Annotated in this window: 204 protein-coding genes, 2 tRNA genes, 1 riboswitch and 1 other annotated feature (2 of these 208 only partly in view); of the genes, 133 read left to right on the top strand and 73 right to left on the bottom strand. The window is 47.3% G+C overall.

Translation table 11 applies throughout. The annotated features are described in order from the left end of the window. The 4 genes from B9Y93_RS18360 to B9Y93_RS18345 all read left to right on the top strand — a co-directional run. A protein-coding gene (locus B9Y93_RS18360) for a cob(I)yrinic acid a,c-diamide adenosyltransferase (RefSeq protein ID WP_085496757.1) crosses the window boundary here: on the top strand, positions 1 to 486 show its 3' portion. The gene continues 99 nt to the left of window position 1, outside the view; 486 of the gene's 585 nt are visible here — the last part of the coding sequence; its start codon lies beyond the left edge, outside the window; its stop codon occupies positions 484 to 486. A 1-nt stretch (position 487) separates the two neighbouring features. Continuing rightward, complete coding sequence (locus tag B9Y93_RS18355) at positions 488 to 1,513, top strand: RluA family pseudouridine synthase (protein ID WP_085496755.1); 1,026 nt, start codon at positions 488 to 490, stop codon at positions 1,511 to 1,513. A gap of 6 nt (positions 1,514 to 1,519) precedes the next feature. Further along, positions 1,520 to 1,879 (top strand): arsenate reductase family protein, encoded by a 360-nt coding sequence (locus B9Y93_RS18350; protein WP_085496753.1) that lies wholly within the window; start codon positions 1,520 to 1,522, stop codon positions 1,877 to 1,879. A 213-nt stretch (positions 1,880 to 2,092) separates the two neighbouring features. Then, on the top strand, positions 2,093 to 2,980 hold the full coding sequence (locus tag B9Y93_RS18345) for a 5'-3' exonuclease (protein WP_244903472.1): 888 nt from the start codon (positions 2,093 to 2,095) through the stop codon (positions 2,978 to 2,980). A 137-nt stretch (positions 2,981 to 3,117) separates the two neighbouring features. Here B9Y93_RS18345 and B9Y93_RS18340 read toward each other — a convergent pair whose 3' ends face one another. Beyond that, a complete protein-coding gene (locus tag B9Y93_RS18340) occupies positions 3,118 to 3,411 on the bottom strand; it encodes a DUF3055 domain-containing protein (RefSeq protein WP_085496750.1) in 294 nt (97 codons plus the stop codon). Between the two features lie 349 nt (positions 3,412 to 3,760). Here B9Y93_RS18340 and B9Y93_RS18335 point away from each other — a divergent pair, with 349 nt between their 5' ends. Beyond that, positions 3,761 to 4,810, top strand: coding sequence for an HRDC domain-containing protein (locus B9Y93_RS18335; RefSeq protein WP_085496748.1), 1,050 nt, complete (start codon positions 3,761 to 3,763; stop codon positions 4,808 to 4,810). A 200-nt stretch (positions 4,811 to 5,010) separates the two neighbouring features. Here the strand turns inward: B9Y93_RS18335 and corA are convergent, their stop codons facing one another. Beyond that, a complete protein-coding gene (gene corA / locus B9Y93_RS18330) occupies positions 5,011 to 5,946 on the bottom strand; it encodes a magnesium/cobalt transporter CorA (protein ID WP_085496745.1) in 936 nt (311 codons plus the stop codon). Between the two features lie 110 nt (positions 5,947 to 6,056). Further along, entirely contained in the window at positions 6,057 to 6,221 is a 165-nt protein-coding gene (locus B9Y93_RS24655; protein ID WP_170936448.1) for a hypothetical protein, read from the bottom strand. A 210-nt stretch (positions 6,222 to 6,431) separates the two neighbouring features. Beyond that, positions 6,432 to 6,559: riboswitch (SAM riboswitch) on the top strand. A 175-nt stretch (positions 6,560 to 6,734) separates the two neighbouring features. Here B9Y93_RS24655 and metA point away from each other — a divergent pair. From metA to B9Y93_RS18290, 8 genes are all read left to right on the top strand, one after another. Beyond that, positions 6,735 to 7,676: a homoserine O-acetyltransferase MetA gene (gene metA, locus B9Y93_RS18325; protein WP_085496882.1), complete on the top strand. Its 942-nt coding sequence runs from the start codon at positions 6,735 to 6,737 to the stop codon at positions 7,674 to 7,676. Between the two features lie 2 nt (positions 7,677 to 7,678). Next, a complete protein-coding gene (locus tag B9Y93_RS18320) occupies positions 7,679 to 8,887 on the top strand; it encodes a PLP-dependent transferase (protein WP_170936447.1) in 1,209 nt (402 codons plus the stop codon). A 3-nt stretch (positions 8,888 to 8,890) separates the two neighbouring features. Continuing rightward, on the top strand, positions 8,891 to 10,075 hold the full coding sequence (locus B9Y93_RS18315; protein WP_085496743.1) for a trans-sulfuration enzyme family protein: 1,185 nt from the start codon (positions 8,891 to 8,893) through the stop codon (positions 10,073 to 10,075). Positions 10,076 to 10,449: 374 nt separating this feature from the next. Continuing rightward, on the top strand, positions 10,450 to 11,595 hold the full coding sequence (gene mqnC / locus B9Y93_RS18310) for a cyclic dehypoxanthinyl futalosine synthase (RefSeq protein ID WP_085496740.1): 1,146 nt from the start codon (positions 10,450 to 10,452) through the stop codon (positions 11,593 to 11,595). 196 nt (positions 11,596 to 11,791) lie between these two features. Continuing rightward, on the top strand, positions 11,792 to 12,724 hold the full coding sequence (gene ytxC, locus B9Y93_RS18305) for a putative sporulation protein YtxC (protein WP_085496738.1): 933 nt from the start codon (positions 11,792 to 11,794) through the stop codon (positions 12,722 to 12,724). A 421-nt stretch (positions 12,725 to 13,145) separates the two neighbouring features. Beyond that, entirely contained in the window at positions 13,146 to 15,113 is a 1,968-nt protein-coding gene (gene thrS, locus B9Y93_RS18300; RefSeq protein ID WP_085496735.1) for a threonine--tRNA ligase, read from the top strand. 392 nt (positions 15,114 to 15,505) lie between these two features. Continuing rightward, positions 15,506 to 16,216, top strand: coding sequence for a 3D domain-containing protein (locus B9Y93_RS25080; protein ID WP_280522902.1), 711 nt, complete (start codon positions 15,506 to 15,508; stop codon positions 16,214 to 16,216). A gap of 171 nt (positions 16,217 to 16,387) precedes the next feature. After that, positions 16,388 to 16,597 (top strand): hypothetical protein, encoded by a 210-nt coding sequence (locus tag B9Y93_RS18290; protein ID WP_085496733.1) that lies wholly within the window; start codon positions 16,388 to 16,390, stop codon positions 16,595 to 16,597. A 235-nt stretch (positions 16,598 to 16,832) separates the two neighbouring features. Here B9Y93_RS18290 and B9Y93_RS18285 read toward each other — a convergent pair whose 3' ends face one another. Continuing rightward, complete coding sequence (locus B9Y93_RS18285; protein ID WP_085496731.1) at positions 16,833 to 17,171, bottom strand: L,D-transpeptidase; 339 nt, start codon at positions 17,169 to 17,171, stop codon at positions 16,833 to 16,835. Positions 17,172 to 17,385: 214 nt separating this feature from the next. On the opposite strand from B9Y93_RS18285, the gene liaF reads away from it, so the two are divergent. The 14 genes from liaF (at position 17,386) to B9Y93_RS18215 (ending at position 34,961) form a co-directional block, all read left to right on the top strand. After that, positions 17,386 to 18,438, top strand: a complete 1,053-nt coding sequence (liaF, locus tag B9Y93_RS18280; protein ID WP_085496729.1) for a cell wall-active antibiotics response protein LiaF — start codon at positions 17,386 to 17,388, stop codon at positions 18,436 to 18,438. Between the two features lie 5 nt (positions 18,439 to 18,443). Next, complete coding sequence (locus B9Y93_RS18275) at positions 18,444 to 19,532, top strand: HAMP domain-containing sensor histidine kinase (RefSeq protein WP_085496727.1); 1,089 nt, start codon at positions 18,444 to 18,446, stop codon at positions 19,530 to 19,532. Continuing rightward, complete coding sequence (locus tag B9Y93_RS18270) at positions 19,525 to 20,172, top strand: response regulator (protein WP_085496725.1); 648 nt, start codon at positions 19,525 to 19,527, stop codon at positions 20,170 to 20,172. The genes B9Y93_RS18275 and B9Y93_RS18270 overlap by 8 nt, the downstream gene beginning before the upstream one ends. Positions 20,173 to 20,451: 279 nt before the next feature. Then, the gene (locus tag B9Y93_RS18265) at positions 20,452 to 22,044 is read left to right on the top strand and encodes a S1C family serine protease (RefSeq protein ID WP_085496723.1); all 1,593 of its coding nucleotides are present in this window, start codon (positions 20,452 to 20,454) and stop codon (positions 22,042 to 22,044) included. Between the two features lie 188 nt (positions 22,045 to 22,232). Beyond that, positions 22,233 to 22,919: a response regulator transcription factor gene (locus B9Y93_RS18260; protein WP_085496721.1), complete on the top strand. Its 687-nt coding sequence runs from the start codon at positions 22,233 to 22,235 to the stop codon at positions 22,917 to 22,919. A gap of 3 nt (positions 22,920 to 22,922) precedes the next feature. Beyond that, positions 22,923 to 24,392, top strand: a complete 1,470-nt coding sequence (locus B9Y93_RS18255) for a sensor histidine kinase (RefSeq protein ID WP_085496719.1) — start codon at positions 22,923 to 22,925, stop codon at positions 24,390 to 24,392. 77 nt (positions 24,393 to 24,469) lie between these two features. After that, positions 24,470 to 25,426 (top strand): 4-hydroxy-3-methylbut-2-enyl diphosphate reductase, encoded by a 957-nt coding sequence (locus tag B9Y93_RS18250; RefSeq protein ID WP_085496717.1) that lies wholly within the window; start codon positions 24,470 to 24,472, stop codon positions 25,424 to 25,426. A gap of 127 nt (positions 25,427 to 25,553) precedes the next feature. Next, a complete protein-coding gene (locus B9Y93_RS18245) occupies positions 25,554 to 25,814 on the top strand; it encodes a DUF2062 domain-containing protein (protein WP_085496716.1) in 261 nt (86 codons plus the stop codon). Between the two features lie 350 nt (positions 25,815 to 26,164). After that, on the top strand, positions 26,165 to 27,232 hold the full coding sequence (gene aroF / locus B9Y93_RS18240) for a 3-deoxy-7-phosphoheptulonate synthase (protein WP_085496714.1): 1,068 nt from the start codon (positions 26,165 to 26,167) through the stop codon (positions 27,230 to 27,232). A gap of 249 nt (positions 27,233 to 27,481) precedes the next feature. Beyond that, the gene (glnA, locus tag B9Y93_RS18235; protein ID WP_085496712.1) at positions 27,482 to 28,906 is read left to right on the top strand and encodes a type I glutamate--ammonia ligase; all 1,425 of its coding nucleotides are present in this window, start codon (positions 27,482 to 27,484) and stop codon (positions 28,904 to 28,906) included. A 300-nt stretch (positions 28,907 to 29,206) separates the two neighbouring features. Further along, positions 29,207 to 30,301: a 3-phosphoserine/phosphohydroxythreonine transaminase gene (gene serC, locus B9Y93_RS18230; protein ID WP_085496710.1), complete on the top strand. Its 1,095-nt coding sequence runs from the start codon at positions 29,207 to 29,209 to the stop codon at positions 30,299 to 30,301. Positions 30,302 to 30,511: 210 nt separating this feature from the next. Next, positions 30,512 to 32,347 carry a flavocytochrome c gene (locus B9Y93_RS18225; protein WP_244903464.1) on the top strand — a complete coding sequence of 612 codons (1,836 nt, stop codon included), beginning with the start codon at positions 30,512 to 30,514 and terminating at the stop codon, positions 32,345 to 32,347. 147 nt (positions 32,348 to 32,494) lie between these two features. Next, positions 32,495 to 34,135, top strand: coding sequence for a sensor histidine kinase (locus B9Y93_RS18220; protein WP_139829190.1), 1,641 nt, complete (start codon positions 32,495 to 32,497; stop codon positions 34,133 to 34,135). After that, positions 34,128 to 34,961, top strand: a complete 834-nt coding sequence (locus tag B9Y93_RS18215) for a response regulator transcription factor (RefSeq protein WP_085496705.1) — start codon at positions 34,128 to 34,130, stop codon at positions 34,959 to 34,961. The genes B9Y93_RS18220 and B9Y93_RS18215 overlap by 8 nt, the downstream gene beginning before the upstream one ends. 64 nt (positions 34,962 to 35,025) lie before the next feature. On the opposite strand, the gene B9Y93_RS18210 is transcribed toward B9Y93_RS18215, so the two are convergent. Both B9Y93_RS18210 and B9Y93_RS18205 read right to left on the bottom strand, forming a co-directional pair. Beyond that, positions 35,026 to 35,742: a response regulator transcription factor gene (locus tag B9Y93_RS18210; RefSeq protein WP_085496702.1), complete on the bottom strand. Its 717-nt coding sequence runs from the start codon at positions 35,740 to 35,742 to the stop codon at positions 35,026 to 35,028. 122 nt (positions 35,743 to 35,864) lie between these two features. Beyond that, positions 35,865 to 37,613: an ABC transporter ATP-binding protein gene (locus tag B9Y93_RS18205; RefSeq protein WP_176228973.1), complete on the bottom strand. Its 1,749-nt coding sequence runs from the start codon at positions 37,611 to 37,613 to the stop codon at positions 35,865 to 35,867. 305 nt (positions 37,614 to 37,918) lie between these two features. Here B9Y93_RS18205 and trmL point away from each other — a divergent pair, with 305 nt between their 5' ends. Both trmL and B9Y93_RS18195 read left to right on the top strand, forming a co-directional pair. Continuing rightward, positions 37,919 to 38,383, top strand: coding sequence for a tRNA (uridine(34)/cytosine(34)/5-carboxymethylaminomethyluridine(34)-2'-O)-methyltransferase TrmL (gene trmL, locus B9Y93_RS18200; RefSeq protein WP_085496696.1), 465 nt, complete (start codon positions 37,919 to 37,921; stop codon positions 38,381 to 38,383). Positions 38,384 to 38,573: 190 nt separating this feature from the next. After that, positions 38,574 to 38,822, top strand: coding sequence for an AbrB/MazE/SpoVT family DNA-binding domain-containing protein (locus B9Y93_RS18195; protein WP_085496694.1), 249 nt, complete (start codon positions 38,574 to 38,576; stop codon positions 38,820 to 38,822). A 334-nt stretch (positions 38,823 to 39,156) separates the two neighbouring features. On the opposite strand, the gene B9Y93_RS18190 is transcribed toward B9Y93_RS18195, so the two are convergent. From B9Y93_RS18190 to B9Y93_RS18175, 4 genes are all read right to left on the bottom strand, one after another. After that, positions 39,157 to 40,218: a phosphodiester glycosidase family protein gene (locus tag B9Y93_RS18190; RefSeq protein ID WP_425320354.1), complete on the bottom strand. Its 1,062-nt coding sequence runs from the start codon at positions 40,216 to 40,218 to the stop codon at positions 39,157 to 39,159. Between the two features lie 13 nt (positions 40,219 to 40,231). After that, positions 40,232 to 40,642 (bottom strand): hypothetical protein, encoded by a 411-nt coding sequence (locus tag B9Y93_RS18185; RefSeq protein ID WP_085496691.1) that lies wholly within the window; start codon positions 40,640 to 40,642, stop codon positions 40,232 to 40,234. 708 nt (positions 40,643 to 41,350) lie between these two features. Next, on the bottom strand, positions 41,351 to 42,838 hold the full coding sequence (gene glpK / locus B9Y93_RS18180) for a glycerol kinase GlpK (protein ID WP_085496689.1): 1,488 nt from the start codon (positions 42,836 to 42,838) through the stop codon (positions 41,351 to 41,353). A 79-nt stretch (positions 42,839 to 42,917) separates the two neighbouring features. Continuing rightward, a complete protein-coding gene (locus B9Y93_RS18175) occupies positions 42,918 to 44,585 on the bottom strand; it encodes a glycerol-3-phosphate dehydrogenase/oxidase (RefSeq protein ID WP_085496687.1) in 1,668 nt (555 codons plus the stop codon). A gap of 254 nt (positions 44,586 to 44,839) precedes the next feature. Between B9Y93_RS18175 and B9Y93_RS18170 the strand changes: the two genes are divergently transcribed. Then, on the top strand, positions 44,840 to 46,051 hold the full coding sequence (locus B9Y93_RS18170; protein ID WP_085496685.1) for an aminotransferase-like domain-containing protein: 1,212 nt from the start codon (positions 44,840 to 44,842) through the stop codon (positions 46,049 to 46,051). 10 nt (positions 46,052 to 46,061) lie between these two features. Here the strand turns inward: B9Y93_RS18170 and B9Y93_RS18165 are convergent, their stop codons facing one another. Then, complete coding sequence (locus tag B9Y93_RS18165) at positions 46,062 to 46,862, bottom strand: DUF2161 domain-containing phosphodiesterase (RefSeq protein WP_085496684.1); 801 nt, start codon at positions 46,860 to 46,862, stop codon at positions 46,062 to 46,064. A gap of 313 nt (positions 46,863 to 47,175) precedes the next feature. Between B9Y93_RS18165 and B9Y93_RS18160 the strand changes: the two genes are divergently transcribed. Beyond that, on the top strand, positions 47,176 to 49,071 hold the full coding sequence (locus tag B9Y93_RS18160) for a PrkA family serine protein kinase (RefSeq protein WP_085496683.1): 1,896 nt from the start codon (positions 47,176 to 47,178) through the stop codon (positions 49,069 to 49,071). A gap of 132 nt (positions 49,072 to 49,203) precedes the next feature. Here B9Y93_RS18160 and B9Y93_RS18155 read toward each other — a convergent pair whose 3' ends face one another. Continuing rightward, positions 49,204 to 50,016 (bottom strand): DUF368 domain-containing protein, encoded by an 813-nt coding sequence (locus tag B9Y93_RS18155; RefSeq protein WP_085496682.1) that lies wholly within the window; start codon positions 50,014 to 50,016, stop codon positions 49,204 to 49,206. A 219-nt stretch (positions 50,017 to 50,235) separates the two neighbouring features. On the opposite strand from B9Y93_RS18155, the gene B9Y93_RS18150 reads away from it, so the two are divergent. From B9Y93_RS18150 to B9Y93_RS18130, 5 genes are all read left to right on the top strand, one after another. Then, on the top strand, positions 50,236 to 51,471 hold the full coding sequence (locus tag B9Y93_RS18150; protein WP_085496681.1) for a hypothetical protein: 1,236 nt from the start codon (positions 50,236 to 50,238) through the stop codon (positions 51,469 to 51,471). Between the two features lie 487 nt (positions 51,472 to 51,958). Beyond that, positions 51,959 to 52,591, top strand: a complete 633-nt coding sequence (locus B9Y93_RS18145; RefSeq protein ID WP_085496680.1) for an NAD(P)H-dependent oxidoreductase — start codon at positions 51,959 to 51,961, stop codon at positions 52,589 to 52,591. A 222-nt stretch (positions 52,592 to 52,813) separates the two neighbouring features. Next, positions 52,814 to 53,239 (top strand): cell wall hydrolase, encoded by a 426-nt coding sequence (locus B9Y93_RS18140; protein WP_085496678.1) that lies wholly within the window; start codon positions 52,814 to 52,816, stop codon positions 53,237 to 53,239. 185 nt (positions 53,240 to 53,424) lie between these two features. Continuing rightward, complete coding sequence (gerQ, locus tag B9Y93_RS18135; protein WP_425320358.1) at positions 53,425 to 53,823, top strand: spore coat protein GerQ; 399 nt, start codon at positions 53,425 to 53,427, stop codon at positions 53,821 to 53,823. A gap of 228 nt (positions 53,824 to 54,051) precedes the next feature. Beyond that, positions 54,052 to 56,265, top strand: a complete 2,214-nt coding sequence (locus tag B9Y93_RS18130; RefSeq protein ID WP_085496676.1) for a M1 family metallopeptidase — start codon at positions 54,052 to 54,054, stop codon at positions 56,263 to 56,265. Positions 56,266 to 56,435: 170 nt separating this feature from the next. Here B9Y93_RS18130 and cysW read toward each other — a convergent pair whose 3' ends face one another. The 4 genes from cysW to B9Y93_RS18110 are packed head-to-tail and all read right to left on the bottom strand — an operon-like array spanning position 56,436 to position 59,583. Then, positions 56,436 to 57,332, bottom strand: coding sequence for a sulfate ABC transporter permease subunit CysW (gene cysW / locus B9Y93_RS18125; RefSeq protein ID WP_244903463.1), 897 nt, complete (start codon positions 57,330 to 57,332; stop codon positions 56,436 to 56,438). Positions 57,333 to 57,383: 51 nt separating this feature from the next. After that, entirely contained in the window at positions 57,384 to 58,244 is an 861-nt protein-coding gene (cysT, locus tag B9Y93_RS18120; protein ID WP_085496674.1) for a sulfate ABC transporter permease subunit CysT, read from the bottom strand. A gap of 3 nt (positions 58,245 to 58,247) precedes the next feature. Beyond that, entirely contained in the window at positions 58,248 to 59,351 is a 1,104-nt protein-coding gene (locus tag B9Y93_RS18115; RefSeq protein ID WP_085496672.1) for a sulfate ABC transporter substrate-binding protein, read from the bottom strand. Then, positions 59,302 to 59,583 (bottom strand): YezD family protein, encoded by a 282-nt coding sequence (locus tag B9Y93_RS18110; protein WP_097676265.1) that lies wholly within the window; start codon positions 59,581 to 59,583, stop codon positions 59,302 to 59,304. Before B9Y93_RS18110 ends, B9Y93_RS18115 begins: the two co-directional genes overlap by 50 nt. Before the next feature lie 297 nt (positions 59,584 to 59,880). On the opposite strand from B9Y93_RS18110, the gene B9Y93_RS18105 reads away from it, so the two are divergent. Continuing rightward, positions 59,881 to 60,705: an aldo/keto reductase gene (locus B9Y93_RS18105; RefSeq protein WP_085496668.1), complete on the top strand. Its 825-nt coding sequence runs from the start codon at positions 59,881 to 59,883 to the stop codon at positions 60,703 to 60,705. 85 nt (positions 60,706 to 60,790) lie between these two features. On the opposite strand, the gene B9Y93_RS18100 is transcribed toward B9Y93_RS18105, so the two are convergent. Beyond that, a complete protein-coding gene (locus tag B9Y93_RS18100; protein ID WP_085496666.1) occupies positions 60,791 to 61,471 on the bottom strand; it encodes a 3'-5' exonuclease in 681 nt (226 codons plus the stop codon). A gap of 398 nt (positions 61,472 to 61,869) precedes the next feature. Between B9Y93_RS18100 and B9Y93_RS18095 the strand changes: the two genes are divergently transcribed. The 3 genes from B9Y93_RS18095 to B9Y93_RS18085 all read left to right on the top strand — a co-directional run bounded on the left by B9Y93_RS18095 (position 61,870) and on the right by B9Y93_RS18085 (position 64,196). Beyond that, positions 61,870 to 62,700, top strand: coding sequence for a transporter substrate-binding domain-containing protein (locus tag B9Y93_RS18095; protein WP_085496664.1), 831 nt, complete (start codon positions 61,870 to 61,872; stop codon positions 62,698 to 62,700). Between the two features lie 68 nt (positions 62,701 to 62,768). Further along, positions 62,769 to 63,416, top strand: a complete 648-nt coding sequence (locus tag B9Y93_RS18090; protein ID WP_085496662.1) for an amino acid ABC transporter permease — start codon at positions 62,769 to 62,771, stop codon at positions 63,414 to 63,416. Between the two features lie 30 nt (positions 63,417 to 63,446). Then, complete coding sequence (locus B9Y93_RS18085) at positions 63,447 to 64,196, top strand: amino acid ABC transporter ATP-binding protein (protein ID WP_085496660.1); 750 nt, start codon at positions 63,447 to 63,449, stop codon at positions 64,194 to 64,196. 390 nt (positions 64,197 to 64,586) lie between these two features. On the opposite strand, the gene B9Y93_RS18080 is transcribed toward B9Y93_RS18085, so the two are convergent. Further along, positions 64,587 to 66,554: a heavy metal translocating P-type ATPase gene (locus B9Y93_RS18080; RefSeq protein ID WP_244903462.1), complete on the bottom strand. Its 1,968-nt coding sequence runs from the start codon at positions 66,552 to 66,554 to the stop codon at positions 64,587 to 64,589. A gap of 440 nt (positions 66,555 to 66,994) precedes the next feature. Between B9Y93_RS18080 and B9Y93_RS18075 the strand changes: the two genes are divergently transcribed. Beyond that, positions 66,995 to 67,555, top strand: coding sequence for a class I SAM-dependent methyltransferase (locus B9Y93_RS18075; protein WP_085496658.1), 561 nt, complete (start codon positions 66,995 to 66,997; stop codon positions 67,553 to 67,555). Positions 67,556 to 67,876: 321 nt separating this feature from the next. Here B9Y93_RS18075 and B9Y93_RS18070 read toward each other — a convergent pair whose 3' ends face one another. Continuing rightward, complete coding sequence (locus B9Y93_RS18070; RefSeq protein ID WP_085496656.1) at positions 67,877 to 69,340, bottom strand: SpoVR family protein; 1,464 nt, start codon at positions 69,338 to 69,340, stop codon at positions 67,877 to 67,879. Between the two features lie 140 nt (positions 69,341 to 69,480). Then, positions 69,481 to 69,786 carry a hypothetical protein gene (locus tag B9Y93_RS18065; protein ID WP_085496655.1) on the bottom strand — a complete coding sequence of 102 codons (306 nt, stop codon included), beginning with the start codon at positions 69,784 to 69,786 and terminating at the stop codon, positions 69,481 to 69,483. A 317-nt stretch (positions 69,787 to 70,103) separates the two neighbouring features. Between B9Y93_RS18065 and B9Y93_RS18060 the strand changes: the two genes are divergently transcribed. The 4 genes from B9Y93_RS18060 to B9Y93_RS18045 all read left to right on the top strand — a co-directional run bounded on the left by B9Y93_RS18060 (position 70,104) and on the right by B9Y93_RS18045 (position 74,715). Next, complete coding sequence (locus B9Y93_RS18060; RefSeq protein ID WP_280522901.1) at positions 70,104 to 71,756, top strand: hydroxysqualene dehydroxylase; 1,653 nt, start codon at positions 70,104 to 70,106, stop codon at positions 71,754 to 71,756. Between the two features lie 356 nt (positions 71,757 to 72,112). Beyond that, positions 72,113 to 73,378, top strand: coding sequence for a M20/M25/M40 family metallo-hydrolase (locus tag B9Y93_RS18055; protein WP_085496651.1), 1,266 nt, complete (start codon positions 72,113 to 72,115; stop codon positions 73,376 to 73,378). Between the two features lie 42 nt (positions 73,379 to 73,420). Next, positions 73,421 to 74,227 (top strand): DUF3100 domain-containing protein, encoded by an 807-nt coding sequence (locus tag B9Y93_RS18050; RefSeq protein ID WP_085496649.1) that lies wholly within the window; start codon positions 73,421 to 73,423, stop codon positions 74,225 to 74,227. Further along, entirely contained in the window at positions 74,227 to 74,715 is a 489-nt protein-coding gene (locus B9Y93_RS18045; protein WP_085496648.1) for a hypothetical protein, read from the top strand. Before B9Y93_RS18050 ends, B9Y93_RS18045 begins: the two co-directional genes overlap by 1 nt. Positions 74,716 to 74,945: 230 nt before the next feature. Here B9Y93_RS18045 and B9Y93_RS18040 read toward each other — a convergent pair whose 3' ends face one another. From B9Y93_RS18040 to B9Y93_RS18025, 4 genes are all read right to left on the bottom strand, one after another. Then, positions 74,946 to 76,970 (bottom strand): S9 family peptidase, encoded by a 2,025-nt coding sequence (locus B9Y93_RS18040; RefSeq protein WP_085496645.1) that lies wholly within the window; start codon positions 76,968 to 76,970, stop codon positions 74,946 to 74,948. A 255-nt stretch (positions 76,971 to 77,225) separates the two neighbouring features. After that, positions 77,226 to 78,377, bottom strand: a complete 1,152-nt coding sequence (gene yhbH, locus B9Y93_RS18035) for a sporulation protein YhbH (protein ID WP_085496643.1) — start codon at positions 78,375 to 78,377, stop codon at positions 77,226 to 77,228. Between the two features lie 161 nt (positions 78,378 to 78,538). Beyond that, positions 78,539 to 79,171, bottom strand: coding sequence for a TetR/AcrR family transcriptional regulator (locus B9Y93_RS18030; RefSeq protein WP_085496640.1), 633 nt, complete (start codon positions 79,169 to 79,171; stop codon positions 78,539 to 78,541). Positions 79,172 to 79,215: 44 nt separating this feature from the next. Beyond that, complete coding sequence (locus B9Y93_RS18025) at positions 79,216 to 81,207, bottom strand: ABC transporter ATP-binding protein/permease (RefSeq protein ID WP_217809700.1); 1,992 nt, start codon at positions 81,205 to 81,207, stop codon at positions 79,216 to 79,218. Positions 81,208 to 81,456: 249 nt separating this feature from the next. Here B9Y93_RS18025 and B9Y93_RS18020 point away from each other — a divergent pair, with 249 nt between their 5' ends. The 3 genes from B9Y93_RS18020 (at position 81,457) to B9Y93_RS18010 (ending at position 84,705) form a co-directional block, all read left to right on the top strand. Further along, on the top strand, positions 81,457 to 82,389 hold the full coding sequence (locus B9Y93_RS18020) for a Gfo/Idh/MocA family protein (RefSeq protein ID WP_244903461.1): 933 nt from the start codon (positions 81,457 to 81,459) through the stop codon (positions 82,387 to 82,389). 237 nt (positions 82,390 to 82,626) lie between these two features. Then, positions 82,627 to 83,004 (top strand): DUF423 domain-containing protein, encoded by a 378-nt coding sequence (locus tag B9Y93_RS18015; protein ID WP_085496634.1) that lies wholly within the window; start codon positions 82,627 to 82,629, stop codon positions 83,002 to 83,004. 39 nt (positions 83,005 to 83,043) lie between these two features. Next, positions 83,044 to 84,705 carry a putative bifunctional diguanylate cyclase/phosphodiesterase gene (locus tag B9Y93_RS18010; RefSeq protein WP_097676250.1) on the top strand — a complete coding sequence of 554 codons (1,662 nt, stop codon included), beginning with the start codon at positions 83,044 to 83,046 and terminating at the stop codon, positions 84,703 to 84,705. A gap of 134 nt (positions 84,706 to 84,839) precedes the next feature. On the opposite strand, the gene B9Y93_RS18005 is transcribed toward B9Y93_RS18010, so the two are convergent. Beyond that, entirely contained in the window at positions 84,840 to 85,313 is a 474-nt protein-coding gene (locus B9Y93_RS18005; protein WP_085496631.1) for a hypothetical protein, read from the bottom strand. 182 nt (positions 85,314 to 85,495) lie between these two features. Between B9Y93_RS18005 and B9Y93_RS18000 the strand changes: the two genes are divergently transcribed. Further along, positions 85,496 to 85,798, top strand: coding sequence for a YunC family protein (locus tag B9Y93_RS18000; protein ID WP_085496630.1), 303 nt, complete (start codon positions 85,496 to 85,498; stop codon positions 85,796 to 85,798). Positions 85,799 to 86,017: 219 nt separating this feature from the next. Here the strand turns inward: B9Y93_RS18000 and mtnA are convergent, their stop codons facing one another. Together mtnA and mtnK are read right to left on the bottom strand one after the other, a co-directional pair. Further along, positions 86,018 to 87,106: an S-methyl-5-thioribose-1-phosphate isomerase gene (gene mtnA, locus B9Y93_RS17995; RefSeq protein ID WP_085496628.1), complete on the bottom strand. Its 1,089-nt coding sequence runs from the start codon at positions 87,104 to 87,106 to the stop codon at positions 86,018 to 86,020. Continuing rightward, positions 87,103 to 88,341 (bottom strand): S-methyl-5-thioribose kinase, encoded by a 1,239-nt coding sequence (gene mtnK, locus B9Y93_RS17990; RefSeq protein ID WP_085496626.1) that lies wholly within the window; start codon positions 88,339 to 88,341, stop codon positions 87,103 to 87,105. Before mtnK ends, mtnA begins: the two co-directional genes overlap by 4 nt. 405 nt (positions 88,342 to 88,746) lie before the next feature. Here mtnK and B9Y93_RS17985 point away from each other — a divergent pair, with 405 nt between their 5' ends. The 9 genes from B9Y93_RS17985 to B9Y93_RS17950 all read left to right on the top strand — a co-directional run bounded on the left by B9Y93_RS17985 (position 88,747) and on the right by B9Y93_RS17950 (position 97,087). Continuing rightward, positions 88,747 to 89,187, top strand: a complete 441-nt coding sequence (locus B9Y93_RS17985) for a Dps family protein (protein ID WP_085496624.1) — start codon at positions 88,747 to 88,749, stop codon at positions 89,185 to 89,187. A gap of 375 nt (positions 89,188 to 89,562) precedes the next feature. After that, the gene (sufC, locus tag B9Y93_RS17980; RefSeq protein WP_085496622.1) at positions 89,563 to 90,342 is read left to right on the top strand and encodes a Fe-S cluster assembly ATPase SufC; all 780 of its coding nucleotides are present in this window, start codon (positions 89,563 to 89,565) and stop codon (positions 90,340 to 90,342) included. 39 nt (positions 90,343 to 90,381) lie between these two features. Further along, positions 90,382 to 91,695 carry a Fe-S cluster assembly protein SufD gene (gene sufD / locus B9Y93_RS17975; protein WP_085496620.1) on the top strand — a complete coding sequence of 438 codons (1,314 nt, stop codon included), beginning with the start codon at positions 90,382 to 90,384 and terminating at the stop codon, positions 91,693 to 91,695. After that, positions 91,692 to 92,918, top strand: a complete 1,227-nt coding sequence (locus tag B9Y93_RS17970) for a cysteine desulfurase (RefSeq protein ID WP_085496618.1) — start codon at positions 91,692 to 91,694, stop codon at positions 92,916 to 92,918. The genes sufD and B9Y93_RS17970 overlap by 4 nt, the downstream gene beginning before the upstream one ends. Further along, positions 92,905 to 93,324: a Fe-S cluster assembly sulfur transfer protein SufU gene (sufU, locus tag B9Y93_RS17965; protein ID WP_085496616.1), complete on the top strand. Its 420-nt coding sequence runs from the start codon at positions 92,905 to 92,907 to the stop codon at positions 93,322 to 93,324. Before B9Y93_RS17970 ends, sufU begins: the two co-directional genes overlap by 14 nt. Before the next feature lie 42 nt (positions 93,325 to 93,366). Then, entirely contained in the window at positions 93,367 to 94,764 is a 1,398-nt protein-coding gene (gene sufB, locus B9Y93_RS17960; RefSeq protein WP_085496614.1) for a Fe-S cluster assembly protein SufB, read from the top strand. A 98-nt stretch (positions 94,765 to 94,862) separates the two neighbouring features. After that, positions 94,863 to 94,988, top strand: a complete 126-nt coding sequence (locus B9Y93_RS25075; protein WP_280522900.1) for a hypothetical protein — start codon at positions 94,863 to 94,865, stop codon at positions 94,986 to 94,988. Between the two features lie 52 nt (positions 94,989 to 95,040). After that, the gene (locus B9Y93_RS17955) at positions 95,041 to 96,213 is read left to right on the top strand and encodes a GNAT family N-acetyltransferase (RefSeq protein ID WP_085496613.1); all 1,173 of its coding nucleotides are present in this window, start codon (positions 95,041 to 95,043) and stop codon (positions 96,211 to 96,213) included. Between the two features lie 121 nt (positions 96,214 to 96,334). Next, positions 96,335 to 97,087 carry a TraX family protein gene (locus tag B9Y93_RS17950; RefSeq protein ID WP_244903460.1) on the top strand — a complete coding sequence of 251 codons (753 nt, stop codon included), beginning with the start codon at positions 96,335 to 96,337 and terminating at the stop codon, positions 97,085 to 97,087. Positions 97,088 to 97,141: 54 nt separating this feature from the next. On the opposite strand, the gene B9Y93_RS17945 is transcribed toward B9Y93_RS17950, so the two are convergent. Then, the gene (locus tag B9Y93_RS17945; RefSeq protein WP_244903459.1) at positions 97,142 to 98,233 is read right to left on the bottom strand and encodes an HD-GYP domain-containing protein; all 1,092 of its coding nucleotides are present in this window, start codon (positions 98,231 to 98,233) and stop codon (positions 97,142 to 97,144) included. 232 nt (positions 98,234 to 98,465) lie between these two features. Here B9Y93_RS17945 and B9Y93_RS17940 point away from each other — a divergent pair, with 232 nt between their 5' ends. The 3 genes from B9Y93_RS17940 (at position 98,466) to yfkAB (ending at position 101,756) form a co-directional block, all read left to right on the top strand. Then, complete coding sequence (locus B9Y93_RS17940; protein ID WP_085496611.1) at positions 98,466 to 99,290, top strand: undecaprenyl-diphosphate phosphatase; 825 nt, start codon at positions 98,466 to 98,468, stop codon at positions 99,288 to 99,290. A gap of 135 nt (positions 99,291 to 99,425) precedes the next feature. After that, on the top strand, positions 99,426 to 100,481 hold the full coding sequence (locus B9Y93_RS17935) for an HD-GYP domain-containing protein (RefSeq protein WP_244903470.1): 1,056 nt from the start codon (positions 99,426 to 99,428) through the stop codon (positions 100,479 to 100,481). A 111-nt stretch (positions 100,482 to 100,592) separates the two neighbouring features. Further along, positions 100,593 to 101,756 (top strand): radical SAM/CxCxxxxC motif protein YfkAB, encoded by a 1,164-nt coding sequence (yfkAB, locus tag B9Y93_RS17930; RefSeq protein ID WP_085496607.1) that lies wholly within the window; start codon positions 100,593 to 100,595, stop codon positions 101,754 to 101,756. 157 nt (positions 101,757 to 101,913) lie between these two features. Here yfkAB and B9Y93_RS17925 read toward each other — a convergent pair whose 3' ends face one another. Further along, positions 101,914 to 102,921: a YpdA family putative bacillithiol disulfide reductase gene (locus B9Y93_RS17925; RefSeq protein ID WP_085496605.1), complete on the bottom strand. Its 1,008-nt coding sequence runs from the start codon at positions 102,919 to 102,921 to the stop codon at positions 101,914 to 101,916. 200 nt (positions 102,922 to 103,121) lie between these two features. Here B9Y93_RS17925 and B9Y93_RS17920 point away from each other — a divergent pair, with 200 nt between their 5' ends. Further along, positions 103,122 to 103,799: an HAD family hydrolase gene (locus tag B9Y93_RS17920; RefSeq protein WP_244903458.1), complete on the top strand. Its 678-nt coding sequence runs from the start codon at positions 103,122 to 103,124 to the stop codon at positions 103,797 to 103,799. A gap of 5 nt (positions 103,800 to 103,804) precedes the next feature. Beyond that, positions 103,805 to 104,470, top strand: a complete 666-nt coding sequence (locus B9Y93_RS17915) for a pentapeptide repeat-containing protein (protein ID WP_085496603.1) — start codon at positions 103,805 to 103,807, stop codon at positions 104,468 to 104,470. A gap of 107 nt (positions 104,471 to 104,577) precedes the next feature. Here B9Y93_RS17915 and B9Y93_RS17910 read toward each other — a convergent pair whose 3' ends face one another. Genes B9Y93_RS17910 through B9Y93_RS17890 form a run of 5 tightly spaced genes read right to left on the bottom strand, consistent with a single transcriptional unit; the run spans position 104,578 to position 111,185 of the window. Then, positions 104,578 to 106,143, bottom strand: coding sequence for a YheC/YheD family endospore coat-associated protein (locus B9Y93_RS17910; RefSeq protein WP_085496601.1), 1,566 nt, complete (start codon positions 106,141 to 106,143; stop codon positions 104,578 to 104,580). 23 nt (positions 106,144 to 106,166) lie between these two features. Next, entirely contained in the window at positions 106,167 to 107,276 is a 1,110-nt protein-coding gene (locus B9Y93_RS17905) for a YheC/YheD family endospore coat-associated protein (protein ID WP_370738961.1), read from the bottom strand. Continuing rightward, entirely contained in the window at positions 107,273 to 108,649 is a 1,377-nt protein-coding gene (locus tag B9Y93_RS17900) for a YheC/YheD family endospore coat-associated protein (RefSeq protein ID WP_085496599.1), read from the bottom strand. The genes B9Y93_RS17905 and B9Y93_RS17900 overlap by 4 nt, the downstream gene beginning before the upstream one ends. Then, positions 108,646 to 109,797, bottom strand: a complete 1,152-nt coding sequence (locus tag B9Y93_RS17895) for a YheC/YheD family endospore coat-associated protein (RefSeq protein WP_085496597.1) — start codon at positions 109,795 to 109,797, stop codon at positions 108,646 to 108,648. The genes B9Y93_RS17900 and B9Y93_RS17895 overlap by 4 nt, the downstream gene beginning before the upstream one ends. Positions 109,798 to 109,814: 17 nt before the next feature. Then, positions 109,815 to 111,185: a YheC/YheD family endospore coat-associated protein gene (locus B9Y93_RS17890; protein ID WP_085496595.1), complete on the bottom strand. Its 1,371-nt coding sequence runs from the start codon at positions 111,183 to 111,185 to the stop codon at positions 109,815 to 109,817. 330 nt (positions 111,186 to 111,515) lie between these two features. On the opposite strand from B9Y93_RS17890, the gene B9Y93_RS17885 reads away from it, so the two are divergent. The 4 genes from B9Y93_RS17885 (at position 111,516) to B9Y93_RS17870 (ending at position 116,753) form a co-directional block, all read left to right on the top strand. Beyond that, entirely contained in the window at positions 111,516 to 111,857 is a 342-nt protein-coding gene (locus tag B9Y93_RS17885) for a YlbF family regulator (protein ID WP_085496593.1), read from the top strand. Positions 111,858 to 111,986: 129 nt separating this feature from the next. After that, complete coding sequence (locus B9Y93_RS17880) at positions 111,987 to 112,277, top strand: hypothetical protein (RefSeq protein WP_244903457.1); 291 nt, start codon at positions 111,987 to 111,989, stop codon at positions 112,275 to 112,277. A gap of 315 nt (positions 112,278 to 112,592) precedes the next feature. Next, positions 112,593 to 115,277, top strand: coding sequence for a YhgE/Pip domain-containing protein (locus tag B9Y93_RS17875; RefSeq protein WP_085496591.1), 2,685 nt, complete (start codon positions 112,593 to 112,595; stop codon positions 115,275 to 115,277). Between the two features lie 141 nt (positions 115,278 to 115,418). Beyond that, positions 115,419 to 116,753 (top strand): DRTGG domain-containing protein, encoded by a 1,335-nt coding sequence (locus B9Y93_RS17870; RefSeq protein ID WP_085496589.1) that lies wholly within the window; start codon positions 115,419 to 115,421, stop codon positions 116,751 to 116,753. Between the two features lie 280 nt (positions 116,754 to 117,033). On the opposite strand, the gene B9Y93_RS17865 is transcribed toward B9Y93_RS17870, so the two are convergent. The 3 genes from B9Y93_RS17865 to B9Y93_RS17855 form a co-directional block, all read right to left on the bottom strand. Then, the gene (locus B9Y93_RS17865; protein ID WP_085496587.1) at positions 117,034 to 117,345 is read right to left on the bottom strand and encodes a YtpI family protein; all 312 of its coding nucleotides are present in this window, start codon (positions 117,343 to 117,345) and stop codon (positions 117,034 to 117,036) included. Between the two features lie 183 nt (positions 117,346 to 117,528). Next, positions 117,529 to 118,011, bottom strand: a complete 483-nt coding sequence (locus B9Y93_RS17860; RefSeq protein WP_085496585.1) for a sporulation membrane protein YtrI — start codon at positions 118,009 to 118,011, stop codon at positions 117,529 to 117,531. Between the two features lie 4 nt (positions 118,012 to 118,015). Beyond that, positions 118,016 to 118,342 carry a YtrH family sporulation protein gene (locus B9Y93_RS17855; RefSeq protein ID WP_085496582.1) on the bottom strand — a complete coding sequence of 109 codons (327 nt, stop codon included), beginning with the start codon at positions 118,340 to 118,342 and terminating at the stop codon, positions 118,016 to 118,018. A 195-nt stretch (positions 118,343 to 118,537) separates the two neighbouring features. Between B9Y93_RS17855 and B9Y93_RS17850 the strand changes: the two genes are divergently transcribed. The 11 genes from B9Y93_RS17850 to B9Y93_RS17800 all read left to right on the top strand — a co-directional run bounded on the left by B9Y93_RS17850 (position 118,538) and on the right by B9Y93_RS17800 (position 131,934). After that, on the top strand, positions 118,538 to 122,260 hold the full coding sequence (locus B9Y93_RS17850; protein ID WP_085496580.1) for a DNA polymerase III subunit alpha: 3,723 nt from the start codon (positions 118,538 to 118,540) through the stop codon (positions 122,258 to 122,260). A 527-nt stretch (positions 122,261 to 122,787) separates the two neighbouring features. Then, complete coding sequence (locus B9Y93_RS17845) at positions 122,788 to 124,119, top strand: ABC transporter substrate-binding protein (protein ID WP_085496578.1); 1,332 nt, start codon at positions 122,788 to 122,790, stop codon at positions 124,117 to 124,119. Positions 124,120 to 124,233: 114 nt separating this feature from the next. Next, positions 124,234 to 125,091 (top strand): carbohydrate ABC transporter permease, encoded by an 858-nt coding sequence (locus B9Y93_RS17840; protein WP_085496576.1) that lies wholly within the window; start codon positions 124,234 to 124,236, stop codon positions 125,089 to 125,091. Between the two features lie 21 nt (positions 125,092 to 125,112). Beyond that, positions 125,113 to 125,985 carry a carbohydrate ABC transporter permease gene (locus tag B9Y93_RS17835; RefSeq protein WP_085496574.1) on the top strand — a complete coding sequence of 291 codons (873 nt, stop codon included), beginning with the start codon at positions 125,113 to 125,115 and terminating at the stop codon, positions 125,983 to 125,985. A gap of 479 nt (positions 125,986 to 126,464) precedes the next feature. Then, entirely contained in the window at positions 126,465 to 126,968 is a 504-nt protein-coding gene (locus B9Y93_RS17830) for a phosphatidylglycerophosphatase A family protein (protein ID WP_085496572.1), read from the top strand. A 162-nt stretch (positions 126,969 to 127,130) separates the two neighbouring features. After that, positions 127,131 to 127,319: a glutamate decarboxylase gene (locus tag B9Y93_RS17825; protein WP_085496570.1), complete on the top strand. Its 189-nt coding sequence runs from the start codon at positions 127,131 to 127,133 to the stop codon at positions 127,317 to 127,319. Positions 127,320 to 127,442: 123 nt separating this feature from the next. Beyond that, positions 127,443 to 128,327, top strand: a complete 885-nt coding sequence (accD, locus tag B9Y93_RS17820; protein WP_085496567.1) for an acetyl-CoA carboxylase, carboxyltransferase subunit beta — start codon at positions 127,443 to 127,445, stop codon at positions 128,325 to 128,327. Beyond that, the gene (locus B9Y93_RS17815; RefSeq protein WP_085496565.1) at positions 128,317 to 129,270 is read left to right on the top strand and encodes an acetyl-CoA carboxylase carboxyltransferase subunit alpha; all 954 of its coding nucleotides are present in this window, start codon (positions 128,317 to 128,319) and stop codon (positions 129,268 to 129,270) included. Before accD ends, B9Y93_RS17815 begins: the two co-directional genes overlap by 11 nt. A gap of 169 nt (positions 129,271 to 129,439) precedes the next feature. Further along, positions 129,440 to 130,867 carry a pyruvate kinase gene (gene pyk, locus B9Y93_RS17810; protein ID WP_085496563.1) on the top strand — a complete coding sequence of 476 codons (1,428 nt, stop codon included), beginning with the start codon at positions 129,440 to 129,442 and terminating at the stop codon, positions 130,865 to 130,867. Positions 130,868 to 131,007: 140 nt separating this feature from the next. Further along, positions 131,008 to 131,523, top strand: a complete 516-nt coding sequence (locus tag B9Y93_RS17805) for an acyl-CoA thioesterase (RefSeq protein WP_085496561.1) — start codon at positions 131,008 to 131,010, stop codon at positions 131,521 to 131,523. An 18-nt stretch (positions 131,524 to 131,541) separates the two neighbouring features. Beyond that, positions 131,542 to 131,934, top strand: coding sequence for an FxsA family protein (locus B9Y93_RS17800; protein WP_085496560.1), 393 nt, complete (start codon positions 131,542 to 131,544; stop codon positions 131,932 to 131,934). Between the two features lie 103 nt (positions 131,935 to 132,037). Here B9Y93_RS17800 and ytvI read toward each other — a convergent pair whose 3' ends face one another. Then, the gene (gene ytvI / locus B9Y93_RS17795) at positions 132,038 to 133,153 is read right to left on the bottom strand and encodes a sporulation integral membrane protein YtvI (RefSeq protein ID WP_085496851.1); all 1,116 of its coding nucleotides are present in this window, start codon (positions 133,151 to 133,153) and stop codon (positions 132,038 to 132,040) included. 355 nt (positions 133,154 to 133,508) lie between these two features. Here ytvI and citZ point away from each other — a divergent pair, with 355 nt between their 5' ends. The 4 genes from citZ to B9Y93_RS17775 all read left to right on the top strand — a co-directional run bounded on the left by citZ (position 133,509) and on the right by B9Y93_RS17775 (position 137,628). After that, entirely contained in the window at positions 133,509 to 134,621 is a 1,113-nt protein-coding gene (gene citZ / locus B9Y93_RS17790) for a citrate synthase (RefSeq protein WP_085496558.1), read from the top strand. 160 nt (positions 134,622 to 134,781) lie between these two features. Then, on the top strand, positions 134,782 to 136,080 hold the full coding sequence (gene icd / locus B9Y93_RS17785) for an NADP-dependent isocitrate dehydrogenase (protein ID WP_085496555.1): 1,299 nt from the start codon (positions 134,782 to 134,784) through the stop codon (positions 136,078 to 136,080). Between the two features lie 31 nt (positions 136,081 to 136,111). Then, positions 136,112 to 137,053: a malate dehydrogenase gene (mdh, locus tag B9Y93_RS17780; RefSeq protein WP_085496553.1), complete on the top strand. Its 942-nt coding sequence runs from the start codon at positions 136,112 to 136,114 to the stop codon at positions 137,051 to 137,053. A gap of 152 nt (positions 137,054 to 137,205) precedes the next feature. Then, entirely contained in the window at positions 137,206 to 137,628 is a 423-nt protein-coding gene (locus B9Y93_RS17775) for a hypothetical protein (RefSeq protein ID WP_085496551.1), read from the top strand. 155 nt (positions 137,629 to 137,783) lie between these two features. Here B9Y93_RS17775 and yfbR read toward each other — a convergent pair whose 3' ends face one another. After that, the gene (yfbR, locus tag B9Y93_RS17770; RefSeq protein ID WP_085496850.1) at positions 137,784 to 138,386 is read right to left on the bottom strand and encodes a 5'-deoxynucleotidase; all 603 of its coding nucleotides are present in this window, start codon (positions 138,384 to 138,386) and stop codon (positions 137,784 to 137,786) included. 336 nt (positions 138,387 to 138,722) lie between these two features. Between yfbR and B9Y93_RS17765 the strand changes: the two genes are divergently transcribed. The 3 genes from B9Y93_RS17765 to B9Y93_RS17755 all read left to right on the top strand — a co-directional run bounded on the left by B9Y93_RS17765 (position 138,723) and on the right by B9Y93_RS17755 (position 143,190). Further along, positions 138,723 to 140,285, top strand: coding sequence for a fumarate hydratase (locus tag B9Y93_RS17765; protein WP_280522903.1), 1,563 nt, complete (start codon positions 138,723 to 138,725; stop codon positions 140,283 to 140,285). A 278-nt stretch (positions 140,286 to 140,563) separates the two neighbouring features. Further along, complete coding sequence (gene pnpS, locus B9Y93_RS17760) at positions 140,564 to 142,363, top strand: two-component system histidine kinase PnpS (RefSeq protein ID WP_085496549.1); 1,800 nt, start codon at positions 140,564 to 140,566, stop codon at positions 142,361 to 142,363. A 107-nt stretch (positions 142,364 to 142,470) separates the two neighbouring features. Further along, complete coding sequence (locus tag B9Y93_RS17755) at positions 142,471 to 143,190, top strand: response regulator transcription factor (protein ID WP_085496548.1); 720 nt, start codon at positions 142,471 to 142,473, stop codon at positions 143,188 to 143,190. A gap of 27 nt (positions 143,191 to 143,217) precedes the next feature. On the opposite strand, the gene B9Y93_RS25070 is transcribed toward B9Y93_RS17755, so the two are convergent. The 4 genes from B9Y93_RS25070 to B9Y93_RS17745 all read right to left on the bottom strand — a co-directional run bounded on the left by B9Y93_RS25070 (position 143,218) and on the right by B9Y93_RS17745 (position 145,924). Beyond that, a complete protein-coding gene (locus tag B9Y93_RS25070) occupies positions 143,218 to 143,340 on the bottom strand; it encodes a hypothetical protein (protein ID WP_280522899.1) in 123 nt (40 codons plus the stop codon). 11 nt (positions 143,341 to 143,351) lie between these two features. Further along, the gene (gene cydS / locus B9Y93_RS25240; RefSeq protein WP_370738960.1) at positions 143,352 to 143,456 is read right to left on the bottom strand and encodes a cytochrome bd oxidase small subunit CydS family protein; all 105 of its coding nucleotides are present in this window, start codon (positions 143,454 to 143,456) and stop codon (positions 143,352 to 143,354) included. 87 nt (positions 143,457 to 143,543) lie between these two features. Next, entirely contained in the window at positions 143,544 to 144,572 is a 1,029-nt protein-coding gene (locus B9Y93_RS17750) for a cytochrome d ubiquinol oxidase subunit II (RefSeq protein WP_085496546.1), read from the bottom strand. Then, positions 144,569 to 145,924: a cytochrome ubiquinol oxidase subunit I gene (locus B9Y93_RS17745; RefSeq protein WP_085496544.1), complete on the bottom strand. Its 1,356-nt coding sequence runs from the start codon at positions 145,922 to 145,924 to the stop codon at positions 144,569 to 144,571. The genes B9Y93_RS17750 and B9Y93_RS17745 overlap by 4 nt, the downstream gene beginning before the upstream one ends. A 415-nt stretch (positions 145,925 to 146,339) precedes the next feature. Between B9Y93_RS17745 and B9Y93_RS17740 the strand changes: the two genes are divergently transcribed. The 11 genes from B9Y93_RS17740 to B9Y93_RS17690 all read left to right on the top strand — a co-directional run bounded on the left by B9Y93_RS17740 (position 146,340) and on the right by B9Y93_RS17690 (position 157,629). Then, on the top strand, positions 146,340 to 147,452 hold the full coding sequence (locus B9Y93_RS17740; RefSeq protein WP_085496542.1) for a methyl-accepting chemotaxis protein: 1,113 nt from the start codon (positions 146,340 to 146,342) through the stop codon (positions 147,450 to 147,452). A 117-nt stretch (positions 147,453 to 147,569) separates the two neighbouring features. Then, positions 147,570 to 148,511 carry a PstS family phosphate ABC transporter substrate-binding protein gene (locus tag B9Y93_RS17735; protein ID WP_240968132.1) on the top strand — a complete coding sequence of 314 codons (942 nt, stop codon included), beginning with the start codon at positions 147,570 to 147,572 and terminating at the stop codon, positions 148,509 to 148,511. A gap of 44 nt (positions 148,512 to 148,555) precedes the next feature. Continuing rightward, entirely contained in the window at positions 148,556 to 149,485 is a 930-nt protein-coding gene (gene pstC, locus B9Y93_RS17730) for a phosphate ABC transporter permease subunit PstC (protein WP_085496538.1), read from the top strand. Positions 149,486 to 149,489: 4 nt separating this feature from the next. Continuing rightward, complete coding sequence (gene pstA, locus B9Y93_RS17725; RefSeq protein ID WP_085496536.1) at positions 149,490 to 150,365, top strand: phosphate ABC transporter permease PstA; 876 nt, start codon at positions 149,490 to 149,492, stop codon at positions 150,363 to 150,365. Positions 150,366 to 150,378: 13 nt separating this feature from the next. Beyond that, on the top strand, positions 150,379 to 151,158 hold the full coding sequence (gene pstB / locus B9Y93_RS17720) for a phosphate ABC transporter ATP-binding protein PstB (protein ID WP_085496534.1): 780 nt from the start codon (positions 150,379 to 150,381) through the stop codon (positions 151,156 to 151,158). Positions 151,159 to 151,186: 28 nt separating this feature from the next. Next, positions 151,187 to 151,846, top strand: coding sequence for a phosphate signaling complex protein PhoU (gene phoU, locus B9Y93_RS17715; protein ID WP_085496532.1), 660 nt, complete (start codon positions 151,187 to 151,189; stop codon positions 151,844 to 151,846). Between the two features lie 177 nt (positions 151,847 to 152,023). Continuing rightward, positions 152,024 to 154,687, top strand: a complete 2,664-nt coding sequence (gene polA, locus B9Y93_RS17710) for a DNA polymerase I (RefSeq protein ID WP_085496529.1) — start codon at positions 152,024 to 152,026, stop codon at positions 154,685 to 154,687. A gap of 68 nt (positions 154,688 to 154,755) precedes the next feature. Further along, positions 154,756 to 155,586: a DNA-formamidopyrimidine glycosylase gene (gene mutM / locus B9Y93_RS17705; RefSeq protein WP_085496846.1), complete on the top strand. Its 831-nt coding sequence runs from the start codon at positions 154,756 to 154,758 to the stop codon at positions 155,584 to 155,586. A 117-nt stretch (positions 155,587 to 155,703) separates the two neighbouring features. After that, positions 155,704 to 156,411 (top strand): sporulation membrane protein YtaF, encoded by a 708-nt coding sequence (ytaF, locus tag B9Y93_RS17700; RefSeq protein WP_085496527.1) that lies wholly within the window; start codon positions 155,704 to 155,706, stop codon positions 156,409 to 156,411. 46 nt (positions 156,412 to 156,457) lie between these two features. Next, on the top strand, positions 156,458 to 157,054 hold the full coding sequence (gene coaE, locus B9Y93_RS17695; protein WP_085496526.1) for a dephospho-CoA kinase: 597 nt from the start codon (positions 156,458 to 156,460) through the stop codon (positions 157,052 to 157,054). Positions 157,055 to 157,062: 8 nt separating this feature from the next. Beyond that, positions 157,063 to 157,629, top strand: coding sequence for a lytic transglycosylase domain-containing protein (locus B9Y93_RS17690; RefSeq protein WP_170936443.1), 567 nt, complete (start codon positions 157,063 to 157,065; stop codon positions 157,627 to 157,629). 99 nt (positions 157,630 to 157,728) lie between these two features. Here B9Y93_RS17690 and B9Y93_RS17685 read toward each other — a convergent pair whose 3' ends face one another. Beyond that, the gene (locus B9Y93_RS17685; RefSeq protein ID WP_085496522.1) at positions 157,729 to 157,950 is read right to left on the bottom strand and encodes an alpha/beta-type small acid-soluble spore protein; all 222 of its coding nucleotides are present in this window, start codon (positions 157,948 to 157,950) and stop codon (positions 157,729 to 157,731) included. 124 nt (positions 157,951 to 158,074) lie between these two features. Between B9Y93_RS17685 and nrdR the strand changes: the two genes are divergently transcribed. Further along, on the top strand, positions 158,075 to 158,557 hold the full coding sequence (gene nrdR, locus B9Y93_RS17680) for a transcriptional regulator NrdR (protein WP_085496520.1): 483 nt from the start codon (positions 158,075 to 158,077) through the stop codon (positions 158,555 to 158,557). A gap of 177 nt (positions 158,558 to 158,734) precedes the next feature. Here nrdR and B9Y93_RS17675 read toward each other — a convergent pair whose 3' ends face one another. From B9Y93_RS17675 to B9Y93_RS17650, 6 genes are all read right to left on the bottom strand, one after another. Then, entirely contained in the window at positions 158,735 to 160,534 is a 1,800-nt protein-coding gene (locus B9Y93_RS17675) for a glycoside hydrolase family 30 protein (RefSeq protein WP_176228972.1), read from the bottom strand. A 192-nt stretch (positions 160,535 to 160,726) separates the two neighbouring features. Then, positions 160,727 to 162,346: a helix-turn-helix domain-containing protein gene (locus tag B9Y93_RS17670; protein WP_085496517.1), complete on the bottom strand. Its 1,620-nt coding sequence runs from the start codon at positions 162,344 to 162,346 to the stop codon at positions 160,727 to 160,729. Positions 162,347 to 162,365: 19 nt separating this feature from the next. Continuing rightward, on the bottom strand, positions 162,366 to 164,099 hold the full coding sequence (locus tag B9Y93_RS17665) for a sensor histidine kinase (RefSeq protein WP_085496515.1): 1,734 nt from the start codon (positions 164,097 to 164,099) through the stop codon (positions 162,366 to 162,368). 101 nt (positions 164,100 to 164,200) lie between these two features. Then, positions 164,201 to 165,703: an ABC transporter substrate-binding protein gene (locus B9Y93_RS17660; RefSeq protein WP_085496513.1), complete on the bottom strand. Its 1,503-nt coding sequence runs from the start codon at positions 165,701 to 165,703 to the stop codon at positions 164,201 to 164,203. 149 nt (positions 165,704 to 165,852) lie between these two features. Beyond that, positions 165,853 to 166,740 (bottom strand): carbohydrate ABC transporter permease, encoded by an 888-nt coding sequence (locus B9Y93_RS17655; RefSeq protein WP_085496511.1) that lies wholly within the window; start codon positions 166,738 to 166,740, stop codon positions 165,853 to 165,855. 20 nt (positions 166,741 to 166,760) lie between these two features. After that, positions 166,761 to 167,627 carry an ABC transporter permease gene (locus tag B9Y93_RS17650; RefSeq protein WP_240968139.1) on the bottom strand — a complete coding sequence of 289 codons (867 nt, stop codon included), beginning with the start codon at positions 167,625 to 167,627 and terminating at the stop codon, positions 166,761 to 166,763. A 277-nt stretch (positions 167,628 to 167,904) separates the two neighbouring features. On the opposite strand from B9Y93_RS17650, the gene B9Y93_RS17645 reads away from it, so the two are divergent. The 7 genes from B9Y93_RS17645 to B9Y93_RS17610 all read left to right on the top strand — a co-directional run bounded on the left by B9Y93_RS17645 (position 167,905) and on the right by B9Y93_RS17610 (position 175,770). Beyond that, positions 167,905 to 168,474, top strand: coding sequence for an NUDIX hydrolase (locus tag B9Y93_RS17645; RefSeq protein WP_085496508.1), 570 nt, complete (start codon positions 167,905 to 167,907; stop codon positions 168,472 to 168,474). 183 nt (positions 168,475 to 168,657) lie between these two features. Continuing rightward, positions 168,658 to 169,557 (top strand): ABC transporter ATP-binding protein, encoded by a 900-nt coding sequence (locus B9Y93_RS17640; protein ID WP_085496506.1) that lies wholly within the window; start codon positions 168,658 to 168,660, stop codon positions 169,555 to 169,557. 1 nt (position 169,558) lies between these two features. Then, positions 169,559 to 170,302, top strand: a complete 744-nt coding sequence (locus B9Y93_RS17635; protein ID WP_085496504.1) for an ABC transporter permease — start codon at positions 169,559 to 169,561, stop codon at positions 170,300 to 170,302. Position 170,303: 1 nt separating this feature from the next. Next, complete coding sequence (locus tag B9Y93_RS17630) at positions 170,304 to 171,461, top strand: sensor histidine kinase (protein WP_085496502.1); 1,158 nt, start codon at positions 170,304 to 170,306, stop codon at positions 171,459 to 171,461. Continuing rightward, on the top strand, positions 171,458 to 172,060 hold the full coding sequence (locus B9Y93_RS17625) for a response regulator transcription factor (protein ID WP_085496500.1): 603 nt from the start codon (positions 171,458 to 171,460) through the stop codon (positions 172,058 to 172,060). Before B9Y93_RS17630 ends, B9Y93_RS17625 begins: the two co-directional genes overlap by 4 nt. Before the next feature lie 613 nt (positions 172,061 to 172,673). After that, the gene (locus B9Y93_RS17615; protein WP_425320353.1) at positions 172,674 to 174,023 is read left to right on the top strand and encodes a lytic polysaccharide monooxygenase; all 1,350 of its coding nucleotides are present in this window, start codon (positions 172,674 to 172,676) and stop codon (positions 174,021 to 174,023) included. A 295-nt stretch (positions 174,024 to 174,318) separates the two neighbouring features. Then, on the top strand, positions 174,319 to 175,770 hold the full coding sequence (locus tag B9Y93_RS17610; RefSeq protein ID WP_085496494.1) for an FAD-dependent oxidoreductase: 1,452 nt from the start codon (positions 174,319 to 174,321) through the stop codon (positions 175,768 to 175,770). Positions 175,771 to 176,000: 230 nt separating this feature from the next. Here the strand turns inward: B9Y93_RS17610 and B9Y93_RS17605 are convergent, their stop codons facing one another. Beyond that, positions 176,001 to 177,728: an ABC transporter ATP-binding protein gene (locus tag B9Y93_RS17605; RefSeq protein WP_085496491.1), complete on the bottom strand. Its 1,728-nt coding sequence runs from the start codon at positions 177,726 to 177,728 to the stop codon at positions 176,001 to 176,003. Between the two features lie 263 nt (positions 177,729 to 177,991). Here B9Y93_RS17605 and B9Y93_RS17600 point away from each other — a divergent pair, with 263 nt between their 5' ends. Then, entirely contained in the window at positions 177,992 to 178,816 is an 825-nt protein-coding gene (locus B9Y93_RS17600; RefSeq protein ID WP_170936441.1) for an AraC family transcriptional regulator, read from the top strand. A gap of 176 nt (positions 178,817 to 178,992) precedes the next feature. Here B9Y93_RS17600 and B9Y93_RS17595 read toward each other — a convergent pair whose 3' ends face one another. From B9Y93_RS17595 to B9Y93_RS17585, 3 genes are all read right to left on the bottom strand, one after another. Further along, positions 178,993 to 180,546, bottom strand: coding sequence for a 2-isopropylmalate synthase (locus B9Y93_RS17595; protein ID WP_085496488.1), 1,554 nt, complete (start codon positions 180,544 to 180,546; stop codon positions 178,993 to 178,995). A 91-nt stretch (positions 180,547 to 180,637) separates the two neighbouring features. Beyond that, positions 180,638 to 180,873, bottom strand: a binding site (T-box leader). A gap of 61 nt (positions 180,874 to 180,934) precedes the next feature. Next, complete coding sequence (locus tag B9Y93_RS17590) at positions 180,935 to 182,023, bottom strand: right-handed parallel beta-helix repeat-containing protein (protein ID WP_244903468.1); 1,089 nt, start codon at positions 182,021 to 182,023, stop codon at positions 180,935 to 180,937. Positions 182,024 to 182,281: 258 nt separating this feature from the next. Then, complete coding sequence (locus B9Y93_RS17585) at positions 182,282 to 182,707, bottom strand: MarR family winged helix-turn-helix transcriptional regulator (RefSeq protein WP_085496486.1); 426 nt, start codon at positions 182,705 to 182,707, stop codon at positions 182,282 to 182,284. Between the two features lie 248 nt (positions 182,708 to 182,955). On the opposite strand from B9Y93_RS17585, the gene B9Y93_RS17580 reads away from it, so the two are divergent. Together B9Y93_RS17580 and B9Y93_RS17575 are read left to right on the top strand one after the other, a co-directional pair. Beyond that, positions 182,956 to 184,416, top strand: a complete 1,461-nt coding sequence (locus tag B9Y93_RS17580; protein WP_085496483.1) for an MFS transporter — start codon at positions 182,956 to 182,958, stop codon at positions 184,414 to 184,416. Between the two features lie 265 nt (positions 184,417 to 184,681). Further along, positions 184,682 to 186,163 carry an arylsulfatase gene (locus tag B9Y93_RS17575; RefSeq protein WP_085496482.1) on the top strand — a complete coding sequence of 494 codons (1,482 nt, stop codon included), beginning with the start codon at positions 184,682 to 184,684 and terminating at the stop codon, positions 186,161 to 186,163. Between the two features lie 254 nt (positions 186,164 to 186,417). On the opposite strand, the gene B9Y93_RS17570 is transcribed toward B9Y93_RS17575, so the two are convergent. Both B9Y93_RS17570 and B9Y93_RS17565 read right to left on the bottom strand, forming a co-directional pair. Continuing rightward, positions 186,418 to 187,047 carry a type 1 glutamine amidotransferase family protein gene (locus B9Y93_RS17570; RefSeq protein WP_085496480.1) on the bottom strand — a complete coding sequence of 210 codons (630 nt, stop codon included), beginning with the start codon at positions 187,045 to 187,047 and terminating at the stop codon, positions 186,418 to 186,420. Between the two features lie 53 nt (positions 187,048 to 187,100). Next, positions 187,101 to 188,090 carry a helix-turn-helix transcriptional regulator gene (locus B9Y93_RS17565; protein WP_085496478.1) on the bottom strand — a complete coding sequence of 330 codons (990 nt, stop codon included), beginning with the start codon at positions 188,088 to 188,090 and terminating at the stop codon, positions 187,101 to 187,103. A gap of 104 nt (positions 188,091 to 188,194) precedes the next feature. Here B9Y93_RS17565 and B9Y93_RS17560 point away from each other — a divergent pair, with 104 nt between their 5' ends. After that, positions 188,195 to 188,698: a DinB family protein gene (locus tag B9Y93_RS17560; protein ID WP_085496476.1), complete on the top strand. Its 504-nt coding sequence runs from the start codon at positions 188,195 to 188,197 to the stop codon at positions 188,696 to 188,698. A gap of 273 nt (positions 188,699 to 188,971) precedes the next feature. Here B9Y93_RS17560 and B9Y93_RS17555 read toward each other — a convergent pair. Together B9Y93_RS17555 and B9Y93_RS17550 are read right to left on the bottom strand one after the other, a co-directional pair. After that, positions 188,972 to 189,047 (bottom strand) — tRNA-Lys (locus tag B9Y93_RS17555). Between the two features lie 399 nt (positions 189,048 to 189,446). After that, positions 189,447 to 190,205: an MBL fold metallo-hydrolase gene (locus B9Y93_RS17550; RefSeq protein WP_085496474.1), complete on the bottom strand. Its 759-nt coding sequence runs from the start codon at positions 190,203 to 190,205 to the stop codon at positions 189,447 to 189,449. Between the two features lie 126 nt (positions 190,206 to 190,331). Here B9Y93_RS17550 and B9Y93_RS17545 point away from each other — a divergent pair, with 126 nt between their 5' ends. Further along, the gene (locus B9Y93_RS17545; RefSeq protein ID WP_085496471.1) at positions 190,332 to 190,763 is read left to right on the top strand and encodes an Lrp/AsnC family transcriptional regulator; all 432 of its coding nucleotides are present in this window, start codon (positions 190,332 to 190,334) and stop codon (positions 190,761 to 190,763) included. 184 nt (positions 190,764 to 190,947) lie between these two features. On the opposite strand, the gene sigJ is transcribed toward B9Y93_RS17545, so the two are convergent. Together sigJ and B9Y93_RS17535 are read right to left on the bottom strand one after the other, a co-directional pair. Continuing rightward, positions 190,948 to 191,802 carry an RNA polymerase sigma factor SigJ gene (gene sigJ / locus B9Y93_RS17540; RefSeq protein ID WP_085496469.1) on the bottom strand — a complete coding sequence of 285 codons (855 nt, stop codon included), beginning with the start codon at positions 191,800 to 191,802 and terminating at the stop codon, positions 190,948 to 190,950. A 34-nt stretch (positions 191,803 to 191,836) separates the two neighbouring features. Next, positions 191,837 to 193,024 carry an NAD(P)/FAD-dependent oxidoreductase gene (locus tag B9Y93_RS17535; RefSeq protein WP_085496467.1) on the bottom strand — a complete coding sequence of 396 codons (1,188 nt, stop codon included), beginning with the start codon at positions 193,022 to 193,024 and terminating at the stop codon, positions 191,837 to 191,839. Between the two features lie 726 nt (positions 193,025 to 193,750). Between B9Y93_RS17535 and B9Y93_RS17530 the strand changes: the two genes are divergently transcribed. After that, positions 193,751 to 194,965: a cation:proton antiporter gene (locus tag B9Y93_RS17530; RefSeq protein WP_085496465.1), complete on the top strand. Its 1,215-nt coding sequence runs from the start codon at positions 193,751 to 193,753 to the stop codon at positions 194,963 to 194,965. 25 nt (positions 194,966 to 194,990) lie between these two features. Next, a complete protein-coding gene (locus tag B9Y93_RS17525; RefSeq protein ID WP_085496463.1) occupies positions 194,991 to 195,479 on the top strand; it encodes a cation:proton antiporter regulatory subunit in 489 nt (162 codons plus the stop codon). A gap of 195 nt (positions 195,480 to 195,674) precedes the next feature. Here B9Y93_RS17525 and B9Y93_RS17520 read toward each other — a convergent pair whose 3' ends face one another. The 4 genes from B9Y93_RS17520 to B9Y93_RS17505 form a co-directional block, all read right to left on the bottom strand. Beyond that, positions 195,675 to 196,055, bottom strand: coding sequence for a VOC family protein (locus B9Y93_RS17520; RefSeq protein ID WP_085496460.1), 381 nt, complete (start codon positions 196,053 to 196,055; stop codon positions 195,675 to 195,677). Positions 196,056 to 196,178: 123 nt separating this feature from the next. Continuing rightward, on the bottom strand, positions 196,179 to 196,766 hold the full coding sequence (locus B9Y93_RS17515) for a TetR/AcrR family transcriptional regulator (protein ID WP_085496458.1): 588 nt from the start codon (positions 196,764 to 196,766) through the stop codon (positions 196,179 to 196,181). A gap of 59 nt (positions 196,767 to 196,825) precedes the next feature. Beyond that, entirely contained in the window at positions 196,826 to 197,275 is a 450-nt protein-coding gene (locus tag B9Y93_RS17510) for a VOC family protein (RefSeq protein ID WP_085496456.1), read from the bottom strand. Positions 197,276 to 197,535: 260 nt separating this feature from the next. Next, on the bottom strand, positions 197,536 to 199,338 hold the full coding sequence (locus tag B9Y93_RS17505) for a glycoside hydrolase family 3 protein (RefSeq protein WP_085496455.1): 1,803 nt from the start codon (positions 199,336 to 199,338) through the stop codon (positions 197,536 to 197,538). Positions 199,339 to 199,725: 387 nt separating this feature from the next. Here B9Y93_RS17505 and B9Y93_RS17500 point away from each other — a divergent pair. The 4 genes from B9Y93_RS17500 to B9Y93_RS24250 all read left to right on the top strand — a co-directional run bounded on the left by B9Y93_RS17500 (position 199,726) and on the right by B9Y93_RS24250 (position 201,539). Next, positions 199,726 to 199,801, top strand: a tRNA-Ala gene (locus B9Y93_RS17500). 576 nt (positions 199,802 to 200,377) lie between these two features. Then, the gene (locus B9Y93_RS17495) at positions 200,378 to 200,773 is read left to right on the top strand and encodes a helix-turn-helix domain-containing protein (protein ID WP_085496452.1); all 396 of its coding nucleotides are present in this window, start codon (positions 200,378 to 200,380) and stop codon (positions 200,771 to 200,773) included. Positions 200,774 to 200,805: 32 nt separating this feature from the next. Then, entirely contained in the window at positions 200,806 to 201,096 is a 291-nt protein-coding gene (locus tag B9Y93_RS24255) for an IS3 family transposase (protein WP_176228971.1), read from the top strand. 53 nt (positions 201,097 to 201,149) lie between these two features. Then, a complete protein-coding gene (locus B9Y93_RS24250; RefSeq protein ID WP_097676245.1) occupies positions 201,150 to 201,539 on the top strand; it encodes an IS3 family transposase in 390 nt (129 codons plus the stop codon). A 270-nt stretch (positions 201,540 to 201,809) separates the two neighbouring features. On the opposite strand, the gene B9Y93_RS17485 is transcribed toward B9Y93_RS24250, so the two are convergent. Both B9Y93_RS17485 and B9Y93_RS17480 read right to left on the bottom strand, forming a co-directional pair. Beyond that, positions 201,810 to 202,118: a hypothetical protein gene (locus tag B9Y93_RS17485; RefSeq protein WP_085496451.1), complete on the bottom strand. Its 309-nt coding sequence runs from the start codon at positions 202,116 to 202,118 to the stop codon at positions 201,810 to 201,812. A gap of 435 nt (positions 202,119 to 202,553) precedes the next feature. Next, the gene (locus B9Y93_RS17480; protein ID WP_085496449.1) at positions 202,554 to 202,949 is read right to left on the bottom strand and encodes a hypothetical protein; all 396 of its coding nucleotides are present in this window, start codon (positions 202,947 to 202,949) and stop codon (positions 202,554 to 202,556) included. Between the two features lie 1,422 nt (positions 202,950 to 204,371). Here B9Y93_RS17480 and B9Y93_RS17475 point away from each other — a divergent pair. The 7 genes from B9Y93_RS17475 (at position 204,372) to B9Y93_RS17450 (ending at position 210,814) form a co-directional block, all read left to right on the top strand. Next, positions 204,372 to 204,761, top strand: a complete 390-nt coding sequence (locus B9Y93_RS17475; RefSeq protein WP_085496447.1) for a hypothetical protein — start codon at positions 204,372 to 204,374, stop codon at positions 204,759 to 204,761. Between the two features lie 89 nt (positions 204,762 to 204,850). Further along, positions 204,851 to 206,044, top strand: a complete 1,194-nt coding sequence (locus B9Y93_RS17470) for a hypothetical protein (RefSeq protein ID WP_085496446.1) — start codon at positions 204,851 to 204,853, stop codon at positions 206,042 to 206,044. 7 nt (positions 206,045 to 206,051) lie between these two features. After that, positions 206,052 to 206,816, top strand: coding sequence for a hypothetical protein (locus B9Y93_RS17465; RefSeq protein WP_085496444.1), 765 nt, complete (start codon positions 206,052 to 206,054; stop codon positions 206,814 to 206,816). Beyond that, on the top strand, positions 206,809 to 207,684 hold the full coding sequence (locus B9Y93_RS17460; RefSeq protein WP_085496442.1) for a hypothetical protein: 876 nt from the start codon (positions 206,809 to 206,811) through the stop codon (positions 207,682 to 207,684). Before B9Y93_RS17465 ends, B9Y93_RS17460 begins: the two co-directional genes overlap by 8 nt. Before the next feature lie 4 nt (positions 207,685 to 207,688). Continuing rightward, positions 207,689 to 208,324, top strand: coding sequence for an ABC transporter ATP-binding protein (locus tag B9Y93_RS17455; protein ID WP_244903455.1), 636 nt, complete (start codon positions 207,689 to 207,691; stop codon positions 208,322 to 208,324). Between the two features lie 214 nt (positions 208,325 to 208,538). Next, positions 208,539 to 208,697 carry a hypothetical protein gene (locus tag B9Y93_RS24650; RefSeq protein ID WP_169028812.1) on the top strand — a complete coding sequence of 53 codons (159 nt, stop codon included), beginning with the start codon at positions 208,539 to 208,541 and terminating at the stop codon, positions 208,695 to 208,697. Positions 208,698 to 208,930: 233 nt separating this feature from the next. Further along, positions 208,931 to 210,814, top strand: coding sequence for an SLC13 family permease (locus B9Y93_RS17450; RefSeq protein WP_097676229.1), 1,884 nt, complete (start codon positions 208,931 to 208,933; stop codon positions 210,812 to 210,814). A gap of 281 nt (positions 210,815 to 211,095) precedes the next feature. Here the strand turns inward: B9Y93_RS17450 and B9Y93_RS17445 are convergent, their stop codons facing one another. Together B9Y93_RS17445 and B9Y93_RS17440 are read right to left on the bottom strand one after the other, a co-directional pair. Beyond that, positions 211,096 to 211,653 carry a hypothetical protein gene (locus B9Y93_RS17445; protein ID WP_139829188.1) on the bottom strand — a complete coding sequence of 186 codons (558 nt, stop codon included), beginning with the start codon at positions 211,651 to 211,653 and terminating at the stop codon, positions 211,096 to 211,098. A 26-nt stretch (positions 211,654 to 211,679) separates the two neighbouring features. Then, complete coding sequence (locus tag B9Y93_RS17440; RefSeq protein ID WP_085496438.1) at positions 211,680 to 212,201, bottom strand: MauE/DoxX family redox-associated membrane protein; 522 nt, start codon at positions 212,199 to 212,201, stop codon at positions 211,680 to 211,682. 1,587 nt (positions 212,202 to 213,788) lie between these two features. Here B9Y93_RS17440 and B9Y93_RS25235 point away from each other — a divergent pair. Then, positions 213,789 to 214,550 (top strand): ABC transporter ATP-binding protein, encoded by a 762-nt coding sequence (locus B9Y93_RS25235; protein ID WP_425320357.1) that lies wholly within the window; start codon positions 213,789 to 213,791, stop codon positions 214,548 to 214,550. A gap of 112 nt (positions 214,551 to 214,662) precedes the next feature. Here B9Y93_RS25235 and B9Y93_RS17430 read toward each other — a convergent pair whose 3' ends face one another. The 3 genes from B9Y93_RS17430 to B9Y93_RS17420 all read right to left on the bottom strand — a co-directional run bounded on the left by B9Y93_RS17430 (position 214,663) and on the right by B9Y93_RS17420 (position 218,027). Further along, positions 214,663 to 215,220 carry an RNA polymerase sigma factor gene (locus B9Y93_RS17430; RefSeq protein WP_085496434.1) on the bottom strand — a complete coding sequence of 186 codons (558 nt, stop codon included), beginning with the start codon at positions 215,218 to 215,220 and terminating at the stop codon, positions 214,663 to 214,665. A gap of 266 nt (positions 215,221 to 215,486) precedes the next feature. After that, a complete protein-coding gene (locus B9Y93_RS17425; protein WP_085496432.1) occupies positions 215,487 to 217,412 on the bottom strand; it encodes an FAD-dependent oxidoreductase in 1,926 nt (641 codons plus the stop codon). A gap of 186 nt (positions 217,413 to 217,598) precedes the next feature. Continuing rightward, the gene (locus B9Y93_RS17420) at positions 217,599 to 218,027 is read right to left on the bottom strand and encodes a MarR family winged helix-turn-helix transcriptional regulator (RefSeq protein WP_169028814.1); all 429 of its coding nucleotides are present in this window, start codon (positions 218,025 to 218,027) and stop codon (positions 217,599 to 217,601) included. Between the two features lie 195 nt (positions 218,028 to 218,222). Between B9Y93_RS17420 and B9Y93_RS17415 the strand changes: the two genes are divergently transcribed. Continuing rightward, positions 218,223 to 218,939, top strand: coding sequence for an MgtC/SapB family protein (locus tag B9Y93_RS17415; protein WP_085496427.1), 717 nt, complete (start codon positions 218,223 to 218,225; stop codon positions 218,937 to 218,939). Between the two features lie 164 nt (positions 218,940 to 219,103). Here the strand turns inward: B9Y93_RS17415 and B9Y93_RS25230 are convergent, their stop codons facing one another. Continuing rightward, on the bottom strand, positions 219,104 to 220,063 hold the full coding sequence (locus B9Y93_RS25230) for an SRPBCC domain-containing protein (RefSeq protein ID WP_085496425.1): 960 nt from the start codon (positions 220,061 to 220,063) through the stop codon (positions 219,104 to 219,106). Between the two features lie 85 nt (positions 220,064 to 220,148). After that, entirely contained in the window at positions 220,149 to 220,466 is a 318-nt protein-coding gene (locus tag B9Y93_RS17405; protein WP_085496423.1) for an ArsR/SmtB family transcription factor, read from the bottom strand. A gap of 398 nt (positions 220,467 to 220,864) precedes the next feature. Between B9Y93_RS17405 and B9Y93_RS17400 the strand changes: the two genes are divergently transcribed. The 9 genes from B9Y93_RS17400 to B9Y93_RS17360 all read left to right on the top strand — a co-directional run. Continuing rightward, a complete protein-coding gene (locus B9Y93_RS17400) occupies positions 220,865 to 221,884 on the top strand; it encodes an ATP-binding cassette domain-containing protein (protein WP_425320356.1) in 1,020 nt (339 codons plus the stop codon). Continuing rightward, on the top strand, positions 221,881 to 222,696 hold the full coding sequence (locus B9Y93_RS17395; RefSeq protein ID WP_085496421.1) for an ABC transporter permease: 816 nt from the start codon (positions 221,881 to 221,883) through the stop codon (positions 222,694 to 222,696). The genes B9Y93_RS17400 and B9Y93_RS17395 overlap by 4 nt, the downstream gene beginning before the upstream one ends. A gap of 539 nt (positions 222,697 to 223,235) precedes the next feature. Further along, positions 223,236 to 224,291, top strand: a complete 1,056-nt coding sequence (locus B9Y93_RS17390) for an LLM class flavin-dependent oxidoreductase (protein WP_085496419.1) — start codon at positions 223,236 to 223,238, stop codon at positions 224,289 to 224,291. Positions 224,292 to 224,513: 222 nt separating this feature from the next. Then, positions 224,514 to 225,899 (top strand): TraB/GumN family protein, encoded by a 1,386-nt coding sequence (locus tag B9Y93_RS17385; protein ID WP_085496417.1) that lies wholly within the window; start codon positions 224,514 to 224,516, stop codon positions 225,897 to 225,899. A 258-nt stretch (positions 225,900 to 226,157) separates the two neighbouring features. Further along, on the top strand, positions 226,158 to 227,021 hold the full coding sequence (locus B9Y93_RS17380; protein ID WP_085496416.1) for an AraC family transcriptional regulator: 864 nt from the start codon (positions 226,158 to 226,160) through the stop codon (positions 227,019 to 227,021). A gap of 233 nt (positions 227,022 to 227,254) precedes the next feature. After that, the gene (locus B9Y93_RS17375) at positions 227,255 to 228,220 is read left to right on the top strand and encodes an N-acetylglucosamine kinase (protein ID WP_085496414.1); all 966 of its coding nucleotides are present in this window, start codon (positions 227,255 to 227,257) and stop codon (positions 228,218 to 228,220) included. 73 nt (positions 228,221 to 228,293) lie between these two features. Next, positions 228,294 to 229,601, top strand: a complete 1,308-nt coding sequence (locus B9Y93_RS17370; protein ID WP_085496412.1) for a 6-phospho-beta-glucosidase — start codon at positions 228,294 to 228,296, stop codon at positions 229,599 to 229,601. Between the two features lie 186 nt (positions 229,602 to 229,787). Further along, positions 229,788 to 230,222: a phage holin family protein gene (locus tag B9Y93_RS17365; RefSeq protein WP_085496410.1), complete on the top strand. Its 435-nt coding sequence runs from the start codon at positions 229,788 to 229,790 to the stop codon at positions 230,220 to 230,222. 161 nt (positions 230,223 to 230,383) lie between these two features. Further along, a protein-coding gene (locus B9Y93_RS17360) for a cupredoxin domain-containing protein (RefSeq protein WP_085496408.1) crosses the window boundary here: on the top strand, positions 230,384 to 230,686 show its 5' portion. 75 nt of this gene lie beyond the right edge of the window; 303 of the gene's 378 nt are visible here — the first part of the coding sequence; its start codon is at positions 230,384 to 230,386; its stop codon lies off the right edge, out of view.

Raw genomic sequence — 230,686 nt, 5'->3', positions numbered from 1 at the left:
GATGAATTGAATGCGTTTGTAGGTGTGGCGTTAACCCATGCAGCAGAAGATTCATACGCTGAGCTGAGAGAGCAATTGCAGAACATCCAGCATGAGCTGTTTGACTGTGGTTCAGATCTCGCTTTTGCTGAAGACAAGCTTGGGAAGGTTACATATAAAGTGACGGAGGATCTCGTTCTTCGTTTGGAGCGTTGGATTGATGAGCATAACGCAGCAAATGTGGAATTGAGACGATTTATTTTGCCTGGAGGCAGTGCGTTAGCGAGCGCGCTGCATGTGTGCAGAACCGTATGCCGCCGTGCGGAAAGACATGTAGTAAGCTTGGCTCGCTCAGAAGAGATTAATCCATACGCCCAACAGTATGTGAACCGCTTATCCGATTATTTCTTCGTGGCAGCGAGAAGAGCGAACGGACTTCTGCAGGTTCAAGACGTCGAATATGCACGAAGCGCTGTTGTATTCAGCCGCAAGGAGAAGAAGGAGTAGCATGAAAGATGACAAGGAGCGTCCTCTTCAAGGCTCAGATGCTCTTTTGCACACCATTACAAGCAAAGAGGACAGCGATCAGCCGATCTGGGAATCGGCTCACTTAACCTATCAGGTTCAAGAACATGAGGACGGCATTCAATTGAGGACGGTGCTCTTATCGCGTCTCCATCTATCCAGACGATTAATTACACGATTGAAAAAGCTGGAGAATGCAATAACCGTCAATGGCGGGCGTTCCTACAATCACAAGGCCTTATCGGCGGGAGACGAGGTTGTCATTCGTGTGGCAGAACCGCAAAAGGAGACCATTGTTCCTGAACCGATTCCAATTGAGATCATTCATGAAGATGACGATATTCTGGTGCTGAACAAACCTCCTGACATCGTCGTTCACCCGACATATGGATTCCCGAATGGGACATTGGCCAATGGTGTGGTTCATTATTGGAGAAGCCGAGGCGAACAAACGAGATTTCGACCAGTTCATCGCTTGGATCAGGAGACCTCAGGCGTGCTCGTCGTAGCCAAGCACGCTTATGCCCACCAGCAGCTCTCCGAGCAGATGCAGCGCGGCGAGATGGGCAAGCGTTATATTGCCTTTGTTGAAGGCGCTCCTCATCCTGTAGAGGGTACTGTTCATGCGCCGATTGATCGTGACCCTGTTGATCGTCATCTTCGGATTGTCACGCCAGCAGGCTACGACTCCATTACGCATTATCGAACGTTGGCTGTTTATCCTGCTTTGGGCACGCAAGCAGCGAAGGTTAGCTGCAGGCTGGAGACGGGAAGGACCCATCAGATCCGGGTGCATATGCAGCATATTGGCTGCCCTTTGATAGGTGACAAGTTCTATAATCCGAACGGGGTCTTGCATCATGAACTGAAGCGGCATGCTCTCCATGCCGTCGAGCTGTCCTTCATCCATCCTATGACTCGGGAGAAAGTAGTGTTTGAAGCTCCGTTACCCGAGGATCTTGTTCATCTTGAACATGATTTGCAGCAAAGAGCACGGAAGGGAGATTAGAAGATAATGAGTCAATTAATCGTATATCATTATGCGAAATGCGGAACATGCCGCAAAGCGATAAAATGGCTTGAGGAGCATCATCATGAGCTCAAGCTAATTCCAATTGTGGAGGAGCCGCCAACTGCAGAGGAACTGACCAAATGGATTGAACTTAGCGGCCTTGAGTTGAAGAAATGGTTCAACACTTCAGGAGAAGTATACAAATCCATGGCGCTGAAGGACAAGCTTCCTGCAATGAGCCGCGAGGAGCAGATTAAGCTTCTGGCATCGAATGGCAAGCTGATCAAGCGGCCTGTGGTTACGGATGGTCAAAAGGTTACCGTTGGCTTCCGTGAACATGAGTACGAAATGATCTGGGCTTAAAAAGTCGGTGCAGCGGGCATGTTAAAAGTCCTCCTAAGCGATTGGTGAGCAAAATAGGAGAGAAGAATCTTTTGTTGATCCAGCTGCCTAGGCTGGACTTGCTGCCATAAACCGACATCGAACGCATCGAGGACTCATGCTATACTGATAAGAGTTTGGATAAGGATAGACCCTAGTTTATGAAATAAAAGGAGTGCAATAGATATCGTGGAAATGATAGAGCCTGTTGATATTTCTAGACCTAGCTTAATGCTTGTAGATGGCATGGCGGTATTATTCCGGGCATATTATGCAACCGCGTATGGCGGTTCTATTCGGCGCATGAAGGACGGGACTCCGACGAATGCAGTGTATGGTTATATGCGATACTTCTGGGACGCGGTGGAGACGTTCAAGCCTACACATATTGCTTGCTGCTGGGATCTTGGGAGCAAGACGTTTCGCTCAGAGCAGTTTACCGACTACAAAGCAAACCGTGCTGAATGCCCGGAGGATCTTGTGCCACAGTTTCAGATGATGAAGGATGTTATGGACGCTTTCGGCATTCCGAATATTTCCGTTGAGGGCTATGAAGCGGATGATTGCATTGGCACCCTTTCACGCTTGTATCGTGAGGAATATGATGTGATGGTGCTGACGGGAGACCATGATATGCTTCAGCTTGTCCATGATCATACGAAGGTTATTATTATGAAGAAGGGGCATGGCAATTACGCTGTGTACACACCGGAATACTTGCAGGAAGAACGCCAGATCCTTCCAGATCAGGTTATTGATATTAAAGGGCTGATGGGCGACACTTCAGACAATTATCCTGGAGTGCGCGGCATCGGAGAGAAGACAGCCTACAAACTGGTTCAGCAATATGGCTCTATTGAGGGCATTCTAGGCAACATGGAAGAGTTGGCTAAAGGAGTGCGCACGAAGATTGAAGCAGATCTCGATATGCTTCATCTATCACGCAAGCTTGCGACGATTGATTGCGATGCGCCGCTTGCTTGTGATATAGAATCATGCTTCTTTGACCCTGATCGCAATCAGGTATCCACGCTGATGGAGAAGCTTGAGATGACGAGCGTTGTACGCCTCGTTGGCATGTGAGAGAGTGAACCGTGTGGACGCTCTAATCAACTGAAACTGCTAATAATAATGACATGACAGCAGCCGAGTACCGTTATCAGGGATGAACCTGATGGGACTCGGCTCTTTTTCATGTTCTTCCAATCACAGCATCGTTTTTAATCGGTAAAGTGAGCATCTCCTACGACGTGCCGCAGGAAGGAGCGCAGCTCTTCTCCCTCTTCCTCGTTTAAGCGATAGCGATCCTCTAAATACCCTTCCTCATTAAGGTCATCTTGGCCCAGGATGGCTGTGATGCCGGATTGGAGATCGGTAACGAGCTTCTTGCCGTAGAATCTGCTCGTAGTTGTGATAGCGAGATCGAAGCGATGAAGGCTTTCTCCGATAAAGGTGACGAAGCGTGTAGATGTGTCTTCTGTATGATCAGATAAAAAATCAAATTCATTAGCCATATGCGAGTCCTCCTTCAGAATAACGAGTCCATTATAAAGGATAGCTCCATGAGTTGGAAGACTTTGTTTATTTAGGAGTTGATTCTAGGACCGTGAGTCAACTGAACCATACAACCTGCTGCTTTTCTGCAAACAAGCATTTGCCTAACCTGTACAGATTCATAATGCCAGATTGAATGCTGTCCTAAATATTGACAGGCGTTGAAGTGTGAGCTATGATAGCCGTAATACATAACTAGGATGAGGAAGCACCTCTCAAGTGGTCATGGCGACACAAAGAGGTGCTTCCTTTTTTTGTGTAGGAGTGGCCGTCTGGTTATGAACATTTATCCATTGGAGGGATCAGTAGATGAATGTCATATGGATGACAAGGCTGGAGAAACGGGTGGACGATGAGCGAATGGAAGGTGGGTTGTTAAGCGCTGGAGAGCTGGAAGGAAAGTGGCTCGTGCTCTGGGAGGATGCATCAGGCAGTCCGAAGGAAGAGAATGCATCAGATGTGCTTTACGAAGGCGCCGTATGGTCTGAGATGCGTGCAGCGCTTCGTGCAGGAGTAGCGAAGCTGCTTGGAGCCGGCTACCAGCCTGCCCTTGGCTTTATTCCAGATATGAACCTGCATGAGCGCAGGATGAAGGAACGCAATGAATGGATACACTGCTATGCTGACTTGAATCGAGATGATGCTCTGTATGAACAGCTTGCGGCCTGGAGGAGAGATCAGGCAGTGGCGAGCCGGCGCGCGCCATACTGGATTGCCACCAATCGCATGCTTCGTTTGGTGAGCACCTACGTACCGCATACAGAAGAAGAGCTGCGGCAGTTGCCGGGCTTCGGCGAATCGAAGGTAAAGGCTTATAAGGACTCCATTCTTCGCATTACGAAGCCGCTTGACCGCAAGATGGACTTTCCATTGGAGTGGGTGCAGGATGCGTTGAGCGAAGAACAGTTCCTCAAGTGGATCTATGAACAAGAGGAGATGAAGATGAGTCTCGAGTTAAAGCGCTTGATCGAGCGGAGACTGCTGCTTGAAGGCATCCAGTCGGAGATGGCGGTCAAAGATCTTAAGGCGCTCTTGAACATCGATCGCAGAGAGCTGATGGTGAGAATTGAAGCACTTGCAGGCGATGGATACGATGTGCTGCCGTTTATTGAGATGGAGCTGCAGGAGGTGCCTGATGAAGAGCAGCAGGCGATTGAAGAAGCGCTGCAGGAGCTTGGCGGAGAATACTTGAAGCCTATCTTCATCCAAGTATATGGCGAAGAAGCATTGGAGTCTTCAGGGGGAGAATTGCAGCGGAGATACGAGCGCATTCGTCTCCTGCGCATGAAGCAAGAAGATGCACAAGAGGAAGCTCTTGCAGTTGAGCCTAGAATAAAGGCAAATAAAGCAACGGCTTAAGGCCTTGATTCACAATCACAGCAAGATTTAGAGGCTAGGGTAAGGGTATTAGGCGAAGTGTTCATGTTCATAAGCTGGGGGTTGAGATCAAGCTTTGTGAGCGTTAAGCCATAGAATAAGAAATCCCCCGCTGTACTAGAGATAGACAGCAGGGGATTTGTATTATTAATAAGGTCGCCAGTTCTTGCCCCGTGCAGGTATTAGAGCCAATCCTTCTTGCGGAACCAATACAGCATGAACAAGCCAAGCACAATCATAAATCCACTGGCATACAGCGATCCGTGCTTGTCGTGGAGAAAAGGAATGCTGTCAAAGTTCATGCCATAGAAGCCTGTAATAAAGGTTAGCGGCATGAAAATGGTCGTAACCGCCGTAAAGATTCTCATAATCTCGTTGGCGCGGTTGGCAATGCTTGATTGGTATGATTCTCGCAAGTTGCTCATGAGGTCACGGAACGTTTCAAAGGTTTCGGACACCTTGACTGCATTTTCGTATATATCTTGGAAATACTTTTGCAGGTTCTCATCAATGAGACGCAAATCTTTGCGGTATAAGAGAAGGAGAACTTCCTTCTGCGGCCCCAGTGCTTTTTTCAGCCATAGAATCTCGCTTCGAAGACTAATGATCTCATTCAAATGCGTCTTCTTGGCATTCATCAGCACTTCTTCTTCGAGACTTTCGATCTTCGCTTCAATTCGGTCTGATACATTGAAGTAATTGTCCACCACAAGGTCCGTCAGGAGATAAAGCATGCGGTCAGCTTCATTGACTTCCTGTTCCCACAAAATAGGCTTAACGGTGCGAAGCTCGCTGATTTTTTGCTTGGTTACAGTAATAATATAATGCTTGCCCAAGAAGATGTTCAGCGCTCGCAAAAAGATTTCCTCATCATCAAATCGAATGCTGTTAATCACAATAAAATAATGGCCTTCATAGATCTCCAGCTTAGGGCGCTGCTCTTCATCGCTCAAGCAGTCCTCTACAGCAAGATCATGCATTTTAAATAACGGCTGGAGAACGATGAGATCCTCTGCATCTGCATCGATCCAATAAAAGCCTTGCTCTGGCGGAGTCAGCGTGACATCGATATCATCGATCGGCGTAAAGACTCCGTTGTTGACGAGCCGTATTTTCATCACAATCACTCCTTCATGCCACCTTGCATGGTAGCTTGCGTCGTCTTGTACATGACGATTCATGCAAGAGGATGATTAGAAGGAGAATCACCGTGGGAGTGAGGGATCGCTTAAGAAGGCCGCAGCATCGCATTCAGGTAACTTTGACTGGAATGCAACGATGGGGCTTGCAAACGATAGACGACGTTCTCATGGCTTCTTGAATCATTGTCCTGCCGAATCGCCATATTCGGTTGTGTGTTCTCGCCTCGGCACTGCCTCGGGTCGCCATCCATCCGAAATCACCTCATAAAATCAATATTGTGCTTATAAGCACCTTGTCTAGTATACGGGCTGTCCAAATGTCTTTCAAGGAAAAAAGAAGCTCACTCCTATCCTATCATATGGCGAATGAGAAGATATGGTGATTTCACACTTGACGAACGGTTGACAATGCATTAAATTATTACCAAGTGAAAAACATCCAATCGAATACGTATACGGCATTCTTATCAAGAGCAGGTGGAGGGACAAGCCCGATGAAGCCCGGCAACCGGCGTGAGCGTAACGCGAACGCAGCGGTGCTAATTCTTGCAGCCATGAGGTAGCAATACCTGATGCTGATAGATGAGAGGGACCTTGCACATATGAATGTGACCCTTTCTCGTACTGCTGGGAAAGGGTCTTTTTGGTACACGCAGACTTCGCATAATAGCATCTTGCTAGCCTTCACAACGTTGTACTCACTGCTGATACATGCATATACGCAGATTGGTGTTACTTATATATTGAACAAGGAGGAGTTCGTCATGCCGATTAAAATTCCAGATCATCTGCCGGCAAAAGAAATTTTGACTCAGGAGAATATTTTCGTCATGGATGATTCGCGTGCTTACACGCAGGATATTCGTCCACTGCGCATTGTTGTGCTGAACTTGATGCCGACCAAAGAGACGACGGAGACTCAGTTGCTCCGCCTACTCGGCAATACACCACTTCAAGTGGAAGTGACGCTGCTCCATCCCGTTACGCATCAATCCAAGAATACGTCTGTAGAGCACCTCTCAAGCTTCTACAAGACATTCGGTGATATTGAGCATGAGCAGTTTGATGGAATGATTATTACGGGTGCCCCAGTCGAACAGATGGAATTCGAAGAGGTCACGTATTGGAACGAGCTGTGCAGCATTATGAAGTGGGCAGACCGCCATGTTACTTCAACCCTATACATCTGTTGGGCCTCACAGGCTGGCTTGTACTATCATCATGGTGTTCAAAAGCATCCGTTGGAGAAGAAAGTGTTCGGGGTCTTCTATCACGCCTTGACGAAGGAGAATGTGAAGCTGACACGAGGGTTTGATGAAGCCTTCTTGGTTCCGCAGTCAAGACACACCGAAGTGCGCAGAGAAGATATCGAGAAAATTCCCGATCTTGAGATTCTTTCGGAATCTGAGGAGGCCGGAGTATACCTAGTGGCCAGCCAAGATGGCAAGCACATCTTCGTTACAGGGCATTCGGAATATGACGCTTGCACGCTGAAGTGGGAATATGACCGCGATATTGCGAAGGGAATGGATATGGAGATCCCATACAACTATTACCCGAATGATGATCCAACCAAAACGCCGCGTTCCACTTGGAGAGCCCATGCGAATCTGTTGTTCTCGAACTGGCTGAACTATTATGTATACCAAGAAACGCCTTATGAGCTTGGTTCTGCAACATCGAATAAAGAAAGTGCAGGTGTCTAATCATGATTGAACGCGACGAGCTGTCTTACCGTATCGAAAGTCAATTAGCCCAGATCGGATCAATTCATGATCCTAATACGGGGGCCGTTAATTTTCCCATCTATCAAGCCACGGCATATCGACACCCTAAGCTCGGAGCGAGTACGGGCTTTGATTATACACGCACGAAGAATCCAACCCGAGCGGTGCTTGAGGAAGCTTCAGCTCGGTTAGAATGTGGTGATGCTGGCTTCGCATGCAGTTCAGGCATGGCGGCGCTGCAAACCGTGTTCGCCTTGTTCAGCCAAGGGGATCATCTCATTGTATCCCTTGATCTGTACGGTGGAACGTACCGTATGCTGGAGCAGCTGCTATCCCGCTTTGGCATCTCTGCTTCCTATGTGGATACAAATGATATGGAAGCGGTGGAGGCGGCAAGAACGCCTGCTACCAAAGCCATATTTATCGAAACGCCAACAAACCCACTGATGATGATAACCGATATTGAACGGGCTGCGACGTGGGCAAAGTCACATCAACTGCTCACAATCGTGGATAATACGCTGTTAACGCCCTTCTTCCAGCGTCCAATTGAGCTGGGGGCAGATGTTGTGGTGCACAGTGCCACGAAGTATCTTGGCGGACACAATGATGTGCTGGCAGGCCTTATTGTCACGAAAGGCAAGGAGCTCTCGGAGCAAATGTTCTTCCTTCACAACTCCATTGGAGCGGTGCTTGGGCCAACGGATTCCTATCAGCTCATGAGAGGGATGAAGACACTTGCGCTTCGTATGGAGCGCCATGAGCACAACGCAACGCATATTGCTTGTTGGCTGAAGGAGCACGAGGCGATTGAAGCCGTATACTACCCCGCTCTTCCAGATCATCCTCATTACGATATTCAATGCAAGCAGTCCTCAGGCAATACAGGCATATTCTCGTTTCGCCTGAAGGATGCTCGGTATGTGGAGCCTATTCTAAGACATATTAAACTGATTGCCTTTGCCGAGAGCTTGGGCGGAGTAGAGTCTCTTATGACCTATCCTGCAGTGCAAACGCATGCTGACATTCCGCTTGAGATCAGAGAAGCAGTCGGGGTGGATGACAGGCTGCTGCGATTCTCAGTTGGCATTGAGCATGTAGAGGATTTGATCGCGGACTTAAAGCAAGCGCTTGAAGCGGCTAAGCAGGAAATACAGGCGCTGCAAGTGATGGAAGGAAAAGGGGTGTAGAAGATGGCGGATTCTCATTGTTCACAATCAAAGGAGCAGCATGCAGGGCAGGATCGATTCGCAACACGTTTGATCCACTTTGGCAACGAGATCTGCCAGCATACGGGGGCATCCAGTGTTCCGATTATGCAAGCGACGACCTTTCATCATGAGGATATTTATCATCCTCCCAAGCATGATTATTCACGTTCTGGCAACCCAACGAGAGAGGCGCTTGAGCAATATATTACTGTGCTTGAGGGCGGAACACGGGGCTTCGCTTTCTCTTCTGGCATGGCTGCGATCTCGGCTTCCTTTATGCTGTTCTCTGCGGGTGATCATGTCATTGTAACGGAAGATGTCTATGGCGGGACGTATCGACTGCTCACGTCGATCCTCAGCCGATTCCAATTGGAAGTAACCTTTGTGGACATGACGGATCTTGAGCAGGTAAAGGCCGCTCTTCGTCCGAATACGAAAGGGGTATACATTGAAACCCCGTCCAATCCAACGCTTAAAGTCACGGATATTCGAGCAGTGGCAGCATGGGCGCGCGACAATGGACTGATCAGCTTGCTGGACAATACTTTTATGACGCCGTACCATCAACGTCCGCTTGAGCTTGGGGTGGATATTGTCATCCACAGCGCTACGAAGTTCCTAGGAGGCCATAGCGATGTTCTAGCAGGACTTGTGGTAACTAAAGATGACGAGCTTGGCGCGCAAGTCAAAATGCTTCAGAATGGACTAGGGACGGTGCTTGGCGTACAGGACTGCTGGCTCCTGATGCGAGGCATGAAGACATTGGGAGCACGCATGAGCCATAGCGAAGTGAGCGCCAAGCGTCTTGCGAATTGGCTTCAGGCACGAGAGGATATCGTGAAGGTATACTATCCGGGATTGGAGGATCATCCTGGCCGAGACATTCAGGAGAGTCAATCCTTAGGGTACGGTGCGGTTGTATCCTTTGATGTAGGCTCTGGCGAGCGAGCAAAGCAGGTGCTAAATCACGTTCGTCTGCCGCTTGTTGCCGTTAGTCTTGGCGCAGTGGAGAGCATTCTCTCGTATCCTGCGATGATGTCGCATGCAGCGATGCCTGCTTCGGTACGCCAGGAGCGCGGCATCACTGACGGCCTGCTGCGATTCTCGGTAGGGCTTGAGCATATTGAGGATTTGCTTGCCGATCTCGATCAAGCGCTGCAAGGCTGATTGGCGGTTGTATGGACTTGAAATTTTCTAAAAACATATAAAAAGTAGAGCGACAAGGTTCGTTTTATAACTATTTTTTTACATATAACCGCTTTCGGAGTCGCGAGCAGAAAGAATCAGAATGCTCGGGCTTTCGGAGCGGTATTTTTTCGAAAATCCATAGATTTGGCGGCAATCATTTCCCTGAAGAGAGGGTACCCACGCCGTTTAATCTATGTTACGATGAAAGATAGATGCGAACGGAATCTCGTTCCAATCATAATAAGAACACCACGGGAATATAGCTACATCATACCTAGAATGACAGGCTATAATCCTTATCCCTTTTTGCATAGGATTCCAACGATACAAGATGAGAGGAAGTGACGGTGAGGATGAGTTCACCGGTAGATCGCATACTAGACAAAGCCGTTCGCGGCGAGCGCATTAATACAGAAGAGTGTGTAACCCTGTTTGAATCGGATCAGATTGAAAAAATGGGACATGCTGCTAATCAAATTATGCTCAAATGGCATCCGGAGCCGATTACGACCTTCGTGATTGGACGCAATATCAACTATACCAATGTTTGTGACGTCTACTGCCGATTCTGCGCATTCTATCGTGCTCCTGGATCGAAGGAAGGCTATGTGCTTCCAAATGATGTCATCTTCCAGAAAATTCAAGAAACGATCGATGTAGGCGGGACTGAGATCCTGATGCAGGGCGGAACGAATCCGAACCTGCCATTCAGCTATTATACAAACCTGCTCAGCGAGATCAAGCAGCGCTTCCCTGACATTACGATGCACTCCTTCTCTCCAGCGGAGATCATGAAGATGAAGGAAGTATCAGAAGGATTGTCCCTTGAAGAAGTGGTGGCACAGATTCATGCTGCTGGTCTTGATTCGCTTCCAGGTGGTGGAGCTGAGATTCTTGATGACCGTACACGCCGCAAGATCAGCCGCTTGAAGGGCTCTTGGCGCGACTGGATGGATGTGATGCAGACAGCTCACAAGGTAGGCATGAATACGACCGCGACCATGGTTATTGGCTTTGGCGAAGGTACAGATGAAAGAGCGCTTCACCTTGAGCGTGTGCGCATCGCACAGGATGAGTGCATCACGAACGAGTATTCATCGAAGGGCTTCTTGGCCTTCATTCCTTGGACATTCCAGCCAGACAATACCAATATGAAGAAGACAGAGCGCGTGACGCCAGAAGAGTATCTGAAGACGCTCGCGATCAGCCGAATCTTCCTCGACAATATTCCGAATTTCCAATCCTCTTGGGTAACGATGGGACCAGAGATTGGCAAGAAGACGCTCAGCTTTGGCTGCAATGATTTTGGCAGCACGATGATTGAGGAGAATGTGGTATCTGCAGCAGGAACGACCCACAAGGTGAACATCGAGAGCATCCTGCGCCATATTCGTGAGGCGGGCAAGATTCCAGCGCAGCGCAATACCCGCTATGAATTGCTCAAAGTGTTTGACGATGTGAGCGATGGTGTTGAGCGCGACTTTATTATGCAAAACTAAATGAAGATTAGGGCTCTCATGCTGATCAAGCGATGTATGTATGAACAGCCCTCTAATAAAAACGTGTTGATGCGCCTTTGAGCAGTCAGCACGTTTTTTTATGATTGACAATGACTGAACAGATTACCATAACCCACTTCGTATATCTCATTTCAGGGCCCCATATACTGAATAAGGAACAGAAAGGAGTGAGTTCATGGAACTGTTCACGATCACGATCCAAAATCCATCCGACCCACATTTAACTTCCCTGATTACGCTGCTTGAACAAGAATTGGGCGATTTACATAAACATCCGTGCGGAGTGACTTTAGAGACGTTTGAAGCTTCTTCCGTGTCTGGTGTCACATGTGTAGGTCATTTACCCGGCTTTCAGCTTCAGCTTCATGGGCAAGAGGTGTGGAACCGAGCCTCCCGCGCTCTGGCGGAGTATATCTTGGCTGCAAAAGAAGAACCACTCATTCGCTCCTTGTTGGATAAGGAGCGGCATCTTGACCTTGAGGAAAGGGGCAAGATTGAAACGTACTGCATGCAATTGTTGAATGGATATGAGGAACTGAATCATGCAGATAGCAGGCAGCGCCGCAAGACGAAGCTAAGCCGTATCCTCGTCAAGTATTTGGAGGAATACACCTCGCTGAACCTAGAAGGCTTTATCCGCTTTCGACTGGACAACTATTTGTCCGAGCTTCGTGAGGTGGTGGATTATGCGGTAGATGAATATGTGCTTGAGCGTCAGTATCAAGAGTTTATCGGACTGCTCAAATATTTTGTATTTATTCAGGACACGAAGATACCGCTTGCACATCTTGTGCATAAAGGCGGTCATGAATTTGTGCTTCTGAATGAACGCTGGGACCCGCTAGAGCCTTCGCATGTGGTGGAGGGAATGGTCGTCGAGATGATTGATTGCGATATGGAGATGGAAGACATGATTGTGAGCACGCTCATCAATGTTTCTCCGGGGCATATCGTGATTCATACACGCGAGAAGGATTCGCAGGTGATTAAGACGATTCAGCAAATCTTTGACACGAGAGTTCAAGTATGCGATTACTGCAAGGACTGTGAAGCCCATCTATCGCCTGGATGGAAGCCGCAAGAGCAAGTGATTGATGTGCAGCATTAAGTGAGGGCTTGACCAGATGCGGTTATATCGCATATAATATCCCATATTATGAATGAAGGGCATGGTTGCCCTTATCCATGTATGGCGTCGAAGAAGACATGATTGCTTGCTGGTGACGTATCAGAGAGAGGAGACTAAGGCTGGAATCTCCTTACGGACACACCTGTAATTACCGCTTCTGAGCTTTGATTGGGAATATTATGTCAATGGTGAGTGCCGAAGGCATAATGCAGTAACAATCAACGGTTCATTCCCGTTACGGAATGCTCAAAGGATCCTAGGCTAACTTAAAGGCAGATTTGCTGCTGCAAGGCTTGGATTGAATGAGGGTGGAACCACGAGTTAGCTATCAGCACTCGTCCCTTTTCTGGGACGGGTGTTTTTTGCTTTTTATAAGAATGCAGGAACTGGAGGAAAGAAAATGTCTATGGTACGAATTTCATTGCCAGATGGCGCAGTGCGTGAGTATGAGCAAGGGGCTACGATTGAGGATGTAGCAGCTTCCATCAGCAGTGGGCTGAAGAAGAGTGCGATTGCAGGAAAGTTAAATGGTAAGGTAGTGGATCTATACACACCGCTTGAAGATGGCGGACTAGTAGAGATCGTAGCACCGGATTCTGCCGACGGCCTCGAAGTCATTCGCCACAGTACGGCGCACTTGATGGCACAGGCGATTAAACGCCTTTACAGCGATGCGGAAGTGAAGCTTGGCATTGGACCTGTCATAGAGGATGGGTTCTATTATGATATCGACATGAATATCTCCTTGACGCCTGAGGATTTGCCGAAGATTGAAAAAGAGATGGAACGCATCGTAAACGAGAATCTGCCGATTCGTCGTACAGAGGTTCCGCGTGAAGAAGCGATTCGCATTTACACGGAGATTGGCGATGAGCTGAAGCTTGAGCTGATTCGCGATCTGCCTGAGGATTCTGTCATCTCGATTTATGAGCAGGGCGAATTCTTTGATCTTTGCCGCGGCCCGCATGTGCCCAGCACAGCGAAGCTGAAGGTATTCAAGCTTCTGAATCTTGCGGGTGCCTACTGGCGCGGAGATGCTAAAAACAAAATGCTGCAGCGAATATACGGTACAGCCTTTGCGAAGAAAGCTCAGCTTGATGAGCATCTTCATTTCCTTGAAGAAGCGAAGAAGCGGGATCATCGCAAGCTTGGCAAAGAGCTTAAGATCTTCACCTTCTCGCGTGAAGTGGGACAAGGTCTCCCTATATGGCTGCCTAACGGTGCTACGCTGCGCCGTACGATGGAACGCTACATCGTCGATCTGGAGGAGCGCCTTGGCTATAACCATGTGTATACGCCTGTGCTTGCGAATGTTGAGCTGTACAAGATCTCGGGTCACTGGGAGCACTATCAAGAGGACATGTTCCCGCCCATGCAATTTGACAATGAAGAGCTTGTCTTGCGTCCAATGAACTGCCCGCACCATATGATGGTCTATAAGAGCGAAATGCACAGCTACCGCGAGCTGCCTATTCGAATTGCTGAACTTGGCAACATGCACCGCTATGAGATGTCTGGCGCCTTGACAGGTCTGCATCGTGTGCGCTCGATGACATTGAATGATGCGCATATCTTCTGTCGTCCAGATCAGATCAAAGAGGAATTCTCACGCGTTATCAAGCTTATCCGTCAAGTATATGCTGACTTTGGCATCAAGGAATCGAACTTCCGCCTGTCCTATCGTGATCCGCAGGATACTGAGAAGTATTTCCAGGATGATGAGATGTGGGAAACTTCCCAGCGCATGCTGCGTGAAGTGGCGGAGGAGATGGATCTCCCATTCTACGAGGCTGAAGGTGAGGCTGCATTCTACGGACCGAAGCTTGACGTTCAAATCAAGACAGCACTAGGCAAGGAAGAAACCTTGTCAACGGTTCAGCTGGACTTCCTCCTGCCTGAGCGCTTCCAGCTCGAATATGTGGGCGAAGATGGCCAGAAGCATCGTCCTGTCGTCATTCACCGTGGAATTATTAGTACGATGGAGCGCATGACTGCCTTCTTGCTTGAGAACTTTGCTGGTGCGCTTCCACTGTGGCTGGCTCCAGTCCAAGCGAAGATTCTGCCTGTATCGCCAAACTATGAAGAGTATGCGAAGCAAGTCGAGGAAGAGTTCCGCAATGCGGGCATCCGTGTTGAAGCGGACCTTCGCAACGAGAAGCTTGGCTATAAGATTCGTGAAGCCCAGCTTGAGAAGACAGCATACATGCTCGTCGTGGGTGAGAATGAGAAGAATGGCAATGCGGTCTCCGTACGCAAGCGCGGAGAAGGCGATCTTGGCATGATGTCCATTGAGGAAGCTGTGAAGCTTCTTGGCGATGAGATTGCATCTCGCAAAGTGCCAGAACAGCCTGCAAAAGAACAGGAGTAAGCAGGACATTGGGTTTCGAGCAATAGCTAAGAAGAGCATTCCCTATGTGGGAGTGCTCTTCGTTTTATTAGGTTAGCCAGAAGATTCTGGCTGGCCTTTTTTGTTGGTGTTTTTTGCTTTGGCTGCTTCTTTTTTTAAAATGGGTGTGCTTCTGCTTCGTATATTCACGCCGCAAGCTAAGCAATTCATCCAATATTTAGACGTACGATTGCCAGTTCTGAGCCCAATTGCAAGGGCGGGGCATGCATAACTTCAGGAACACTTGGTTATCCTTCGCTGTATAAGACAGCTTCTGTCCAGAAGTTGACAACAAGTCAATCCATTAGTTTGTTGAATTGTGATGACAAACTACCGAAGTGATGAATCTACCTAGAAAGTTGGAGTGACAATAAGTGAAACGTTACAGGTTACGTGCGTGGCTATTGATTATGCTCGGAACAGGGCTCATCGTAACAATGCTTGTATCCTCATTAACCGAAGCGGTTGAGCCCCATCTATCCAAGGAGACAGCTGTGCAAGCAGTAAATGATGCCTTGAGTAACACTTCTGCTGCTACAAGCTCACTGGACCAAAAGTTGGCGGCTGCAGATAGCAAGGAATCGGAAGAGACGATTCAGGCAGAGGAAGCTTCTGCTTCGGCCGTATCGAATCGCGCGATGCTGTTTAGCGATGGTCTGCTTGCTCCTGAGCGCGAGCAGGTTGTAAGGCAGGTAAATGTAACTGCAACTGGCTATACAGCAGGAGAAGAATCAACCGGCAAGCGCCCAGGCCACCCTGCCTATGGAATTACCTACTCTGGGGTTAAGGTGAAACGAGGATATGTATCGACGGTAGCGGCTGATCTTGCGGTGTTTCCTTTAGGAAGCATCCTCTATATACCTGGCTATGGTTATGGCGTTGTGGCCGATATCGGGTCTAAGATTAAAGGCCGGCACCTGGATCTTTATTTTGATACGACAGAACAGGTGTATGCAGAATGGGGCAAAAAAAGCGTCGATGTGCAATTGATCAAACAAGGCAATGGCAAAGTAACGGAGGATATGCTTGATCAGCTTAATGAAGCGGTAATGAAGCATCGCAAGATTCCGAAGACTTCGCTTTAGTGGCCCAAACAACTGGTAAAATAAGCTTGACCTTAATGCGGGCTCTGCTGAATAAAGCACCATTCACCATCGCATAATACTTGAGGGGAATTCACGAAGGTGGTCCTCGATCGAAGCTTAGGGCGAGATGAAAGTCTTGTCTATAAGCGTCCATTCAGGAGGTGAAACGCGATGGCTAACAACAAGAACAAAAACAAGTTTGGTGCTCAAGCAGGTGCTGCTGATGCAGGAGTAGGTGCAAATGCAGGTTTCGGCGCTGCTGACGCATTTGGTGCTCAAGCAGGTGCTAACGAGAACTTTGATGCTGAGTTTGCAGCTGAACATGCAGCAAACACAGCAGCTGGTAAAGCAGCTGCGAAAGCTTCCCAGAAGCAGCAATAATTTGCTCGATGAGCAAATCACATCTAAATAAGCAGGAACATACGGTTCATTTAAACCGATTCTCCGCATGGGAATGATTGATGTGCAGGATTCTGTATGATTTCATTCTCACCCTATCGAAAAAGCCGCCTTATTTGCTGAAAATGCAATGAGGCGGCTTTTTCTTCTCATCTTTGAATGGCCTCGGTAGAGGCAGCGCCTGCAAGCGATTCACACCCGATTCATTCTGAAGAACTTATTGCCTTATCGTCACTTTTGTATATAGGGGAATTGTTGCGGCGAGCTCCAATACATCTTCGTTATACATACGAATGCAGCCGCGGGACACCATATGCCCAATTGAAGCGGGATTGTCTGTGCCATGAATGCCATAGTGCGGCCGGGACAGACCCATCCAGAAGGCGCCGAACGGTCCTCCCGGATTGGGAACCTTGTTAATGATTTCATATTCGCCTACAGGAGTTTGAGTCAGCATCGTTCCGATACCAACAGGAAAGCCTCGAATCACAATATTATGATCAAGCAGGTACAACTGACGACTGGACAGATCCACGATAATGCGATATTCCGGCAAATGAGCACCTCCTCTGTTTTGGTGGATTGAACATACACATGCTGCGCTTTTTTAAATATGCTGAACATCGTAATGGAATTCAAAGCCTCATTGTGCTTAGATATCGGTCTCTAGACCGAGACAAGTTCAATCTTACGTTGCTGTTCGTCATGCAGGGGATTCAATATAATTCAATTAGAAGACGAAAAGTGAACATACAAAGTGAGGGATTAACATGAATAAACGTAGCTCGTGGCTGGGAGGATTAGTCCTGATTGGAATCGGATTGATTTTTCTGCTGCAGCAGTGGGGGATTATTGATTTTAACTTCAGCATCGGAGAGCTGATAAGTACGTTTTGGCCGCTTATTGTAATATATGTGGGACTTAGCGGTTTGCTTCAAGGAGGCTTCTGGGGTATCTTCCCACTCGGTGTAGGGGCTTACTTCCTGATGTCGAATCTTAATGTTATTACAATGGGCTTTGGCGAGTTTATTCGAATGGCAGCACCTGCTGTATTGATCGTAGCCGGGCTGTGGCTGTTATTTCGCCCGAAGCGTAATCGTCGGAAGCAAGCTGGCCATATGGAAGATTATCTCGATCAATCCTCCTATCCGCCGAAGTCGGGGGATGACGGTACTTCAACCTACAACTCCAATACAATGAATGCTGATTCTGGTTTGGAAGAAGATCCATTAGCGAAATATGAGAACTACCCGGACCCTTTCAAAAATGTAGATTACAGCAATGATAAGGGGCCAAGCTTTGAAGAGATGGAGAAGCAGGGCGGCAAGTTCCAAGCACAGCACAACAAGTCGTCCCAGAACCAAGGGCATAAGCATAAGCATCATCATAAGCATCATGATGATTATGCTGATGACGGAAGCTCATCTTGGCATTATGATGGAAAGAGCATCAATAAGTCAGGCTTTATCGGAGACTTCAGCATTGGACAGGATTATTGGGAGCTTAAGCCCATGAATGTGTCCCACTTTATCGGCGATACTTCGATTGATTTGACAAAGGCGCAGGTGCCTTATGGCGAGACAAAACTGAACATTTCCGCATTTATTGGAGATGTCAAGGTGTATGTGCCAAACGATGTAGACCTTGGCGTTGCTGTAACGTCGAGCTCCTTCATCGGGGATGTGAAGGTGTTTGGCCAGAATCTAGAAGGCTTCATGCGCAATGTGCAAACCCAAACACCGAATTATCACGAGGCCAACAAAAAGATTCGCTTGGTCGTGAGTGGATTTATCTCGGATATTAAGGTCGTGAAGGTGGGATAGACCTAATGATCAAGAAGCTGTACCGGAATGCAAGAAGTGTGAAATGGGAGCTGCTTGTTACCTTCATCCTCTCTGGCTGCATCATCATCAGTGTGCTGTGGATTGGGCTGTTGTACGGAGATGATTGGATGAACGGGCTCAATTGGTGGACGTACGGGATTATTACGGTGCTGATCGTTTCTAGCTTTACTGGATACATCGCAGGCTTGCGGCTGCAGCGAAGGCTGGATGTGCTGCATGAAGCGATGATGCAGGTGACGAAGGGAAATAGCGCTTATCGTATAGAAGAGAACGACGAGGATGCGTCGTTCTCTCGTTTGTTTGATGATTTCAATACGATGACCTCAAGAATGGAGCATAAGCTAAAAGTGCTGCAGAAGCTCTCCGAGCAGCAGGGAGACGATCGTGAACGCGTTAGTGAAACAATTGTGCAGGAGGAGCGCAAGCGTCTTGCGCGAGATCTTCATGATACAGTCAGCCAGCAGTTGTTTGCTATGCATATGGCATCTTCCTCGCTTCCCAAAATTATGGAGATGGACCAAGAACGCGGGAAGATGGTGATCACGCAGCTGATCGAGATCTCGCATACGGCACAGCGGCAGATGAGAGGGTTGATTGCTCAACTGCGACCGATTGAGCTCGATGGGAAGTCTCTTGTAGAAGCCCTTCAATATTGGTTTCCGGATTATTGCAACCAAAATGGACTGCAGGGAAAGCTTGATCTTCAGGTGGAAGAAGCGCTGTCTGATGTGAAGGAGCATCAATTGTTTCTACTGATCCAAGAAGCGATGGCTAATGTAGTCAAGCATGCAAAGGCGAAGCAAGTGACGCTCACCTTGCAGGAATCTGAGCGAAGGCTGCTGCTTCATCTGGCGGATGACGGTGTCGGCTTTAACCGCAATGCGGTATCTCATGGAGGAAGTTATGGCTTGTCCACGATGAATGAACGCGTGGATAAGCTGGGAGGTCATTTGGAACTTATTAGCCAACCAGGTGCAGGGACAACGGTTCGCGTTCAAATACCGCTGTTTGAGGATGATTTAGGGGAAGCACAGACGAAGGAGCAGGACGGAGAAGGAGGAGCATATGGATAAGAAGATGAGCATCTTTCTCGTGGATGACCATGAGATGGTTCGTTTAGGACTGAAGACATATTTAATGCTTGATCCCGAGATGACGGTGATGGGGGAGGCAAGCGGAGGACATGATGCGATTAAGCAGATTGACGATATGGAAAATCTGCCAGACCTTGTACTGATGGATCTTAAGATGCCTGATCTCGACGGGGTCGAGACGACGCGTAGGCTTATTGAATCCTATCCGACGCTTCGCATTGTTATGCTGACGAGCTTCATGGAGGATGATCAGGTTGTGGCGGCCATTCAAGCTGGAGCGACAAGCTATGTTCTCAAGACGGTCTCGGCAGAGGATCTCATCTATGCGATTCGCGGGGCGATGAAGGGCATGCCGGTGATGAGCGGCGAGGTGTCTCAGGCGCTGACAAGAGGCATGCGCAAGCAGGCTGCAGGCTCTGAGGATGTAGGATTGACGGAGCGCGAGCGCGAGGTCCTGCTCTTGATTGCAGATGGCAAGTCCAATAAGGAGATCTCAGATGAGCTTCACATCAGCATTAAGACAGTCAAAACGCATGTCTCAAATCTGCTGATGAAGTGTGAGCTGCAAGATCGTACGCAGCTTGCTGTCTATGCGCACCGCAAGGGCTGGGTTAAATAAGGAGAGGCCGACACCTCACGATGTATCGATGATGCATCGTGAGGTGTCGGCTTTTTCTTTTGTTCAATTTTAAAAGGGTTTTATATCGGCGTAAGCTCATGCTAAACTAGTCTCTGGGATCGTCCAAATGATCTAGTCCTTGCGTCATATAGGTTTTATCCGCTTTTATGATGTTTTTAATGTCGATTTAAGGTTCAAGGTCCATGATATAAACATAACGAAACATCGCGATGAACCACAATCATAAAACATCAGATTCATCTTTGGGAGGGTTACACAATGGAAGATCAACGTAAATTCGATTCTAATAACAGCAATGAAAGAAGCAGCGACGATTCAACTCAACATGAGCAGGCCGCAGCAAGACAGAATGGGGAAGCAGGCGGCAATTCTCATTACTATTATGCGTACGGTCCTTATCAATCGGTTAAGAGCGAAGAGCCATCAGCAACGAAGATGGATGCCAAGGATGTGGAGGTGACTCCGCCGACGCCAGTGAAGCCATTGCCCTTCTCCAGCACAACACGCACTTCATATGGGCAGCTAGACGGACAAGGCAATGGCGGCGGACAATCTGGGCCGTCAAGCAACTGGCAGTACAAGCAGCCCGAGAAGAAGCGCTCGTCATTCCGATCGATGTTCGTCTCCTTCTTGGCAGGTGCTCTCGTTGTCTCCACGTTGATGTTCACGGCAGATTACTACAACCTGTTTACGAGCAACAACATGCCAGCAGCAACAAGCAATGCCGGAGCAGCACAGACGGTTGCAAACACGAACCAACCTGCTCCTTTCCCTAATGGAACAACATCTGTGGCTGATGTCGTTAAGACTGCAGGTCCTGCTGTAGTGAAGATTGAGACATTCTCAAAGTCGGGAGGAGCAAACTCCAGCAACAGCTGGTGGTACAACGATCCGTACTTCCGCCAGTTCTTCGGAGACAGCTCTGGCGGCAACGATGAAGGCAGCAGCAGTCAAGGCGGACAATTGCAGCCGCTCGGCATCGGAACGGGCTTTATCTTCGAAAAAGATGGCTACATCCTAACGAACAATCACGTGATTGAAGGTGCGGATCAAGTTCAAGTATACGTGGATGGCTTTGAGAAGCCATTTGACGCCAAGGTGCTTGGCAAAAGTGATGAGCTTGACCTTGCGGTGCTGAAGATTGAAGGGGAGGCGGATCTTCCGACTGTACAGCTTGGCGATTCCGAACAGATTGCGGTAGGTGAACAGGTGGTAGCTATTGGTAACCCGTCTGGCTTCGACCATACCGTAACGACAGGCGTATTGAGTGCGAAAGGCCGTGAGATCGAAGCAAGCGACAATGGCCGCGCTAAAAAATATACGAATCTGCTGCAAACGGATGCTTCCATCAACCCTGGTAACTCTGGCGGCCCGCTGTTGAACATGAAGGGCGAGGTTATCGGCATGAACGTAGCTGTAAGCAAGGATGCGCAGGGCATTGGCTTTGCAATACCATCCAATACGATAACGAAGGTTGTAGAGGACCTCAAAGCTAACCGTGAGATTCCAAAAGAGCCTGTGCCATTCATTGGAGCAACGCTTGCTTCCATGACAGATCAGATTGCAACGCAACTGGGCACGGATGTAAAGGAAGGCGCTTTGGTTACGAACGTCGTATTCGGTTCGCCTGCATACGAAGCGGAGCTTCGCGCCTATGACATCATTACTGCTATTGATGGCGAGTCGGTCAAAACGAATCAAGAACTGATTGAAGCGGTAAGCAAGAAGAAAGTTGGCGATTCGGTGAAGCTGACGGTTCATCGCAACGGCAAATCCGCTGAAGTGTCAGTGAAGATTGGAGACCGCAACAAATTCGAAGAGCAGATCAATCAACAGCAAACTCAGCGCTAAACTATAATCTTGGCGGGAAGTGGAGAGGGAGCCTATCCTTCTCCACTTCTTTTTTTCAAATCATGGCTCGCATTTGCGAATGGTGTCAATCCCTGCTGTACGGTGTAACTCATTCATAGACATGGTACAATAGACTTATATTGTGATGAATCCAAGCCATACCTTAGATCGTGGAAGGGAAGGATACGATGCGTTCTTATATTCTTGTGGTAGATGATGATGAAAAAATTACGTCCATGTTAAAGCGTGGGCTTGTATTCGAAGGCTTTGAAGTACAAACAGCCAATAACGGAGCAGATGGACTCCGAGAAATGATGATTAGAGAGCCTGATCTGCTCGTCCTAGATGTGATGATGCCGGAAGTGGACGGGCTTGAGGTGGTTCGCAGAATGCGTGAAGCGGGAAGCAGTGTGCCTGTGCTGATGCTGACTGCAAAAGACGCCATCCAAGATCGAGTGAAGGGTCTTGACCTTGGGGCGGATGATTACTTGGTGAAGCCATTTGCCTTGGAGGAATTGCTTGCTCGTGTTAGAGCGCTTCTTCGCAGACGCTCGGAGAATGAAGGCAGCAATCATATCCTTCGCTTCGAGGATCTGGAGATGGACCTGCATTCGCGCGAAGTGAAGCGCAGCAATATGCCAATTGAGCTGACGGCGAAAGAATTCGAGCTCTTGCATCTCTTTATGCAGAATCCAAAGCGGGTGCTTCCGCGTGACGTGATTATGGAGAAGATCTGGGGATACGATTACAGTGGAGAGTCAAATGTGCTTGAGGTATATATTGCGATGCTACGCCAGAAGACAGAGGAGCATGGCGGCAAGCGCATTATTATGACGATTCGTGGCACGGGCTACGTATTGAGAGGAGACGCGTAAGGGATGTCGATTAGACTTAGGCTAACGGTCTGGTATTCGACACTTCTTGCATTCACGCTGTTCTTCTTCTGTATCTCCATATATACGTTTGTCGATTACAATATCTATAATGATGTGAAGGCTCATATCAATAAGAGTCTGGCCAAGCTGAAGATTCAGCCGACGATCAATTTTGAAAAAGGGCTAAATCTCGACTTGTCCCCATCAAGCGGTGCAAGCGTTAGTGAAGAGGAATTGTTTGTCCAGATTATTAACTTTACGAATGGAGAGCGAACCATATCCAACAATATGGAGTTTTTTGAGCTCAATATTCCAATGCCGCAAAAACCTAACGATATTCTAGAAGGCTATCGCAAGGTAAATGATCCAGTGAACGGGGAGTTTTTGCTCTATGAGCAGCGTATCGATATTCGCAGCCAGACGGTGGGAGCAATCCAAGTATTTTCTTATACAGGGCGTGAAGCTAAGTTTACCCATGAGCTAAGAAGCATTCTGGTTGTATCTTCCTTGGTCACGATTGTAGTTGCCTTTTCTCTTGGCTTGTTCTTGGCGCAGAAGTCGCTTCGGCCAATTGAGAATATTATACGGGCAACGAACCGCATTCAGACGGGGAACGATCTTAGTGTGCGCATTCCAAGAGTAGGTCCGCCTGAGGACGAGATTGGACAGCTGACCGAGACGATCAATCGGATGCTTGGCCGTATGGAGACGTTCTATAAGGAGCTCGACGAAGCTTATCGGCATCAGCGAAGATTCGTATCGGACGTGTCGCATGAGCTGAGAACGCCGCTTACGACCATTCGGGGCAATGTTGATTTGCTGCAGAAGATGAACACAGATGATGATAAAGCGCTCGCCTTGTCAACAGCAGAACGAGACCAAATGATGAACGAAGCGCTCAACGATATTTCCGATGAATCGAAGCGCATGAGTCAATTGATTAACGATATGCTGTCGTTGGCGCGGGCTGATGCGGGCCAGAAGATGGAGCTGACCGTTATCGAGATCAAGCCGCTTGTAGAGGAAGTGGCAAGAAGAGCACAATTCCTGCCGCGCAAGGCGGATTGGCATCTAGGTGACATTGAAGCGCTCGATGGAATCAAAGTACATGGCAACCGCAATTACTTGCAGCAGATGTTGTTCATCTTTATTGAGAATGCATTCAAGTACACCTCAGATGGAGAGGTTACGCTAAGCGCCGTTCGACAAGATGATCAGATCGGCCTCAGAATTAGAGACAGCGGAATCGGCATGAATCAAGAGGAGGTTCCATACATCTTCGAACGCTTCTATCGGGCGGACGTATCAAGAGGGGTAACCCCAGGAACGGGCTTAGGGCTTGCCATCGCCAAATGGATTATTGATGAGCATGGAGGTTCAGTAGAGGTGCTGACGAAGCCTGGCCAAGGTACAACCTTTATTGTCTGGCTGCCAACGGCTTCAGTCGACGAAGGGGATGTCATTGCCTTATAATAGAGAAAGGCGCATGGGCGAATGAACCATTGCAGCCATAAGCACTAGGGATTACAACAAGGAAGCAGGTGGATCGGATGGAAGTGAAAAAGATAACGCCAAGAGGCTATTGCTATGGTGTAGTCGATGCTATGGTTATTGCTCAGCAGACTGCACGCAATCTAGATTTGCCTCGACCGATATATATAATTGGCATGATTGTGCACAATAGTCATGTTACGAAAGCCTTCGAGGAGGAGGGAATCATTACGCTGGATGGCCCAAATCGCTTGGATATCTTAGATCAGGTGGATAAAGGAACGATTATCTTTACCGCGCACGGGGTATCCCCTGAGGTTCGCAAGAAGGCACGCGAGAAAGGCTTGACCTGTGTGGATGCTACTTGTCCTGACGTAACGAGAACGCATGACCTCATCCGAGAGAAGACTGCTGAGGGTTACGAGGTTATTTATATCGGCAAAAAGGGACATCCAGAGCCTGAAGGCGCAATTGGGGTGGCCCCGCATGCTGTGCATCTTATTGAGCGCGAAGATGAGATTGACAATCTTCACCTTACGGCAGACCGTATTATCATTACGAACCAAACAACCATGAGCCAATGGGATATTAAGCACATCATGAATCAATTAATTAAGAAATATCCAACAGCAGAGATTCATAATGAGATATGCATGGCGACACAAGAAAGACAAGCTGCGGTTGCGGAACAAGCGGTAGGCTGCGATCTGGTCGTTGTGGTTGGAGATCCTAGAAGCAATAACTCCAATCGTTTGGCGCAGGTGGCAACTGAGATTGCAGGTGTTCCTTCTCATCGCATCGCAGATCTGTCAGAGCTTGATGTGGATTGGCTGAAGAATGCTAAAGTTGTCGGTGTGACATCTGGTGCATCGACGCCAACGCCGATAACAAAAGAAGTGGTGCTGTTCCTGGAGCAATATGATCCAGAGGATGAATCTACGTGGGAGAAGCAGCGCACCGTCAATATGAAGCGGCTTCTGCCGACTGTACGCAATAAGTCCAAGACGACCAATTAATAGCGGGAGCAAGAATAGCGATGTTCTATTCTTGCTTTCTTTTGTAGTATTTGTACCATGATGAAGATGATGAAGCAGCTGTGTGTACGCGGCATGTGCATGAGATAGACCGTCATCATGTAGGAAGATCGTCTATCTCCCTTTTGCGGTGTTAAATGAACGGGTAGGCCATTGGCTGCTGCCAGAACATTTCGCTGTTCATTTTCATATGCTGCCAGACTGGCTGAATCAGCTTCTGACGATTAATCTTTACTTGATTGCGGGCGGGATCGTAGATGGATGCATACTGGCAATGATGGTTTATTTCCCTCTAAAAAAAGTGCTCTTGTGGGTACAGAAGCATCGCAGGGACAAGCGCCGGCGTGCCGCACATGTGATAGCGGATTAATGGAACACGATGCATTAGTTATAGTGGATCGCTTGCTCCTTTCTGTTTGTTTGGAGGACATGCGTTTGATAGCGTTCATCCCAATAGAAAGACGCGATGTGAGCGAACTCGCAATTCTCCAGCGGACACCCGATATCAAATGTATCGGTCGTGGATAGGAATGCGCGCTTACTAGCGTCTTTTTCGATTGCTCATAGATTCCGTTCTTAAATATGAACATTCATTGATATAAGCTAAAACATATTGACTCGGCTATGTGAACAGGATATAGTGTCTTTAACAATTAAAAGCATAAACGCGAACAAGCGTCTAAGCGTGAAAGTAAATATTTGGAGAGGGTGGGGAGTGCCGTGATCGTAATTGTATCGAATCAGACACCAGAACAACGTATACAGGAGATAATGAAGTATATTGAGGCGAATGGACTGCAGCCGCATGTTGCCAAAGGCGTGGATAGGACTGTTATCGGTATCGTCGGCAGTGTGCAGCCGAAGCATGCTGAACATCTCAGACAGATGCATGGTGTCGAGAATGTGGTGAAGATCTCAAAATCTTACAAGCTGGCAAGCCGTGACTTCCATCCTGAGGATACGATCATTGAGATTGGAGATGTTCGCATCGGTGGTGGAGAGCTTGTTGTTATGGGAGGTCCATGTGCTGTTGAGTCCCCAGAGCAGATTGATGAGATTGCAAAATTGGTGAAGGCAGCAGGCGGCCAGATTCTGCGCGGTGGTGCATTCAAGCCCCGCACAGGTCCGTACAGCTTCCAAGGTGTTGGGGTTGAAGGTCTTGTGATGATGCAAGAAGCGGGTCGCAAGCATGGCCTGTTGACCATTACGGAAGTCATGACGCCAGAATATGTGGATGTATGTGCAGAATATGCAGATATTTTGCAAGTCGGCACACGCAACATGCAGAACTTTGATCTTCTGCGCAAGCTAGGGGAGTGCAATCGCCCGGTACTCTTAAAGCGCGGCTTCAGTGCAACCTATGATGAGTGGCTGAATGCTGCCGAGTACATTCTTGCTGGCGGCAATCCCAATGTGATGCTCTGTGAACGTGGAATCCGAACATTCGAGAGCTATACGCGCAATACGCTAGATCTTGCTGCAATCCCTGTCATGAAGGGATTGACCCATCTTCCAATCATTTCTGATCCAAGCCACGGTACTGGACGACGTGAATTGGTCGAACCAATGGCTAAAGCATCGGTTGCGGCAGGAGCAGATGGACTTATCATTGAGATGCATACCGATCCCGATAATTCCATGACAGGAGACGGCGTTCAATCCCTGTTCCCAGATCAATTTGCAGGGCTGCTTCAGGCTCTTGAACAGCTGGCGCCCCTTGTGGGCAGTACATTCAATACGGCCAAGCAGCCGCTAAGCTTTTATCAGAATACAGTTGTAGGGCAATAAACAAAGAGCCGATTTCTTTAGGGAAATCGGCTCTTTTTGTGTGTAAATTCGAAAAAGTAAAGCGATTATTTTTGCACTTAATCATTCATTTTTTATACATGTTAGCATATCTGACATGAAATTCAAAAAAACCTTACATAAGTATTGACATCATTTTTATGTCCCTCTATAATGACATCAATATCAAATTGGAGTTGAACATTACACGATGGATCGGGAGTTAATGTTCGGAAATGGGGAGGAATTAAGATGTCGGTTAATCAAGTATTGGAATTGATTAAGGAAAAAGAAATTGCGTTTGTTGATTTTCGTTTTGTGGATTTGAGCGGGCGTGCTCATCATATAACACTTCCGGCATCAGAGGTTGACGCAGATACGTTTGTTAATGGGGTAGCATTCGACGGGTCCTCCATTCCAGGCTTCCGCGGTATTGAAGAATCCGATATGGTCATGATGCCAGACCCTGAAGCAGCATTCGTTGACTCTTTCACTTCTCATCCAACATTAAATATTATGTGCAACATCTTCACGCCAGATGGGGAGCGTTATGAGCGCGACCCACGCAGCATTGCGCAAAAAGCAGAAGAATTCCTCCAAACTGCTGGCGTGGGCACAGCAGCTTACTTCGCTCCAGAATCTGAGTTCTTCGTATTTGACGATGTTCGTTATGAGAATACGATGAACAGTTCTTCGTTCTTCGTGGATTCCGAGGAAGCGGGTTGGAACACAAACCGCAAGGAAGAAGGCGGCAACTTGGGTTTCAAGATTCGCACAAAGGGCGGTTATGTGCCCGTTGCACCGATGGATACACAACAGGATCTCCGTAGTGAAATGTGCCGTTTGCTTGAAGAAGCAGGCCTACGCATTGAGCGCCATCACCATGAGGTGGCTACTGCGGGTCAAGCCGAGATCAACTTCCGCTTTGATACGCTGACAAAGACAGCAGACAATCTGCTCACCTATAAATACATCGTTCACAATACTGCCCGTCAGTTTGGCAAAGTAGCTACATTTATGCCAAAGCCGTTGTTTGGTGACAATGGCAGCGGCATGCACGTGCACCAATCCATCTTCGATGGCGATACACCGTTGTTCTATGAAAAGGGAGCTTATGCGAACCTTAGCGAAATAGCGATGCATTACATCGGCGGTATCCTGTACCATGCGCCAGCTCTGATTGCGCTGACGAACCCAAGCACGAATTCCTTTAAGCGGCTAGTGCCTGGATACGAGGCCCCTGTAAACTTGGTATATTCCAAAGGAAACCGTTCCGCAGCAGTTCGTATTCCAGTTGCAGCAGTTACGCCTAAAGGCTGCCGCATTGAGTTCCGTACACCTGACTCCACTGCGAATCCATATTTGGCATTTGCGGCTATGCTTATGGCTGGTCTAGACGGCATCAAGCGCAAGCTTGATCCAACGGCGCTTGGATACGGTCCATTTGATAAAAATATTTATGAGCTGTCCGATGCTGAGAAGCAGGAGATCCGCAGCGTGCCAGGAAACTTGGATGAAGCACTCGATGCTCTCGAAGCAGATTATGAGTTCCTGACAGAAGGCGGCGTGTTCACGAAGGATTTTATTGATAACTATGTTACCTTCAAGCGTGCTGAAGCGAAGTCTGTCGCAATTCGCATTCATCCACAAGAGTACAGCTTATATTTCGACTGCTGATTGATTATAGCCATACTGCAGGGAGGCCCTCTCTTAAGATCTTGTAATCTTGGAGAAGGCCTCTTTCTTTTTAAGGGATACATCATCATACTAAATATATAACGTGTAAGTGGTTATATTCGGAAATTGTCCTTTGGACGAGGACGAAACAAAGTGTCTGCACATTAAAATGTGTCATATCCGAACGAAAATGTGGATTATGGATTTTATTTTCGTTTTAACGTGTTGAAGGATTACGAAATTACTGCTATTATGGCAATAATCATTTTATACAAAGATCGAGAAGGTAGGGATGAGGGAATGGAACAAGGGAAACGAGCATTCAATTTTAATGCGGGACCTGCAGCATTGCCACTGGCAGTATTAGAGCGTGCACAGGCTGAATTCGTTGATTTTCGCGGCAATGGTATGTCTATTATGGAAATGTCGCATCGTGGCGGCGTATATGAGGCGGTACACCAGGAGGCGAAGGAGCTTCTAAAAGAATTGTTCAATGTGCCAGCAGGTTATGACGTGCTGTTCCTGCAAGGTGGAGCGAGCTCTCAGTTTGCCATGATACCTATGAATTTGCTCCAGCCAGGCAAGGTTGCAGCTTATGTTGATACAGGGAGCTGGGCGAAGAAGGCCATTAAAGAAGCACAATTGATTGGCGAGACGGCTGTCATTGCTTCATCTGAGGCTGAACATTACACACGTATGCCTTCTTTGGAAGACATTCAAGTTCCGGCTGAGGCAGCTTATGTGCATCTTACCTCCAATGAAACGATTGAGGGTACACAATTCCAAGCCTTCCCGAATACCGGCGACGTGCCGCTAATCGTGGATATGTCAAGCGATATTCTGAGCCGCCCACTGGATATTTCCCAATTCGGCATGATCTATGCAGGTGCGCAGAAGAACTTGGGTCCATCTGGCGTTACTGTAGTCATCGCGAAGGAGGAGCTGCTTGCAGCCAGCCCGAACACCATTCCAACAATGCTAAGATATGACATTCATCAGAAGAACAATTCCTTGTACAACACGCCGCCATCCTTCTCTATTTATATGGTGAATCAAGTTCTGCATTGGCTGAAGGAGCAGGGAGGCCTCCAGGCTGTTCAAGAGCACAATGAAGAGAAAGCGAACTTGATCTATGATGCGATTGATAGCAGTCAAGGCTTCTACCGCGGTGTCGCCGTGCCTGAGAACCGCTCACGCATGAATGTTACGTTCAGACTTACTTCCGAGGACTTAGAGAAGTCCTTCATTAAGCAAGCTGAGCAAGAAGGCTTTGTTGGTTTGAAGGGGCACCGCAGCGTAGGCGGATTAAGAGCATCGATCTACAATGCTGTTCCTAAGAGCAGTTGTGAAGCGCTTGTTCAATTCATGAAGCAGTTCCAGCAGCAAAACAGTTAAGCAGCATGACGGGGCTTTTTGATAAAAGGATATAAACAAAGATAGGAAGCAAACCGATCTCCAGCAGGAGGTCGGTTTTTTGCAGATATGCATAAGAAACGTCTTGCTTTCAGACAAAAAATATAGCTTCTGTGCAAATACAAGCACAACGTTGATCTCTATAATAAAGATTGTTATTTATTTCACATAATAATCTAGGGGATGAAAAGCATGAATAAGCACAAACGGATCTGGATCAGCTTATTAACACTGATCATGGTATTTACGATTGCAGCAGGATGCTCGGGAGGCAAGAACACCGCTGAATCTGAGAAGTCTGAACATGCAGCAGCTGAGCAAGCAGCTGGCACAGGGAAATACAAGGATGGTGTATATGAAGGGCGTGAACCGGGTAAAGGCGGAGATATCGTCGTTCGAGTAAGTGTTGCAAATGGGGACATTGCTAAGGTTGAGGTCATTGACCATAAAGAGTCTGAATTGTTAAGCGACGAAGCGATCAATCGCATTGTAACCGCCGTGTCGAATGAGAAGAGCGTGAATGTGGATGTTGTAAGCGGTGCGACGATGACGAGTGAAGCTGTCATTAAAGCCATCAAATCAGCGCTGGTTCAAGCTGGAGGCACCGAAGCGTTGTTTGCCAAGGATCCAAAGGTGAATCATTCGGTTAAAGAGAAGGAAACCGAACAAACCTATGATGTGGTTGTTATTGGCGGCGGCGGAGCAGGTCTCACGGCAGCTGTAGAAGCGCGTCAGTCTGGAGCTAATGTTGTCTTGCTGGAAAAAATGTCGAGTGTGGGCGGTAATACGCTTGTTTCTGGCGGAGGATTGAATGTGCCAGGTACTAAACAGCAAGAGCAGAATCAGGTGAAAGATTCTGTTGAATTGTTTATCGAGGACACGCTTAAGGGCGGCGACAATGAAAACAACAAAGAGCTGGTCTCCATTATGGCGAACAATGCTTTGCCAACAGCGAATTGGCTTATTAATGACATCAAAGTAGAGTTCATGAAGGACCGTTTGCAGCAATTTGGCGGACATTCTGTGCCTCGTGCGTTAATAGCTAAGGATAATCACGGCACCGACTTGATACAAAAGCTCCAAGCGAAGGCAGAAGAACTCGGAGTGGTATTTAAGATGGAGACTAGAGCCAATGAATTGATAACAGATGAATCCAACAAGGTTGTTGGTGTAAAGGCAAGCAATGCCGCAGGACAAGAGCTCACATTCCATGCGAATAAAGGGGTTATCGTGGCAACGGGAGGCTTCGGCTCCAATGTAGAGATGAGAAAGAAGTACAACCCTGAGTACGATGAATCCTATATGACAACAGATGTCCCGGGAACAACGGGAGATGGAATTGTAATGGCTGAGAGCATCGGAGCGGAAACGCTGCAAATGAATTATATTCAGACCTATCCGACATGCAATCCGGAGACGGGTATTATCTCTTATGTGGCCAATTCCCGTTTTGATGGAGCGGTGCTCTTGAATCAAGAGGGCAAGCGTTTTGTAGAAGAGATGGAGCGCAGGGATGTGATCTCTCGCGGTATCATGAATCAATCCGGCAGCTATGCCTACTTGATCTGGGGTCAAGAGGTTGAAGAAGTGGGCCATATGACAGAAGTTCACAAGCAAGAGCTGGAATCCATGGTGAAGGACGGCGTGTTTTATCAAGCGGATTCGATCGAAGAATTGGCCAAGCATTTCAATATCGAGACAGATGCGATGAAAGCAGCGCTAACGAAATACAACGAGGATGTGCGTGCAGGCAAGGATTCAGATTTCAATCGTCGCGGTACTCTGCGCACCATTGAAAAAGCACCATTTTACATTCAAAAAGTAGTGCCTTCGGTTCATCATACGATGGGCGGTCTTAAGATCAATACGGAAGCTCAGGTCTTGGCGGCGGATGGACAAGTCATCGAAGGATTATTTGCAGCTGGCGAAGTGACAGGTGGCATCCATGGAACGAATCGTCTTGGCGGCAATGCGGTAACGGATGTCATTGTATTCGGGCGTGTAGCAGGCAAGAACGCGGCGAAGTAAGCTTTTTAACTAGGAAAAATTGTAACGCGTCTTTGTGACAAAATAGGTTTTGAAGGGAGCTATGCATAGCGTACGGTAAAGACGTGATGCATAGCTCTTTGTGCATGCCGCGTCTCTCATCCAAAACACTAAAGGAGATTTATTTCCTTGAAAAAATGGTCAATGACAATTCAGCAGCGAATTACAATCACAGTCGGTGCCTGCTTCATCTTATTGCTAGTCTCCATATCGGCATATCTCATTCGGGAGACGGCTGCAAAGACCGTTCCCTTTAATCGCAACCTAACCCAACAGATTGTTGATGCTCGTGCTGGCGAGATCTCTTCTTGGCTGCAGCAGCGAAAAGGAGAGCTCGATGCTCTTGCTTATCTGATCATCCATGAACAGATGTCGCTTGAGGAGACCCTTTCGATGCTAGATAGGTATCGTTATCATAAGGATTCCATCTATGAGTCTTTTGGCATCATTGATGACAAGGGGAGGCTGCATTCCACTTCTGGTCACATCTTCTCGGTAACCCATCGTCCGTATTATCAGCGCATGGTTCAAGATGTGCGGCCTTTTGTTGTCAGTAATTTCATTTGCTCTGGCTCCAACCAAGAAGAGATTGTTGTGATGCTCTATCCTTTGCAGTCTGCCGCAGATGATCCCTTCATGAAGTATTTATCAGCAGCAGTACCGATCTCTCAACTTCAACAGATGGCGAATGCGATCCAGTTGTATGACGGGAAGGGGCAATTGTTGGACGGGCTGCAGGACGGCTTCTTCATGGATGGAGAACTTGGCCTTGATAAGGAATATCAAGATCGTGAGCTGTTCACAGCCTCCATCCAAGATACAGCGGACTGGGTGCTGTCCTTGGATGTAGAACGTACTCAGCTCTATGTAGGCATGACGAGCATGCTGAAGAGCATCGCCATCATCAGCATGGTGGTTGGTTCTGTGCTTATCGTTATGCTTATGGTCTTGTCTTCGTCTATTGTTAAGCCGATCCAGTGGCTCAAGCAGGATATGATAAAAGCTGGTGAAGGTGATCGAATGATTCGCTCCACTCTTGATACTCGCGGGGATGAGATCGGTACGCTCGGACAAAGCTTTAATGACATGCTAACGAAGCTGTACTCCACGGAGCAGGAGAAGCGAAGCATGGAGCTGAGGCTGCTTCATGAACAGCTAAAGCCTCATTTTATCTATAACACACTGGATACCATTCAATGGACAGCGGCTGATTATGGGGCGGATGAAGTGGTCGAGCTGGTGGAGGCATTGGCAGCGTATTTGCGACTGGGTCTAGGAGATGGGGATGACTTTGTGCCTTTGCATCAGGAGCTGCTGCATGTTGAGAACTATCTTATTATTCAGCGTGTGCGATATCCGCAAATTGCTGATGTACGCATTGAATATGAAGACGAGCTATTGGAGGAGCGAGTGCCCCGATTTACACTTCAGCCACTTGTAGAGAATGCGATCTATCATGGCATCAAGCGTGCAGGCGGAAAGTTATGCGAGATTGCAATATGGATTGAACGAACCGAGAGTGAAGTGCTAATTTATGTAGGAAATAATGGACATCCCTTGGAGCCTGGCAGGATGAATGCGCTCAATGAGGCGCTTCGTTCGAGTCATAGAAGGGAAGCGGGAATAGGCTTTGGCCTTTACAATGTCAATCGGCGGATTCAGATTGCTTATGGCAAATCCTATGGGTTGCAGCTGCAGGTTGAACAGGGATGGACTTCTTCCATTGTTCGCATTCCATTTTCAGGAGGGGAGATGATTCCAGATGAATGAGCCTGAGAATAAATTAGCCCTTTGGCGCGTGCTGCTTATTGATGACGAAGAGGTCATTCGGCGGGGCTTAAAAGGGTATATTGAGGCTTCAAAGCTTCCATTTGCTGTTGTGGGGGAAGCAGAGACAGCGGCAGAGGCTGTACGGCAGATTGAGGAATGCTGCCCTGACGTGGTGTTTGTCGATATTAATATGCCGGATATGAATGGCTTAGATATGATACGCAGCATTCAACTCCATGATTCTACGTGCATATCAGTCGTTATCAGCGGGTATGATCATTTCGAATATGTAAGGCAAGCGCTGCAGCTTAAAGTTTTTGATTATCTGTTGAAGCCTGTACCCAAGAGTGACCTGTACGCATTGCTGAAAAAGCTGGATGCAGAACTGCAAGCAGACTTGAAAAAGAACCGAGATGATCTTATGCAATTGAAACAAGAGCAATGTCAGGACTTGCTGATGGCTGATGGAGACGGGAATGATCCGCAATCATCAGGATATGTGCTGGAGGTGCAAGCTTATATTGAAGCGCATTATACAGACAAAGAACTCAGCTTGCAGCAGGTAGCCCAGCTCTTCCATCTCAACAAAAGCTATTTGTCTACGCGAATGAAGCAGGAGATAGGCTGCTCCTTCAATGAGTATGTGACTGAGTTGAGGATGAAGAAAGCGAAGGAGCTGCTGTCGTCTCCCTTTGCCTCCATGAGAATGTCAGATGTTGCACGTAAGATAGGGTACAGCAGTCAATACTATTTTAGCCGAGTATTCAAGCTGAATACGGGAAAGTCTCCTCTCGAATATAGGCAGCAGTTTAGAAGGGGCCAATAAAATCTCCCCTGCCGACTCGGGATATCAGCAGGGGAGGGTATACTCACGAAAATGAGGGATAGGATTAAGCCAGATTGCTCTTTGACGCAGGTTCTGTTAGTTTGTAGCCGACATTGCGAATAGTACGAATATATTCCGGACTGCGTGCATTCTTCTCAAGCTTATCGCGAAGGTGGCTGATGTGCACATCTACAATTCGGGTATCACCGAGGAAATGGTAGTCCCATACGCCATGAAGGAGCTGCTGACGGCTTAGAACTTTGCCGCGATGCCGGCATAAGAACAGCAGAAGCTCAAATTCTTTAGGCGTCAGCTCAATGATGCGTCCGTCAAGCGTGACCTCTCGCTGATCTGCGGATACTTGCAGGGGCCCGATCTCATATAGCTGATCTTCGGATGCGCTCGGAAGAGAGCGTGCTCGGCGCATGACTGCTTGGATGCGGGAAATCAGCTCCTGCGGGCTGAACGGCTTGGTCATATAATCATCGGCACCGTTGTCGAGCCCTGTGATGCGATCATGCACATCCTGCATGGCGGTCAGCATAATGACAGGGACCATGTTCTGCTGCTCGCGCAGCTTCCGGCACACTTCAATGCCATCCTGCTTCGGCAGCATCCAATCCAATACGATGAGATCTGGACGGAATGTCGTTAGCACATCAAATACCGCATCGCCATCATAGACACACAGCACATCAAAGCCAAACAGCTTCAGATTGTATTCGATCAACGTTGAGATTGACGGCTCATCATCAACAACCAACACTTTATATTTACTCACGTCATTGTTCCTCCTGTAACTCATCTCATTTTGGAACTGCAGGTTCAATTACCCTCATTATGAACCCCAATGATCAACGCCACATTAAGAGTACGTAAACGGGATGTAAAATCTTTACGTTTTTATGCAGAAATCAGTTCTTCAGCATTTCGATTATACAGCTCTGCGTATTTGCCGTTTCTGTTCAACAGCTCCTCATGAGTGCCTCTTTCGACAATATGACCGCTCTCAAGCACGAGAATAACGTCCGCATGCTGGATTGTAGTCAGACGATGGGCGATAACAAGGGTGGTTCTTTGCTTCATTAGTCGTGTCAGCGCCTGCTGCACCAGCACCTCTGATTCATTGTCAAGAGCGGCGGTTGCTTCATCTAGGAGCAGTATAGGCGCATCTCTAAGGATTGCTCTAGCTATGGCAATACGCTGCTTTTGCCCTCCTGACAGACGCGTTCCTTTTTCCCCGACATTGGTATGAATCCCTTCGGGGAGCGCCTGGACAAATTCGTATGCGTTAGCCTGCTTAAGGGCTTCTTCGAGCTCCGCATCCGTGGCCTGCTCATTGCCGTCCAGCAAGTTGTCTTTTATGGAGCCGCTGAATAAATAGGTTTCCTGCGGTACATAGGAGAAATAACTGCGCCATTCCTCCAACGGCTGATCCTCCAGCCCTTCCCCATTAAGTTGAATTTTGCCTTGAAATTGAGGGTAGAAGCCAAGCAGCAGCTTAAACAGTGTTGATTTCCCGCCTCCGCTCGGCCCGACAACGGCAATGGTTTGACCTGCCTCTGCCTGGAAGCTGACCTTCTCTAAGATTGGGGCAGCATTCTTCTCGTAGGCAAATGACACATCTTGAACCGACATCGTAGATGGCTTCTTGTCGGCCACAGGCGCTTCCTTAATGTCATTGAATTCAGTAGGCCCATCGATGACTTCGAATACACGGTCTGCTCCACCTAGCGCCTGCTGCAGATTGGCCCACATGTTGGGAAGCTGGGTAAAGGGATGTACGAGGAAGTTCATCAGCTGGATAAAGGCACCCATGGCGCCGATCTCTAGGGAACCGGTGGCAACGAAATAGCCGGACATCAGCATCGCGATCATGAAGGTTAAGAAGTTGACCAATGCGCTTAAGCCGTTCGCCATACCGTGGATCTTGGCTTCTTTCACCTCGCTTGACACGATCTGATCGCTCTTCTCTTGATACCGGCGGAATAGCTTGGGCTCTAAGCCGAATGTTTTGAGCACCATAAAGGATTGCAAAATGTCCTGCAGGATCGTTGTCGACTCTGCTTTTTGTGATTGAATCTGCAGGCTGATTCGACGAATAATCTTGCCGAAGAGAGCGCCCATGACGAGCATGATTGGTCCCATTGATAGACATATCAAGGCAAGCTGCCAGTGCAGAATGGACAAATAGATGAAGGAGCAGAAGGCTAGCAGCGGGTTCTTTATTAAATCCATCAAATAGAAGGTGCAGGCACCGCCGATAGTCTGATTATCATTGGTCATGCGCGACATGAGATCGCCAGAATGCTTGGAATGAAAATGAGCATACGGATAACGAAGGACTCGGCTCATCGCTGTCTGGCGAAGGTCGTTGCGAATGTTTGCTGACACTGAATGTTTGAGAAAGCTGTCAGTGAAATACGTGATGGTCATCAGGATTAGAATGCCGATGCCTATGAGAATAAGCTCTCTCCACTGATCGGTTTGTGCGGATACGGCTGCATCGAGTACTTTAGCCAGGAACCAGGCAAAAGTAAGATTCAAGCCGATATCGGCGAGCATGGTCAAGCTTAGTCCGCCGTAAGACCATTTGTACTTCCCCATGTAAGGAAGCAAACGGCGGAAAGTGGAATTCCCCTTATTCTTCATCTCTACAACTCCTGTTCTCATTTATGTATATGTCGTATGAATATATTGGTATATTATCATGATAGCGTTAACATGAACATCGAACGATAAGCCGATATTTCCATCCGTCTAAAGATGTACACAGATTTCATGCTGAGGAATGTGGAAGTCATGTTAAAATATATACGAATGTTATAGATAACATTGATGCTGCTGAATGACGCGACATGTATAAGCTTTGCGCATCAATTGCAGCAGTGTGCCTTCGACTCGTCTCACTCAAAATCGTGTATAATAGATAGGAATAATTGTGAGGTGAGCATAACATGGCTTTACACATCGTGCTGGTCGAGCCTGAAATTCCAGCGAACACAGGTAATATTGCGAGAACATGCGCAGCGACAGGGATCCATCTTCATCTTGTTCGACCGCTTGGGTTCAACACGGATGATCGCACATTGAAGCGCGCGGGGCTTGATTACTGGTACGCGGTACAGATTGAATACCATGATTCCTTTGAGGAAGTAAAGGAGAAGTATGCAGGAGCGCGCTTCTTCTATGCGACGACAAAGGCGGATAAGTACTATGCTGATTTTGCGTATCAAGATGGGGATTTCTTCGTATTCGGAAAAGAGACCAAAGGTCTGCCCATTGAGCTGATCGAAGCGAATCGAGAGACCTGCATCAAAATGCCGATGAGTGACAAGGTGAGATCGTTGAATCTGTCCAACTCTGCTGCGATTGTCGTATATGAAGCGCTAAGGCAGCTTGGTTTTCCTGAACTGTCTTGATGAGACATGAAAACTCCATTTAATTGTATGGGGGTCAATAAATAATGATTTCTAATATTTAGCTCTATCGAATATTAAATTTCAGCAATTGACATTTTTCAGCAGGAATCTCCTAATTTTTATCGAAGTTATTCAGGCAGTGTTATCTAGGGTAAGCATGAGATAGAACATATAAAGAGAGGTGTTACTGATGAAACCTGCCGGTGTTGTCCGTAAAGTAGACCAATTAGGACGCATTGTTCTTCCGAAGTCGCTCAGAAAGCGTTATCAGATGAATGAAGGGGATCCTGTCGAAATATTGGTACAAGGCGACCATATTATTCTAGAGCGTTATCGTCCAAAATGTGTATTCTGCGGTTCGATGGATGAAGTTGCAGAATTCAAAGAACGATACATATGCAATCAATGCATGAATGATATGGTGCATCTGGTAAGATAATAGGCATTATTCATAAGGCATGACTCCACTGGTCTGCAGGCTCTTTTCTCTCGGGAGAGGATAGCTGCAGGCCAATTTTCGTATACAGCAGCAAGCGGATCACGATCCGCAAAAAAGAAGACCCCCTGCATAAGCAAGAAGTCTTCTTCCGTCCATTATAGGCCCTTAGTCTTGTCCTCATTGTAGCCAGATGTAAGAATGGCTGTGAGGAACATAACGAGGACGAGCATAATAATCCAGAATGTCAAGGACATGCTGCACACCTCCAACTAGACTCCCTACATTATAACCAAAACATTCCAAAAAGGAAATACATTCTAATGAAGGAATGCGATTATTTGAAAAAGAGGAAGTGCGTGGGCAGCGGGCGCAGCTGGCCATCTGAAGGCGAATTTATTACTTTTCCTTTGAAGATCAAGGAAGAGGAGCCGCCACCGTCCATATTATATGCATCCTGTATGCCCAGATTGATCATCTTCTGCTGCAGCTCAGCCAAGGTAGCTCCTGAGCTACCGCTTTCGTTGTAGCCATCGATCACCATGAACAACAGCTGATCATCCTTATAATTACCAACGACCGTGCGTGGTGCGCGCAGCGGCGATTTGCTCCATTTCTCCGGTATCGTCAGCTTGATTCCGCGGCTGAGCAGCTGGGGCACGAAGGTTGCGCCGAATGAAGGAGACAGTGCGTCGAGCTGAGCCTGGCTGTGGAACTTGCCTCCGATCAATCCACCCTTCTTGTCTAATCCAACAAAGGTGAGATCCTTGTAGCTTGCCTCGAATCCACCCACATAGCTGCCATTGAGCATCGTAGTGCTTAAGGGGTAGCGCTTGCCGCTACCGTCGGCGAATCCGCCTGCATTAACTCCAGCAACGGCTCCGTAGCGCTTGACCGCCTGCATGGTGGTCTCTGAGCCGCCAGCCTTATCCTTGCCCAGTGTCATCTTCATCGCTTGGGGATCTTTGAGCTTGACCTTCAATGCATAACCGGAATAAGTGCTTTGATGAATGCGATACAGCTCTGCCGTAATCTTGTCGCTATGTACAGTATCCATGGGAGTCCCAAGCTTGGATGTAATACGGCGGTTGTATATGGTCTCCGGTCGCTTGGCTTGCGCAGAAGCAGTCTGAACGATGCTGCTTGTTACATCCGTAATCTGATTATACAGCTTCGAGCTCTTCTCGATTGTGTCCACAGTAAAATGAACAGTTGAGCCTGCATCATCCAGTCCTTGCATAATTTGTGAGTTTTTATCATTCCAGACTTGGAGATCAGGAAGCTTTATGGCCGAGTCACTCAATTGGATCGTGAGAGTCGAAATCAGCATCCATAGCAGCATGCCGAAGAAGGGGGCGATGATCATCATAAAGGTGCGATTTACCTGCTTGATATTCAATCAAAGAACCTCCTTACTTCAACAAGTCCATCTTCTTCTTTAGCTCATCCAATTGCTTCTTCACATCATTGAGCTGTGTGTACAGCTTGTTGCTGTTGTCGGTCTTGTTGGATGCGTTGTCCTTGGTGAAGGTGAGCAGTTCGTTAAAGGATTGAATCTTGCTCTGCATCTCATCAAGCTTCGAATTCATCTGCTTTAATTGTTCCTCGTAGCTTTGTTGCACCGCTGCAATCTGCTGAGCGGTCTGTGTTTCCAATTGCTTGATCATGTTTGCTTTCATATGCTGGCTATAGAAATAGGTTGCGGCAACGCCGACCCCAATCATCACAATCCAGAATAGCAAAAACCATAGCGGACTAGCTTTTTTATCCTTCGTTCGGGAACGCGGTACGTCAGATGGCTGTGGCTCCAAAGAAGGCTGCATATCAATCACCTCAAAACATAGAGTCGGTCTTGTTGCGACTCGGTCTTCAAATCATTCTATCATTCTATCATGGCTGTCAAGACGTGACAAAAGGTCGAAGGTCGCAGATAGTCATAGCGCAGCGGTTCCTAATCAAGCAATAACCGCTTGCTCCTTAGGACATAGGAGGGAGTAAGGAGAGAACACAAAGGAGGAATTCGCGGTACATCAGCAAAAAGTAGAGTTATTCGCGTATACGCTAATGACGTATATTAGGAGAGCATATTTGTTAGAGGTTCGTTCATAATCGTGTATCCTAACGGGAAAAAGTGATGCATGAATATGAATATTTCCTCGGAAATATTCATAATTAGATAATGTAAGCATAATCCAAATATAACAAAAATAGAGATGGTGAATTGTTCGGATAGATTGCATCCACTTGTCTTGTTCGGAGGGCTGTAAGGTTGGAAAGGTTGGAAATGAACAGCAGTCAAAAGCTGCAGTGGATGAGGCTGATCGGACCATTATTTCTTCAAAGCTATAATGCCGTCCGTTACATATCGTTGCAGATGGTGTTAGCATGCTCTGTACATGCGAAAAGACCTTGATGTCCACATGCAGAGGAGATCAAGGTCTTTATGAAGAGGGGGCAGGTAGGGAATGGCGACCATACATCTTAACGGCTCCGTTCTAGCAGAGCTAATTATAAGAAATAGGACAATGCTACTAGAATGACATTGCCGCGTGAACGGCACGCTTCCATCCCTCATACAAGGATTGACGACGCTGATCGTCCATCTGGGGATGATAGTCTTGGCTGGACTGCCAGTATTGAGCCAACTCATCGCGATCCTTCCAGAAGCCTGCGCCCAGGCCAGCAAAATAAGCCGCTCCTAGTACGGTGGTTTCATGCTGTGCGGCACGCTGTACTGGGACATGCAGAATATCGCTTTGGAACTGCATCAAAAAGGGATTGGCTGTAGCACCGCCGTCTACTCTCAAGGTGTGCAGCGTTATCCCCGCATCTGCCTCCATGGCTGTCAATACGTCACGTGTCTGATAGGCAATCGATTCAAGAACACCACGTATCAAGTGATTGCGCTCGCTTCCTCTTGTAAGGCCAAAGATGGCTCCTCTGACTTCACTCTCCCAATAAGGCGCTCCTAGACCGACAAAGGCAGGCACCACATACACCCCTTCTGAGGATGGGAGCGAGGCGGCTGCTTCGTTCGTATCCTCAGCGGATTGAATGATCTTTAGCCCGTCTCTTAGCCACTGTACGGCGGAGCCTGCGATAAATATGCTTCCTTCGAGCACATAAGTGATCTGTCCGCTTAGTTCCCAGCCTACCGAGGTTAACAGCCCGTGCTGGGAGGCGACGGCGGTTGACCCAGTGTTCATAAGCAGAAAGCATCCTGTGCCATATGTATTTTTGGCCATGCCGGATTGAAAGCAAGCTTGACCGAACAATGCAGCTTGCTGATCACCAGCTATTCCGGTAATCGGTGTTCCATCTATAAGAAGCGGATGCTTCTGCACGCTGCCGATAAGATCCGCATTGCCTCTAATCGCTGGCAGCATCTGAGCAGGCACGTCCAGTAGCCGAAGCAGTTCATCATCCCATGCATGAGTGTGAATATTGTACATTAAGGTCCGCGAGGCGTTGGAGCGATCCGTGATATGCTGCTGTCCATTCGTCAAATGCCAGATAATCCAGGTGTCGACCGTACCGAACATAATCTTCCCCTGCCGAGCCTTCTCACGCGCCCCTTCATGATGATCCAGCAGCCATTTCACTTTAGTGCCTGAGAAATAGGGATCAAGCAGCAGTCCTGTGTGATCTCGGAAGAGGGGCTCATGCCCATTCGCCTTTAGCTCCGTACAGATGGATTGGGATTGTCTTGACTGCCAGACAATGGCTCTCCCGAGCGGCTGTCCCGTTTCTTTATCCCATAGAATTGTCGTTTCTCGCTGATTGGTAATTCCAATAGCAGCAATCTCTGCAGCATCTATGTTTGCTTGCTCCAAGCAGTCTTGAATCGCTTGATTCAGCGTGGCGATAAGCTCCATGGGATCATGTTCGACCCAACCCGCTTCAGGGTAGTACTGCGTAATTTCGTATTGGGCCATATGCCGAATTGAGCCTGACTTGTCCACAAGTGCTGCTCGCGAACTGGTTGTTCCCTGATCTAATGCTAGGATATAAGTGCTCATCTATCATGCTTCCTCCTTTATATATGCAAAGGAGGAGGACGATTGGGGTTCGTCCTGCCTGCTTTACAACATCAATTGATTACACAGATTCAAATGTCGTTGCTCGCTGAACAGCGGCTTCGGCCTCTAAGCGATATGCTTCTGTCTGCTTCATGCTCCATGACAGCATGGCAGCCATTTCTGATGATACACCATGTATGAGCTGTTTTGCATGCTCAATGTTGAAGGGGACAAGTCCAGTTCTGCGTATGATGAAGTCAGAAGGAGTGACGGCCATCTCGTGATAGATGGTGTAATGCAGCTCCGCTAGCGACTCAAGGGCAAGATGGCTTGGCTCAGGACGTTTTGAAGATGCTGCTTTTATTGCATACTCTTCTGTCCATTGCACCAGTTGTTCAGCATGAGAGCCATATCGCTCTACCCAAGAAGCATAAACAGCAGTGGAAATATTCGGAGGAAGCTCCTTGTTGCAGGATCTCACATAATCATCTACTGCTCCCTGCACAGCGCCAGATAACGGGGTATGGAGAGTGGAGCTTGAGGAATACACTTTTCCAGTCTTGCGGTACAGTATTTTTGCGACTCGATCCACGATTCGCTCTGCCATCTTGCGATACCCCGTCAGCTTCCCGCCGGCAATAGAGATAAGTCCACTAGTTGAGACAAAGATCTCATCTTTGCGCGAGCACTCTGACGGAGATTTGCCTTCTTCATAGATAAGAGGACGAAGTCCAGCCCAGCCGCTCAGAATGTCGGAGGAAGTAAGGCGAACTTTCGGGAAAATATGATTGACCGCTTCCAGCAAGTAATGGCGATCTTCGAGGGTCATAGGCGGCTCTTTAAGCTGCTGCTCGGTGTAAACCGTATCTGTTGTTCCTACATAGGTAATGTTCCCGCGTGGAATGGCAAATATCATTCTGCCATCTTTGCCTTCTGCATAGATGGCCTGCTTAATAGGAAGCTTCGCGTAAGGAAAAACAAGATGAATTCCCTTGGACAGCAGCAGCCGCTTGCTTGGCTTTGTCGATTCAAGCGCACGCAGACGGTCTACCCAGGGACCAGAAGCATTAACGACTGCCCGCGCCCGTATCCGGTAATATTCCTCGGTAAGCAGATCCTTGATCACTACACCGCTGATCCGCTCCTGATCATATTGGAAGCGCTCGACCTGTGCATAATTGATCGCTCTTGCACCGTGCTCCACGGCTGTCTTCAACAGGCTAATGGTTAAGCGGGCATCGTCTGTTCGATATTCATAATACGATCCTGCGCCAACGAGATGATCTCGAGCGAGCAGCGGCTCACGCTGCAGGGTTTCCTCAGGAGTAAGGATCGTTCGTCGTTCCGTCTTTGGGACTTGGGCTAATCGATCATACACATATAACGCAAGCGATATCGCAAGTTTATTATGAGCACTGCCCTTGCGAATAGGGATAAGCATGGGTTCAGCCCGAACAAGATGAGAGGCATTGCGGTGCACGATGGCGCGTTCACGTCCTACCTCTCGAACAAGCTTAAGATCGCCCTGCTGCAAATAACGAAGGCCGCCGTGAATGAGCTTTGTCGATCTGCTGCTCGTTCCTGCAGCAAAATCCTGCATGTCTACCACAAGCACCTTCATCCCTCTAAGCGCAGCATCTAAAGCAATGCCAGCTCCGGTAACACCACCGCCAATCACGACGAGATCAGGCATTTTGACAGCCGCTTGCTTGAGCCATTGACTGCGATCCCATGCAGAGAAGGACATATGCTTTCCCTCCTTATATACATGATGTGATAAATCCATCGAAAGAGTGATAATAAACTCTCAGAACACACACGGTAAATTTCAGTTCGAGCGAACCATAAAACGAGATTACTTATGAAAAGTTAGACTATGAACATAATATGAAGTTGTATGCGCTTACATGTAACAAATATCACGATTGCGGCCTAAGAAGTCCGTTGCCAGCAATCTCGATTTGGGTGTATGATCTTGGAAATGGAAAGGGGAGTTCTATCATGCAATATTCGTTCTCATCACGCATACAGTCGATTGAAAGCTCGGCTGTCCGTGATATTTTGAAGCTAACACAAGGGCAATCCATCATTTCTTTTGCAGGCGGGCTGCCTGCTGAAGAGTGGTTTCCAATTGAACATATTCGAGAAGCTTCTGATCGCGTGTTATCACAAGCTCCACAAGCGCTTCAATATGGATTGACGGAAGGCGTCGTATCTTTGCGCGAAGGAGTGCTAGAACGGTTAAGCCGGGTGCGCGGCATCCATGGATCGCTTGATGACATTATGATTACGTCAGGTTCACAGCAGACCCTGGATTTGTTCGCGAAGGCGGTTATTAACCCGGGAGATGTCGTCTTCGTTGAAGATCCCACCTATCTGGCATGCTTGCAGGTGCTAAGGCTGTATGGAGCGGATGTAATCGGCGTAGCAAGCGATGATCAAGGCATGATTCCAGAGGATCTTGAGCAGAAGCTGAAGCAGCACCGTCCGAAGTTTGTGTACGTCGTTCCGACCTTCGGCAATCCTTCAGGAAGGGTCTGGAGTGTTGAGCGCCGTCAAGCGCTGCTTGATCAATGCAAAGCGAATCATGTGCTTATTCTTGAGGATGACCCATACGGCGATCTTCGGTTTAGCGGAGAAGCCGTTCCTAATATTGCGAAGCTAGAGGGCAAGGGGGAGGACCGCATTGTCATTTATACAAGTACGTTCAGCAAGACGGTTGCCCCAGGTCTTCGCACAGGATATGTGGTCGCAGATAAGCGGATTATTGCCATGATGGCTAGAGGTAAGCAAGCTTGCGATCTGCATTCCAGTGTGCTTGACCAGCTTATTCTAAGTGAGCTTCTTGTGTCTGAGACGTTCTCCATCGATAAGCATATTGAGAAGCTATCTCACATTTATCGCGAGCGAATGGAAACGATGGCCGGGCACCTGCAAGAGGATCGCTGCTACAAAGAAGCGAAGTGGTCCATGCCGCAGGGCGGGATGTTCTTCTGGGTGGAGCTTCCGGAGGGGCTTGATGCAGAAGCGCTGCTGAAGTGCTCCGTGCAAAAAGGCGTTGCCTTTGTACCTGGAGCACCTTTCTTCGCGCAGAAGCCGAAGCGCAATACGATGCGTCTTAACTACTCTTTTGCAGAGCCAACGATCATCCATGAAGGCATGAATCGCTTGAGCGAGGCTGTCGAGGAATTCCTCGGCCGCTACGCAGGTTAAATAAAGGGCTTTACTCGGCAGGAGGCATGGCAGCAGGCAAGGAGCTTAGCACATCAGCATAATGCTCCAGTGCCTGCAGGCCTCCGTCCGTTAGCGCATAGGTGCCGCGTTCTATACGCTTGAACCATCCATAGTAGTTGCTTCTTAATATATTCGCAGCATCGCCAACTCCGCTTGCACGCTTGACATGCACAGGCCGGCAATGCCCCTGCTGCAATGCTTCCGCTACCCGAAGCGCACGTTCGCGATAGGCTGTAACAAGCGGCAGCTTGCTGCTTCCGCCCACATTGTAATCGCCGCTACGCCCGCTGAACTCTCGAACAAGCTTTGCTTGGCGCGTCTTGATTGGACGGTTTGCCGCATAAGCTAGCTCGCTGTGAAGACCTTCATGGTCTAACGTCTCGCTGCCAAAAGGCTGACAATGAATCTCTACAAAGGGCGGCTTTCTGCTATAGAAGGTGACGGTAATGAGCCCAAGCCCAACCTTGCGGCATAATTCCTCGATGCCTCTCCAGCGCTTTCTGCTTTGCTTTCCCTCTCGCTTCTTCTCAGCCGCAATATATACGGCGGATGAAGCCTTCAGCCGTTCTAGGCCTTGAAGAATCAATGTTAAGTTAATGGAAGATTTCAGTTCAATAATAACGGGGGCCTCCGGATTAGCAGGGTGAATAGCAACCAGATCACAGTGCCGTACTTCCCCTCGAACCTCATAGCCGCGCTCCTCCCAATACTGCTTGATCGGCGCGTACAGTTCAGTCTCCAATCTGGCTTTGGATGTTTTTTTGACAGGTGTAGGGTCTGTGTTTGTCATGTTAACCTCATTTCAAGAAGAATATCAGGATAGACATGCTCCATCTCTTCCGAATCCAATCGTTCCTCCTCATTATAGCATGACGATACTTGGTGCAGCGCTTTCGAATGGACAATGTTTCTTTAAGGGGTGTCCTACAAATTTCGTGAAACTATTCCAAGGCGCCCGCATAGGTATGTAATACACTAAATTTGCTAGACGGTCACATGGCATTGGTCTTGCGGCCGTTAGGTAAGCAACAACATGAATATACAAATAGAATTGACGGCGATGGAGGTTGTGTTGCAAATCGGGAGCATTGGAGGTTAGAGGGATGGACATATTCAAACGGATTGCAGAGCACCGCGCCGAGAGTGAACGCTTGACTTGGACGGGGACGTTCAAGGAATATGTTGAACTGCTGAAGAATGACCCTTCTCCGGCCATGACCGCTCATGCAAGAGTGTATGAGATGATTGCGTCGCATGGTGTCGAGGAAGTCGATGGCCAGGTTCGATATAAGTTTTTTGAAAAAGAGATCTTTGGCCTCGACCGAGCGATTGAGAAGCTGGTCGAAGAGTACTTTCACTCTGCTGCTAAGCGCTTGGATGTTCGCAAACGGATTCTACTGCTAATGGGTCCTGTAAGTGGGGGGAAATCAACAATTGTAACGATGCTTAAGCGTGGGCTGGAGCAGTTCTCCCGCTCAGAGCGCGGAGCAGTCTTTGCGATTAAGGGGTGCCCGATGCATGAGGAGCCCTTGCACCTGATTCCCAATGGGCTTCGGCCAGAGGTCGAAAAAGTGCTAGGTGTGCGAATCGAAGGAAATCTGTGCCCATCCTGCCAGATGAGGCTTCGAACCGAATATCATGGCGATATTGAACAGGTCTTAGTGGAGCGAGTCGTGATCTCTGAGGAGAATCGTGTCGGGGTTGGAACCTTCAGCCCATCTGATCCGAAGTCACAGGATATTGCAGATTTAACCGGAAGCATTGATTTCTCTACCATTACGGAGTATGGCTCAGAATCTGATCCAAGGGCCTACCGTTTTGATGGAGAGTTGAATAAAGCAAACCGCGGCTTAATGGAATTCCAAGAGATGCTAAAGTGCGATGAGAAGTTTCTGTGGAATCTATTGTCCCTGACGCAAGAAGGTAATTTCAAGGCAGGTCGATTTGCCTTAATATCTGCCGATGAACTTATCGTAGCCCATACGAATGAATCGGAGTACAAGGCGTTCATCTCCAATAAGAAAAACGAGGCTCTTCAGTCGCGGATGATCGTGATGCCGATCCCTTATAATCTAAAGGTATCCCAAGAGGAGAAAATCTACAGCAAGCTGATTGAGCAAAGTGATATGAAGCATGTGCACATTGCGCCTCATGCCTTGCGGGCCTCTGCGATCTTCTCGATCCTGACTCGATTAAAAGAGTCGAAGAAGCAGGGAATGGATATCGTTAAGAAAATGAGAATGTATGATGGAGAGGAAGTCGAGGGCTACAAAGATAACGATCTAAAGGAAATGCAAAATGAATTCTCGGAAGAGGGAATGTCGGGCATTGATCCTCGTTACGTCATAAACCGCATCTCCAGTGCTTTGATTAAGCAGAACCTTCAGTGCATTAACGCGCTAGATGTGCTTCGAGCATTGAAGGATGGCCTCGATCAGCACGCGTCCATAACGAAGGAAGAGCGTGAGCGATACTTGAATTATATCTCGGTCGCACGCAAGGAGTTTGACGGTCTTGCAAAAAAGGAAGTGCAGAAGGCATTTGTGTATTCCTTTGAGGAATCGGCAAAGACTTTATTTGAGAACTATTTGGATAACATCGAAGCGTTCTGCAATTGGAAAAAGATTCGTGATCCACTCACGGATGAGGAAATGGATCCAGATGAACGTCTAATGCGCTCGATTGAGGAGCAGATCGGGGTGTCAGAGAACGCGAAAAAGGCATTCCGGGAGGAGATTCTCATTCGACTCTCTTCATATTCGCGCAAAGGACGGAAGTTCGATTACACAAGTCATGATCGCTTGCGTGAAGCGGTGGAGAAGAAGCTGTTTGCGGATCTGAAGGACATTGTGAAGATTACGACTTCAACCAAGACGCCAGATGAGAATCAGCTGAAACGAATTAATGAAGTTACGGCACGGCTCATTGATGAGCACGGGTATTGCCCTGTATGCGCGAATGAACTGCTCCGCTATGTCGGCAGCCTGCTGAATCGTTAAGGAAAAAGAAGAAGGTGTCCATAGCTTAAGAGCGTTTCATAAGCTGGGACACCTTCTTTTTGTGTTTATTCGACTTTCACCATATTAAAATACGATCATTGCAAGGAGCGCATACGGGCTTGAATAGCAGCCTTACTTGCTGCCAAGCTTCAGGGAACAGAACAGCCCGAGCAGAAGTGCGGCCGCACAGAGCGCGATAGAAGCTAGTCCACTAGGAATACCCGGGAAGATGACATATAGCGAGCCAACGACCATGCCGATAATAATGGCGTACATCGTGCTTGGATGCTTCGCGAGCAAGTACTTGATCAGCTTGCTGCTTAAGATAAAGCCGAACATGACGCCGCATCCGATAATGGCAATCAGCGGAATATTCAGGGTGGACAAGGCTTCAATGGCGATCGGATACACGCCGAGCAGCAGAAGCACGAAGGAGCCGCTGATACCAGGCAGCAGCATCGCCATGCTGGCGAGCGCGCCTGCGCCAAATAAGCCAAGGCCATACATCCATGTAAGCTCAATCGCTACATGTTCATGGGCATCCGATGGCACAAGCAGTCCTGTCAACGCAATTGCGATGGCAGCAACGAGAAACAGCACATAATGGATGCCATTGAAGTTGCGCTTCACGTCAGCACTTTTATAGAGATAGGGGATAATCCCTAAGATCAGCCCAATAAAGAAGAAGTAAGTGGCCTGTTCTTGGTTTGCAAGCAGCCACTTCATGACACGGCTTAAAACCACGAGTGCTGCTCCCACGCCAATACCCAGTGGAATGAGGAACCCGAGATGCTTTTTCCACTCCTTGCTGAAAAATCCGCTTATGGCTTGGATCAGACGATCATAGAAGCCGAGGATGACTGCGATCGTTCCTCCGCTTACACCCGGAATGAGGTCGGCTGTCCCGATCATCATACCTCGCCATATATTATTCCATTCAAACATTAATCCTCTCCCTTTCTTGTATGACATTCCAAAAGATGGTTGTGATAGCCATATATTCATGTCCCGCTTATTTTATCATGAAAGCCACTTGAAGTCTCGATTAATAAACACGCAAATAAGATGCATAATATTCCTTTGGTTGGAAGAATAATAAGCTTGTCAGCTGAGTAGGACTGCTCAGATGGATAACCTTAATGCAACCTAGGGAGGAATTTACCTATGCAACAAACGAATTCAGGCGGGTTCTATTCATCAGCTTCTCAAGGAACGATGGGTCAAGCGATGAATCGTTCTGTAACGTCGAGCACACAAGGTATTGGTTCTACATATGGCATGGGTTATACGAACTCAATGCCGCAAAACTATTCTTCTAACCAGATGGGCAATAGTGCTGGTTATACAGCAGCTAACTATGCGTCTACACCTTCGATGTATCAGCCATCTGGCCAAACGCAAAGCATCACAGCTCAGACGCATGGAGCACATATGAATGTGGTTCCGCAAAGCTATCAGCCATCTGGTCAAACGCAAAGCGTAACAGCGCAGACGCATGGAGCACATATGAATGTGGTTCCGCAAAGCTATCAGCCATCTGGTCAAACGCAAAGCGTAACAGCCCAAACGCATGGGGCGCATACAAATGTGGTTCCGCAAAGCTATCAGCCATATGGACAAGTGCAAAGCGTAACAGCCCAAACGCATGGGGCGCATACAAATGTGGTTCCGCAAAGCTATCAGCCATACGGACAGGTGCAAAGCGTAACAGCGCAGACGCATGGCGCACATACGAATGTGGTTCCGCAAAGCTACCAGCCATCTGGTCAAACGCAAAGCATCACAGCCCAAACGCATGGCGCACATACGAATGTGGTTCCGCAAAGCTACCAGCCATACGGCCAAGTGCAAAGCGTAACAGCCCAAACACATGGCGCACATACAAATGTAGTGCCGCAAAACTTCCAGCCGTATGGCCAAGTGCAAAGCGTAACAGCCCAAACACATGGGGCGCATACAAATGTGGTTCCGCAAAGCTACCAGCCATCTGGTCAAACGCAAAGCATTACAGCCCAAACGCATGGAGCACATACAAATGTGGTTCCGCAAAGCTACCAGCCATATGGACAGGTGCAAAGCGTAACAGCCCAAACACATGGGGCGCATACAAATGTGGTTCCGCAAAGCTATCAGCCATACGGGCAAGTGCAAAGCGTAACAGCCCAAACACATGGAGCACATATGAATGTGGTTCCGCAAAGCTACCAGCCATCTGGTCAAACGCAAAGCATTACAGCCCAAACGCATGGCGCACATACGAATGTGGTTCCGCAAAGCTATCAGCCAACAGGACAAGTTACCAGCGTAACTGCAGCGGCTCAAGATGATGAAGCAAGCATGACTAGCGCTTCTGAATCCACTAGCATCACGTCTGCAGTTAACACCGAGTCGGTAGAGTAGCTTAAACCATTTATGGTGTAAGCTTAAATGAATCCAACAGAGCGACATCCTTATAGGAGTCGCTCTGTTTACTTTTCAGAATAGGAGTCCAGTAGTCGATGATTGCTTCTCTTCTATTAGTCGTGTAAAAATGATGCAAACCCTTATTTCGAGGTGAATAAATCAAATTTTCTTTTAATATCCGGCGTCACAAAACTGTCGATACTAGCGGCCTCATATGTACTTGCTTACACATAAAGCGAGTTGTATAATTTTAGACGTAAACTTTTCATACAAAATGCTTTGAAAAGTGAGGAGGTTTCAGAAAAAGAGGCACCGGGGTAAGCAAGTAAGTGAATTACCTCACAAATGATGAGCGATGTTCGAACGAAAAAATTTACAAACAAAGCACTTGACTTTGTCTCCTGTTCGAGATAATATACTAATCAAAAGTAAGTTAATTATTTTAAGTCACATAATAACAGTCGAAAAGTGAGGTATATTTTTTATGAAAAAAGTACTTGTTGTCAACTCCAACCCAAAACCAGAGGCTATGTCTTATGGCCTTCGTCTAGCAAGCCATTATGTTAATGAGATCCAAGCAGCAAATGCTGATGTTGAAGTGACAACATTGAATCTTTATGAAGAGCATATTCCTATGATCGATGGTGAAGTATTGGATGCTTGGGGCAAAGCAGCTCAAGGCGCTGACTTGTCTCAAGGCCAACAGGCGGTATTGGCTCGCATGAATGACATCTTGGAGCAATTCCTTGCAGCAGATATGGTTGTATTCGTTTCTGCGATGTGGAACCTTAGCTACCCGCCGCTTCTTAAAGCATATATTGACAATGTTGTGATTGCAGGTCGTACATTCCGCTACACAGCTGAAGGTCCTCAAGGCCTTATTACAGATAAGAAAGTCGTTCACATCGAAGCTCGCGGTGGCGACTATTCCCAAGCGCCAGGCTTCCAATTCGCAAACAACTATTTGCAAGCTGTTATGGGCTTCATCGGCATTACTGAGTATGAAAATGTTGTCGTTGAAGGCATGAATGCTACACCAGACAAAGCAGAAGAGATTCTTGAGGCTGCTAAGGTACGCGCATCCGAAAGCGTAAAACGCCACTTCGCTTTGGTTTAATCCATCATTTCTGTCAGTTATCATCATTAAGGAGTCTTCCTCAGGAAGGCTCCTTTTTCGTTCGATTAGGGCAATTGGCCAAGTTATCATATATGGCTTTAATGGTGAGGATTATCGGAATGTATAGGGAGGATGCCTCGTTGAAGGAGACTCATGGTTCGTTGTCACCAAATAGGCCTTCGCACATATGATGGTAACGTGTGAAGGGAGGGATAACGAGATATGGCAGTTATTAGAACCAACTCCAACGACGTGCAGACTTTAGCTAGGCTCATGCGAGCTGAAGCTGAAGGCGAAGGAGAGCAGGGGATGCTGATGGTCGGCAATGTTGGAGTAAATCGCATATTAGGTGATTGCTTGGATTTTAAAAACATACGCAGCATGGATGATATGGTGTATCAGAGTCCAGGCGGCTTCGAAGCTATTCAGAAGAGCTACTTCTATCAACGGGCAAGAGATCGTGATGTTCGCCTTGCGCAGCGAGTAATTAACGGTGAGAGGTTCTGGCCGGCATCGAATGCCCTTTGGTTCTTCCGTCCAGCCGGCAGTTGTCCTCCAACATGGTATAACCAGCAGAATACAGGCAGATTCAAGGCACACTGTTTCTTCACTCCATCTGGAGAGGACTGTCCACAGGTATATCGATAAGATCCTTGAGCACAAGAGATAAATATTTTTAAGAGGAGAGAGATGTAATGGCATATACGATGTATCAACCGCAAGCACAGCAAGCATTCCCTTCCTATCCGGCAGCCTTCCAAAGAACCGGCTGCGGTTGCGGAGGAAGCACTCCTGTTCCTTACGCCCAGCAGGGCATGCAGCTATGGCCGCAAATGATGCAGCAGGCTCAGCCTCAAATGATGCCGCAAATGCCGCAAGCACAGCAAGGTACTGTTCCCCCTCAGGTGAGCAGCGGCAATCTGATGACACCGGCAGGCACGGTGCTGCCAATCGGCTTCGAACAATCATATGTTGAGAACATTCTTCGGATGAACTTAGGCAAAGTCGGCACGTTCTATATGACCTATGAGAACAACAGCGAATGGAATGCCAAGATCTTCCGTGGTGTCGTGGAGGCAGCAGGACGCGATCATATCATTATCAGTGACCCGGTGACAGGACAGCGAATCATTCTGTTGACGCTGAATCTGGATTATATTACGTTTGATGAGCCGCTTGCCTACGAATATCCGGGTGTTGTTGGCAATCCTGCTAGACCGGAATCAGAATAATTTAACGCTGGATGATACAGGGAATGGTTCTGGGTGAAGAACATTCCCTTTTTCTTTTGCTCCATCATGAACCATTCTGATGATCTGCCTAGCGCTCATCAACATGACACTCAAGCTGACAACATTGTAAGAATCCATAAGGTAAATCCATCGCGTGCCGCAAAGAGGTGCGCTATACTTCTGAATATGATTTCAGTATATTTTTAGATCCCTTAAGGAGTGATCAACATGAACCAATCAAGACGACGCATCATGCTGAGTGCCTTGTCACTCACAATGGCTTTATCCATGCTTGCGACACCATTTGCCAATGGGAATACGGCCTATGCCTTGAAGGATTCCGAACGGCATGAACATATTGCATTAGCAGCTAATGCTCTCAAGGAGCAGGCTCCACATATTCAATATGACATTCAAGGCACACTGAATGTACAGGAACGAACCATTACAGCTTCCCAAACGGTTACATACCGCAACAGCTCGAAGGACAAGCTTGATCAGCTGGTATTCCGCTTGTTTGCAGATGCAAACCGTTCAAAAGAAACGCAAACGTCGATGTTTGAATCCAATAATGCAGAGATAGCAAAAGAAAATCCTCGTATATCTGCTGAGGAATTTCTTGGCGGCATTGACATCTTGGAGGTGAAGGATGCGGCAACTGGACAAGTCCTTGCTTACAAAAACGAGAATCAGGCGCTGACGATTGAACTGCCTCAAAGTCTTCAAACGAACAGTGAGATTAAGCTGAACATGAAATATAAGACGAAGATCCCGTATGGCATGCAGCGGTTGTCGGAATACAAGAATTTGTTCAACGGCGCACACTGGTTCCCTGTGGCTTCTGTTTATAATGAGAAGACGCACAGCTGGGCGAAGGAACCTTACAGCAAGCAATTTGAAACGGATTATTACGAGGTTGCCGACTATAATGTCAGCTTGAATGTGCCCGAGAAGATGGTTGTAGCGATGCCAGGCAGCTTGTCAGAAACGAAGGCAGGAGAAGGACGCAAGATCGTTACAGCCAAAGCGGAAAATACGCGTGAATTCGTGTTCTTTGCAAGCGAGAAGTTCAAGAAGGCCAGCAAAACGACGAATGGAAGAACCGTTGAGTACTTCTACTTGAACGAGAACAATGATCCGAAAAAAGATCAGGTCATCCAACAGTATCTGGATCATGTAGCGGGAGTGTTAAGCTTCTTCAGTGACAAATTTGGGCCTTACGAATATCCAGAGTTCCGTGTTGTTGAATCCTATGTACAAGGCGTAGCTGTTGAGTTCTCTCGCCTCGTTCAGATGGGGGCCATCAATGCCAATGCTGTGCCTGCCGATGATTCTGTGCTGGTACATGAGATCGCGCATCAATGGTTCCACTCCATCATCGGCAATGATTCAGAGCATGAATCATTCCTTGATGAAGGCTTTGCTGACTTTGCGATGTGCTATTTCTATGAGAAGCAGGGGAATCGTCTGAGTGGATTCAATGCGATCAGGCTGTCAACTGGGGCAGTAGATCAAAAAATCAATTCCACGAACGAAGAGACAGCAAGCATGTGGAATCTGTTGTATTATCAGCAAGGACGGACAGCCTTGTACGAATTGTATCGTACTGTAGGGGAAGAGAAGTTTGATGCCTTTATGCAGGAGTATTTCAAGCGTTATGCTTATAAAAATGCAACGGTAGAGGGCTTGCTTCAGACAATAGAGGACCAGCTTGGCAAAGAGGTGCGCGATCTGATGGATAAAAACATCAATCAGCCCAACTATGAGCTGAATCCGAAATTCCAAATGAGTGAGCAAGAGATGCAGGAATATATGAAGCTCATTAATCTCCAAATGTATGATGGCGTGCTGAGCGGATATCCCGACCTTCCTAAGCAAACGATGATTAATCTCATTCACAAAGCGATGCACGGCGAGCCTGTGGCCATCGTACTGGCAGATGGAGTAGGCAAGAAGGCGCAAGAACAACAGCAAATGCTCGTTGAAGGATTGAATCAGATGTTTGCCATGAACGGCGTGAAGCCTCTCATTGTTACGGAGCGTCAGGCTGTAAAGCAGCAGCTGGAATCGACGCTTGCGAAGAGCAATGTTATCGTAATGGGACATTCAAACAAAAATGCATTTATTCAGGCGCTAAAACCGCAGCTGATTAAAAAGGCGGCTGAGGCAGCGTTTCCTTGGAAAGAGACAATGAAGACACCAAACGTATATGGGGCTTACGGGCTCGTGCATCCGTATAATAAGGATCGTGTGGTTGTGCATTATTTTTGGACTGGGGATCAAGTGAGCGCACAAGGAGAAGAACAATTCCTCTCCAAGGCGCCGTATAAGACGATGGCCGTTACAAACAACTTCTATCAATATATGGTATATAAACAAGATGGAACGGTATTAAATGAGAAGTATACCTACAATCCGCTTGTTGAAAAATTTGCCGAATGAGTCATTCATACAGTATTTGTACAAAAAGCCGCAGAGTGAATTCTGCGGCTTTTTGTATACCTAGTCTATGGGGGGTAATTACCATAGTTGCTCATATGCAGATCCTTTACTACAAATTGCTCGACTTAGGTATGGGGTTACCGAATGGGAGATTAGTACTTTACATGGGATTAGTGTACTTGGCGCTTGCGATCTAGCCAGTATTGGAGCACAAGGGTTAGACAGGCAAGCAGAACAAGCAGAGAAGCGACGGCAAAGGCTGCCGAGAATTGATATTCATGATATAGAATCTCGATGTGAAGTGGCATGGTGTTGGTAACTCCACGAATATGTCCGGAAACGACGGATACAGCACCGAATTCCCCCATCGCTCTGGCATTGCAAATGACGAGTCCATACAGCAGCCCCCACTTTATGTTAGGGAGCGTAATGCGCGTGAACAGCTTCCAGCCGGTTGCGCCTAATGTAATGGCTGCCTCTTCTTCTTGAATGCCTTGGGCCTGCATCAGCGGAATCAGCTCCCTTGCGACAAAGGGAAATGTAACGAACAAGGTGCCAAGGATAATGCCTGGCCAGGAGAAAATGATTTGCCATCCGTGAGCATCCAGTAACGGGCCGAACCAGCCGTGTGCTCCAAACAATAGAATAAAGATAAAGCCTGCTATGACAGGTGATACGGAGAAGGGGATATCGATCAAGGAACTTAGCAGCCCTTTGCCGCGGAACGAGAATTTGGTAATGCACCAAGCGGCGGATAGGCCGAAGATTGCATTTAAGGGGACAACGACGAGTGCTGTAGCTAATGTAAGGCGTATGGCAGCCCATGCATCCGGGTCCGTCCATGCAAGTGCTGCTACTTCGGCTCCTTTTTTAAGCGCTTGAGAGAACACGGCGGCAAGCGGCAGAATGAGCATCAGCACGATGAAGATCAGCATGATTCCAATCAACAGCCGGCGTACGGCTTGAGATTCGCTTGTCACAGCTTGGACGGTTGTGCGACCAGCGCCGTAAGGGAGTGAGGATCCTGCTGAATTTGCTTTTGCCTTTCCTTCGAATGGGTGCATCATAGTCCTTCCTCCCCGCTATAGTTCAGTATGTTGAGATTCTCCTATTTCTTATCAGCTTCCCCATCGTCTGGCATAGCGCCACTGGATCAGATTCATGATGAATAGCAGCAGGAAAGAGATTAGGAGCATCATGAGAGCAATCGCTGTGGCGCCTGGATAGTCGAATTGCTCCAGCTTCGTCATCATCAGGAGCGGGGCAATTTCCGTCTTGAAGGGCATGTTGCCTGATATGAAAATAACAGACCCATATTCTCCAATACCGCGTGCGAACGCTAACGTAAAACCAGTAAGAATTGCTGGGATGAGCTGCGGTAGAATAATGAACACAAAAGTGCGAAGGCGATATGCTCCAAGTATAGCGGCAGCTTCCTCTGTTTCTGTATCCCATTCTTCAAGCACCGGCTGTACGGTGCGTACAATGAAGGGCAATCCGATAAAGACCAGCGCAATCGTGATGCCAACTGCAGAATAAGCACTAGGGATGCCCACTGCGTAGAAGATCTGACCGATCCAACCATTTTGTGAGTAAATAGCGGTTAAGCTGATGCCTGCGACTGCGGTAGGCAGTGCAAAGGGCAGGTCAATCAGACCGTTGATGAACGTCTTGCCCGGGAATGAATAGCGAACAAGCACCCATGCGGTGAGTACACCTAGAGCAACATTAAACAAAGCTGCGCTCAAGGAGGTTAGCAAGCTGATCTTGAAGGCGCTGATGATACGCTTGTCGGTGATGAGCGCAAGGAAGTCAGAACCGCTCATTTGAAAGGACTGCAACACAATGGTGGAGAGCGGAATTAGCACGATGAGCGACAGATAGACAAGGGTAAAGCCTAGGGTAAGCCGAAAGCCTGGCAGTACGCGATGGGCTTTGCGCGAGGGCTTGGCTTTAGTCTCCGCAATGTTTGTCAGCATAACTTATTGCCCTGTGTAGATTTGATCAAAGATTCCGCCATCTGCGAAGTGCTTATTCTGGGCTTCACTCCAGCCGCCAAAGTCTTGATCGATCGTCAGCAGTTCGACGGCGGGAAAGGTGTTCTTGTACTTGTTTACGACCTCCTTGCTGCGCGGGCGATAGTAATGCTTGGCGACAATCTCTTGAGCTTCTTCAGAGTATAGGTATGTGAGATAGGCTGTTGCAACTTCAGCAGTTCCCTTCGCCTCGGCATTCTTATCGATGACAGCAACAGGCGGCTCCGCCAATATGCTTAAGGTAGGAACGACAATCTCGAACTTGTCTTTGCCTAGTTCATTGATGGCCAGAAAGGCTTCATTTTCCCAAGAAATGAGCACGTCGCCAATCTCGCGCTCGACAAAGGTTGTCGTGGAGCCTCTTGCTCCTGAATCAAGCACAGGAACGCGTTTGAACAGAGCTTTGACAAATTCTTTGGCCTTTTCTTCCTCTTGATTGTTATGCTTCAATGCATACCCCCAAGCAGCAAGGTAATTCCAGCGTGCTCCACCAGAGGTCTTCGGGTTAGGAGTGATCACCGAGACGTCATCACGAATCAGGTCATTCCAATCCTTGATTTGCTTTGGATTGCCTTTGCGAACGAGTAATACGATGGTTGAGGTGTAGGGGGCGCTGTTGTCCGCGAACTCCTGCTGCCACCCTTCTTGTATAAAGCCAGCCTCCTGAATAGCTTGAATGTCGTATCCGAGAGCAAGGGTGACAACATCCGCCTTTTGTCCATCAATAACAGATCTTGCCTGCTTGCCGCTGCCTCCGTGGGATTGCTTTATTTGGACAAGGTCCCCGGTCTTATCTTGCCAATACTTCTGAAAGGCTTGGTTGTATTCGACGTACAGCTCACGCGTCGGATCATAGGATACATTTTGCAATTCGATGGTCTTGCCTGACTTGGAGGATGAATGCGAATCCGACTCGCTTGCTGTATCCTTCGTGGAACATCCGCTGGCAGTGGTTAGGAGCAGGCTAAGCACCAAGCTAGCGGCAAGACGAGACCGATATTTATTTCCGCGTTTTGGTGGCTTTGGATGGATTGTGCTGGATGGATGCATCCGGTGAACCCCCTTTGTCTTCTTTTAATAACGAGATGGCAGCATTCATGTCGTAACGATGCTTCTCTGTACGTTCCACCTGCACGATGCATCCTTCGTGTACGACAAGGTGAAGGGAACCGAATCGCAGGTCGTGGAGATGCTCGATCAGCAGACACAGCCACTTCACCTCTCTTGGTTCGAGACTGGCAAGACGATGGTCGAGCGGATGAAAGGGATTGGCAGCACTCATCGTATAAGACCTCCTTTTAGGAAAAAAGTTATTCTCGATCATTCCGATTGAAGTTATCGGATATTGAGTTGAGTTGTATGTTATCAGCGTGATTTAGCAGTGTCAACAAGAATTGGAGGGGATTTCCACTTGTTCTCATTTTAGAAAAAAGAGAGCTTGATCCGCCTTTATTTGGGCAACTCCTTTGAGTGGACAGGAAGAGAACATTGGGATTGACCACTGGTTAGGTTTCGTTTGCTTCAAATTGCAGTTAATACTATACTGAAAAAGGATAATGGACATTAGAGGAGGGCTAACATGATCGTTACGTTAAACAATGGTGTAAAGATGCCTCAATTGGGGCTAGGCGTATGGCGCGTGGAAGAAGGCAGTCAAGTGGTAGAGTCTGTTAAGGCTGCGCTAGAGGCTGGATACCGTCACATTGATACAGCCGCCATTTATGGCAATGAAGCAGGTGTTGGTGAAGCGATCAAGCAATCCGGTGTACCTCGCGAGGAGATTTTTGTTACGACAAAAGTTTGGAATTCTGATCAAGGCTACGAAGAGACACTTCAGGCATTTGAGACGAGCTTAACGAAGCTTGGCTTGGATTATGTAGATCTCTATCTGGTTCACTGGCCTGTGCCTGAGCGCAATCTATATGTGGATACATATAAAGCATTAGAGAAGCTGTATGCAGACGGACGTGTTCGTGCTATCGGTGTGTCGAACTTCCCTATCGAATTTTTAGAGAAGCTGTTGAACGAGACATCTGTCGTTCCTGTCGTGAACCAAGTGGAATGCCACCCGCGTCTTGCGCAGAACGAGCTTCGTGAATTCTGTGCGAAGCACAACATCATCATTGAAGCATGGAGTCCATTGATGCAGGGCGGAGATATTCTTACAAACGAATCCATTCTCTCCATTGCAAGCAAATATAATAAGACGGCTGCACAAGTCATCATTCGCTGGCATTTGCAAAAAGGCAATATTGTCATTCCAAAGTCGATCACGCCTTCTCGCATTAAAGAGAACTTCGACGTGTTCAACTTCGAATTGACAGCTGAGGATATGGCAGCAGTTGATGCCTTGAATCAGGACAAGCGTGTTGGACCAGATCCAGCCGTTATGAACAATTATTAATAGCTGAATAAAAAAGAAGCCCCGATCGAGGATCGTGGGCTTCTTCCCTTCTATGTGAGCGTTAAGTCATCGTACAATGGATAACTTAATTCCGATTTGGCAGATTCATGTTTGCGAGAGCAGCAAATGGGCTTTTGGACAGTCGTTCATCTTCAGTCTCAGCATCGTCTTGATAAATAAGCTCGGATTTGTAATGCTCATAATCGGACGTTTCATTGCGGTGCAATTGAATGCGATCTGCAAAGTGCAAGTAAATAAGAGCTGTATTATAAGCGTCGTCAAGCGCGCGATGGTGATCGCCGACAAAAGGAATTTGCAGTGCCTCAAGCGCAGGCTTTAAGCCGATCTGCTGATTTTTGCCGCGCTCCATCAGCTTCGTGACCTGCTTTTGAAGATTCGTGTAGTTCATCAGCCAATACAAGGGAATTTTCTTATCACGGCATTCCTTGACGAACTGCACTTTATCATCTTCGCCCCAAGACAAGAGGGCATATTCCTCTGCGTCAATCCAAGCAATAAAGGAATCCAGCACATCCTGAAGCGTACTTGCCTGCGCAACGTCCGCTTGCTTAATGCCTGTAAAGTTCTCCGTATCCGCAGATAGCTTTGCGGTATAGACAGGACGAACAAACGCCTGATATTTATCCACAATTTCGGGCTGCCCATTGAGCGTGCTGACCTTAACGGCGCCGATCTCAATGATCTCAGAAGGTTCTCCTTTTTTGCGGTTGACAGTCATTTCTAAGTCGTAGATGATGGCAAGCACGGGTTGTCCCTCGTTTCTATCTAGAGTAGCTTGGTTCATTGTATCATAGGATGGTTACGTATGGTTATGGTATTCCATTACAGCAAAGCAGAATGCTGCAATAACTTGAGGGCAAGATAACATTGGAAAAAAGACTGGACAAATACATATTGGGGTTATAAACTATAAAATAGTTAGTGAATTGACGATGCTGCCGAGCGCACACGCGCAGGCTTTTTCTTTGCGAACCGATGAAAATATTCGTTTTATTTTCTTGAGAATCCATGAATGGTTTTCATCATATTGCAAAGATTATGGAAAAATAGGATGGAGTATGTGATGCTTGATCGCGATATGGGGAATTATTCATATTGAAAAGCGATAGAGTAGCAAGCATCATGATCAAGGAGGAAATCAACATGAAAAACAGATGGAGACGTACGACGCTATCGCTTATTGTGCTCACCATTATCGCTATGGTTGCAGCAGGATGCGGAACAGCTTCAAAAGAGGAAGGTGCAGCAGCAGGCAGCAGCTCCTTGGAGAAGATTAAGCAAGAGGGCAAGATCGTGATTGGAATGATGGGCACGTATGCGCCTTATAACTTCCTGAATGAAAACAAAGAAATCGACGGCTACGATGCTGATATTGCAAAAGCGATTGCGAAGCATATGGGGGTCGAGGCGGAGATCGTGACAGGTGAATTTTCTGGGCTTATTGAAGGGTTGCAGCGCGGCAAGTTCAATGCCTTGATCAGCCAGGTCACGATCACCGAGGAACGCAAGCAATCCATTGATTTCTCTGCGCCTTATATTAAAAATGCGGTGAATGTCGTCGTGAAAGAGGATAATCAGGATATTCACTCGGTCGAGGACTTTAAAGGCAAGAAGATCGGAGTTGGACTTGGCACCAATGATGAAGCTTATCTTCGCAATGAAGTGCTGCCTAAAGTCGGTGACTTTGAGATTGTGACCTATAAAGACGTTATTACTTCTTTGATGGACCTGAACACTGGACGCATTGACGCAACAATCAACAACGTATTTGCGATAAAGCCGATGATTGAAGAAAAGGGTGTTAAGGTAAAAGCGGTTGGTGATCCGATTAAAGAAGACGTTGCAGGCATTGCAATCAAGAAGGGGCAGCCTGAATTGCTCGATGCCATCAACAAAGCGTTTGAAGCAATGAAGCAGGACGGCAGCTACGCAGAGATTCACAAGAAATGGTTCGGTGTAGAGCCTACCTTGTAAGATAGACGGTTGAAGCCAGCTCACTTGCTTGCAAGTACAGACAGAAATGAGGGAGGAGCTTAACCGCGATGGATATTGTCATTTCAAATATTCCTTTCTTTCTAAAGGGGGCGATCGTGAGCTTGCAGCTTACGATCGTTGCCATGTTTTTTGGTATTATTCTAGGGCTTGGTATTGCGGTCATCCGCATGAAGGGTGTTCGTCCACTGCAGTGGTTTGCCCAAGTCTATGTATCGATTATTAGAGGTACACCAATCCTTGTACAGATCTTTATTGCATACTATGGATTTCCGGATGTGGGGATTACGCTTAGTCCGATGGCATCCGCCTATATTGTGTTGAGCATCAACGTAAGTGCATATTTATCGGAGACATTCCGCGGCGCACTGCTGTCCGTGCCGAAGGGGCAGTGGGAGGCAGCGAGCTCGCTTGGCTTGTCTCCATGGCAGACCTTCAAGCGCATTATTTTGCCGCAGGCTGCACGCATTGCCATTCCTCCAATGGGGAACACCTTCATCGGCATGCTGAAGGAGACCTCACTGGTATCCATCGTAACCGTATCGGATCTCTTGCTCCGCGCACAGCAGGTTATCGCGCAATATTACGGGTATACGCTGTTGATCTATATCGAGATCGCGATTATGTATTGGATCATGAGCACCTTCTTTACCGCTATCCTGAATCGAGTAGAAGCTCGTCTCGCGAAGGCATACTAAGAGAGCATGGACAAGGCAGGGGGAGACAACATGATTAATGTACGCGAGTTGAAAAAGCAGTTTGGATCGCAGGTCGTCCTTAAAAATATTGAATTGAGCGTGAGTGAAGGCGAGATCGTCGTATTAGTTGGACCAAGCGGTTCGGGGAAAAGCACGCTGCTTCGCTGCTTGAATGGGCTTGAAAGCCCGGATGGCGGCTCCATTACCGTTGGGTCCATCAACTGGGGGGCGGCATCCTCCAAGAAGGAAAAGAAACAGGCGCTCGTCGAGGTTCGTTCCCATACGGGGATGGTGTTCCAGCACTTCAATCTGTTCCCGCATATGACGGTGTTGGAGAATGTGATTGAAGCCCCTCGAACCGTAAAAGGCATGTCGCGAGACGAAGCTGTTCGCCTGGCCGAGGAATTGCTTAAGAAAGTCGGGTTATTGGATAAGAAGGATGAGCATCCGTCAAGGCTGTCCGGCGGACAGCAGCAGCGGGTCGCTATTGCAAGAGCGCTTGCGATGCAGCCTGACCTGATGCTCTTTGATGAACCAACCTCAGCTCTTGACCCTGAATTGGTTGGTGAAGTACTGAAGGTGATGAAATCCTTGGCCGAGGAAGGCATGACGATGATCGTGGTCACGCATGAGATGAAGTTCGCAAGAGAGGTAGCGGATCGGGTCATCTTCATGAGCGATGGCGTGATCGTAGAGGAAAGCGATCCGGAGTCATTCTTCACTTCTCCTAAGACAGAGCGCGCACAGCGCTTCCTGCGTCAGCTGGCTCAAGAAGAGTAGGGTCGATTAGAGACCATAAATACTTAAGCAGGACGCTTATAATTGAACGAATACCATAGTAGAACCCTCTAGGGATCGTAATCCGATCTCTAGCGGCAGGTGGTATGGTATGAGCCCATTGGGGCTATTGCCAAGATATCGTTATATAGCCGGGTGGTTGAGCAGTACATTGCTGCTGGCACCTGGCCTTTTGTATTTCTAAATACGATGGATCTGCTTTTTGAATTCCATGTATGATACAGCTCGTGGTGCACGAATACATGCTAATCCTATTCATATCTAGCAAAATAGCGGTAAAGAGAAGCTGCTGGCTTTCTCTTACCGCTATTATTATGTGATGGGGTTTGCAGACGCACAGCTAAAGCATTATGCAGCAGCTGCGCGTTTAACTCATTGCCGCAGCAAGCGCAGGCCATTCAAGATAACGAGAATGGTGCTTCCTTCATGGCCAACCACACCAAGTGGAAGCGGGATGCCGCTCACAAAGTTGGACAAGATGAGGCTGATAATTACGATGCTTGCAAAGATCATGTTCTGCTTGATCACGCGTTTCATGCGCTTGCCAAGCGTAATCGCGCCTCCGATTTTTTGAAGGTCGTCATTCATTAAGACGAGATCGGCAGTCTCGAGCGCTACATCTGATCCTGCAGCCCCCATTGCGATACCTACATTGGCCGCAGCCAATGCAGGCGCATCATTAACGCCATCCCCAACCATCGCGACGCTGCCATGTTCCTCCTGCAGCTGCTTAACAATTTCGAGCTTATCTTCTGGCAGCAGCTCCGCATATACCAAGTCAATGCCCGCTTGCTCAGCAATCGCCATTGCGGTACGCTCCTGATCGCCAGTCAGCATCGCAGTTTGTATGCCTAGTGCATGAAGCCCAGCCATGACGGCTTTCGTTTCGGGACGAATCTGATCTTGCAGCGCGATAATGCCGGCAATGGCATTTTGTCTGGACAATACAATGACCGTCTTGCCTTCCTGTTCCAGCCGATGGAGGTCGTTAAGAATGCCGCCTTCAAGGCCCTGCTGCATAAACCAGCCCGGTTTCCCAATCGCCCAAGCCTCCCCATCAAGATTCGCTTGCACGCCCCAGCCTGTAATAGCTTGAAAGTCGGTAGGGCGCTGAAGCGGAAGCTTGCGCTGCTCGGCATGCTGCACAATCGCCCGAGCAAGGGGGTGGTTCGTCATGGATTCTACAGAAGCAGCATGGCCCAGCAACTGCTCTTCGGTCATACCTATATACACTTGAATATCCGTTACTTCAGGGCGACCCTTGGTTAAGGTTCCTGTCTTGTCAAAGGCTATGACGTTGACATTGGCTAGATTCTCAAGGTGAGCGCCGCCTTTAAACAGTACCCCGCGTCTTGCGCTGTTGGAGATTGCTGACAGCATCGCCGGCATGATCGAGGAGACTAGGGCACAAGGAGAAGCAACCACCAGGAATACCATTGCCTTATAAGAAGCCTCGCTCCACGTCCAGTTAAGCAGCCATGGAGGCAGCAGGATCAACAGAATCGTAATACCAAGGACTGCTCGTGCATAGATTCGCTCGAAGTTCTCCATAAAGCGCTGGGACTTGGGCATTTCGCTTTGCGCCTCTTGAACCAGCATGACGATCTTCGCAAATAGCGAGGATTCGCTTGCTGCTGTTACTTTAATGTATAAGGCACCTTCACCATTCAGTGTTCCTGCAAATACCTCATCGCCAACCCCTTTATCAACAGGAATGCTTTCTCCCGTAATCGAAGCTTGATCGATCGCAGAGCGGCCTTCGATAATCTCGCCGTCTGCTGGAATACGTTCGCCATTGCGAACAATAATTACATCGTCAATCTTTAGCTCTGCAGCTGATACCTTCACCTCAATGCCGTGTTCCATGCGAACGGCAGTCTCCGGCTTCAGGTTCATTAGCGCAGAGATATCCTTGGAGCTTCGCTCCATAGTCATTTCCTCTAAGGCTCCGCTAAGGGAAAAGATGAAGATGAGAATAGCGCCTTCTGCCCAATAGCCAATCGCTCCTGCCCCGATTGCGGCGAGAATCATCAGCAGATTGACATCGAGATCTTTTTCTTTGACCAGTGTCTCAAGACCTTCCTTCGCTTGCTGGAAGCCTCCGATGATAAAGGCAATGATGTACAGAGCGGTTGCCAGACCATCGCTGCCAAAGCTTGTAAGCCAAGCAATCAAAGTGAACAGCCCAGCTCCTGCAGGAGGGAGAAGCTCTCGATACTTGTGCAGGAGTTCCTTCATTCGGGGTCCGCGTTCTGGCTGCTGCTGAGGTGACGGCGTTGAAGCAGCAGACGCGGGTGTCTGGTTGGTGGCGGTCAAGTTCGTGCTTGTTGTTGGTTTCATATCGTTCTCATCCTTTCTTTCTAATTGAGAATGAAAGTTATTGTCTTTACCCTTAAAATGACTCATGCTGCCCCTGCAAGCAGGGACAGCATGATTGAGAATGAATATCATTTTTTGTGTTCGCACATAATTTTTGGTTAGGGTAAACTTTTGAAGCTGATTCCATTATAGCATAGCAAATGATGCAGCGAAACCCTTTTTCTGGTGAGAATTGTAATCAGTTAGCAGCGCTAGAAAGGTGGTTGCTCGTGGTTGCTGCTGCTTTATATCATCTGAAAAAGAACGCGGCTTAATGACATTTTGCTTCGGGGCATCATGAATAAACAAATTTTTACCAGCTTATGCGGCTAGGCTGGCTTGGGTTCGCTAATGAGGGTATCAGCGGGTATGAATGAGGAAGCAAGAAACTGCAAAACATAGGCGATAAAGGGGGCGATGCCATGCTGTTTCAATCGCAAATGATGTTCTTAAATAAGTTTCTACATAATCCCAAAGAGATCGGAAGCATCTCTCCTAGTTCTCGCTTTTTGGCGAATCGAATGGTCAGTGTTCTGCCTTGGGATAAGGTAAGCGCGGTAGCAGAGCTTGGCGCAGGCACTGGGGCCATCACTCGTTATATTTCTTCTCATGCTGGAGAAGGGACGAGGGTGCTGTTATTCGAAAAGGATGAATTGATGAGAAATCAGCTTAAAGAGCGATATCCCCACTATTCCTGCTTCTCGAATGCGAGTCATCTTGTGCAGCTCATTCAATATCAGGGCATCGAGAAACTAGATGGCATCATCAGTGGCCTGCCGTTCTTCAACTTTGAACCTAAGCTGCGCGAAACATTGATTAGTCAGGCGGCGGAAGCACTCAGAACAGAGGGGTGGTTTGTCGCATTTCAATATTCATTACAAATGAAGTGCCTGCTAAAACAGTATTTCGAACTGGAGAGAATCAGGTTGGTTCCATTGAATCTGCCGCCAGCATTTGTGTATGTATGCAGAAAAAGAGGCTGAGTGTGCCAAGCTAAGGTAAATATTCCTTGTGAGGGCAGCCCGTCATCCTCCATTAAGAAGAACAAAAGCAGGATTGTGCGTAGAATTATTGGATTCGGCAGGATCATTTATGGATTCCTTATTCCAAATGTGCATGAATAGAGAAGCCATAACAAACAATGATTTTAGGAGAGGGCATAATCTCTTCCTAATGAAAAACGAGCCTTAGAGCTGCTTCTAAGGCTCGTTATCTTCAATGACCCTGTTGCTTGCATCTAACAGGAGCTATTCAATACTTCTCAAATGTGAGGGCTCTTTTCGTTATTTCTCCTTCTCATAAGGTTATTTAGGGTCAGAAGAGGAGATGAATTTGCGGGACACTTTTTTGCCGTCATACGTAAAGAGCACCGGCTTATCCTCTACAAGCGTTTCGAGATGGACGGATTTGCCCCATAGCGTGTAGACGTACGGCAGGGTGCGCTCCAAGTACTTGAGGTCGAGCTCAATGCCCTCGTAATTATGCTTGACATAGAGCTCTCCAGTACGCTGATAATCCCCATCTTGTACCACGAGATAAGGAAAGCCGCCATTGACTCGCGAGTATACAAGCTGGTCTCTTATATTCTCCCAGGATTTATCTGTAATTTTCCACTCAGGCCCTTTTTTCTCAAATACATAAAGATCGAGATCCCTCGTTAGGTCCTTTGTTAAGTAGTTGCGAATAAAAGAAGTATCCGAATCCAGCTCCCTGACCTCAAATATCTTCTCACGGCCCTTGCCTGGCTTCCTGCCAAGCCGTTCCTGCTCAAATGAATTTGGATTGTCCCAGCGCTTCTCAATATCCTCGAAGATCTTCAGTCCCAAATAATACGGGTTAAGGGAGTTCCGAGAAGGCTGTACGACAGAGGAATTGAGCTTGGCGAACTCAATGGTCTCGCCGCTTGTCAGCTCCAGCTCGCGAATGATCCGCTGATGCCAATAGGAGGCCCAGCCCTCATTCATGATCTTGGTCTCCATTTGCGGCCAGAAATAGAGCATTTCATCTCGAAGCATCGTCATGATATCCCGCTGCCAATCCTCCAGCACGGTCGAGAACTCCTGTATAAACCAGATGATATCTTTCTCAGGCTCTGGCGGAAAAGTGAAGTCCGCCTGATCCGTGATTCCGTGTTTTTTGCCTTTTCGGCGGTTCTCTTCTAAGGAGAGCAGGTCATCATACGGACCGTCAGGGCCTGGCTCTTGATCACCCTTCATTTCTTGGATCTTCATCTCCATATAGCGCTGCTTGTCGAGCTTGCGTGGATGTATGAGCTGCGGATCAACATGCTCTTGAATGGCAAGCACCGCATCGATAAAGCTCTCTACTGCTTGAGATCCGTATTCGAGCTCATAGCTTGAGATGCGCTCAGCGGTAGCAGACATGCTCTCTACCATATTGCGATTGGTGTTCATGAATCTGGCATTATTCTTGAAGAAGTCGCAGTGTGCGAGCACATGTGCGACGATCAGCTTGTTTTGAATCAGGGAATTGCCGTCCAATAGGAAGGCATAGCAGGGGTCAGAGTTAATGACGAGCTCATATATCTTGCTCAGGCCAAAGTCATACTGCATCTTCATTTTGTTAAACGTTTTTCCAAAGCTCCAATGGTGGAAGCGAGTGGGCATGCCATAAGCGCCAAAGGTGTAAATAATGTCGGCAGGGCATATCTCATAACGCATCGGGTAGAAGTCCAGCCCGAAGCCTGTGGCGATCTCGGTAATCTCATCAATGGATTTCTCCAGCTCACGCATCTCATCTTGGTTCATCCTTCATCCCCCCGAGCGAAAAATCGTGTCTCTACCATATGTATGGATGAAGGGGGATGGTTATGTATTTTAACCAGTGTAAGGGATCGGTTAGATAATCAACTCATGAAAAAGACCATCCAGAGGACGACCTGTATGAATTAATAAATTTGGATGTAATAAGTCCAAGTTAAATACCCATTTTTGTAAGAATCGATGATCACGGGCCCTGTCCATATTGCTTGCGCTTGACGCTGCTGCTGAATAATATTTACTCTGCCAGCACCTTCCCTAGCTACATAGTAGTCGGCTGGAGCACGGTTTAAATAGATCATTGAACCTCTCTGAATATTTTGAAAAGAAGAGTCGGCGGCTTGAACAGATGATGGAAATGAAACTAGGACAGTGGATGTGATTCCTAAAGTGATAGCCAAAGATACTAAAACTTTACGAAATAGTTTCTTCATATAAAAACCTCCTAAGAAATGTGATTCAAACTAAAACAAACAATATCATAGATGTCAGATTGTTACAATAATTGGAATATAAAGAATGCTTAAAGATTAAAAATAGACATTTTATCAGGGTAATATGCGGTCAAACGTGTTCAAAGATGATGTTGATAAAAACGACAATTTAAGCGTTATAACGAACTGTATCGACTAATTTCAACAAAAATATCGTAAGAAATTTGGAAAAAATCGACACATTCTGCTGGGTATATCGTATGATAACAATTGGAATATTTGACCTATTGATTTTACATTAACAGGGGGCGTAATGGGTGAACAATGGTAAAGAAAAGCCAAAGGTTATCGTACTAGGGGGAGGGGTTGCAGGTATGAGCGCCGCTCATGAACTGATGGAGCGGGGCTTCAATGTTAGTGTGTATGAGGCGAAATCGATTCCCGGTGGCAAAGCCAGAAGCATGACGGTGAAGGGAAGCGGGACCAATGGGCGCAAGGACCTGCCAAGCGAACACGGCTTCCGATTCTTCCCGAAGTTCTACAAGCATATTACGGATACGATGAAGCGAATTCCTTACAACTACAACAAGCGTGGGGTATTTGATAATTTAATTGAAGGGACGAATTTAGGACTTGCCTTCTTCGATAGGGCTATGCTGCCTTTTGTGACGGAGTTCCCGACGACGATCCATGACTGGAAGACCATGTTGACCTCGTTATTCGATAATCATCTTGGCCTAAGCAAGGAGGATGTCGAGCATTATGTAGAGCGGCTGTGGCAGATGATGACCAGCAGCGATATTCGCAGGCTGCTTGATTATCAGCGCATCTCGTGGTGGGACTTTATTGAAGCGGACAAGCAGTCTGAGCAGTTCCGCCAAGTATTCGCGGGATTGTCGCGCATTCTTGTCGCTGCCAAAGCCAAGGAGGCGAATGCCTGCACGATCGGCACCGTAGGAGCAACGCTGATGCTCGATATGGTGACGCCCGGAGGGAGCGCGGATCGCTTGCTGGATGGCCCCACCAACGATGTTTGGCTCACCCCGTGGCATCGCTACTTGACGGAGAATGGCGTTGAATTCCACATGGAGGCGAAGGTGACTTCTATTCACATGAAGGATGGGGAAGTGGCAGGCGTGACGATCGATCATGCGGGACAAACGGAGCTTGTGATCGGAGATTGCTATATATTTGCCCTGCCTGTTGAGGTAATGGCGAAGCTTGTGAATGAAGAGCTGATCAAGGCGGATGCGCTGCTCGCTCAGCTGATTCCGCTGAGTGATTCGGTAGAATGGATGAATGGCGTTCAATTCTACCTATCTGAAGATGTGCCGCTTATCCATGGCCATATTATATGCATGGACAGCCCGTGGGCACTCACGCTGATTTCCCAGCAGCAATTTTGGAACAACTATCCGCTAAGCGAATATGGAGATGGCCGTGTACGCGGCGTAATATCCGTTGATGTCTCGGATTGGGAAGCGCCGGGGATTCTATTCGGCAAGCCTGCCATGAAGTGCACGAGAGAGGAGATTCGCGCAGAGGTGTGGGAGCAATTGAAACGCAGCTTCAACCACAACGGCGAAGAGGTGCTGAGTGACGAGATGGTTGTGGATTGGTATTTGGATGAGGATATTCATTTTCCGAATCCGCATGAGTCCGTCAATATGGAGCCTTTGCTCGTCAATCGTGTGCATACGTGGAGCATGCGTCCGAATGCCTATACGCAGATTCCGAATCTGTATCTGGCTTCGGATTATGTGAGAACCAATACCGATCTGGCAACGATGGAAGGGGCGAACGAAGCGGCAAGACGAGCAGTCAATGCCATTCTGGAGCATTATCAGATCGACGAGAATCCATGCAAGATCTGGGATATGTATGACTTTGATCTGTTGAAGGCGTGGAGATCTAATGATGAGAACCGCTATGAACGGGGACTGCCGTGGAACGGGAAGATCGTTGGCTGAGCCTTCTTGCATGCGGAAGACGAATGCTGAACAAGATAAGCCTAAGAGAACCATACATACGCTTCATCAAGATCCTCTTAGGCTTGCTTCATATACATAGAAGAGTTATTGAAGATGAACAGCTTGGCTAGCCCATTCACTCCATATTCCCGGCAAAGAAGGAATTTTGTGTAAGGGATTAAGTGTCTAAAACCGTACATTATTCAAAAGTAAGGTGTAAAATGTTTGCATTTGCGCAAAAATCATTGACGAAATGCATGGGAAATCGTTAATATGTAAATCGAAAGTGATTTTTGTTCGGTTTCAGAGATTAACAGGCACCTTTACAGACTATAGAGAAGCGAGGATCGATACAGATGAATTTTAAAACCCAATATGAAGAGATCCTTCACATCGCACGCACTATTTTTGACAATCCAGAGCTTGGATACAAGGAGCATAAAACCAAAGAAACGGTTGCTTCCTTCCTGCGAAAAGTGAATCCTGAGGTTCAAATAGAGGAATTCAGCACGACAGGGATGAAGACAGTGCTTGGCGAAGGCAAAGGCAAGGCGCTGAATGTGGCATTTATCGCAGAGCTCGATGCGGTATATGCGCCAACACACTGGCATGCAGACAAAGAAACAGGAGCTGCGCACAACTGTGGACACTATACACAAGTAGCCATTGCACTCGCACTGTACAAGGTATTGTATGAGACGAAGCGCTATGAGTCGTTTGATTTCACATTAACCTTCATCTTTGTGCCTGCTGAAGAATATTTGGACTTGGCTTATCGCGATGAACTGCTGAAGCAGAATATGATTACCTACTATGGCGGCAAGCCTGAGGCGATGAAGCTGGGCGTGTTCGATGATATCGATATCGGCATTTGCGTGCATGCGATCGGCAATGAGTTTGAGCGTAGAACGATTGAAGTCAATTGCAATCTGGCAGGCTTCCTGTATAAAAAGTATACTTTCAAGGGCAAAGCAACCCATGCTGGCTTCGACCCGTTCTCAGCCCATAATGCGTACAGCATGTCAACACTGTTCAATACCGCAGTCGGCTTAAGCCGTCAGCAGCTGAAGGACAGCGAGATGGTGCGCATTAATCCGATTGTGATGGGAACGGATATGTCGACCAATGTTATCCCTAACTGGATTACCGTTGGTACGGATCTTCGTACCCAGACGGTGGAATACATGCAAGAGGTGGCTTGCCGCCTTGACGATGCAGCAAGAGGCAGTGCGCTTGCTCTCCAAGGAGAGGTTGAAGTTGATACGCAGATGGGCTATCTGCCATTTGTTCAGGATCGGTATTTGTCCGAGTTTGCAATCCAAGCCTTCCATGAGAATGATGAGATTGCGGACATTTGGAACAATAACGCGATTAGTGCAGCAGGCGACATCGGAGACCTGTCCTACATGATTCCATGTATTCAGATTGGCCACAGCGGCTTCACAGGTACGATTCATGGCGATGACTTCAAGGATGTAGATCCCGAATATTTATTTGAAATCTTCCCGCGTTATTTGCTGCAGGTGCTGGAGCAAATGAGCGGCAAGCTGGATAAAAGTAAGCTCTATAAGCGCTCGTACGAACAGTATGCTCAATTGATTCAATCGATCGCAAGCAACTAGTCAATACAACATGATGAAGAAGAGGGGACAAGGATTACAATCATGAAGGATAAGGGGAAAGTGGTTAACTTTGTGTTATTCTTAGCCTTTGCACTGCTGGTCATTGCTGCTGCAGAGCGAATCGGCTTTCAATCGGTCACGGTGGGGTCATTCAAGATCGGCCTGCTGCCGCTCGTATTTGCGATCATCATAACGATGGTTCTTGGCATGAAGGTGTTCCGTAAGGGAATATTCAAGCGCATTTACAGCGAATTCAACGTATCCTTTGCGGGGAAATACTTGATCTTTATCATGCTCCCGCTGATGGCTCGCTACGGGGCCGATGTGGCGCCTAAGATTAAAGAGATCTTGTCCATCGGCTGGGTATTCATTATTCAGGAGTTCGGTAACCTGGGAACGGTGCTGATCGGTCTTCCGATCGCGATTCTGATTGGACTTCGCCGTGAAGCAATCGGTGCGACGCTCGGTATTGGCCGCGAAGGGGAGCTAGCTTACATTTCTGAGAAATACACGCTTAACTCGGACGAAGGCCGCGGCGTGTTGTCGCTTTACATTATCGGGACATTGTTCGGAACCATTGTGTTCAGCATTATTGCACCTATCCTGCTTGGACTAGGCTTCAGTGTTGAAGCACTTGCTATGTCTTCTGGCGTAGGCTCTGCCAGCATGATGACAGCAGCTTCTTCCGCCCTTATTGCACAAGTGCCGGATCAAGCGGAAACGATTCGCGCCTATGCTTCGGCCAGCCAACTGCTTACAAGCTTCCTAGGAACCTATACGATGGTATTCCTTGCAGTGCCGCTGCAGCGTTTCATGTACAACAAGATGGTGAAGCGAGGTAAACAATAATGGAAACGAACATGAATAAATATCTCAAATATGCGCTCGTTCTGCTGCTCAGTGTAGGCTTGATTCTATTTACCCAGCAGGTGAAGATTTGGTTCAATGGCGAGGCTGCCGCGCCGATTTCGGCGATGACCTTTTATGGTTTGATTACGCTTTGGACATTTGCATTTGCCGGTGTGCTGCTTTCTGACGTGATGAAAAAGGTACCTGTGCGCTTCTTGCAGGAGTTCCCAGTGCTTGGCTGGGTATCTATCATCTCCTTGGTATGCTGCTTATTGTTTGAATTTCCGATCAAGGCGATTCAAGCGGTTGATTTCTTGTCGATTACAACGCCGGTGTTGACGTTCGCCGGCATTTCAGTAGCGAACCGTCTTGTGGACTTAAGACGCACATCGTGGCGCGTCGGCATCGTGGCGATCTTTGTGTTCCTAGGCACTTATCTAGGAAGCGCGCTATTATCTGAGCTTGGCCTTGCTATTGCAGGGAAGTAATGAAATAAAGGGCATGCTGCGAATGTGCTGCTCCTATTGAAATGAGAAGACCTCCAGTCGTACCCGGTTAAGGGTAGCGGTTGGAGGTCTTTGTTGTCATATATCAATTTATACCATTTATAAGTTTTGACATAGACGAGACCAGCGCTCTATTTGATGATAGAACCTATCCTTAAATGCATGCGCTCGCTTTTGGTGGATTCGGATAGCGGTAAACTCATCAGTCTCGACTACAGATGCGTATCAAACCAGCCCACAATATGCTCTAAGCGCTGCGTTCGAAGACCCGGATGCCCTCCGCGGGACAGCTCATGGTTCGAATTCGGGAAGCGAACGAAGCGTGTCTCTTTGCCTAGACGCTTGAGCGCTGTGAACAGCTGCTCGGCCTGCTCGATCGGGCATCTCAAATCCTGCTCGCCATGGAGAATCAACAGCGGGGTCTCCACTTGCTCGACATAAGCGATCGGAGAATGCTTCCATAGAAGCTCAAGATGCTGCCATGGATTGCCTCCGATCTGATCCTCTGAGAAGTGAAAGCCAATGTCGCTGACTCCGTAGAAAGAGATCCAGTTCGAGATGGAGCGCTGTGTCACGGCTGCCTTGAAGCGATTCGTATGTCCCACGATCCAGTTCGTCATGAAGCCGCCATAGCTTCCGCCGGTTACGCCTAGTCTGGTCGCATCAATGAAGCTATAGGTCTTAAGCGCATGGTCCATGGCTTCCATGATATCCTGATAATCGCGACCGCCGTAGTCACCGCGCACCGCATTAACGTGCAGCTGGCCATAGCCATGACCTCCGCGCGGATTGCAGAACACGACTGCATATCCACGTGAAGCCAGCAGTTGAAACTCATGCATGAAGGTATGGGCATACATCGCATGAGGGCCGCCGTGGATCTCCAGCACCGTCGGTACCTTGCTGCCTTCGTGGAATCCAATCGGCTTCATGATCCAAGCTTGAATGGATTCGCCGTCGCTTGCGGTGAAGGAGAAGCTCTCAGGCGTGCTAAGCTCAACTTCATCCCACAGCTCATCGTTGGAACGTGTTAATGGAATAAGCGCACGGCTGCTTAAAGTGAAACGATACAGCTCCCCGGGATGAAGCGGATCAGCCGAGGCGAGGACAAGTGTATCGTGATCGATAACGGCAAATTGATAGATTTCCCGTGGTCCCTCTGTCAGCATGTCCATGCCGCTGCCGTCTACAGCGAAGGAAGCGAGCTGAACACTTCCGTCAGTCGTGACGAGGCTGTAGATTGAAGCGCCATCCTTGCTGTACACGGGACCTGTTGTGCTGATATGCGAACGCATATCACTGACCGCATAATGTCCGATTGGCCGATCCAGTGCCTCACTCAGGCAGGTCACGGTCCCGTCTTCAAGCTGCATGGTATATAGTCGAACCTGCGTTGCGTTATGGTAGGAACGATCGCTTGCATGGAATGCGAGTGCTGAGCCGTCATTGGAAAAGGTAATCGTTCGGATGCTCATCGTGGAAGCGCTAAGCTTGCGCAGGCCCTCGCCGCTAAGATCGATCATGTATAGATCATTCGTGTCCTTCATGTCAAGATCATGCTGGGATTCGTTCGCTTCGGGAGCTTTGGCGACAAATACGATCTGATTCCCATCAGGAGACCATGCATAGTCGCCAATATCGTAATCGCCAGTCGTTAGCGTTGTCGTCTGCTTCGTCTTAAGATCCACGAGGAAAAGATGGCTGCGTCTGCCGTTCCACAAACCTCCGCCGTCAGACTTGTAGCGAATGCGATCGACCACGATGGCTTCTTGTTTTTTCTTAGGTTCTGGCTCGTCTAATTTGCCTTGGGAGGACGGAGCGGAAAGGGTGCTCTCTTTATCTTTCGGATCAACTTGCGATTTAATGAGAAGGGCTTCGCCATTAGGCGACCACTGGAACTGGCTCACGCCATGCTGAAGCTTCGTAACCGCCACGGCTTCTCCGCCGAATAGAGGCATCACCCATACCTGCGGCTTATCCTTTACCTTGCGTATGAAGGCAAGCTTTGTGCCGTCTTTTGACCATGCAGGAGAGTGATCCTGTTCACCTGCTGTAAAGGAGATGTTCTCCATCGTCTCCGGATGCAGAAGGCGAATATGGGTAGCGTAGCCATCCTGCTTTTCATTTACGTTCTTCGAGACGTATGCGAGATGACCCTGATATGTACTGATGCTAGGATCGCTTACCCATGTGATGCGAAACAAATCGTCCGAGTTGATGCCGCGCTTATGTGTCAATGTCGTTCACTCCTTCGTGTATGATGGGTCAGTTATGATGCAGAGAATCTAATATCCATGTTAATCCAATCTGAAGGAGGGGGCAAGCATAGTGGGAAGACAGTGGGAGGGCTGTGTACACAGCGCTATTCGGCATGCGCCTTCTGTATGGTGCACATATAGAGGCGCAGCATCCGATCTTTGAAGACCGGATGCTGCGCTTGCTCACTGCTGGAAACGTTTTTTTTGACACCTGCTGCACAAGGCAAATTAAACTTATTTGACTCCTGCGGGCTGCTTTTTGAAGAAATGCTTCAACGCTCGGTACACCTCTGCCTTCTCTTTGATGACATAATGCATAAAGTCGGGGTATTTAATATTGCGATAGGCCGACATTAGCGTACTGCTGCGGTTGTATTGATTGACCTCGCCATAGCCGAACATATTGGTGCGCTTCAACAGCTCGCCAATCAGCTTCACGCATCGCTCGTTGTCGCTCGTCAGATTGTCTCCATCAGAGAAATGGAACGGGTAGATGTTATAGCTTGATGTCGGATACCTCTGATCAATGATCTCAAGCGCCTTCATGTAAGCAGAAGAGCAGATCGTGCCCCCGCTCTCGCCGCGTGTGAAGAAGTCCTCCTCAGATACTTCCTTCGCTTCCGTATGATGCGCGATGAATACGATCTCTACCTTTTCATATTGGCGTCTGAGGAAGCGGGTCATCCAGAAGAAGAAGCTTCGGGCACAGTATTTCTCAAAGGAGCCCATAGACCCTGAAGTATCCATCATGGCAATAATGACCGCATTGGAGTGCGGCTTCACGATCTCTTCCCAGGTCTTGAATCTTAGATCATCTGGAGAGATGCCATGGATGCCTGGCTTGCCTGTCAGCGCATTGCGCCGCAGGTTCTCAAGGATCGTCCTCTTCTTATCGATGTTCGACATAATTCCTTTCTTGCGAATGTCGTTGAAGCGAATGTCGGTAATCTCAAGCTGATCCTTGTCCTTTTGCTTCAGATTAGGAAGCTCCAGCTCTTCAAACAGCATATTTTCAAGCTCAGCAATGCTGATCTCTGCTTCTACGACATCGGCACCGGGCTGATCGCCTGCCTTCTGTCCCTTTCCAGGGCCTTGAGCTTCTCTGTCTGTGCCAAGCACGTCTCCGACCTGACTGTCTCCATCTCCTTGCCCGACATGCTTCTTCTTATTGTAGTTATACATAAATCGAAATTCATCCAAGCTTCGTATCGGAACCTTTATGATCTGTTTGCCGTCAGACATAATGATATTCTCTTCTGTAACGAGATCGGGAAGGTTTTGCTTAATGGCATCGCGGACCTTCTGCTGATGGCGTGCTTGATCCTGATACCCTTTACGATGCAAAGACCAATCCTCTCGAGATACGATAAAAGAATTGCGGTTCATATCGTCACCTCCAGCATCCAAGAAGCGATTGAATGGTTGATATGTGAAGCAGGCGTTTCTATTTCAATATATTCAATCGACAATCAGTTATGTACTTGAAAAAAGCCACCCGAAGGTGGCTGCATGTGCTGCTATTATATGAGGAACGGCTATGGAAACGATCATTCCGTTGAGGAAGAGGCGAGGTTCTCAATACCAAAACGCACGATCCGGATTCGCATTTCAAGATCCTCTCTTGCTTGATCGACAGTGCATACGTCAGAGAACACAGACGTAATGGCGGACATGAGCATATTTTTCAGGAGTTCGACGAAGTTTCTGGTCTGCTCCTTGCATAAGCGCGGAGGGAGAGCATCCTGCTTGAGCTCCTTAAACAGGCAGCTTCGCTTCTTAAGCTCCTCTGGGTCCATGAAGTTCAACAGATGGCTTGCGATCTCCATGTTCATTTTTCGTACTGTGCCGATAAACAGCTCCTTGTCCTCCTCGAATCCTTCGCCAGAGGTGACCTGATCAAATATGCTGACTAAAAAGGCATAAGGATCAAAGACCTGCTCATTCAGCTTAGCAAACAACGGCTTCATAATCCTCGCCTGATACTCATCCATAATATAGAGAAACAGATCCTCTTTGTTCTCAAAATACATATAGAAGCTGCCGCGCGAGATTTGAGCCTTCTTAATGATTCGATTGATGGACGCCTCATGAAAGGTATATTCACTGAACTCTTGCTTGGAAGCGTTCATGATGGTAGCTCGCTTGTCCACTGGCAGGTTATAGAAGGTTTGGCTGGGCACTAGAGGACCTCCTTTCACTTAGATGTGCTCCATTCCTATTGTGACTACTCGCGACGCAACGATTCAACTGGGTCAAGCTTAGCAGCCATGCCGGCTGGAATAATGCCTGCTGCCATGCTGATCAAGACGCTGATGACAATGCCCGCGATCATGTATATCGGTTCGATGACCACAAGATTGAAGCTGAATAGATTCGTTGTGATTGGATTAACGATCATCATGGCCAGCAGGGCAAACAAGATGCCCATGAGGCCACTTAGCAAGCCAATCAGGAAAGATTCGGATACGAAGATGCGGCGGATATCCTTGGATCTGGCTCCAATAGCTTTCAATACCCCGATCTCTTTGGTTCGCTCGACGACACTGATATACAGGACGACGAGAATCATAATAGCCGATACAATTAACGAGATGGCGGCGATGGCGGCCAGAACATAAGACAGCATGTCCAGCATGCTAAGGAACATATCAGCCATCATCTCTTGCGCGGAACCGCGGTAACCAAGGTCAGCCACAGCCTGTCGGATGCTGTCTGTATGATCGACATCATCACTGATTAAATACAACGTTGAAGGCTGAATCTCAAAGTCATGCTTGTCCCCAATCGCGACTAGATCATCATAGTTGGCAAACATGATCTGCATATTCGAGGTTCCTTCAAAATTACTGCCTGTTGTATAGATACCGCTAACGGTCAGAGGAGCCTGGTAGGTCTCTTCGTTCAGCTTCAGAGTGACTGTAACCTCTTTGCCAATTATATCTTGGCCAAGGTCCTTCTCCACCGCTTCGCTAACGAGAATCTCTCCTTTTTCCGGATATGCTCCCTTCGCAATATTGGATTCCGTTACGTTCTCTGACAGGGTGGAGACCATAAGAATCTGGCTCGTCTTATCCTCATACTGAATCATGTTGGTCCCAAGCGCCATGATATTCAGCCCTTTTTGCACCTCGACAACATGGTCAATATCGCTTAGCTTGTCCATATCTTTCTGCTCAAAAGGAGTATAGGAGCCAAACATGGCACTTGGGTCCATCGGAGGCATTCCTGGCGGGGCTTCCGCCGTTCCTTTCTCATTCTGATTCATAGCAGCTTCTTCTTCAATGGGCATGTTCACTTCTACAACCAAGGGATTGGTCATGCTGTTCATTTGGTCGGTTACATAACCCTTTACGCCATTGCCTAATGCCAGCATAAGAATGACGCTCGTAATCCCGATGCTGGCGCCGATTGCGATCAGCACATTGCGAGTCATCTTCTCTTTCATATTGTTCAGTGCAAGCTTAATGGCGGACAGCATGCTTAGATTCTGCTTGCCCTTATTGATAGAAGCTCGTTCCGAAGCGGCGCTGCCGATATCCATGCCTTTTATATCGTCTACAATGCGGCCATCCGCGATTTTGACGACGCGGCTTGAATGATTCGCGACCTTCTCGGAATGGGTCACCATAATGACGAGCTTGCCTTTGCGAGCGATATTCGTAATCAGCTCAAGAATTTGCTCGGTAGTCTCAGAATCAAGAGAGCCGGTGGGTTCATCTGCGATAATAATATCAGGATCATTAATAAGTGCTCGTGCAATGGCGACCCGCTGCTTCTGACCGCCAGAGAGCTGATTCGGCTTCTTCTTCATGTGATCCTTGAGGCCGACCTCGGTAAGGATCTCCTCAGCGCGTGCGACTCGTGCGCTTTTGCCAATGTTCGATAAAGTCATCGCGATGGTTACATTGTCTAGGACGGACAGGTGAGGGATCAGGTTAAAGCTTTGAAAAACAAAGCCCACTTTGTTCTTGCGGTAAGCATCAAGCTCTTTGCTGCTGAATTCCCCAATATTGCGTCCCTCAATCAAGAGCTTGCCGGTAAAGTCAGAGTCAAGGCCGCCGATCAGATTCATGAGCGTAGACTTGCCGCTCCCTGATTCCCCGATGATAGAGACAAGCTCTCCCTTTTTAAAGGAAATGTTAATGTCGCGAAGCGCAGGGAAGACTTGATTATCAGCTAGTTTGTAGCTCTTAGAGATTTGATTTAGTTCTAGCATGTTCAATGAGCATCACCTTTCTGGCTGTGGACATCTTGATGTGACAAGGTGTCATATTATGTTGTTATTACTATATATGACAGGGTGTCATGCGTCAAGGAAATCGTCAGCGGTAATCGTATCCAATAAGGTTCGGTGCTGAACTTGCCGTGCGTCTAAACGAATAAACCAATAGGGGATGCAATCTACCTGGATTCTCGAAAGCAGAAGGTGTGGTGTATACTGGGAGAAAGATAGCAGTAGAATGGAGTGGAGAAGTTGAAGAAGAGGATTGGGATTATTGGACTTGGCGATATTGCGAAAAAAGCTTATTTGCCGGTGCTGGCTTCACACCCCCATATTGAGCTTGCGGCAATTGCAGCAAGGACGAAGACAAGCGTTCAGGAAATAGGCGAGCGTTACCGTGTTGATAAAAGATTCACGAATATCGATGACATGCTTCAATCATCACTTGATGCGGTATTTGTACATACACCCACGGAAACGCATGAGGATGTTGTGCTTCGCTGCCTAGAACGTGGGCTTCATGTCTATGTTGACAAGCCCTTGTCTTATGACATAGAGGCCTCAGCTCGAATGATTGAGGCGGCTAATCGAGCCGATCGCCTGCTTGCGGTAGGCTTTAACCGCCGGTTTGCGCCACTGTATATGGAAGCGAAGCGCTGGATGGAAGACGCCGGAGGGTTTGATCTGCTAATCGCAGAGAAGCATCGAACACGCAAGCAGGCTTTAATCATGAAAGAAACCTATTATGACGATCTCATCCATATTATTGATCTCCTGCTCTGGATGGGAGCTTCATCCTATGAAGTGACCTCTATGCTGCATGAGCAAGATGAGGGTGGTCGGCTTGTTCACGCGACGGGAACGCTTCAGTTTGACCGCCGATTAGGGATGTTCAGCATGAATCGTCAGGCTGGCAAGGATATGGAGCGGGTAGAACTGCATGGTGGCGGAAGGTCGTTCGAGGTAAGAAATCTGGAGCAGGGCACTGCTTCTGACAGGGAGAGCGGAGAGCAGACATTGTCTTTTGGCAGCTGGGATTCGATTAGCAAACGGAGAGGTTTTGAAGGGATTATCGATCACTTTATTCAATCCCTTGATGCGCCAGATGAATGTTTGATTACGGGTGAGCGTGTATGGGAAACCCATGCGCTTATTGAACGGCTAACAAAGCTGTAAGATCGGCTGGATAGAATGATTTCATTAGGGCGGTATCTGTGTGAATGAAGCAAGCCTCGTCATGGCATGAACCTGTGAATGGAGATGCCGGCGAGGCTATTTGTTCATGTAATGACCATTTTTTGGAGAAAGTTAGAAATGAACACATAAGAATATGTGGAAAATGAACAAAGTTTCATATAAGATAATACCGAGCATACGTAAAATTTTGTCGATGATCAACAGGAGGTGGACAGCATGTTGCGTCGGTATATTAGGATTGGCAGTTTGAGTATGGCAGCTGCCGTTGCGCTGGGTGCTTTTGGCGCGCATATTTTGGAATCACATCTTACTCCTGAACGACTGGCGACATGGGAGACAGCGGTGCAATACCATATGATCCATGCCGTAGCGTTAATCATTATCGCCTTGTTTGCCGATAAACTTCAGGAGTTAAAGAAAGTATTATGGTCGCTTCGACTCTTGTGGGCCGGTACATTAATATTTTCAGGAAGCTTGTATATACTCTGTCTATCCGGCATCGGAGTACTTGGGGCTATAACGCCAATTGGCGGCGTGGCGTTCATTTTAGGCTGGATCATGCTGTTTCTGGCAGCACGCAGCGTGCGCTCCTAACAGAGAAGTTGGAAGTTCGATTATGGGAGGACTAACCTCATGCTTCATGACACGGGAAATACGGACAATGGGGTGTTCGAACGGTTGCCCATTGCAGCAGCTTGCATGCTGCTTGACGGAACGGTAAGATGTTCAAATCGATCTTTCCGCAAAGAGATGGGGGTAGCTTCTGAAGAGCCCATCCTTCTTCATGAACTGCTTGAACTTGAATCTGGTCAATTGCTTGAGGAAGCAAAGAATGTTGCTTATGCTCAGGTCGAGCAGCAGCTCACTTTAGCAGGAGCAGGTGAGCGTGGTTATCAGAGAGAATGGCTGATTCATCTCATTCCTATCAAAGGAAGAGCGGAGGAGATTCTGGTCTGCTTGCAGGATGCCTACCCCAATCGGCATATCACCGAGAATTTGAATTATCTTTCGTTCTATGATGATATAACAGGTCTTCCTAATCGAAGCATGTTCATGAAGCGGCTTGAGGATGCTGTCAAAGAATCTTTACGTGAGGATCAAGAGACTGCACTTCTACTCATGGACCTTGATCGTTTTAAGCGAATTAACGAAACCTTCGGCCCAGACGTTGGTGACATGCTGCTCATGCAGATCGCTGCAAGGCTTGTTCGCGCTACGAATGGCCAGGATATTGTGGCTCGTATGCAAGGAGACAAGTTTGCGAGTCTGGTTACGGGATTTGAATCGGAAGAACAGCTTGTTCGTCAGGTGGAAAGCTTTCTTGCCTGCATGGAAGAGCCGTTTTATATTCGGGATGTGCCGATTCATCTGACGATGAGCATTGCGGTTGTCGCAAGAGTGAACAGTGTGAACGGCAATAGTCCGTACATGCTGCTGCAGCAAGCCGAGCTTGCTCTCTCGCGGCTTAAGAAGAGCAAGATCAGTGGATACTTGTTCTACTCTCCAGAGATGGAGAACCACACCCTTCGTCAGATTACGCTTGAGCATGAGATGCGTCAAGCACTGATTGAAGGACAGTTTCAACTGTATTATCAGCCACAGGTAGACATGGATAATCGTATTACTGGAGTTGAAGCGCTGGTACGTTGGAATCATCCCTTGCGCGGGATGGTGTCGCCTGCGGAATTTATCCCTCTAGCAGAGGAGAATGGCTTTATTGTTTCGCTAGGGGAGTGGGTGCTTGAAGAAGCCTGCAACCAGAATAAAAAATGGCAGAGTGAAGGTTTGCCTCCGATTCCGGTATCGGTGAATTTGTCCGTGCGACAATTCGAGCGCTCGAACTTTCCTCATACGGTGAAGCAGGTGCTTCAGCGAACCGGACTTCAAGCACAGTATTTGGATCTTGAGATTACGGAAACGATGACGCTGGATGTGACGAGGGCTAGACATGTTTTGAATGAGCTGAAAAAGCTGGGTGTTGCCATCAGCATTGATGACTTTGGAACCGGGTACAGTTCGCTTCATTATCTGAAGAGCTTCCCCATCAATCGCCTTAAGATTGATCAATCCTTCGTTCGAGATCTGAAGCAGGATCCGAATGATGCGGCTATCGTATCAGCCATTATTGCGCTAGGTCATCAGATGAATCTGCAAGTGATTGCAGAAGGCGTAGAGACCGTGGAGCAGCTGCAATTTTTGCAGCATCACGCCTGTGATGAGATCCAAGGCTACTTCTTTAGTCCGCCTATTCCGGGGCCGTCCTTCGAACGCATGCTAAGACGGCAGATCGCATAAGCTTGGCATATTGGGTTGCTGGTTCTCTATATAATCAAACACAGAAAATAAAGCCGCAGAATGGATGACCCGTCCTTTTGCGGCTTATTGTTTTCTTGGGGATGCTTGTGTGTTTAATCACAATGACAGATGAGTTATTTCGAATAAGGCGTCATGTTTTCAATTTCATACAGGTGAAAGGCATATACGGATTTCTCATCGTCATGATACACATTCAAGAGCATATTGGAAGCATCGTAATTCAATATGCGAACAGGCATGCTCAATCGCACACCTTTGGCCTTGTTTACTTCTAGCCGAACTAGTGTACGATGGGAAATGTACTTTTTAATCTCGATCTCAATGGACTCTGAGGAGGAGCGCTCGTGCTCTGCTCGAACCGCTTTTGGTTGCTGGCTTTGCAAGTGAGGGGGTTCAACATGCTGAACGGAACCTGCATTGTAATCCTTTTGCTCTGCACGCGCGTTAATTTGAATGTCTAATATGTCTGGATCACCAAGCAATTGGAGCAACTTCTTCTTCACCTCGGCATTGGAGCTTCCTCTGACCAAAACATCGATGTTGAATTTGAAAGCAGACCCTTGATTGTTGGGTTGTGAGTTGGACATGTATCCTGTTACCTCCAGCGCCATTTGTAAGTATTAATACCTATTATATTATGAAATATGTTTGACAATTAATAGTCCCATAGAACTAAATATGGACAAAATGTTATCCAATTATTGAGATACACCAATTTGTGATTTGTGCATAAGGTAATATGTCAATGTCAACGAAGGAGGTAGCTAGCTTGGTTACAGTTGTCCCTATCACGATAGAAGGCCATACCGTAATTGGAGTGGAGGTACTGCTTCCCAAGACGACGCTCTTAGCGATAACAACGGATCGTGGATATATTATGTGTGGTGCACTCGATGTCGGCTTGCTGAATGCGAAGCTTCATGATCGCGGCATTATTGCTGGTAGAGCCGTTGGTGTTCGTACTTTGGATCAGCTGCTGGAAGCTCCGCTTGAGTCTGTAACGATTGAAGCGGAGCGCTTAGGAATCGAAGCGGGGACGACGGGAAGAGAAGCGCTCCTTAAAATGCTGTAGCAGCAAAGGTCGCTGGCACATTCATTAATCAGAAGCAAAGACAGCATCCATCAAGGAAGCTGTCTTTGCTTCTGTCTCTATGAGAAGGAATGTTCTTCAGCAAGAAGAGGGATAAGCAGGACTACCGAGCATATCGTGTCACAGTGAATCAAGCTTCATCCAACTCATTCCTATCCGATTGATTAGCTTCTGGTGGCTTGTCCAGCAGCAGTTGGCTGGTTACGGCTTGTGTTGAAGCTTGGTCGTAAGTTCCTTAAGCGAGATATGGAAAGGCGGCTTCAAGATGCCATGTTCCGTAATGATCGCAGTCACGTAATCGTTCGGTGTCACATCGAACGCGGGGTTATAGACTTTTATGCCTGATGGCGCTGTTCTTGTTCCGAATGCTTCCGTAATCTCACTTTCATGTCTTTCTTCGATGGGAATAAGCTCTCCGTTCGGCGTATCCATATCAATGGTGGATACCGGGCATGCGACATAGAACGGAATGTTATGCGCCTTAGCAAGCACTGCTAATCCGTAGGTGCCGATCTTATTAGCCACATCACCATTGGCTGCAACTCGGTCTGTTCCAACGATAACAGCCTGAACAAGTCCTTTTTGCATCACCATCGCAGCCATATTGTCACATATCAGCGTCACATCAACGCCGGCTTGTTGAAGCTCGAATGCGGTAAGTCGCGCGCCTTGCAGCACAGGTCTTGTCTCGTCCGCATATACCTTCAAATTTATGCCGCGTTCCTTGGCCAAATACATGGGAGCCAGAGCGGTTCCATAACGCGCGGTAGCCAAGCCTCCTGCGTTGCAGTGCGTGAGTACGCCCATGCCATCATGGAAAAGGCCTAATGCATGTTCACCAATGCTCCGGCATACTTCCTCATCTTCAAGATGAATCGCTTTTGCTTCTAATAGAAGTTCGGCGCTAAGATCATGGATAGGACATGTGCTCTCAGCAAGCGCCTTGGCTTTTAGCTTCATTCGATCCAACGCCCAAAACAGATTGACCGCTGTTGGGCGGGCGGTGGCCAAGTACTCCGCATCTGTGATGACTTGATTCAGCCACTGATTGCGATCGGCATACTGCTTGTTCAAGGTGCCGAGCACAACGCCATAGGCCGCGGCAATCCCAATCGCAGGCGCGCCGCGCACGACGAGATCATGAATGCCATGCCATACATGAAGCACCTCGGTTAACTTCAAGTAGTCGATTTGTCCTGGGAGAACGCGCTGATCTAGAAGTTCAAGCGTATCTTCGTGCCAGCGAACAGATACAAGCGTGCTTGTATGTTGATCTAGTTGTTGTGTCATGAAGTGTGTACTCCTTTGAATGCAGATTGGCATATGTCTATTAACTCATCAATGTGTTGAATCTCTCGGTTTCTTTTGACCATCGCAGTCCCGATCGCAAGCGCCAGCCGTTCAGCTCGTTCCTTGGCTGCAGCATCCGCAATCGTATCGATATCCGCGACATGGGAGAGACCAACGACTCGACGAATGACTTTGCAGCCCGCATATCCTGCTGCATCTTGAAGGACGCGCTTCATATAAATCTCCTGATAAGCGGGGTTGAAGGATAAGCGATCAACACCGTTTGAATGCCATAATTGCAGGAATCGGTCGTGGAATAAGTTCCAGATCTCCTTGATGGTCTGAATAAGGTAATCCCGCTTAGCGTCGCGCTTGCTGTGATCCTTTGTCCAATGCTCATGGGATGCTGCATTCAGCAGCAGATTCGCAAACACAGCGCCAATATCAAATCCCATAGGGCCGTAGTATGCAAATTCAGGATCAATAACCTTGGTGGACGCCTCTGTAATAAAAATGCTGCCTGTGTGCAAATCACCATGCAGAAGGGCCTGAGACTGCGTAAGGAACTTCTCTCTTAGCAGCATGACCTCAACATGCAGCGAGGCATCTTGACACAGTTTCTCATGCTCATCCATGATCGCTGGATTGATGTTGTTGTTGTCTGATACCGTATAAGGATCGTCAAAGATGAGGTCCTCCGTAATCTTGCATAGATCAGGATTAATAAAGCGTTCAACCTGCCGTTTCTTGTCCTGCTGATTCATGCCAAGATCAGAGGTGTAGAACAACGTATTCGCTAGGAAACGAGAGATATGATCAGCGAAAGCAGCATATTGATTGCCCTCGATAAGTCCTTTTCGCATAATAGTATGATCGCTTAAATCTTCCATAATCGTGTAAGCCATATCCTTATGATAGGCATATACTTGAGGGACAAGGTCTGGAACGAGCCTGCCTTGGATGGTCAAGGCTTCATGCTCAATGCGTGCGCGATCTAGTGACAGCGGCCACGATTCCCCTACGACCTTTGCATAAGGAAGTGCTTGTTTGATAATAATACTTTTGGTTGGTACTCCCTGTTCAGGAACACTGTAGACTCGAAATACGAAGTTCAAGTTGCCATCGCCTATTTCTTCACATAGCAGATTGTCATTCGAGTCAAACAAGTCCGTTATATCGCGAGCAATGGCAATTGCATCATCATTGCTTAGAGGACGATAAGCTGATTCGGACATGAGCGCAAGCACTCCTCTCATTAAATCATTGATGTTAGGTTAGAATTGGTAAAAAGGTTTTGCGAATTAGTATATAGGATTTTTTTGGCTATTAAAATACTTTCTTTGCAAAAATGCTGAAAAAATTGCTTGATTCATTTTCAATGAGGACGGGTAACTATTTCATAGTGCGGTATATCATTGGAAAAGTTCCAATTATATGGTGCAATGATAGGAATCATGGACAAGCAGTTGGATGGGCAATCATAAGGTTGGCCTGGATTCAATCTAAAAGTAATGGAAGATTTTACTGACAAAAATATAAGAAAAATAGTTGCATGATAATTGCTTTTAGATTAGAATTATTATCAACAAGGAATTAATAAAATCAATTGACAAGGGTGATTGATGATGGAGGTAACAATTATGAAAACAAACACATTGCAAGAGCTCGTTAACCAACAAGTAGCAAACCTGAACGTATTTTATGTGAAATTGCATAATTACCACTGGTATGTTAAAGGCCATATGTTCTTTACCCTTCATGAAAAATTCGAAGAATTCTACAATGAAGTAACAGAAAATATGGACGAAGTGGCAGAGCGCTTGCTCACCATTGGCGGCAAGCCTTATGCGACAATGAAAGAATACTTGGAGCATACTACGCTTCAAGAGGGCAATGCTTCTGATTCTGCTGACACCATGGTTAAAAACTTGGCAGCTGACTTCAAGCAGCTCATTAAGGAATTTGAAGCGATCATGGAAGCAGCGCAAGAACAAGGCGACGAGGGCACAAGCGATGTATTCTTGGGCATCAAGTCCGAATATGAAAAGCATGTATGGATGCTTGAAGCATTCTTGGGCTAAGTTCAAAGTGAAACGCAGCAAGCGCATCCTTTCTTAGGGGTGCGCTTTTCCTTTGATTTAGAAATGAGAATAATGATCATTAGCGATAAAGCATTTTATTGTTCTAAAAATATTCAAATTTTAAGCTTCTATGAAAATAGGAAAATGAAACCTCGAATTATTGTGAAAAACATTGTCAACATAACGAAAAAAGCCCGTAAAAGTTGAAAAGCGTAGACCGAAGCTTTAAAATTGTATTGAGAATCAGTGAGAATCACTTTATAATAACTACTATGTGATAAATTTTATAGAAATCCATTGTGATTTGTGATTTCTCATGAATCAATTCACCACGATGTTTAAGAATATACCATGATATTTGGAGGTACAGCGCACATGGCAACTGAATTCGTCATTAATGGTCTCAAGGCGACTATTGAGGGTAAAGAGATTCTTAAAGGCATTAACCTGAGCATGAAAGGTGGAGAAATCCACGCGATCATGGGGCCAAACGGAACAGGTAAAAGTACACTTGCTTCCGCATTGATGGGGCATCCTAAATATGAAGTGACAGATGGAACGGTCACATTGGACGGCGAAGATTTGCTTGAAATGGAAGTAGACGAGCGTGCTCGCGCAGGTCTGTTCCTAGCTATGCAATATCCAAGCGAGATTGCAGGTGTAACCAACTCTGATTTCCTTCGCAGCGCGATCAACGCTCGCCGCGGTGAAGGCAACGAGATTTCCTTGATCAAGTTTATTCGTCAGATGGAAAGCAAGATGAAAGCTCTTGATATGAATGAAGAGTTTGCTCATCGTTATCTTAACGAAGGCTTCTCCGGCGGTGAGAAGAAGCGTAACGAGATTCTTCAAATGATGATGATTGATCCTAAGATCGTTGTATTGGACGAGATTGATTCTGGTCTTGATATCGATGCATTGAAGATCGTGGCAAATGGCGTTAACGAGATGAGAAGCGAAGATCGCGGTTTCTTGATCATTACGCACTACCAACGCTTGTTGAACTATGTGAAGCCTGATTTCGTTCACGTTATGATGCAAGGACGAATTGTGAAGTCTGGCGGACCTGAACTGGCTGAGCGCCTTGAGGCGGAAGGCTATGATTGGGTTAAGGAAGAGCTTGGCATCACAGACGAAACAGTAGGACAAGAATAGTCCGTTCATAGATGACGAGACAGGAGGAGCGATAGACCGATGAGTACAGAAATCGTATTACCTGTGGACCGCGAAGCGGTCGCGGCTCTCTCCAACAGCAAGAATGAGCCGGCTTGGTTAGCCGAGCTGCGCTTGCAAGCATTGGAGACAGCAGTACAATTAGATAATCCTAAGCCTGAGAAGACAAAAATCGATCGTTGGAATCTTGATGCATACGGTACAGCTTCTACGAATGCCAAGGTCGCTCAATTCTCTGAGCTCCCTGAGGCTGTTCAAGAGGTTCTTCGATCCTCTGAAGACTCTGAAGTTGCAAACGTACTGGTTCAAGTGGATTCCAATGTTATTTATACACAGCTTGCTGAAGAGCTGAAGCAGCAAGGCGTTATATTCACAGACCTTGAGACGGCTGCTCGCGAACATGAGGAGCTTGTGAAGCCTCATTTGATGCAGGCGATGAAGGCGGATGAGCATCGTGTGGCGGCTCTCCATGCTGCGTTATGGAATGGCGGCGTGTTCTTGTATGTGCCTCGCAACGTAGAGGTATCGATTCCGCTGCAAGCTTTGTTCTATCAAAAAGACAGCGCTGCAAGATTTGCTCCGCATGTCTTGATCGTCGCGGATACGAATAGCCGTGTTCACTATGTGGATACTTACATTTCTAGCGAAACAACAGAAGCTTCCGTTCATAATGGTGTGGTTGAAGTGTTTGTAAAACCAGGGGCTAAGGTAACCTATGCTTCCATTCACCATATGAGCAAAGAAACGGTTGATTTGTCCTATCGCAGAGCTGTTGTGGAGCAAGACGGCGGCATTGAGTGGATCGTAGGCGAGATGCATAACGGCAACACGATCTCTGATACGACATCGATTCTTAAAGGCAACGGTTCGACTTCTGATGCAAAAGTCATTTGTGTCGGCAATGGAGAACAGAAGCTGAATTTGACGACAAGAGCGATTCACTTCGGCAAGAGCTCTGACAGTCAGATGATCACACGTGCGGTTATGCGTGAACAAGCGTCTTCCATCATCAATGGTATTACGAAGATTGAGAAGGGTGCTACCAAGGCGAATGGCGAGCAGACAGAGCGCGTGCTCATGCTGAGCCCTAAAGCGCGCGGGGATGCGAACCCTATTCTTCTAATTGATGAAGACGATGTAACAGCAGGACATGCTGCATCTGCTGGCCAAGTGAACCAAGAACAAGTCTTTTATATGATGTCCCGCGGTATCTCCCGCGAGGATGCTGAGAACTTGATCATTCGCGGCTTCTTGGCTCCAGTGGTATCCGAGATTCCTAATGAACAGCTTCAAGCCATGCTGAAGAGCTACATTGAAAGGAAGTTAGGACAATGATTGGACGCGAACTTCGTGAGCAGTTTCCGATATTGAATCAAGAAGTGAACGGTCACCCGCTAGTATATTTGGATAGTGCAGCAACATCACAGAAGCCACGCCAAGTGCTTGATGCGATTAAGAAGTATTACGAATGGGATAATGCGAATGTGCATCGCGGTGTGCATACGCTGGGTTCACGTGCAACGGACGCTTACGAAGGAGCGCGTGAGAAAGTTGCTCGCTTTTTAAATGCAACAAGCCCAGAAGAGATCGTGTTCACCCGAGGCACAACAACAGCTTTGAACCTCGTTGCCGCTTCTTATGGAAAAGCTGTGCTGAAGCCGGGCGATGAGATTGTGATTACGCCAATGGAGCATCACAGCAATCTTATTCCTTGGCAGCAGGTGGCCAAGGCAACGGGAGCAACGCTTAAGTATCTTCCGCTGCAAAATGATGGCACGATCTCGCTTGATGATGTCGAAGCGACCCTTACGGCAAATACGAAGATTGTCTCTGTCATGCATGTATCGAATGTGCTTGGATTAGTGAATCCTGTAAAAGAGATTGCCGAGATTGCCCATCGTTATGGTGCAGCAATGGTCGTTGACGGCGCGCAAAGCGTTCCGCACATGAAGATTGATGTTCAGGCGCTGGATTGTGATTTCTTCGCTTTCTCTGGCCATAAGATGTGCGGCCCTACTGGAATTGGCGCTTTGTACGGGAAGAAGTCCTTGCTGCAGAATATGGAGCCGATTGAATTCGGCGGCGAGATGATTGATTTCGTAGATTTGTATGAGTCCTCTTGGAAGGATGCGCCTTGGCGCTTCGAAGGCGGCACTCCGATCATTGCTGGAGCCGTTGGTCTTGGAGCAGCGATTGATTTCCTTCAAGAGATTGGTCTCGATACGATTCATCAGCATGAGCTTAAGCTTGCTGCATATGCATATGATAAATTGTCAATGATTGACGGTATCACGATTTATGGACCTGAGGAAGATCGTATTGGTCTCGTGACCTTCAACCTGGATGATATTCATCCACATGATGTGGCTACGGTTCTGGACGCGAAGGGTGTTGCCATTCGCGCAGGACATCACTGCTGCCAGCCATTGATGAGATGGCTTGAGGTAAGTGCAACTGCTCGTGCAAGCTTCTATCTGTATAATACAGAGGAAGACATTGACCAGTTGGTATCAGCCCTTCTGGAGACAAAGGAGTACTTTAGCGATGCAATTGGATGATTTGTACCGTCGCGTCATTATGGATCATTATAAGAAGCCTCGTAACCGTGGTACATTCGATGCGGATGCTGTGACGATTGCCCTGAACAATCCAACCTGCGGGGACCGGATTTCACTTCAGCTTATCCTTGACAATGGAACGGTTAAGGATGCTCGCTTTACAGGCGAGGGGTGCTCGATCAGCATGTCCAGTGCGTCCATGATGACAGAAGCGGTAAAAGGAAAGACCTTGGAGGAAGCCTTGAATCTTGCAGATCGTTTTTCTGCAATGGTGAAAGGTGAAGAGGTTGAGTTTGATGAGTATGAGGACATCGAAGCCCTGTCTGGCGTGAATAAATTCCCTGCGCGCATCAAATGTGCGACATTAGCTTGGAATGCACTTCGCAAAGGCGTAGAACAGCAATAATACAGGTGTGCATGGCGCACACGAAGAGGAGGCTGCTAAGCGATGGCGAAAAAAATGCCTGAAATGGAAGAGTACAAATATGGCTTTCGCGATAATCACCAAGCGGTATTCCAATCTGGTAAAGGCTTAACTCCGGAGATCGTTAAGGAAATCTCCAAGATTAAGAATGAGCCGGAATGGATGCTGGAGTATCGTCTGAAGTCATTGGATCAATTCAACAAAATGGCTACTCCACGTTGGGGCGGCGATCTTGATGAGCTTGATTTTGATGATATTCAATATTATGTTCGACCTTCTGAGAAGCAAGGAAAGACTTGGGAAGAGGTTCCAGCTGAGATCAAGGAAACGTTCGATAAGCTTGGTATTCCTGAAGCCGAGCAAAAGTTCCTTGCAGGTGTATCGGCCCAATATGAATCTGAGGTTGTATACCACAGCATGCAAAAGGATCTTGAGGATCAAGGCGTTATCTTCATGGATACGGACACGGCTCTTCGTGAGCACCCAGAGATCTTCAAGGAATACTTCGGTACGGTTGTTCCTCCTGCGGACAACAAGTTTGCAGCATTGAACAGTGCGGTATGGTCCGGAGGAAGCTTCATCTATGTTCCAAAAGGAGTCAAGTGCGAAATTCCGCTCCAAGCGTACTTCCGCATCAACTCTGAGAACATGGGACAATTCGAGCGTACGCTCATCATTGCGGACGAAGGCAGCTTCGTACACTATGTTGAGGGCTGTACGGCTCCAATCTACAGCACAAACTCTCTTCACAGTGCGGTCGTGGAGATCATCGTGAAGAAGGATGCTCGTGTGCGCTATACCACGATTCAGAACTGGGCGCCAAATATCTACAACTTGGTTACAAAGCGCGCAGTATGTGAAGAGAATGCGAACATGGAATGGGTCGATGGCAACATCGGTTCCAAGCTGACGATGAAGTATCCGGCTGTTATCTTGAAAGGCCGCGGCGCAAAAGGCTCTGTTCTCTCCATCGCGGTTGCAGGCAAAGGCCAGCATCAGGATGCAGGTGCGAAGATGATTCACTTGGCACCAGATACAACGTCTACCATCATCTCCAAGTCGATCTCGAAGCACGGCGGCAAAGTAACGTACCGCGGCTTGGCTTCCTTCGGACGCAACTCCGATGGCGCGAAGTCTAACGTGAAGTGCGATACGCTAATCTTGGATAATGAGTCTACTTCTGATACAATTCCGTACAATGAGATTCAGAATGACAACATTCAGTTGGAGCATGAAGCAACGGTATCCAAGGTATCCGAAGATCAGCTCTTCTATCTCATGAGCCGCGGCTTGACAGAAGATGAAGCAACTCAAATGATCGTTATGGGCTTCATCGAGCCGTTCACGAAGGAATTGCCGATGGAATATGCAGTAGAGATGAACCGTCTTATCAAGTTCGAGATGGAAGGCTCTATTGGTTAAGAGCAAGAGGGTGAAGGCAGGTCAGGATCGCTGATATGACTTGCATGAACAATAATCATACAGTCTCATCATGAGGCGACTTAGAAGAAGGCAAGCGAATGAGCTTGCCTTCTTTTTTTTATATAGGACTTCTTGGCAAGGGGCAGTGGCTTGATGTACGGCGATGGGGAGAAGCTTTGTCCATTAGACAAATTAATTATGTCTATGCAGGGCAGTATCCTTAGCAGGGCGAATATGCTATGGTTATGGACAAAGAAGGGCAGGAGGGGAAAAGTCATGAGTGTTGTTCGTCTAAAGGAAGATCGGTATCGAGAAGCGCTTGCATTATCGGAGTATGCGTTTCAGTACAAATACACAAGTGAAGCAGAAATGCAAAAATCCATCGATGTGATGAAGCAGCACCATCAGCTCTTCGGAGTAATGGATGAGGACCAAATCGCGGCCAAATTGCATCTGATTCCGCTGGAAATAAGCTTTGGCGACCAAATCTACAGCATGGGCGGTATAGCTGGAGTTGCTACGTACCCGCAGTATCGGAGAAATGGCTACGTGAGAGCAATGCTGAAGCATGTGCTTGAGAAGATGAGAGAGGACGGTCACGTCGTATCGATGCTGCATCCATTCTCCGTACCTTTCTATCGCAAGTTTGGATGGGAGCTGTTCACGAATCGTCTCATCTGTACGCTGAATAAGTCAGATCTCATGATGCAGAAGCAGGTATTGGGTAAAGTGAAGCTGTATCATAAGGATACGCACACAGCTGAGATCAGCACGCTCTATGATCAGTATGCCAAGCGATACTCAGGCATGCTTGTCCGCTCTGAGGATTGGTGGAAGCGTGCGGTGTACGACGATTTGACGGCAGCCGTTTACTACAACGAGGATGGCGTTGCAGCAGGTTATATGCTTTATGAGATCAAGGATTCCAAGATGACGGTTGAAGAATTCATCCCTCTGCAAGCTGAAGCTCGATATGGTCTATGGAACTTCATATGCCAGCATGATTCGATGGTTAATGAACTCAAGATGATTCTGCATGAGCAAGAACCTCTGCTGCATACCTTGAAAGAACCTCGCATCAAAGCAGAACGCAAGCCTTATTTCATGGCCCGCATCGTAGATGCAGAATGTTTCTTGGAGCAGTATTCCTTTAATTGGGAAGGACAGTTAGGGAAAGTACGCATACATATCACGGATGAGGCAGCGCCATGGAACAACGTCACAGCTGTGCTGGATGCAGGGGAGCTTAGGTTGTTGCAGCAAGAAGAGAGAGCGCTTCAGCATGCTCAGTTGAATATTGAAATAGGTGCGCTCACAGCGATGCTCTTTGGCTACAAGCGGCCGTTAGAGCTGCATGAACTTGAAGGACTGTCTGGTCCAATTGACATGGTAGAGTCGCTCGAAGAGCTGATTCCTCATTACCGTCCGTTTTTCCTCGATTTCTTCTAATATTGCCCTTTTCATGACAAGGATGTCACATTCATGTAAGCGACATCGATAGGACTGCTCCTGCGTCAATGCTATGCTGTTTATACAGAAAGGCATACGACGCAGGAGGTTTTTTATTTTTATGCAAGTTGAAAGCAAGAGGTTCGGCATGGATGCTTTTTGGCTTAAGATCATCGCCATGCTGCTTATGGTCCTCGATCATGTTAACACCTACATTTTTATTTATATGGACTTCGCGGTTCCTGCCTATCTCTATTATCCAGGCCGCATTGTAAGCCCAATCTTTTTCTACTTTCTTGTTGAGGGCTTCTTCCATACGCGCAGTCGGATGAAATACGGCTTGCGTCTATTGGGGTGGGCTGCCATTATGGCCGTAGGCTCGTGGCTGCTTGTATGGCTGCTGCCGACACCTATGGGACTAAGCAATAATATCCTTTTGTCATTGTCTGTTGGTGTGGTCATGATGTCAGGATTGCATAGGATTGGGATTGGGAATAGCAAGCAGATCATTATGGGTGTGTTGATGGCTATAGGAGCAGCACTCATCATGATTCTCTATACCGAAGCAAGCATGTATGGCGTCCTATGTGTGCTGGTGTTCTATTATGCCAGAAGCAGCAAATGGATTCTTAGCATCTCTTATATCGCAGGGGTATTTCTCCTTACCATGGTTAGTCTTGGAGGAGAGAACTTCACCTATGAACAGCTGTTTTTATTTGATCCACAGTGGATGATGGTCTTTGCTTTGCCCTTTATCTTGTTGTATAACGGCAAGCGAGGTTATCACGCAGCGTGGTCCAAATATTTGTTTTATGTTTTTTATCCGGTGCATCTTTGGATCATCTACTCGATTAGCTATATGATTACCCAATAAACAGGCAAAGAGGGTGCGGCTGCACCCTCTTTGTATATGCTCATCTATATGTGATTATGCGGTAGTCATGATCTCTTCAATCTCGATGCTCCGATTGGTGGATAGATCAATGAATTGCTGGTCCAATTGAATTAATGGACGGAAAAATTCGGTATGATGGTTCATTATAATAATACCGACACGGCCATCGCTCAGCTTAGCTCGCTTCGAGAGGAAGTTCGGCAGCATTTTTCGTATAAAGGTGTGTGTAATATGGGGATCAAGCAGACTATAGCTCATCTGATTCATTTCCTTCAGAACAGAGAACAGATCCTGCTTCTTCCGGTAAACGCGATTAGAGATCATGGCGCTGTATACATCTGCGACGGCTACGATTCTAGCAACTTCATGAATGCGGTCGGCTGTCAGTCCTACGGGATACCCAGTGCCGTCCATGCGTTCATGGTGCTGAAGGGCGGCAAGAGAGAGCCATTCATCTTCAAAGCTGTTGCTGATGATCTGTTGACCAAAGAGCGTATGCTGCTTGATCTGATCAAACTCCTCATCATTGAGCGCTCCTGGCTTATTAATCAGCTTGCGGTCAATCATACACTTGCCAATGTCGTGCAAATACCCTGCCTTGCCTACTCTTCTTGCATTTTCCTCGCTATATCCGAGCCAAGTAGCTAAGTAGAACGAAAGCACACTCACTTGAATAGAGTGCTGATACGTATAGTCTTCCTCACCATTCATCAGCATCATCAAAGAGACAACATCTCGCTCCTTCTCAATCTGTGATAGAAGCGGGAGGTAGGTCTGCTCAATCACTTCATCCTCAACCATACCATCTTGAGCAGCACTCTCGAAAATAAGATTCGTATGCTGGATTGCAGCTTCATACTGATGAATAAGCTGTTCCTTGGATGCATTCTTCGAAGTATGACGTTCGACGACGGCCTCGGCCATGGAGTCAATCGAGTATTGAGGGGTAAGCCGCTCTATGATATCCAATTGGTCAATCATATGCCGCTCCAGCAATCCTCTATCCTTTGCCTTAAGTATAGTTCCAGCGGACAGAACCAGCGTGCCGTGATCATTAAATATGTCTCTTAGGAGAATATCGCCTTCTCTTACTTCTGTAAGCTGAATACGCATCGTGCGATCCACCGTTCCTCATTCTGGTTTTTTTATCTATGTATGTTCATCATATCAACAATAGGTTGCATGTACAACAACATTTTCCAGATGATGAAGATCCCGTGTGCTGCCGATCGTTAAGGAAGAAAAAAATAGCTTCAAATGAAGATAAAAGGTTATAATGAGTTGTCGGCATATCTAGCTGCTCTTCGTGATACACATGAAATAGTGGACAAGAATTCATGTGAAGGGGCGAAGCAAGATGCTGACCGTACTTGTTGCGATATGTCTTGGCATTGTGGAAGGCTTGACAGAATTTATTCCCGTGTCATCCACAGGCCATATGATACTAACCGCGAAGCTAATGGGGATTGATGAGCAAAGCGATCTATTAAAGACCTTTGAGGTTGTTATACAGCTTGGAGCAATCCTTGCCATTGCCGTAGTCTATCGGGAGAAGATTCTCCGTATGCTGGGTCTTGCACCCAAGACGATGAGGAAGGGGAATGCTCCTAAGAAGCAATTGAATCTTCTTCATCTTGTGTTGGGCATGACCCCCGCTTTACTTACTGCATTCATTGCAAAGGATTATATTAAGGAGCTCTTTAGCGCTGAGACCGTGCTGCTGGCCTTAATTGCTGGCGGATTGTTTATGTGGTTTGCCGAATGGAAAGGCAATCAGAGAAGCTCTCTTTCCAATACCCTTGACGATATCACCTACAAGCAAGCATTCATAATAGGGCTGTATCAGATTGTTTCTGTATTATGGCCGGGCTTTTCGCGTTCCGGCTCTACCATTGCAGGTGGAATGCTAAGCCGGGTCAGCTACCGGGCTGCTGCTGATTTTTCTTTTATCATGGCAATTCCTATTATGCTGGCAGCAAGCGGATACGAGCTTCTGCAGAACTACAAGCAATTTGATTGGCATGCCATTGGCTTTTTTGGATTAGGCTTTATCGTATCCTTTATGGTGGCCTATGTGGTTGTTGTGTTTTTCTTAAAGCATATTCAGAGCATTACGCTTAAGCACTTTGCCATTTATCGCTTCTTGCTTGCAGCCTTATTTTGGTTCTTTGTAATGCTATAATCCGTGCCGATATATACAACAATGACTAGCGCAACTGGATGAGCCTTTCATTGCGTTACATATCCTATACGAAATTTACACACCAGGGGATGACTTTATTTGCGGTGGTTACCTATAACGTCATGCCGAAGCGGCATGAAATTGGCGAAAAGCGTATATAGTGAGGAAGGCCTCATCCTGCTAGGAGCGCATGTGGAACTGAATGACTCATATATTCAAAGACTAAAGGATATGGGAGTTGGCTTTGTCTATATTGAGGATCAGGAAACAGAAGGGATCGAAGCGCCGAACTTGCTGTCGGATCAGACGAGACAAGAAGCGAACTATCGCATACGCAAAGAGTTCAAATCCTTGATGGGCAAAGACATGATTAAGAGTAGAGTGGGAAGCTCGCATTTGGGAAAAACATTCTCTCCTGTCTTGGATCAGATCATTGATGACTTGTCATCTCATCAAGAGGCGATGGTCATGCTTGGGGACATACAAGCTACGGATGATTATATTTTCCGTCATTCACTTAATGTGTGTGTGTACACAACGCTATTCGGGCTTCGATACGGCTATGAGCGCGAAGAATTGAAGCAGCTGTCCATGGGAGCAATGCTGCATGACATCGGCAAGACACAGCTGAATCAGAAGGTGCTGAAGAAGCCGGGGAAGCTTACAGAAGAAGAATACCAACATGTCAAGCTGCACACGGAGTATGGCTTTCGCATTCTTAAGGATGAGCCGAATATCCCCCTTGTTGTCGCGCACTGCGCTTTTCAACATCATGAACGCCTCAATGGCAGCGGGTATCCTAGAGGGATCGGGGAGACAGGCATTCACGAGTTTGCCAAATGGATTGCCATCGCAGATTCCTATGACGCCATGACGACGCACCGCGTATACCGCAATGCGCGAATGCCGCATGAAGCACTAGAGATCTTGTATACAGGCGCCGGCACGCTGTATGATCAAGCGATGCTGTGCCTTTTTAGGGATACAATTGCGGTGTATCCGCTAGGAATGACGGTTCAGCTCAGTACAGGCGAGTCAGGGGTCGTGGCTAAGCTGAATCCGATTTATCCGCAGCGTCCCGTAATCAGGCTCTTGACAGATCCGGACGGGGTTCCTTATGCTGACTTGAGGGAAAAAGATCTAGCAGAGAGTCTGAATATTACGATTCTTGGAGCCAAATTCGATATTTAGCTCTTGGCCCTGCAGTCATTATGGCTGTGGGGATGCGGCATGTAATGCTTTTGAGTGGCATATCTATTTCCATATATCTTGTAATTCTATGTTAAGGCTAGGTGACGAAAGATGAATACTGTGCATCATCATGATCGAAATAAGGAGTGGGCTGTCGGCACTGTATCGAAGCTGTCACCGATGAATGACCCTTGGGACCCTATTGGCTCATTGAAGCGATATGGGGAGCATCGGCTGACCAGTGTGGAGATGACGGTTGCGCAAGTGTGCAATATGCGATGCGAGCACTGTGCTGTTGGCCATACGCTTATTATGAGAGAGCCGAATATGCTTCCGCTTGATCTCATGCTGAAGAAGCTCGATCAAGTTCGTGATCTGGAGACAATCAGCATTACCGGTGGGGAACCTACCTTTCATATGTCGACGGTGAAGGATTATATCATTCCGATTCTAAAATATGCGAGAGAACGCGGGATTCGATCGCAGCTAAATTCGAATGTCACGCTCGATTACGCAAGATATGAGATGATAGCACCGTATCTTGATGTCATGCACATTTCCTTTAACTATACCAATGCAATGGACTTTCATGAGGTTGGCTTTGTGCATAGCAATCATCAAATCTCTTCATCGGTCACAGGCAAGTGGTTCGATCAGATGATGGAGAATACGCGCAAGCTTACTGAAGGAGGACTCCTAGTCTCGGCAGAATCGATGATTAATTATCGCACCCATCACAAGCTGGGCGAGATTCACCGTCTCATTGACGAGATGGGCTGCCAGCGGCATGAGGTCCATCCGATGTATCCAAGCTCCTTTGCAAGCAGCCTGCCAGTATTGTCTATCGATAACTTTAGGCAGTCCATCAACCAACTGCTTGACGTGCGGAACAAAGAGATGTGGATGCTGTTCGGAACGCTCCCATTCTATGGCTGCAGCACGAACCCTGAGGATCACACACTACTTAAGCGCTTGTACGAAGAGCCGAATGTCACGGTGCGCAACGACCCGGATGGACGCAATCGCTTGAATGTGAACATGTTCAACGGAGAAGTGTATGTGACAGACTTTGCTGATATCCCGTCTTTCGGAAGTATTTATGAGGAAGAGTTGGATGATATCTTCAATCGTTGGCTGTCCACGCATCCTCTTGCGCAGTCTGTAAACTGCCACTGTCCAAGTGCGGCATGCTGCGGACCGAATCTGCTCGTAGCCAACATGTATTATCCAAACGTTGATTTTATGAATCGTCAATCGAACATCACACTAGGATGATTGACTTGTATAGAGAAGGCGATTCCACTGCATAAGCAGTAAAAAAGTCGTTGTTTTGTTGCTGTAAGCAATATAAACAACGACTTTTTTGTTGTCCTTAATGAAACATTGCTAATAACGAAACTCGTTCATCTTGCTAGAAGCTAGAAACGAGCACTTAGCGGCTTCTCGGATCGTTCTCTCTCATATTTATAATATGATCAGCGATCAGCTTGCCGTGATGTCTGCCTGACTCAATAAAGATCTCATTGGCATCTCGGCCTGAGGCGATAACACCTGCTACGTATAGACCCTCTACATTGGTCAGCATCGTGTCGGGATGGAACACGGGCTTCTCCTTGTCTTCATCCTGAAGCTTGACCCCAGCACTTTCAATGAGCTCCCGGTCTGGGCGGAACCCAGTAAGCACGAGAACAAACTGGCTGTCCAATTGCTGGTGCGAGCCGTCTTCCGTAAGTACGGTTACGGCATCGGCTTCGATTGCCGTGACTTGTGAGCTGAAGAGCATCTTCACTTCGCCTTTTTCAATCAAGCTCTCGAAGGTTGGACGTACCCATGGCTTGATGCGAGAGGATAGCTCGGCACCTCGGTACACGATGGTCACCTGTGCGCCTATGCGATGAAGCTCCAAGGCCGCATCGACGGCTGAGTTGTTCCCGCCAATAATGGTCACCTTTGTACCCGCGTATGGATGGGCCTCCTGAAAATAATGGGTCACATGCGGCATGTTTTCTCCAGGAATGCCGAGCATATTCGGATGATCAAAGTATCCGGTCGCAACGACGACATAGTGCGCGCTGTACGGCTTCGTTTCTCCACTGGACTTCAACGTGGACACGAGAAAGCTGCCATCCTGCTGCTTGCTGATGCTCGTGACTTCTTCATAGCTGTGAATAGCAAGGTTATAATGGTTGGCAACCGTCAGATAGTAGACCAGCGCTTCTTTGCGATAGGGCTTGTCATGGGTCGTCACAAAAGGAATATCTCCAATCTCAAGCAGCTTAGGCGTACTGAAGAACTGCATATTGGTTGGATAACGGTAAATGGAATTGACGACACAATGTTTTTCTATAATAAGCGGTTCGATTCCCGCCTTCTTAAGCTCAATAGCAGCTGACAGCCCGCAAGGACCAGCGCCGATTACAATTGCTTCATGGTGCTGCATCTAACACGCCTCCATCTCAAAATAGTTGGTCTATGCCTATTCTCTCTATCGTATCAGGTTGTGGGAAGCACTGCCAAGTCCTTTCCCATTAAGAAGGTAAGACATTCGCTCCAAAATATGATAAGGTCATGTAAGCAGGCACTTGTAAATGGCATTATCGAAATACATACAGATTATGAGACAAAGGATGAGATCAAACGATGAGTTCACCGCAAGCTATGATTTTTGACATGGATGGCACGTTGTTTCAAACCGAGACGCTGCTTATACCGGCGTATCATCGCGTATTCGATCGGCTACGGGAAGAAGGGCTGTATGAAGGCCCAACGCCACCTGAGGAACGCATCCTTAGCTCTCTTGGCATGCTGCTCGAGGATATCTGGAATCGTGTTATGCCTGATGCGAGCCTCGAAGCCAAAAAGCGTGCGGATGTGCTGCTCTTGGAAGAAGAGCTGTCTGGACTTCTGCAAGGAGACTCCAAGCTTTATCCAGAAGTGGCCAACACCTTGCAGCAGCTTCATGCGCAAGGGATAAAATTGTTCGTAGCAAGCAACGGCCTTGAGCGTTATGTTCAAGGAGTGGCGGATGCGCATGGCATCACGCCTTGGTTTGATGGATTATATAGTGCGGGCGGGTATCAAACCGAGACGAAGGTGGACTTGGTTCGCATCCTAATGAAGGAGCATCAATTGGAGCATGCTTGGATGATTGGGGATCGATCATCCGATGTGGAAGCGGGCAAGAAGAACGGCCTTACAGTTGTAGGCTGTATGTATGCCGGGTTTGGAGACAATCAAGAACTGGATGGTGCCGACCACTTTATCAATCACTTTGCCGACTTGTTTGTGCTGGCTGCATCTCATTCAGCTGGAAAGTAGGCCGAATGATGACCAATACAGTAGAAGTACCCCCGATCAAGATCCAGCGCCCAAAGCTTCCCAAGCAGCTTGAGTCCATTAAGCTTCAAGATGCGGACATAAGCGATCATGCAGAATTTAGACAGGCACAATGCTCAGATGAGGAATTGTCCTATATAACAGCAAGCAAAGTCATGTGCGATCAGATGATCTTTCGCAATGTCAGCTTCCGTGATGTGTCCTTGCAGCATGCAGAGCTGACGGATGTGATCTTCGAGCAGTGTGATTTGTCCAATGTGGACTTGACAGAGGCGATTATTCACCGGGCACAGTTTCACCAATGCAAAATTATGGGGATGGACATGACAGCGGCCACGATGCGCAATATCGCTTTTGTTGAATGTGCTGGCGATTACGCTACGTTTCGCTTCGCGGATATGAAGCAGGTATCCTACCAAGAGACTTCGCTTGAAAAATCGGACTTCTATCATGCTAAGTTCAATAAGGTGGGATTCGACAACTGCAAGATCGATCAGAGTCAGTTCTCTGGAGCAAGCTTAAAAGGCATCGATTTAAGCACTGCAGACTTTCACAACTTGGGCGTGACGCTAGAGGATCTACAAGGATGCATCATTTCTCCTAGTCAAGCGATACTTTTCACTAAGATATTTGGCCTCGTGGTCAAGGATTGAACAAGCAGAAGGCAGAGACGGACAACGCCGAACTCTGCCTTTTTGATTATATTGTTGCTTAACCTGCATGCTGGAAGGCTCTTTAATTGAACAGCCGCAAAGGAAAGTTAAGAGCCGCTTTTCATTCGTTTCTCAAAGGATTGAATAAGCTCAATCAGCTGCTTGGTCTCTTGCTCCTTCTCCTGCTGGCGCCGTTCTTCCTCGCGCTGCATATCAAGCTCTCTAAGCTCATCAAAATCTGACAGCAAGGGCTCTTGAAGCTCCTCCTCATCAAGCACTTGTGAACGCTGTGAGCGCCGTTCGGCGATGTCAACCGTCTTGCTGCTTCTTCTTGGCTGTTGTGGCAAAGTGGGGAAGAAGGGCTTGCTTGGACGCTTCGCGCTGCCTCGTGACGGCTTGAGCTTAGAGCTTAAGGAAGCAGGAGGCTCTTCGAGCAGCGATGCCATTTCTACCGGTTCGCGGTCAGCAGGGAGAGCGGAGAGGGTCAGCCTCTCGTGAGAAGGGGCTGCGGGTGAATCCGCTTCATGTGAAGTGTGTCCACGAAGCTCGGATGCTCTAGACTCCTGCTTCGTGGAGTTCTGATGCTCGTAGAGCCACTTGGCGTACTCAAGCGGTCTTTGGATTGCAAGCGCGTAGGTGTCTTTATCTCCGCTCTTGGCAAATACCTCACGAGCAGGCTTCGGATTAACCTCCAGCAGCCATACATGGCCGCAGCGGTCAATGGCAAGATCGAGGGCAAGCTCGCATAAGGCGCCATACCGCTGCTCCAAGAACTTAGCGACTTCAACACCGAGCCGCTCCGCATCCTCCTTGACTTGGAGCATCTTCTGCTCATCACCGATCCACTGTCGAAGCAGCGTCTCCATGCGAACAGCCGCTCCGCCACCGTGCAGATTGGAAGTAATGCTCTTCGCCGCTCCAACCCGGCCTGCACAGCCTGTCACCGTCCATGTTCCCGTTCCATCCTTCTGCACCAGCATCCGATAATCATGGACGCGTCCGCTAGCCAGCCTCAATGCGATTCCCTGCTGAGTCAAATACCGTCCTTTCGCATTCCAGGCGGACATCTTCGCACGCAGCTGATTCCAGCTCATCCGCTGGGGGGTGATAATGCGCCGCAATTGGTCTCTTCCTTGGACATAGACCAGCTGCTTGCTGGACTTTAGGCGCTCAAGGCGCAATATGCCTCTCCCTCCGGTGCCGTTTATTGGTTTTAGGTATATCAACTCATGCTCTTTAAGCATTCGCTGTACTTCCTTGATGGAGCTATAGAGCTTCGTTTTCGGCAGATAGGGCTCGAAGGCAGGAACCTCTGAGAGCACTTGATATATCGTCCATTTGTTGCGAAGGGGACGATTCAAGAAGAGCAGATGCCGATACTTTGACCGAAATCGCTTCAACTGCTCAAAGCGATAGGTGTTCTGAATGCGACAGCGGTCAAAGATCATGTGAGGGAACGGAACCCACTTCCTTGACCAGCGCTTTGTACTTGGCTGATACGTCAGGGCATAGATTCGTTTGGGCTGATCTCTCACATCCTGGGGGGTAAAGACGAAGACATCAAGGCCGAGCTTTTTTCCCGCCACAATCATTTTTTGATAAATGTGGCGTTCCTCCAGCTGTTTTTGTTCATTAATGTAGAGCGCTAATATGCCTAACACCGGTTGAGCCAAACGGATTCACCTTCTTCTCTCCGCTATCCGCTCATGCGGGATAGATAGGAGCAGTATTGAAAGATTCGTTCTAATGAACGTCTTCGTATATGAGGCTCATCGAACTTCATGGGCTTCGCATTGGCTTCAAAGAACCAGATCCCCCCGGTGGTGTCAACGCCAAGATCCATGGACATCTCGCCTAAAGTGTGGCCGGAACCACGCTCCACCTGCTTTGCAATGACGACTGCTGCAGCTCTGGCCTTTGCCATGATGCTTCGTGCCTGCTCCGTACCAAAGATCGTTGTAAGAATCTTCTCAGGGTCTTCGATGCTTCCGCCGCGCGGTACATGGGTGGTAATGCTTGAGATGCCAGCGACGCGCGCTCCAATGCCGGTTACATCCCATTGTCCCTTGCCGTTCTTCTGTGCGAGCAAGCGGAGATCGAAGGGGCGCTTATTCATCGTGGCAAGCGTAATTCCCTGCTGGACGATATAGGAGTTCACCCCCGCTTCCTTGCGAATTCTCGTCCACAGCTTTTGAATTTTGGCTGCCTTGTAGGAGATGCTCCCTTTTTTATCTTGCACCTTCAGGCGGTACTTCAAGCTTTTGGCCGGATTCATGCGCAGCGTCATAATTCCAACGCCTGCTTTGCCTGCTTCAGGCTTAAGGTAGAGGTAGGCATGTTTCTTCAGCATCTTGCCTAGGCCGGATGAGGTTCTAAGCCTTTGCGTCTTTGGAATATATTTTTTCGTGGAAGGGGATTTCTTCAACCATTCAAACAGATGCCACTTGTTGAAATAATAGGGATTGAAGATCTTGATGCTGGAATGCGAGAGCACATCTTGGATCTTGCGCCGAACAGCAGGCTGCATCTCATCTTCGCGAAGCGGAATGCGATTATAGATCACGTGAGGCAGAGGGAACCACTCCTGCTGCCACACGTTGGTTTCTTGCATATAGTTGTAGCCGACGACTCGTTTTTGAGAGAGCTTCAAATCTTTGATGGTCAAAATATAGACCGTATAGCCCATCTCTTTGCCAGCGGCGATCGTCTCAGCAAAATTGACGCGGTTGCCTCGAAAGTACTCCTTTTCATCATCCATCGTCAAGATGGCGATGATGGGCTTTCGGTTCATAGCCTCTTCACTCACGGCTCTTCCCTCCTGTGGAATTTACTGAGGTACAAGCAGTGCTCCAAGATATGCTCAACGGAGGAGCGCCCCTCGCTTCTAAGAGCAGGGTGCTTGAAGATCGAGCGTCCGGGCTTAGCATTCGCTTCAAACATCCAGACCTGTTCATCACGATCAATGCCAAGATCGAAGCCAAGTTCACCTAAGCGATGCGGATAATTGCGTTCAATAGCTTCTGCCAATTCCACAGCGACATCTTTGGCTTTATCAATAATCTCCCCTGCTCGATCACCAAATGTACGTTCAAGCGCCTGCTTAGGCGTCATCAACTGCCCGCCGTTCTTAACATGAGTCGTGACGCTGCCTTTGCCCGCTTTCTTCGCGCCGATACCGACGACAACCCATTTGTTCTCTCCGTTCTTATGCACATGAAACCGAAAATCAATGGGGCAGCCGTCAATCTCAGCTAGCCGAACGCCTTGCTGCACGACATAGTTCCGCAGAGAGCGACCATGGCGTCCCTCCAGCATTCGCATCAGGCTTGAGAACTTTTTGAAGCGAAGCAATATATTTTTGCCGCCCGTCGTGTAGCGAGCAAAATAACCTTTCTTCGGCAGGTAGGTCAGGCGGTAGATGCCGATGCCAAGACTGCCCGCGGTAGGCTTGTAATAGACGAACTGATGCTTGTCGAGCATATCTTTAATGACATCAGCATTGGGATTCATAACGGATTCGGGAACGTAGCGATTCGCGGCAACCTCATCCTTAAGCAAGGCATATACATCTGATTTGTTAAAGAAGCTCCAGTTGAAAAAGGGGATGTTTCTGCGGACAAAACGCTCTCGGAGCGTGTTGATGTAAGTGCTTGTTTCGGCCTTTCGGCTTGGAAGACGGTTGTAAATGACGTCTGGAAGCGGGACGGTTCTTCTCACCCAGGTTCCGGCTTCATTAATGAAGTAGGCGTATACCGTCTCATTTTGCCAGTTAATATCTCTTGGAGCAAAGGCAAAGACGTATCCCTTTTTGCTGCCTGCCTTTAGAATTTGCTTAATGAAGCTCGTTCTGCTGCCAAAAGGGTGAGTAGAAGAGCGTTGGGCTGCATCAGACATAATGCCGATTAAGGGGCCGAGCTGGACTTCTCCTTCGGTTTCATTAAGCAAGAACACGCTGCCTGACTTGGGGACGCGAAATCGCTGCCTCAACGACGCAGGAATATACATATGCTTTCCTGCCTTGCGAATGGGCTTTACCGTAACGGGGATGCTGGATGATCCTAAATGGAGCCTTACCGAACGCTTGCCTGACAGGTTCAATTGCTTAAGCAGGGTATGTGAGACATACACCATCTTTTCGGATTTAGGCGTCAAATGGACGTTACATACCGTCAAACTCATGGACTGACCCTCCTAAGATGTCGAACCATGATGCTTCTTGCGTACAAGATCGGCTTCTCGACCGCTTGCTTGGCAGCTTCATGGTCGCCGGTCTGAGTAAAAACGGTTCTTCCCGGCTTAGAATTCACTTCGAGCAACCATATTCGAGCTTGTTGATCAATGCCAAAGTCGAGCCCGCACTCGACGAGACGCCCATGCTGCTGCTCGATTGCAGCAGGGATGATGGAGCTGTAGGATGTAAGTTCCTTTATTAAGCGCTCGGCTGTGTCCTCGCCGAATTGCTCGGTAAGAAATGGGGCCAGCGGCATGGCGTGTCCTCCTCCATGAAGATTCGATGTGATTGCGCCCGGCCGGCCAAGCCTGGCAGCCATTCCGGTTATTGTCCAATGCCCAGTCTCATTCTTTTGCATGAGAACGCGGACATCGTACGGTTCATCGTTAGAGGAATGAAGGGACAGATAAGGCTGAAGAACAAATTTGCGTCCGCCGATGCAGCGCTTGATCCATTGGAGGCCATCCATCGGCTTTTGGAATTCGCGTACGAAAGGTTCGTTGCGTCCATCACGGCCTTCAATTTTTATCCTGGTGGAGCCTTCCTCTGCATGCCAAGAAGAGAAGGTTCTTGTGACGTGCATGACTGAACGCCCTTTGCTTCCGCCATGAGGCTTTAGAAAGACTGAGCCATGATGGCGATTAATATAATCAGCAAGATGCTGATCTCCTTGGTACAGCACCGTTTCAGGAAGGATTTTTTTGAGTAACGGCTCATCCTTCAGCATTTGATACACATCCCATTTTCCGCTTAGGCCGATTCCAAGCCACTTCGTATGCATTCGCTTCATGTAAGAAACCGCTCCTTGGACCTTTCGGAATTGTTCTTTGTTAACGAAGTTCAGCCGATCGAACACAAGCTTAGGAATGGGTGTGATCATTTCCTTCCAGCCATGTTTGATTTTATAGGTGTAGCTGCGCACCATTTTGGTCTTCCGATTAATCCACAATGGACAGAAGATGAGCACCTCTATCCCGTGTTTTTGTCCAGCGATGCACAATTTGCGGCAGAAAGAGGCTTCTGTAAAGGGAGGTTTTCCGCTGGATTCATTTTGCAGTACACCAAGGATTCGGCTCGAATCTTTCCATAGACTCATGGAACTCCACCTCCTTCTTAGAAGCCCGCCAAATATTTTGCATATTCAATCATCTTTCGAACCGAAGGACGGGTTTTATTGTCATGAAGCGGTGTATTATCGTTTTTCGAGGGCTTGGAGTTAACTTCTAGCAGCCAGATTCGACCCGATTGATCGACGGCTAGATCAATGCCAAGCTCGCCGAAATGGGCAGGAATCTGGGTATCGATGCCTTGCGCGATCTGAAGGGAAGCCTGCTTAAGCTTACTGTACATATCCTGCTTTGCATTAGCTGTAAGATTGGAGCGAATCATGGCATCCTTGACCGTGCTTAAGGTGCCGCCGCGCGCTAGATTGGACACAAATTGCTGATTGCTGGCCGTTCTTGCGACGATCGAGGTTAAGGTCCACTTGCCTGTAGCATTTTTTTGAACCAAAGCTCGGAAATCAACGGGACGTCCGCTGTTCTCCATGAGGCTAAGTCCCTGCTGGATCTGATAGCGATTGTTCGACAGCTTTCCTGAGATGGTGGAAAATAGTTTGGCCAGACGGGTATAGTGCTGTCTTTTCGTTCCGTTAACGGTCGTAACCAAGGTTTGATAGTTGTGATCATTAAGCTTTGTAATACGAATGATTCCTTTTCCAAGACTGCCTCTTGCGGGCTTTAGAAAGACAACAGCATACTTCGCGCACATTGATTTGAGTGTGGCATAATTGCGCAGGGCATGGGATTCAGGCAAAAATCGGCCCAAGCTGGCATCTTTTTTTAAAGCATCGAATACTTCTGTCTTATCTAAAAATTTCTCGTTGAAGATGGCGCCGTTATGCTTGGTTTTGACTTCATGCATGAATTGCTGGACACAAGCCTTATTCTCCGATTTGCGAGTTGTCAATCGATTGTTAATAATTTGAGGAATAGGGACTTGTGTCTTCTTCCATGAACGGTTGTGGTAGACCCAAGCCGTAAGAGGCGAAAAAGAAGACTCAAGATGTTCAGGAGTGAACACACAGGCCATAGCTCCTTGTGCCTGGCAGGCTTCCGCAAGCTCCTTGCAGAACAGGGTAATCTGTCCAAATGGCTTCTCAGGGGCATGGGGGTAGTCTCTGCTGATCAGTACGCCGATGAATGGACCGAGAATCAAAGTCTCACTAGACGCTTGATACGTCACTTGCAGGGATTGGCCATTCTCAAGCGCAAACTTGCGGGCAAGCACAGCCGAGATGCGCATTCCGTCATATCGCGGAACCGTCTGAAGCGTGATGAGCCGCTGCTCGGAGCCAAATCTCAGGGTGAAAAGCTTCTGGGAGGGGAGTTTCAACTGCTTTACCCATGTTTCTCCGAGCATAAGGACATCGTCTTTAAGCTGACCTGAGTTCATCACTTGAATCGTCATTTTATTTTTTGACATGTTGGTTCTCCTTCCAACCACAGCTTGCAAAGAACGTGCATGATAGTGCTCGGGCTGCGACGAGCATAGGCGAATGGGAAATCACTGCTGTATCATATGAGGACAGATTTTCCTTGGTGATTGCCTATGGCCCAAAAAGAACCTCAAGGATGCAATCAAGCCTGCCAGAGCCTGTAAGTCCTAACCATTAGACAAATGAGCGATAAATCCGTTAAGATATTAAACGTATGTACAGGGCAGGATGTGCATTTAACTATACATAATGGGCGCCTGCTGAATGAAGATGAGCTCCGAGGGTTAAGGGCTTGTCACCAAAGGAGAGATGAAGAGATGAACAATGTATACGACAGAGCGCATGAACTGGCTCGCGCACTGCAATCTTCCGAGGAAGCCCTTGCTGTGGAGAACGCAATGAAGGAGATCGACAGTGAACCAGAAACAAAATCAATGCTGAATGACTTCCGCACGCGTCAGGTAGAGCTTCAGCAAAAGATGATGACTGGCGCCATGCCTGATCCGCAAGAAATGGAGAAGATGGAGCAGGTCTATCAAGTGATCAGCATGAATCCGAACATTGCAAAGCTGTTTGAGGCAGAACGCCGTTTGGCTGGGATTATTCAAGACGTGAACAAGATTGTGACCGATTCACTGAGTCACCTTTATCAAGAATAGAACGGATGTAAGACAAGAGCCGTGTCCTCGGGTATTGGAGGGGCGGCTCTTAATTTGTTGGTTTGATCCTGACATAATTCCAATTTGCATTTCATAGGCTGATAGTAAAGGAAGAGAGGAGTGTGCCACGTGAAGAAGGTTGCAAAGAAGACAAGCCGTAAAAAGAGCCAAGCGGTGTCGGTGATCTCCATCGTTGCTGTATTAGCTATGCTGTTCATTGCCTTGCCGACGATTCCTCTTAGAGAAGGCTTCTCTTTGGCTTCAATATTTGGAGTGGTGTGGGCACTGTTTGCGGTATTGATTATAGGTGCACATCTCTATCGTTTGCTCAAGGTCGATGAGGATACAGAAAAGAGAATGAAGGCGATCAAGAAGGAGAAAATTCGGAAGCTAGAGCGGCGAATGATGGGAGATTCATAAGAGATGGGACAGCGAGATGCAAGCTAGAAGAAGGCTGTTGTGGCCCTTGCTAAAAAGTGAAGGGCATAATAGTCTTCTTTTTTTTGTGAATTTACGAAAGTTATGAAAATTAATTATATTTTGCGAAAAAAAGAGAAAAAACATGAAAACTAAAGCTGCAATAGGAAAATGACGATGTACAAAGAGCAGAGACTATCATATCCTATTCATCTGAGTTGATCCAAGCGTTGCCGAGTTGTATAATGAACAAATCATTACAGAACTATTTTTTGAATTTGGTCATTCAGTCAGAATTATAAGCAGGAGGTGTTGAGTATGAAATGGTTTCGCAGCCTCCGCTACTTCGGGAAGGAATTTCTGGCTACCATCAAAACGAAAAGCATAGTCATCCCGATGCTCGGTTTGCTAGTAGTTCCGATCCTCTATAGTGGAGTGTATCTGGTGGCGAACTGGGACCCTTACAGTAATGTGAAAAATATGCCCGTGGCCGTTGTCAATGAGGATAAGCCCGTCACATTTGAAGGACAGGAAATCGCCATAGGACGAGAATTGGTGGAGAATCTGCATGATAATGATAGTGTGCAGTTCCACTTTGTAACCAAGGATGAGGCAGAGCGTGGCCTAAAGGAGAATCTCTACTACTTGATGATAGAGATTCCTGAAGAGATGTCACAGCATGCTACAACCATTCTCGATCCGAATCCTACACCACTGGAACTGGTATATAAGGAGAACAGCAGCTTTAACTTCTTATCTGGTCAGATCTCTGATAAAGTGGTTGAGAAAATCAAATCTGAAATGTCACAAAAGGTCACAGAGACCTACGTCGAGCAAATGTTCAGTGCGATTGGACAATTAGCTGTTGGCCTGGATGCTGCAAGCGAAGGCGCTGGTCAGCTCGAGGATGGACTTGCTCAGCTAGGCGCGGGGATTGATACGTTCCGATCCGAGATCAATCATCAAATCAATGAGAAGACCTCTGGTGCTGGCTCCTTGGTTGATCGGTTGCTTGAGGAGAACAAGAAGAAGATTGATGATACGATCTCAAAGGAAATTGATCAGGCGATCAATACGCATAAAGCGCCGCTGCTCGATAAGCTGAACGAGGAGATTGACGCCAAGTCAAATGAGTACAGTCAAGTCATGAGAGAGAAGGTACATACTCGAATTGATGAGATTGTTGGCGAGAATAGTGATCCTGCCAACGAGAAGCTTCATCAGGAAATTGATCGTGCCTTCGATGAATATGGAGTGGTCGTAAGACAGAAGCTTCATCAGGACTTGGATGCTGCTTATGCAACCCATTATGACGAAGCTCTAAAGGCGATTGAGAAGCAGGTGGATCAATCTGTTCTTCAGTCGAAGCCGGTTGCGCAAGCGATGATGCATAACCTGATCGACCAAGAAATGGGCAAGCTTGATGAGACGCTTCATAAGAAGATTCATGAATGGATTGATACGAAGGTTGACGAGTTATTTGATCCGATTATTAAGATCGTAACCGATAATCAATCCAAGATTGCTTCTGATCTGGAGAAGCTGGGTCAGGATTTGGAACAGTTCAATAAGGAGCTCACCCCTGAACAGCAGGAGAAACTTGCTTCCATTCGTGAACAAGTGGATGCCATGATGCCTGATGCGAAGCTTGCATTGGATCCGGAACAATTGATCAAGCTGCGCGACAAGATGAAGCAGGATCTGAAGAAGATTGCGGATGAAGAGCTGAATGCTGCGAACAAGAAGCTGCTAAAAACGGTTCATGCGGAGGCAGACAAGCGATTTGAATCTTACTTCCCAATGGTCCGTGGAATAGCGCAGAACCTAGCGAAGCAAAAGGCAGAGGAAATGGCCCCTGTACTGCTTGCCAAGGCCCATATGATTGCAGATGAGGTCTATCGAGACAAATCAAAAGAAGTGCAGAATACGGCTCATACTGTGCTGGATGAAAAATGGTCCTCGCTTCAGCCAGAGGTTGTCAGCAAGGTTCATGAGCAGGCTGATCAGCAAATCGACCGCGTTCAGCCAGAAATTGTGAATCAGCTGCATGAGACAGCAAACAGCAAGGTAGAGGATCTTACGCCAATCGTTAGAGAGAAGATGCATTCGCTTGCTGACATGAAGCTCGATGAGGCTTCGAAGAAGCTTCAGCATATGATCTTTACGAAGATGACAGAACTCATGGAGCAGGTTGACAAGGCTACCGCTACCATTAATGGCGGGTTCGACCAATTGAAGGAAGGCCAGCAAATGCTGATCGATGGCGGTGCTGAGCTTCGCGACAAGCTTAAAGAGGGTGCGGAAAAAGCGACGCAGAACCCTACAGACGATACGTATCAAATGGTATCAAAGCCTGTAGGAAGCGAGAAGATTGACAACCATGATGTCAGCACGTACGGGGTCGGTATGGCGCCATACTTCCTATCCTTAGGCTTCTTCGTCGGAGCGTTGATGTTCTCGATCATCTTCCCGATGAAAGAAACAAAGCTGCCAGCACCTAACGGCTTTGCCTGGTTCTTGAGCAAATACGGTACGATGATTATCGAGAGCATGCTTCAAGTGCTCATTGCTTGCAGCGTTGTCTTATATGTCATTGGTTTAACGGTAACCAATGTGCCGATGTTCTTCCTCGTATCGATTGTTACGAGTCTCATGTTCTTTGCGTTCATTCAGTTCTTTGTGACGGCCTTTGGCAACGTGGGACGCTTTATTATTATCATTTTGCTTGTGCTTCAACTGTCAGCAACAGCGGGAACCTTCCCGATTGAACTGACGCCAGAATTTTTCCAAATGCTTCATCCATTTTTGCCGATGACGTATACGATTCGAGCTTATCGCGGTGTCGTATCCCTTGGGGATATGAGCTATGTGTGGCAAAACATTTCGATCCTGCTCGTGTTTACAATCATTCCGCTGATTTGCAGCATGATTTACTTTACGATCTCGGACAAGATCGTGAAGAGAAAAGAAGCTAATCAAGAGGAAAAGCTTACGTTATCTTAATTTTTAGCATTGCAACAGCCTCTATATCGGATAAAGACAAAACATAGTCTTTATCGATATAGAGGCTTTTTTTGCGCATGGCAACAAGGATATGGTAAAATAATCACAGAATAGAACAGTTCGGAGAGAGGGGTGTAACAGATGGATAAGCATGATGCGGCCTTAACGAAGCATGAGCAGTTGCTTCATCATATCGAGAGCTTGAAGCCTGGGACGAAGATCTCCGTAAGGAAGCTGGCCAAGGAGCAGGGCGTCAGCGAAGGAACAGCCTATCGTGCCGTAAAGGATGCAGAGAGCATGGGCATCGTCATTACGAAGGAGAGAATCGGTACTGTTCGCGTAGAAAAAAAACCAAGAAATTTGTCCGAGCAGCTAACCTTTTCCGAGGTGGTGGATATCGTTGAAGGCCATGTGCTAGGAGGCGCTAGAGGATTAACGAAGGCGCTGAACAAGTATGCGATCGGCGCAATGAAGCTTGATGCCATGGCAAGGTATATTGATGCGGGAAGCCTGCTCATTGTCGGCAACCGTGAGGATGCTCATCGCCTTGCCTTGGAGCATGGAGCAGGCGTGCTGATTACAGGCGGCTTCGGAACGAGCCGCGAGGTAAAGATGCTTGCTGATTCGCTGGATCTCCCGATCATCAGCTCGAAGGATGATACGTTTACGGTCGCTACGATGATCAACCGCGCCTTATTCGATCGCTTGATCAAGAAGAAGATCATGCTCGTTGAGGATATTGTCAATACTTCATCGTCCATCTCGGTCCTGCGCTCCTCAAGCACCGTGAAGCAGTTCGATCAGCTGCGGGATCGTACCGGCCTCAATCGATTCCCTATCGTAGATGAGTGGAATCGCGTGGTCGGCATCATTACCTACAAGGATGTTGCAGGCGCAGGCCCTGATCAGACACTTGACAAGCTCTATACGCGCCATCCGATCACCGTCTCGCTCACGACTACGCTGGCATCTGCAGCGCACATGATGGTGTGGGAGGGGATCGAGGTGCTCCCTGTCGTGGATCGCAATCGCAAGCTGATCGCCATGATTACTCGCCGCGAGGTTCTGCACGCCATGCGTGATTCCAGAAAGGAGCCGCAGCTTGGAGAAACCTTCGATGATCTGATCTGGAACGGATTCGAGGAGCTTCGGGATGAGGAAGGGATGCTGTACTTCCAAGGCATGATTACCCCACAGATGGTTACTGGCTTAGGGTCTGTCTCTGAAGGGGTGATGATGTCGATTATGACCAATGCCGCCACCCGCATTGCGAAGGATGTCCGCGGCCATGATCATATTATGGAGAATATGACCTCCTACTTCGTTCGTCCGATTCAGATCGAGGATATTGTGACTCTCGTCCCAAGAATTATCGAGACGAGCCGCAAATTCTGCAAGCTTGATATGGAGATGCGATTGAATCAGCAGTTGGTGGCAAAGGTCATGCTGACGCTGCAATCGATCGGCAATGAATAATTGAAGTTTAAGAAAAGCACATTCTACGAATGATGTATTGATTGAGCCCTACTTGTATTTTAATAACAAAGAAAAGGACTTCATGTCTCCCTTTACCAGTGGATCATGAAGTCCTTTTCTACATAAATGACAGGTATCGCTTTGATACGAATAATGAGAAGGCACTTGTTGGGTCATGATGACATTAGCATGGGTTAGGAGCGGCTGCTTAATTGGCTGGCAGCTGAAGCTCTGCTTTCTTTCTATAGATCAAATAAGGAGAGCAGCCGTCTCGGTCCGTTTAGGAGTTGACCCCGCGCTCTGCAAGCAGACGCTGGAAGGACGCGTGATTGCGCAGGCCGGCAAACAGGTTGAAGGCGCCTAGGCACAAAAGCACGGATCCGACAATAACGCGAACTGTCGACCCGGTAAACATGGTCATCTGGATGACGGCGATGAAGATGAGCATAAAGCCCATGCTGATGTTCATGCGAGCAGCATACAAGCCTTTAAGAACAGCATCCATGCTTCGTCTGGAGCGGAAGCTGAAGAAGACAGAGCTTAGTGATGCGGCGCAGATTAAAGCGATTAGAATCGTTTGAATCACTTGCATAGCAGGATGGGGACCCCTTTCTCGTTGTCTGTTTTCATCATTTTACCATATAAAGGGTGGCCAAACTATACTGCTGAAGTGAACAAGCATCTGATTTGTCTAGTAGATTAGCTTGGATTGCGCCGGCAGCTTGTTCTCACTCAGATAAAAACCTGCTTAGAGCTTGCAGGGCAGGAGGCTGATTTAAGGTGCTGTAGGCAGCTGCAATCTGGCATCGACCCACACATGCAGAACCCCTTCAGCGACGAGCATCGTACGTACGGAAATGGTGTAGTCATGGTCATTAATATTCGTGTATACCTTGCTGGTTAAGAGTCCTTCAATCAGCTTCGTATATTCATCGATTTGAAAGACACTCCTGCCTTTCATGCCGCCAAGATCCTGCAGCAGCTTCTTCTTAAGAAGCGCTTCATCAGCCGCAGGGATATCCTGCTTGTGCTGCTCGTAGATATGCACAGAAATGCTCTTAATGACCGAAGATTGATGCTTGTATCGAATCAAATCTTCATTCTCGGCTTGATAGTGGGAGAGCTTGTCCTGCAGGTCCAGATTGCGCATCGTCAGCTCTTGGATCTGATGAAGGAAGATCGCGTGGTAGACGCAAGCCCCGATGAGCATGCCGATGATGATCAATGCCAGATCGCGGATGAGAAGGCGGATATGCATGCGCTCACCCCCTTGCTCGACATATCCATTGAATCAGCTCTGTCCCTAGATGAGCACCCAAGAAAGATACCAGAATAAGCATGAGCTGCTTGAATACTGGCGGAAGATTGCCCAGCATGAAGTTCGTTTCAATAATGCGAAGCGGATCGATCGTTCCTCCTACTGCTGCAACAATCGCCCATATTTTTAGATGTTCAGCAATATGCCTCATCGTATCTACAGGAGACTTAAGAGCAATCACACTTCCGATGCCAGCAAGCATGGAGCCTCCTACAACGACACCGAGCGCGATGCAAAAATCAATGATCGCCTTGGAAAAAAAGTCTGACATGAGCATGAACTCCTTTATGCGGAGTGGACAAACATTGCCCCTTGTACATATATAGGCGATAGCATTGAAAATATGTTACAATCAAAGACGAAAGTATGTTCGGGAATGATAAGCAGTGGAGCAAGGCCGAGCAGGGTGTCTTACCCTTCGTGAACATACGCGATAGGAAATGATTAGAGAACTGGAGTGAAGCGCATGAGTGGATTCGTACACTTGCACGTACATAGTGAATACAGTCTTTTGGATGGAGCTGCTCGCATTGAAGCTTTAGCTGAGCGTGCTGCTGCCCATGGCATGACTGCGCTTGCACTGACCGATCATGGCGTAATGTACGGTACGATTGCGTTCTATAAGGCATGTCTGAAGCATGGCATCAAGCCCATCATTGGCATCGAGGCTTATGTGACGACAGGCTCGCGCCATGATAAGGGGTCCCGCAAGGATCAGCCCATCTATCATTTGCTGCTGCTAGCAAAGAACAATCAAGGCTATCGCAATCTGATGAAGATTACGAGTATTGGACATCTAGAAGGCTTTCATTACAAGCCTCGCGTCGATATGGAGACGTTGCGTCAATACAGTGAAGGCATTATCTGTACCAGTGCTTGTCTTGGCAGTGAGATTTCCCAGCATGTGCTGCATGAGCGTTTGGATGAAGCCAAGGCGGCGGCCTTGCGATATAAAGAGATTTTTCATGACGGCTTCTATCTGGAGCTTCAGGATCATGGGCTGAACGAACAGAAGAAAGTGAATATGGGGCTGATCGAGCTCAGCAAAGAGCTTGATATCCCGCTTGTATGCACGAATGACGTGCATTATTTGGAGCCAGAGGATGCCGCCATGCAGGATGTGCTGATCTGCATCGGCACAGGTAAGACGGTAGAGGATGAGACGAGGCTTCGGATCGCTACGAATCAGCTGTACCTGAAGTCTTCAGAGCAGATGAAGGCATTGTTCCCTCATGTCCCTGAAGCGATCCAGAATACTCTGGCTATAGCTGAACAGTGTCAGGTAGACATCGTATTTGGGGAAAGCGTGCTTCCAGAATTCTCTCCAATTCCAGAAGGCATGACGTCAAGCGGGTATTTGCGCTCTTTGTGCGAGACAGGGCTTGGCAAGCGATATGAGCGGCTCCCGGAATGGAAGCAGCAATCTTTCCAGACACAGGCCAAAGAGCGCTTGGATTATGAGCTTCGCACGATCGAGCAGATGGGATTCTCCGATTATTTTTTGATTGTATGGGACTTTATTCGCTACGCGCACGAGGCTGGAATTATGACAGGTCCCGGTCGGGGATCTTCGGCAGGCAGCCTTGTGGCGTATACGCTAAATATTACGAATGTCGATCCGCTCAAATATAAGCTTCTCTTCGAACGCTTCTTGAACCCGGAGCGGGTGACGATGCCCGATATTGATATTGACTTTAATGATGAGCGTCGAGATGAAGTCATCACTTACGTCTCTGAGAAGTATGGCAGCGACCGGGTTGCTCAGATCATTACGTTCGGTACGATGGCCGCTCGCGCTGCGGTGCGCGATGTAGGTCGCGTCCTTAACGTTCCTTATCAGGTAGCGGATAAGGTCGCGAAGCTGATTCCGCAGCAGCTTGGGATGACGCTCGCGGAAGCGCTGCGAACGAGTGATGAGCTGCGCGCCTACCGAGAGGCAGAAGAGCGGGTAAGGGAACTGCTGGATATGGCGGCCAAAGTGGAAGGCATGCCGAGGCACGCCTCGACTCATGCCGCAGGCGTGGTTATCAGTCCAGAGCCGCTTACTCACTTTGTTCCGCTGCAAGAAGGCACAGAACATACGGCGCTGACACAGTATTCGATGGAGCACCTCGAAGCCATCGGCATGCTCAAGATGGACTTTCTTGGTCTTCGCACATTGTCCATTATTGAGCGCACGCTTGCTTGGATTGCAGAGCAGGAGGGAGAGGTGCCTGATCTGAATCGCGTAGACGATAAGGACCCCAAGACGTATGAACTGCTGGGACGAGGTGAGACGACAGGCCTGTTCCAACTGGAATCCGCTGGTGTTAGACGCGTGCTGCGCGAGATGAAGCCTTCTAGCTTCGAGGATATCGTCTCCGTGCTGGCGCTGTATCGTCCGGGTCCGATGGAGTTTATCCCGAACTTCATTCAGAGCAAGCATGGCTTGAAGCCTGTCGAGTATCCGCATGCTGATCTTGAGCCGATTCTAAAGGACACGTACGGCATTATTGTGTATCAGGAACAGATCATGCAGATTGCCTCTCTAATGGCGGGATTCAGCTTGGGCGAGGCCGATCTGCTGCGGCGTGCGGTGTCGAAGAAGAAGCGTGAGGTGCTCGATCAGGAGCGGACCCACTTTGTTGCAGGCAGCTTGAAGCAGGGCTACAGGGAAGCGGAGGCGAACCGCGTCTACGACATGATTGTCCGCTTCGCCGATTACGGCTTCCCGCGGGCGCATGCGGCAGCCTATGCGGTGCTGGCGTTTCAGACCGCCTATCTAAAGTCGCATTATCCGCATGCCTTCATGGCCTCCATGCTGACTGCCCAGATGGGCAATCACCGCAAGACGGCCGAGTATATCGAGGATTGCAGGAAGCTTGGGATTGAGGTGCTGCCGCCAGATATCAATGAGAGCGGGCTGACCTTCACGCCGGTGACGGGAGCAATTCGATTCGGCTTAGCGGCAATCAAGAATGTAGGAACGCTTGCGATTGAGAGCATCATGAAAGAGCGGGCTGAACGTCCTTATGAGGACTTGCAGGACTTCTGCAGGCGAGTGGACTTGAGAGTGACTAATCGCCGCGTTATGGAGTCGCTTATTCAAGCAGGCGCCATGGATTGCCTGCCTGGGCATCGCGCCCAACTGCTTGCAATGCTTGACGATACGCTGGAGGCAGCGGCGAAGTGGCGCAAGGAGCGGGAGGACTTGCAGATTCAACTGTTCAACTTCGTAGAGGTGAACAACTGGTCGATCGACTATCCCGAGATTCCGCCGTTTACAACGGGACAGCAGCTTGAGCTTGAACGGGAGCTGCTCGGCATGTATTTGTCTGGCCATCCGCTGGATGAGTATGCCGAACTGCTGGAGAAGTCAGAGGCGGACCGGCTGATTGACCTCCATGAGGCTAAAGATGAGACGGAATGCGTCGTAGCAGGCATGGTCGTATCCGAGCGCGTGATCGTCACGAAGAAGGGCAAGCCTATGGCCTTTATTGAGCTGGAGGATCGCATCGAGCGTGCAGAGGTGGTGCTCTTCCCGGAGGTGTGGAAGAAGGCTCGCCCGCACGTGTCGAAGGGCGCCCTGCTTGCGATACGCGCTAAGCTGCAGCAGCAGGATGAAGGCTTCAAGCTGCTCGCGCACGATGTGGCGCCGCTTGATCCGCGCGCGGTCGACGCGATGCTGCGCGACCGCGCGCGCTACCAGCGCAGGGCCGAGGGCTACAGCACGCCTCGGCCTGCGCAGGAGGGAGCCGCTCCCCCTCATGCAGGGAGCGGCTCCCCAGAGCGCCGCAGCCACGCTGCACGCGGCGCTCTGGGAAAGGGCGATGCGACGGCTGCCATGGCCGAGCCAGCGCATCGCGCTGCCCCGCGGCCGCAAGCGAAGACGCGCGAGCACGCCCGCGTAGCGGCCAGCAGCCAGCAGGCGAGCTCCTCTATTGACGGAGCTCCGCGGGCGAAGGGCAGCCACGCGCGCAGTGCGCAGCGCGTGTACATCAAGATCACTGCGGACCAAGAGCAGCCTGAGCGCTTGAATGAGCTGAAAGCTCTTATTCAGGCTCATCCGGGTCCGCTTGCGACTGTGCTGTTCTATGAACGCGAACAGCAGCTGCGTGCGCTCAGCGAGAAGTATGCAGTTAAGCCTTCTCCTGAGTTGTTCAAGCGCATCGAGATGATCTTTGGTGAAGGAACGGTAAGAGTTCGATAACCCGTGTATCGTCTAGGTTGAATTTTTATATGCCAGCTTATAGATTCTCAATGAATGCCGAGTCTATCGTGTAGAGAGGGTGGAACCTCCTAATCGATAGGCTCGGCTTTTTTTCTTTTTTCTTAGGCAATAGCAGATCAAGTTTACTATAAGTCAATAGTCGTAGAGTGTTGTATGGATAAGGGAGAATATTCGGAGAAAGCTTCCTTAAATAAGATAAAAGTATCCCTTACGGTTCGATACGCTTATGCCAGCACCAATGATTGGAATCGCTTCGAAAACAAGGCGGATATTGGCTGATATCGCTTGAATAAAGCTAGAATGCCTGTTTTTTGACGCTGCAAACTTAAAGGGCTTCATATAGCAGAAATACCATATGCTGAGGGCTGCACATAAATGTACCAGTAGAAGAATTTCTCCCCTCATCAGAGGAATGTATCCTTTAAATGCCCCTATCTGTGAACTAGACTGGAAGTAGGTCAAACACAACTAAAGCAGCAAAAATAGAGCTAGGGGGTTATTAAAAAATGAAAAGATCTTCATTGCTACTCGTAAGTATCATGTTGTTGTTCTCCATGTTCTTGGCAGCATGCGGAAGCAATAACTCCAGCACGCCTTCTAAAGAAGGCGAGACATCATCCGGTACAGAAACGAGCACAGAAGCGAAGAAAGATCCGGTTAATCTTCGTGTATTCTCCACTTTCGGCGGTACGGACGCTGCTCGTGAAGCGTTCCAAGGCGTTCTGGATGAGTTTGTTGAGAAGAATCCGCACGTTAAGATCGAGAATGATACGATGTCTGCAAATGATGACGGTTTCAGAACGAAAGTTAACACTGATATGAATACTGGCAATGAGCCAGACTTGCTCTTCTACTTCATCGGTACGGACGCTGAAGGATTTGTAAACGCTGGCAAAGTTGTTCCGCTGAACCAAATCCTTGATGACAACCCAGATTGGAAAAACGGATTTATTCCGAGTGCACTTGAGCTTGCTAGACAAAAAGACGGCAACATCTATGCTGCACCATTGACTGGTTTCTACGAAGGTTTGTTCGTGAATAAGAAGATCTTCGAAGAAAATGGCTTGGAGCTTCCGACAGATTGGGAAAAGCTGAAAACAGCTGTAACCAAATTGTCTGAAAAAGGCATCATTCCATTGTCTGTACCATTCGACCAATCCCACTACTTGATCGAGCACGCAATCTTGTCTGCTGCAGGTCCTGAGAGCCAAGCTAAAGGCTTGATTGACGGCGTTGATCCAAACTGGGAAAAAGGTTACGCAGCAATGAAAGAACTGTATGATCTCGGTGCATTCCCTAAAGATGCAGCGACAATCGACCTCAGCATGGCTGGAAACTACTACAGCGAAGGTCTTGGCGCAATGATTCTTGAAGGATCTTGGGCAATTGGCGGTTGGAGCGAAGAGACACGCAACAACTCTACAGTCATTCCATTCCCTGCTGTGCCTGGCGGTGCAGGCAGCGGTAACGATATCGTAGGTGGCTTCGGCACTGGTTTCTACCTCTCCAAAGCGACTTATGACGATGCTGCGAAGAAAGACACGACGATTGAATTGCTGAAGTTCTTGACTTCTCCAGAGAGCATTCAAAAGATCGCAACTGCAAATGGCGGTACTCCTGCTGCTGATGTTGAAGTAACAGGCTTGGCACAAGTTGCACTTGATGGTTTTGCTATGGCGGCAAAAGCTGATTCCATCAGCTCTCCAGTAGACAGCAAGGTGTCTCAAGAAACGTTCTCTAACCTGCGTTCAAACGTACAACCGGTTGTAACAGGCAAGAAGACGCCAACAGAAGCGATTGAAGACGCGAAGAAGACTGAGGATGCTAACAAAAATTAATTTTTGATTAGCAACGGTTGAATTAAATGTGACGTACGCCGCCCTCCAGTACTCGGGCGGCGTAGTCATTTGGAGATGAATGCAGTAAAAAATAACCATTAAAGGTGATACGTTATGAAGGGTGACCGCAAATATATCTTCACGTTCTTGCTACCAGCAGCGGTGTTCATGTCGGTCTTTCTATACTACCCGTTCTTCAAAAGTGTTTATCTCAGCTTCTTTAGAACGACCGGGTTTTTCGACAAGAAGTTTATTGGCTGGGATAATTACAAGCGACTTTTTACCGACGAGTTGCTCGGTGCGGCAACATTGCACACTTTAGAGATTATGCTCTATGTTATCGTGTTCCAAGTCGGTATTGCTTTATTGCTTGCAGTACTAGTAGACAATATCAGCAAGTTTAAAGGTTTTTATCGAACCGTATTCTTCTTCCCAGTAGTTATTTCCGGTACGGCGATTTCATTGTTATTCGTGCTCGTTTACAACTACAACTTTGGATTGCTGAATAATTTGCTAGCGGGCTTTGGCATTGAGAAGATCCTCTGGCTTGATGAGAGCAACGCGCTTCGAGCAGTAGCGATTCCAACGGTATGGCACTATGTCGGATTCTACTTCGTCTTGTTCCTGACAGCCATGTCCAAGATTCCTTCAGACTATTACGAAGCAGCGAAGCTTGAGGGGATTACAGGAGTCAAGAAGACCTTTTTGCTTACCATACCTTTGATTATGAGCGATATTAAGGTCGTCATTACGTTGGCTATTACAGGTACTCTGAAAGTATTTGAGTTCATTTGGGTTATCACCAAGGGTCAGAACGGAACAGAAGTACTTGGCACGTATATGTATAAGAAAGCAATGGTGGACCAGAACTTCGGTTATGGTTCCGCAATAGCGATATATATGGTGGTGTTCGGGGTCATCTTGGCGCTCGTAGCCAACCGGTTGTTGAAGAGAGATGAGATAACATACTAAGCATTATAGGGGTGTACAGTGATGGAGCCAACCAAAGTCGTTGCACATAAAACTTTGCGAGTGAAGTCAGGACGGTTTAGTTTAGGCACCACCTTGATGCATGTCGTGTTAATCGCGTGGGCCTTAACAACAATCTATCCTTTGTTCTGGATTGTCAATAACTCTTTTAAGATGTCTCGTGACGTCATGAATGACTCCTTTGCTTTCGCATGGAGTCCAGTGCTAACCAACTATATGAATGCATTTGATCGCATGAACATCGGTATGAGTTATGTCAACAGCTTGATCATGTCCTTTAGTACCGTATTCTTGGTACTGCTATTCGGCGGCTTGGCAGCCTATGTTCTGTCTAGGTTCCAATTCCGCGGCAAGAGAACGATCTATTCGATTCTTTATGCAACCTTATTGATTCCAGCGTTCGCGACGGTAGTGCCTGTATATGAGCTTTTGATTCATACGAAGCTCGTTAACACCTATTTGGGGCTGATCCTGCCTCAAACAGCTGGCAACTTGACGTTTGCTACGCTCATTATTGCAGGATACATGGCGACGATTCCTAAGGAATTGGAGGAAGCATCTTTCATTGACGGATGCAACCGCTGGCAGATGTTTACGAAAGTGTTTCTGCCCATTTCTCAGCCTGTATTTGCTTCCGCAAGTATCTTCGTATTCTTATGGTCCTACAATGACTTGTTCTCTGCGCTTATCTTCGTAAATAAAGAGAACGTTCGTCCGATTGTTGCCTTGCTGAATGAGATCAGCTCCCAGTACGGAACTGACTTTGGCTTGATGGCAACTGCAGTATCTTTAACGGTGATTCCGGTATTGCTCGTTTATCTGTTCATATCCAAGTATATTGAGAAGGGTCTGACAGAAGGAGCAATTAAAGGATAAACGTCCACTTTCGTTCTGCCTACGAGATGGACATTGTAACAGCATAATCCCTAGATAAGGCGCCTCTTCTGGATAACAAAGTTGTATGTACAACTTGCAGATAAGGCGTCCTTGTCTGTTTACAACAAAAAAATGTTAAACCAACTATAAATATATGAATCCTATAAAAATGTAAATGATATGAAAAAGAGTCGTAAATTTATGCCATAAGGAGGTTCGCAGCAAGAAGAGAGATTGACTCCATCGAAACGGTAAGCTTGCCTAAGCAAATAGATGTTTCATTGAATGCTATGCATGATAGGATCAGCGTTTATCTTCAAATAAAAGTTCATTTTAATAGAGAGCATTCTAATAACTCCCATCTATCTGAGCATATATTTCCATCTTTATTAACTTTCATGAATCGTGTCACCAATTCTTCATATGGCGCATACACATAAGAACTACCCTTTAGGAGTGCCAGTGAAGGAGGACGTCTCATGACTTATGATGCAGCAGCAAAGTGGTTGGAGCAGCGCGGGGTAACGTTAGAATCAATCGCAGACATTGTCTATGAGCTCCAAAAGCCCTATAATGATGTCTTGCGGATAGATGATTGCATGGAAAGTGTGAAGGCCGTACTAAGGAAGCGAGAGGTGCAGTATACGCTCATGACAGGAATTGCGCTTGATGTCTTAGCCGAGCGCAAGCAGCTGCCAGAGCCGCTGCAATCGATGCTGACGGAGGATGAATCGCTGTATGGGGTCGATGAGACTCTAGCGTTAGGCATTACGAGCATGTATGGCATGATCGGATTGACGAGCTTTGGCTATCTGGATAAAGCGAAGGTTGGGGTGCTAAATGGCCTCAATAACAGCAAGAGCCATGTCCATGTGTTCTTAGATGACTTGGTAGCTGGCATAGCCGCTGCCGCATCCTCGCGAATCGCTCATCAGAATGAGAAAGCAAACGTATACGACCGATATGATTCTCTGCTGCCGTAATCTGTCCAGTCGAGTTGAAGGTGCGGCTGAATTTCAATAGCAATTCCCGTCATCTTAGGGATGACTTTCCTTTATCCTTGGTTGCGGTTAAATTGTAAATTATGTTATCATTATGGCATTATACATGAGCTTTTGAAGGATCGTTAGGGGGGTCACACGCGAATGTGGACAGTTATCTACATCGCACCGACTGCCAAAATCGCAGATATGATTCTTGCCAGACTGACGGAAGAAGGTTTCCTGGTGCGCATGCGTGCGATTCATCAGTCGAAGCAGCAATTTGAGGTGCTTGTGCCTTCCGGGGAAGTTGAAGAAGTGCAGGAAGTTCTTAATTCGATTTTGCATGCGTAATCCGGCTGCTTGTTGAACAGAAGGTTGTTCAGACAGCCGATTTTTGTTGTCCGGGTGTAGGACATACAGTTGATGCTTATGAATGTAGCATCAATACATATCACGCTCAGAGAGGTGTAACGGGTGTTCAAAGACTTATTTCAAAAAAAGAAAAAGTATGCCACGGTTCCATCCGTGCGTGATAACCATAATCGTCCGAAGCGAGAGATACCTGAGGGTATCATGAACAAATGTCCGAAGTGTGGAAACATTCAATATTTCAAGGAACTAGAGAAGAATCTGAAGGTATGCTCTGAATGTGATCATCATATGCGTCTTAATGCGTTTGAGCGTATTAGCATGACGTTAGATGATGGACGCTTCTTCGAGTATGACAGCGAGATGACGTCTGCTGACCCGTTGAACTTCCCGGGCTATGTGGAGAAGCTGAAGCAGCAGCATGAGAAGTCAGGACTTCATGAGGCTGTTATTACAGGCGAGGGCACGATAGGCGGGTTCCCTGTGGTTATGGCCGTTATGAGCGCGGATTTCTTCACAGGCAGCATGGGTTCTGTCGTTGGTGAGAAGGTTACCCGCGCCATCGAGATGGCTATCCAGAAGCAGTATCCGCTCATCATCTTCTCCACCTCAGGTGGCGCAAGAATGCAAGAGAGCATTCTGAGCTTGATGCAGATGGCGAAGACAAGCGCAGCGCTTGGCAAGCTTCATGAGAGCGGCGGCTTGTATATTTCCGTCATTACAGACCCTACGTTTGGCGGCATTACCGCCAGCTTTACGATGCTTGGCGATATTATCCTTGCCGAGCCAGGAGCGGTGGTTGGCTTTGCTGGACGCCGTGTCATTGAGCAGACGATACGCCAGAAGCTGCCAGATGAATTCCAGACGGCGGAATTCAACCTGAAGCATGGTCAGATCGATATGGTTGTACATCGCAAGGACATGAAGCAAACCCTTGCGAAGCTGATTGATCTGCACACGGTGAAAGGAGAGGTGACCCATGCAGAATGAGCTACCTTATGAGCAGCCTTTATCAGAGCTCAGGCAGAAGATTGACGAATTGAAGCGCTTTGGATCGGAGAAGGGCATTGACTTCTCTGAAGAAATTGCTCGTCTGGAAGAGCGCTACAAGAAGCTTGAGCAGGAGATCTATACGAACATCAGCCCTTCGCAGAAGATGCATTTGGCCCGACATCATCAACGTCCAACGACTTTGGACTTTATTTCTCATATTTTTACCGACTTCGTGGAGCTTCATGGGGATCGTCTATTTGGCGATGATCTCGCGATTGTAGGCGGGATTGCACGCTTGAATGGAGTCCCCGTAACCGTTATCGGTCACCAGCGTGGCAAGGACACGAAGGATAATATTGCCCGCTTTTTTGGCAGCCCCCATCCAGAGGGCTTTCGCAAGGCGCTTCGTTTGATGTACCAAGCGGATAAGTTCAATCGTCCAATTATTACCCTGATTGATACGAAGGGAGCCTACCCGGGCAATACAGCTGAACAAAGAGGACAAGCAGAGGCGATCGCCCGCAACCTAAGGGATATGGCGATGCTTAAAGTTCCGATTATTTGCGTGGTTATTGGTGAAGGCGGCAGTGGTGGAGCACTGGCGCTAGGCGTCGGTAACCGTGTTCTGATGCTTGAAAATGCCATCTATTCCGTAATCTCGCCAAACGGTGCGGCTTCCATTCTGTGGAAGGATGCGAGCAAGGCAGATCAGGCAGCAGAAGCAATGAAGATCACGGCTAAGGATCTGCTCGAGATGAGCGTGATTGAGGACATCATTCCAGAACCTCAAGGCGGAGCTCACAAGGATGTGGAGGCGACTTCTCTCCTCTTGAAGGAAGCGTTGACGAAGCACCTCAACGAACTGCTTAAGATGACGCCTGATGAGCTGCGTGAGGACCGATATAACAAATTTAGACAAATCGGTCAATTTCAAGAGTGAAAATGACTTGAAATGGTACTCATAAACCGCGAAATAGCTGGAAAAACTTTATAATATGACGATACTCATATACAAATGAAACCGTCTATAGTAAATTATCTTAATGAGAACAATTGCGTATGTTCCGTTTTAGAGATACTAGAGAGCTCACAATTGGAGGAAACCGTAAATGCGTAAAACGAAAATTGTTTGTACGATTGGACCAGCAAGTGAATCCTTGGAGAAGTTGAAACAACTTATCGCTGCAGGCATGAATGTTGCACGTCTTAATTTCTCACATGGAGATTATGAAGAGCATGGTGCGCGCATCACGAACATTCGTCAAGCAGCAGCTGAATTGAACAAGACTGTAGCGATCCTGTTGGACACTAAAGGTCCTGAGATTCGTACAGGCAAGCTTGCTGTTGAGCCGATTGAATTGGTTCAAGACGAGTTCATCACATTGACAACAGAAGAGATTCTTGGTGATAAAGACCGTATTTCGGTTACATATACAGATTTGCCAAGTGATGTTCAAGTTGGATCTACAATTTTGATCGACGATGGCTTGATCGGACTTACGGTTGTTGATATTCAAGGTACAGAGATCAAGTGTAAAATTGTAAACGGTGGCACAATCAAGAGCAAGAAGGGTGTTAACGTTCCAGGCGTAAGCATCTCCTTGCCAGGTATTACTGAAAAAGATGCGAATGACATCCGCTTTGGTATTGAGCAAGGCGTTGATTTCATCGCTGCTTCCTTCGTTCGCAAGGAAAGCGACGTTCTTGAAATTCGCAAGCTTCTTGAAGAGCACAATGCGAAGATCCAAATCATCTCCAAGATCGAGAACCAAGAGGGCGTTGACAACTTGGACTCCATCCTTGAAGTATCTGACGGCTTGATGGTAGCGCGCGGTGACCTCGGGGTAGAAATTCCAGCTGAAGAAGTACCTCTTGCGCAAAAATTGATGATCGAAAAATGCAACTTGGTTGGCAAGCCGGTTATCACAGCTACTCAAATGCTGGATTCCATGCAGCGCAACCCGCGTCCAACTCGTGCAGAGGCAAGTGACGTTGCAAATGCGATCTTCGACGGCACAGATGCAATCATGCTGTCTGGTGAGACTGCTGCTGGTAAATACCCAGTTGAATCTGTCTTGACAATGGCTCGTATCGCTGAGCGTACGGAATCTGCTCTTGAGTATCGTGAGATCTTCACGAAGCAAAGCTTGAAGCAGCAAACTACCGTTACTGACGCAATCAGCCAAGCGGTTGCTAATACAGCATTGGATTTAGACGCAAAAGCAATTATCAGCTCCACACAAACCGGCTATACGGCTCGTATGGTAGCTAAATATCGTCCGAAGGCTCCAATTATTGCAGTAACAGCTTCCGAAGATGTAATGCGTGGTTTGGCGCTTTCTTGGGGCGTTGTTCCTGTTAAAGGAGAGCAAGCAAACTCTACAGACGAAATGTTTGAAGTTGCGACTAAAGGCGGCAAACAAACAGGTATCGTAAACGATGGCGACGTGGTTGTCATCACTGCAGGCGTTCCAGTTGGATGCGCAGGTTCTACGAACTTGGTTAAAGTGGACGTTGTTGGCAAGAGCTGCAACTAAGCATTGATCTTTACGAACCTTCATAGATGCATAATGCATAGCACGCAAGAGCAATGGTGAACAGCCATTGCTCTTGTTGCATATACGGAGGTTCATTGTGGGTATGAGGCATGAAGAAGTGCGGGAAAGGAGAATTCTGAATGGAACGAGCATTATTCATTCCATCTGCGCATAACCCTTGGTATGGACATCCTTTCAGGGCTAGATACCAAGAAACGGATCGAATGGGAGTCGTTTTTCACGGAAATTATGTAACCTGGTTCGAAGTTGGACGTACAGAATGGATAAGAGCACTTGGCATATCCTATAAGCAGTTGGAGGAACAGGGGCTATTGCTCCCTGTTGTAGATCTTCATGTGCGCTATCATCACCCGGCACGTTATGATGATGAGGTCATCGTGTATACGAGATTGACAAGACTAACCCCGATACGAATGACCTTCCAGTCGGTAGTGGTTGGCGTTCCGGAAGAAGCGGAAGAGCAGCCATGCAAAGTAGGATGGGTGAATGAACCGAAAGGAGAATGGTTGGTCGAAGGCGAGACGACGCTTGCCTGGGTAGGAGCAGATTGGCGTCCGAAGCGCTTTGATCGAGAACATCCTGAGATCTGGGACTTGCTGAAGCAGGTCTCTTCAAATGAAGAAAGTAAGAAGTAAGGAAGGTGCGTGGAACGGATGATCTGGATACTTTTGCTGCTAGCGGTTGTACCGGCAATCGAGATCTATGGATTCATATTGATGAGTGATTGGGTTGGCGGGTGGAATACGTTCTTTTTTGTAATTTTGTCGGGATTGATTGGATTAATCATTGTTAGGCATGAAGCAACACAAGTGTTTAAGGATGCCCAGAGCCAGATGCAGTCAGGTCAAGTGCCTGGGCGTGCATTTATTGAGGGGGTTTGTATTTTTGCAGGAGGGGTGCTGCTCCTGTCCCCAGGCTTTTTTACAGACATTGTAGGTTTTACACTCGTATTTCCCTTGACTCGACCGTTCTATCGCCATTTTGTATTGAAGTGGATTGAGAAGAAGATGAAGGATGGCAAGATCATCACATTTCGAAGATTCTAACTGTTAAGCAAGCAATAAGACGGAGAGAGGATGCAATGATCCTGCTCTCCGTCTTTTTAGCATATGATAAGCATTATTGTAAGCTGTATAAGCTCCGTTTGGTTCATCGCCGCCCATAGATGATGTACCGCTGCAGATCTCCCCATAGGTTGGCTCTATGGATGGCAGCACCTATCACTAGTGAGACAGGGCCGATAATTAGGCCGAATACCCCAAACAACTTTAGTCCAACGAACATCGCCACTAACGTTAATAGAGGATCAAGCCCAACGCTTGAGGCAAGCACCTTAGGCTCCATTACCTGCCTTGCAACGAGGACGATTCCGTACAATATGGACAGTCCTATACCGATAGAGGCGTCCCCTGTTATGAAGCAGTAAGCAATCCACGGCACCATCACTGCACCTACACCGAGATAAGGCAGCAAATCTACAATACCGATCAGCATGCCGATCGTCACCGCATAATCCACTCCGATCATCATTAGCCCGATTGTGATCACAACGGCTGTAATCGATATTAGAATAAATTGTGCACGCAAATAGCCAAACAACGCTTTTTGAAGATCAGCCCAGATGGTTTGAATCGGTTTGTGCATGTTTTTTGGAACAACGGATTTCACTAAGGTAAGCCACCGTTTCCAATCCTTGCTGATAAAGAAGGCTGCAAGCAGCACGACGAGTGTAATGGTTGCGATATTTGGCAATGAGGATAGGATAAGCACAATGCTGTTCAATAATCCGCTGACGAGTGTGGTAATGGTATTGGTAACAGATTCGGCTGTTTTGGCAATGTTTGCATTAATCGTATCCTGAAGATTCGGGTTGTCTGAATATAACGAGTTGATTGCGAAAAGAAGGTTTTGCACCTCTTCTTGCTCCAGCATATGCATGAACAGCTCGCGCCATTGATCGAGATAATCCTGAATAGAGAAGGATAAGCTGATGATCTCTTTGACAATTCGCGTGATGGCGGCGGCCGTAATGGTCAGCATGGCGGAGAAGAAGAGTCCTAGTGCGACGGTGACACTGAGCCATCTCGGAAAGCGAAAAAGCTGCTGCATGCCATTTACCAACGGATTCATGAGTAGTGCAATCAGCCAAGCCAAGATAAATGGGTATAGCAGTGGAACCATAACATAGAGAGCAGCAAAGATTGCAAGAGATAGGCATACGATAAAAAGAACACGTAAGAATCGAGACCATTTAATTGTATGGATGTCGCTCACCCCTCCAGAGTCGATTCGTAGGCAGGGGAATTTAGCCTGCGGACAAGTTGCTACATATATATGCAGCTGGGATGAGCAATATGGTTAACATTTTGATATTTGACCCTTAAGAAGTTGGAAAAAATTTGCGGATAAAGGGTTTAACTGTGATTGAAATCATTTTATTATGCCAGTGATAAAGCATTTCTATCCACTTTTTGCATATTCCTCGTTCCCATGAACGACAAATTCCATTACAATTTAACTAGTAAAACATTCCTTTTCATCGAATTGTGACAAACTTGTAGGCGCATACATCGGATTTGCTTAATAAGAAAGAACACATGTGTAAAGGGGAGATAGGCAGATGACAGCAACAAAGGGACTTGAAGGTATTGTTGCAGCCACCTCATCGATCAGCTCCATTATCGATGGCGTATTAACATACCGTGGTTATAACATTGATGATCTTGCCAGCTTTGCCACGTTTGAAGAAGTCATTTATCTGTTATGGTACGGCAAGCTTCCTAATGAGAACGAACTTGCTGGGTTGAAGGCTCAGATTGGCGAGCATGTGGAGCTCCCATCTTCCATAATCGACACACTGAAGCTGTTCCCTAAAGATGCCAATACCATGGCCGTTCTGCGGACGGCTGTATCTGCTCTTGCGCTGTATGATGATGCAGCGAATGACATGAGTCATGAAGCGAATCTGCTGAAGGCAATCAAGCTGCAAGCGAAGACACCTACGATTATTGCTGCTTATTCTCGTATTCGCGAGGGACTTGAGCCGATTGCACCGGTTGCAGGTCAATCCATTGCCTATAACTTTCTGTACATGCTCAAAGGTAAGGAGCCGCAAGCCAGCGCCGTTGATGCCATGGACAAAGCACTTGTCCTGCATGCTGACCATGAGCTTAACGCGTCCACTTTCTCTTCTCGTGTAACGGTCGCAACGCTTTCTGACATTTATTCAGGCGTTACATCTGCGATTGGCACGTTGAAGGGGCCTCTACATGGCGGTGCCAATGAAGCGGTAATGGTCATGCTTGAAGAGATCGGTTCCTATGATCAAGTGGATGATTATATTCAGGAGAAGCTGAATAACAAGGAAAAGATTATGGGATTTGGCCATCGTGTGTACAAAAATGGCGATCCGCGTGCTAAGCATCTGATGAAGATGTCAGAAGAGCTTGGCAAGGCAAAAGGAAATTTGGAGCTGTACAACATGAGCGTACGCATTGAAGAGCTTGTTACAGGACAGAAGGGCCTGCAGCCGAATGTGGATTTCTATTCCGCTTCCACATATACGATGCTTGAGATTCCTCGCGATCTGTTCACGCCGATCTTTGCGATTAGCCGCATGAGCGGCTGGACGGCTCATATTCTTGAGCAGTATGAGAACAATCGCATTATTCGCCCTCGTGCTGAATACGTCGGGCCAGCTGGCCAGATCTTTACCTCTATTCAAGAACGCTAAAATTTGAAGGAATCTCAGCTGGAATTCTCAAAAAAGGTTGTCATTGGAAATGTCAGATTGCTACAATAGGTATGTGGCTTATATGGCGACTCGCCAATGGCTGTCGTGCTAGGAGTTCTTGCTTTGATCTAGTTATTACTTTATTAGGAGGACATTGCATATGCTTCAATTAGAAAAGATTTCCCCGCCAACGGAAGGCGAGAAAATTACGATTCAAGACGGCAAGCTTCAGGTGCCAACTAACCCGATCATTCCATTTATCGAAGGTGACGGTACGGGTCGTGACATTTGGCGCGCATCGAAGCGTGTGCTGGATGCAGCAGTAGAAAAAGCTTACAACGGTGAGCGCAAGCTGAGCTGGTATGAAGTATTTGCTGGCGAAAAGGCGTTCAACACCTTTAACGAGTGGCTTCCTAACGACACACTTGAAGCGATTCGAGAATATATCGTTGCGATCAAAGGACCTTTGACAACGCCAATCGGCGGTGGAATTCGCTCTTTGAATGTCGCGCTTCGTCAAGAACTTGATTTGTATACATGCTTGCGTCCTGTACGCTATTTCAATGGCGTTCCGTCTCCAGTGAAGCGTCCTGAGCTTGTGAATATGGTTATCTTCCGTGAGAACACAGAGGATATCTACGCAGGCATCGAGTATGCTTCTGGCTCTGATGATGTCAAGAAAGTGATCGAATTCTTGCAGCAGGAGATGGGTGTGAAGAAGATTCGCTTCCCAGAAACGTCCGGTATCGGAATTAAACCGGTTTCCTCTGAAGGCTCGAAGCGTCTTGTTCGTGCAGCAATCGAGTATGCGATCAAGCATAACCGCAAGAGCGTTACGCTCGTTCACAAAGGCAATATCATGAAGTTTACAGAAGGTGCGTTCAAGAACTGGGGTTATGAAGTCGCTGAGCAGGAGTTCGCTGAGCAGACCTTCACATGGGGGCAATATGACCGCATTAAGGAAGCAGAAGGCCAAGAAGCGGCTGATCGCGCTCAAGCCGATGCGCTTGCTAGCGGCAAGGTTCTGATCAAAGATGCGATTGCAGACATCGCGCTACAGCAGGTGTTGACTCGCCCTACAGACTTTGATGTGATTGCAACATTGAACCTGAACGGAGACTACCTCTCTGATGCTCTAGCTGCACAAGTAGGCGGTATTGGTATTGCGCCGGGTGCGAACATCAACTACCTTACAGGACATGCGATCTTTGAGGCAACTCACGGCACAGCTCCTAAGTATGCAGACAAAGACGTTGTAAACCCAGGCTCTGTCATCCTCTCTGGTGTTATGATGCTTGAGCATCTTGGCTGGCAGGAAGCAGCAGACCTTATCTATAACGGCATGGAAGCGGCGATTAACAATAAGACCGTGACCTATGACTTTGCTCGTCTTATGGAAGGCGCTCAAGAGTTGAAATGTTCTCAATTCGCAGATGAGATTATCAAGCACTTAAGCTAATCGAAGCATAAGCGAAGGAGAGGTTACAGATATGGCGATTCGTCGCAGCAAGATTACAGTAGTCGGCGCAGGCTTTACAGGTGCTACTACAGCATTCATGCTGGCTCAAAAAGAACTTGGTGACGTCGTACTTATCGATATTCCTCAATTGGAGAATCCGACAAAGGGCAAAGCCCTCGATATGCTCGAAGCAAGCCCTGTCCAAGGATTTGACAGCCAGATTATAGGCTCATCCAATTATGAGGATGCGAAGGATTCCGATATTGTGATCATTACCGCTGGCATTGCCCGCAAGCCGGGAATGAGTCGTGATGATCTGGTTAACACCAATGCGGGCATCGTTCGCTCCGTATGCGAGAATATCAAGACCTACTGCCCTCATGCTTATGTCATAATTTTAAGCAATCCTGTGGATGCGATGACGTACACAGCATTTGAATCACTGGGCTTTCCGAAGAACCGTGTAATCGGTCAATCGGGTGTGTTGGATACAGCGCGCTACTGCACCTTTATCGCACAAGAGCTTAACGTCTCTATTGAAGATGTACAAGGCGTTGTGCTTGGCGGCCATGGAGATGACATGGTCCCGCTCGTTCGGTATACGAGCGTTGGGGGCGTGCCTATCGAGAAGCTGATCCCTCAAGAACGCATTGATGCGATTGTGGCACGTACACGAGTAGGTGGCGGAGAGATTGTTAATCTGCTCGGCAATGGCAGTGCGTATTATGCGCCTGCTGCATCGATTGTTCAGATGACAGAAGCGATTCTTAAAGACAAGAAGCGCATTCTTCCTGTCATCGCTTACCTAGAAGGCGAGTATGGCTATCAGGAGCTCTTCATGGGGGTTCTCGCTGTACTTGGCGGTGACGGAATTGAGAAGATCATTGAGATTGATCTGACCGATGAAGAGCGTTCTGCATTGGATAAGTCAGCGGAATCGGTACGCAATGTGATTCAAGTTGTAACGGCATAATGCTTCATAGCGTTGAATTGTTACCAGGATGTGAACAACGATAGACGGCAACTTGTTTGTCGTCTATCTTTTTATGTTTCAACAGCAGGTTTTTAGTATAATAGATACTGTGTGAGTATTTGAAACTTATTGTAATGGGGGGATACATAGGTATGTGGTCTGCATTTATGCTCGTACATATCTTGGGGGCTGTACTAATGGGCTTCTACGGTCTTGCTCCGTTTATCGCGGGCAAGCTGAAGGTAGCGAAGCCAGCAGCTCAAGAAGGCGTATTGTCTTCGATGATCACAGGCAATCGTATCGCGCAATTTATGCTGATTGTGAACTTCCTGACAGGTGGTTACTTGATGACCATGGGAGAGTACAGCGTATTGTGGATGATTCTCGTGACATTATTGTTCTTGGCGATTGCTGCGCTGAGCGGCATCATGGGCAAAGGCATGAAGCGTGCTTTGGCTGCTGCTAAGGGGGAGCAGACAGATCGCGCGTCTTTGGACAAGACGACGATGTTCAGTTCCATCATCTTTATCCTGTACGTGGTCATGATCGTACTTATGGTGTACAACAAGATCTAACGAATGCAAGGCCGCTTATGATGCACAAGATCCTCGATGTGCGTTAGATAAGCGGCCTTTTTGATGGCTGTAATAGGAAGGGACAATGAGCTTGTCCATCTAAATGGTTGGGACAACAAGGACGCGTGAACCGATGTTATATGAGGTTAGAGCGCCTATAGCGGCCTGGACATCTCGTCAAGCGTCATCGTGAAGCTGGGTGCCAGTGTGTTCATAAAGTAATCGACTTCCTCCATCTCGAGCTGCTTAAGCTTCTCTTCCGTTTGGCGTTTTGCTACAGCAAACTCCTGATTGCCTGCTTCGACCTCGAAGGTGCACTTTAAGTAAGCATCAATTAGATCAGCGGCTTTGACGTATTTTTTCAGCTCGGAGGTTTGATCTTCGATTAGAGGCCGATAAATGCCGCGAATGGATTCGGGTATCATGTCAATCAGCCGTTTTGCCGCCTGCTGCTCAATTTCTCTGAAGTTAGACAATATAATCGGATTATGATGCTTAATTGGAGTAGGGATGTCGCCTGTGAATACTTCAGTTGCATCATGAAATAAGGCCAAGGCGACCGCTTCATTCGTATCAATCTGCCGATGGAAGACTTCATTGGCAATCGTGCAGATCATATGAGTCGTCAATGCGACATGAAAGGAATGCTCCGCGACATTCTCGCGAGTCGTATTGCGCATCAGACTCCACCGTTCAATATATTTGAGACGGTACATGTACGCATAGAAATGATTGCTAGAAGAAGCGGAAGGGTTCATTTCCTCTGGCTTCTTTGGACAGGACTGCTGCTCCACTCTTTCGTTCATCCTTTCTTAACATCTCTTATTTCTGAATGCCCCTTCGTTAACGAATGGACAAAGCATCTCATATGCCTCGCAACGATCTGTTTCATCATTTGCTTCAACCTCATTATAATCGGATTGCGATTAGGAATCGAATGGAAAAGCTCTCGAAAAAGTAGCATGTCTCATGGTATGATGAAGGAAATGGAATTTATTTGATGATTATATAAAGATAAAGACCCGGTGACCAACATCGTCATCAAGGGAATGGAAGCTAAAGTGCACCCGGGCCTGAGAGGAGCATGAGTGAATATGTTGCAGCAATTCAGACAGAGTGTGTATGACTTAATTGTGGAAACGTCTACAAACCTACCTGGTGATGTCCGCAGAGCCATTCGCAAGGCGCGTGAGCATGAGGATGCGGCTACTAGATCAGGCCTTTCTTTGAGCACGATTGCTCAAAATATTGAGATGGCGGAGCATAATGTGTCTCCGATTTGTCAGGATACAGGCATGCCGACTTTTATTGTCCACACCCCAGTTGGCGCGAATCAGATTCAGATGCGCAAGGATATTCTGGATGCAGTGCGACAAGCCACGATCGATGGGAAGCTTAGAACGAATTCTGTTGATTCACTGACTGGCGGCAATACCGGTGACAATCTAGGGCCAGGTACGCCGGTTATTCATTTTGAACAATGGGAATCGGAAGAGATTGAAGTTAAGCTTATTCTAAAAGGCGGCGGCTGTGAAAATAAAAATATTCAATACAGTCTTCCCGCTGAGATTGAAGGCCTTGGCAAGGCTGGTCGCGATCTTGACGGCATTCGCAAATGCATTTTGCATGCGGTCTACCAAGCACAGGGGCAAGGCTGCAGTGCGGGCTTCATTGGTGTTGGGATCGGTGGCGATCGTACGACAGGCTATGAGCTTGCGAAGCATCAGCTGTTCCGCAAGGTGGAGGATGAGAATCCAATTGCAGAGCTTGCTCAGCTTGAGGATTATATTATGAAGTCTGCCAATCAGCTTGGCATCGGCACGATGGGATTCGGCGGCGAGGTGACGCTGCTCGGCTGCAAGATTGGCGTTAATAATCGCTTGCCAGCCAGCTTCTTTGTCTCTGTCGCGTATAATTGCTGGGCGTTCCGCCGCCAAGGCGTTCGATTGAACGGTGACACAGGGGCTCACCTATCGTGGCTGTATGAGCGCGGTACCGACATCAAGATGGATGAGCAGTCGAAGGAGACCGTTACAGAAGTCGCTGCATCCCAAGAAGAAGCCAATCGCAAGAGCAGCCGTCAGGTAGTGCTGACGACGCCCATCTCTGAAGAAGATATTCGTTCCCTTCAAGTCGGCGATGTTGTCATTATCAATGGAGAGATGCATACAGGCCGTGATGCCCTGCACAAGTACTTGATGGATCATGATTGTCCGGTTGATCTGAATGGCGCTGTATTGTATCATTGCGGCCCGGTGATGCTAAAGGATGAAGAAGGCTGGCATGTGAAGGCTGCAGGGCCAACGACGAGTATTCGTGAGGAGCCTTACCAAGGCGATATTATGAAAAAGTTCGGCATCCGTGCAGTCATCGGCAAAGGCGGTATGGGAGCGAAGACGCTGGCTGCACTGCAGGAGCACGGCGGCGTATACTTGAATGCAATTGGTGGGGCTGCACAGTATTACGCAGAGTGCATCAAACATGTAAATGGCGTAGACTACATGGAATTTGGCATTCCTGAAGCAATGTGGCATCTGCAGGTGGAAGGCTTTGCGGCTATCGTGACGATGGACTCGCATGGCAACAGCCTGCACCGTGATGTCGATAAGAGCTCGTTCGAGAAGCTGGAGCAGTTCCGCGATCCTGTGTTCAAATAATAGGTAAGACTGAATCCCCTTAGTATAAGCTGAGGGGATTTACTGTGCTAGTAATGGATATCGTTACAAGTAGATCCGAATATTCGATTGGCAATATGCATCTCCGTTCTAATCAGGGCTGACGCCTTGTCAGGGAGGTTGAACGGAATAGCGAATCGAATGCTATTTACAACACCTTTACATAAAGTTAATAATTTATAGACTAGTCAAATGAGGGGCAATATCGTTACGATGTTAAAGGAGTATAAACAACAATGGATTGAACGGGGAGATGAGCTATGACTCGCTTTCGTACGAGACTAACCCTCGTCATCATAAGCTTGATTAGTGTATCGGTCATCACAGCAGGCATATATATGGCGAATTCGTTTAAAAACAATTATATTGAGCAATTAGAACAAAATATGTCCCGGGAAATGCTGCTCATCGAGCAGATTCTGCCATGGAAGGTGCCAGCAACCATAGAAGAAGAGTACAGCTTCTATTCAGATTGGGCGAAGAAGCTGGACAACTCTACACATTCTCGTGTGACGTTTATTAAAAGCGATGGTACCGTTGTCGGGGACTCGCTGTCTGATGCGAGACAGATGGATAATCATCTTCAGCGTGAAGAAGTAGCTGCTGCCAGCAAGGATAGCTTCGGCTCCTCCATTCGCTATAGCGATACCGTAAATGAGAACATGCTGTATGTCGCGATTCCGATCCATCATGCACCAGAGTTCGATGGTTATATTCGTCTTGCGATGAGCCTTAAGACGGTAGATGATGGGGTTAAGGAGCTGTGGGCGTACTTAGGACTAGGCTTGTTCATTCTTATTCTAGCCGCAGCCTTAATCAGCTTCCGAATTGCGTACAGCTTGACGAAGCCGATTGAGAATATGACTCGTGTAGCAAAGCGAATCACCCATATGGACTATCGTGCGAGAACAGCAACTTCAGGCACGGACGAGATTGGCCAGCTCGGTGCTGCAATTAACGCGATGGCGGACAGTTTGCAGGTTCAGATGACGCAGATTAAAGAGCAGCAAAATCGCCTGCAATCTGTGCTCGAGCATATGATGAATGGCATTATTATGGTTGATGAAGAGGGTCAGATTGTTCTGACGAATAAGAAGGCTGAGGAATTGCTTGGCATTAAGAGCAAGGCGGTGATTGGCCAACAGCTAAGCGACTCTAGAATACCATTCGAACTGATCGAGATGGTTCATGAGACGCTTGGCAAACGCAATCTGCTGCAGGATGAGCTGACGATCTATTACCCAGAGGAGCGCCTCTTGGATGTCAACGTCGTTCCCGTATACTTTACAGATCAGGAATGGGCGGGCGTACTGCTCTTGATGCAGGATATGTCCAAGATTCGTCAATTGGAGCGCATGAGAAGCGAATTCGTCGCCAATGTGTCCCATGAGCTGAAGACGCCCATAGCTGCGGTGAAGGGCTTTACAGAGACGTTGATGAATGGCGCCATTCATGATGCTGAGATTGCGCAGTCCTTCTTAAAGATTATTCATGATGAAAGTGAACGGCTGAATCGGCTGATCGGGGATATTCTTCAGCTGTCGAAGATCGAGGCGAAGCGGGTGCCGCTTCTGTTCTCTCCTGTATTCATGCCAAGCTTTATGGAGGATACCGTTAATATGCTTCGGAAGGAAGCTGCAAAAAAGCATATTGACATCTCCATGACTGTGGAGGAGGATATGTATATAGAGGCGGACGAGGATCGCCTTCGTCAAATTGTCCTCAATCTCTTGTCCAATGCTATTAATTACACGCCTGACGGAGGGCGGGTTAATATTACGGCGGCTCCGCTTGCCGTAAATGAAGATGGCGATTATGATCAAGTACGTATACGGATTTCCGACACGGGAATCGGAATTCCGAAGAAAGACTTGCCTCGAATCTTTGAACGGTTTTATCGTGTGGACAAGGCAAGATCGAGAGGATCTGGCGGTACAGGACTTGGTCTTTCCATTGTGAAGCATCTTGTGGATTCCCATCACGGCACCATTCAAGTGGAGAGCACGGTTGGAGTCGGCACGACCTTTACAATTGAGATGCCTGTGCTGCAAGAAGGGTAAGTCAGTGTCTGCTTGAGATTGAATGGAGAGCTGCTTAACGGGTGTAAGCAGCTCATAACCAGATACGGATTGTGTCTGGATGAATGCCGGTTATACTGGAGGAAACGATGTCAGAACCTAAAGTGCTTGTTATCGAAGATGAACCTACGCTGGCCCGGCTGTTATCTTATAATTTGACGTTGGAAGGATACGCGACAACGGTTGTGGATCATGGTGGACAGGGGTTACAGACAGCCTTGAGCCAGACCTTTGATCTCATCATCTTGGATATTATGCTTCCTGGGATGAATGGCTTTGAAGTGCTGTCCAAGCTTCGTCAATCGGGCAATCGTACGCCCGTTATTATTTTGACGGCAAGAAATGCGGAGGAAGAGATTGTGCAAGGCTTGAAGCATGGAGCCGATGATTACATCACAAAGCCGTTTGGCGTCGCGGAACTGCTAGCCAGAGTCGGTGCGGTTTTAAGAAGAAGCTTGAATGATGCTATGGAACTTCCAGCCTTTGCTGAAGAAGCGGATGAGAAAGTCATCAAGGCAGGAGAACTGCGAATTTATCCAGAGAAATACGAGGTGACGCTGGAGGAAGAACTCATTTCTCTTCGTCCAAAAGAGTTCGAGGTTCTCTTATATCTCGTTCAGCGTCCTGGCATGGTCGTAACCCGTGACGATCTGATGAATGCGGTGTGGGGCTTTGATTACATCGGCGGCCAGCGCACCGTTGATGTTCATGTCAGCTCTCTTCGCAAGAAGCTGGAACTGAATCAGCAATCTGTTAAGATCGACTCGATTCGCGGAGTAGGGTACAAGCTTGTCATTCAAAAAAAATAATGCAGCTTGCAGGCAGGGGATGGCGATTTATTCATCTGCCGCTTGTTCAAGCACAAGGAAGCCAAGGGAGCAGGCGCGTAGCGTGTCTATCCCTTGGCTTCCTTGTGCTGTAAGCTCATCTTCAGCCCTGCGACCCAACACCTTATCCATGCATTGTCTTGCTAGGGACGATCTTCAGCTCGTGAATAAGCCCCCCAAATAAACACGGTCGCAAGGGAGATTACGACGATCAACAAAGGCGCATAAAAGATTAAAAACTCATGCATCTCATCTCACCTCCTGCAATTTATCACATCAAAGATCAGCTCAACTTAAAGCAGCACGATATCCAATCATTCCATTTTGTGAGCGCGTTAAGCTTTTTTCTGCTTTTTCATGCCCTTCACATAGCTGGCATTAAACAAAAAGAGCTTCAACAGCAAGTACAGCGACGGAATTAAAATGCACAGTCCTGCTATAAACGCGATGACGAGCGCCTGTGCCATAGCCGGATTCGTAAAGTTGTCATAGATTGTCAAGTAAGGATAGAGCAGATAAGGAAGATGTGCTCTTCCATACCCAAACCAGGCAAAGCCAAACTGGAACATGACAGCGATAAAGGCAAACCCATAGTTCGTCCGCTTCCATACCAAGATGACCGCAATCAAGAAAAACACAAAGGACAGCACGAACATCCACGCATAATTCAGCATGTTCATGAAGTGCTGTTCATTATGCCTTTGAATCGCATAGAAGACGAGCAGGCTGGCCAGAATCGTAGGCAGCGCCCACGATAATGCATATGTTCGCACGATCTCGAGTGCAGGCTTATCCTCTGCCTTCGCTGCGTAATACGTTAAGAACATAGCTGAGATGTACAGCACGCTCACCAACGCTAGAATGATAACGGAATATGGATACAGGTTGCCAAAGAGCGCCGTGAAGCTAAATGCTATTGCCCCGTTTTCCTCGATAATATATCCACCTTCAGAGATGGCAAGGATTGTGGAGAGCGCTGCAGGAATGAGCAGGCCGCTGATTCCGTACAGAAACATATAGACTTTGCTGTCACGAGAACCATATGTGCTAAAGGCGTAATAGGAGCCGCGAACGGCGAGCAATATTAGCGCCAGACTGCCTGGAATCAGCAGGGCCGTTCCATAGTAATAGGCCGTATCTGGAAAGAATCCAACGAGCCCGATAATAAAGAAGACCAAGAATACATTGGTTACCTCCCATACCGGAGACAGATAGCGCTCAATCACACTGTGAATGAGCTGTCTCTTGCCTGTAAGCACGCTGTAATAGCTGAAAAAGCCCGCTCCAAAATCAATAGAAGCGACAATGAGATAACCAAACAGGAAGATCCATAGCACGGTCATTCCGAGCAATTCATAACTCATGAAGCAGGCCCTCCTTCTAATCCGAGCGAAGCAATCTCTTCTTCTACTGGATTGAGCTTAAACATTCTGATGAGGATGCGAGCGCTGGTGATGGTAAGCACAAGATACAAGACAGCGAACAGCCAGAGCATGGTGTCCACATGCGGCGAGGTTGTCGCCCCTTCAGCCGTTCTCATCACCCCCCATAGAATCCATGGCTGCCTGCCGATCTCTGAGAAGATCCAGCCGGACTCAATCGCCATAACAGAGAAGGGAGCCCCAAGCACAACACCCATGAGAAGTATTTTATGGATAGGCACACCTTGCTTGCGGTTGCGAATATCCGCGATGAAGTACCATACCGCAACGAGCAGCAGGTACATCCCAAGGAAGACCATAAGGTCGAATAAATAATGGGTCGTTCGCAGCGGAGGGTAGTGATCTTGTGGAACATCATCAAGACCCATGACGACTGTCCCGGGAGTTCCTCCAGCGAGAATACTTAGGGCAAATGGAATTTTAATCGCAAACCGTACATCATGGTCATCGGTCAGCATGCCTCCAATGATCAAAGGGGCCTTGTCGGTAGTCTCAAAATGCCATTCGGCTGCAGCAAGCTTCTCTGGCTGGTAGGCATGCAGATACTTGCCTGACAGATCCCCGATCAGCGTAGAGGCAAGAGAAAACACAAGGGCGCATACCATCGTTAATCGCAAGCATTTTTTAAAGTAAACATGGCGTCTGCCTCTAAGCATGGCGAGTGCAGCAATAGCTCCCAAGCAGAAGGAGACGGTTACATAGGCGGTAACGAGCACATGACCGACCTTCGTAGGCATGGCTGGGTTGAACATGGCAAAGATCGGATCGATATTCTCCATCTTGCCGTCTATGAGATCAAAGCCTTGTGGCGCATTCATAAAGGCGTTGACCGTTGTAATAAAAAAGGCGGAAGCGCAAGAGCCTGCGGCTACAGGGATAAGCAGCCAAAAGTGAAGGTATCGATTCTTGAAGCGATCCCAAGTATAGAGGTAGATGCCAAGAAATATCGCCTCGATAAAGAAAGCGAACGTCTCCATAAACAATGGCAGGGCAATCGCCTGTCCTGCGACTCTCATGAAATTCGGCCACAAGAGATTCAATTGCAAGCCGATCGCAGTCCCGGTAACAACCCCTACAGCAACCGTAACGGTAAAGCCTCGTGCCCATCGCCTAGCCATGAGCAGATAATAGGGATCATTGCGCTTAATGCCGATCCACTCGGCCAGAGCAATCATGACAGGTACCCCTACTCCAATAGTGGCATACACAATATGTACAATTAATGTGAGCCCAGTAAGCATGCGGCTGAATAGTACGGGATCATAAGTGAACATTGCTTCTTCACACTCCTTACGCTATATGCCATCTGATTATAAATTGCATCAGATGAACAAAATAATCAGGCTTAGCCTTGTTACAGAAATTGTCGTATAAATGCGTAAAGCATAATCAAACCGACAACAAAACTTGTAATAATCAACTTTTTTTCTTGCTTTCGAATCCGTTCACGATGGGAATCAGAGCTTGGCATCGTATAGCGTCTCCTCTCTATTGGCAATTCATTCTTAGTATGGATTGTTTTCGCTATTAATATCAGTTTCAAGTGATGCAGCTCTTAATTGAGATATGAATATTCCTGCATTCGATCAGATTTTACATAACCTTTACAATAATCCATCTCTCCATTAACAATGCCATGCTAAATTAGGTCTTAAGTCGCTTGAGTAGATCTGTAGGAGGAGAGAAACGTTGAGCATCGTAATGGTTCAGGAGAAAACAAATAGAGAAATTCACACATCAGCGCCTGAATATGTAGGTCTCATTCAACAAGTGGAGCTTATTTATTCAACTGTTCCGATCTTGCAAGTACAGGCACTATTTGAACAACAAGCCAAGCTGCGTTTGATCGTTGTTATCGATCAGCAGGAACGCCCCATAGGCTTTGTCGCTAAAGAACAATTTTATGAGCGCATGGGCAAGCGTTTTGCACCAGCCTTATACAACCAGAAGCCGATTCATCGTTTGATGCAGAGCGAAGTTCTTATTGTGCCATATGGTATAGAGCCAAAAGATCTGCTTGATCTTATTGCAGGAAGGCAAGAGGATCAAATGTATGATCCGGTTATTTTTGAGAAGGAAGGCCGCTGTGCTGGTCTCATGACATCAAAGTCCATTAATGAATTGTCCAAGCATATCCGGGTTAAGCATGAGATTCGAGAACAGGAAGCTATTCAATCAGCCTGCGATTCGCTTGCATCTATTTACGAGCAGGCAGATCTTGTACAATCTGAGGCAACCGTCGGCCTTCGTCATGCTGACGAGATGCTTGCAGAGACGATGAAGACAAAAGGCGTGCTCTCTCATGTGGTCTCATCAGTGGAGATGATGACTTCGCACGTTAATGAACAGAAGCAGCAAATGGATACCTTGGCCCAGCATACTGATGCAGCCGTGGACGCTGCGCTTGTCATTCGGGAGTGGTCTGAGACATGCCAAGTATTGGCGCTGAATGCATCGATTGAGGCAGCGCGAGCGGGAGAGCATGGGAAAGGGTTCGAAGTGGTAGCTGCTGAGGTAAGAAAATTGGCGCTACTGACCAAGGCTGCGACTGAGCAAATAGAGGAGACGTTGGCGGTTATGCGCGAATCGCTCAAAGCCACGATCAAGGGCAGCGAGGCATCCTATAAGGAAGCCCACATCACCTCGCAGGAGATCTCGACAACACTTGTGCAGCTTGAGGAGCTGTTCTCTGCGATCTCAAACAATCGGGAAAGACTGCAGCAAGTTCATTCCAGCGCTACCATGATGTCTCAATCCGCGAAGCACGCTTATGATGATTTGCGCGTGGAGCATTACAATTAATTAATATTTTACACAGCGTTAACAAAAGCCTGAAACAGTGTTAACATTCACCCCTTACACTTACAGCATAGCAACAGAAACTATACGTTAGAGATAACAAAGAAGGAGTGACCTCTCTTGAATAAGCTAGGTAAACGACTAATGACTTTGACTGTAATCGCACTTGTATTGACCCTATTATCCGCATGCGGCGGCAACAGTAAAGACAACGGTGAAGCGGCATTGTCCGGCACTATAAATATTGATGGATCAAGCACAGTATTTCCAATGACAGAAGCGATCGCAGAGGAATTCAGCGCAGCTCACAAAGATGTGCGCGTATCGGTCGGCACATCTGGAACAGGCAGCGGCTTCAAGCGCTTTGCTCGTGGTGAGACCGAGCTTAGCAATGCATCTCGTCCGATCAAAGAAGAAGAAGCTAAGGCTGCTAAGGACAATGGCATTGACTATCAAGAGCTGACCGTTGCGTATGACGGGCTTGCCATCGTCGTCAACAAGGACAATGATTGGGTAGACAAGCTGACACTTGATGAGCTGAAAAAGATTTATGAGCCAGATTCCAAGGTGAAGACGTGGGCAGATGTTCGTGAGGGCTGGCCGGCTACAGAGCTTCGCATCTATTCTCCAGGCTCTGAGCATGGCACATTTGATTACTTCACAGAAGCCATTAACGGTGAATCCAAGGCGATGCGCAATGACAAGCAGATCACATTCAGTGCAGACACCAATGCGATCGTTCAAGGCGTATCCGGCGACAGTACAGCAATCGGCTATTTCGGCTACTCCTTCTTCGAGGAGAACCAAGACAAGCTGAAGCTTATTCCGGTTGATAACGGTACAGCTACAGTGACTCCATCTCCAGAGACTGTCAAAGACGGATCGTATACACCGCTTTCCCGTCCACTCCTTGTTTATGTGGATAAAGCAAAGCTGTCTACTCCTGAAGTCAAAGCATTTGTGGAATTCTACTTGGAGAACGCCGGAGCAATTGCGCCAGAGGTAGGTTATGTCCCTCTTCCAGATGAAAAGTATACGGAACAGCTGGAGCAGCTGAAGTAAGCGTTGAATGAGGTATGTCATGATGCAAAGTGAGGGTACTGAACATGGAATCTAACGTTGCGCCATCTACGACAACGAAGATGAACTTCAAAAATTCGAGGTCGCATCTATCTGACAAGATTGTCCCGATTATACTTTTTCTCTGCGCAGCATTATCCGTATTAACAACAATAGGAATCGTCGTTACACTGCTGTCTGAGACGATTAACTTTTTCAAAAGCGTTCCGTTCATGGATTTCTTGTTCGGAACAAAATGGAGTCCATTGATTGAACCAAAAGCGTTTGGGATTCTGCCGCTCTTAAGCGGCACCCTGCTTGTAACGGTCATTGCGTGTATCGTTGCCATTCCCATTGGACTTGCGAGCGCCATCTATCTTAGCGAGTATGCTCCGAAGCGTGTCCGCAAGATTGTAAAGCCGATTCTAGAGGTGCTTGCCGGCGTACCGACAATCGTTTATGGGTACTTTGCTTTAACTTTTGTTACCCCGCTGCTAAAGAGCATCTTCCCGTCAATGGGGGTGTTCAATGCGCTAAGTGCCGGTATTGTGGTCGGTATCATGATCATTCCAATGGTCTCCTCCTTAAGTGAGGATGCGATGTCGGCGGTGCCTAAGAGCTTGCGGCATGGCGCTTATGCCCTTGGGGCCACTCGCTTTGAAGTTGCGCTTAAGATCGTCGTGCCTGCGGCCTTCTCCGGAATTGTCTCTTCAGCGGTTCTTGCCTTCTCAAGAGCGATCGGGGAGACGATGATCGTAGCGGTTGCTGCAGGAGCAACACCGAACTTGACCTTGAACCCGCTGGAGAGCATTCAGACGATGACGGCTTATATCGTACAGGTGAGCTTGGGTGATACGCCGCATGGTTCAGTGGAATACGGCACGATCTTTGCGGTAGGTATGACGCTGTTCGTCATTACTTTCTTGCTGAACATACTAGCGCAGTATGTGGCGAGACGCTTCAGAGAGGAGTACTAAAGTCATGTCTATGTTCGAAGATGCCAATCGCAAGCAGATCAGCAATCGCCGCAAGAAGGATCTATATCTGCATCTGTTGTTTATTGCAGCTACATCCATCGGAATTATCGCTTTGATGGCTTTATTAATAAATATTGTTTTGGACGGGATTGGCCGCTTGAATCTTGATTTGTTCACCAATTACCCATCTCGCGTCGCTGAACGCGCGGGTATGAAGTCCGCTATTGTCGGTTCGATCTATATGGTGCTCATCATGGCTCCGATCTCCTTTGTTCTCGGCGTAGGGGCTGCGATCTATCTTGAGGAATATGCTAAAAAGAATGCCATTACCCGCTTTATTCAACTGAACATTAGCACCTTGGCAGGGGTGCCGTCCATCGTATACGGTATTCTTGGACTAACGATCTTTGTCCGGGGCTTATCGCTTGATCGCAGCTTGCTGTCCGGGGCGTTAACGATGACCCTGCTCGTGCTTCCTGTCATTATTGTATCGGCGCAAGAAGCAATACGCGCCGTACCACGGGCAAGAAGAGATGCTTCCTTTGCCCTTGGGGCAACCAAGTGGCAGACCGTATACGGTTCTGTGCTGCCTTCTTCCATCTCAGGGATTCTGACGGGTGTTATTCTTGCCTTGTCCCGGGCGATTGGAGAGACAGCCCCGCTTGTCATGATCGGAGCTCTAACATTCGTTGCTTTCTTGCCAAGCAGCATCATGGATCAGTTTACGGTTATGCCTATCCAGATCTTCAACTGGATCTCAAGACCGCAAGTGTCCTTCCATGATCTGGCGGCATCAGGCATCATCGTCATGATGGTCATGCTCGTACTGATGAACATCTCGGCTGTTATTCTTCGTAACAAGTATTCTAAACAGATTTAAAGGAGACGAGCGCATGAGTACTGCAACGCAGGCAGCGAATCAAACCTTAATTCATATTGAACAGTTGAATCTCTATTATGGCACGTATCACGCCTTGAAAAATGTGAACCTGACGATTCCAGAGAAGGCTGTGACAGCCTTCATCGGACCGTCAGGCTGCGGCAAGTCAACGCTGCTTCGCACGCTGAACCGCATGAATGATATGATCGATGGAACGAGAATAGAAGGGCTTGTCAGCATGGGCGGAACCGATATCTACAGCAGTGATGTGGATGTGGAGACGCTTCGCAAGAAAGTTGGGATGGTGTTCCAACAGCCTAATCCGTTTCCAAAGTCGATCTATGACAACATTGCGTATGGCCCTCGTCTTCACGGCATTAAAAGCAAATCTCAGCTCGATGAGATTGTGGAGCAAAGCTTGAAGCAAGCCGTCTTGTGGGATGAGGTCAAAGATTATTTGAAGCGCTCCGCCTTCAGCCTATCTGGTGGCCAGCAGCAGCGCTTATGTATTGCAAGAGCCCTTGCGGTGAATCCGGATGTCCTTCTCATGGACGAAGCCACATCCGCACTTGATCCAATCTCTACACTCAAAATTGAAGAGCTTGTTCAAGAATTGAAAAATAAGTATACGATCGTCATGGTCACTCATAACATGCAACAAGCAGCAAGAACATCTGATCAGACGGTGTTCTTCCTCAATGGCGAGATGGTAGAGTTCGATCAAACGGAGACGCTGTTCTCGAATCCGAGCGACAAACGCACAGAAGATTACATCACGGGACGATTCGGATAATACTGCACCGGGAGGGAAAGGGTATATTATGATTAAGCGTAGAGAATTCGATACGGGATTGGAAGAACTAAGCAGCCTGCTTCAGGAAATGAGCGCTCATGTCGAGCATGCCTTAATTGAGTCGCTGGAATCGTTGAAAACATCCGACATCGAGCGAGCGAAGAGCATTATAGCGAAGGATGCGGAGCTTAATGAGCTTGAGAATAAGATCATGGATATTGGCTCGCGGCTTATCTTAACCCAGCAGCCTGTGGCGAAGGACTTGAGAAGAATCCTTGTATCGTTTCGCATCTCAAGCGACCTTGAGCGGATGGGGGATCTGTCAATCGATATTGCGAAGGTCGTGGTTCGAATGAACGGCGAGCCTGTTATGAAGCCGCTGATTGACATTACGCGCATGGTTGAGATCGTGCAGCAGATGATTGCGGAGTCCACCAAGGCGTACAATGAAGAGAATGTGGACCTTGCCTACAAAATGGCAAAGGATGACGATATGGTCGATCAACTGTATGGCCAGATTATTCGTGAGCTGATGAGCTTCTTGGTTGAAGACCCGCACAAGGCTTCCCAAGTGATGAACTTGATGTTTGTCGGACGATATATCGAACGGATTGCCGATCATGCGACTAACATCGGGGAGAGTATCGTCTATCTCGTTACGAATGAAAGACCAGATTTGAATAGCTAAAGCGACTCATGATGCATACAAAGATTCGAATGACAACGGGTTGTCGTTCGAATCTTTTTTGCTTGCTGCTGGAAGGTTGAGTTTTTGAAGATCACATGCAAGTTCCGTCCAGCAAATTTCCATTATAGGGTGTGGCTATGCTATCATGAGAATAAGAGATGTAGACGAGGTGTACATATGGAAAAATGGATTGTAATCGATGGCAATAGTATTGCCAACCGCGCCTTTTACGCGATGCCGCCGCTTACGAATGCACAAGGTTTGCATACGAATGCGGTGTATGGATTTATGACCATGCTGCTGAAGCTTCTTGAAGAAGAGAAGCCCACGCATCTATTGGTTGCCTTTGATGCTGGAAAAATGACATTTAGACATACAGAATATAAGGAATATAAAGGAGGACGCTCCAAAACGCCACCGGAGCTGTCCGAGCAGTTCCCTGTGATGCGAGAGCTTCTGGATGCACTGGGCATCGCTCACTTCGAGCTCAGCGGCTATGAGGCGGATGATATCATCGGCACACTAACGAAGAGAGCAGATGAAGAGCAGCATACGATGATGGTCGTCACGGGAGATAAGGATATGCTGCAGCTCGCATCCGATCACGTGACCATTGTGCTTACCCGCAAAGGCGTCAGTGAGATCGAGAAGTATGATCCAGCTGCAATTGAAGAGAAGTATCAGCTGACGCCGCTGCAGATCATTGACCTGAAGGGGCTAATGGGCGACTCCTCTGACAATATCCCAGGTGTGCCTGGCGTGGGAGAGAAGACCGCGCTTAAGCTGCTCGCCCAATATGGCAGTGTGGAGAGCGTGCTGGAGCATGTAGACGAGCTTAAGGGCAAGATGAAGGAAAATATTCAAAATCATGCCGATGACGCCCGCATGAGCAAGCAGCTTGCCACGATATATCGCGAAGTTCCCATTGAGCTTGAGCGTGAGAAAATGACCTTTAGCGGTGTGCCAGCAGAGACGGCGCTTCCTATGCTTCAGAAGCTGGAATTCAAGTCGCTCTTAGACCGCATTGAGAAGCTTGCTGTCGGAGAGGCTGCTTCAAGCAGCTCATCTGATCAAGAAGAGATCGAGCTTCAAACGCTGATGGTGGACGATTCGAATCTGGCAGAGTTCATACAAGAGCTTGGTCAAGTCAACACCATTCAAGTGGAATCCCACGGTGACAATCCGCATCTGGCGGAATTGATTGGACTGATCTTTGCTACGCCGGATAAGTACTGGTATGTCAGCAAGGATGTGCTGCTTAAGGAGCAGGCAGAGCCTGTACGTGCGTGGCTTGGAGATCAGAATCAAGCCAAGATCGGCTTTGACCTTCATCGTGCGGAGTTGATCTTCCATTGGCTCCATATTCCGTATCGAGGAACAGGCTTTGACATCCAACTCGCCGCCTATGTGCTTGATCCAAGCGATGCTTCTGCAACGGTTCCAAGCCTTGCCGTAAAGTTCGGCTTATCTAGCATGGATAGCGATGAGACGGTATATGGCAAAGGAGCGAAGTTCAAGGTGCCCGATGCGGCAATTGTGGCAGCACATGCATCGCGCAAGGCGAGCCTTGTGCAGCAGCTTGTTCCGAAGATGGAAGCAGAGCTTAAAGCCAATGAGATGGATCATTTGTACTATGATCTAGAGCTTCCGCTGTCTTCCATACTTGCACGTATGGAAAAGACCGGCATTCGTGTCAATCAGGATACACTGCGACAGCTGGGAGAGCAGTTCTCAGCCGCTATAGACAAGACCATGAAGGAAATCTACGAGCTAGCGGGAACAGAGTTCAATGTTGGCTCACCCAAGCAGCTGGGCGAGATTCTCTTCGATAAGCTGCAGCTACCGGTAGTGAAGAAGACGAAGACGGGCTATTCCACTGACGCGGAAGTACTGGAGAAGCTTGAGCCTTATCATGACATCATTCCACTCATCCTTCACTATCGCCAGATGGCGAAGCTGCAATCCACCTACATTGAAGGACTGCTGAAGGAAGTGCGGCAGGATACAGGACGCGTGCATACGTACTATCGCCAGACCATTACAGCGACAGGACGTCTAAGCTCGCAATTCCCGAATCTGCAAAATATTCCGATACGCCTGGAGGAAGGGCGCCAGATTCGTCAAGCCTTTGTCCCGACTAATAGCGATTGGAACATCGTGGCAGCGGATTACTCCCAGATTGAACTCCGTGTGCTTGCCCATATATCTGGGGATGAGAAGCTGAAGGAAGCCTTTATTCACGATATGGACATTCATACAAAGACAGCCATGGATGTGTTTGGCGTGAAGGCTGAAGAGGTCGACAGCAATATGAGACGCTCCGCCAAGGCCGTGAACTTCGGTATTGTATACGGCATCAGCGACTATGGGCTCTCCCAGAATTTGAACATCACACGCAAGGATGCGGCTAAGTTCATTGAACAATACTTTGCTGTCTTCCAAGGCGTGAAGCAATATATGCATGATATTGTTGACGAGGCGAGAAAGCAGGGTTATGTGAAGACGATGCTGGAACGCCGGCGCTATCTGCCAGAGATTAATGCATCGAACTTCAACCAGCGCTCTTTTGCCGAGCGTACAGCGATGAATACGCCGATCCAGGGCACCGCAGCCGATATCATTAAGCTTGCAATGGTGAAGATGGATTCAGCGCTTAAGGAGCAGAAGCTAGAGAGTCAGATGCTTCTGCAGGTGCACGATGAATTGGTATTTGAAGTGCCGCCTCATGAGGTTGAAATCATGAAGAAGCTGGTGCCTAAGGTGATGGAGGAGGCCATTGAACTTCATGTGCCGCTTCGCGCTGATGTAAGCAGTGGAGCCAACTGGTACGAGGCGAAGTAAGACGTAATTTCAACCAACTTCCCTCTGCATGATAAGGATCAGGTATAATGGGGAATGAGGTGATAACAGTGCCTGAATTACCAGAGGTAGAAACGGTCAAACGGACCCTAAATACATTAGTAAAAGGAAAGAAAATTGAACGAGTTACGGTAAGTCTGCCGCGCATTATCCAGCGTCCTGCTGAGCCTGAGATGTTCTGTGATGCGCTTACAGGGCATACGATACAAGAAGTGGAGCGTAGAGGAAAATTCCTTCTTGTACGCTTGGATGGCCTCGTCATGGTGTCTCATCTGCGCATGGAAGGCCGCTACGGCGTCTATGTATCGGACGAGCCGATTGAGAAGCACACCCATGTCATCTTTCACTTCGATGATGGCACAGAGCTTCGTTACAAGGATGTGCGCCAATTCGGCACGATGCATCTGTTCTCGCCAGGTGAGGAGAAGACACAAGCACCGCTTCAGAAGCTTGGGATCGAGCCTTTGAGTGAAGACTTTACAGTAGAGAGCTTAGCAGCAAAGCTTCGCAAACGGCGCAGCTTCATCAAGCCAGTCCTGCTTAACCAGCATATCATTGTAGGGCTTGGCAATATTTATGTCGATGAAGCCTTGTTCCGATCGAAGATTCATCCTCTGACCCCAGCGGATTCACTTCAAGCGGATCAGCTCGCAAGATTGCATGAAGCCATCATCTTTACCCTGAAGCAGGCTGTTGATGCGGGCGGCTCCTCCATAAAGTCCTATGTGAACGGCCAAGGAGAAATGGGCATGTTCCAGCATCAGCTTCAAGTGTATGGCCAAGAAGGCAAGCCTTGCGTTCGCTGCGGGCAGCTAATCGAAAAGTCTGTCGTCGGCGGACGAGGAACACATACCTGCCCAAGCTGTCAGGGACGGCGTTAACGGAGGTAGCTTCCTGACTTGCGTGAACAATGCACGAATCCTCTCTCTAGCCCATATGATAAGGTACATTGGTTCACGCCATTGTTCTCATCAGAGAAGGTCAGCAGGGAGGGAATCATGTTGTTTGCGCATGCAGCATCACTATTGATTTTGGCGTTTGCACTTAGTCTGGACAGCTTCGGTGTCGGACTAACCTATGGAATGCGGCGGCTTCGTATTCCATGGCTATCTGTCTTAATCATATCGATTTGTTCAGGACTCGTCATTTTTGCATCGATGCACGTGGGGGCTTTGTTCATCCACTGGTTCTCTGATCGAGCGGCAAGTATACTTGGCGCGCTTATTCTAATCGGGATTGGGATATGGGCTATGGTTCAGTTCTTCCAATCTCAGGATACTGCTGGAAGTGTAGACATTACGCTTGAACATGAGAGCAAACATGATTCGCAGGCTTTTGAACAGTCAAGCCCAGAACCGCAAGTGCAGCAAATTCTAAAAATCCAGCTTAAACGAATAGGGATTATTATCCAGATTCTGCGTACACCTGATGCAGCGGATATGGACCGTTCTGGCACGATCAGCGCCCAAGAGGCGGCTTGGCTCGGTGTGGCGCTGTCGCTTGATGCATTTGGAGCTGGAATAGGCGCTGCATTGCTTGGCTACTCTCCGATCTGGACGGCGCTTATTATTGCCATATTCAGTGGAACTTTTTTGCAGCTAGGGATACGGATCGGCATTACCTTTGGCCAGTGGCGCTGGCTGAAACGCTTGTCCTTTTTGCCCGGATGCCTGCTTATCATAATCGGGATTATGAAGCTGTTCTAGATGGATCGAATTGCAAGCTCGTGATGTTTATGGAAGAGGTGATCGAATGAACATTGGATTGACAGGAGGAATCGCTTCTGGCAAAAGCACTGTGGCTGCTCTGCTCGCGCAGCACGGTGCAGCCTTAATTGACTTGGACCGAATCGCCAGGGAGGTCGTGCTTCCTGGCAGTCCGGTTCTTAAGCAGATTGTAGATCGCTTCGGATCGGACATGCTGCAAGATGATGGTTCTCTTCATCGAAAGCGGTTAGGCGAGATCGTATTCAGGAGCGCTGCTGACCTCGAGGCGCTGAACGCGATTACGCATCCTGCAATTCGTCAGGTCATGTTTCAACAGATGGCAGCATATGAAGAGGAAGATCCGAATCGGCTAATTGTCGTTGATGTGCCATTATTGTATGAGTCGAAGATGGAGCAGCTCTTTGAGGAAGTGATGGTTGTATATGTTCCGCGTCAGCTGCAGCTTAAGCGCTTAATGGAGCGGGATGGAATCACGAAGGAGCAGGCTGAAGCCAGGCTGAATGCACAGCTTGACATAGAAGCGAAGCGTGCTCAAGCAGATATTGTGATATGGAATGATCAGGGCATAGAGGAGACGAAGGAGCAAGTGCTACGTTTTGTGAAGAAAAAGGGTATGCTATGAATGCGTTTATGAAAAAACTACGCAGCAAAACATGGCTGTTGATCTTGGTTGTCGGCTTTGTCTTGCTATGGATCTTGCAATCTGAATGGTTGGGACAATGGATGTATCCGATACCCTACAAAGATACCATCCAGCAAAAAGCACAGGATCAAGAGCTTGATCCGCTGCTGGTGGCTGCGATCATTCGCGTGGAGACCAATTACATAGCGGGCCGTGAATCTAGAAAAGGAGCCGTTGGGGTTATGCAGTTGATGCCAAGCACAGCGGAATGGGCGATGCAGCAAATGAAGCTTCGCAGCCATTTTTCGCTGGAACAGCTAAAAGATGAGGTCGACCCCAATATTACAATTGGCACCTGGTATCTGAAATCCTTGATTAACATGTACGATAATAATATTGTAGCTGCCGTAGCCGCATATAATGCAGGTCCAGGCAATGTTAACGAGTGGTTAAAGAATGGTACTTGGGATGGAAGTCTTGACACTGCGAAAAATTCAATCCCCTTTAATGAAACACGCATGTATGTCAAAAAGGTATTTCATTATTATGAGAAATACAAGAACGTGTATACCTAAATTGAAGGAAGCATGATGGATAGGAAAAGTGCTGAATTCAGCCTAAAATAGAGGAAGCATCGGACAAGCGAGTGCTTATCCGATGCTTCTAGAAGATCATTATTTGTATTGACCAGCAAGTTGTTGTTCAGCGATTTGCACAAGGCGCTTCGTGATGTAACCACCGATGGAACCAGTGTCACGAGTAGCCATGTTACCATAGTATCCATCTTGTGGGATAGCGATACCAAGTTCTTGTGCGATCTCGAACTTCATTTGCTCAAGCGCACCAGTCGCTTGTGGTACAACTAGGTTGTTGCTAGAACGGTTGTTTTGGCTCATTTCTTTCACCTCCTTGCGGTTGGTAATGATATTGTGCGCAAACTTGTTAATATCATTACTAAAAAATCATGGGATGTTTTGGAACTTAGAATGGAGAATAAAAGAAGGGGGGACATGCACTTCTATGAGATGCCCTTATTGTGATTATAATGGCACGAAAGTATTGGATTCGAGGCCAGCCAACGATAATAAGTCGATTCGCCGTCGTCGCGAATGTGAGCAGTGCAGCCGTCGCTTCACTACGTTTGAGATGGTGGAGGAAACTCCGCTGATTGTGATTAAGAAAGATGGCAGCAGAGAAGAGTTCAGCCGCGAGAAGCTGCTGAGAGGTCTGATCAGAGCTTGTGAGAAGCGGCCCGTATCGGTGGAACAGCTTGAGGCTATAGTATCTGAAGTGGAGAAGCAGATTCGTACAACTGCGCAGGCGGAAGTCGAAAGCCAATCCATTGGCGAGATCGTAATGGAGCAGCTATACCCTGTCGACGAAGTGGCTTATGTGCGCTTTGCTTCGGTTTATCGTCAATTCAAAGACATCAATATGTTTATGAAAGAGCTCAATACCTTGCTGTCTAAAGACAGTCTTGATCCTAATGTTCAGAAGAAATAGTGGAACACGAAGCCGTGCATTTTATGAAAAGAAGCCTTTCCTGTCCGTTCAACGGTGGGGAAGGTTTTTTTGCGATGCATCATCGAAGTCTTTGAACAAATAAGCAGACCCTTTGACACCTGCTGTACAGGCATTAAAAGGTCTGCTCGGTGGATCGCATTTGCCGTTCAATTTAATTTATGGTGTATACTCGATGACCATCTTTGACACTTGCTTTTCCCATGAATCTGAACCGGAGAGCTCCACCTTCAAAAATTGAGTACCTGCAGGAAAGGCCGCTTGGGGGGTATATTGTTTTCGGTACCACTTGCTTCCCGTATAGACGCCAGGAGTGCTGACATGAGCGATCTGAGTCCAGTTCTGGTTATCTGGGGAGGCGTAGAAAGCAACGCCGTCCCATACGCTGAACTGATACAGGGTAGCAGTAAAATTAGAAATATTAGGCAGCTGGTAAACAAAACTTTGGGTTGTGCCCTCTGTACGCTTTACTCTAGAGGAGTCTCCATCAAAGTATCCTGTATTGGAGGAGTCCATCGCAAGTCCGCTCGTATGAGCGTGTGTCAGAGACCAATCATTCAGGTTATCAGTTAAAGTCAAGGTCTCAGCTGGCTGTGAGCCGTTCTGTCCAACATAGGTAACGACGCTCTTCGGTGGCACGGCAGTATAATAGCTGCCATTCACCAAAGGAATGTTTGCGCCTTGTGTTAAGCTTAAGCTGGAGTTAGTCGTATATGGCGTAATATAGCCTGCTGTAAAGCCGCTTGGTGCAAGATTGAGTTCAGCAGTGGAATCCGTATCATTAATAGCGACAATAGTGAATTTACCGGTAACAGGATCTTTATAAGCCGAAGTGTAGACGCCTGACTTTGGACTCTCGGTTGCACCGATGCGAACATAGCCCGGACGAATGAATTTGCTGTAGTTGCCGAATGTATAGTAACGCTTGGTGACTTGATAAGTATTGGTATCCTTATACACATTGATGAGGCCTTCGTCATTATTTCCTGGGATGGCACCCGTCCAGTACAACCAAGCGTTTACATTGGCCTTGGTCATGAAATTGTGCATCTGCTTGGCAAACTTAAGCCCTGAGTTGATGCCTGGATCATACGTATCTACCGAAGATACTTCAGTCATCCATACTTTCTTGCCTTTTGAGACAGCTGTGGAAAATGGAGTTGTCGGCATCTCCGTGTTAATGATCGGAATCGGGTAGTTATGACCAGCCACAATATCAAGTCGTTCTGCTGCAGCCGGATCGTTCAAGGAGTCTTTGATCAGATCTTCCGACCACCATGAGGATTCGCCAGCGATAACCTTTGTATTCTGCACGCCCTCTGCAAGCATGGCCTGTTTAAGGTGATCACGGATGAATACCTGGAAGTTGGTGGAGTTCCACTCGCTTGAATCCCATGTTAAGAAGGTCATGGAATTAGGCTCATTGGCGATGGACATTGCGTACATGTCTATGCCAAATTGATCCTTGTATTCCTTCGCGAACTTAGACATCAGAGCAGCAAAATCACCGTAGTTCTCTTGCTTCAAGTAACCGCCATGTGTCGTCTGGTTGTTGGTCTTCATCCATGCCGGCGGACTCCATGCACTGGCTACGATCTTATCTACACCACGCGCCTGTGCTTGCTGCATCACCCATACTTGATCTGGCCTTGCATTGAAGTCATAAACACCTGGTGAAGGGTTGAAGTCAGGGAAGATCGCTCCTCGGAAGATGGATGCTCCAATGCCATCCTCTTGATTGAATAGTAAATCCATGATGTGGCTGCGAACAGGCTCCTGCAGATCATACACCGCATCAGACCATCCTGCTTGGGATACCCCGAAGCCATCGATGTCTTGTTTGACGTCGTTCCAATTAATAGTGACACTGGATGCTGCGCCTGCGGTAAATGGGACTGAAATAACGGACATGAGTAGCATGCTTACAATGAGACTGGACTTTAAAAACTTCTTCAACATTAAGCTCATCACCTCTCGAATAAATTTGAGAAAGCTTAAACTTCACTTGAAAGCCAATGCAGCATGCAGTTCCTGTTCGCAGGCTTTCAGCCCTCATTGTAGCAAGCCGAGTGAAAAGCAACTAACAATCTCGTGACTTGATGATGATACGATGGTGACATTTTGGTAGCGTTTACAAAATATTAACATGAATCAGCCAGAGTTCGACCTCATGGCTGTCTCTTCGAGCTGCCGCCGATAGTGCTGGGGCGTGCATTGATATTGCTTTTTAAACATTTTCGTGAAGTAGGAAAAATTCGTGTAGCCAACGGATTGTGCGATATCCGAGATTGGGAGTGTCGAGCTTTCAATAAGTTCTCTTGCCACTTTCATGCGCTCATTCAACACATAATCGGTTAAGGACTCCCCAACCTCTTTTTTAAAGAGCCTAGAGAGATAAGCGGGGTTGAGATGCACATGATCAGCAAGCTCTTCTCTTGTAATAGTATCGCTAAGATGATCTCGAATGTAACGCTGCACGCGATGGATAACGGAATCATCCTTGTGAAGCTGCTCATGAACGATACACAGTAACCGTCGAGACCATTCCTCCATTTCAATGATAGAGCGGGGCATAGCCTCATGATATGAGCTCTCTGCACTTAGAAGCAGATGGTGCAGGGATAGGCCATGCTTGTACAAGATGTAATGGATCATCTGCATATAACTGTGATAGAACGAATGAAGGAGCTCTGTGTTAAGCTCAGCCTCTAGATTAAGCTTGCTAAAGAAGCGGCACAGTTCTCTTTCCATATCGTCTTTTTTGCCTTGTTCGATCAGAACTGTCCAAGTATTAAACGCTGGAAGCTTAGCGCCTGATTTGCTGCTATGCTGCTCTTTAAGCCAATGCACCTCGGAATTCTTCTTCATCATGCTGTACTCCATATCCAAGAGCTTATGATACATATCGCTGATCTTCGACATCACGGCTGGCTTGCCAATATAGCACGACACATAGCCGTACAAATATTGATGGCAGTACCTGATGTATTGGCGGCATTGCTCTTCAAGCCATAAATCATCCAGCTCGTCTGCACGCTCTAAGAACAATAACACACAATTGACACCAAGCTTCGTCTGAATCACATCGCCATGCCGATCTTGAAGCATAAGATCACGGGCAATATTGCGAAGAGCGTATTCCAGCACCTCTTCATCCGCGCTGTTCAGCTCCCGATCCCAGCCCTCTACACTTATGACGATAGGGAGGATCAGCGTATGGGCGGTTAATGGAAGCACATACTCATGGATGAGCCGCTCGGTATTGGCTTTCGTGCACGTTATTTTTTTAGAAAAGAGATCGTTCCAGAACTTATCTGTAATCAGTGATTTTTTCTTCAGCCACAGGTTATAATAAGGCTTGTACTGCTCTCGTAGAGAAGCGAGCTCTCGTTCTTCCTTAATGGTGTCGAGCGCCCTGCCGATGGTGGTTTGCAAAATATGATATTCCACAGGCTTTAATAAATAATCGAATCCATCGAGTTGAATCGCTCGCTGCACGAAAGAGAAATTGGAATGCGCCGTAAGGAAAATCGTCTCGGTATTCGGCGAATGCTCATTGACCCACTCCAACAGCTCGATTCCGTTGCCTCTTGGCATCTCAATATCACAGATGAGAATGTCAATCTGAATCTTGTTCATGACTTGCATCGCTTCTCGAATATGAAAGGCTTCATACACCTCTGCGATTTGCAGCTCCTCCCACTTCACGCCGCTTCTTATCCCCATCACAGCGTAGACCTCATCATCAACAATAAGCGCTCTGTAAGCCATGGTTATCCCCCTAGTCGATTTATTGGAACTGCTCAACTGAACGAATTGGCATTTGCAGCGTAATGCATGCACCTGAACCAGGTTCATTGGTGAATGTAATATCTGCATCATAGCCAAAAATAAGCTTAAAGCGGTGATACACATTCCAGATGCCAAGATGCTCGCCGCTTGGAGAATTGAAATAAGCTCCTGATTGCAGCTGCAAGAGCACGTCCTCGGGAAAGCCTGCTCCATTATCCGTGATCTTGATCCTCATCTGATCGGCTGCTTCAGCTAAAGCGTTGATCTCAATATGGATGTGAAAGGGAACATCCATAAAGTCAAAGCCATACTTGAAGCAGTTTTCGATAAAGGGCTGAATAATGAGCGGTGGTATTCCTGTACCCCTAAGCTGATCTTCAATGTCGAACTGGTAGGTGATACGATGTGGAAAGCGATACTGCTGAATCTGAATGTAGCTCTCCATATGGTCCAGCTCTTCTTCAATGGTAACGACACTGCGATGCGTTTGTGTTGTAAAACGAAAATATTTGACAAGATTCAAGCACATGAGCTGAATAATATCATTTTTTTGAATCTGAGCCAGATTGTATATGACATTGATCGAGTTAAGCAAAAAGTGAGGGTTGATCTGAAGCTGCAGATGCTTAACCTCGGCTTTATGCGCTTTGATCTGCTCTTCATAGACATGAATCTTAAGCTCCTCAATCTGAGAGACCATGTCGTTGAAGGTATCGTTTATCATCAGAAACTCCTTGGTCTTGGATGCATGAAGCCTTACATTCCAGTCGCCTTGCTTCAGCTTTCTCATGCCGTTAATGAGATTGCGCAGCGGCTTCAATACGAGATCATTCAAATACATAAGATAAATGATCAGCACGATGGCCGCGCAGACAGGGATAAGGAAGATGAGCAGCCGAAAGTAAATCAAGTTCTGCAGCATGCTCTTCTCTGGGATAAAGGCGCTTAGCATCGTATCGGTTCCCTCAATGGGGCTTGTCACGGCGATATACGGCTTGTGATCCAGCTCAATCGCTTGATACATCTCCTCAGGCTGAAACATGAACCTAGGCTTGTCAATTGATGGCTCAGCGGACCTGGAGGAGATGATCTCGTGATCTTGGGAGATGAAGGAGGCGAAGCCGTCATCGCCAAGCTGGATCAGATCAAGCGGAATCATTAAGTTGCTTAGTCGAACAAAAGCGCCGAGATATATCCCTGAGCCTGTATCAACAAGTCTTAATAAAGCGCTTTCATTTCCGTATTTTATCAAAGACCATTGCTTGAAGTATCGGCTGTCGCTGTTCACTCGCTGCAGCAATTCGATGAGCGTCGTCTTGATCTTATAGATCTCGTTATAAGAGTCTGAAGGAATGATCGTGTGCAGGAGATCGTTGTTGTTCACCGAGTAGACAAACTCAAAGTCGATGCTGCTGTAATAATGATGATAGCGGCTTAGCTCATTGAAAATACGATACTTCGTCAGGACGTATTCGTATTCGTCCTGTGTAATTCTTGGGAGTTGAATGATATTATAATCCTCTACCGCCAGATTGTATAGGTAATTCGTCTCACGGTTCAACTCAGCCTGAATTTGATTCGCATAGAGCATGATCGCATTCTTATTCGATTGGGCGACCTGCTGCCTAACGGTATTGGACGCATACAGATTGTTGTAAAGGAGCAAGATGACAAATGGAACAGTTATCGCTAAGAAGCCGATGATTAGTCTCTTATGGAGCGAATTATTCATGATTAGATTCTCCTTCAATCGAATGCATGCGAATGTCAACAAAAAAAGGAAATCTTATCCTAAGTATAATACTTAGGATAGATTCCCGTAAGGCTCTTTTTTTATTGTTTTTGTGAAGCAAGCCATTCTTGCAGCTGCTTCTCAGCTTCCGCTTTCACACGGTCAAAGCCTGCTGCCGCACGCTTTTCCTTCCAATCGGCAAGTGCTTTGTCTACATCTACCGAGCCGCTGTTAAGACCTTGTGAGAATTCCTTCGAGACGTTATCAAGTGCTGCCAGTTCAGACTTGACAGGCTCTGGATTGAAGGTAAAGCCAAGGATTGGCGAACGCTCAGAACGCGTATTGAACTCTTCGAACTGTACCCACTTCTCAGGGTCCTCATTCGACCATAGATACGAGTTGAATTGGTTGCCGAACATCCAGCTTCCAGGATTAGGGTAGGATTGGGTATCGGCTGTCACGCCATCTGGATAATCAATGACATTATCCGATTTTTTCACATAGTGAACGCCTTCAATACCCCAGTCCAGCATATTGATCAATTGCTTGTCGCTGTACAAGAGATTCAAGAACATCATGACTCTAGCCGGGTCCTTGGATGTACGAGAGATGCCGAGCATCGCGCCTTGAGCTTCGCCTGTAGTCGTGAATGGCTCGAAGGTCTCTACTTGCACGAACTCTGTCCCATAGGTGACGCTCATCTCCTTGTCTTTGCCTGGCTTAAGCGATTGACCGACGGAGAAGGCTTTGCCTGCTTTGATCATTTGTACCGCTTGGTCAGCATCTGAGGTAAGCACGTCCTTGTCGAACCAGCCATTCAAGTTCCATTGACGAATTCGCTTGTAATAATCCACCATCGTGGAGTCCTCAAGCGTGTCAACGATCTTGATCTCCTTGCTGCCGCGCGGGAGGGCTAGATTCGTTGTGATGCCATCATAGTTCGCTGCACTGAATGTATTTGTATATTTGCTCGATACGATCGGAATGACATTCGGTTCATTTTCTTTGATGAGCTTGAACATGGCTTCTAGCTCATCAAAGCTCTTCACGCCGCTTGTATCTATGTTATATTTATCGACGAGCTTCTTGTTCAACAGCAGTCCGAAGCCCTGCCCGAATTCTTTCTTGGTTGGAAGAGCATACAGCTTGCCGTTAATCTTGGCCCCTTGAAGGAAGTCTGGTCCCAGAATATCTGGAATGTCTTTGCCGTGCTCCTTCATGAGTTCATCAAGCTCCAAGAATTGCCCCTTGGACACATCATTGGCATAGTTGAACCAGTTTGCTGTAAAGAGCAGGTCAAACTTCTCATTGGATATCTTCATCAGATTCGTCTTATCCGTCCAAGAGCCCCATTCAATCGGCTTCAATTCAATCGTAGCATTGATCTTCTCGGTTAAGTATTTGCTCATTTCGTTTTGAACAAGCTCAAGATCTTTTGGTGCTGTACCGGGATAGACGAGTGTAATTTTGTAGGGATCTAATTTCTTCTCTGTATCTGTTGATGAATCGGAAGCCTGATTGGAACTGCTTCCACCGCTGCCGCAAGCAGATAACAACAACGCACTGCACATGAATACTGCAAGCAATATCCGGAATCGTTTCATTTGAGTTCTCCTCTCAACATTCGATATCGTATGAATCCCCTTGAATCATATCCTGTAGTGTACCAAAGCAACGACCGCCCGATGGGTCGACCGACGGGACACATCACCTCCTTCAAGGCTTTTGCCGAAGCTAAGATTAAGCCATAAGCTCAGCCTTTAACCGCTCCAGTCGTAATACCGCTGATATAGTATTTTTGAAAGAATGGATAGGCGAACAAGAGCGGTGCAAGTCCGATGATCGCAAGCGCCATTCGAACCGTTTCGGTTGGCATGGTGGCCAGAATGTCCCCGACCTGATTGGATTGGTTGGATTTCATGAGCAGGAATTGAATATTGGTTAAGGACTTGGTCATCAAATACTGAATGTTGTACAGATCAGGGTTGTCAATAAACAGCATGCAGTTGTACCAATCGTTCCAGAAGCCAAGTGTTGAGAACAGGCCTATGGTAGCAATGATTGGCAGAGACAACGGAATGATGATTTTATAGAAAATCTTAAACTCTGTTGCTCCGTCAATAGCAGCGGATTCGACAACTGAATCTGGAATGGAATTCATGAAGAAGCTTCGCATCAAGAGCACATTAAAGGCGCTTAGCAGCATGCCAGGAATGACCATGGCGAGCAGCGTATTTTTCAGCGGAATAATGTTCGTAAACGTCAAGTACCACGGCACCATGCCGCCGCTGAACAGCATAGTAAAGAAAATATAGAACGAGATGCTGCTGCGAAACGGCAGCTCCATCCGAGACAGCGGATAGGCTAGCAGCGTCGTGATAAATAAGCACAGGATGACACCTAGAATCGTACAGAAGATGGTAACCCCATAAGCCTTTAGAATCTCGGTAAAGTCATAGAATAGAAACTTATAGGCAGCAAAGCTTATTCCGCTCGGAAAAAAGGAGTAGCCCTTCGCATTAATTGACGATTCCGAGGAGATGGAGATGATAAAGATAAAGAGAAAGGGCAGTAAAGATGCCAGCGTGAACAGCCAGAAAAAAGAATGAATGCTTACGGTATAAAGCCGGCTTTGCTTCACGATGTGATACCTCCTTGCTTCTAGAATAGAGAGTTCTGTTTGTTAATCTTGCGTACGGCAAGGTTTGCGCCTAAGATGAGCACGAAGCAAACGGCGGATTGATAGACACCTGCTGCTGATGACATGCCGATATCGCCAAGCTGTATCATCGCACGATAGACGAAGGTATCAATCGTATTGGTAGTCGGCAGCAGCGCCCCAGAGTTCATGGGGACCTGATAGAACAAACCAAAGTCAGAGCGCAGAATTCCACTAACAGCAAGCAGCGTCAGCGTCGTAATAACCGGTGCGATAAGCGGCAGGGTAATGCGCGTCATTTGCTTCCATTTGCTGGCGCCATCTATGGTAGCCGCTTCATAGTATTCCTTGTCAATGCCGATAATGGCAGCAAAGTAGATGATGGCGGAGTATCCTACGCCTTTCCAAGCGTTGACGATGATCAGAATATACGGCCAATAATCGGGATTGCTGTACCATGCGATCGGGTCGATGTGAAACAAGGCGAGCAGGCGGTTAACTAAACCATTCTCCACATTCAGGAAGCTGTATACGAGATAGGCGACAATAACCATCGAGATGATGTGCGGCAGCAAGAAGGTGCTCTGATAAAATCTCGATATCACCTTGTCCTTAATCTCATTCATCAGCAGTGCCACCAAGAGTGATAATACGAGATTGATGCTGATGAACGCGACGTTGTACAAAACGGTATTTCTTGTTATGATGTACGCGTCTGGCGATTGGAACAAAAACTTGAAGTTGTCAAAGCCCGCCCAGGGGCTGCCCCATATGCCATCCACATAGTTGTAATTTTTGAAAGCGAGAATAATGCCATACATAGGGATGTAGTTGTTGATAAAGAGATAGATGATGCCAGGAAGGGTCATGATGAGCAGCCACTTGTATTTGTTAAGCTTGCGCAAGAAGGGCCGCTGTGTCCTGCTGGCTGGTTGAATCTTATGGTCGGCAATTGGTATTGAAGCGATTTTGGTCGCTTTCATGCTCTCACCCCTTAATCTCTATTATGATCTGACCTCATTATAGTTGGAGATGAAGAGAGCTCACTACTAGGATCGTGACTATCTATTAATACGATTGTGACTTGTTCTGTGGTTGTTAAGCTTACATGAAGACAGTGGGCGGGTGTAAAAGGAGAGGAGCAATATGCTTATCTATAACCTTGGGATTATTAGAAAAGGGTCCCAAATCTTATTGCTGAATCGGGAGCGGTCCTCTTGGATGGGCTGCTGGAATGGAGTCGGCGGCAAGATCGAGCAAAGGGAAACGCCGCGAGCTTCCATGCATCGAGAGATGCTGGAGGAGACAGGGCTTGATCTCGATTCCATATCCTTCATCGGATTCATCACGTGGTCGTCTACTGTAGGGGATGTTCCAGGTGGAATGTATATTTATGAGGCCAAGCTTCCTGAGGGAGAGTCTTATCCTACGCCAAAGGCTACAGAGGAAGGAATCTTGGATTGGAAGGAGCTTGAGTGGGTGCTGCACCCGGAGAATCGCGGTGTGGCAAGCAATCTGCCTATCTTTCTGCGAAGCTGCCATGCTCAAGCAGGCGCTGTGCATCTGCATGGATATTTTGACGATGAAGACATGGTGGATCATATGAGCTTCCCGCTAGATGCTTCTATTGATAAAGACTTGCTTCGTACGAATGCTTACCTGCATGACTTTTTTGAAAAATATCGAATGTATCGAACGCCTGTCGGACAGGGATAAACGTTATTACAATCGCATCACGTCAGATTGAAGGCAGGGTCTACATGGAGATCGCTGCCTTTTGTCATGCTCCAATACGGATTGAACATGACAGGTGTCATATCGATATCATGACGACTTATACTTATCAGCACCTCCTGATGTTCTATACACTTAAGGCAGTTAAGGCGGAGGTGTCAAACGATGAGAGAGATTGTTAAGGTTGAAAGGGCAAGCAAGACTTATAAGGAGCACCGAGCGGTTCATGATGTTTCCTTTTCAATACGTGAGGGTGAAATTGTTGCCATTCTTGGACCGAATGGAGCGGGCAAGACGACAACCTTGTCCATGATCTTAGGCTTGATCAAGCCGACTTCAGGGGAGGTGCGTTTGTTCGGCAAAGAGCCAACAGAGCGTACCGTGCGCGAACGAATGGGAATGATGCTGCAGGAGGTTAGTGTAATGGGAGGGCTTAAGGTCAAGGAACTGCTTGAATTGTTCCGGCATTACTATCCGAATCCGCTTGCGCTTAAAGAAATAATTGCATTAACGGCGCTGACGGAGTCTGAGCTTGGTATGAGAGTAGAGAAGCTGTCAGGTGGACAGAAACGCAGACTGAACTTTGCCCTGTCGCTTGCAGGCAATCCTGATCTGCTGCTGTTTGATGAGCCGACGGTGGGAATGGATACCACCTCTAGACAGCGCTTCTGGCACACGGTGCACACGCTGTCTGAGCAGGGCAAGACTATTATTTTTACAACCCATTATTTGCAGGAAGCCGATGATGTGGCCAAGCGGATTGTGCTGTTCAATCAAGGCAGAATTGTGGCGGACGATACGCCATCTGCTATTAAAGGCAAGATTACGAAGTCCTATGTTACGTTCAAGGCAAAGCCGCAATGGGTGAAGCTGCTTGCTGGGTTCCCAGAGGTCATCGATATTCGGCAAGAGGATGATATCATTCGCGTCGAGACAGAGGATACAGATGCCGTTCTGGCCTTGCTATTCCATGAACGAGTAGGCGCATCTTCGATCCGCATCGAGCAAGGCAAGCTAGACGAGGTATTTGAACGCCTGACAGCAGATATGAAGGAGGTCGGATAACATGAAGCTGCTATTGATGCAATGCAAAGTGGAAATGCTGCGCATTCTGCGCAATCCCTATTATGTGTTCTGGTCATTGCTCATGCCGATATTGTTCTATTTCATATTTACGAAGGTTGTCAATACGGGTGTCCCTGATCAAGGAGAGTGGCAGGCCCGTTATCTGATGTCCATGACTGTATTCAGCGTTATGGGCTCCTCTATGATGACGCTTGGCATTCGCTTGGTGCAGGAGAAAACGCAGGGATGGTCAACCTTGATGCGAATTACGCCTTTGCCGGATTCGATCTACTTCATCGGCCAAATGGTCGGCCAAACGATCATTCATGTGTTTGCCATCGCTGTCATCTTCACTGCAGGGGCTCTGATCAACCATGTGAGCTTGTCTGTCTCAGAGTGGGTCCTAAGCGGCTTGTGGATATTGGCAGGCTCTGCTCCCTTCTTGGCCATTGGCACTTTAGTTGGGACCATGAAAAAGGTAGATACAGCCTCTGCCGTGAGCAATGTCATCTACATGGTGCTGGCCATTACAGGGGGCTTATGGATGCCGCTTGAGATTATGCCGAAGCTGATGCAATCGATTGGACACTGGCTGCCTTCTTACAATTATGGCAATGGGGCATGGATGATTGTGCGCGGCGAAGCTCCTGAACTCAGCAATGTATGGATTCTGCTAGGATACTTCGTCGTATTTATGCTAGTATCTAAATATATACGTAGAAAACAAGAAGCAGGTGTAAGCTGACGTGTCTCTACACAATCTTCGCACATTCCGAGTATTTCCTAAACGATACGGATTTTTTCCGTATCTCTTTCTTATTTATTTGGTGCTTCCGATTCTCAACCTTCGTCAAGAGGATGGCTGGAAGCAGATCATTGGATATGTGCTGCTAGGCATATTTCTTCTTACGTATCGCCAGCTCTATATGACGATGCACAATCGCTTTTATACGTTCTGGCTTAGCTTGCAGATGCTTATCGTCTTGGTCATGAGCATAGCATATGATCCGAGCTACTTATATATGGGCTTCTTTCCCGCAAACTTTATTGGGTGGTACCAGGATGACCGCAAGTTCAGGATTGCCTTGGGTCTCCTAGTCGTCGTTGAACTCGTTCCAGTCTTCTATCATGGCATGTTAGGTTCCTCCGGCGCATTATACTTCCTGCCCTTCCTGATTATTATGCTGCTGTCTCCCTTTGGCGTGCGCTCGATGATCAGACGTGCAGAGCTGGAGCAGGAACTCGATCAAGCCAATGCGCGAATCAAGGAGCTTGTGAAGAGCGAGGAGAGAGCTCGTATTGCAAGAGATCTTCATGATACGCTTGGCCATACGCTTTCTTTGATTACCTTAAAGAGCCAGCTCGTTCACCGCTTGATCGACAAGGACCCTGCTAAAGCGCAGCAAGAAACGAAGGAAATCGAGCAAACGTCACGGGCGGCGCTCAATCAGGTAAGAGAGCTGGTATCAAATATGAGAGCAGCCACCATACCTGAGGAGCTCCGGTCAGCAGAGACGATCCTTCAGACCGCGGGGATACAGGTGAAGATTGATTGGTATAAGGAAGAGAAGATGACGGAAGAGATCCCTGCATTGATACACAATATTGTGAGCATGTGTCTGCGCGAGGCAGTCACGAACGTGGTGAAGCACAGTCAAGCGAGCCATTGCTGGATTCAGGTCGAGCGGACGAAGGAAGGGCTTTGCTGCACGATCCGAGATGATGGCATTGGAGTCCAAGAAAGGCAAGCTGATCAGACGAGAAAGAGCGGTGGGAACGGCTTAAAAGGAATGAAGGAGCGCTTAGCGCTCTTGGAAGGACAGCTCACGATTGAGCATGGCGAAGGAACATTAGTCGTCATTGAGGTCCCATTGATAGAGAAAGAGCAGGTGAACAGCAAATGATACGCATATTTATCGCAGAAGATCAGCGCATGCTGCTAGGAGCGCTTGGCTCCTTGCTCGATATGGAGGAGGATATACAGGTAATCGGTCAGGCTGTCCAAGGGGAAGAGGCGCTTCATGCCATTGTGAAGCTGAATCCAGATGTATGTCTTATGGACATTGAGATGCCGATTATGAGCGGACTGGAGGTCGCGCAGGAGCTTAGAGCGAGCAAGCACGCGGCCAAGGTCATCATGCTCACCACCTTTGCCAAGCCGGGATACTTCGAACGCGCAGCTAAGATTGGGGTGAATGGCTATTTGCTGAAGGACAGCTCTATTGATGATCTAGCAGAGGCGATTCGCAGTGTTATGTCTGGCAAAAAAGTATTCAGTCCGGAGCTGATGTTCGATATGATGAGCGAGCCCAATCCGCTGTCTGCGCGTGAAATGGAGATTCTAACACTGCTTGCGGAGGGAAAGTCGACGACAGAAGTAACCAAGCTGCTCTTTCTTTCCTCAGGAACCGTCCGCAATTACATTTCAGAGATTATGCAGAAGCTCGACGCGAAGAGCCGGATGGATGCCATACATACGGCCCAAGAGAAGGGCTGGATATGAGCGTGTATGTGCGTATGATAAGCTGATGGCTCATAAAGCGCTATGGAGAGAGAACCTGAACGATGTCAGGTTCTTTATTTATTTTATAAGCCAGATAAAGCAGGAATCTTTTGGTATGTTGACGAATACATAGATCAAAATTTGAATATATTTGTCGTTCTTCTGTATTGTAGAGGCTCTTGCATCTCAAAAAATAACCGCTTAAATTTATATGTTCTAAACACCATATGCTCCTCCATATATCTTATATCGTGCCTCAACACGATAAAGGCGCCTGCTTGATAGAACAGCTTGTTTTGTCCTCCTATTTTGCTTCTTATGTCTTGTGTCCCGTATTTCATATGTATCTGGATTTCTTCGACCAGCGTCGTGCAAGATCACAAATAGTTCGATGAAGGGAAGATGATAAGCGACGTTGTTCTTCGTTTGTTTGCTGGATATAAACTCTCTAAGAGTTTATATAGATGGATGCTGTCATGATGGAGGTGTTGAAACCGTATGATTCGAAGGTGAATCGATTTGCTTGAGTCCCCTTATGTCTTGATGGAAAGACGCTGCTGCTTCTTAAGACTTACTCATGCAAAAATTTAACGAAGATTTGGAGGAATCTAGTGTGGTATCTGTTCGTGAATATTCGAATGTGTGGAAGAAGGGATTGACGTTTGGTTTATTGGCTTTGGGGCTGATGTTTGTCAGCCTGCTGATGGCAGACAAGGCTTTGGCACATGGCTATATTGATAATCCAAGCAGCCGAGCTGACTTGTGTGCGCAAGGTGTTAATAACAATTGTGGATTTATTATTTATGAGCCTCAAAGCCTTGAGGCGAAAAAGGGCTTTCCTGCAGCTGGACCGGCAGATGGAAAGATTGCAAGTGCGAATGGCATCTTCCCTGAGCTTGATCAGCAGTCAGCTACACGCTGGAACAAGGTGAACATTACACCTGGAACAACAACGTTTCATTGGACGATCGAAGCGAACCATGCGACTACGAGCTGGAAGTATTATATTACGAAGCAGAATTGGGACCCTAATGCGCCGCTGACTCGTGATTCCTTTGACTTGACGCCATTCTGCAACGTCGACTATAAAGGCAAGCAGCCACCTCATTCTTACACGGATACCTGTAATGTGCCAAGCCGCACAGGATATCAAGTCATCCTCGCCGTATGGGAAGTATATGATACTGCCAATGCTTTTTACAATGTGATTGATGTGGACTTTGGCGGCGGCGGTCCAGTAGATACGACAGCACCGACAGCTCCTGCGAATCTGACTGCATCTAATATAGCGTCAACTAGTGCGACGCTTACATGGGGAGCTTCCACAGATAATGTGGGTGTTACCGGCTACAACATTTATCGCGGTGCTGCATTGGTTGCTTCTCCGAATGCAAGCACATTATCTTATAACCTCACAGGCTTGAGCGCAAATACTTCATACACATACACCGTAAAGGCTGTTGATCAAGCGGGCAATCTGTCGGCAGCGAGCAATGCGGTAACCTTTACGACTCCTGCGCTTCCTATTGACAACACGCCACCAACTGCGCCATCAAGTCCAGCTTCCTCAAATATTACAGATACGGCTGTCACGCTCACATGGGGAGCATCGACTGACAATGTAGGGGTTGCTGCCTATCGTATTTATCAAGGCTCTACTTTGGTTGCGACAACGGCAAATGGGAGCACGCTCTCTTATCGTATAACAGGTCTTAGCGCTAGTTCATCGTATAGCTTTACGGTGCGTGCGGTGGATGCCGCTGGCAATGAATCGGCAGCAAGCAATGCGATTAGCGTGACGACAGCAAGCGGTCCAGTCGTAACACCTTGGGCGCCGAATACGGCATATGCTGCTGGCGCATTGGTATCCTACAATGGCCAAACCTATGAGGCGAGAGTAGCACATACATCACTGGTAGGATGGGAACCACCGAACGTTCCGGCTTTGTGGCTGCTGAAGTAACCTATTCGTAAATGGACGCCTATATTCAATCGTGCTGATGGTTGATCGTTCCATCTAACCTTAAGCGGTGGAAGGGGCTCTTTCAACCATAGAACCTCGGCAGGATCGCTTGCAGTCATTTCCTGATCAATAGGAAATAGATTGTGGGCGATTCTGCTTCTTTTTATTCACCTATATGAGCATATTTTCATTTATAAAGACTGGAAACTAATAAGATCTTGTGAGACACTTGTATTATTGTTTTTTTGAATGAATAGGAACGAAAGTAAAAAGAAGGGGTGTCATTGTTTACATCATGAGAGAACTTGCAACTTGGGTTAAAAAGGGGATCATTGTTGTATTATGCTCATTATTATGGATTGGATTTGTTCCAATGCAAACGGTTCAAGCGGCCAATCTGCCAGCTTCATGCGGCAAAGCTTGTCTCCGCTACGATGTTATCGTTATCGGTAGTGAGATTCAAGGTGTGCTGCTCGCTAAAGCAGCACAAAAGGAAGGGAAGCGCGTGCTGATGCTCGATCCGCGCAGCAAGCCAGGCGGGGAGCTTATTCAAGGACAGATGATGGTATTGGACCAACCCAATAACAAGCAGAAGAAAAGTCTGGTTCAGGGCGAACTGAAACATCTATTCTCCCAGTATCAAGCGGGAGCGATACGAACCGAAGCGGAATTCAACCGGTACTACCAGAAGCTGATTAAAGGCCTTCCGATTCGAAGCGGGATTCAGATCGTGGACGTTAAGACAGGTACAGTGGGAAAAGAGAACACGATTCACTCGCTAAGCTATATCGCGAAGGATGGCATTCGATATACGGTGATGGCGGATTATTTCGTAGAGAACACCGATCATAATGCCCTTGTCAGCAAGCTTGCAGATACAAAGCGGATTGCCGGCATGGAAAGCTTATATAATGGAAAGAACTTGGATTATATGGCGGCTACCTATATGTTGAAGTTCAAGCATGTGAACTGGGCACGTCTGCATAATGAGGTGCTTAAGCTGTATCCGATAACGAATCTGCAAAAGAAGATGGGACCGAATACATATGTGGATTGGAACTTTGGGACAGGCTTCAGCAATGTGACGAGCAAGTACAAGCCGCAAGATGCTCAGCTGCTGCTGCGAGGCTTGAATATGACTTACCAGAAGGATGGGGAGGTGCTGATCAACGGGCTGTTGATCTATGATGTGAACCCATCTGATCCAAAGTCGGTACAGCAGGCTGTGGCCAAAGGCAAGAAGGAAGCGCCGCATGTGCTGAAATTTCTGCGCAAGAACATTCCTGGATTTGAAAAAGCAGAGCTTAACGGGTATCCGGAATATTTGTATATCCGAGATTATAATCGTTATGAGACTCGATATGTGCTTACGGAAGCGGATGTCTTGAACAGCCGGATGCACTGGGATAATGTCAGCATTGGCGGCTACCCTTTGGATCTGCAAGGCACGAAGCATATGCCGCTTGGCAACAGCTATGGCAAGCCTGATCAATATGGAATTCCGCTTCGTTCATTTATATTGAAATCCTATGACAACGTTATCGTTGTGGGGAAAAATATAGGCGCAACGATTAAGGCATACGGCAGTGCGCGCATCATGCCAAACACGGGGCTTGCCGCAGAAACGATCGGTATTCTGATCGGCAGAGAATCCAGCTCAAAGCGATTGCATCAATTGACACAGTCGGACTTTAAGCGAATTCACCGTTACTTGGCAAAAGATTATCAGATTTATTTAACGGTATAAAGGTAAAGAATAAGCCCTCCTTCTGAATATCAGATCGAGGGCTTGTTAATGTATCAGGGAATGATGCATCAGCAGGAGCTGTGTAGAGCATATGCCCAACTATTCATTCTGACAATGCGCTTAAACGTAAAAATGAAGCCTTAATCGGGGGGAGATTAAGGCTTCATAGGAGTCAAAACGAATGGCCGTTGACCTTGTCATGCAGCAATTCGTTATGATTCTAGCGGTTACTAAGCGAGCAACAAAGTTCCAAATTGTACTTGATACAGTCGATGATAGAGGCCATGCTGCTGCATGAGCTGTTCATGCGAGCCCTGCTCAGCAATTCCTTGCTCTGCAACGACAACGATTCGATCCGCATCCTTGATCGTAGACAAACGATGCGCAATGACGAGCGTTGTTCTTCCCATGGCTAGCTCTGAGAGCGAGCGTTGTATCTCAAGTTCGGTCTCTGTATCGAGTGCAGAGGTTGCTTCATCTAGAATTAGGATCGGAGGATTCTTAAGGAACATTCTTGCGATAGCCAGCCGCTGCTTCTGCCCGCCGGATAATTTGATCCCGCGCTCGCCTATGACGGTATCCAAGCCGTCTTCTAGTGATTGAATGAACGAGTCCAGATGTGCTCTTCGCACCGCTTCACGGATTTCCTCATTCGACGCTCCTAGCTTCCCGTAAAGAATGTTTTCCCGAATCGTCCCAGAGAATAAAAAGACATCCTGCTGCACGATACCGATATGATCTCTAAGCTCCTCCTGCTTAATCTTACGAATATCAACGCCATCAATTAGAATAGCGCCTTGATCAACTTCGTAGAAGCGCGGCAGCAAGCTGCACAGCGTCGTTTTGCCAGCTCCTGATGGTCCAACAAAGGCAATGGTCTCTCCTTTGTGAATCGTAAGGTTAACGCCTGACAGTATCTTCTCTTTCCCTTCATATTGAAAGGAGATGTCACGATATTCGATCTTATGCTGCAGTCCAGCGAAGTCTTGTGCATGAGGAGCATCTTTAATATCAGGTTCGGTATCAAGCAGCTCAGCATAGCGCTTGAAGCCCGCAATGCCTTGTGGATAGCTCTCGACAATGGCATTGATCTTCTCGATTGGACGGAAGAAGACATTGGTAAGCAGCAAGAAGCCGACAAATTCACCATACGAGAGCTCATTTTGGATGACAAACCAAGTTCCGCATACCATGACAAACAGCGTCACAAAGCGCATCATCATATAGCTGATCGAGCCGTTTTTGGCAATTAGATTGTAGGAGCGAAGCTTGGTTGAGCGGAAGCGCTGATTATTGACTGCGAACTGCTCTTCTTCATAGCTTTCATTGGAAAAAGCTTTAACTACACGAATACCACCGACATTGTCTTCTATTCTTGCATTGAAATCGCCAATGTCGTGATATAGCTGATCAACCGCTTTGGTCATCTTGTTGTTGAAGAACACGACGAGCCAAATGATGGCTGGAACAATGACAAAGGTAAGCACAGCCAGCTTCCAGTTAATCGACAGCATCAGAATAAAGGAGCCGACCAGTGTCATCACAGCAATAAACAAATCTTCAGGGCCATGATGCGCCATCTCGCCGATCATGTTCATATCATTGGTTAATCGTCCGACTAAATGGCCCGTCTTGGTGTTGTCAAAAAAACGAAACGACAGCTTCTGAATATGGGAAAACAGCTTCTTGCGCATGTCGGTTTCTATATTAATGCCAAGCATATGCCCCCAGTAATTCACAATATAGAGCAATGCGGTATTAATCACATAGAGGGCAACCAAGCCGACTGAGGCCCAGATGATCATGTCCCATTTGCTTCCCGGCAGCAGATCGTCAATAAACCAATTGACAATCAAGGGGAAGACAAGCTCCATGGCTCCAGCGATAACCGCGCAGCCAAAATCCAGGTAGAACAAATGCTTATAAGGTTGATAATATTGCATGAATCGGCGTATCATCTCATACATTTCCTCCATTTTTCCAACGTGTCAGCGCATGAACGCACCTCTAATGTCGCTGCAATTCGCATTGATCTGGATACAGCCCATTGCTTGGCTTCCAGCAGTACAATTGGGCATCACTATTAATAATGATTTTCATTATCAATTACTTGTGATAGTATTTATCATATCGATTTTGCTGAGTGGAGCCAATGGAGCATTCACAGGAAACATCATGGATTATTTCTGCTGTTGGTCGAAAGGAGAAGAGAGGATTCGCTATGGTTCAGATTGATATTGACGAATTAGACCGTCAGCTTGGTACGAGTTTATTGCAGTTTGATGATATTCGCTACATCGTTCAGGGCATTCGCAGCACGGGGAACTGCCCCCTTCAGATGACAGAAGGAGTCCCTTATTTCTTATTTCCCGTTCATGGCCAAGGGGAATTTATTGTAGAGGGGACATCGAATCTGCTTGCTCCTAGAGTTATTGTGCATGGGAACGGGCAGGGGATGCCTGTGCTACATACAGCTTCTGATGAGCTTCATTACTATCTGGTTCGATATCGCGCATTTCAATCGTGTGATGAATCATCCAGCATCGCTCCATCCTGCTTTGTGCTGCGGGTTGGCGAACTGTTAACCATAACGGATATTCTGCATCGCTTGCAGCTAGGGATGCTTGAGTCTACTCATCGGAATGAATTGAAGCTTAAGGCGCTCTTTCATACGCTTCTCGTGGAGATGATGGAAGGAGTCCGACACTTCGCTTATACCAAAGGTTCTCATATTGCAAAAGACGCTATTCGCTTTATCCAAAAGCATTACATGGAACCAATCAAGCTGCATGATTTAGCTTTAAGATTCGATATGTCCGACAAGCATTTTTCTTATCTATTTCACAAAGAACTGGGCATTAGTCCAATGAATTATTTAATTCAGTTTCGACTCAAGGAAGCGGAGAAGCTGCTGAAGCAGCCTCATGCTACCGTTCGGGAAGTTGCAAGAATGGTTGGCTATAGCGATCCTTACTTTTTCAGCAAGCTGTACAAAAAACATAAGGGGCTCTCGCCTAATCAAGTGAAGCGAGGCGTACAACTGTAGGAAAGTGACCATAAGGATATTGCAGTTTTTCTCGTATGAGATGCCTGGATTCACTGAGAAGGCCTCATTATGTAATGCTGCGGACAAGCCCGTCAGTCATGTCTATCAGTTCCTGAGGCGTTAATTGAATTGGGGGAGCATCGACGACTCGATGCCCCAATACTCCTTCAGCGATATTACGTAGCCGCCATTTCCTGCTTCTCTTGCTCCGCCTCAAGCAGTGCCGCATTGATCGCATTGAGAAAGGCGTGGGCGCTCGCCTTAATAATATCTGTGTCCATGGCGCGGCCCGCATAGGCCTTGCCTTCGTATTCCATCCGAATATTGACGCGGCCAATGGCATCCTTGCCTCTGGACAGGCTTGTGATCTTGTAATCCTTCAGCTGCACATCAAGCCCCACCATATTTTTAATGACGGTATACAAGGCATCGATTGGGCCATCGCCCACTGCGCTGTCCTGGAATGTATCTTCGCCTTTTTTCAAGGTTACGCTTGCAGTCGGGTGAAGGTCATTGCTGATGACTTGGAACGATACCAATTCGTACAGCATAACCGAGGTGTTCTCGACCGTCCGATGGTTAGTAACCAGATAGAATACATCATGGTCGTAGACTTCTTTTTTCGAGTCGGCAAGGGCCAGGAAGCGTTCAAACAGCTTCTCAAAATCTTCATTGCCGCTCGTGTCAAAGCCCATGCGTTCCACTGCATTTTTGAATGCATGCCGTCCGGAACGTGCGGTCAAGATCAGCTCCATGCTGTCTGCTCCTACTTCCTCAGGCGACATGATTTCATAGACCTGCTTATCCTTCAGCAATCCATCCTGATGGATGCCTGAGGAATGAGCAAAGGCGTTTTCCCCAGTTATCGCCTTGTTGACTTGGACGTCAAGTCCTGTCAGATAAGTGACAAGGCGTGAAGAGCGATGAAGCTCTGTTGTTTGAATATTGGTGTAGCTCTGATAGAACGCCTCACGCACCTTCAAGCCCATGACAACCTCCTCGAGGGAGGCATTGCCTGCTCGTTCACCAAGACCGTTAATGGTGACTTCGATCTTGTCTGCGCCATTCTTGATGGCGCTTAGCGTATTGGCTGTCGCCATGCCAAGATCATTGTGGCAGTGCACGCTTAAGATGACTTCATCATTCAGATTTTTAAGGCGCTCATTAATGCGGCGGATCAGATCACCGAACTCCTCCGGCACGGCATAACCGACGGTATCCGGCACATTAATCATAGTCGCACCAGCCTTGACTACAGCCTCAATCGTGCTCCACAAGTATTCGAACTCCGAGCGAGAGGCATCCTCTGTAGAATATTGAACATGAGGCAGCAAGGTCTTCGCATATTTAACCGCGTCGACGCCCATCTGCAGCACAGCTTCCTTGGAACGGTTGAATTTTTTGTCCAGATGGATGTTGGAAGTGCCGAGCACAATATGAATCAACGGATTCTGGGCAAGCTTGATGCTCTCGTATACTGCATCGATATCTGTCTTAACTGCACGTGCTAATGCGGTGATGCCCACTTGATCGCCAACCTTTTTGGCGATGGCCTGAACGGCTTCGAAGTCTCCTCGGGAGGAAGCGGGAAATCCTGCTTCGATAATATCCACGTTCAATCGCTTGAGCTGCTCCGCCATTTCAAGCTTCTGCTGCATATTCAACTTGGCTCCAGGGACTTGTTCTCCATCGCGCAAGGTCGTATCCAATACAATAATTTGTCGGTTCATCATAAGTCCTCCTCAATAGGTATCGTTAAGATCTATAGCAAGCGAGGCTGGCTGAACCCGGTCTTCAGCCAACAAAAAAACCCCGTCTCTGTATAGAGACGAGGTTGAACTCGCGGTACCACTCTAATTCATTTCGAAGTAAACAGAAATGATCTCATTCGATGGCTATCACCATCTATCCCTGTAACGGTGGAATTCCGTCTAACCCTACATGATCGGGCAGCTGTTCATAGACGAGTTCGAAGGGAATCACACTGCCGCTTCACACCACCCAGCGGCTCTCTGAAAGGTCATTACACTTCTACTATTTCTAATCATCACATTGTGATATGAAATTAGTTGTTATTATATGGAACGATCTTGCGGATGTCAACCTTTATTTAAAAATTTACTGAACCGTTACATTGCCCTTATACATATTTCCTGCAGGGCTGCGTGTATTTTGAATCGCAATAGCTGATGTGCTGCTGTATGCCCCAATAACAAAGACAGAGGGATCCGTAAGGTATACGGTGTTGTTCTCAAAGGTATTATTTTGTCCCCAGCCTGGAATGATCTCGTGCAGCTGAAAAGCATCGACAATAACGCTGTTTCCATTTTGATAGCCAGTATTGTTTCGAATAACCGCTTCATTGCCTTTGACATCGATAAAGCTGTCGGCATAATTAGCCCCGCTGATGCCTTCACCATAAAAAGTACAGCCTTCAACCAGCGTGCCGATGGAACGTTCCTTGATATCAATATGCTCGGCGGTGATGTTCGGACCAAACACGACATTGCGAATCGTGTTGTAGTGGGTGTTAGGATCATAGCTTGCACCATTTGCAGAGCCGACATACACGCCTTCGCCAAAGCCTGCCCCCGTCTTGCCGGTATCGTGAATATAAGCGTTCTCTATTGTGCTGTAGGAGGTGCCATCGCGGAAATGCACCGCTTCATAGCCGATGTTATGCACTTCTACATTCGTGATCAGCGTATGGTTGGAGTGGTCAAGCAGGATGCCTTTCTGCGCATTTGTAAAGGTCAGATCGCGAATGATCCAGTGGTCGCCTCTTATGCGAAGGCTGAAGCCAGAGCCGGTAGAGTAGCCGGAGAGGACAGCAGGGTTAGCGGGGTCTTGGCTCTGAATCGTAATCGGTAAAGCTTCGGTTCCATCTACATCAGACGAGAAGCTGCCCGTGTAGGTTCCGGGTGCAAGCTCAATACGCTTGCCAGGAGTGACATTTTTAAGGGCGCTGGACAGACAGGAGCTGGTGCTGCAAGACAGAACGTCATTGCTCAAGGCAGGGAAAATAGCAGCTTGCTTCTTCTGCGAGCTCCAGCCGTGTGCAGTTGGTTCCTTAAGCAGTGGCTCGATGTTTGGTTCAGCCACAGCTCCGCCGGTTGTGAACAGAAGACTGCCAGCCATTAGGGCTATCATGCCTGCGTGGAATATTTGCTTTTTGAGCTTCACGATGCTCGCCATCCATGACTTCATCACCTCATCGATTCCTCCTTCTCTCATTAGGCCGATCTGTGTCGCCCTTTCATGCTGATATCCTATTCATATCGATAGAGATGTAAGATATGCCAGACAAGATAACTGCATGTCGCATCCACACGATAGTGGGATCAAGCTATCCGCTTCAAACCTAATACTTGAGAAAAGGGGGAATCTAAACTTCTGTGAAGGGCCAAAGAAATACAGCCCTGTATATCATGGCTGCTTGAAGCCTGTTCGTTTTTGGTAACAGGTTCAGTTGTCGGGATGCTCTCGGCTGACTTTTTGAAGCAGGGTGATTAATGTATCTTTCTCTTCTTCATTCAAAGGATAGGCAAGCTTTTTATTGGATTCCGCCAGAATGTCCATCAGTTTCGGATGAAAATCGATCGCACGCTGCGTCGGATAAAGCAAATGAGAGCGACGATCATTCGGGTCTGGTCTCCGTTCAATATAGCCGGATTGCTCCAGCTGTTTAATCGATCTCGCGGTAGTCGCTTTATCGAATTTGAGCTGCTGTGTGAGCTGATCCTGCGTAACACCAGGAGTCGTAAGGACTGCCTTCAAAAAGCTGTGCTGACCGCCGCTGCCGATGCCGTATGGCGCCAGTGACTTAGCCAGATGCTTTTGATTCTGCCGGTGAATATAGGAGATCAGCTTGCCGATCGGTTCTTTCTTCAACGAAACACACCTCTATTATCATAAATGGATAAATGACGAAAATGCCGCTTATGGGGGCAAGCTCCAGTATATAGTTTACCATATCTATAAATATTGGGGCCCATTCATGCGATTGATCAAAAAAGATGCGATTACATCACTCGAATTGTTGCGTGCGCAACTAAAATGGATTACACTAGAATTATTATATTAGTTGCGCACGCAACAACATGAATTTATTTTATATTATAGAGGCAGGAGAGGAAAGCATGAGTGCAATTCTAGGCAGCTATCAAGAGGATGCCGAGATTCAGAAGAAACGCTGGATTATCCTCATTGTGCTGAATTTATTTACGTTTATGTCAACGCTCGATGGGAGCATTGTGAATATTGCATTGCCAGTGCTGTCGAAGGAGCTTGGACTTCCTATTGGGCAGATTCAATGGGTTACGACAGGGTATCTGATGGCAATCTGCGCATCCATCCTTATTTTCGGCAGACTAGGGGACATCGCTGGCAAGATACGGATCTTCAAGCTGGGTACGATCGTGTTTGTGATCGGTTCTTTGCTGTGCGGATTAAGTGAATCCTTATCCTTTCTGATCTTCGCGCGCGTTGTTCAAGCCCTTGGCGCATCGATGACGATGGCGAACAGCCAAGGAATTGTAACGGATATCTTTCCGCCGCAGGAGCGGGGGAAGTCTTTAGGGCTTATTGGCACCTTTGTATCGCTTGGAAGCATTGCAGGCCCGAGCTTGGGCGGGATTATTGTGTCATCGCTTGGCTGGGAGTATATCTTCTGGGTCAATATTCCGATCGGCCTGATTGCGATCTTGATGGGGCAGAAGGTGCTGCCTCGCGACCTTGTGAGGGTCAAGGCGAAGGTGGATGCACCGGGAAGCATGCTGTTTGCGATATTCATTATCACGCTGTTCGCCGGTCTTCTATTAGGACAAGAGATTGGATACAGCAGCGCTTGGATTATCGCATCGCTTGCAGCGGCTGTCGTTACGTTTGTCGTGTTCCTTCACGTAGAATGGAAGCGCCAAGAGCCGCTGGTACAATTGTCTTTGTTTAAAAATCCACTGTTCTCCGTAAGCATCCTATGCGGCTTCCTTGTCTTTACGGCGAACTTCTGCTTTAACATTATCGCGCCGTTCTATGCCCAGAATATGCTTAATCTTTCACCCTTCCGCGCCGGCTTTCTGCTTATGCTGCTTCCGATCTGCATGGTCATTGTTGCACCAATCAGCGGCGCGATGTCGGATAAGATCGGTTCTGAGCTTTTGACCTTTGCTGGTCTTGTCGTCATGGTTATCGCTCAGTTTGGTCTTGCTTATCTGCATGATGGAAGCTCGATTATAACCGTTGGCATCTGGATCGCAATGCAAGGCATCGGCAGCGGCTTGTTCCAATCGCCGAACAACTCTTTGATTATGGCTCAAGTACCGAGAACGCAGCTCGGTTCAGCCGGCAGCGTGAATTCGCTTGTCAGAAATGTCGGCATGGTCGTGGGGATTACGTTGGCTACGACGATCCTGTTCCAAGTTATGAGCGCTAAGGCAGGACATCGTGTAACGGGATTGATTCCGGGACGTCCAGATATCTTCTTGTCCGGCATGCACGTAGTCTTTACGATATCCGCTTGCATCTGCCTGGCTGCAGCCTTGTTAACCGGCTGGCGCATGGTTCAGGCTCGATCTGCCAAGCGGCATGCAGCAGCAGGATAAGAAACGAGCTGGGCTCCCTATTGAATGGGAACTTCTGTGTCAATCAAGGGTTCACCTTGTTACAATTGATCGCTTAAGGTCCTGATAGATAACGTCATTAGCGAGGCATTTCAACATATTGATGATTGGGGATGCAAGGGTCATCACGCTTTGTCATATGTGATACAGCTTCAAGGGTATGAATGTTCGAATAGATATGCTAACCTCGAAGTATGAATGGAGTAGGACAGGTCACGCTACTATCATGATCGAGGAGGCTTTGCAGATGTTAAGTACAGAAGCAAGACCGAACCTATTGCTGATCACTGTGGATCAGATGCGATACGATTGCATGAGCATTGAGGGGCATCCGATTGTGGATACACCCAATCTAGATGAGCTCGCTCGAACCGGCATACGCTTCGAGCGGGCTTATTCGGCGACGCCCTCTTGCGTGCCGGCAAGAGCGGCCATCTTTACCGGCTTGAGCCAAGTATCCCATGGCCGCGTCGGCTACGATGTCAGCGTGCCTTGGCGTTACGACACAACCCTGCCGGGTGAATTAGCGCGCGCCGGCTATCATACGCAATGTGTCGGCAAGATGCATGTGAATCCTACCCGCAGCCTGCTTGGCTTCCACAATGTTAGATTGCATGATGGCTACACCTTGTATAATCGGAATCGTACAAGAATTACGGCTGCGAATCACTTTGACCATGCGGATGATTACCTTCCGTGGCTAAGAGAGCGAGCTGGAGCAGAGCAAGATATGCTGGACCTTGGCCTTGATTGCAATGCTTCTACTGTTGCGCGTCCTTGGACCTTGCCGGAGTCTTTGCATCCTACGAATTGGGTGGTGACGGAGTCGATTGATTTCCTAAGAAGAAGAGATACGACCAAGCCTTTCTTCCTATGGATGTCCTTCGTTAGACCTCATCCGCCGCTCGATCCGCCACAGGCGTATTGGGACATGTACGCGCAGGAAGCGATGCCTGCACGGCCAATAGGAGATTGGGCGGATACCAACGATCCTGGCTTGGAGGGACTCAATCCCGTCACGGGAAAAGGTCTCGTCCCAAAGCGCAGGCTGGATCGTGCGCTTGCTGGCTACTACGGACTGATTACACATCTGGATCATCAAATCGGCCGATATATGCAAGCCTTGCGAGAGTACGGCGTGTTAAACAACACGATCATAATGTTTACGTCCGATCATGGCGATATGCTAGGCGATCATCATCTTTATCGCAAGGCGCTGCCCTATGAAGGAAGTGCCCATGTTCCTTTTATTCTGAACGATCCGGGCAATCAGTTGGGATTAGCAAGGGGAACGAAGCTCCAAGAAGTGATTGAGATGCGTGATATCATGCCAACTCTGCTGGATGCCGCAGGATTAACGATTCCTGATGGAATCGATGGAGAGAGTATATTAGGTCTGGCACGAGGAGAAAAGAAAGATTGGCGCCACTATCTGCACGGAGAGCATGCTTATGGCATGCAGTCCAATCAGTGGATTACGGATGGAAGACACAAGTACATCTGGTATTCGCAAACAGGCGAAGAGCAGCTATTTGATCTTCTTCATGATCCAACAGAGCTTCACAATGCGATTGGAGATGAAGCGTATCAGGAGGAAGCAAGCCGACTCCGTACTCTTCTGATTCAGGAGCTGAACGGAAGAGAAGAGGGGTATTCAGATGGCGAGCGGCTGTATGCGGGCTGCAAGCCTAAGCTTTCTTTGCAGCACCTGCTTGATCGAACAAACTAGAAGCTTGCTTTGATCTGATACCGATCACATCATCCTATGAATAAGACCGATTAGGGCTCGAAAAGGACATCTATCTTCCATTTGCCAAAAAAAATGGATAAAGGAGGGATCCAGTGTTTTGATCTGGCGTATCTGGCATAACAAAAAAAGAGATACCTCAAAAAAGAGACATCTCTTGACTAGAACAGCATTTGATTTAGAACCAGCGTAATGTTAATTCGACAGATAACATCTAAGCTGTTGCTTCATCATTGCTATTTAATCGCATGCATGAGCTCGAAGAAGTATTGGGGCTCTTGAGTCTTGTACAGATTGAACCATGCCTGCAGGGTTTCGGGTTCGAATACATCCAGCACCTCTAGCACCTGCTTTGCAAATTCCAACGGAGCAGCCCCGGATGCTGTAACCAAGTTGCCATCCGCTACGGCTGCTTCCATTTCATAATAGAGTTCCCCATTATATTTGGGGCAAGTCATTTTCATATATTCAAGATTATTGCTCGTATGCCTTCTGGTGTCTAGTAATCCCATCTTCGCCAGTCCCAAGGTTGCCCCACAGATGGCTGCAACTACAGCACCGTTCTCTAGCGCTTGAGAAGCTTTTTGAAGAATAGGCTCATGGATCGCTTCCAACCACGTATCTCCCCCTGGAAGAATGAGAGCATCCGTATCTTCCAGAACACACTCCTTTACAGTAAGTCGAGGCAGGATGTTCAAGCCTCCCATTGTCGTCACAGGCCGCTTATCCATGCCCACTGCAATGACTTCTAATGGCGCCAATCCCTTTTTAAAATACCTTCCTGAGTGGAGTTCAGGGGTTAAATAACCGATCTCCCAATCCGCCATGGTATCAAATACATAAAGATATACATTTGGTTTTCGCATCATGTACGCTCCTTTTATTGCTTATTTTACGATATGTCTATCATAAAAAAACTTCACTGACATCTGCTGTCAGTAAAGTTCTCAGCTTGATAATTTTGAATGAGCTCTTGAAGGACCTCAATCATCTTTTGCTTTAGGCTGTACGGTTCAAGAACGTGAACCGATTTGCCGTAGGGCAGCAGCAAATAGGGTACATAGGCTAGCATTGCTTCTTCCTCTAGTAAAAAGATCGCCGCCGTTGAAGTCCGTTCTTTCACATGATGTGCTAAAAACCAATGCTGGCACAAGCTATCCAATGCGCTTGCCTTGCCTCCAAGGACGAAAGGAATAAGAGCGTCTTGATCTTGAGCTTCTGGAAGCAGGCTATTCATAAAAAACTCACCTGCGGAAAATGGCTCTGGACGCTCAAAAGTCATCTCTGTATGAGTCACACTGCTAATTCGATCTACTCTAAAGCTTCGGATGTCCTGTCTAAGCTGGCAAAATGCAATCACATACCAGTTATGGTTCCAATAAATAATCCCGTAAGGGTCAACAATCCTTTGCTTCGGCTGCTCTTCACGGTTTGTATGGTATTCGATTTCGATAGATATGCCGTTAAGAATGCCTTGTTCCATTTCCTTCAATATGGGCTTAGAAAACATTGGACCAATTGGGTGCAGAACTTCAAACCCTTCTAAATGTTCCGTTATTCTCTTCTCCTGCTCTTGATTGGAATGCAAGGTTAGCTTGGACGCTGCACGATCTAGTGCTTCTCCTGAGAAATACCCCGCTTGTCTTGCCAAATCAGCGGCTTGAAGCAAGGCCGTCTTCTCATCAACATCAAAGAGAAGAGGGCTCTCGATAAAATGCTTCAATAGGGTATAGCCTCCATGATGTCCTGGGTCAGCGATGATCGGTACACCACTGGCAGAAAGTGCATCGATATAACGGTAAACCGTTCTTATATTCATTTCTAGCTTTTCTGAGATTTGCTTTGCAGTCACTCTTTTTCCCGAATGCAGCATCCAGAGAATAGCCATCATATTATCCATTTTAGCCATAAGCGTGCTCCTTATATATTTGATGCAAATTTTTATTATGAAATGGAAGGATGATCCAAACGATTGGCGAATGGATAATGTAAAAAGCGTTCAGGAGGTATTGTATGTTTCTAACCTTAGATCATTTTTTATCAACATGGGATTATGAAGCTGGAGCAACACAGAGAATATTGAACCATCTAACGGATGAGTCGCTTCAGCAGGAAATCACTTCAGAGAACTGGACGTTAGGACGAACTGCATGGCATACCGTTGCGGCCATTCGCATCATTGCTTCGAATACGAATTTGACGTTTGAAGCGCCAGTTGAAGATTGGCCTGTTCCTGCTTCGGCAGCATTTATCGCGGACAGCTATCAGCAAGCCAGTGCGGCCTTCGTTCATGCCGTCAAATCGCAATGGAACGACAGCACCTTAACAGAACAAATCGATTTTCTAGGCCAGCACATACCGAATGGGTCATTATTGCTGTTTTTGATTCTGCATCAAAGCCACCACCGCGGACAACTGACGGTTCTTATGCGGCAAGCTGGATTAAGCGTACCTGGCATATATGGCCCGTCCAAAGAAGAGTGGGCTAACTTTGGCATGGAAGCCCCGAAAATGTAATTTAATCATAACAGATCGTCAAGTGGAAATGAGTTAGATCCTACTAATACCGTAGAAGTCAGAAAACACTCTGGGTGTGTTTATGCTCAACGGTATTTTTTGTTTTTGAAAGCAGAGAAATAATCAATAGGATAAAACAAAGCATCGAAATCCGACTGGGTGAACAGATACGGTAATTAGCTTAATCATTGTTGCTATCCCAATGGATGGGGATGATAGGGAATATAACAGAAAACAAAAAAACGGCATCTCTGCCGTCTTGGTTGTTGGATATGGTGGGTTCTGAGGGGTTCGAACCCTCGACCTGATGATTAAGAGTCAACTGCTCTACCAACTGAGCTAAGAACCCATATTCAGCTTCGAGTGTGAACTTATAGTCTCATGCCTAACCTTCAATGTAAGGTATCGTGCGTCGCTTATGGGACTATTATAGTCCTATTTAAAGCTTGTGTAAACATGCAAATACCGCCTAAATCGATAGGATATTTGAAAAATGTAAGCAAAAGAAAGTATATATTCACTTTTTCTTTCAATAACGCCCGCTTTCTTTTCGTTATTTTCCTAGTACTGCATGATGGTCTTGCCTATACGAGACCATGACAAAACCATCATTGCCATCATTTACTTGCGGCGATACAAGCTGCCTCTCCACACAGTCGTTCACCTAAGGCTTGCTTCAACACAAGTATTTTATGCTATATCCTATAGATCTCTTGGCGGGAACCTCTTCTTCTACACGAGCTAATGTTCATGATCCTATCACAAGCCATTCTCCATCCTCGGGAATGGTTACCTGATCAAGTAATCCTTCCTGATTCAGCTTCTGTCTTAATATCGTTCTCGTTTCATGACAGTGATTAATCGTATCCATGTGTACTGCGATGACCTTTGATTGAGGTGCGTATCGGCATACTTGGACAATATCATCGGCGTTCATGGTAATAGGATCTCCCATGACAAATTGAGCTGCCCCTGCGTTAACAATGATAATATCAGGCTGATAGGCATCCAATGCTTGGCGAACGTCCTCACACCATATGGTGTCCCCCGCAACATACACGGTCGGTTCGTTGTCCGCTTGGAACACGAAGCCGGATACGCTGCCCATCCATTCCCCAACCTCTCCTGTTCCGTGCTGTCCGCTTGTTCGTGATAAGGTTACACCGTTGCAGGAATAGTGGTCTTCAATCGCGGTAACATGACGGAATCCATTATCTCGAATGCTCGGTTCATCCTCAGGCTGGCAAAGGATAGGCAGAGATTGGTCCAAAGCAGATTGAGCTGCCTCATCCCAATGATCCTGATGGAGATGCGTGAGTAGAATCGTATCGGGATGAAGGATGTCGTGGACCGAGAACGGCAAAGGAACAAGCGGATTGCGCTTATCATTGGAAGAATGAATGATCGGTGGATTAGCGCCTTGGTCACTGAACATCGGATCGATCAGCCATTGATGTTCGCTATAAACCATCCACAGTGTAGCGTGTCGAACGAGCTGTAATTTCATATGGGTCATCCTCTTTTCATTATGAATGTGCGTCTGATACTATTGTAGAAAAAGCGAGCGCAGATGCACATGACCTCGTGAAGCGATTGCGTATGTTTTACTTTCATATTGAAAGGATTGTTGACGATGAATACAAAACCAGATATCGATGAGATTGATCTTCAAATTCTTGAGCATTTACTTATGGATTCAAGCCTTTCCCATAAGCATATCGGCGAGCGCATCCCGATGACAGGACAAGCCGTGGGAGCACGTATTCGCAAGCTTCAGGATCTCGGCGTGATTGAGGGCTACACCCTGCGATGGAATCCCGATAAGATCGGTCTCCATGTGCATGCGTTCGTGACGGTATTTTTGCATTCGCCCAAGGCGCATTCCACCTTTCAAGCCTATGCGCTAGAGCATAAACATATTGCCGAGCTGCATCGGGTTAGTGGAGAAGGGTGCTATTGGATGAGAGTGAGGATCAGTACCCCAGCAGAGCTTAATGATATTCTAGATGAGCTGCTTCGTTATGGAAACTATAAGCTGAGCCTTTCAATCAGCCAAGTAAAGTGAGGGATGGATAATCCCTTCATTTATTTAGAAGTAACAAGTTGAAAGGGCAGGACAACAGAGGAGAGCAGAGGGCTGCTTCATAGAGCATCGTTCTGATACGCAGCATGTGAAAAAGGACCTCATCCTCCACGCGTGAGGGCTGAGATCCTTTATGATTATTTCCCGGAAAATGCTCATGCGAATGCTACATAAGATGAACAAGCTTATCCGGATTGCGCATAATATAAATATGTTGAATTTTCTCGTTGCGGACATGTAAAAAGTAAACACTTGTGATCCGATCATTCTCTCGGAATACAATGCAGCATTCCCCATTGTGCGTGGTAACTTCAAGAGAAGCTCCAGCCAAATTGTACTTGCGTATAATGCCAAACAAGAAGCGGGATACGAAATCACGGGTACGAATCGGCCGCAAGGCAGCAGATACTTTTCCGCCACCATCAGAGAGAATCACAACATCCTCAGCCAGCAGCGACACGACGGTGTCTACCTGTCCTTTAGTCAGTGACAGAATAAATTGCTGTATCCATGCCTCGTCCTGCCATTCACGGTTATGAAGGTCCTCTTCTGAGACCCCCATCTTTGACTTGGCGCGGCTCATCAGCTTCCGGCAATTCGCTTCGGTTTTATTCGTGAGCTCTGCAATGACAGGATAATCAAAGCACAATGCCTCTCGCAGCACAAACACAATTCGCTCAGTAGGAGACAGTCTCTCCAGCAGGACAAGCATGGCATAGGATAGCAGGTCTTGTTGTATAACACCTTCATAATCGTCTTGTGCGAAAAGGGGGAGCGGTTCAGGAAGCCAGGGCCCAACATACTGCTCACGTCTTTTTTGTGCGGATTTCAGCTGATCCATACAGTGATTCGTTACCATCTTGCATAAATAAGCTTTAGGTTCTGTAATTCGATCAGCATCAACACGATGCAATTTAACAAATACCTCTTGGACGGCATCTTCCGCATCGGCTATCGATCCTGTCAGTTGATAGGCAAGCCGAAATAATAGTCCTTTATACTCTTTATACCACTCGATCATCGTATACCTCCTGGTTGACAATGCTTGATAAGGTTCAACCGCGAAGCAAGCTTGCATAATTCCAGAGAAAGACCTTGATTCGATAAGCAAGCTTACCTGTAACGATCATATCAAGCCCCCATTTGCGTGTCCACATGACCCCGCGTTCTGGACCTAGGCCGATCGTAAATGAGGGGAGGACGCTCTTATGCTGTGAAGCGCTTCGTCCTGTTGCATCAGCGTAAAGAATCGAGCCAAGGCGCTGTGCTTGCGGAATCGCTTCCTTGCATGTCATGGCATCCTTCATTCCTGTGACGGGATCAACAATGTGAGCGCAATCTCCAATGCTGTACACCCCGTTAGTGCCAATTACGCGATAGCTGGAGTCTACTTGCACCTGTCCATCTGCTGTTAGTGGCAAGGACAGATTCATAAGCATGGAATTGGGCCGAAGTCCAAGTGTCCATATGGTAAGTCCCACTGGCAAGCGCTGTCCATCAGATACATGAACATGATCATCTGCGGCTTGCAGCGCCTTCAATTGATGATGGACAGTGACCCCGCAGGCTGCAAGCGTACGTTCCACTTTGTCCGCCACTTTAGCCGGCCCCTCTTGGAATAATCTCGCCTTGGCGTTAAGCAGATGAACGTGAATCTCTTCGGGGTTGAGTCCAAGCTGCTGTGCTTCCTGCTTCATGGCGTAGGCGAGCTCCGCCGCCGTTTCCACACCCGTAATTCCTGCCCCCGCTATCGCGACGCTCATGAGGCGCGCTTTCTCGATGGAATGGGCTGTGAAAGCAGCCTGCTGTAAGTTATGCATCCACTGCGAGCGAATGCGGCTTGCTGATTCTAGATCCGCAAGTGCGATTCCGCCTAGCTCTGCGGCAGGCTTCTCAGCCACACTGCCAATCGCGACCACTAGCATATCAAAGGCCTGAAGCTGCTGCTTGCCTTCTATATCCTCATAATGAAGCAGGTTGAGCTGATGATCGATGCCTGTGGCGGTTCCTTGAATAAACGCTGCATCCGCAGGCAGAAGCTGCTGCCATGGCACAGATATGGGTTCGCCGCTAGCTGCAGGCTGGAACAGCAGCACCTTGCGCAGATGGGCTTCAAGCTTGTCGATAAGAATCAGTTGAAGCTGAATCCGTTCCTTGTTGCTTTGAAAAGCCTGGTGAATGGACTTCATGGCGTGTATGCCGGCAAATCCGCCTCCAAGCACAACACAGGTTAGCTGTCTCATTCTGGTTCGACTCCTTTACGATTCGATTTGAACATAGAACGAGCGAAGGGGAGGATTTGTGACGAGAGGGAGTGGTGAATTTTTATAGCAAAATGAGATTGTCTAACAAGAGCTAACGCTTAGCATTCAGCATGATGACGGGCCAATAAGAGCGGTCTTCGTTATGCAAATAGGAAAGCCATTTAATGTAGCTGGACTTTCATTAGGGGTATGCTATGATGGGAATAAGCCCCTGAATTGGGGCTATTTCATTATCTGAAAGGATGATTGCTATGAAAAGTGTGTTAGGCGCAAACGAAGGGATCGGTATATACAAAGGAAATGAGGCTGTTATCTATGATGAACCGTAGGACCCTGCAAGTACATCAGCAGCTATTCTTGATGCACCTGTTAGGAAAAAGCCCGTTTCATTGCAGGAAGCAGGAGCAGCAGTTTATGAGAACGCTTTATATTTTGACGTTGGTTAAACCAGCTTTTGGTGTTCAAGAGAAGTGAATATGAGGATTGACTGGGTCGCTTGCAACTATATTGGCCAGGTCGATTAAAGGAGGAGCAATGCTGCAGAGGCAGTTGAGAAGGATGATATCTATGACGACGAAGGGTTACTAAAGTGAACAGGAATGAAGAGCAGCGAATTCTACAGCAGCATAAGAAAGACGTTGTGCGACGTTCATATCTACGTCCTTTGATGCCTCTGTTTATGACATAGGGAGGGGTACGCGTTGTATGGAACATATCATCTTTGAGATTGGAACGGCGCTGATGTTGGTGGCGCTTGCATCCGTGATTGCAGGCAGGCTGAAGTTTTCGATTATTCCGTTTTTAATTATTCTTGGAATGGCTGTAGGTCCGCATGCGCCGACGATTGGCATCATTGACTTGAGATTTATCGAAAGCCAAGAGATTATTTCGTTTCTAGGACAAATTGGCGTGCTGTTCCTCTTGTTCTATATCGGTTTGGAATTTTCCGTATCGAAGCTGATCAAATCAGGAAAGAACATTGTGTTCGGCGGTACCGTATATGTGCTGCTCAATTTTTCGCTGGGGCTCCTATTTGGATTCGTGTCAGGCCTTCCCCTGTTCGAGACGCTGATTATTGCGGGCATGCTGTCCGTATCCTCGACAGCAATCGTAGCGAAGGTGCTCGTTGATCTCAAGCGAACGGGTAATTCCGAGACAGAGCTTATCCTCGGCATGATCTTGTTTGATGATCTATTCCTGGCTGTGTTCTTATCGGTGATGTCAGGCCTTTTGTTTGGAGATGCAACCTCGGTAGGCAGCATTCTGCTGTCGGTCGGCATTTCACTGGGGTATATGCTCGTCTTTCTTGTCGTTGCAAGAAAGGGCGCGCCTATTCTGAATAAGCTATTGAATATTACCTCTAACGAGATATTTATTATTGTGGTCTTTTCTCTTTTATTCTTTGTTTCAGGCTTCTCTGAGAATCTGCACGTCGCAGAAGCGATCGGAGCACTATTGTTTGGCCTTGCATTATCTGAAACGAAGCATAGCAAGAGAATTGAGCAGCTTGTTGTTCCGTTTCGCGATTTCTTCGGGGCGATCTTCTTCTTCAGCTTTGGCTTAAGCATTGATCCGCTGACGCTGGGGGATGCTGCATGGATGGCGCTCGCAGCTGTGCTGCTGACGATCGCTGGCAATGTCGTCTCTGGCATGATTGCAGGGAGAAAGGCGGGCATGTCCCACAAAGCATCACTGAACATCGGGCTTACGGTCATGGCCCGTGGAGAATTCACCATTATTGTGGCCAATCTAGGCTTAGCTGCCGGATTAAGTCCCGTATTAAAGCCATTTTCAGCTTTGTATGTCCTCATACTTGCGATTGCGGGTCCTCTTCTTGCGAAGGAGTCCAAGCATATTTATAAGGGGCTGAATCGGATCTTTAAATGGAGCGATATGAAGGGACTAGCGAAGAATAGATGATTTTTTTGGATGGAGGATGTTAACCATGACGATGATTAGAGAATCCGATCTGCCGGGCGTGGGGCGCAAGTTTCAGATCGAGACCAATACAGGTGAGAAATTAGCCATTATTATTCACAATGATGGACGCAGAGAGCTGTATCATTTTGATCAAGAAGATCCCGATGAGATTATTTCGGGTGTGAGCCTTGATGATGATGAAGCGAGGCAGCTTGCTGCCATCGTTGGAGGTATGACGTACAAGCCGAAGGCGCTTGAAACGGTGGAGGTGTCTCTCGAAGAGCTCGTAATTGAATGGTGCAAGGTAGAGTCTCATTATAAATGCACGAACCAATCGATTGCAGAGCTTCAGGTCCGTCAGCGTACCGGCGCGACGATTCTGGCGATTGTTGAAAAGAACAGCCAGAAGATTAATCCTGCCCCAAGCGAGAAGCTGCTTGCAGATATGACGCTTGTGATCGCAGGGGAGCGCAAGCAGATCAAAGCGCTTAAGGAGCTGCTTATTAACGGGTGAGGATGGCTTAAGGGGAGTGAAGCTAATCGCCAAAGCAGCCTGCTCTACTCCATGCCGATGTCATCTTAGAATATGAGGCTGACTTGTTGATTTGACGGTCTCAATTTTGCAGATATTAACGAAAAAAGGTATCGAGGAAGCGCAGCTTCTTCGATACCTTTTTGCTGCATTTAGGACTATTTCAAGAGAGTATGATCAGTTCAGCCGGTGGACAAGCTCGTATTTGTTGCCGCAGGGGTCCTCAAAATATACGGCATAATAGGTAGGGCTGATCGGAAGCTGCTCTGGGCCGCTCGTAATGGACCCGCCTGCGGCTTGTACAAGCGCTGCAATCCGGTCAACCTCCTCACGATCACTCGCCCAAAACCCGATCAGATTTTGATTAGGCTGATGCTTAGGGTCTTCGGTGATCGCGAAGTAGGCAGCGCTAGGCAGCTCTCCATCTGCAGCAAATACTCTCCAGTTAGCGCTATGAAAGGTGCGAGTGAAGCCAAGCGCTGGAAGCAGCTGCTCGTAAAAGGGCAGTGCGCGCTCTAAATGATTGACCCGAAGGTCGATATGGCTGAATTTGTTCATCAAAAACTGCAGCTCCTTTATATAAATGAAGTTTCCAAGATTATATGGAAATTATTTCATTATTTCAAGGTAGAAAGTGTTCAATAAGGTATGGGTCAAAAGTCTATAAATTAAAGATTGAAGTTACTTTTTGATGGCTTCAAGGCAGGTTGCAATCACCCGCTCGCATTGCTTTAGCGAGTCCTCAAGGTTATGCTGCAGAGCAAGCCACAAGGCCAATTCATTAAGTCCACCGGAGATCATATGTACCATCGCGTCAATAGGAAGCTGCGGCTTCAGGAGGCCGGTCTGCTCCATGAGGATCAGCTGCTCACGAAGCAATCGCATGGAGTTGGACTCATCGGTTAAGCGCCAGGCTTCCCAGCCCAGCACTGATGGCCCATCGATCAGCATCATGCGTTTGTTCTGCGGCTCCACGGCAGCGGTTAAGAAGGCGAGGCATCCAAGCTTCAACTGCTCCCACTCATCGCGGCCATGCGCGGACTCTGTTAATATTCGCTCTGCAACCTCCTGATGGATAGCTTCGAACACCACTTGGAACAGTTCTTTCTTGCTGCGGAAATGGTGGTATAAGGCGCCCCGAGTCAGATTCGCTTCATGGGCGATGGCTTCCAATGCGGTTCCAGTGAATCCGTACTCCGTAAAATGATGCTGTGCTATTCGCAACAGCTGTTGAATCGTTTGATTTACAGCTTCTTTGTCTCTTCTCATCGATTCATGGCTCCTATTCTAGTTGTTCCTGTAATGAAGGGATAAGTGACTGTCCGCTGCTATTTTACTTTTGAATCAGAAGCATTCCATACTTCCTCTTGATATTGATGGCTAAAGGCTTCTGACGGCGGGATGATTGAAATGACGTCGATGAGCACGCCGCTCGGGTCACTTGTTATAAAGTGCCTTTGTCCAAACTCTTCATCGCGAAGCTCAAGATGGAGTGGAAGCTTGGCCCGTTCAATCAGACGTTCATACTCGGCGTTCACATCATCAACCTCAAAGTTAAGGATGATGCCTTTGACGCTGGTTTGAAAGGAGGCGGGGATCGTCTCATGATGGGGGTTCAATATAGCCAGCTCAAAGGGAGTGCTGTCATGAGATGCCTTCAAGCTTACGTACCAATCCGATTGGAATACGATCTCAAAGCCAAAGTGTTCCACGTAGAACGCAGACGTGCTTGCAACCTGTTCAGTCTGAATAACGGGATAAAAGGAGTTAAGCTTCATAGTGGTAATTCCTCCCTGTGGATCGATTTGCGAGGAGTTTAACATACATACAGAATGTATGTAAATGGGGTTTGAAGATATTTACATATTCGAACTTAAAAATTTACCGTGTTCACGAGACTAGAATATGTTCTTGAGGAGAGCTATACAGTTACAAGGTGGACAGCTATTATACGAGTCGAAAAGAAAAACCGCTTCAATAATGGTGCTTATTGAAGCGGCATGCTGAATTGACGTATACATGAAGATTTATTTCGGGATTAGGGATAACGCAACCCATATCCTTCCTGATATGTTCCGTTTAAGGCTACTGGCAATTTGCCTTTAGGAGCTGCGCCAAATATGACCTGTACAGCGGCCTCCCATGACACGGGAATAGGCGTGAGCCAGTACCAGTTGTCCAGCGCATAGGTGCTCAGATGCGCCTTGGCGTTAGGATAGCTTAGGATATCTCCCGGATTGCCAAGGGATACCGTCACGACAGGCTTGCCGGTAGCGAGCAATTGATTGACAAGGTCAATCTGTCCTTGCGGCAATTGGCGATCCGATTGCGTAAAGACCAGGATGCGGTCCGCCTTCTTAGCCAGCGCAACCGCTTCAGCGACAGCCCCTGGGGCAGCATCCAGCTTCTCTCCGCGGGCAGGGGCAGCCTGATAGGCTGTAACCTCGCCGCTCACCAGCCTTTTGACGCTGTCTGCAATCCTGTCAGCATAGGCGACGCTCACCACAAGGGTATGCTCTTTACTTGTGGGATCAAGCGGCAGTACTTCTTCATTTTTGACAAGGGTAACGGAGTCCATCGCGATTCTATTCGACAGTTCCCCGTGTTCTGGGCTGCCAACCACAAGACCTGCATGCTCCACATCAACAGATCGCTGCTCGAATAGGTTCATTTTCAGCTTATAGTAGAGAATCCGTTCCACAGCATCATCTACACGACCCTTGTCAATCTTGCCTTTCTGCAGAGCCTTGTAGAGGGTATGGAGCGTGTCGTACTGATCTTCAACGGAACCATTAGCCATTACAATATCGGCACCAGCATTAATGGCCATGACGGCTGCTTCTCCGGCCCCCCAATTGGCGGAGATTGCTTCCATGACCATCGCGTCGGTTACAATGATGCCTTTAAAGCCCATTTGTTCTCTTAATAGGCCAGTCAGCACTTTTTTAGATAAGGTAGCGGGGAGCTCGGGATCAATTGCTTCGATGATGATGTGAGAGGTCATGATGGATTCGATGCCTTGATCGATGGCGGCTTGGAAAGGAGGAAGGTGGACCTTGCGCAGCACCTCTTCGCTATACGTTACATTTGCCAAGGTCGAATGTGTGTCAAAGCCGGTATCTCCGTGCCCGGGAAAATGCTTGGCGCTCGACAGCACGCCTTCTTCCTGATAACCCTGTACTTGGGCGACAGCCATGTCGCTTACGAGCTTCGTGTTCTGGCCAAAGGAGCGGACGCCAATCACGGGGTTCTCCAGATTGGAATTCACATCAGCAACAGGTGAGAAGCTCCATTGAAAGCCCATAGCCTTGGCTTCTGCTGCCGTAACTCGCGCAGCCTGCTTCGCATAGTCCACGTTGCCTGTAGCTCCGATCGCCATCTGGCGAGGAAGGGTGGTGGCTTCTGTCGGCACGCGCTGAGCAGCACCATACTCCAAATCACCAGAGATAAATAGGGGAATGCCTAATCGTGTTTCCGATGCCCACTGCTGAAGCTGATTCGTAAATGCCGCCATTTGTTGAGCGGATTGCATCTGTCGGTTCAACAGCGCACTCCCGACCTGATATTCGGCAATCATTGTGTTTGAGAAAGCATCTGCACGTTCCGTTGGGGTGTACATCACCAGCTGTCCGATCTTCTCTTTGTCAGTCATAAGTGCGGTGAGCTTCTTGGCTTGTTCTTCTACGGTGCCTGTATTCCAAGTATCTGCTTGAACTTTATCCGCTGTGGAAGAAGGGGATTCTGTGTTGGGGTTCGTAGTAAGCGATGGAAGAAAAACATAGATGACAGCAGCTGCAAGGACTAGGATGGATGCATAAAGGTTCATCCTTTTCTTGGTCATGATTCATATTGCTCCTCTCATGTATGATGGGCAACGCCATAGCCTGTATTTATGGATAACATGGGTGTTTAACGCTAATCTTTTCATGCTGTGCGAAGAGTCTATCATGCGAATTATGGGGGCAACAAGTACTGTAAACCACGATTTCGGATACATTTCCACGTACTTTACCTTCTCGCCATTTCTTTAGTTCTATGTAACGGGACTAGCTAGAAGCGTGGATCGCCAAGAGACTCATATGACGACTAATCGTCAATGTGTAACAAACATTAATGATCTTAATAAATTTTATTTTCTCTCTTGCAGGAGCGTTTTGCGCGTAGTATAATGATGAAGTGACGCAATTTTAATGAATATGTTAGGATTGTGTTCTTGTAAACATCATATGGGGCCATAGCTCAGCTGGGAGAGCGCATCGCTGGCAGCGATGAGGTCAGGGGTTCGATCCCCCTTGGCTCCACCATAATAAATAACTCAACCACATCTATTGGATGTGGTTTTCTGTTTATTATGCCTATAATCAGGATTCGGACATCCCATGATGACACAGTGAGTTAGAGCGAACTGTATTCCCTTGGCTCCATACGAAGAGAACGCCCTCACAATTCGTGATGGCGTTTTTCGTATGAATTGCTTTGAGGAAATGAACCTCTATAGGTTCGCTCGCGCTCAGGGAGTGGAAGTGATGCTTCGAAGCATATGCAACAAACGGACGTGCACGACGTCTGAATCTACTGCTAAAAGTCCTCGTTGAGTTGGCTTCGTCTGATTGACAATATGGACAGACAATGAACTCCAGCAGCGATATTTGGTCAAAACTTAGCGAGAATTAGTGAGCAACTCTAAGATAGTCTCTCGGAATTAGACCGGGTTGAAGGGAAGGATTACTGCGAAAATAGAGAATAGGGGGCTGGAAATTATGGAAAATGAAAACCAGTTTCATAAAAGGACAGACTGAAGTGCACTCCTTATAGTGGACATTGGATAAACACCCCTGGTGTTTACAACCGATGAAAACCTATAGGGGGTGCTTTGCGTTATGGCGAAGAAGGGACAAACTTTCGTTTCTTACAGCTTCGAGACGAAGAAGAGAGCAATTGAAATGCGGCTTGAAGGGATGACCAAAAAGAAAGTGGCTGAAGAATTAGGGATAGCAGACATTGGACGGCTAAAGGTTTGGATGCGTAGGTACAATCAGATGGGCGATTTTGGACTTATGGATCATCGAGGGAAAAGAGAGCGGTACATTGATGAAAATCGCTATATCAAACGTTTAGAGATGGAGAATGCTGTCTTAAAAAAGTGGTTGGCCATTACGAAGGCGGAGGTGTACCAGAGAAGCATAGGCTCGTCCACGAGCTCCGTGAAAGATTTAGCGTTACAGAGCTCTGTAACGAGATTGGGGTCTCTCGAAGCGGATACTACGACTATGTAAAGCGGATGAACAAAGAGAAGGATCAAACAGAAATGCAGCTCGTACGAAATACCTTTGAGCGTTACAACGGCGTCTACGGCTATCAACAAGTTCAACTTTTTCTATATCAAGACAAAGGCGCTTGGATGAACCACAAGAAGGTTCTGCGATTAATGCAAAAGATGGGACTCCGCTCTAGAGCTCGCAGGAAGTATCGCTGCAACCGTAAATGGAACAACGGTGATCGGGCCGTAAGAAACATCTTGAATCGCCGGTTTCATGCAGGCGCACCCAACCAAAAATGGGTGACAGACATCACTCAATATCGAGTCGGAGATACATGATTATACTTATCTGCCATTAAAGATTTATATCAGAACGAATTGTTGCTTATCATATGAGTAATCGCAACAACACTGAACTTGTATTAGAGACGTTCTCAAAAGCATTTGAAAAGGAAAAGGACGTAACCGGACTGATCGTTCACAGCGATCAGGGAACCCCGTACACGTCCTACAAATACCATGACATGCTGCCAAAGGTTGGAGCCCAAATCAGCATGTCACGACGAGGCAATTGTTATGACAATGCCTCATTGGAGAGTTTCTTCTCACACTTGAAGGTGGAAGGACTCTATCCTTATCATATTTCAACCGTCGAAGAAGCACAAATGAGAATTGAGGACTATATCTATTTTTATAACAACTACCGTCCACAAAGAAAATTAAGCAAGCTAACTCCGGTACAATACCGAAATCAGCTTGGTGTTGGCAGGGGTGTTTCTTAATTGTCCACTAAATTGAGTCTTGACCAAAGGTAGGAGGATGGCAAGTTTAGTGGGGAAAGGAAATCCTTGTCCCATCTGCCTTGGCGAATGCCGAGAGGCTACTATATATGAAGGGAGTTATATGGATAAGTCGAAATTTACTGAGAAAGGAGAGTGGATCGAAAATGAGAAGGTTGCTAAGAACACAGAGAAACACTACGCATAAGAAGATGATCTAATTGCGTAGTGCCCTAGTGATACTATGCATCAATAATGGGACCATAAGTTTACTTATATGCCGCTTTTAACGAAGATATCATAATATGTATATACTCCATTACTATATACTCTAAGTTTGGCTTGTCCCGGCTTGATTCCTCTGATAGTCGATGGATATGTTACAACTATCACACCCTGTATATTATCAACCATGGAGATTGTACCGCTGAAATTATGAATTTCACCGACGCGCAAGACCAAATTTTGATCAGCAAATGGAGATACAGAATTTGTATCAACAGGTCCAGCACTAGCACTCACACTTCCAAATAACATAGATACCCCTAAGAGAGCACCCACTGTCAAAGATTTGATTTTCATAATACAACTCCTCCTTAAATTCGGAATAATTGAATATTAACATATTATGGAATACTTCTCTTGAGGATTAGGTCTCATTTTAATATTGAATCTCTGGCGTAATCTACGGGATTATGTCGGTTCACAAGGTAATGTGGCTGAAAATAGAAATAAATAAGTTTTGAGAAATGGTTTTGTATGAAATCAGCATTTGATTATATAGCCTCTTGGAGTTAGAGCGGCAGTTTGAACCAAATGGAGCACAAAGTGCGCTACCGACAGCTGGGAAAACTGGATTTGAAACCCTCTTTCGAAAATGGGGACGGCAAACAAACCAAACAGGGCCTCATTTTTGAAATGGACTTTTTGGCTAGGAGGCGATGGAGAGCAAAGCCCTGCTGTTCCATGAGTTCGTCTTTCCGACTGGCGTACCGTCGCCGGCAACCGTCAGAGCGCTCATATCCCCCAGCAATCCGAGTTTGAGACCGCGACGATTTGGGATTGGAAGAACGAATGAAGCCGGTCGAAGGGCTGGGGCTGTACGACGTTTGGACGACGAGACAAGTAGTCGACCAGCCGCTTGACCTTGCCAGGCGAAGTCGTGGAGGCTTTCTCCCCTTTCTTGCCGCGCTTGGGTTTTTGTTTGTGGGGCTTGTTCTTGGGATTAAGATGAACCGCTTGTGAAACCCAAAAGCGCAAGAGGAAATCGGAGAACGTGCAGACGCCAGGAACATCGCCGGGCTCAAAACCGCTAAGAATGGCGTAAAACGGAACACGGTGCATCTCGTCAACCCAAGCTGTAAGGCCGATTTCAGGTCTGACGAGCAGAAAGGGCAGATTGGAACGAAGCATGGAAGCTGGATCCCGCGGCTGAGGCCCCTTGTTGGAGTAGTAGTCGCTGAGGAATAGAGACGTGTGGGAAAGGTCTGAGATGTAGCACTTCCAGATGAGGGGCCAATCCTTACTTACGAGAACGGCGAGGCCATTCGAGCAGTAAGCATTCAAGCGATCCAAGATAAACTACTGGTAGTCAGAATGAGGGACAAAAACGGGCTTCATGAGCAACACTCCTATCATGGGAAGGTTGGGGTGAAAAGGAACATCCTTCTCACGCGATTTTGGAGCGTTTTTTGATAAGTCAAGGTTTTTTTATAATATTTGGTCATAATCTGAAAACTTTTTTTACGATTCAGATTGTGGTTGAAATAAAAAATCCCCCTATGGGAATAGGAGGATGGCAACGAATGTGGTTCAAGGAATCCCTTGTCTCACAAGCCTTGGCGAATGCCGGGAGGCTATTAAGAGTGGTGAGAGGTGTTTGGTGAGTTTTGGTAATCATTAATTTTTCTTCTGAGTTCATTATAAATCGCTGAAGGAGAGCCCCTGGCCTCATCGCTAGCGATGAGGTTAGGGGCTTGAACGGATTTAATACTCACATTTGGTTCGTTTTCACTGATACCGTATGTTCTATAGATTCCCCGGAAAAACAGTCACAATTTCTATGTAATTGTGCAACCATAAGCTTACCTGAAGTGTCCTTGTTATTAAGACTACATTTCCGATAGTTGTAAACTTCACCAGCATATTACTTTGTGCATTGGGGCACTCGAAATATATGTTTAAGCTAATGCTCAGAAAGGCGTCAAGACTGAAACCTAAAACCTAAAACCTAAAACACAAGAAACATCCATATATTGTTTTAAATGGTATTAAAGTCCTATTCATAAGGTGTCAATAATCTGGTAGTGTTAGGTTAAGTATATTTAACAAATATAGTAATAAATGTATTGTTATGCATGATGGATGGGCCTATAAAAACTCGTAGATGGAGTCACGTTACTGAACGTAAAGGTAGTAACAGCACCAGTACCAGTACTTGCATCAACAGCATCTTATACAGCAAATTCTCTGCCTTCATTTCAAGGGGACTATTGCACGGGGGCACATCACAAAACGACTACTGACCAGGGATATATGTTTTGTGTTACATAGCGTAGTTGGACAAGTAGGCAAGAAATATTGTTTATCTTGGAATAATGGGAACTTCCCTGCCAGTGTAGACAAATTCCAATGGAGTATTGCGACAGAACATTTTTTTACAGGGGTGTATATTTACAAGCGTGTGCAAGACATAAACAATAGTAGATTTCGTTTCATAGTAGTAGAGGTCATATTTTTAAAAATGAGTTGAGTCATATTTAGCCCGCTTTATTGCGAGTGTTAAGCCGGTTAATTTAAAATATGGCAAAAAAATAAAGGGAGGATGTCTATACTATGAAAAAACGAATCGTTAGTTTCGTTGCTGTCATGTCCCTTGTTTTTGCAATGTCGGCCACTGCAGCATTTGCAGCTTCGTATACTTTTAAATTCGAAGGTTCATTTATTGGAAGTTTGAAAACTTCTTCCGCACAGACAGTGCAAACTCTTAATGCTGCCTACGTCAACCCAAGCGCTTCAGCAGTACCTACGACATATTATCTTTGCACGACTACATCCAATACGACCAACGTTACCAATTGGATTACGGATGTATCTACATCTGGAAAGCGTAGTTTTACTTACAATTCTGGTTATGGCGGGGTTAATAATCAGTACAAATTAGCTGGATACCCTTCAAATTGGGACTTTGTGGATTACACTGTAACTGGGTCTTGGTCTCCATAAGTATTACCAGCTAATCAACAAAGGGCAGATGCAGGTGTACTCGCCACCTGCATCTTGTGCTTTTCTCAAAATAGAAAGGGGACATATAGATGCGAAGAAGTATTATCCTTCTATTCAGCATAGTATCAATGATATTTGTTACTGCATGCGAGGGAACGCAAGCAGATAGAAAACCTTCTGAAAAGATAGATTTAGAAGCTTTTTTGCAGACTGTTGAGCTGCCTAAGAACCTCTCCATATCATTTGATCCAACTAAGGTTTCATTCGTCGATTCGGCGAGAATTTATACGGCGGATTTGCTGGAATTGAACCCGGATATTGTAGCCGAAAAGCTGTTGCGCAGAGAGGTTGTCGAGAGGCTGTCGTATGCAGAGGGACCGGCGTTCCAGACGGGAGATGAGTCTTTTAAGGAGTACCTTACTGTTTTTGATGGGGGTAAAAGTTTTGGTTCCGGAGATGGTGGGAATGGAGGAGGGATGCACTACAGTGCATATGTCAATGGGATAATCAGGAGACCAGCAGTTATAGCCAACTATGCTGGGCCGCCGGACATGACTGAGCAATTGCAAAGAAGCCTAAGAAGAAGTGATTATGCCTCATCCAAAGATTTGTCTTTTATGAACTATACAGATGCGTTGAAAGCTGTTCAGAAACAACTTTATGCAATTGGCATTCCTGAACTTGGGCTTGCGGAAACCTATTCTCTAGATTTGGATACCATACGGGAACACTATGCATTTTATCTCGAAGAGAATCGCGATTCGGATGAAATCCAAGAGTACACATGGTCAAGAGACGATGAAAGGTATTTGTTTCACTTCCGCCAGTTAATTAATAGCATCCCTGTAGTTAACGTATCGTGGCACTGGGGAAAAGGAACTTCTGCAGACGCTTCCGGGGGCATAATGAGGGAAACGCATGTGAATGCAGCGTATACGAAAGATGGTGTGACAAATATTAGCGCCATTAATCTGTTTGATATTCCGAATGGGATAGCTGGTGAAGACGCATCGCTTGTCGGTGCTGCAGAAGCCTTGCAAGTGTTGATCTCGGAATATGCTGATCTTATATTGGAAGAGGGGACAACCGTTATATCCGCGGAGTTAGTCTATGTATCCGTTCCAGAAGAGAAGAAGTATAAGCTGATACCTGCGTGGATATTTGGCATAGAGAAGCCCAACGTGCTGATAGATAATGATAGTGGAGTGAAGACTCCGTACAATGAGTACAGTCAATATGTGGTTGATGCAAGCACCGGCACAAAGCTTTCTGGTGTGAGGTGATTTCCGAATGAAACGGTTTGTTTCATTGTTTTTGATCGGGTGTATCCGGGCGATCCTGTCTGTACGATTTATTGTAAGTGTCTGCGGAGTAATGCTGGTGTTGTTTCTGTCTTCATTCAGAATCATTAGTTCTCAATCCGATGTACTTTCTGTGGTGATGATCAGTGGAAGTGGAAATTTCATATTAATTGTAGGCCTTCTTCCGTTAATCCCCTATGCTACGACGTTTGCATCTGAGTGGGAGACGCGTGCCACAAGTTATTGGCTCATACGCTCAGGCGTAAGAAATTATGCGGCTAACAAGGTCATAGTCAGCGCATTTTCCGGATTTTTGGCGACATTTGCAGGTATTCTTCTATATGCACTTTTTTTGTTGATTAAACTTCCTCTTTTTACAGAAATCACAACATTTGATGCATATACACCCTTATTAGAAGCGGGCATGCCGGTACGCTATCTTTTGGTTTCCGCTGCACATTTGTCATTATCATCTGCTCTGTTTGCCACAGCGGCATTGTGGATTTCAACATATATCCCCAATCGTTTTACGGCTATATCCGCACCAATTGTACTTTATTTCACACTCTATCGCTTAACCCGATTTTGGGATCTGCCGCCTTTTCTCCATTTAAGCACACTGTTCGAAGGTACTTATCATGCAGGTTCGCCTCAGGCAACTATGTTTCTCAAATTGGGAACAGTTGTAATATTGTGTACACTAATGGGATACGGCATCGTTAGACAGATTCGAAGGAGGGTACAGCATGACTAATTTGAAAACGATATGGCTTTGCGCCCAAATCAACTTTCGCAAGTGGCCTGTATCTCCCCGTATGTATACACTTGCGGCAATCATCGTAGCATTCTCGATTTGGGTCTTTTCCTGGATTTCGGATTATGCTGACGCAGTAGGCGTTGCTGCGACACCGTGGGTATTTCCATTTCTGCTAACAGCTCCAATTTTGATCCCTATTTATGGGAGTCTTACCATGCTATTATTTTGTGACGCTCCGTTCACGGACAGTCATACGCCATTTCTGGTCATCCGCACTAGTCGGCGCAACTGGGCGATAGGGCAACTTCTTTATATCGTTTTAGCAGGATTTGTATATAGTGTTTTTTTTGTGCTTATGTCTATGCTGTCGCTGATCCCAAACATACAATTTTCCGCAGATTGGGGAACCGTGTTGAAAACAATTGCCTTCGATCCGAGTAGCCCCTCGAAATACGGAATTACAGCTTTGGCGATTATTGGTGGTTCAGTGATGAGTATGTTCGAGGCCATTCCGGCTACCCTTATAAGCTTCGGATTGTTCTGGCTCGTATCTGTTTTCATAGGTGTTTTAATTTTTTGCTTCAATATCGTTATTGGAGGAGCAAGTGGCTTGATCGCAGCTGGTTTCCTCACCTTCTTGGCTTACTTTTCTATTTTTGTAGGAAGAATCTCTTTCGGTAACATTATTTATTATGTGTCGCCTGTTAGTTGGGGCAGTATGTTTAATCTTGATTGGGGCGGCACTGGGCAGATGCCTTCACCGATATATGCAGTAGGTTGTCTGGTGGGCTTGATATTACTGATGAGCATCATTTCTGTGTTTATATTTTGCAAAAAAGATATACATGTTCAGGAAAGGAGATAAGGATGTGGCGACTTATGTGGAGGTTTCAAATGCTGTAAAAAGCTTTAGGGAAACGACTGCGCTGAATGATGTCTCAGTAAAATTTGAGACAGGCAGGATTCATGGCGTTATCGGTCGGAATGGTTCCGGGAAGACTGTGCTTTTCAAATGTATTTGTGGTTTCATGATACTCGATGCTGGCAGCATTTTAATAAATGGCCAACCTGTGAAACCGGCAGTATCCCAGGATATTGGCATTATTATCGAAGAACCTGGCTTTATCGGTTCACTCAGCGGATACAAAAATTTAAAACTGCTGGCATCCATTCGACGCGAAATATCGGATGAGGTCATCCGTAATACTTTAATACGCGTCGGACTTGATCCGAGCAGCAAAAAGCATGTGCGCAAATATTCGTTAGGCATGCGTCATAGGCTTGGAATTGCTCAAGCAATCATGGAAAAGCCAAAGCTGCTGATTCTCGATGAGCCGATGAATGGTTTGGATAAGCAGGGCGTTGTGGAAATCCGCGAGGTACTCAAAGAATTAAATAGAGAAGGAATTACCATTATTATGTCATCTCATTATACAGAGGACATAGATGCGCTCTGTGACACCGTTTGCGAAATGGACAGAGGTGTGTTGACACTTATTAAGTAATGGACTTTTAAGTAAAAAGAAATTTGCAATTAATGTAAGTGTGTTATAATGCAATTATTAGGAGTATTTCCCAAAAAAAGTACATTGTTTGTAGAACCAGAATTGAAGTTCTTGTGTTTTTAAATCCTACTTACGGGATTCAGAAGCCTGCTAGTAGGATATGTAGCATGAGTCTTGAGCCGCTTATCACATAACGGATAATGGAGGTATGGTCATGGTTAATCGCAATAGAAAGAAAATGTTCACAGCCCTCGCCGCAGCTTTAGTTGTCTCTATGTTAGTTACAGGTGGAATCATCGTTGACCAAGGCAAAACAACGTTACAGGCAGAGAAGTCAGCAGGGGATAAAAAGGTTGAAGTTATTAAAGCATGAAGTAGTAACCGTTATTGTTAACGTAAAAAATAGTTGGTTTATTTTCCTCAGTTGGTTTAACCAAGCTGAGGTTTTTCATTATGCCGCTTGTCGGTATTCGTTAGGTAATCTCAAGATAAATCTTGTGAGGGGGTATCGGCAGCAGGTAAAATATAGGGGATATCAGTCATGGGATGAACTAGAGGCACTTATGCTGTCATCAATAGATTCAGCGGAAAGTAGGGGAGCAGAGCGTGAATGGACCGATGATTTTGACCTTAGCAACGCTTGGTGCAGCATCGATATTGTTTGTCTCAGGAAAAGTGCGTTCTGATCTTGTTGCGATTGGCGCGCTGCTGGCATTAATGCTGGGAGGCGTTCTGACTGCCGAAGAAGCATTGTCCGGATTCTCTAACTCTGTCGTTATCATGATGATAGGCTTGTTCGTGGTTGGAGGCGGGATCTTCCATACGGGCTTAGCGAAGCTTGTAAGCAGCAAGCTGCTGCAGCTTGGCGGAGCAAGTGATACACGGCTGCTTATCATGGTCATGCTCGTGACTTCATTGATCGGGGCATTTGTCAGCAATACGGGAACAGTAGCGGTGATGATGCCAATTGTGGTCAGCTTGGCCATGAGCGCGCGAATAAATCCTGGGCAGCTCCTCATGCCGCTGGCCTTTGCCAGCAGTCTCGGAGGCATGCTTACCTTAATCGGAACTGCACCGAATCTCGTCATTACGAAGACATTGGTGAGTGCCGGATACGAGAAGCTGTCCTTCTTTTCCTTCACGCCGATAGGCGTGGTGTGTATCATCGCGGGAATACTCGCCATGCTGTTTCTGCGCCGCTTCCTTCCTAAGGAAGAAGAGGGCGGGAAGGATAAGCAGAGCGGGCGCTCACTGGAGGAGCTTGCTCAGAAGTATCAGCTTACTCAGAATTTGTACCGGGTTCAGGTGGCGAGCGATTCCGCGATCAGGTCCAAGACGCTGCGGGAGTTGGATATTCCTGCTCAGTTCGGTCTTAATATCATCGAGATTCGACGCAAAATCTCGGCCAAGAATCAATTTTTCAAGACGATTAATCAAGAAATTGCTGGTCCGGATACGATGATAGAGTCGGAAGACATTGTATATGTGAATGGCTCCTTTGAACAGGTGAGGCAGTTTGCGGATCAGTACGGCCTGATCTTATTGGACCAACATGCAGTGGAACGTCGATTCGATGTGCAAGTAGAGGAACAGCAGGATGGGGAGCAGTATGCGACTCGTGATGTAGGCATCGCGGAAGTCATGCTTACCCCGAATTCTTCCTTAATTGGCCGTTTTGTAAAGCACTCGGGCTTTCGTGAGAAGTATAGAATCAATATTCTCGGCATTCAGCGCAAGGAACAGTATCTGCTTCATCATTTGAAGGAAGAGAAGATGCGCTTTGGCGATGCTTTGCTTGTGCAGGGGACGTGGCAGGATATTGCTTTGCTTGCTGCTGATCAGTCTGATGTTGTCGTGGTGGGTCAGCCGATCGAGGAGTCAAGCAAGGTGACGATGGATCAGAAGGCGCCGATTGCAGCGGGTGTCATGCTCTTGATGGTGCTGCTGCTCGTAACCGAAATCGTGCCGGCTGTGGTTGCCGTCATGACGGCAGCCGTGTTAATGGTTGTGCTGGGCTGTGTGCGCAATATGGAAGAAGCGTATAAAACGGTTAACTGGGAGAGCATTGTGCTCATTGGCGGGATGATTCCCGTCTCGATTGCAGTGGAAAAGACGGGGGCGGCAGGGCTATTGTCAGATGGACTGGTCAGCGCGCTCGGAAGCTATGGTCCGCTTGTGATGCTGATTGGCGTTTATTTGACGACTTCAATCATGACGATGTTCATCAGCAATACGGCCAGCACCGTGCTGCTTGCTCCGATCGCACTGAGTGCTGCGATTCAGCTTGACGCGAATCCATTCCCGTTCTTATTTGCAGTGGCAGTAGGGGCGAGCATGTGCTTTGCCTCGCCATTCTCCACGCCTCCCAATGCTCTTGTGATGTCTGCGGGAAGATATCGCTTCAGTCATTATCTGAAGGTTGGCTTGCCTCTGCAAATGATCATTGGCGTGGTCATGATTGCTGTGCTGCCTTTATTGTTCCCGTTCTAATAAGCAGCATGAAGAATGCAAGATTGAAGGTCAGGCACTTGAGTAAGCAGCGTTGCCCGATGAATGAGATAGCTTTCCTGATAAAGATCGGCAAACATAAGGGATGGTGGTGTTAGGGAATTGATCCTGCATTGCCATTCCTTCTTTATGTGCTATAGATTTCTTCTTGAACAAATGGTCATGAAATAAGGTGATCCCTGTAGCACATAGGAATCACCTTTTGGTTGTGTTATCCACTGGGGCCTCCTTAAGAGACAAAGAACATAATTTTTGCAGGGAAGCTAGCTGATCTTAACGTTAAGTGTCCCGTCTTCCGTTGCAAGCAATGAAGACACCTCATCAATTGTTTGTACATGGCCTTTATTAAGGATAAGGCCTTCGTTAGACAACACATAGCAAAAAGGAAAGGTAAAGGTCCCGAAATGACCCATTTGATGCATCTCAATACGATGAATAGGGATGCGTAAATGGTGCTTGTCGATGATTTGATTGATTTCTTCTTCTGTACCGACCATTATTGCCGCTACCTGATATTCGCTAAAGGCATCGGCGATCGCATTCATATTGGGATACAGCTCGGCGCAGCTGCTGCAGCCATATACACTTAACATAAGGATGGTCCCTTGGGCATCGACAGGATGTAATTCAATGGGGTTGTTGGTTGTGTCGATGAGATGATCGACAGGGAAAACATGATGAAATGGCAGCGAATTATTTTGCTGAGGTTCTTGCTGGGGAGCGGGCTCGGGGCTTCGTTCATGCAGCTTTCGATACATATATAAGGAGTTTATTAACAAAAAGATAATGAAACACCACTCCAGAAGTGTTGATAACTGCACATAGTTGACCACCTTATCACCTCCATTTATTCTGGTTCTGGCCTCGCAAGCAAGATTCTTAGATGACCGTACAGGCCAATTATCGCTATGCTTTGAAGGATACCGAGCGCAATAGGATACACGGCAGCCTGACTAACGGCCTTGCCGCCAAACGCGAAATCCATAATTCCAGTGAACAATGCAAGTGCAATAAGGAAAATGGCGCGATGAATGGTGTGATCCCCTAACGTTTCTGGAATTAAGCTGCCAAAGCAGTTGCATGTGATTTTTCCGGGCAGCTTTTTGGAACGAATGGACACCCATATAAAGCTAATGGAGAGCAGCACAATGAACAGCAATCCTCCAAGATATAATGCAGGAAAAAACATGAAGATGCCAGATAGCATCTCTAGACTGATAACGCAGGCAATCGTAAAAGCAGGATTGATGATCACGGTGTTCAGCTGTCTGATGGTTAGTGTAAACGAATGGAACGATAGAAGCTTGAGAACAGCTGTTGCAATCATCAAGGTTCCAAGAAAAATACGAATAAAATAGAAAAGATCCATCGTCATTTCCTCCGTATGTTACTACATTCTTTCATCCTCACAATATACAACACACTCACCTTGAAATTATCACAAAAGTAAATAATATTTTAAAATGTGATTATTTTACTTTTTATTTGTTTTAGATAATAGAGCCGCAGCAAGAGTTCTCGCGATAAAAAAAGGAGGAATTATAATCCATGGCTACAAAACGGACGTGTACGTATTATTCTAACTGCACACAAGACACGACTAACTCATCTTACAAGTATTGCGACTATGCTCAATACACGTGTTGTGGATGTTCTAGTCCAATTGATAGCGGCTCCTTGGTCGTTGCGGGTCGGAATCGTTTTTCCATCGGTTCGCCTAGCATCGAATGCTTCACCGGTACTTGCTAATTTCAAGTTAACCAGTCATTCGTATTTGAACAATCCGATCATCTAAAAACCAATTGCGAGAACATCAGCCGGAAGCTGGTAAACGATGCGTTTGCCAGCTTCTCCCCATGTCTGCTGCTCTCCAATGATTAGGAGACTGATCATGCAAAAGATCCATCGGATACGATTTATCTCTGTCAACCTGTATCGATTAATGAAGCTCTGTTGGGGGATTTGTCCACGAGAAACCACTATTCTAGTAGTTATTCGTTTATTCCAAGCTTTTGTTCCTGGTATACAACTCGTGTTGACTAAACATTTGGTAGACAGCGTAAGTGATGTCTTCGCTCATCAACACAATGTCAGTCAAGCTTTATTATATCTTGGAATGCAGTCCTTGCTTCTGCTCATCGTGCAATCTGTTCAGCTTCTTGAACAGTATAACAATAGTAAGATGCAGTTTAAGATTGGTTTCACTGTAGATGAACAAGTTGCGGCGAAAGCGGCAAACATTTCGCTAAGGTACTTCGACACGGGGAGCTTCTATGATACGCTGCAAAGAGCTTCATCGGGACAAAGCCAACGCATGATTGAGCTCCTCAACGGACCGATGCAAATTGTACAAAATACGATTACGATGATTACGATAATCGGTGTGCTGCTTAATTTTAGTTATGTAACGGCAATCCTTGTGGTTCTTATGTCTATTCCTCCATTTTTCATTAACCATCATATTGGAAATATGAGGCGCAACCTGCTGATGGTTTTGATACCGATCTCAAGACGAATCGCTTACTTTCTTAATTTACTGCGAGGAAGAGAGACCGCTAAGGAAGTCCGTGTTTTTCAATTACAGCATTTTCTACTGGGCAAATGGAAAGAACAGTTCAATAAGCAAATGGCCTTCCAGTTATCGTTTGAGCGAAAAAGAATTTGGCTCCAAAGCTTATATGATATTCCGAATGTTGTCGTTATGACGGTTAATTTGGGGCTGCTTATATGGCTGGGTTCCAAAAACGGGTTCAGCATTGGTGATTATGTAGCGATCTCACAAGCATATTTGACAGTTCAAGGCGTAGCTGCGGCCGTTTCCTTGTCTGTTGCGGGGATATTTGAGAATGTAAAGCTTCTATCCGATCTTTTAGCATTTCTCAACATTAAAGTAGAGGAAGAAACAACACAAACGGATACGCCTGCAATCCATTTTCCTTCATTGAATCAGCATGGCATAGTGGTCAAGGATTTATCGTTTGCATACGACACTGACAAGAAGCTGAGGCTGAAAAATGTCTCATTCCAGATTAAGCCTGGCCAGCGAGTGGCGATTGTGGGGGACAACGGGGCAGGGAAAAGTACATTGATAAAATGCCTCCTTGGCCTATACCGCAACTATGACGGACATATTTTTTACGAGAATACGGATTTGAAGCACATGAATGCCAAGCTCGTCTTCCAGCATGTGGGTGCTGTGTTTCAAGACTACTCGAAATATGATTTTTCGATAAAAGAAAATATTGGGATCGGCGATATCGAACGATTGACGGATGACGAGGGAATCAGAGCTGCTGCTGAAAAAAGCGGTGCACATGAGTTTATTCAAAAGTTGGAACATCAATATGAGACTGAAGTTGGAAATACGTTTGGCGGTGCGGTGGATCTTTCGGGTGGACAATGGCAGAGGGTCGCAATCAGCCGTTCGTTCTTCTCCAAAGCTGATCTTCTTGTCTTTGATGAACCAGCAGCTTCCTTGGACCCGTTTGCTGAGTTGTCCTTGTATCAATCATTGGCGAAACTCTCGGAGGGGAAAATCACAATTATGATTTCGCATCGTTTGAGCAGTTGTGTGGATGCTGATCTCATTTTAGTAATGCGCAATGGAGAAGTTGTCGAACAAGGAACCCATGATGAGCTAATGGACGTAGGCGGGTACTATTCAAGCATGTTCCTTAGTCAACTAAGCGGTTATCAGAAAAAAGCTGTCGCTAAATGAGTTGCCTTGTTGGATGGAGAAGCCTTGGATCATTGGGAACTCGTTACGGTTATAAGGAATAGTGGTGAATGCTTCAAGCCAAGTGATAGCGAAGGTACTAGCGGGGGATATTCTATTTCCCATTCATATCATCTTTGATCGTTTTTCGAGCACGATACAAGCTTTGCCGTACACTTCCTTCGGAAATGCTAAGCTTCTCAGAAATATGCCGATAGGATAAATTCTCAAAACAATATAGATAAAGAATCAGTTTTAGTCTTTGTGGCAACTGAGCGATGCAGCTGATGAGTTCTGTGAACATTGCTTCCCTTTCAATGGATTGCTCTAAGGTTTCATACAGCAAGCAATGCTGATTGTGAAACATGTCGTTGTCAATAATTGATGGAATCATTCGCTTTTGTTTTCTTAAATGATTAATCGCACCATTTTTCGCTAGTGTTCTGAGCCATGAACAAATTTTGTTTTTGTCTAAATGGTGGGGAGGCGATGTAAAAGCCTTTAGGAAAGCTTCTTGAACGATGTCCTGAGCGGAGTGGTGATTCTTGACGTAGGAAAATACCAATCTATAGACGAGCTCATTAAATGCTGAGAACACCTCCTTCTGAACTGAAGTCTCAAGCTTGCCAAACGACGGATCGAAAATTAATAACAATTTGCTAACGTTATGCATAATATTACCTCTAATTCTTTAATTTACCATATTAGCATAACATAAAAGTGCAGCGTTGGTATGCTTTCTTTTTGTAAGTTTGAAAAGGGTATCCGGGACATATCTGCGTGTTTGCAATTCCAAATGATTGCAGACTAAATAAAACTGAACGAAGCGGCCTTAGTCCGATGTGGAACCAAGGCCGCTTAAAGGATTTTTATGATGTGTTATCTACTTGACGGGGCTGTACATTGTATTGACAGCCTCATATTTTAATAGGGGGCAGGCTATTGTTTCACATGAACCGCGGCATGTTCACCTGCGATGCGGCCTGAGTTCCAGGCGAAGCCTGTTGCTAAGCCTTCGAACGTTGGATAGCTTGTAATATTGCCGTAGAAGCCGGCAGCATCGTTGCCGACAACGAACAGGCCGGGAATTGGCTTCAGATTCTCATCCGTCGCTTGCAGCTTCTCGTTTACGCGCACGCCGCCCAGCGTACCCAAGTTGCTGATTTGCATTTTCACGGCATAGAAGGGCCCTTGCTTCACTTCATAGACCAAGCTCTTCTCGCTTTTGCCATAGGGATCACTCTTCGTTTGAACCACTTGGTTGTATTCCTTCACATTGGACACTAGACGTTCAGTTTCCATGTTTAGCGCCTTCGCCAATTCCTCAATCGTTTCACCCTTCGTAATTATGCCTTGCTTGACGCCTTCTTCTGCCAAGGCTACGAAGTCGCCCTGATCCATGTTTGGTCCGCCAACAGCCGTATCCATCATAAGCGTCTTGCCTTTGGTATACGCTTCAAGCGTCTTAGTATCCATCAAAATGTAGTAGATGCCGCCTACAGAATAAGCTGCGTTTGCGGTCTCCGCTGTGTCCCACACCAGCTCTTCATTCGCGAATCGATTGCCGGATTGGTCGATCCACATGAGCGGCGAACGGGTAATGCGGTTGAATGGGCTGTTGGCCAAGCTGACATCGCCTTTTGTCGCTGCCGCAACCATGCCGCTGCCATGCAGCAGGGAAGATGCCATGTCCCATTTCGCCGCGCCAGCATCCCATGCCATGTTGACACCTGAGCCATTTTCACCCCAGCCGCCCAAGTAGGAAGTATTGTAATATTGCTTCATCATTTCGGAGTTGCCCGCAAATCCGCCCGTTCCAAGAATAACCGCTTTGGCATGAACGGTAAGCGTACTGCCGTCTTTTTTCGTCGCTGCTATGCCGTTTACGACACCTTTATCATCTTGAAGCAGCTTCGTAGCGGTCGTTTCAAAGCGCAGATCAAGGCCTGCATCCTTTAGGTTCTTATGCACTACATCCGTTACAGCGATTTCCGTTGGCTCATAGCTGAATAGATCGAACCAGTGGTACAGCTTCCACTTCATATCATTATCCATATGCGAGATCTGAGGCGTCTCACGATTCACGTGGAACGTCACGCCCCATTTCTCCATCCATTTGATCGTATCGCCGGATTTATACACAATGGCCTTCGTGAGGGGACCATAGTTGATGAAGTGCGAGTAAGCATTCAGTTGTTGGAGCAAATCCTCCTTTTTCAGCTTGGCATACTCAGGACCGGCTTCCTTTTGCAGATGGGATTCAACAGCAAAGGGACCGCCTGCGAAGAACTTGCTGATCCCCCCGACATTGTTTGTCTTCTCGACCATCAGCACCTTGGCACCGCTATCAATTGCAGCCGCTGCTGCCGCTGTTCCTGAGGCGCCAGCACCTACGACAACTACATCAACAGTGACTTCTTCATCCTCTCCCTTGGCGGTTTCTCCTGCTTTGAGCTTGGATGTATCCACGCCAGCCTGCTTCAACGCATCTTCTGTCGCAGCGAGAATCGCACCAGAGGTTAAGCTCGCTCCTGAGATGACGTCGCAATCGAGTCGCTGGCTCTCTTTAATTCGATCCACCATCTTTGGCGCCGCTTCACCGCCGACCTTTGGCGTTTCTCCGTCTGCATGTGCGACCAATTGTGTAATTTTCCCGCTTTCATCTACCGTAACCTCGACTTTTACATCGTCGTGATAGCCTTTGGCAGATGCGGCATATGTGCCTGCGGTAATCTTCTGGCTGCTGTCCGCTGCATCAGCTGCATGTTTGTCACTTGCAGTATCGCTGCTGCAGCCAAATAGGGATAGGACCAGTGACCCCGCTAACAGCAAGGATAGTGCGGCTTTTACACCTTTCCGTTTCATCTTGATTCCTCCTGATGTCTCATGTTCGTATTGCGAATAGTTCGGTTAACGAACTAATAATCACAAGGTATCATAGAGATCAGCCTTATAATGTGATTATTTTCACAAATAAAAGAGAAAAATAAAAACAGCCTTGTTTACATATTCATTAAAAATGAATCTGCAGGCTGTTCTTGCTTCTGATAGCTATGATCGACTGAACTTGAGCAGCAGTCTTTCGAATTCACGAATCTCATCCGCCGTGAAATGCTCCATAAAGGATAAACAATAATCATCGAACAAGGCGCGTATGCGCTCTGCGGCTTCTCGCCCTTTATCGGTCAGACGAATAAAGATCATGCGTTTATTCTGCGGATTCACTTCCCGCCAGATGTAGCCTTCCTTTTCCATCCCCGTAAGCATCTCGGACATCGTGGATGCTCCAACACCAAAGATCTCGCAGGCTTCTCGCTGATGCAGTCCTTCAAAGTCAGCTAGGAAGTGAAGCATTCTAGCTTGCGAAGGCTTTAACTCAACAGCAGCAAGCTTTGACATTTCATCTTGGTAGAATTGCTTGATCTGGTCTGAAAATGAAATATAGGCTCTAGGATTAATAGCGAAGTCTTTGCGGGGCATAGCGAATCCTCCTTCATTCATGCAAGCATTCCTGTGCTTGTGGCATTCTATTTATTTTACCAAAGATTCCTTCAAGTGGACAAATAAAGATCGGTGTGGCAGGAATGCCCTCATGCGCTCTGGCAAATGCGGCGATACATTCGAGGGGTTCATTCAGAATAAATACGTGTATGATATAGGGTAGAGGTGAACAACATGATAATCATGATATTCAAATTAACGCTGGCATTGCTGTTCGGACTTCTGATCGGCCTCGATCGACAAATGAAGCAAAAGCAGCTTGGGATGCGGCCAAGCATGGTCATTTGTATCGCGAGCTGCTTACTGACCATTGTATCCATAGAAGCCTTTAACCAATTCGGCGGGGATAAGCATCCGAATATGGACCCGATGCGTCTAGCGGCTCAGATTGTCAGCGGTGTAGGCTTTATTGGGGCAGGGGTTATTCTGAGAAGAAGCAATGAAGTCATCTCCGGTCTCACTTCTGCTGCCTTGATATGGTCGGCTTCTGCGCTAGGGGTGGCCATCGGGGCAGGCTTCTACAAGGAAGCCATCTGCGGCATTCTGCTCTTGATCATTGCTGTGAATCTGGTGCCGAGCTTGATGAAGCTGCTTGGCTCGGAGCGTCTTAATCGCTACGACGTATCGCTCAAGGTCGTAGTGGAATCCAATACTCGCATGACAGAGCTGATCAGGCTGATTCAGAGAGTACCTAACCCAGAAGCAAGCAGTAAGGCGGGTAGCGACAAGGGTGAATTCAAGATCCGGCATTTTAAGATCAAGGACCTGGATCAGGAACGGCAGCGAATGGACCTTATTTTGTCTGTCCCCAAGCACTATTACTTGTCGGAGATCTACTATTATATCAAAGAGATCGATCATGTTCTCAGTGTAGAAGCAGAGCAGCTGTAGGATGATCGAGCTGTTCAGCAGAGCTCGCATACACCAGCACGTTAATAGAAGCAAGTTTATACCTAGTTAATTTGAAAATTGCTATGAATTAATCTTATATGCAGAACAGCCGCCCAATGCTCAGCATCCTGAGTATTGGGCGGCTTTGCCTTGCCGTCATTGCATTATTGAACAGCTTGCAGATGCTGCGCGAGACGATCCCAAGTCTCGGTAATGCCTTGCTCCATACCCATGTCGACAACCGTCTTCAGCGCTTCTGCTGAACGGTATTGAGACAGGCTTACGACTCTTGTCTTGCCTTCGTACTCTTCGAAGGTTAAGGTCGTGGTAGAAGGAGGCAGATCCTGCGATTCATTCCCTTCGGAATCTGAGAAATAGTCCGTATAGACGATCTTCTCCCCGCCGATAATCTCTTCATATATCGCCTTCCCCCAGGATTCATAACCATAGAAGTCGCCTTGGTTCTTATCGATGCATTTCATACAGTAATGCCAAGCGCCTCCTGGCTTGAAGTCCAGATTGCATACCGTCAGCGTCCAGCCTTGAGGTCCCCACCATTTCTGCAAATGCTCCGCCTCCGAGAAAGCCTTGAACACTAATTCGCGGGGAGCATCGAAGATGCGCTCCAGCTTAAACGTATGGCCTAGGGCTTGGGCAAAGGTAATGGCTGGCAGCTGGTCTTCAAGTCTGCTCAGTGTGGAAGCGGCTCCTTCCAAAGCCCCATACTCTTTAACAGCCTGCTCAAGAATCTCAGCCGACTTAAACTGCATCCGCATCGTGAGCAATGTTGCTTGCCCTTGCTCTTCAAAGGTCACATTCACACGGAACTGCTCTTCCTCAATACTGTCTCCATGGACGTAGCTGATCTGCTCAGGCGCATTCATCTCAAGAAATGTCATCTTGTTGTCATAATCTTGGCCATCAGGACCATGCATTACATAGTGCCATACGCCGCCAGGTCTGATATCAAGCTCGTGTGTGGTGATGGTAAAGGACTGAGGTCCCCACCACATCGGCAAATGCTTCGGATCGGTCCATGCTTTGTACACCAGCTTTCTTGAAGCGTGAAAGGTGCGAGTGACAGTCAGTTCATTGCCTGCAGTCGTAGCAGTCGTCTTGCCCATAGCGTTGTGAGTAGTCAAGGTTTATTCCCTCCAAAGGTCGATTGGGTAAAGCAGGGCTTCATACTCGGAGTTCTCGCTCGAAGTCTCAGTCTTTGCCTTGCAGCTCCTTCAAGTAGTGGTCTAGGCGGTCAAATCGTTCGTCCCACACCCGGCGGCAGGATTCAAGCCATGCTTCCATCTCTAGGAAAGGCTCTTGGCGCAGCTTGTAGTATCGCTTATTCGCGTCTCGCTGCACCTCCACCAAGCCAGCATCGCTTAATACGCGGAGATGCTTGGAGGCTTGCGGCTGTCTTAGTCCTGTCTGGATGGCGATAGCCCCTACAGTAAGGGGACCTTCACGCAGTAGCTCAATGATCCGCAGCCGGCTGGGTTCGGCAAGTGCTGCAAAAATCGAAGTATCCATGGCTGCTCCTCATATCAGCAAAATCATTTTCTGAACTGAATATACCATATAGGGAATATACCGTAAAGGGAATATTATAAAAGTTTAGAAGTTAAAAATTTAATGATGGCTCAGTTTTAATTTTGGCTTAGTATCATAATCAGTATTTGAGAAGGCAAACAAGCAGCGTAAGGGTCAGAATCGTTTTAATTGATATAAGCTTAGCAGTTCGCATCTGTCTATCCGCTTTGAACATGAATGCATCTCCTACCAGAGTCTGACGGATAAACCATTCCATAGGTGGTGTTGTGGTGAGGTTGTTTTTTCTAAGATAAATACAGTCATCAAACGAAAAGGATCAATATGCCGCTTCATATAACAGATGAAGGCGTTAGGAGGAAATGAACGTGAATCATCCCATGATGAAAAGGTTGAATCGATCAAGCGAGTGGGCAGTAGAAGCTCAAGGCTTGGTTAAGCGATTCGGGGATCAGTATGCGGTCAATGGCGTGGACCTGAAGGTGAAGACAGGCTCGATATACGGTGTGCTTGGTCCCAATGGGGCGGGGAAGACGACCACGATCCGCATGCTTGCGACCCTGCTTCGACAGGATGCTGGGACTGCGCGTATATTTGGTTATGATGTTGTGAATGAAGCTGCGATTGTTCGCCAGTTGATTGGCGTTACAGGACAATATGCTTCTGTGGATGAGTCGCTTAGTGCAACAGAGAATCTTGTAATCTTCTCGAGACTGCTTGGAATAGGGCGCCAAGAAGCGAAGCGGAAGGCTGCTGAGCTGCTTGAGGAATTTGGCTTGACCGAAGCAGCAAAGCGCCCATTGAAGCAGTTTTCAGGAGGCATGCGCCGTCGGCTTGATCTTGCTGCGAGCCTCATTGCCAAGCCGCCGCTCATCTTCTTGGATGAGCCGACGACAGGTCTTGATCCAAGGACGCGTACGCAGATGTGGGATACGATTAGAAGGCTGGTTCATACCGGCTCAACAGTATTGCTAACAACGCAGTATCTAGATGAAGCGGACCAGCTTGCGGATCGGATCGCGGTTATTGATCGAGGTCAAGTTGTGGCGGAGGGGACCGCAGATGAATTGAAGGCTTCCGTTGGCACCTCCTCTCTCCACTTGAATGTTCAGGGCGCAGACGATATTAGCCATGCCCGCAGGATCGTAGATCAGGTGCTTAAGGTGCACTCTAATGTGTCGGCAGAAGCAGGCCGAATTACAGCGCCGATGGCAGATGTGGACCTTGTGACGGACCTGTTGATTGCGCTTCGAGCAGAAGGGATTCATCTGGCTGAGATCAGTGTGCAGAAGCCAACGCTGGACGAAGTATTCCTGACTATTACCGGCCATGCGCCGAAGGAAGAGAAGCCAGATGGCGAGCGCGTCGACCTGTCTGTAGCGAAGGAGGCAAGAGCATGACCCGTTCATATGCAGGAAGCAGCCATATGCAACCGCTCAAGAATCATACGAGCTTTGTTCAATCGGTGCGCCATTCCTTAACGATGGCTTATCGGGGACTGCTAAAGATCAAACGCACCCCTGAACAATTATTTGATGTCACTTTGCAGCCTATTCTCTTTACTTTAATGTTTACGTACATCTTTGGCGGTGCCATTTCCGGCGATGTTGCAAGTTATTTGCCCGTCATTATACCCGGCATTCTGGTGCAGACGGTGATTACGACCTCTATCGTTACAGGAGTCCAACTAAGAGAGGATATGGATAAGGGCGTATTCGATCGATTCAAATCGCTGCCCATTGCTCGAATCGCTCCACTAGCCGGAGCCTTGCTTGCAGATACGATTCGTTATGCCATTGCAACAATGCTCACCTTTGCTATGGGTTATCTGATGGGATACGAGCCTGGAGGGGGAGTTGGATATGTCGCACTTGCAGGCGTGCTTGTCATTGTGTGCTCGTGGGCAATAAGCTGGATTTTTGCCTTTTTTGGCGTCATCGCAAGAACAGCATCAAGCGTGCAGGGGATCTCCATGATTGTGCTGTTCCCGCTTACGTTTTTATCCAATGCTTTCGTACCAGTGGATACGATGCCGAGCTGGCTGCAGTGGTTTGTCAACATGAACCCGATCTCGCACCTCGTGTCGGCAGTGCGTGAATTGGCCAATCAGGGTACGGCAGGCAGCCATCTTGTCTATTCGCTTGTTGGCGCGCTTATCGTCGTGGCCGTCTTCGCACCGCTAACGGTGAGGGCGTATATGCGAAGAACATAGCTGCACGATGGCAGGGCTTTATGACGGAATTGTTCGCAATCTGGCAAGCACGTTCAAGCCTAGTCTACATGCCTCATTGGCATAACAGCCTTCACGGGGGCATATTCCAATAGAAGGACCTCCTGAGAAGAAATTTCAAGAGGTCCTTCTTGCACAGTTAGAGATGCATAAAAGCAGATTATCCTTATTCTGCATGCACATGTACTCTCATGCTTTGCTCTGTACCTTTATTTTGTGAAAATGCCTCCTTCAAACGAGAAGCTGGACCATCTAGAGCAATAGCCTGCTTCATTATTCCATCTGCGCCTAAGTCTGGTTTTCCCGCTTTGCCTAAATGTCTATGTTATTTTTCATATTCCAGCATCCATTTTCAACCAGTCTCGACAATGTCCAAGATTATGGCATAATCCATGGTACAATGTCATGGTGCCTTCACCTTGCTTTCTGAAATGTATCAAGGAATTTCAGAAAGCAAGGTGAATAAGAATGATCGTACACATGAGAGATGAACATCAAGTACAGAAAAGAGGAATTGGATAGTGGAACTAGGAATAAGCACGTTTGTCGAGACAACACCTGATGCAGCGACCGGGAACACGATAAGCCATGCGGAGCGCCTGCGCGAAGTGGTAGAGGAGATTGTTCTTGCGGATCAGGTAGGATTAGATGTATATGGAGTGGGCGAGCATCATCGTCATGATTATGCAGCTTCTTCCCCAGCTGTCGTATTGGCTGCGGCAGCTTCTCAGACAACCCGGATTCGCTTGACCAGCGCAGTGATGATTCTGTCATCAGCGGACCCGGTACGTGTGTTTCAAGATTTTGCAACGCTTGACGGCTTGTCCAATGGACGGGCAGAAATTATGGTAGGTCGAGGCTCCTTTCTCGAATCCTTTCCGTTGTTTGGTTATGACTTGAACGATTATGAAGAGCTGTTTGAGGAAAAGCTTGACCTCTTGCTTCGCATTCAGCAATCGGAGATCGTGTCATGGAACGGCAAGCATCGATCTGCGATTCATGAGCTGGGCATCTACCCTCGACCTGTTCAAGAGCAGCTGCCGGTATGGATCGGAAGCGCAGGCAGTCTGGAATCTGCGGTTCGCGCTGGGAAGCTTGGGCTTCCATTTGTGCTTGCTATCATTGGAGCTGTGCAGCCGCTAGATTATGCGGAGCAGGTTCATTTATACAAGCAGGCAGCTGCTGAAGCTGGCTTTGACGTATCGAAGCTGCCGATCGCGTCGCACTCGCATGGCTTTGTTGCCAAGAGCCAAGAAGAAGCGATCGAGACCTTCTTCCCATCAACCTTTGCCAGAACTAATGTGAGGGCATTGGAGAAGGGAACGACTCCTTATACGCGCGCCAACTATGATGAAGCCTGCAGCTTCGAGGGAGCGCTGTATGTCGGCGACCCGGATACCGTTGCGAAGAAGATCATTCACCTTCGCAAGCATGTAGGTGTCACAAGATTCTTTTTACATATGCCGCATGGCACCATGCCTCATCAAGATGTAATGGACGCCATTCGACTCTTCGGAACAGAAGTAGCGCCGCGGGTTCGAGAAGAGGTTCAACGCTGGGAGCAATCACAACGTTAAGCCGCGCGTTACAATCGATCAAGCCATCACGCAGCCTGCTCTTCGGCTGCGTTTTTGTATGCGTGTAGAAGTCGTCAAATGAAATCATTAAAAGGTGCAAACTTTGTGTATATAAATACAAATAGTGAATAAATGAACAATCATTAATTTTCAGTGGTATAATCTACTACTGTAGGCAGTTGAATACTGCTCCATATCATAGAATAGAGAGGGGTAATTGTAGTGCAAGTGAACAAGCATTGGGGAAAACTTGGACGAATCGCTTCTACTGGGCTGTTAAGCTTAACGCTGCTGCTAGGTTATGTATTTCCAGTCCATGCAGAGGCTCCGTCTGGAACCCCGTCCATAAGCTCATGGTCCATCGAAACTCTAAATGAAGGTGAAAAGTACGGAATCTATCCGCTCAACTGGTATTATGATGGATCGTTCCAAGGAGCGATCACCGCTGAGAAATTCCAATCCTTAATGAAGTCGACAGGCGAGAAGCTCGATCAGCTTGGCTTTGACAAGAAGGATGCGGCGCTTTCCTTCAAGACAGATCAAGTGATTACAAGAGAGACCGTCATTACTTCCTTACATACCCTGCTGGCTAACTATAAGCTGCCTGCATCATTCGGTCTGGCAGATCAACAGCCAGTGGACTATATGTCTGCCAAAGGAATTGTGAAGGGCACAAAAGCTGGCCTTGAGCTGAATAAGCCTAGCACAGTAGAGCAAGCTGCTGTTATGGCAAGCCGCTTGGTTGAATATGCTTATGATACAGCAGGCGCAGGGGCTAAGGGCTTGATGTGGAAGGTTACAAATGGCGAGAATACATTGTATCTGCTCGGCTCCGTTCACCTTGGCATTACAGACATGTATCCAATGGAGAAGAGCATTCGCGATGCTTTCCAAGCCTCAGAGGATCTGTGGGTGGAAGTTGACATTGTGAATAGCGACATGAGCTATTTTGCAAGCAAAATGGTGTATGACGATGGCACGACATTGAAGGACCATGTATCTGAGGATACCTATAAGAAGCTCGAGAAGGCGCTTGAGAAGATGGGAATGCCAGCTGGCACCTTTGATGGCTACAAGCCATTTGCGATTACAACGAGCCTGTCTACCTTATCCTACTACGAAGCTCCTGAAGAGCAATTGATTGCAAGCAATACAGGCATTGACAGTTATTTTATTACAAAAGCAATGCTGTCTGGCAAGCCGATCAACGAGCTTGAGAGCATTAAGCTTCAAGCAGATCTATTCGCGGACGTGCCTGCGAGCGAGCAGGAGGCGGAGCTGAATACGCTGTTGGACGCGATTCTGTCTGAGGATGGCAATCAAAAAGCAGCGGACTATCTGAAGCAAATGCAGCTCTACTGGGTAAAAGGGGACCGTGAAGGCTTGGCGGAACTTCTGTCGGCAGATGAGCAATTTGCATCTGGCGAGACGAATCAGCGTTTGATTGGCGAGCGGGATAAAAATATGGCGAAGAAGCTTGCTGAGCTGCTTGAACAAGAAGGCAAGCACACTTCTTTTGTGGTTGTAGGCTCCGCCCATTATGTGGTTAAAGGCATGGTCGTGGACCTTTTGAAGGAAAAAGGCTATGACGTTCAGTTCGTACAGTAATAAAAGGGCTGAAATCTCTTTGATGAAGGCATTTTATGTAAAATTTTAACGAAACAGTTCGTAGGAAAGAGCAACCTCTTCTCCTTACGGACTGTTTTTATTATTAGGGGGGAGGATAGATCGAATAAATAGCATTAGTAGACGCATCTTAAGCTTCGACACACTCATTCGATTATTTATATAATAGAACTAAATTTTATGAACAGGTACGTTTGCTAATGCAGCATGAATAGCTCAAGCACAAAGGAGTCAATCGTCATGGACAAGCCACAAATGATATCTAGAGACAATATTTCATTTGAACACCCCTCATTCCCACTCGTCATCTCATCGAGTGTAGGGGTTAATCCCGGCTTTGAGCGGCTTCATTGGCATGATGCACTTGAGGTCAATCATATCAGGCAGGGATCAGGATTCTATCTAATCAATGGACATAAGCTGGAATTTCAAGAAGGGGATCTTATTCTCATCAATAGCGATGATCTCCATCGTGCATTTGAGTCGGATAATTTGGTCATGGATATTTTAATGTTTGACCCTTCGATTCTGGCAGTTGATCTACGCTATGATCCTGAGCTGATGCGTCCGTTTCGAGAGATGGGGGAATCGTTCTCGAATTTAGTAAGTCGAGAGCATGGCGTCCATGAAGAGCTTCGTAAGCTGTTTGTCCGCATGATGAAAGAGTTTGAGGCGAAGCAGGACTCCTATCTATCGATCATACGATCTGATTTGGTTCGGTTTCTTGCGCTGACCAATCGTCACTTGATGCTTCCGAATCCGACGCATAATTTGCTTAAGCAGCGGAATATGCATGTGCTGAAGGAAGTCATTCATACGATGGAGACGAGTCTCGCCTATCCTTGGACGCTGCAGGAACTGGCAGATCTTGCGCATCTAAGCCCTTCGAGGTTCAGCACCTTGTTTACGCAAGCCGTTGGCACATCGCCTCTGAATTATTTGATCCAACTGCGTTTGACGGCCGCGATACATCTATTGGATAAGAGTAATGATAAGATCATCATGATTGCAGACCAATGCGGCTTCCGGAATTTGTCAAACTTCAACCGTCTTTTTAAGCAGTATGTAGGGGTGTCTCCAAGTGAATATCGAATGAAGGACTAATGAACTATTTTATCTATCTATCCTGCAAAAACAGTAAGATAGTATCATCCAACACGCAAATTGCAGTAGTAGCTGCAGCCCTGTTCGTTGTATCTTTAAGACATAAGGTATCGAAGGAATATCAACCTCAGTCAACTTGCACGATGTACGAATAGGGAATAGGTCTTCAACAGAATGGAATAGCATGGGCATTCATGGTTGTATGCAATTATACGATAAGGAGCGATAAATATATGAGTATCTACTTGGGTGTAGATGCAGGCGGGAGTAAGACCCATGCCGTCATCACAGATATCGAAGGCCGTATTCTCGGCAAAGGTATCTCAGGCAATGGGAATCACCAGCTCGGCAAAGAGAGGGCCGAGAACAATATCCGACAAGCCTGCGACGATGCTTTGAAGGAGGCGAATCTCTCGCACGATGATATAACGGTTGCCTATTTCGGGCTTGCGGGAGCGGATCGAGAGCCGGATTATGAGATCCTACGGCCCATGATCGCATCGCTTGGCTTCAAGAGGCATTACATTACATGTGACACCATAATCGGCATGCGGGCAGGAACGAATCAATTCAATGGCGCAGCAATTATTTGTGGAAACGGGTTCAACAGCGCAGCACGCAACTTAGAGGGAGAAGAGTTGCAGTATGGCGGCTTCGGCTTTAAGTATGGAGACGGGTTCGCAGGCGGCTCAGGCTTATCTACCCTTGCTTTTCGAGCAATGATCCGAGCTTGGGATGAACGTGGACCGAAGACGCTCTTAACGGATTTGGTGCTCAAGCATATGGAAGCGAGCTCCGTCGAAGAAGCCTATGAGGATGTTCTCTATGAGAGGCGAGACATCCCTAGTGACTTGGTGAAGACGCTCTTTGCCGCGGCAGAGCAAGGAGATCAGGTTGCAATTGCGATCTTAGAGCAAGAAGGCAAAGAGATGGGGAATGCGGTAACAGCGCTCATCCGCCGCTTAAGCATGACAGAGCAATCGTTTGATGTCGTGTATATCGGCAGCGTATTAAATAAAGGGACGACGGATCATCTTACCGATGCGATTGAGCGTGTCGTGAAGCAAGAGGCACCGCGTGCCCGCTGTGTTCAGCTTCAATCCGATCCTGTAGCTGGCGCTATTCTCAGCGCGCTCGATATGGACGGTATCAAGCTGGATGCGGCAGTAGAAGCCAAGCTTAAGTCTTTGACGGTATAAGTTAAAGCGGTTATCTTAATTTATCAACCTATACACGACAACGAAGGATCATTTATGGATGGAGGAGATTCATATGACACAACAACAAGGCTTGAAAATTGCCGTAATCGGCGGAGGTTCCTCGTACACACCTGAGATTGTAGAAGGCTTTATTAAGCACTATGATCAGATGCCGATTCGTGAGCTGTGGCTGGTTGACATCGAAGAAGGCAAGCATAAGCTCGAGATTGTAGGTAATCTGGCGAAGCGCATGGTGGAAGAGGCAGGGCTGCCTATGCAGGTGAATCTGACACTGAATCGCAGAGAAGCAATTGCAGGCGCAGACTTTGTTACAACCCAGATTCGAGTGGGGCTCTTAGAAGCACGCAAGCGCGATGAGCATATTCCGATTCAACATGGCGTGATTGGTCAAGAGACGACTGGCCCAGGAGGAATGTTCAAGGCGCTGCGCACCGTTCCGATCATTCTCGATATCTGCAAGGACATCGAAGAGCTCGCGCCAAACGCATGGCTTCTGAACTTCACGAACCCTGCAGGGATTGTCACGGAAGCGGTAGCGAAGCACAGCAAGGTGAAGTCGATCGGCCTGTGCAACTCGCCAATCAACTTCCAGAAGTTCCTGGCACAGCAGTATGATGTAAGCGAGCAGGATGTATTGCCGGAATTCGTTGGGATCAACCATCTTCACTGGGTGACTTCCGCACTTGTAAAAGGCGAAGAAAAGCTAGATGAGCTCTTGGATGGCGGAACGACGTACACGGCAAAGAATGTGCCAACCTTTGGCTGGAGTGTTCCATTTCTGCAATCCTTGCGCTCCATTCCGACGTATTATTTGAAGTACTTCTACATGACAGATGTAATGTTTGCAGAGATGAAGGAAGCGTTGGAGAAAAATGGCACGCGTGCAGATGTGGTGAGCCGTGTAGAGAAGGAATTGTTTGAGCTGTATCAAGACGTCAACTTGAAGGTGAAGCCGAAGCAGCTCGAGCAGCGTGGAGGCGCTTATTATTCTGAGGCGGCAGTGAAGCTGATGACGTCGATCTATAATGACACTCGTGATATCCAGACGCTGAATGTAATGAACGGCAATATTTATGACTTCCTGCCTCAGGACGCGAGCATTGAAGTGAATTGTGTCGTAACCGCACAAGGACCGATTCCGCTTCCGCCGCAGCATGTGCCAAACCATGTTAAAGGACTTCTGCATGCCGTTAAGGTGTATGAAGAGCTTACGATTGAAGCTGCAATTACAGGAGATCGCGGCATTGCGCTGCAAGCGATGGTACACCATCCGCTGGTGCCTTCTGTTGATGTGGCGGAGAAGCTGCTTGATGAGATGCTGGAGGCCAATAAGAGTTATTTGCCGCAGTTCTTCAAATAAGTAAAAAAAGCGAAGAAACCTTTGCCAAAGCTATAATGTGACCCCATTTCATTATAGATCCTCCATGTAAGACCTCTTTGGGATGCTTTTGAACAACAAAAGCGTCTAACAAGAGGTCTTTTTGCCGTGTCAGGATGGACAAGACGGTCATACACTGCAATATCTGGCTAGCATGGAGGTGGAAGCTTGAATCTTCAACTTATTAATACCATCTGTGGAGCATGCGGCATTGTTCTTACTTTTCTATTTGGGGAGTGGAGCCATTTGCTAACGCTGTTTCTTGTGACGATTGCTGTTGATTATGTCTCAGGCATTGCTGCTTCTTTAAAAGAAGGGAAAGGCTTGCACAGCATGGCCGGATTCTGGGGATTAGCAAAAAAGGCGCTCATGCTCTTGGTGATTACGCTTGCGCACCATATGGATGTTGTCTTTGGTACAACATGGATCAAAGACGGAGCCATCAGCTTCTATTTAGCTAATGAGTTGATCAGCATTACGGAGAACTACGGCCGACTCGGTCTGCCGCTGCCTTCGCAGGTCAAGCGAATCATATATATTTTAAAGCAGAAGGAAGATCAGCAGATCGAAGGCAAGATAGACGACAAGGACAAGAAAAACTAAGCTGTACTCGCTCCCATTGTCTGTAAAAATGGTTGTTCAACATTTTGTCACAAATGAAAAAAATGGAACTTAAAAGTAAAACTTTGGGTTGTAGAATCTATCGTTCATTTTATAATAGGGAGTAGTGACGAATGTAATAGACAAAGGGGCGTAGGACAATTATGCAAAAATGGGCAATGGTCGTCTTCTTCGGCATTGCGTGTGTGCTTGCTGCAGGTCTCATGCTGTTCAACATGCCGAAGCCTCCGGTAGAGGAAGCGGCGCCAGAAGGCGTTCAAGTTGTGAAGATGATCGCTTCAAACGACTTTACCTTTGATCAAGCTGAATATAAGGTCAAAGCAGGCGAACCTGTCTTGTTGAAGCTTGAGAACAAGTCTGGTGTTCACGGCGCTGAGATTAAGGAATTGAACATTAACCTGACCAATGAACACAAAGAGCAGCAGATAACGTTTGATAAGCCTGGC

The sequence above is a fragment of the Paenibacillus aquistagni genome (genome assembly GCF_900177815.1).
Lineage (GTDB): Bacteria > Bacillota > Bacilli > Paenibacillales > Paenibacillaceae > Paenibacillus_B > Paenibacillus_B aquistagni.
The sequence above is the reverse complement of the archived record's forward strand: the minus strand, read 5'-3'. Positions and strand labels throughout refer to the sequence as shown.

Coding starts and splice junctions, on each gene's coding strand:
- B9Y93_RS18355 (WP_085496755.1), top strand. CDS start 488: ATGAAAGATGACAAGGAGCGTCCTCTTCAAGGCTCAGATGCTCTTTTG.
- B9Y93_RS18350 (WP_085496753.1), top strand. CDS start 1,520: ATGAGTCAATTAATCGTATATCATTATGCGAAATGCGGAACATGCCGC.
- B9Y93_RS18345 (WP_244903472.1), top strand. CDS start 2,093: ATGATAGAGCCTGTTGATATTTCTAGACCTAGCTTAATGCTTGTAGAT.
- B9Y93_RS18340 (WP_085496750.1), bottom strand. CDS start 3,411: ATGGCTAATGAATTTGATTTTTTATCTGATCATACAGAAGACACATCT.
- B9Y93_RS18335 (WP_085496748.1), top strand. CDS start 3,761: ATGAATGTCATATGGATGACAAGGCTGGAGAAACGGGTGGACGATGAG.
- corA (WP_085496745.1), bottom strand. CDS start 5,946: ATGAAAATACGGCTCGTCAACAACGGAGTCTTTACGCCGATCGATGAT.
- B9Y93_RS24655 (WP_170936448.1), bottom strand. CDS start 6,221: ATGGATGGCGACCCGAGGCAGTGCCGAGGCGAGAACACACAACCGAAT.
- metA (WP_085496882.1), top strand. CDS start 6,735: ATGCCGATTAAAATTCCAGATCATCTGCCGGCAAAAGAAATTTTGACT.
- B9Y93_RS18320 (WP_170936447.1), top strand. CDS start 7,679: ATGATTGAACGCGACGAGCTGTCTTACCGTATCGAAAGTCAATTAGCC.
- B9Y93_RS18315 (WP_085496743.1), top strand. CDS start 8,891: ATGGCGGATTCTCATTGTTCACAATCAAAGGAGCAGCATGCAGGGCAG.
- mqnC (WP_085496740.1), top strand. CDS start 10,450: ATGAGTTCACCGGTAGATCGCATACTAGACAAAGCCGTTCGCGGCGAG.
- ytxC (WP_085496738.1), top strand. CDS start 11,792: ATGGAACTGTTCACGATCACGATCCAAAATCCATCCGACCCACATTTA.
- thrS (WP_085496735.1), top strand. CDS start 13,146: ATGTCTATGGTACGAATTTCATTGCCAGATGGCGCAGTGCGTGAGTAT.
- B9Y93_RS18290 (WP_085496733.1), top strand. CDS start 16,388: ATGGCTAACAACAAGAACAAAAACAAGTTTGGTGCTCAAGCAGGTGCT.
- liaF (WP_085496729.1), top strand. CDS start 17,386: ATGAATAAACGTAGCTCGTGGCTGGGAGGATTAGTCCTGATTGGAATC.
- B9Y93_RS18275 (WP_085496727.1), top strand. CDS start 18,444: ATGATCAAGAAGCTGTACCGGAATGCAAGAAGTGTGAAATGGGAGCTG.
- B9Y93_RS18270 (WP_085496725.1), top strand. CDS start 19,525: ATGGATAAGAAGATGAGCATCTTTCTCGTGGATGACCATGAGATGGTT.
- B9Y93_RS18265 (WP_085496723.1), top strand. CDS start 20,452: ATGGAAGATCAACGTAAATTCGATTCTAATAACAGCAATGAAAGAAGC.
- B9Y93_RS18260 (WP_085496721.1), top strand. CDS start 22,233: ATGCGTTCTTATATTCTTGTGGTAGATGATGATGAAAAAATTACGTCC.
- B9Y93_RS18255 (WP_085496719.1), top strand. CDS start 22,923: ATGTCGATTAGACTTAGGCTAACGGTCTGGTATTCGACACTTCTTGCA.
- B9Y93_RS18250 (WP_085496717.1), top strand. CDS start 24,470: ATGGAAGTGAAAAAGATAACGCCAAGAGGCTATTGCTATGGTGTAGTC.
- glnA (WP_085496712.1), top strand. CDS start 27,482: ATGTCGGTTAATCAAGTATTGGAATTGATTAAGGAAAAAGAAATTGCG.
- serC (WP_085496710.1), top strand. CDS start 29,207: ATGGAACAAGGGAAACGAGCATTCAATTTTAATGCGGGACCTGCAGCA.
- B9Y93_RS18225 (WP_244903464.1), top strand. CDS start 30,512: ATGAATAAGCACAAACGGATCTGGATCAGCTTATTAACACTGATCATG.
- B9Y93_RS18215 (WP_085496705.1), top strand. CDS start 34,128: ATGAATGAGCCTGAGAATAAATTAGCCCTTTGGCGCGTGCTGCTTATT.
- B9Y93_RS18205 (WP_176228973.1), bottom strand. CDS start 37,613: ATGAAGAATAAGGGGAATTCCACTTTCCGCCGTTTGCTTCCTTACATG.
- trmL (WP_085496696.1), top strand. CDS start 37,919: ATGGCTTTACACATCGTGCTGGTCGAGCCTGAAATTCCAGCGAACACA.
- B9Y93_RS18195 (WP_085496694.1), top strand. CDS start 38,574: ATGAAACCTGCCGGTGTTGTCCGTAAAGTAGACCAATTAGGACGCATT.
- B9Y93_RS18185 (WP_085496691.1), bottom strand. CDS start 40,642: ATGCAGCCTTCTTTGGAGCCACAGCCATCTGACGTACCGCGTTCCCGA.
- glpK (WP_085496689.1), bottom strand. CDS start 42,838: ATGAGCACTTATATCCTAGCATTAGATCAGGGAACAACCAGTTCGCGA.
- B9Y93_RS18175 (WP_085496687.1), bottom strand. CDS start 44,585: ATGTCCTTCTCTGCATGGGATCGCAGTCAATGGCTCAAGCAAGCGGCT.
- B9Y93_RS18170 (WP_085496685.1), top strand. CDS start 44,840: ATGCAATATTCGTTCTCATCACGCATACAGTCGATTGAAAGCTCGGCT.
- B9Y93_RS18165 (WP_085496684.1), bottom strand. CDS start 46,862: ATGACAAACACAGACCCTACACCTGTCAAAAAAACATCCAAAGCCAGA.
- B9Y93_RS18160 (WP_085496683.1), top strand. CDS start 47,176: ATGGACATATTCAAACGGATTGCAGAGCACCGCGCCGAGAGTGAACGC.
- B9Y93_RS18155 (WP_085496682.1), bottom strand. CDS start 50,016: ATGTTTGAATGGAATAATATATGGCGAGGTATGATGATCGGGACAGCC.
- B9Y93_RS18150 (WP_085496681.1), top strand. CDS start 50,236: ATGCAACAAACGAATTCAGGCGGGTTCTATTCATCAGCTTCTCAAGGA.
- B9Y93_RS18145 (WP_085496680.1), top strand. CDS start 51,959: ATGAAAAAAGTACTTGTTGTCAACTCCAACCCAAAACCAGAGGCTATG.
- B9Y93_RS18140 (WP_085496678.1), top strand. CDS start 52,814: ATGGCAGTTATTAGAACCAACTCCAACGACGTGCAGACTTTAGCTAGG.
- gerQ (WP_425320358.1), top strand. CDS start 53,425: ATGATGCAGCAGGCTCAGCCTCAAATGATGCCGCAAATGCCGCAAGCA.
- B9Y93_RS18130 (WP_085496676.1), top strand. CDS start 54,052: ATGAACCAATCAAGACGACGCATCATGCTGAGTGCCTTGTCACTCACA.
- cysW (WP_244903463.1), bottom strand. CDS start 57,332: ATGATGCACCCATTCGAAGGAAAGGCAAAAGCAAATTCAGCAGGATCC.
- cysT (WP_085496674.1), bottom strand. CDS start 58,244: ATGCTGACAAACATTGCGGAGACTAAAGCCAAGCCCTCGCGCAAAGCC.
- B9Y93_RS18115 (WP_085496672.1), bottom strand. CDS start 59,351: ATGCATCCATCCAGCACAATCCATCCAAAGCCACCAAAACGCGGAAAT.
- B9Y93_RS18110 (WP_097676265.1), bottom strand. CDS start 59,583: ATGAGTGCTGCCAATCCCTTTCATCCGCTCGACCATCGTCTTGCCAGT.
- B9Y93_RS18105 (WP_085496668.1), top strand. CDS start 59,881: ATGATCGTTACGTTAAACAATGGTGTAAAGATGCCTCAATTGGGGCTA.
- B9Y93_RS18095 (WP_085496664.1), top strand. CDS start 61,870: ATGAAAAACAGATGGAGACGTACGACGCTATCGCTTATTGTGCTCACC.
- B9Y93_RS18090 (WP_085496662.1), top strand. CDS start 62,769: ATGGATATTGTCATTTCAAATATTCCTTTCTTTCTAAAGGGGGCGATC.
- B9Y93_RS18085 (WP_085496660.1), top strand. CDS start 63,447: ATGATTAATGTACGCGAGTTGAAAAAGCAGTTTGGATCGCAGGTCGTC.
- B9Y93_RS18080 (WP_244903462.1), bottom strand. CDS start 66,554: ATGAAACCAACAACAAGCACGAACTTGACCGCCACCAACCAGACACCC.
- B9Y93_RS18075 (WP_085496658.1), top strand. CDS start 66,995: ATGCTGTTTCAATCGCAAATGATGTTCTTAAATAAGTTTCTACATAAT.
- B9Y93_RS18070 (WP_085496656.1), bottom strand. CDS start 69,340: ATGAACCAAGATGAGATGCGTGAGCTGGAGAAATCCATTGATGAGATT.
- B9Y93_RS18065 (WP_085496655.1), bottom strand. CDS start 69,786: ATGAAGAAACTATTTCGTAAAGTTTTAGTATCTTTGGCTATCACTTTA.
- B9Y93_RS18055 (WP_085496651.1), top strand. CDS start 72,113: ATGAATTTTAAAACCCAATATGAAGAGATCCTTCACATCGCACGCACT.
- B9Y93_RS18050 (WP_085496649.1), top strand. CDS start 73,421: ATGAAGGATAAGGGGAAAGTGGTTAACTTTGTGTTATTCTTAGCCTTT.
- B9Y93_RS18045 (WP_085496648.1), top strand. CDS start 74,227: ATGGAAACGAACATGAATAAATATCTCAAATATGCGCTCGTTCTGCTG.
- yhbH (WP_085496643.1), bottom strand. CDS start 78,377: ATGAACCGCAATTCTTTTATCGTATCTCGAGAGGATTGGTCTTTGCAT.
- B9Y93_RS18025 (WP_217809700.1), bottom strand. CDS start 81,207: ATGCTAGAACTAAATCAAATCTCTAAGAGCTACAAACTAGCTGATAAT.
- B9Y93_RS18015 (WP_085496634.1), top strand. CDS start 82,627: ATGTTGCGTCGGTATATTAGGATTGGCAGTTTGAGTATGGCAGCTGCC.
- B9Y93_RS18010 (WP_097676250.1), top strand. CDS start 83,044: ATGCTTCATGACACGGGAAATACGGACAATGGGGTGTTCGAACGGTTG.
- B9Y93_RS18005 (WP_085496631.1), bottom strand. CDS start 85,313: ATGTCCAACTCACAACCCAACAATCAAGGGTCTGCTTTCAAATTCAAC.
- mtnA (WP_085496628.1), bottom strand. CDS start 87,106: ATGACACAACAACTAGATCAACATACAAGCACGCTTGTATCTGTTCGC.
- mtnK (WP_085496626.1), bottom strand. CDS start 88,341: ATGTCCGAATCAGCTTATCGTCCTCTAAGCAATGATGATGCAATTGCC.
- B9Y93_RS17985 (WP_085496624.1), top strand. CDS start 88,747: ATGAAAACAAACACATTGCAAGAGCTCGTTAACCAACAAGTAGCAAAC.
- sufC (WP_085496622.1), top strand. CDS start 89,563: ATGGCAACTGAATTCGTCATTAATGGTCTCAAGGCGACTATTGAGGGT.
- sufD (WP_085496620.1), top strand. CDS start 90,382: ATGAGTACAGAAATCGTATTACCTGTGGACCGCGAAGCGGTCGCGGCT.
- B9Y93_RS17970 (WP_085496618.1), top strand. CDS start 91,692: ATGATTGGACGCGAACTTCGTGAGCAGTTTCCGATATTGAATCAAGAA.
- sufU (WP_085496616.1), top strand. CDS start 92,905: ATGCAATTGGATGATTTGTACCGTCGCGTCATTATGGATCATTATAAG.
- sufB (WP_085496614.1), top strand. CDS start 93,367: ATGGCGAAAAAAATGCCTGAAATGGAAGAGTACAAATATGGCTTTCGC.
- B9Y93_RS25075 (WP_280522900.1), top strand. CDS start 94,863: ATGAGCTTGCCTTCTTTTTTTTATATAGGACTTCTTGGCAAGGGGCAG.
- B9Y93_RS17955 (WP_085496613.1), top strand. CDS start 95,041: ATGAGTGTTGTTCGTCTAAAGGAAGATCGGTATCGAGAAGCGCTTGCA.
- B9Y93_RS17950 (WP_244903460.1), top strand. CDS start 96,335: ATGCAAGTTGAAAGCAAGAGGTTCGGCATGGATGCTTTTTGGCTTAAG.
- B9Y93_RS17940 (WP_085496611.1), top strand. CDS start 98,466: ATGCTGACCGTACTTGTTGCGATATGTCTTGGCATTGTGGAAGGCTTG.
- B9Y93_RS17935 (WP_244903470.1), top strand. CDS start 99,426: ATGAAATTGGCGAAAAGCGTATATAGTGAGGAAGGCCTCATCCTGCTA.
- yfkAB (WP_085496607.1), top strand. CDS start 100,593: ATGAATACTGTGCATCATCATGATCGAAATAAGGAGTGGGCTGTCGGC.
- B9Y93_RS17925 (WP_085496605.1), bottom strand. CDS start 102,921: ATGCAGCACCATGAAGCAATTGTAATCGGCGCTGGTCCTTGCGGGCTG.
- B9Y93_RS17920 (WP_244903458.1), top strand. CDS start 103,122: ATGAGTTCACCGCAAGCTATGATTTTTGACATGGATGGCACGTTGTTT.
- B9Y93_RS17915 (WP_085496603.1), top strand. CDS start 103,805: ATGATGACCAATACAGTAGAAGTACCCCCGATCAAGATCCAGCGCCCA.
- B9Y93_RS17900 (WP_085496599.1), bottom strand. CDS start 108,649: ATGAGTTTGACGGTATGTAACGTCCATTTGACGCCTAAATCCGAAAAG.
- B9Y93_RS17895 (WP_085496597.1), bottom strand. CDS start 109,797: ATGAGTCTATGGAAAGATTCGAGCCGAATCCTTGGTGTACTGCAAAAT.
- B9Y93_RS17890 (WP_085496595.1), bottom strand. CDS start 111,185: ATGTCAAAAAATAAAATGACGATTCAAGTGATGAACTCAGGTCAGCTT.
- B9Y93_RS17885 (WP_085496593.1), top strand. CDS start 111,516: ATGAACAATGTATACGACAGAGCGCATGAACTGGCTCGCGCACTGCAA.
- B9Y93_RS17875 (WP_085496591.1), top strand. CDS start 112,593: ATGAAATGGTTTCGCAGCCTCCGCTACTTCGGGAAGGAATTTCTGGCT.
- B9Y93_RS17870 (WP_085496589.1), top strand. CDS start 115,419: ATGGATAAGCATGATGCGGCCTTAACGAAGCATGAGCAGTTGCTTCAT.
- B9Y93_RS17865 (WP_085496587.1), bottom strand. CDS start 117,345: ATGCAAGTGATTCAAACGATTCTAATCGCTTTAATCTGCGCCGCATCA.
- B9Y93_RS17860 (WP_085496585.1), bottom strand. CDS start 118,011: ATGCATATCCGCCTTCTCATCCGCGATCTGGCATTGATCATCATCGGC.
- B9Y93_RS17855 (WP_085496582.1), bottom strand. CDS start 118,342: ATGTCAGACTTTTTTTCCAAGGCGATCATTGATTTTTGCATCGCGCTC.
- B9Y93_RS17850 (WP_085496580.1), top strand. CDS start 118,538: ATGAGTGGATTCGTACACTTGCACGTACATAGTGAATACAGTCTTTTG.
- B9Y93_RS17845 (WP_085496578.1), top strand. CDS start 122,788: ATGAAAAGATCTTCATTGCTACTCGTAAGTATCATGTTGTTGTTCTCC.
- B9Y93_RS17840 (WP_085496576.1), top strand. CDS start 124,234: ATGAAGGGTGACCGCAAATATATCTTCACGTTCTTGCTACCAGCAGCG.
- B9Y93_RS17835 (WP_085496574.1), top strand. CDS start 125,113: ATGGAGCCAACCAAAGTCGTTGCACATAAAACTTTGCGAGTGAAGTCA.
- B9Y93_RS17830 (WP_085496572.1), top strand. CDS start 126,465: ATGACTTATGATGCAGCAGCAAAGTGGTTGGAGCAGCGCGGGGTAACG.
- B9Y93_RS17825 (WP_085496570.1), top strand. CDS start 127,131: ATGTGGACAGTTATCTACATCGCACCGACTGCCAAAATCGCAGATATG.
- B9Y93_RS17815 (WP_085496565.1), top strand. CDS start 128,317: ATGCAGAATGAGCTACCTTATGAGCAGCCTTTATCAGAGCTCAGGCAG.
- pyk (WP_085496563.1), top strand. CDS start 129,440: ATGCGTAAAACGAAAATTGTTTGTACGATTGGACCAGCAAGTGAATCC.
- B9Y93_RS17805 (WP_085496561.1), top strand. CDS start 131,008: ATGGAACGAGCATTATTCATTCCATCTGCGCATAACCCTTGGTATGGA.
- B9Y93_RS17800 (WP_085496560.1), top strand. CDS start 131,542: ATGATCTGGATACTTTTGCTGCTAGCGGTTGTACCGGCAATCGAGATC.
- citZ (WP_085496558.1), top strand. CDS start 133,509: ATGACAGCAACAAAGGGACTTGAAGGTATTGTTGCAGCCACCTCATCG.
- icd (WP_085496555.1), top strand. CDS start 134,782: ATGCTTCAATTAGAAAAGATTTCCCCGCCAACGGAAGGCGAGAAAATT.
- mdh (WP_085496553.1), top strand. CDS start 136,112: ATGGCGATTCGTCGCAGCAAGATTACAGTAGTCGGCGCAGGCTTTACA.
- B9Y93_RS17775 (WP_085496551.1), top strand. CDS start 137,206: ATGTGGTCTGCATTTATGCTCGTACATATCTTGGGGGCTGTACTAATG.
- yfbR (WP_085496850.1), bottom strand. CDS start 138,386: ATGAACCCTTCCGCTTCTTCTAGCAATCATTTCTATGCGTACATGTAC.
- B9Y93_RS17765 (WP_280522903.1), top strand. CDS start 138,723: ATGTTGCAGCAATTCAGACAGAGTGTGTATGACTTAATTGTGGAAACG.
- pnpS (WP_085496549.1), top strand. CDS start 140,564: ATGACTCGCTTTCGTACGAGACTAACCCTCGTCATCATAAGCTTGATT.
- B9Y93_RS17755 (WP_085496548.1), top strand. CDS start 142,471: ATGTCAGAACCTAAAGTGCTTGTTATCGAAGATGAACCTACGCTGGCC.
- B9Y93_RS25070 (WP_280522899.1), bottom strand. CDS start 143,340: ATGGATAAGGTGTTGGGTCGCAGGGCTGAAGATGAGCTTACAGCACAA.
- cydS (WP_370738960.1), bottom strand. CDS start 143,456: ATGCATGAGTTTTTAATCTTTTATGCGCCTTTGTTGATCGTCGTAATC.
- B9Y93_RS17750 (WP_085496546.1), bottom strand. CDS start 144,572: ATGAGTTATGAATTGCTCGGAATGACCGTGCTATGGATCTTCCTGTTT.
- B9Y93_RS17745 (WP_085496544.1), bottom strand. CDS start 145,924: ATGTTCACTTATGATCCCGTACTATTCAGCCGCATGCTTACTGGGCTC.
- pstC (WP_085496538.1), top strand. CDS start 148,556: ATGGAATCTAACGTTGCGCCATCTACGACAACGAAGATGAACTTCAAA.
- pstA (WP_085496536.1), top strand. CDS start 149,490: ATGTCTATGTTCGAAGATGCCAATCGCAAGCAGATCAGCAATCGCCGC.
- pstB (WP_085496534.1), top strand. CDS start 150,379: ATGAGTACTGCAACGCAGGCAGCGAATCAAACCTTAATTCATATTGAA.
- phoU (WP_085496532.1), top strand. CDS start 151,187: ATGATTAAGCGTAGAGAATTCGATACGGGATTGGAAGAACTAAGCAGC.
- polA (WP_085496529.1), top strand. CDS start 152,024: ATGGAAAAATGGATTGTAATCGATGGCAATAGTATTGCCAACCGCGCC.
- ytaF (WP_085496527.1), top strand. CDS start 155,704: ATGTTGTTTGCGCATGCAGCATCACTATTGATTTTGGCGTTTGCACTT.
- coaE (WP_085496526.1), top strand. CDS start 156,458: ATGAACATTGGATTGACAGGAGGAATCGCTTCTGGCAAAAGCACTGTG.
- B9Y93_RS17690 (WP_170936443.1), top strand. CDS start 157,063: ATGAAAAAACTACGCAGCAAAACATGGCTGTTGATCTTGGTTGTCGGC.
- B9Y93_RS17685 (WP_085496522.1), bottom strand. CDS start 157,950: ATGAGCCAAAACAACCGTTCTAGCAACAACCTAGTTGTACCACAAGCG.
- nrdR (WP_085496520.1), top strand. CDS start 158,075: ATGAGATGCCCTTATTGTGATTATAATGGCACGAAAGTATTGGATTCG.
- B9Y93_RS17675 (WP_176228972.1), bottom strand. CDS start 160,534: ATGTTGAAGAAGTTTTTAAAGTCCAGTCTCATTGTAAGCATGCTACTC.
- B9Y93_RS17670 (WP_085496517.1), bottom strand. CDS start 162,346: ATGGCTTACAGAGCGCTTATTGTTGATGATGAGGTCTACGCTGTGATG.
- B9Y93_RS17665 (WP_085496515.1), bottom strand. CDS start 164,099: ATGAATAATTCGCTCCATAAGAGACTAATCATCGGCTTCTTAGCGATA.
- B9Y93_RS17660 (WP_085496513.1), bottom strand. CDS start 165,703: ATGAAACGATTCCGGATATTGCTTGCAGTATTCATGTGCAGTGCGTTG.
- B9Y93_RS17650 (WP_240968139.1), bottom strand. CDS start 167,627: ATGACCCTTCCTGGCATCATCTATCTCTTTATCAACAACTACATCCCT.
- B9Y93_RS17645 (WP_085496508.1), top strand. CDS start 167,905: ATGCTTATCTATAACCTTGGGATTATTAGAAAAGGGTCCCAAATCTTA.
- B9Y93_RS17640 (WP_085496506.1), top strand. CDS start 168,658: ATGAGAGAGATTGTTAAGGTTGAAAGGGCAAGCAAGACTTATAAGGAG.
- B9Y93_RS17635 (WP_085496504.1), top strand. CDS start 169,559: ATGAAGCTGCTATTGATGCAATGCAAAGTGGAAATGCTGCGCATTCTG.
- B9Y93_RS17625 (WP_085496500.1), top strand. CDS start 171,458: ATGATACGCATATTTATCGCAGAAGATCAGCGCATGCTGCTAGGAGCG.
- B9Y93_RS17610 (WP_085496494.1), top strand. CDS start 174,319: ATGAGAGAACTTGCAACTTGGGTTAAAAAGGGGATCATTGTTGTATTA.
- B9Y93_RS17605 (WP_085496491.1), bottom strand. CDS start 177,728: ATGATACGCCGATTCATGCAATATTATCAACCTTATAAGCATTTGTTC.
- B9Y93_RS17600 (WP_170936441.1), top strand. CDS start 177,992: ATGGTTCAGATTGATATTGACGAATTAGACCGTCAGCTTGGTACGAGT.
- B9Y93_RS17595 (WP_085496488.1), bottom strand. CDS start 180,546: ATGAACCGACAAATTATTGTATTGGATACGACCTTGCGCGATGGAGAA.
- B9Y93_RS17590 (WP_244903468.1), bottom strand. CDS start 182,023: ATGAAGTCATGGATGGCGAGCATCGTGAAGCTCAAAAAGCAAATATTC.
- B9Y93_RS17580 (WP_085496483.1), top strand. CDS start 182,956: ATGAGTGCAATTCTAGGCAGCTATCAAGAGGATGCCGAGATTCAGAAG.
- B9Y93_RS17575 (WP_085496482.1), top strand. CDS start 184,682: ATGTTAAGTACAGAAGCAAGACCGAACCTATTGCTGATCACTGTGGAT.
- B9Y93_RS17570 (WP_085496480.1), bottom strand. CDS start 187,047: ATGCGAAAACCAAATGTATATCTTTATGTATTTGATACCATGGCGGAT.
- B9Y93_RS17565 (WP_085496478.1), bottom strand. CDS start 188,090: ATGGCTAAAATGGATAATATGATGGCTATTCTCTGGATGCTGCATTCG.
- B9Y93_RS17560 (WP_085496476.1), top strand. CDS start 188,195: ATGTTTCTAACCTTAGATCATTTTTTATCAACATGGGATTATGAAGCT.
- B9Y93_RS17550 (WP_085496474.1), bottom strand. CDS start 190,205: ATGAAATTACAGCTCGTTCGACACGCTACACTGTGGATGGTTTATAGC.
- B9Y93_RS17545 (WP_085496471.1), top strand. CDS start 190,332: ATGAATACAAAACCAGATATCGATGAGATTGATCTTCAAATTCTTGAG.
- sigJ (WP_085496469.1), bottom strand. CDS start 191,802: ATGATCGAGTGGTATAAAGAGTATAAAGGACTATTATTTCGGCTTGCC.
- B9Y93_RS17535 (WP_085496467.1), bottom strand. CDS start 193,024: ATGAGACAGCTAACCTGTGTTGTGCTTGGAGGCGGATTTGCCGGCATA.
- B9Y93_RS17530 (WP_085496465.1), top strand. CDS start 193,751: ATGGAACATATCATCTTTGAGATTGGAACGGCGCTGATGTTGGTGGCG.
- B9Y93_RS17525 (WP_085496463.1), top strand. CDS start 194,991: ATGACGATGATTAGAGAATCCGATCTGCCGGGCGTGGGGCGCAAGTTT.
- B9Y93_RS17520 (WP_085496460.1), bottom strand. CDS start 196,055: ATGAACAAATTCAGCCATATCGACCTTCGGGTCAATCATTTAGAGCGC.
- B9Y93_RS17515 (WP_085496458.1), bottom strand. CDS start 196,766: ATGAGAAGAGACAAAGAAGCTGTAAATCAAACGATTCAACAGCTGTTG.
- B9Y93_RS17510 (WP_085496456.1), bottom strand. CDS start 197,275: ATGAAGCTTAACTCCTTTTATCCCGTTATTCAGACTGAACAGGTTGCA.
- B9Y93_RS17505 (WP_085496455.1), bottom strand. CDS start 199,338: ATGACCAAGAAAAGGATGAACCTTTATGCATCCATCCTAGTCCTTGCA.
- B9Y93_RS17495 (WP_085496452.1), top strand. CDS start 200,378: ATGGCGAAGAAGGGACAAACTTTCGTTTCTTACAGCTTCGAGACGAAG.
- B9Y93_RS24255 (WP_176228971.1), top strand. CDS start 200,806: ATGCAGCTCGTACGAAATACCTTTGAGCGTTACAACGGCGTCTACGGC.
- B9Y93_RS24250 (WP_097676245.1), top strand. CDS start 201,150: ATGAGTAATCGCAACAACACTGAACTTGTATTAGAGACGTTCTCAAAA.
- B9Y93_RS17485 (WP_085496451.1), bottom strand. CDS start 202,118: ATGAAAATCAAATCTTTGACAGTGGGTGCTCTCTTAGGGGTATCTATG.
- B9Y93_RS17480 (WP_085496449.1), bottom strand. CDS start 202,949: ATGCTTCGTTCCAATCTGCCCTTTCTGCTCGTCAGACCTGAAATCGGC.
- B9Y93_RS17475 (WP_085496447.1), top strand. CDS start 204,372: ATGAAAAAACGAATCGTTAGTTTCGTTGCTGTCATGTCCCTTGTTTTT.
- B9Y93_RS17470 (WP_085496446.1), top strand. CDS start 204,851: ATGCGAAGAAGTATTATCCTTCTATTCAGCATAGTATCAATGATATTT.
- B9Y93_RS17465 (WP_085496444.1), top strand. CDS start 206,052: ATGAAACGGTTTGTTTCATTGTTTTTGATCGGGTGTATCCGGGCGATC.
- B9Y93_RS17460 (WP_085496442.1), top strand. CDS start 206,809: ATGACTAATTTGAAAACGATATGGCTTTGCGCCCAAATCAACTTTCGC.
- B9Y93_RS24650 (WP_169028812.1), top strand. CDS start 208,539: ATGGTTAATCGCAATAGAAAGAAAATGTTCACAGCCCTCGCCGCAGCT.
- B9Y93_RS17440 (WP_085496438.1), bottom strand. CDS start 212,201: ATGGATCTTTTCTATTTTATTCGTATTTTTCTTGGAACCTTGATGATT.
- B9Y93_RS17430 (WP_085496434.1), bottom strand. CDS start 215,220: ATGCATAACGTTAGCAAATTGTTATTAATTTTCGATCCGTCGTTTGGC.
- B9Y93_RS17425 (WP_085496432.1), bottom strand. CDS start 217,412: ATGAAACGGAAAGGTGTAAAAGCCGCACTATCCTTGCTGTTAGCGGGG.
- B9Y93_RS17420 (WP_169028814.1), bottom strand. CDS start 218,027: ATGCCCCGCAAAGACTTCGCTATTAATCCTAGAGCCTATATTTCATTT.
- B9Y93_RS17415 (WP_085496427.1), top strand. CDS start 218,223: ATGATAATCATGATATTCAAATTAACGCTGGCATTGCTGTTCGGACTT.
- B9Y93_RS25230 (WP_085496425.1), bottom strand. CDS start 220,063: ATGGGCAAGACGACTGCTACGACTGCAGGCAATGAACTGACTGTCACT.
- B9Y93_RS17405 (WP_085496423.1), bottom strand. CDS start 220,466: ATGGATACTTCGATTTTTGCAGCACTTGCCGAACCCAGCCGGCTGCGG.
- B9Y93_RS17400 (WP_425320356.1), top strand. CDS start 220,865: ATGATGAAAAGGTTGAATCGATCAAGCGAGTGGGCAGTAGAAGCTCAA.
- B9Y93_RS17395 (WP_085496421.1), top strand. CDS start 221,881: ATGACCCGTTCATATGCAGGAAGCAGCCATATGCAACCGCTCAAGAAT.
- B9Y93_RS17380 (WP_085496416.1), top strand. CDS start 226,158: ATGGACAAGCCACAAATGATATCTAGAGACAATATTTCATTTGAACAC.
- B9Y93_RS17375 (WP_085496414.1), top strand. CDS start 227,255: ATGAGTATCTACTTGGGTGTAGATGCAGGCGGGAGTAAGACCCATGCC.
- B9Y93_RS17370 (WP_085496412.1), top strand. CDS start 228,294: ATGACACAACAACAAGGCTTGAAAATTGCCGTAATCGGCGGAGGTTCC.